The organism is Pseudomonas sp. RIT778 (assembly GCF_019718735.1).
Taxonomy (GTDB): Bacteria; Pseudomonadota; Gammaproteobacteria; order Pseudomonadales; family Pseudomonadaceae; genus Aquipseudomonas; species Aquipseudomonas aphyarum.
Map to the genome: position 1 here is coordinate 1 of NZ_JAIHBA010000002.1, position 222,435 is coordinate 222,435.

166 protein-coding genes, 1 tRNA gene and 1 other RNA gene are annotated in these 222,435 nt (G+C 61.0%); 75 read left to right on the plus strand and 93 right to left on the minus strand.

Annotation, left to right across the window (positions count from 1 at the left end; all coding sequences use genetic code 11):
* Window positions 1–157: 157 nt before the first annotated feature.
* The 8 genes from K5E37_RS01530 to puuE all read right to left on the minus strand — a co-directional run bounded on the left by K5E37_RS01530 (window position 158) and on the right by puuE (window position 8,222).
* Window positions 158–943, minus strand: coding sequence for an outer membrane protein OmpK (locus K5E37_RS01530; RefSeq protein WP_007960057.1), 786 nt, complete (start codon window positions 941–943; stop codon window positions 158–160).
* Between the two features lie 372 nt (window positions 944–1,315).
* Window positions 1,316–2,101, minus strand: coding sequence for an outer membrane protein OmpK (locus K5E37_RS01535; protein WP_007960055.1), 786 nt, complete (start codon window positions 2,099–2,101; stop codon window positions 1,316–1,318).
* An 86-nt stretch (window positions 2,102–2,187) separates the two neighbouring features.
* A complete protein-coding gene (locus K5E37_RS01540) occupies window positions 2,188–3,546 on the minus strand; it encodes a nucleobase:cation symporter-2 family protein (RefSeq protein ID WP_221532949.1) in 1,359 nt (452 codons plus the stop codon).
* A gap of 168 nt (window positions 3,547–3,714) precedes the next feature.
* Window positions 3,715–5,028, minus strand: coding sequence for a urate hydroxylase PuuD (locus K5E37_RS01545; RefSeq protein WP_064378710.1), 1,314 nt, complete (start codon window positions 5,026–5,028; stop codon window positions 3,715–3,717).
* Between the two features lie 51 nt (window positions 5,029–5,079).
* Entirely contained in the window at window positions 5,080–5,583 is a 504-nt protein-coding gene (locus K5E37_RS01550; RefSeq protein WP_027613342.1) for an ureidoglycolate lyase, read from the minus strand.
* A gap of 117 nt (window positions 5,584–5,700) precedes the next feature.
* The gene (gene alc, locus K5E37_RS01555; RefSeq protein WP_007960036.1) at window positions 5,701–6,696 is read right to left on the minus strand and encodes an allantoicase; all 996 of its coding nucleotides are present in this window, start codon (window positions 6,694–6,696) and stop codon (window positions 5,701–5,703) included.
* A gap of 87 nt (window positions 6,697–6,783) precedes the next feature.
* Entirely contained in the window at window positions 6,784–7,299 is a 516-nt protein-coding gene (uraD, locus tag K5E37_RS01560; protein ID WP_221532950.1) for a 2-oxo-4-hydroxy-4-carboxy-5-ureidoimidazoline decarboxylase, read from the minus strand.
* On the minus strand, window positions 7,296–8,222 hold the full coding sequence (puuE, locus tag K5E37_RS01565) for an allantoinase PuuE (protein WP_007960032.1): 927 nt from the start codon (window positions 8,220–8,222) through the stop codon (window positions 7,296–7,298). Before puuE ends, uraD begins: the two co-directional genes overlap by 4 nt.
* Window positions 8,223–8,652: 430 nt before the next feature.
* Between puuE and uraH the strand changes: the two genes are divergently transcribed.
* Window positions 8,653–9,006, plus strand: coding sequence for a hydroxyisourate hydrolase (gene uraH / locus K5E37_RS01570; protein WP_011333195.1), 354 nt, complete (start codon window positions 8,653–8,655; stop codon window positions 9,004–9,006).
* Window positions 9,007–9,114: 108 nt separating this feature from the next.
* On the opposite strand, the gene K5E37_RS01575 is transcribed toward uraH, so the two are convergent.
* The 6 genes from K5E37_RS01575 to K5E37_RS01600 all read right to left on the minus strand — a co-directional run bounded on the left by K5E37_RS01575 (window position 9,115) and on the right by K5E37_RS01600 (window position 19,041).
* Window positions 9,115–10,662: a hypothetical protein gene (locus K5E37_RS01575; RefSeq protein ID WP_221532951.1), complete on the minus strand. Its 1,548-nt coding sequence runs from the start codon at window positions 10,660–10,662 to the stop codon at window positions 9,115–9,117.
* Window positions 10,663–10,668: 6 nt separating this feature from the next.
* Window positions 10,669–12,279, minus strand: a complete 1,611-nt coding sequence (locus tag K5E37_RS01580) for a hypothetical protein (RefSeq protein WP_221532952.1) — start codon at window positions 12,277–12,279, stop codon at window positions 10,669–10,671.
* 171 nt (window positions 12,280–12,450) lie between these two features.
* Window positions 12,451–16,134, minus strand: coding sequence for a calcium-binding protein (locus K5E37_RS01585; protein WP_221532953.1), 3,684 nt, complete (start codon window positions 16,132–16,134; stop codon window positions 12,451–12,453).
* 200 nt (window positions 16,135–16,334) lie between these two features.
* Window positions 16,335–16,964 (minus strand): LysE family translocator, encoded by a 630-nt coding sequence (locus K5E37_RS01590; protein WP_007960020.1) that lies wholly within the window; start codon window positions 16,962–16,964, stop codon window positions 16,335–16,337.
* Between the two features lie 87 nt (window positions 16,965–17,051).
* Complete coding sequence (locus K5E37_RS01595; protein WP_007960018.1) at window positions 17,052–18,401, minus strand: NCS2 family permease; 1,350 nt, start codon at window positions 18,399–18,401, stop codon at window positions 17,052–17,054.
* 196 nt (window positions 18,402–18,597) lie between these two features.
* The gene (locus tag K5E37_RS01600; protein ID WP_221532954.1) at window positions 18,598–19,041 is read right to left on the minus strand and encodes a MarR family winged helix-turn-helix transcriptional regulator; all 444 of its coding nucleotides are present in this window, start codon (window positions 19,039–19,041) and stop codon (window positions 18,598–18,600) included.
* A gap of 82 nt (window positions 19,042–19,123) precedes the next feature.
* On the opposite strand from K5E37_RS01600, the gene K5E37_RS01605 reads away from it, so the two are divergent.
* Window positions 19,124–20,290 carry a PLP-dependent aminotransferase family protein gene (locus K5E37_RS01605; RefSeq protein WP_221532955.1) on the plus strand — a complete coding sequence of 389 codons (1,167 nt, stop codon included), beginning with the start codon at window positions 19,124–19,126 and terminating at the stop codon, window positions 20,288–20,290.
* A gap of 31 nt (window positions 20,291–20,321) precedes the next feature.
* On the opposite strand, the gene K5E37_RS01610 is transcribed toward K5E37_RS01605, so the two are convergent.
* From K5E37_RS01610 to K5E37_RS01630, 5 genes are all read right to left on the minus strand, one after another.
* Window positions 20,322–20,693 (minus strand): glutathione S-transferase N-terminal domain-containing protein, encoded by a 372-nt coding sequence (locus K5E37_RS01610; protein ID WP_007960011.1) that lies wholly within the window; start codon window positions 20,691–20,693, stop codon window positions 20,322–20,324.
* 102 nt (window positions 20,694–20,795) lie between these two features.
* Window positions 20,796–21,341 carry a GTP cyclohydrolase I FolE gene (folE, locus tag K5E37_RS01615; RefSeq protein WP_003204506.1) on the minus strand — a complete coding sequence of 182 codons (546 nt, stop codon included), beginning with the start codon at window positions 21,339–21,341 and terminating at the stop codon, window positions 20,796–20,798.
* Window positions 21,342–21,418: 77 nt separating this feature from the next.
* Window positions 21,419–21,976, minus strand: coding sequence for a Smr/MutS family protein (locus K5E37_RS01620; RefSeq protein WP_085690493.1), 558 nt, complete (start codon window positions 21,974–21,976; stop codon window positions 21,419–21,421).
* Between the two features lie 73 nt (window positions 21,977–22,049).
* Window positions 22,050–22,370 (minus strand): hypothetical protein, encoded by a 321-nt coding sequence (locus K5E37_RS01625; protein ID WP_007960009.1) that lies wholly within the window; start codon window positions 22,368–22,370, stop codon window positions 22,050–22,052.
* 131 nt (window positions 22,371–22,501) lie between these two features.
* Complete coding sequence (locus tag K5E37_RS01630) at window positions 22,502–23,092, minus strand: cysteine hydrolase family protein (protein ID WP_011333204.1); 591 nt, start codon at window positions 23,090–23,092, stop codon at window positions 22,502–22,504.
* A gap of 239 nt (window positions 23,093–23,331) precedes the next feature.
* Between K5E37_RS01630 and prmB the strand changes: the two genes are divergently transcribed.
* Window positions 23,332–24,240: a 50S ribosomal protein L3 N(5)-glutamine methyltransferase gene (prmB, locus tag K5E37_RS01635; RefSeq protein ID WP_007960007.1), complete on the plus strand. Its 909-nt coding sequence runs from the start codon at window positions 23,332–23,334 to the stop codon at window positions 24,238–24,240.
* A 93-nt stretch (window positions 24,241–24,333) separates the two neighbouring features.
* Here prmB and K5E37_RS01640 read toward each other — a convergent pair whose 3' ends face one another.
* Entirely contained in the window at window positions 24,334–25,125 is a 792-nt protein-coding gene (locus K5E37_RS01640; protein WP_007960006.1) for a hypothetical protein, read from the minus strand.
* 96 nt (window positions 25,126–25,221) lie between these two features.
* Window positions 25,222–26,175: an alpha/beta hydrolase gene (locus tag K5E37_RS01645; protein ID WP_221532956.1), complete on the minus strand. Its 954-nt coding sequence runs from the start codon at window positions 26,173–26,175 to the stop codon at window positions 25,222–25,224.
* Window positions 26,176–26,305: 130 nt separating this feature from the next.
* On the opposite strand from K5E37_RS01645, the gene aroC reads away from it, so the two are divergent.
* The 5 genes from aroC (at window position 26,306) to mtnC (ending at window position 30,522) form a co-directional block, all read left to right on the plus strand.
* Window positions 26,306–27,397 carry a chorismate synthase gene (gene aroC / locus K5E37_RS01650; RefSeq protein WP_011333207.1) on the plus strand — a complete coding sequence of 364 codons (1,092 nt, stop codon included), beginning with the start codon at window positions 26,306–26,308 and terminating at the stop codon, window positions 27,395–27,397.
* 31 nt (window positions 27,398–27,428) lie between these two features.
* Window positions 27,429–28,574 carry an MFS transporter gene (locus tag K5E37_RS01655; protein WP_221532957.1) on the plus strand — a complete coding sequence of 382 codons (1,146 nt, stop codon included), beginning with the start codon at window positions 27,429–27,431 and terminating at the stop codon, window positions 28,572–28,574.
* Window positions 28,571–29,197 carry a methylthioribulose 1-phosphate dehydratase gene (locus tag K5E37_RS01660; RefSeq protein ID WP_221532958.1) on the plus strand — a complete coding sequence of 209 codons (627 nt, stop codon included), beginning with the start codon at window positions 28,571–28,573 and terminating at the stop codon, window positions 29,195–29,197. The genes K5E37_RS01655 and K5E37_RS01660 overlap by 4 nt, the downstream gene beginning before the upstream one ends.
* Window positions 29,198–29,288: 91 nt before the next feature.
* Window positions 29,289–29,834 carry an acireductone dioxygenase gene (locus K5E37_RS01665; RefSeq protein WP_039770173.1) on the plus strand — a complete coding sequence of 182 codons (546 nt, stop codon included), beginning with the start codon at window positions 29,289–29,291 and terminating at the stop codon, window positions 29,832–29,834.
* Between the two features lie 4 nt (window positions 29,835–29,838).
* Window positions 29,839–30,522, plus strand: coding sequence for an acireductone synthase (gene mtnC / locus K5E37_RS01670; RefSeq protein WP_007959993.1), 684 nt, complete (start codon window positions 29,839–29,841; stop codon window positions 30,520–30,522).
* A 78-nt stretch (window positions 30,523–30,600) separates the two neighbouring features.
* Here the strand turns inward: mtnC and K5E37_RS01675 are convergent, their stop codons facing one another.
* Window positions 30,601–30,879, minus strand: coding sequence for a DUF3509 domain-containing protein (locus K5E37_RS01675; RefSeq protein WP_039769924.1), 279 nt, complete (start codon window positions 30,877–30,879; stop codon window positions 30,601–30,603).
* Between the two features lie 388 nt (window positions 30,880–31,267).
* Here K5E37_RS01675 and K5E37_RS01680 point away from each other — a divergent pair, with 388 nt between their 5' ends.
* The 10 genes from K5E37_RS01680 (at window position 31,268) to K5E37_RS01725 (ending at window position 40,221) form a co-directional block, all read left to right on the plus strand.
* On the plus strand, window positions 31,268–33,106 hold the full coding sequence (locus K5E37_RS01680) for a long-chain-acyl-CoA synthetase (protein ID WP_221532959.1): 1,839 nt from the start codon (window positions 31,268–31,270) through the stop codon (window positions 33,104–33,106).
* A gap of 98 nt (window positions 33,107–33,204) precedes the next feature.
* Complete coding sequence (locus K5E37_RS01685; RefSeq protein WP_085608799.1) at window positions 33,205–33,723, plus strand: ankyrin repeat domain-containing protein; 519 nt, start codon at window positions 33,205–33,207, stop codon at window positions 33,721–33,723.
* A 90-nt stretch (window positions 33,724–33,813) separates the two neighbouring features.
* Window positions 33,814–34,344: a hypothetical protein gene (locus K5E37_RS01690; RefSeq protein WP_129973348.1), complete on the plus strand. Its 531-nt coding sequence runs from the start codon at window positions 33,814–33,816 to the stop codon at window positions 34,342–34,344.
* Between the two features lie 71 nt (window positions 34,345–34,415).
* The gene (locus K5E37_RS01695; protein WP_007959984.1) at window positions 34,416–34,607 is read left to right on the plus strand and encodes a PLDc N-terminal domain-containing protein; all 192 of its coding nucleotides are present in this window, start codon (window positions 34,416–34,418) and stop codon (window positions 34,605–34,607) included.
* A 134-nt stretch (window positions 34,608–34,741) separates the two neighbouring features.
* Window positions 34,742–35,617, plus strand: a complete 876-nt coding sequence (gene speE / locus K5E37_RS01700) for a polyamine aminopropyltransferase (protein WP_007959983.1) — start codon at window positions 34,742–34,744, stop codon at window positions 35,615–35,617.
* Window positions 35,618–35,773: 156 nt separating this feature from the next.
* A complete protein-coding gene (locus K5E37_RS01705) occupies window positions 35,774–36,007 on the plus strand; it encodes a hypothetical protein (RefSeq protein WP_007959980.1) in 234 nt (77 codons plus the stop codon).
* Window positions 36,008–36,217: 210 nt separating this feature from the next.
* Window positions 36,218–36,565: a ribonuclease E inhibitor RraB gene (locus K5E37_RS01710; RefSeq protein WP_007959978.1), complete on the plus strand. Its 348-nt coding sequence runs from the start codon at window positions 36,218–36,220 to the stop codon at window positions 36,563–36,565.
* Window positions 36,566–37,042: 477 nt separating this feature from the next.
* Window positions 37,043–38,452 (plus strand): circularly permuted type 2 ATP-grasp protein, encoded by a 1,410-nt coding sequence (locus K5E37_RS01715; protein WP_085690507.1) that lies wholly within the window; start codon window positions 37,043–37,045, stop codon window positions 38,450–38,452.
* Window positions 38,453–38,464: 12 nt separating this feature from the next.
* Window positions 38,465–39,415 (plus strand): alpha-E domain-containing protein, encoded by a 951-nt coding sequence (locus K5E37_RS01720; protein WP_007959974.1) that lies wholly within the window; start codon window positions 38,465–38,467, stop codon window positions 39,413–39,415.
* On the plus strand, window positions 39,412–40,221 hold the full coding sequence (locus K5E37_RS01725) for a transglutaminase family protein (RefSeq protein WP_007959971.1): 810 nt from the start codon (window positions 39,412–39,414) through the stop codon (window positions 40,219–40,221). Before K5E37_RS01720 ends, K5E37_RS01725 begins: the two co-directional genes overlap by 4 nt.
* Before the next feature lie 14 nt (window positions 40,222–40,235).
* On the opposite strand, the gene K5E37_RS01730 is transcribed toward K5E37_RS01725, so the two are convergent.
* Window positions 40,236–41,021 carry a cytochrome c gene (locus K5E37_RS01730; RefSeq protein WP_221533022.1) on the minus strand — a complete coding sequence of 262 codons (786 nt, stop codon included), beginning with the start codon at window positions 41,019–41,021 and terminating at the stop codon, window positions 40,236–40,238.
* Window positions 41,022–41,645: 624 nt separating this feature from the next.
* On the opposite strand from K5E37_RS01730, the gene K5E37_RS01735 reads away from it, so the two are divergent.
* From K5E37_RS01735 to K5E37_RS01745, 3 genes are all read left to right on the plus strand, one after another.
* Window positions 41,646–42,851 (plus strand): acetyl-CoA C-acetyltransferase, encoded by a 1,206-nt coding sequence (locus K5E37_RS01735; protein ID WP_221532960.1) that lies wholly within the window; start codon window positions 41,646–41,648, stop codon window positions 42,849–42,851.
* A 17-nt stretch (window positions 42,852–42,868) separates the two neighbouring features.
* Entirely contained in the window at window positions 42,869–45,013 is a 2,145-nt protein-coding gene (locus K5E37_RS01740) for a 3-hydroxyacyl-CoA dehydrogenase NAD-binding domain-containing protein (protein ID WP_221532961.1), read from the plus strand.
* A gap of 95 nt (window positions 45,014–45,108) precedes the next feature.
* A complete protein-coding gene (locus tag K5E37_RS01745; RefSeq protein WP_085608794.1) occupies window positions 45,109–45,831 on the plus strand; it encodes an amidotransferase in 723 nt (240 codons plus the stop codon).
* Between the two features lie 39 nt (window positions 45,832–45,870).
* Here the strand turns inward: K5E37_RS01745 and K5E37_RS01750 are convergent, their stop codons facing one another.
* The 3 genes from K5E37_RS01750 to K5E37_RS01760 form a co-directional block, all read right to left on the minus strand.
* Window positions 45,871–46,842 carry a magnesium and cobalt transport protein CorA gene (locus K5E37_RS01750; protein WP_207985505.1) on the minus strand — a complete coding sequence of 324 codons (972 nt, stop codon included), beginning with the start codon at window positions 46,840–46,842 and terminating at the stop codon, window positions 45,871–45,873.
* A 134-nt stretch (window positions 46,843–46,976) separates the two neighbouring features.
* Window positions 46,977–47,699: a 1-acylglycerol-3-phosphate O-acyltransferase gene (locus K5E37_RS01755; RefSeq protein ID WP_179692160.1), complete on the minus strand. Its 723-nt coding sequence runs from the start codon at window positions 47,697–47,699 to the stop codon at window positions 46,977–46,979.
* A 216-nt stretch (window positions 47,700–47,915) separates the two neighbouring features.
* Complete coding sequence (locus tag K5E37_RS01760; RefSeq protein ID WP_011333225.1) at window positions 47,916–48,605, minus strand: crotonase/enoyl-CoA hydratase family protein; 690 nt, start codon at window positions 48,603–48,605, stop codon at window positions 47,916–47,918.
* 307 nt (window positions 48,606–48,912) lie between these two features.
* On the opposite strand from K5E37_RS01760, the gene K5E37_RS01765 reads away from it, so the two are divergent.
* A tRNA-Ser gene (locus tag K5E37_RS01765) sits at window positions 48,913–49,002 on the plus strand.
* A gap of 155 nt (window positions 49,003–49,157) precedes the next feature.
* On the plus strand, window positions 49,158–49,478 hold the full coding sequence (locus tag K5E37_RS01770; protein WP_207985506.1) for a YbjQ family protein: 321 nt from the start codon (window positions 49,158–49,160) through the stop codon (window positions 49,476–49,478).
* Window positions 49,479–49,520: 42 nt separating this feature from the next.
* On the opposite strand, the gene K5E37_RS01775 is transcribed toward K5E37_RS01770, so the two are convergent.
* A complete protein-coding gene (locus K5E37_RS01775) occupies window positions 49,521–49,799 on the minus strand; it encodes a hypothetical protein (RefSeq protein WP_064594653.1) in 279 nt (92 codons plus the stop codon).
* A gap of 242 nt (window positions 49,800–50,041) precedes the next feature.
* Here K5E37_RS01775 and K5E37_RS01780 point away from each other — a divergent pair, with 242 nt between their 5' ends.
* From K5E37_RS01780 to K5E37_RS01795, 4 genes are all read left to right on the plus strand, one after another.
* Window positions 50,042–50,230 carry a hypothetical protein gene (locus K5E37_RS01780; protein WP_007952174.1) on the plus strand — a complete coding sequence of 63 codons (189 nt, stop codon included), beginning with the start codon at window positions 50,042–50,044 and terminating at the stop codon, window positions 50,228–50,230.
* Between the two features lie 310 nt (window positions 50,231–50,540).
* Window positions 50,541–50,909, plus strand: a complete 369-nt coding sequence (locus K5E37_RS01785) for a glycine zipper domain-containing protein (protein WP_039769955.1) — start codon at window positions 50,541–50,543, stop codon at window positions 50,907–50,909.
* Between the two features lie 137 nt (window positions 50,910–51,046).
* A complete protein-coding gene (locus tag K5E37_RS01790) occupies window positions 51,047–51,469 on the plus strand; it encodes a glycine zipper domain-containing protein (protein WP_007952177.1) in 423 nt (140 codons plus the stop codon).
* Between the two features lie 122 nt (window positions 51,470–51,591).
* Window positions 51,592–51,756: a hypothetical protein gene (locus K5E37_RS01795; protein WP_007952178.1), complete on the plus strand. Its 165-nt coding sequence runs from the start codon at window positions 51,592–51,594 to the stop codon at window positions 51,754–51,756.
* A gap of 190 nt (window positions 51,757–51,946) precedes the next feature.
* On the opposite strand, the gene K5E37_RS01800 is transcribed toward K5E37_RS01795, so the two are convergent.
* Both K5E37_RS01800 and K5E37_RS29620 read right to left on the minus strand, forming a co-directional pair.
* Window positions 51,947–52,351 (minus strand): Imm50 family immunity protein, encoded by a 405-nt coding sequence (locus K5E37_RS01800; protein WP_221532962.1) that lies wholly within the window; start codon window positions 52,349–52,351, stop codon window positions 51,947–51,949.
* A 2-nt stretch (window positions 52,352–52,353) separates the two neighbouring features.
* Window positions 52,354–57,138, minus strand: coding sequence for an RHS repeat-associated core domain-containing protein (locus K5E37_RS29620; protein WP_221532963.1), 4,785 nt, complete (start codon window positions 57,136–57,138; stop codon window positions 52,354–52,356).
* 249 nt (window positions 57,139–57,387) lie between these two features.
* On the opposite strand from K5E37_RS29620, the gene K5E37_RS01810 reads away from it, so the two are divergent.
* On the plus strand, window positions 57,388–58,083 hold the full coding sequence (locus K5E37_RS01810) for an HAD-IA family hydrolase (RefSeq protein ID WP_085609055.1): 696 nt from the start codon (window positions 57,388–57,390) through the stop codon (window positions 58,081–58,083).
* Window positions 58,084–58,159: 76 nt separating this feature from the next.
* On the opposite strand, the gene K5E37_RS01815 is transcribed toward K5E37_RS01810, so the two are convergent.
* On the minus strand, window positions 58,160–58,906 hold the full coding sequence (locus tag K5E37_RS01815; protein WP_085609054.1) for a 3-oxoacyl-ACP reductase family protein: 747 nt from the start codon (window positions 58,904–58,906) through the stop codon (window positions 58,160–58,162).
* Window positions 58,907–59,031: 125 nt separating this feature from the next.
* Between K5E37_RS01815 and K5E37_RS01820 the strand changes: the two genes are divergently transcribed.
* Complete coding sequence (locus tag K5E37_RS01820; protein ID WP_085609053.1) at window positions 59,032–59,973, plus strand: LysR family transcriptional regulator; 942 nt, start codon at window positions 59,032–59,034, stop codon at window positions 59,971–59,973.
* On the opposite strand, the gene K5E37_RS01825 is transcribed toward K5E37_RS01820, so the two are convergent.
* The 3 genes from K5E37_RS01825 to K5E37_RS01835 all read right to left on the minus strand — a co-directional run bounded on the left by K5E37_RS01825 (window position 59,942) and on the right by K5E37_RS01835 (window position 63,504).
* Window positions 59,942–60,670 (minus strand): aspartate/glutamate racemase family protein, encoded by a 729-nt coding sequence (locus K5E37_RS01825; RefSeq protein WP_085609052.1) that lies wholly within the window; start codon window positions 60,668–60,670, stop codon window positions 59,942–59,944. The two genes, K5E37_RS01820 and K5E37_RS01825, sit on opposite strands and share 32 nt — an antisense overlap.
* A 54-nt stretch (window positions 60,671–60,724) precedes the next feature.
* Window positions 60,725–62,269 carry an NCS1 family nucleobase:cation symporter-1 gene (locus tag K5E37_RS01830; protein WP_085609051.1) on the minus strand — a complete coding sequence of 515 codons (1,545 nt, stop codon included), beginning with the start codon at window positions 62,267–62,269 and terminating at the stop codon, window positions 60,725–60,727.
* Window positions 62,270–62,769: 500 nt separating this feature from the next.
* Window positions 62,770–63,504 carry a phosphoadenylyl-sulfate reductase gene (locus tag K5E37_RS01835; protein WP_007960132.1) on the minus strand — a complete coding sequence of 245 codons (735 nt, stop codon included), beginning with the start codon at window positions 63,502–63,504 and terminating at the stop codon, window positions 62,770–62,772.
* A 163-nt stretch (window positions 63,505–63,667) separates the two neighbouring features.
* On the opposite strand from K5E37_RS01835, the gene thrH reads away from it, so the two are divergent.
* On the plus strand, window positions 63,668–64,285 hold the full coding sequence (gene thrH, locus K5E37_RS01840; protein ID WP_221532964.1) for a bifunctional phosphoserine phosphatase/homoserine phosphotransferase ThrH: 618 nt from the start codon (window positions 63,668–63,670) through the stop codon (window positions 64,283–64,285).
* Window positions 64,286–64,341: 56 nt separating this feature from the next.
* On the opposite strand, the gene pabB is transcribed toward thrH, so the two are convergent.
* From pabB to K5E37_RS01860, 4 genes are all read right to left on the minus strand, one after another.
* On the minus strand, window positions 64,342–65,685 hold the full coding sequence (pabB, locus tag K5E37_RS01845) for an aminodeoxychorismate synthase component I (RefSeq protein WP_221532965.1): 1,344 nt from the start codon (window positions 65,683–65,685) through the stop codon (window positions 64,342–64,344).
* Window positions 65,686–65,909: 224 nt separating this feature from the next.
* The gene (locus K5E37_RS01850; RefSeq protein ID WP_221532966.1) at window positions 65,910–66,896 is read right to left on the minus strand and encodes an alpha-L-glutamate ligase-like protein; all 987 of its coding nucleotides are present in this window, start codon (window positions 66,894–66,896) and stop codon (window positions 65,910–65,912) included.
* Entirely contained in the window at window positions 66,896–68,431 is a 1,536-nt protein-coding gene (locus K5E37_RS01855; RefSeq protein WP_007951967.1) for an inactive transglutaminase family protein, read from the minus strand. The genes K5E37_RS01850 and K5E37_RS01855 overlap by 1 nt, the downstream gene beginning before the upstream one ends.
* A gap of 5 nt (window positions 68,432–68,436) precedes the next feature.
* On the minus strand, window positions 68,437–68,973 hold the full coding sequence (locus K5E37_RS01860; protein WP_007951970.1) for an ATP-dependent zinc protease: 537 nt from the start codon (window positions 68,971–68,973) through the stop codon (window positions 68,437–68,439).
* 300 nt (window positions 68,974–69,273) lie between these two features.
* On the opposite strand from K5E37_RS01860, the gene K5E37_RS01865 reads away from it, so the two are divergent.
* The 6 genes from K5E37_RS01865 to prpD all read left to right on the plus strand — a co-directional run bounded on the left by K5E37_RS01865 (window position 69,274) and on the right by prpD (window position 77,798).
* Complete coding sequence (locus K5E37_RS01865; RefSeq protein ID WP_173892848.1) at window positions 69,274–69,996, plus strand: GntR family transcriptional regulator; 723 nt, start codon at window positions 69,274–69,276, stop codon at window positions 69,994–69,996.
* Window positions 69,993–70,883, plus strand: a complete 891-nt coding sequence (gene prpB / locus K5E37_RS01870) for a methylisocitrate lyase (RefSeq protein ID WP_221399098.1) — start codon at window positions 69,993–69,995, stop codon at window positions 70,881–70,883. Before K5E37_RS01865 ends, prpB begins: the two co-directional genes overlap by 4 nt.
* 43 nt (window positions 70,884–70,926) lie before the next feature.
* Window positions 70,927–72,054 carry a 2-methylcitrate synthase gene (gene prpC / locus K5E37_RS01875; RefSeq protein WP_221532967.1) on the plus strand — a complete coding sequence of 376 codons (1,128 nt, stop codon included), beginning with the start codon at window positions 70,927–70,929 and terminating at the stop codon, window positions 72,052–72,054.
* A gap of 204 nt (window positions 72,055–72,258) precedes the next feature.
* Window positions 72,259–74,853, plus strand: coding sequence for a Fe/S-dependent 2-methylisocitrate dehydratase AcnD (gene acnD / locus K5E37_RS01880; RefSeq protein WP_221532968.1), 2,595 nt, complete (start codon window positions 72,259–72,261; stop codon window positions 74,851–74,853).
* Window positions 74,854–74,907: 54 nt separating this feature from the next.
* Window positions 74,908–76,098 carry a 2-methylaconitate cis-trans isomerase PrpF gene (prpF, locus tag K5E37_RS01885; RefSeq protein ID WP_221532969.1) on the plus strand — a complete coding sequence of 397 codons (1,191 nt, stop codon included), beginning with the start codon at window positions 74,908–74,910 and terminating at the stop codon, window positions 76,096–76,098.
* 215 nt (window positions 76,099–76,313) lie between these two features.
* Complete coding sequence (prpD, locus tag K5E37_RS01890; protein WP_221532970.1) at window positions 76,314–77,798, plus strand: 2-methylcitrate dehydratase; 1,485 nt, start codon at window positions 76,314–76,316, stop codon at window positions 77,796–77,798.
* A gap of 115 nt (window positions 77,799–77,913) precedes the next feature.
* Here the strand turns inward: prpD and K5E37_RS01895 are convergent, their stop codons facing one another.
* Window positions 77,914–78,732 carry a pyruvate, water dikinase regulatory protein gene (locus K5E37_RS01895; protein ID WP_007951980.1) on the minus strand — a complete coding sequence of 273 codons (819 nt, stop codon included), beginning with the start codon at window positions 78,730–78,732 and terminating at the stop codon, window positions 77,914–77,916.
* Window positions 78,733–78,906: 174 nt separating this feature from the next.
* On the opposite strand from K5E37_RS01895, the gene ppsA reads away from it, so the two are divergent.
* The 8 genes from ppsA (at window position 78,907) to K5E37_RS01935 (ending at window position 87,070) form a co-directional block, all read left to right on the plus strand.
* Complete coding sequence (gene ppsA, locus K5E37_RS01900; RefSeq protein ID WP_221532971.1) at window positions 78,907–81,282, plus strand: phosphoenolpyruvate synthase; 2,376 nt, start codon at window positions 78,907–78,909, stop codon at window positions 81,280–81,282.
* 98 nt (window positions 81,283–81,380) lie between these two features.
* Window positions 81,381–82,370 (plus strand): alpha/beta fold hydrolase, encoded by a 990-nt coding sequence (locus tag K5E37_RS01905; RefSeq protein WP_085609042.1) that lies wholly within the window; start codon window positions 81,381–81,383, stop codon window positions 82,368–82,370.
* A 226-nt stretch (window positions 82,371–82,596) separates the two neighbouring features.
* Window positions 82,597–83,088 carry a ribonuclease E activity regulator RraA gene (gene rraA, locus K5E37_RS01910; protein ID WP_007951984.1) on the plus strand — a complete coding sequence of 164 codons (492 nt, stop codon included), beginning with the start codon at window positions 82,597–82,599 and terminating at the stop codon, window positions 83,086–83,088.
* 24 nt (window positions 83,089–83,112) lie between these two features.
* Window positions 83,113–84,108, plus strand: a complete 996-nt coding sequence (locus K5E37_RS01915; protein ID WP_007951985.1) for a zinc transporter ZntB — start codon at window positions 83,113–83,115, stop codon at window positions 84,106–84,108.
* 63 nt (window positions 84,109–84,171) lie between these two features.
* On the plus strand, window positions 84,172–84,420 hold the full coding sequence (locus tag K5E37_RS01920; RefSeq protein ID WP_007951986.1) for a hypothetical protein: 249 nt from the start codon (window positions 84,172–84,174) through the stop codon (window positions 84,418–84,420).
* A gap of 2 nt (window positions 84,421–84,422) precedes the next feature.
* Window positions 84,423–85,247: a mechanosensitive ion channel family protein gene (locus K5E37_RS01925; RefSeq protein WP_007951987.1), complete on the plus strand. Its 825-nt coding sequence runs from the start codon at window positions 84,423–84,425 to the stop codon at window positions 85,245–85,247.
* A 90-nt stretch (window positions 85,248–85,337) separates the two neighbouring features.
* On the plus strand, window positions 85,338–85,928 hold the full coding sequence (sigX, locus tag K5E37_RS01930; RefSeq protein ID WP_011333251.1) for an RNA polymerase sigma factor SigX: 591 nt from the start codon (window positions 85,338–85,340) through the stop codon (window positions 85,926–85,928).
* A gap of 107 nt (window positions 85,929–86,035) precedes the next feature.
* Window positions 86,036–87,070, plus strand: a complete 1,035-nt coding sequence (locus tag K5E37_RS01935) for an OmpA family protein (protein WP_221532972.1) — start codon at window positions 86,036–86,038, stop codon at window positions 87,068–87,070.
* Window positions 87,071–87,145: 75 nt separating this feature from the next.
* Here K5E37_RS01935 and cobA read toward each other — a convergent pair whose 3' ends face one another.
* The 8 genes from cobA to K5E37_RS01975 all read right to left on the minus strand — a co-directional run bounded on the left by cobA (window position 87,146) and on the right by K5E37_RS01975 (window position 98,750).
* A complete protein-coding gene (gene cobA / locus K5E37_RS01940) occupies window positions 87,146–87,898 on the minus strand; it encodes a uroporphyrinogen-III C-methyltransferase (protein WP_221532973.1) in 753 nt (250 codons plus the stop codon).
* A gap of 13 nt (window positions 87,899–87,911) precedes the next feature.
* A complete protein-coding gene (locus tag K5E37_RS01945; protein ID WP_221532974.1) occupies window positions 87,912–90,626 on the minus strand; it encodes a nitrate reductase in 2,715 nt (904 codons plus the stop codon).
* Window positions 90,626–90,943, minus strand: a complete 318-nt coding sequence (gene nirD / locus K5E37_RS01950) for a nitrite reductase small subunit NirD (protein ID WP_007951992.1) — start codon at window positions 90,941–90,943, stop codon at window positions 90,626–90,628. Before nirD ends, K5E37_RS01945 begins: the two co-directional genes overlap by 1 nt.
* Window positions 90,940–93,393, minus strand: coding sequence for a nitrite reductase large subunit NirB (nirB, locus tag K5E37_RS01955; protein ID WP_039770178.1), 2,454 nt, complete (start codon window positions 93,391–93,393; stop codon window positions 90,940–90,942). The genes nirD and nirB overlap by 4 nt, the downstream gene beginning before the upstream one ends.
* Window positions 93,394–93,702: 309 nt before the next feature.
* Window positions 93,703–95,373 carry a bifunctional protein-serine/threonine kinase/phosphatase gene (locus tag K5E37_RS01960; protein WP_221532975.1) on the minus strand — a complete coding sequence of 557 codons (1,671 nt, stop codon included), beginning with the start codon at window positions 95,371–95,373 and terminating at the stop codon, window positions 93,703–93,705.
* Window positions 95,374–95,380: 7 nt separating this feature from the next.
* Window positions 95,381–96,592 (minus strand): NarK/NasA family nitrate transporter, encoded by a 1,212-nt coding sequence (locus K5E37_RS01965; RefSeq protein WP_007952035.1) that lies wholly within the window; start codon window positions 96,590–96,592, stop codon window positions 95,381–95,383.
* 355 nt (window positions 96,593–96,947) lie between these two features.
* Complete coding sequence (locus K5E37_RS01970) at window positions 96,948–97,523, minus strand: ANTAR domain-containing response regulator (protein ID WP_007916390.1); 576 nt, start codon at window positions 97,521–97,523, stop codon at window positions 96,948–96,950.
* 15 nt (window positions 97,524–97,538) lie between these two features.
* Complete coding sequence (locus tag K5E37_RS01975) at window positions 97,539–98,750, minus strand: CmpA/NrtA family ABC transporter substrate-binding protein (RefSeq protein WP_221532976.1); 1,212 nt, start codon at window positions 98,748–98,750, stop codon at window positions 97,539–97,541.
* Between the two features lie 222 nt (window positions 98,751–98,972).
* Between K5E37_RS01975 and K5E37_RS01980 the strand changes: the two genes are divergently transcribed.
* Window positions 98,973–99,992: a quinone-dependent dihydroorotate dehydrogenase gene (locus K5E37_RS01980; protein WP_221532977.1), complete on the plus strand. Its 1,020-nt coding sequence runs from the start codon at window positions 98,973–98,975 to the stop codon at window positions 99,990–99,992.
* A 138-nt stretch (window positions 99,993–100,130) separates the two neighbouring features.
* On the opposite strand, the gene rmf is transcribed toward K5E37_RS01980, so the two are convergent.
* Window positions 100,131–100,346, minus strand: a complete 216-nt coding sequence (gene rmf / locus K5E37_RS01985; protein ID WP_003223300.1) for a ribosome modulation factor — start codon at window positions 100,344–100,346, stop codon at window positions 100,131–100,133.
* 530 nt (window positions 100,347–100,876) lie between these two features.
* Here rmf and rlmKL point away from each other — a divergent pair.
* Together rlmKL and K5E37_RS01995 are read left to right on the plus strand one after the other, a co-directional pair.
* Window positions 100,877–103,147 carry a bifunctional 23S rRNA (guanine(2069)-N(7))-methyltransferase RlmK/23S rRNA (guanine(2445)-N(2))-methyltransferase RlmL gene (gene rlmKL, locus K5E37_RS01990; RefSeq protein WP_207985524.1) on the plus strand — a complete coding sequence of 757 codons (2,271 nt, stop codon included), beginning with the start codon at window positions 100,877–100,879 and terminating at the stop codon, window positions 103,145–103,147.
* Between the two features lie 146 nt (window positions 103,148–103,293).
* The gene (locus K5E37_RS01995) at window positions 103,294–105,678 is read left to right on the plus strand and encodes a diguanylate cyclase (RefSeq protein ID WP_221532978.1); all 2,385 of its coding nucleotides are present in this window, start codon (window positions 103,294–103,296) and stop codon (window positions 105,676–105,678) included.
* 203 nt (window positions 105,679–105,881) lie between these two features.
* Here the strand turns inward: K5E37_RS01995 and dacB are convergent, their stop codons facing one another.
* Window positions 105,882–107,342: a D-alanyl-D-alanine carboxypeptidase/D-alanyl-D-alanine-endopeptidase gene (dacB, locus tag K5E37_RS02000; protein WP_039770010.1), complete on the minus strand. Its 1,461-nt coding sequence runs from the start codon at window positions 107,340–107,342 to the stop codon at window positions 105,882–105,884.
* A gap of 234 nt (window positions 107,343–107,576) precedes the next feature.
* On the opposite strand from dacB, the gene K5E37_RS02005 reads away from it, so the two are divergent.
* Window positions 107,577–107,921 (plus strand): YggL family protein, encoded by a 345-nt coding sequence (locus K5E37_RS02005; RefSeq protein ID WP_007952029.1) that lies wholly within the window; start codon window positions 107,577–107,579, stop codon window positions 107,919–107,921.
* 60 nt (window positions 107,922–107,981) lie between these two features.
* On the opposite strand, the gene K5E37_RS02010 is transcribed toward K5E37_RS02005, so the two are convergent.
* Entirely contained in the window at window positions 107,982–109,172 is a 1,191-nt protein-coding gene (locus K5E37_RS02010) for a benzoate/H(+) symporter BenE family transporter (RefSeq protein WP_221532979.1), read from the minus strand.
* A gap of 347 nt (window positions 109,173–109,519) precedes the next feature.
* Between K5E37_RS02010 and K5E37_RS02015 the strand changes: the two genes are divergently transcribed.
* On the plus strand, window positions 109,520–110,284 hold the full coding sequence (locus K5E37_RS02015; RefSeq protein ID WP_007952027.1) for a GntR family transcriptional regulator: 765 nt from the start codon (window positions 109,520–109,522) through the stop codon (window positions 110,282–110,284).
* Window positions 110,285–110,532: 248 nt separating this feature from the next.
* On the opposite strand, the gene guaD is transcribed toward K5E37_RS02015, so the two are convergent.
* The 4 genes from guaD to xdhA all read right to left on the minus strand — a co-directional run bounded on the left by guaD (window position 110,533) and on the right by xdhA (window position 116,676).
* On the minus strand, window positions 110,533–111,837 hold the full coding sequence (guaD, locus tag K5E37_RS02020; protein ID WP_221532980.1) for a guanine deaminase: 1,305 nt from the start codon (window positions 111,835–111,837) through the stop codon (window positions 110,533–110,535).
* A gap of 13 nt (window positions 111,838–111,850) precedes the next feature.
* Window positions 111,851–112,708 (minus strand): xanthine dehydrogenase accessory protein XdhC, encoded by an 858-nt coding sequence (xdhC, locus tag K5E37_RS02025; protein ID WP_221532981.1) that lies wholly within the window; start codon window positions 112,706–112,708, stop codon window positions 111,851–111,853.
* Between the two features lie 127 nt (window positions 112,709–112,835).
* Complete coding sequence (xdhB, locus tag K5E37_RS02030) at window positions 112,836–115,229, minus strand: xanthine dehydrogenase molybdopterin binding subunit (protein WP_221532982.1); 2,394 nt, start codon at window positions 115,227–115,229, stop codon at window positions 112,836–112,838.
* Window positions 115,222–116,676 (minus strand): xanthine dehydrogenase small subunit, encoded by a 1,455-nt coding sequence (gene xdhA, locus K5E37_RS02035; RefSeq protein ID WP_085609029.1) that lies wholly within the window; start codon window positions 116,674–116,676, stop codon window positions 115,222–115,224. Before xdhA ends, xdhB begins: the two co-directional genes overlap by 8 nt.
* 266 nt (window positions 116,677–116,942) lie before the next feature.
* Between xdhA and K5E37_RS02040 the strand changes: the two genes are divergently transcribed.
* The 7 genes from K5E37_RS02040 to K5E37_RS02070 all read left to right on the plus strand — a co-directional run bounded on the left by K5E37_RS02040 (window position 116,943) and on the right by K5E37_RS02070 (window position 128,387).
* Window positions 116,943–117,602 carry a GntR family transcriptional regulator gene (locus K5E37_RS02040; protein WP_007952019.1) on the plus strand — a complete coding sequence of 220 codons (660 nt, stop codon included), beginning with the start codon at window positions 116,943–116,945 and terminating at the stop codon, window positions 117,600–117,602.
* A gap of 2 nt (window positions 117,603–117,604) precedes the next feature.
* Entirely contained in the window at window positions 117,605–121,093 is a 3,489-nt protein-coding gene (gene smc, locus K5E37_RS02045; protein WP_221532983.1) for a chromosome segregation protein SMC, read from the plus strand.
* Window positions 121,094–121,351: 258 nt separating this feature from the next.
* Window positions 121,352–122,218, plus strand: coding sequence for a cell division protein ZipA (gene zipA / locus K5E37_RS02050; RefSeq protein ID WP_007951644.1), 867 nt, complete (start codon window positions 121,352–121,354; stop codon window positions 122,216–122,218).
* Window positions 122,219–122,305: 87 nt separating this feature from the next.
* Window positions 122,306–124,663 carry an NAD-dependent DNA ligase LigA gene (ligA, locus tag K5E37_RS02055; protein WP_221532984.1) on the plus strand — a complete coding sequence of 786 codons (2,358 nt, stop codon included), beginning with the start codon at window positions 122,306–122,308 and terminating at the stop codon, window positions 124,661–124,663.
* 165 nt (window positions 124,664–124,828) lie between these two features.
* Window positions 124,829–125,995 (plus strand): putative zinc-binding metallopeptidase, encoded by a 1,167-nt coding sequence (locus K5E37_RS02060; protein ID WP_221532985.1) that lies wholly within the window; start codon window positions 124,829–124,831, stop codon window positions 125,993–125,995.
* Between the two features lie 111 nt (window positions 125,996–126,106).
* An RNA gene (gene ffs / locus K5E37_RS02065) (signal recognition particle sRNA small type) lies at window positions 126,107–126,203 on the plus strand.
* Window positions 126,204–126,431: 228 nt separating this feature from the next.
* On the plus strand, window positions 126,432–128,387 hold the full coding sequence (locus K5E37_RS02070) for a hypothetical protein (protein ID WP_221532986.1): 1,956 nt from the start codon (window positions 126,432–126,434) through the stop codon (window positions 128,385–128,387).
* A gap of 9 nt (window positions 128,388–128,396) precedes the next feature.
* Here the strand turns inward: K5E37_RS02070 and K5E37_RS02075 are convergent, their stop codons facing one another.
* Window positions 128,397–129,146: an ABC transporter substrate-binding protein gene (locus tag K5E37_RS02075; RefSeq protein ID WP_221532987.1), complete on the minus strand. Its 750-nt coding sequence runs from the start codon at window positions 129,144–129,146 to the stop codon at window positions 128,397–128,399.
* 145 nt (window positions 129,147–129,291) lie between these two features.
* Between K5E37_RS02075 and dnaX the strand changes: the two genes are divergently transcribed.
* The 5 genes from dnaX to K5E37_RS02100 all read left to right on the plus strand — a co-directional run bounded on the left by dnaX (window position 129,292) and on the right by K5E37_RS02100 (window position 134,979).
* Complete coding sequence (gene dnaX, locus K5E37_RS02080) at window positions 129,292–131,376, plus strand: DNA polymerase III subunit gamma/tau (RefSeq protein WP_127797422.1); 2,085 nt, start codon at window positions 129,292–129,294, stop codon at window positions 131,374–131,376.
* A gap of 67 nt (window positions 131,377–131,443) precedes the next feature.
* Window positions 131,444–131,782, plus strand: a complete 339-nt coding sequence (locus K5E37_RS02085; protein WP_007951650.1) for a YbaB/EbfC family nucleoid-associated protein — start codon at window positions 131,444–131,446, stop codon at window positions 131,780–131,782.
* 273 nt (window positions 131,783–132,055) lie between these two features.
* Window positions 132,056–133,090: an NADP-dependent oxidoreductase gene (locus tag K5E37_RS02090; protein ID WP_221532988.1), complete on the plus strand. Its 1,035-nt coding sequence runs from the start codon at window positions 132,056–132,058 to the stop codon at window positions 133,088–133,090.
* Between the two features lie 66 nt (window positions 133,091–133,156).
* Window positions 133,157–133,759 (plus strand): recombination mediator RecR, encoded by a 603-nt coding sequence (recR, locus tag K5E37_RS02095; protein WP_007951652.1) that lies wholly within the window; start codon window positions 133,157–133,159, stop codon window positions 133,757–133,759.
* Window positions 133,760–133,830: 71 nt separating this feature from the next.
* A complete protein-coding gene (locus K5E37_RS02100; RefSeq protein WP_221532989.1) occupies window positions 133,831–134,979 on the plus strand; it encodes an acyl-CoA dehydrogenase family protein in 1,149 nt (382 codons plus the stop codon).
* A gap of 127 nt (window positions 134,980–135,106) precedes the next feature.
* Here the strand turns inward: K5E37_RS02100 and K5E37_RS02105 are convergent, their stop codons facing one another.
* Window positions 135,107–135,655, minus strand: a complete 549-nt coding sequence (locus K5E37_RS02105) for an adenine phosphoribosyltransferase (protein WP_003223345.1) — start codon at window positions 135,653–135,655, stop codon at window positions 135,107–135,109.
* Window positions 135,656–135,733: 78 nt separating this feature from the next.
* Window positions 135,734–136,468 (minus strand): fumarate/nitrate reduction transcriptional regulator Fnr, encoded by a 735-nt coding sequence (fnr, locus tag K5E37_RS02110; RefSeq protein ID WP_007951654.1) that lies wholly within the window; start codon window positions 136,466–136,468, stop codon window positions 135,734–135,736.
* Between the two features lie 155 nt (window positions 136,469–136,623).
* On the opposite strand from fnr, the gene K5E37_RS02115 reads away from it, so the two are divergent.
* A complete protein-coding gene (locus tag K5E37_RS02115) occupies window positions 136,624–137,106 on the plus strand; it encodes a hypothetical protein (RefSeq protein ID WP_085609019.1) in 483 nt (160 codons plus the stop codon).
* On the opposite strand, the gene hemN is transcribed toward K5E37_RS02115, so the two are convergent.
* The 7 genes from hemN to K5E37_RS02150 all read right to left on the minus strand — a co-directional run bounded on the left by hemN (window position 137,103) and on the right by K5E37_RS02150 (window position 144,595).
* Entirely contained in the window at window positions 137,103–138,485 is a 1,383-nt protein-coding gene (hemN, locus tag K5E37_RS02120; protein ID WP_011333280.1) for an oxygen-independent coproporphyrinogen III oxidase, read from the minus strand. The genes K5E37_RS02115 and hemN overlap by 4 nt on opposite strands.
* Window positions 138,486–138,680: 195 nt before the next feature.
* A complete protein-coding gene (locus K5E37_RS02125; RefSeq protein WP_039770036.1) occupies window positions 138,681–139,364 on the minus strand; it encodes a sulfite exporter TauE/SafE family protein in 684 nt (227 codons plus the stop codon).
* The gene (gene ccoS, locus K5E37_RS02130; RefSeq protein ID WP_007951659.1) at window positions 139,357–139,569 is read right to left on the minus strand and encodes a cbb3-type cytochrome oxidase assembly protein CcoS; all 213 of its coding nucleotides are present in this window, start codon (window positions 139,567–139,569) and stop codon (window positions 139,357–139,359) included. Before ccoS ends, K5E37_RS02125 begins: the two co-directional genes overlap by 8 nt.
* A 22-nt stretch (window positions 139,570–139,591) precedes the next feature.
* Window positions 139,592–142,042, minus strand: a complete 2,451-nt coding sequence (locus K5E37_RS02135) for a heavy metal translocating P-type ATPase (RefSeq protein ID WP_221532990.1) — start codon at window positions 142,040–142,042, stop codon at window positions 139,592–139,594.
* A 133-nt stretch (window positions 142,043–142,175) separates the two neighbouring features.
* The gene (locus K5E37_RS02140) at window positions 142,176–142,715 is read right to left on the minus strand and encodes a FixH family protein (protein WP_007951661.1); all 540 of its coding nucleotides are present in this window, start codon (window positions 142,713–142,715) and stop codon (window positions 142,176–142,178) included.
* A gap of 11 nt (window positions 142,716–142,726) precedes the next feature.
* Window positions 142,727–144,142 (minus strand): cytochrome c oxidase accessory protein CcoG, encoded by a 1,416-nt coding sequence (gene ccoG, locus K5E37_RS02145; RefSeq protein WP_085609016.1) that lies wholly within the window; start codon window positions 144,140–144,142, stop codon window positions 142,727–142,729.
* A gap of 264 nt (window positions 144,143–144,406) precedes the next feature.
* A complete protein-coding gene (locus K5E37_RS02150) occupies window positions 144,407–144,595 on the minus strand; it encodes a hypothetical protein (protein WP_221532991.1) in 189 nt (62 codons plus the stop codon).
* Between the two features lie 369 nt (window positions 144,596–144,964).
* On the opposite strand from K5E37_RS02150, the gene K5E37_RS02155 reads away from it, so the two are divergent.
* A complete protein-coding gene (locus tag K5E37_RS02155; RefSeq protein WP_221532992.1) occupies window positions 144,965–145,969 on the plus strand; it encodes a metallophosphoesterase in 1,005 nt (334 codons plus the stop codon).
* 76 nt (window positions 145,970–146,045) lie between these two features.
* Here K5E37_RS02155 and K5E37_RS02160 read toward each other — a convergent pair whose 3' ends face one another.
* The 10 genes from K5E37_RS02160 to ccoN (K5E37_RS02205) form a co-directional block, all read right to left on the minus strand.
* Window positions 146,046–146,453, minus strand: a complete 408-nt coding sequence (locus K5E37_RS02160; RefSeq protein WP_127797431.1) for a type II toxin-antitoxin system VapC family toxin — start codon at window positions 146,451–146,453, stop codon at window positions 146,046–146,048.
* Entirely contained in the window at window positions 146,454–146,708 is a 255-nt protein-coding gene (locus K5E37_RS02165; protein WP_039770179.1) for a type II toxin-antitoxin system Phd/YefM family antitoxin, read from the minus strand.
* 171 nt (window positions 146,709–146,879) lie between these two features.
* Window positions 146,880–147,863, minus strand: coding sequence for a cytochrome-c oxidase, cbb3-type subunit III (gene ccoP, locus K5E37_RS02170; RefSeq protein ID WP_102717707.1), 984 nt, complete (start codon window positions 147,861–147,863; stop codon window positions 146,880–146,882).
* Window positions 147,860–148,045: a CcoQ/FixQ family Cbb3-type cytochrome c oxidase assembly chaperone gene (locus tag K5E37_RS02175; protein ID WP_003175465.1), complete on the minus strand. Its 186-nt coding sequence runs from the start codon at window positions 148,043–148,045 to the stop codon at window positions 147,860–147,862. Before K5E37_RS02175 ends, ccoP (K5E37_RS02170) begins: the two co-directional genes overlap by 4 nt.
* Window positions 148,046–148,051: 6 nt before the next feature.
* Entirely contained in the window at window positions 148,052–148,660 is a 609-nt protein-coding gene (gene ccoO / locus K5E37_RS02180; protein ID WP_007905434.1) for a cytochrome-c oxidase, cbb3-type subunit II, read from the minus strand.
* Window positions 148,660–150,102, minus strand: a complete 1,443-nt coding sequence (ccoN, locus tag K5E37_RS02185; protein WP_007960352.1) for a cytochrome-c oxidase, cbb3-type subunit I — start codon at window positions 150,100–150,102, stop codon at window positions 148,660–148,662. Before ccoN (K5E37_RS02185) ends, ccoO (K5E37_RS02180) begins: the two co-directional genes overlap by 1 nt.
* 481 nt (window positions 150,103–150,583) lie before the next feature.
* Entirely contained in the window at window positions 150,584–151,537 is a 954-nt protein-coding gene (gene ccoP / locus K5E37_RS02190) for a cytochrome-c oxidase, cbb3-type subunit III (protein ID WP_007960353.1), read from the minus strand.
* Complete coding sequence (locus tag K5E37_RS02195; RefSeq protein WP_085613303.1) at window positions 151,534–151,731, minus strand: cbb3-type cytochrome c oxidase subunit 3; 198 nt, start codon at window positions 151,729–151,731, stop codon at window positions 151,534–151,536. Before K5E37_RS02195 ends, ccoP (K5E37_RS02190) begins: the two co-directional genes overlap by 4 nt.
* Window positions 151,732–151,734: 3 nt before the next feature.
* Entirely contained in the window at window positions 151,735–152,343 is a 609-nt protein-coding gene (ccoO, locus tag K5E37_RS02200) for a cytochrome-c oxidase, cbb3-type subunit II (RefSeq protein ID WP_007960355.1), read from the minus strand.
* Window positions 152,344–152,353: 10 nt separating this feature from the next.
* Entirely contained in the window at window positions 152,354–153,778 is a 1,425-nt protein-coding gene (ccoN, locus tag K5E37_RS02205; protein ID WP_085609009.1) for a cytochrome-c oxidase, cbb3-type subunit I, read from the minus strand.
* A 95-nt stretch (window positions 153,779–153,873) separates the two neighbouring features.
* On the opposite strand from ccoN (K5E37_RS02205), the gene K5E37_RS02210 reads away from it, so the two are divergent.
* The 3 genes from K5E37_RS02210 (at window position 153,874) to K5E37_RS02220 (ending at window position 156,357) form a co-directional block, all read left to right on the plus strand.
* Window positions 153,874–154,554, plus strand: a complete 681-nt coding sequence (locus tag K5E37_RS02210; RefSeq protein ID WP_221532993.1) for an alpha/beta family hydrolase — start codon at window positions 153,874–153,876, stop codon at window positions 154,552–154,554.
* Between the two features lie 990 nt (window positions 154,555–155,544).
* Window positions 155,545–155,910: a DUF6124 family protein gene (locus K5E37_RS02215; RefSeq protein WP_221532994.1), complete on the plus strand. Its 366-nt coding sequence runs from the start codon at window positions 155,545–155,547 to the stop codon at window positions 155,908–155,910.
* An 87-nt stretch (window positions 155,911–155,997) separates the two neighbouring features.
* Window positions 155,998–156,357: a DUF6124 family protein gene (locus tag K5E37_RS02220; RefSeq protein WP_221532995.1), complete on the plus strand. Its 360-nt coding sequence runs from the start codon at window positions 155,998–156,000 to the stop codon at window positions 156,355–156,357.
* A 524-nt stretch (window positions 156,358–156,881) separates the two neighbouring features.
* Here the strand turns inward: K5E37_RS02220 and K5E37_RS02225 are convergent.
* The 3 genes from K5E37_RS02225 to inhA form a co-directional block, all read right to left on the minus strand.
* Window positions 156,882–158,447, minus strand: coding sequence for a PAS domain-containing methyl-accepting chemotaxis protein (locus K5E37_RS02225; RefSeq protein WP_221532996.1), 1,566 nt, complete (start codon window positions 158,445–158,447; stop codon window positions 156,882–156,884).
* A 102-nt stretch (window positions 158,448–158,549) separates the two neighbouring features.
* Window positions 158,550–159,341 (minus strand): CPBP family intramembrane glutamic endopeptidase, encoded by a 792-nt coding sequence (locus tag K5E37_RS02230; RefSeq protein WP_221532997.1) that lies wholly within the window; start codon window positions 159,339–159,341, stop codon window positions 158,550–158,552.
* A gap of 253 nt (window positions 159,342–159,594) precedes the next feature.
* Window positions 159,595–160,281, minus strand: a complete 687-nt coding sequence (gene inhA, locus K5E37_RS02235) for an isonitrile hydratase (RefSeq protein WP_221532998.1) — start codon at window positions 160,279–160,281, stop codon at window positions 159,595–159,597.
* Window positions 160,282–160,369: 88 nt separating this feature from the next.
* Here inhA and K5E37_RS02240 point away from each other — a divergent pair, with 88 nt between their 5' ends.
* Window positions 160,370–161,353 (plus strand): GlxA family transcriptional regulator, encoded by a 984-nt coding sequence (locus K5E37_RS02240; protein ID WP_221532999.1) that lies wholly within the window; start codon window positions 160,370–160,372, stop codon window positions 161,351–161,353.
* Between the two features lie 12 nt (window positions 161,354–161,365).
* On the opposite strand, the gene K5E37_RS02245 is transcribed toward K5E37_RS02240, so the two are convergent.
* The 11 genes from K5E37_RS02245 to idi all read right to left on the minus strand — a co-directional run bounded on the left by K5E37_RS02245 (window position 161,366) and on the right by idi (window position 173,590).
* Complete coding sequence (locus K5E37_RS02245) at window positions 161,366–161,998, minus strand: BRCT domain-containing protein (protein ID WP_221533000.1); 633 nt, start codon at window positions 161,996–161,998, stop codon at window positions 161,366–161,368.
* 11 nt (window positions 161,999–162,009) lie between these two features.
* Window positions 162,010–162,399: a hypothetical protein gene (locus K5E37_RS02250; RefSeq protein ID WP_085612884.1), complete on the minus strand. Its 390-nt coding sequence runs from the start codon at window positions 162,397–162,399 to the stop codon at window positions 162,010–162,012.
* Between the two features lie 308 nt (window positions 162,400–162,707).
* Window positions 162,708–164,534, minus strand: a complete 1,827-nt coding sequence (locus K5E37_RS02255) for a glycoside hydrolase family 15 protein (protein WP_221533001.1) — start codon at window positions 164,532–164,534, stop codon at window positions 162,708–162,710.
* Complete coding sequence (locus tag K5E37_RS02260; RefSeq protein WP_039770079.1) at window positions 164,527–165,327, minus strand: glucose 1-dehydrogenase; 801 nt, start codon at window positions 165,325–165,327, stop codon at window positions 164,527–164,529. The genes K5E37_RS02255 and K5E37_RS02260 overlap by 8 nt, the downstream gene beginning before the upstream one ends.
* A gap of 244 nt (window positions 165,328–165,571) precedes the next feature.
* Window positions 165,572–166,840 (minus strand): flavodoxin-dependent (E)-4-hydroxy-3-methylbut-2-enyl-diphosphate synthase, encoded by a 1,269-nt coding sequence (gene ispG / locus K5E37_RS02265; protein ID WP_221533002.1) that lies wholly within the window; start codon window positions 166,838–166,840, stop codon window positions 165,572–165,574.
* Window positions 166,841–166,865: 25 nt separating this feature from the next.
* Window positions 166,866–167,795, minus strand: coding sequence for a 4-hydroxy-3-methylbut-2-enyl diphosphate reductase (ispH, locus tag K5E37_RS02270; RefSeq protein ID WP_221533003.1), 930 nt, complete (start codon window positions 167,793–167,795; stop codon window positions 166,866–166,868).
* A 167-nt stretch (window positions 167,796–167,962) separates the two neighbouring features.
* Window positions 167,963–168,997 (minus strand): Rieske (2Fe-2S) protein, encoded by a 1,035-nt coding sequence (locus tag K5E37_RS02275; RefSeq protein WP_260403911.1) that lies wholly within the window; start codon window positions 168,995–168,997, stop codon window positions 167,963–167,965.
* Between the two features lie 104 nt (window positions 168,998–169,101).
* Window positions 169,102–170,181 carry a terpene synthase family protein gene (locus K5E37_RS02280; protein ID WP_221533005.1) on the minus strand — a complete coding sequence of 360 codons (1,080 nt, stop codon included), beginning with the start codon at window positions 170,179–170,181 and terminating at the stop codon, window positions 169,102–169,104.
* Between the two features lie 30 nt (window positions 170,182–170,211).
* Window positions 170,212–171,171, minus strand: coding sequence for a cyclopropane-fatty-acyl-phospholipid synthase family protein (locus tag K5E37_RS02285; RefSeq protein WP_221533006.1), 960 nt, complete (start codon window positions 171,169–171,171; stop codon window positions 170,212–170,214).
* A gap of 27 nt (window positions 171,172–171,198) precedes the next feature.
* On the minus strand, window positions 171,199–173,031 hold the full coding sequence (gene dxs, locus K5E37_RS02290) for a 1-deoxy-D-xylulose-5-phosphate synthase (protein WP_221533007.1): 1,833 nt from the start codon (window positions 173,029–173,031) through the stop codon (window positions 171,199–171,201).
* Between the two features lie 13 nt (window positions 173,032–173,044).
* The gene (idi, locus tag K5E37_RS02295; RefSeq protein ID WP_221533008.1) at window positions 173,045–173,590 is read right to left on the minus strand and encodes an isopentenyl-diphosphate Delta-isomerase; all 546 of its coding nucleotides are present in this window, start codon (window positions 173,588–173,590) and stop codon (window positions 173,045–173,047) included.
* A gap of 399 nt (window positions 173,591–173,989) precedes the next feature.
* Here idi and ispC point away from each other — a divergent pair, with 399 nt between their 5' ends.
* Both ispC and K5E37_RS02305 read left to right on the plus strand, forming a co-directional pair.
* The gene (gene ispC / locus K5E37_RS02300; protein WP_311776177.1) at window positions 173,990–175,165 is read left to right on the plus strand and encodes a 1-deoxy-D-xylulose-5-phosphate reductoisomerase; all 1,176 of its coding nucleotides are present in this window, start codon (window positions 173,990–173,992) and stop codon (window positions 175,163–175,165) included.
* Between the two features lie 84 nt (window positions 175,166–175,249).
* Window positions 175,250–176,422: an MFS transporter gene (locus K5E37_RS02305; RefSeq protein WP_221533010.1), complete on the plus strand. Its 1,173-nt coding sequence runs from the start codon at window positions 175,250–175,252 to the stop codon at window positions 176,420–176,422.
* 6 nt (window positions 176,423–176,428) lie between these two features.
* Here K5E37_RS02305 and K5E37_RS02310 read toward each other — a convergent pair whose 3' ends face one another.
* Window positions 176,429–177,562, minus strand: coding sequence for a cupin-like domain-containing protein (locus K5E37_RS02310; RefSeq protein ID WP_221533011.1), 1,134 nt, complete (start codon window positions 177,560–177,562; stop codon window positions 176,429–176,431).
* A gap of 129 nt (window positions 177,563–177,691) precedes the next feature.
* Here K5E37_RS02310 and K5E37_RS02315 point away from each other — a divergent pair, with 129 nt between their 5' ends.
* From K5E37_RS02315 to K5E37_RS02335, 5 genes are all read left to right on the plus strand, one after another.
* Window positions 177,692–178,429: a thioesterase II family protein gene (locus K5E37_RS02315; protein WP_221533012.1), complete on the plus strand. Its 738-nt coding sequence runs from the start codon at window positions 177,692–177,694 to the stop codon at window positions 178,427–178,429.
* 174 nt (window positions 178,430–178,603) lie between these two features.
* On the plus strand, window positions 178,604–191,014 hold the full coding sequence (locus tag K5E37_RS02320) for a non-ribosomal peptide synthetase (RefSeq protein ID WP_221533013.1): 12,411 nt from the start codon (window positions 178,604–178,606) through the stop codon (window positions 191,012–191,014).
* Window positions 191,014–204,561 (plus strand): non-ribosomal peptide synthase/polyketide synthase, encoded by a 13,548-nt coding sequence (locus tag K5E37_RS02325; RefSeq protein ID WP_221533014.1) that lies wholly within the window; start codon window positions 191,014–191,016, stop codon window positions 204,559–204,561. Before K5E37_RS02320 ends, K5E37_RS02325 begins: the two co-directional genes overlap by 1 nt.
* Complete coding sequence (locus K5E37_RS02330; RefSeq protein WP_221533015.1) at window positions 204,558–207,788, plus strand: non-ribosomal peptide synthetase; 3,231 nt, start codon at window positions 204,558–204,560, stop codon at window positions 207,786–207,788. Before K5E37_RS02325 ends, K5E37_RS02330 begins: the two co-directional genes overlap by 4 nt.
* A 334-nt stretch (window positions 207,789–208,122) precedes the next feature.
* Window positions 208,123–210,612 (plus strand): TonB-dependent siderophore receptor, encoded by a 2,490-nt coding sequence (locus tag K5E37_RS02335; RefSeq protein ID WP_221533016.1) that lies wholly within the window; start codon window positions 208,123–208,125, stop codon window positions 210,610–210,612.
* Window positions 210,613–210,787: 175 nt separating this feature from the next.
* On the opposite strand, the gene K5E37_RS02340 is transcribed toward K5E37_RS02335, so the two are convergent.
* The 5 genes from K5E37_RS02340 to pvdM form a co-directional block, all read right to left on the minus strand.
* Complete coding sequence (locus K5E37_RS02340; RefSeq protein ID WP_221533017.1) at window positions 210,788–214,951, minus strand: non-ribosomal peptide synthetase; 4,164 nt, start codon at window positions 214,949–214,951, stop codon at window positions 210,788–210,790.
* Between the two features lie 126 nt (window positions 214,952–215,077).
* Window positions 215,078–216,739: a cyclic peptide export ABC transporter gene (locus K5E37_RS02345; RefSeq protein ID WP_221533018.1), complete on the minus strand. Its 1,662-nt coding sequence runs from the start codon at window positions 216,737–216,739 to the stop codon at window positions 215,078–215,080.
* Window positions 216,740–216,890: 151 nt separating this feature from the next.
* Entirely contained in the window at window positions 216,891–217,799 is a 909-nt protein-coding gene (locus K5E37_RS02350; RefSeq protein WP_127797451.1) for a formylglycine-generating enzyme family protein, read from the minus strand.
* Window positions 217,800–217,831: 32 nt separating this feature from the next.
* Window positions 217,832–219,112: an aminotransferase class V-fold PLP-dependent enzyme gene (locus K5E37_RS02355; RefSeq protein WP_221533019.1), complete on the minus strand. Its 1,281-nt coding sequence runs from the start codon at window positions 219,110–219,112 to the stop codon at window positions 217,832–217,834.
* Window positions 219,109–220,479 (minus strand): pyoverdine-tailoring dipeptidase-like protein PvdM, encoded by a 1,371-nt coding sequence (gene pvdM, locus K5E37_RS02360; protein WP_221533020.1) that lies wholly within the window; start codon window positions 220,477–220,479, stop codon window positions 219,109–219,111. The genes K5E37_RS02355 and pvdM overlap by 4 nt, the downstream gene beginning before the upstream one ends.
* A 174-nt stretch (window positions 220,480–220,653) precedes the next feature.
* Here pvdM and K5E37_RS02365 point away from each other — a divergent pair, with 174 nt between their 5' ends.
* Window positions 220,654–222,273: a PvdJ/PvdD/PvdP-like protein gene (locus K5E37_RS02365; RefSeq protein WP_221533021.1), complete on the plus strand. Its 1,620-nt coding sequence runs from the start codon at window positions 220,654–220,656 to the stop codon at window positions 222,271–222,273.
* Window positions 222,274–222,435: the final 162 nt, after the last annotated feature.

A 222,435-nucleotide genomic window follows, 5' to 3' on the forward strand; every position in this document is an offset into this window, starting at 1 on the left:
TCCTTATCGGCGCTTTAGGTAGAAAGGGCGGGACGAGAAGTCTCCCACGGTCCGTACTGGCTAGAGTCGGAATCGAGCTTTTAGTCCCGCCCACCCCTTCAAGTCTAAACATACAAGCGAGCTTGCTCGCGAAGGCGTCCGTAAGGACGCCGCCGGATCAGAAGTGGAACTTCACCAGGAAGCTGGTCACGTTCTGATTGGTGGTGAAGGCCTTGGTGTCGTCGATACCGTACTTGTCTTTCCAGTAGTCGTATTCAACACCGACGTACAACTGCTTCTCGCCGAAATTCAGCGCCTTGCCCAGGTCGTATTTGACCTGTGGGTTGAAGTGCAGATTGGCGTGGTATTCGCCTCTGCTGTTGACGTCGTTGTCGACCACCCAGTCCATGTAGCCGTCGATCAGGATGTTCGAGTCGCCCACCGGAATGGTGTAGGACCACACTGGTGTGATCTGCCAGACGTTGTCACCAGGACGCGAGCCTTCGGTGTGACGCTGGTAGAAGTTCAACTGGAAGTAGTCGAAGCCCGGAATGGCCAGGTCGAAGCCCGGGCCGATCAGGTAGGACTCGGTGTCACCCTCGCCGAACTCGTAGGTCATCGCCAGCAGGACGTCCTTGATCGGGCCGAACTCGATCTTCTGGTCGAGGACCTTGCCCAGCGAGATGCGTGGCTGGAACTCGCCGTAGTAGGTGTTCGGACCGTTGTTGAAGTCCTTGTCACCGTTGTAGAAGATCTTGTCGAGGAAGAAGAAGTTGTCCCCGTACTTCCACGCATCGGCGTGCTCGAAGGTCACGGTCTGCTGGATGGCCGGGTTGACCTTGAAGTCTTTGCCATAGAGGTAGGTCAGGCTGTTGTTCTGCCATTGCAGCAGGCCGTCGGCCATGGCCTGACCCCCTGCCAGCAGCGATCCCGCAAGCATCAGGCTGGTGCACATACGTTTCATTCGGTTGCTCCCAAAGTAGGTGTTCCACGTTTATTTTTTTGAGTCGGCGCTCTGGTGTGGCGCCTTTTTTCGTTGCTGCAAAATTCATCCATTCGGTCAGCTTTGATGCTGTTAGCAAGAGCTGAGCCAAGGCTTTTCGAAAAGCAAAAAAACGCCCGTCGGCTGCTGAAAAACAGTCGATTGAGCGTGTTTTCGGGATGCCTCGGTTCTGACCGCGGCCGGGATAAGTTGGCTTTTCGGTCAGGAATTAAATTCGGGCTTTTTTTTAGACCGAATTCAGGAGGCCGCGGAGAATACTGACTCAACGGCCAGGCCTCAAGTGCCCCGCAACAGAGCACCGACGACAGGTAGGGGGCACGGTTGCGGGTCATCTTAGAAGTGCACCTTCACCAGCAGGCTGGCGGTGTTCTGGTTGGTGTCGAAACTGTGGGTGCTTTCGACCCCGTATTTGTTTTTCCAGTAGCTGTATTCGGTGCCGACGTACACCTGCTTTTCACCCCAGCCGAGGGCTTTGCCCAGGTCGTATTTGATCTGCGGGTTGATGTGCAGGTTGGCGTGATAGGTGCCGCGTGAGTTCTGGTCGTTGTCGACCACCCAGTCCAGATAGCCGTCGATCAGCAGGTCGGAATTGCCCACGGGAATGCTGTAGGACCAGCCGGGGGTGATTTGCCAGACGCCGTCGCCGGGGCGCGGGCCTTCGGTCTGGCGGCGATAGAAGTTCAGGGTGAAATAGTTGAAGCCCGGCACCTTGAGGTCGAAGCCGGGGCCAATCAGATAGGCCTCGCTGTCGCCTTCGCCGTACTCGTAGGTCATGGCCAGCAGCACGTCCTTGATCGGGCCGAACTCCAGTTTCTTGTCGAAGATCTTGCCGAACGACAGGCGCGGGCTGAATTCGCCGTAGAACGCGTGGGGGCCTTTGTTGCGGTCTTCCTGGCCGTTGTAGAAGATCTTGTCGACGAACAGGAAGTTGTCGCCGTACTTCCACTTGTCGGCGTGCTCGAACGTCACCGTCTGCTGGATCGACGGGTTGATCGCGAAGTTCTTGCCGTACAGGTAGCTCAGGCTGTTGGTCTGCCACAGCAATAAATCGCCGGCCATGGCTTGCGATGCGGCCAGCAGGCCGCCGCTCAACAACACGTTGGTTTGAGTCCGGATCATCTGTTGCTCCCTCTTGTTTTTATTGTTTGAGGCAAAGCTGTCGCGAGGGGGCAGGCTTTGGCGAGCCCCCTTTTTTACTCTTCGGATCAGTGCGGGTGTGCGTGGCAGTCGTTGATCGCGGCGCGTTCGGCGCCGCCGAGAATGTTGAACAACAGGTTCAGCGTCAGCGCGCTGAGGGTGGCCATGGCGATCCCGCTGTGGGTGATCGGGCTCATCCACAACGGCAGGTGGGCGAAGAACTCCGGGCGCACCACCGGGATCAGGCCCATGCCGATGCTCACGGCTACCAGCAATTGATTGCGGCGGTCGCCGATGTCGGCTTCCTGCAGGATCTTGATGCCGGTCGCCGCCACCATGCCGAACATCGCAATCGCCGCGCCACCCAGCACTGCCGGTGGAATCGACGCCACCAGGAACGCTGCTTTCGGCAACAGGCTCAGGACGATCAGCAGACCGCCGGCGACGATGGTCACCGAGCGGCAGCGCACGCCGGTCATCTGCACCAGGCCGATGTTCTGCGCGAAGGAGGAGTGGGTGAAGGTGTTGAAGAAGCCGGCAACGAACGATGCGCCGGCATCACACAGCAGGCCGCGACGCAGCATGCGCGGGCAGACTTCCTGGCCGGTGATCTTGCCCAGCGCGAGGAACATCCCGGTGGACTCGACGAAGATGATCACCACCACCAGGCACATCGACAGGATCGGTGCCAGTTCGAACTTCGGCATGCCGAAATGCAGCGGGGTGACGAACTGAACCCACGGCGCGTTGGCCATGCCGCTCAGGTCGACCATGCCGATGGCGCCGCAGAGCACGTAGCCCAGGCACATGCCGATCAGCACGGAAATGTTGACCCAGAAACCGCGCATGAAGCGGTGGATCAACAGAATGGTGGTCAGCACCAGTGCGGCGATGGCCAGGTAAATCGGTGAACCGAATTGAGCAGCACCAGCGCCGCCACCGGCCCAGTTCACGGCCACGGGGAACAGCGACAAACCGATCGAGGTGATGACCGTGCCGGTCACCAGAGGCGGGAAGAAGCGTACGACCTTGGACATGAACGGCGCGATGATCATGCCGAAGAACCCGGCGGCGATAGTTGCGCCGAAGATTCCCTGCAGACCGATGCCGGGCATGCCGGCCATGGCGACCATGCTGCCGACGGCGGCGAAACTGGCGCCCATCATCACCGGCATGCGAATGCCCATCGGGCCGATGCCCAGAGATTGCACGATGGTGGCGATGCCAGCGACCAGCAGGTCGGCGTTGATCAGGAAGGCGATTTCTTCACGACTCAGGCCAGCGGCCTGTCCAATGATCAGCGGTACCGCGATGGCGCCGCCGTACATCAGCAGTACATGTTGCAAACCGACCAGGATCAGTTGCAAAAGGGGCAAACGCTGAATGGCGGGTGCGTCGGGGATGCGCGCTTTGGACAGCTCGGACATGCAACACCTCGGATCTTTTTTATTCTTGTGATTAACAGCTGCCGGGTTGCTCACAGCTGTTTCTTTGCATCAGGTAAACCGCGTTGCGGCTAATCGCTGGCAAGCCAGCTCCCACACAGGCAGTGCAAAACCCTGTGGAAGCTGGCTTGCCAGCGATGCTTTTACTGCTTAGTTGGTCTGGGCTCCCTGGGCGATCCATGCACCGATCAGGTCACGTTCCTGCTGGGTCATCTGTGTGATGTTGCCCAGTGGCATGATCTGCGTGGTGATGGCTTGCGCCTGGATCCGTGCCGCGTTCTGGCGGATCTGCTCGGGGGTGTCGAACATCACACCGGCCGGTGCAGCGCTGAACAGCGGGCTGGTCGGTTTGGCCGAATGGCAGACCGCGCAGCGTTCCTGGATCACGTTGTGCACCTTGTCGAACGCAGGACCGGCGTTGGACGCCTGAGCCGGAGCAGCGGCCGGTGCAGCAGGAGCTGCCGGTTGTGCAGCTTCAGCCGGTTTCGCGCCACCACCCAAAGCCGTTTCCGGCAACGGCTGGTACTCGATTTTCGCAGGCGCCTTGGCCACGTCCGGAGCGGTCGACATCGGCGCAGGGCCGGTGACGTACGCCAGACTGATCATGCCTACCGCTGCCACTGGCAGGGTCCAGGCAAACTTGTGGCTGTCGTGACGGGTGTTGAAGTAGTGACGCACCAACACCGCCAACACCGCGATCCCGGCCAGGATCAGCCAGTTGTACTGGCTGCCGTAAGTGCTCGGGAAGTGGTTGCTGATCATGATGAACAGCACCGGCAGGGTGAAGTAGTTGTTGTGACGCGAACGCAGCAGGCCTTTGGCCGGCAGCGCCGGATCCGGCGTGCGGTTCTCGGCGATCGCGGCAACCAGTGCGCGCTGCGCCGGCATGATGATGCGGAACACGTTGCCGACCATGATGGTGCCGATGATCGCGCCGACGTGCAGGTACGCACCACGACCGCTGAACACCTTGCTGAAGCCATACGCCGCGCCGATGATCAGCACGAACAGGATGAAGCCGAGCAGGGCAGGTTTTTTGCCGAGGGGCGAATCGCAGAGGAAGTCGTAGATGAACCAGCCGGCGATCAGCGAACCGATGCCGATGGCCACGCCTTCAGGGCCGGTCAGGCCGCTGCCGGGTGCCACGAGGTAGAGCACGGGGTTGGAGTAGAACACCACGCATAGCAGCGCGATACCCGACATCCAGGTGAAATAGGCTTCCCATTTGAACCAGTGCAGGTTCTCCGGCATCGACGGAGGGGCCAGTTTGTATTTTTCCAGGTGATAGATACCGCCGCCGTGGATCGCCCACAGATCACCGGCAAGACCGGTTTTCGGGTTGACGCGGTTGAGGTTGTTCTCCAGCCAGACGAAGTAGAACGACGCGCCGATCCAGGCCACGCCAGTGATCATGTGAACCCAGCGCACGCTCAGGTTCAGCCATTCCAACAGATGTGCTTCCACAGTCTTTACCTCTCGCCCGTCACTCTTGTTGTCGAGTGATCGGACCTTCTCTTATTGGTGGGGGGCGAGGATCAAACGCTCATCCTCTTTGAAAAAATGCTCATCGCAGTTATTGCCTGTGCCACTGCGATCAACCACCAGGAAGTCATCCCGCTTTTCGATCGTCAGCACCGGGTGGTGCCAGACGCCGCGATGGTAATTGATGCCCTGCCTGCCGTTGGTGACGAAGGCGCGGACCAAGCCTGATACAGGTACATCGCCAAGTGGCGCGACCACGATCAGAAAGGGGTTGCCGAGCAGCGGAATGAAAGCCTGGCTGCCCAGCGGATGGCGTTCCAGCATGCTGACGGTCAGCGGCATGTCTTGCGCGTCGGCGCGGAAGATGCTGATGATCGCGTTGTCCTCAGGCGTAGCGGTTTCGACCGTCGCCAGTTTGTGGAAGCGCATGGTCGAACCGTTGTTGATCATGAAGTGATCGCTGCCGTCGGTTTCGATCACGTCACCGAAAGGGGCGAAGGCTTCTTTGGTCAGCGGTTCAATCGTCAGTGTGCGCATGCTGTTCTTTTCCGAATTCTGTGTTGTTGGTTCTGTTGCTATCGCTGGCAGGCCAGCTCCCACATCTGGAATACATTCCCTTGTGGGAGCCAGCCTGCTGGCGATCGGGTTCAGCGCTTATTTAGCGACCTTGCCCAATACGCGCAGGCGGCTCACACCACCATCCGGGAACACGTTCAGACGGATGTGGGTGATCGGGCCCAGCGCCTTGATCTGCTCGACGAAGGTGTGTTCGGCGTGCATTTCCAGCTTCTGGCTTGGCAGCAGTTCGCGCCAGAACAGCGACTGGGTTTCGATCTGGCTGTCGGTGCCGCCCTTGACGAACGCGCCCTGGATCGAGCAGGTGTCCGGGTAGTTGCCCTTGAAGTGCAGGGTGTCGACGATGATTTTTTCGATCTCGCCCGGGTGGCCCAGCGCGACGATCACCCAGTCATTGCCTGGCGTGCGACGACGTGCGGTTTCCCAGCCGTCGCCCATGTTGATGCCACGGCCCGGGTTGAGGATGTTGCTCATGCGGCCGAAGTGTTCGTCGGAGCAGGCGAGGGCGCGGCCACCGTTGAGGGCTGCAGCCAGGTCGACTTGCTCGTTGTCGCCAACAGCCGACCAGTCGCGGAACGGAATGCCGTACACGCGCAGACGGGCCACGCCGCCATCCGGGTAGATGTTGAAGCGCAGGTGGCTGAATGCCTTGTCGTTGCTGATTTCGTGGTAGTGGTGGCTGTTGCCCTGCAGCTCGACGGCCGACAGCACTTCAGTCCACTGGGTGTTTTCGTCCGGCTCGCCCGACGCCAGGAAGCAGGCTTCCAGCGAGGCCGATGGCGGGAAGTTGCCGGTGAAGAATGAAGTGTCGATGTCCACGCCTTTGATCGAACCCGGTACGCCCAGGCGGATCACCGCGCTGTCGTAGCCTTCGAAGCGCTTGCGGCGGGACTCCCAGCCGTCCATCCACTTGCCGTTGTCATCGAACACGCCCTCCTTCCACACGGCCGGGGTCGGCTGAAACAGACGATTGGCGTCTGCGAACCAGTCATCGGTGACCGAGATGATTTTGGTGCCCAGGCGGGCATCGGCCAGGTTGACGAACTTCTCGAAAGGTACGGCGTAAGCTTTCATTCTTCTTGTCTGCCTTTAAATAAGTGGCTTGGGATGCTTGCAGGGCCCTGGGTGCTCTCCGCGTTTGATGCACTCGGGCCAGGCTTGCTAGAGAGTCAGTAATCGGAACAGGGCGATCTTGTTGATCTCCGCCAGCGCGCATTTGAACTCGGTGTCGACCGGGTTGTGAATGCGCGTTTCGAACGCTGCGAGGATCTGATGCCGGTTGCTGCCTTTTACCGCCATGATGAAGGGAAACTTGAACTTGGCTTTGTAGGCGTCGTTCAGCTCGGTGAAGCGCTGGAACTCTTCGGCCGTGCATTGGTGAATACCGGCGCCAGCCTGTTCATTGGTGCTGGCTTCGGTCAACTCGCCCTGGACGGCAGCTTTGCCGGCCAGGTCCGGGTGAGCGTTGATCAGTGCCAGCTGGCTGGCGTGATCGGCGCTCAACAGGATGTCGCTCATGCGCTGGTGCAGGGTTTCGATCTGGTCGATCGACGCGTCCTGGCCCAGTTCGAAGGCCTTCTCGGCCACCCATGGCGAATGCTCGTAGATGTCGGCGAAGGCTTTGACGAAGGCGTCGCGGCTCAGGGTCGACGGTTTCAGGGTTTGAAAGGTGCTCATTTGGCAGCCCCTTGGTACGGGTGGGTTTCGTGCCAGTGACGCGCGATGTCGACGCGACGGCTGAACCACACCTGTTCATGACTTTTAGCGTATTCGATAAAGCGCTTGAGCGAAGCCAGACGCGCCGGACGGCCCACCAGACGGCAGTGCAGACCGATCGACAGCATCTTCGGTGCTTCGGCGCCTTCGGCATAAAGCACGTCGAACGCATCTTTGAGGTATTCGAAGAAATCGTCGCCCTTGTTGAAACCCTGGACCTGGGTGAAGCGCATGTCGTTGGTGTCCAGGGTGTACGGGATCACCAGGTGCGGCTTGCCGGTCGGGTTGTTCGGTTCCCAGTAGGGCAGGTCGTCGTCGTAGGTGTCGCAGTCGTAGAGGAAACCGCCTTCTTCCATCACCAGGCGACGGGTATTCGGGCCGGTGCGACCGGTGTACCAGCCCAGCGGGCGCTCGCCGGTGAGTTCGGTGAGGATGCGGATCGCTTCGAGCATGTGCTCGCGTTCCTGCGCTTCGTCCATGTACTGGTAGTCGATCCAGCGGTAGCCGTGGCTGCAGATCTCGTGACCGGCCTCGACCATGGCGCGGATTACGTCCGGGTGGCGCTGGGCGGCCATGGCCACAGCGAAGATGGTCAGCGGAATGTCGAATTCCTTGAACAGTTTCAGGATCCGCCAGACGCCGGCACGGCTGCCATACTCGTAAAGCGATTCCATGCTCATGTTGCGCGCGCCTTGCAGAGGCTGGGCCGCGACCATTTCCGAGAGGAAGGCTTCGGATTCTTTGTCGCCGTGCAGAATGTTGCGCTCGCCGCCTTCTTCGTAATTGAGTACGAACGACAGGGCGATCCGGGCATTGCCCGGCCAGTGTGGGTGAGGAGGGTTACTGCCGTAACCGATCAGGTCGCGTGGGTAGTCAGCGCTCACTGCAGTCTTCCTTCTTATTCGTTGACAGATTGTGTGGCGCCCTGAAGTTTGGATGGCAGGCTGGCGTCACAGCGATGGGCTGATTGTATACAACTTTATTCTCAATTTGTAAGCCTGAATTTTCGCATTTTTCACCGGCTGTCATCTTTTGCTGTTAATGGCGTGAACCTGCAAGAAACCTGCCTGACCAGTCAGCTAATGGATTGGGGGTTCAATGAATGCGAGGTTACGAGGCAAATCACCGTGAAATCGAAGGATGGCGGGGGTAGCAGCAAAAATGTCGTTTTTATTGTGTACAATTTTTTTGAAAAGTGTCTTAATCAATCGCTCGCCGCAGCTTTTCGTGCTCCGAAACGGTGCGGTCTCCTTTTCAACTGACTTCGGGAGGCGCGAAGTCTGACTGCTCCACGCAGGCAGGCGCGCAGAATCAATGGGACGTTTGACAACACACGTTTTGGACGCTGCACACGGTTGCCCGGGCAGCTCGATCAAGGTCGAGCTGTACCGCGTTGAAGGTTCGCACCTGGAATTGGTCGCCAGTGCGCTTACCAACAGCGATGGCCGGGTCGATGCGCCGCTGCTGCAAGGCGATGACTACCGTACCGGTGTCTATCAGGTTCAATTCCACGCCGGCGATTACTACCGCGCCCGTGGCGTCCAGTTGCCGGAGCCGGCATTCCTGGACGTGGTCGTGCTGCGGTTCGGCATTTCTGCCGAACAGGATCACTACCACGTACCGTTGCTGATCTCGCCTTACAGCTATTCCACCTATCGGGGCAGCTGACCCCCAAGCAGCTGCCCCTGCCGGGAAGCGACTGCGCATATAGCTTCTTTGGTCTTTCGCCCGCTCACACTGCGGGCTTTTTTTCGCCCGTCGTTCAGCGGAGTGCAATCACAGCCGTGGGTTTGCGTCGCGCACGATAAACACGGTGTCGTCGGCGTTCGCCAGTGTCTGGGGACCGCCTCTGAGCCAGACGACCTTGTTTGCAGCGTTTGCTGCAACAACGGCCGCCGCCGCTGTCGCACCCACCTGAATGTGCAGACGTAGATTGGCACTGCTGTGATCGACATTCAGCGTCTGGTTGATCTTGCGGCCCCGGATGCGATGCAGGCTGATGAAGAACACGTAGTCATGCCCCGTGCGCTTGAACACCAGTGCCGGATACGAGTTGGACGGGCTTGGATCGAACACGGCATAACCGTTGCGGGTCAGCAGGGTGGCCATGAAACGTTTGAGATCCAGCGCCGATTGCGTGGTGTTGGAATACAGCCATTCCTGGCGAAACAGTGCCGGATCGAAATCCAGTCGCTGCAGCGGACCGTCCGATGTCGGCGTCGGCAATTCGATGATGCGAACCGCCCCATTGCCCGACGTCGGGAGAATCGGCAGCATCAGCAGCGGATCGGCCAGTTGCGGACGGGGATGGCGGTTTCCGGTCTGCCAGTCATTGAATGTCTGGCGCAGAAGGGTCAGCCCCGATCCGGTCGCCGTGTCGGAACCATTTGCCAGCACGAACTGGTGAAAGGCGACACTCTCCAGCGAGGTCGTCGATAGCTCCGGAAAGTATTGGCTGATGTATTTCGTCAGTGGACGTTCGAACGGCAGCGTCGGATCGATTTGCCAGTCATGAGCAGGCGGTACCTGGATGGCGCCCCGCGGCTGTTCCTGTGGTTCCATTCTGAGCGTGCGGTCCAGCAAGTCGAAGTCGTAGATCAGATGACTCGGGTTCTTGATGTAGACGATCGGATCGCTCGCATCGCCTCGCGGAATGACTTTGTACTGGATACCGTCGACGCGAATGTCACCGGTGGTGGCATGTTGCGGGTCGATGGCCCAATTGCTCCACGGATCCAGCGTTTCATCGGTGCGCTGACGTTTGGGCGGTACGACCGACGGTTCGTCATCCGGCAATCGGTGACGTGTCATGGACAGCTGCGAGATGTCGGCATCCGGCGCGTTTTGCGCAGGGAGCGGACGCCACACAAGCGTACCCTCAACCCTTTCCAGCAGTGGTCCGGATGCCAGGAGTTCACTGGATAACCGGGCCCTCAACCCATTCTGTGCATCGGGGCCGATCTGCACCGTCCCCCCTTCGACAAGGTCGACGTAGGTATAACGTCCCGCTGTGCGCGTGCCGTCCCGAGGATCGGCAGGCGGCAATCTGTTGACCAGTCCGGGGGCGAGAAAATAGCTGCCGATCGGTCGTTGCGCGGTGACGTTCCGGACATGTGTCTCGGCAGGGAGATCGTAGACTTCGATCATCTGTTGACGGGTAACGGGTGGCACAGGCAATTGCCAGGCCGGGTGGGTCAAGGTCGGATCGATCAGTGTGTCGGGCATCAGTCGAGGCGGCGTTGAAATGTCCGGCGTGGTGTCTCGCACGACAGGCGTGGAATCCGCTGTATCTGTTTTCGTTCGGATAGGACGTTTGGGGCTCATTGATGATCAGCCTTCGCGAAGAATGAAGAGGGTGGGTTGGTCCGGGCTCGGATGTTGAATGCCGCCCACCAGATAATTGACTTTGTCTTGTGCCAGCAGAGCGTTCAGCCTTTGTTGTCCGGTTTCATCGAGTGTCATCCGCGCTGCCGAACTGGTCAGTTCGGAACCCGGCCTGGTATAGCGAGGGATGAAGCCCGGGGAGACCAACGGGAGCTTCAATACGAAAAGCGAATCCAGTCCTTCCCGATGAAAAACCAGCGAGTGTTCCAGCAGCAAGGGATCTGGCGAACTGACGGTGTATCCACTCTTGACCAGGATGTTGTGGAAGAGCTTTTGCAAGCTCGCAGCCCCCGGTGCAGCTGTATATTCACTCCATTGCTGCGAGAATTTCTGCGGATCAAAATCGACTCGCTGCAGGCTCGGCCCGGTTGTCGGGGGCAGCACGATTCTTCCCCCGAAAGTGCCGTCAGAGATGATGGGCTGGACCGGCAGCAACAGCAGTGGATCTGCAAGGTGTCGGGGGGCGGGGATGGCCCTGTCTTGCCAGTGACGGAAGGTCTGGCTCAGCGCCTGCAACCCTTCGCCGTTGATCACTTCGGCGCCGCGGGACTCTCTGAACATGGCCTTGGCCACGGCCCTGGCAGACTGCCCGGACAAGCACTCGAAGGCATCGGCAACATATTGCGTCAGCGGCTTTTCGAATGGCAGTTGATGGTCTGTAAAGCGCCACTGATTGTCCGGGCCGCGAGCTGCCCAGCGCGGTTGCAGTGTGCGATCGTCCACGAGCATCTGTTCGAAGGCATCAAAGCGCTCGGGGTTGAAACGCGGGTGCTTGATGCAGACGATCGATGTGTTGGAGCGAACGATCTGCGGCACGATCGGGTAGTGCAGCCCGTCTATTTCAACCGATTGACCGCCGGTGGGCTTTGTCGGCTGGCCCCAATTTCGCCATGGCTTGTTGGACAGATCCAGAGGCTGGGCAATGGTCGAAGGCTTGTCGGCGAGTGGGTCTGGATCGGTCGACGCGTCATCTTCATCCAGTCGCGGACGCTTGCCCGGATCGGCCTGCGTGTCCGGCTCGTCGACATGTGGGCGGCGTGCCGTGATTGCTTGTCGTTTTTGCCACAGATTCGTGCCCCGGATCCGCTCGACCAGAAAACCGGAGGGCGTCAGTTCGCTGGCCGAGGTCAGTTGAAAGCGTCCGTCAGGGTGCTGATGAACCATGGCGGTGCCTTCGCGCATGTCCACATAGGTTCGCTCCCGGCCGTCACGGCGGATGCCTTGCGAGGACGCGGCTGCCGGGGTCAGCCTGAGGGCCAGATGTGCAGGAATGAATACGGGTGATGTCGGCCTTGGCGAGGCTTCAGGTGCAATGCCTGACGCGTGTGGCGGCTGGCGGGGCAGCATCTCGCTGACTTCGACCGAGGGCTGTCGGTTGCCTGCGTCATGTTCCGTCGTGCGCGGCGAAGAGTGTCCGGTCAGAGTCGGCTCGCCGGTGGGCAGATGCATGCCGGGGCGAATGTTCGAAACGTTATCGAGGTTGACGTGAGGCGTGTCTGTTGAAGGCCTGGGAGGCGACGAACCCGCTGGAGGAATCTGCTTGGGTGGCTTGGCCATTTGAAGTGCTCCGATGTACGACTGATTCAGCTGTGTAAAGCCATGGAGTGATGCTGGCTAAAGGGGGCTGAATGATCGTCAAAGCGCACTTCTGGCGTGCGGTACATAGATCAATCGGTGCAAGCGACTGATGCAAAGCGTTTCCAGCTGAGTCCGTTGCTCCCGAGGGAATCAGTTGTAGTGCGTTTGTCCGGATAAAAGCCAGGCGAAGTGTTTCGCCTTTTTCAGTTTCTCCGGGTAGTCCAGCGAGAGATCGCCCATCAACCTGACGCAATGTTCGCGCAGGAGTTTCAAGGCGTGGTCGCCCAGCGGGGGAGTGTAAGCGAGGCCGATCTGTGCCACTTCTTCGAACAGTTTCAGTTGGTGGGTGCAGTGGTTGGTCGTCTGTAGATCCAGGCGATCAATTTCGCGGGACTTGTCCGCGTCGAGTATCCATTGACGTTGCGCCAGGTGATATCGCAGGGCACCGAGGCTGCCATCTTTCATGGCCATGTTGCGCACAAGTATGTCGTCTTCCGGATATTGCTTCAGTTCGATAGGCAACGGGGTGGAGAGGTCGGTTGGCGGTACGAGAAACCGTGCATCGATCGCTTCGATATAAACCGCTTCGAAGATCAGGTCGACCGCCCAGACAATGCCTTGCGCGGTGATGACGCGAATCTGGTCGATCAGGTCGCCCGTGTTCTGGTATTGCGGCAGGTAAATGATCGTCTGTCCGATCTGTAACCGGTTGTCGACGAGCGTGATCTCGACCGTGCCCAGGCTGGAGGCGTCGAATTCCCACGTCGAGGAAAATGCCAGTTGCTGGCTCGCGGTCGCCAGTGCGCCGGGTGTGGAAATGCGCAATGACATGCCGGGGGTGAGGTGGACGAGGTACTTCGAGCCCTCACCGGTGAGGCTTTCCACGGCAGTCTGGTACGCAGCGGGTTTGAGCATGACGCACTTCTCCCGGCTACCCAGCGCATGTGCCTGGTTGTCGAGCGGTTGCAGGTATTGATGCGTTCCCGCTCTGGGGGAAAGTGGCAGAGGCACGTTGCTGGTCCAATGCATCGGACCGCTTATTTCAAACGTGTCGTTCCAAAAATGACTGTCGGTGACGGCGGGCTGAACAAGCCGATAAGACGCGCCGTCGTTCATGACCAGAATGAACGAGTGATGTGTTGCCAGTTCGGGGGCCTTCAACCGGGGCTTGAGATCGCGCATGCCGGACATGGTCGAAGAGGCAAGATTTTTGATCGCTAGCTGTTTGCTGCCGAAATGCAGGGTCATCCCGCATTCCTTGTACATGATGTAGTTGAAGTGAGTGCCGCGTATGAGGTCGGCGTTGTAATAAGCCTCGACGCGCGTCAGTTCTGTGCTGGCGCAATCAATGTGCAGCGTAGTGACCCTTGTATTACCGGTCGCTGTTACCTGGAAAACCGTCTGGATATTGTTGCGTGACAGCCAGTAGCTCGAACTCCTGTCGTTGGGGACGGTGCACTTCGTATCAAACACGATGACCGGAAGCTGTCGGATTCCCTGTCGCAGGATCACCACTTCCACATCGACCGCTTGCGGCGTTTCGATGCTGGCTGGAAGTTCTGGCACGAGATGAAATCCGTCTTTGGTGATGAAGGTCAGTTTTCCATTCTGTAGCGCTAGTTTGTCCCCGGTTCGCTGGTAGACATTCTTGATCCTGACCACTTTCTTGCTGACGTCGTCGAATTCGAATCCTGATGTGATGACCAACTCCCGGTTTTCGATCTTCCAGCTTTCGATCAGGTCCGATCGCCAGTCCAGTGCAATGATGCTTTCCTCTGCGCCGTCTTCAATAATCGATGCTGCGCCGGGGACATGAGCGATAGCGTAGGCATCCTTGCCTTTGCCGCCATTGGCCGATACGTAATGGCTGAGCAAATAAATCTGGTCCTCGCCGGGGCCTGCATCAATCTCGTCGCGACCACGGGACTTTATGATGTTCGGACCGTCACTACCGATGACTTCATTGGTTGCACCGGTCAGCGTCTCGACGTTTTCGATACTTTGCAGATGACTGTGCAGCCTGTAGGCCTGCTCTTTTGGAGTGGGCGGCTTGACCAGTAGCGACATCTCGCCCTTATGCAAGTCCACTCGGAATCCGTAACGATCTTCGTTGGTTTCCGGGAAGTGTCCCGCCAGTTTCAGCGTGTCGTTACCTGCATCACCTTGCAGTTCGGAAATCAGTGTTTCTTGGGTGCCGGTTTTCAGCAGGTCGGCAGCGCCCTCGAAGATGAACTCGTCGGCTTTCTCGCCACCGTTCAGGGATTTATGGCCGGCAGCGTAATAGAAGCCGTTTGGTTTTTTTTTCACCCCTTGAATAGTGTCGTTACCGCCGCCGATAAACCACAGGATGTCCTTGTCGTCGGCAGAAGTTCCAAGCACTGCTCCGGGAGTGTCTTTGGTAACGCCTGCGCGTGCATCGATGGTGTCGTTGTGATCGTTGATGCGGGGACGCTTGATGGTTTTGTACTTCGGGTTTTGTGCTGTCCACTCATAAGTCGCGACCTGGATGGGTTCGACATCCACCTGGAAACTGCCATTGACGATGGCTTCGGCCTGGTCTTTTAGTGTCTCGTCCAGCAACTTTCGGGCAGTGGCGCGCAGTTGTTGTGAGTGTCGGGCGGCCGACCTGGCGATAAGGTGGCGATCTTCAATGCTTTCATCCGGGCTGATACCCCAGAACGCAAACCAGCCGGTACGCAGACGCTCTTCGGTGGTCAACGTGATGTAGTCGTCAATGTCATCGACCACATTGATCGCCGCCCAGACTCGGGATCCTGCGACCAGCAGTAAGCCAGCGACCAGCCCGATCGGGCCCGCCGAGGAGAATCCGGCCAGTGCCGCTGCACCGAGCAGCACGGTCATGGCCGCGCTGGTGACACTCAACCCGGCATTCACATAGTGATTGATGGATTCTTTGCCGGTTGTCCGGGCTGCCGCCTTGAAACCATCCACCGCAGAAATGATATCGAAGGGCAGCGTCAGGGCGCCGCCAATCAAGCCGCCGCCGCGCCCCAGTTTCAGGGCGAAACTGGTTTTGGCAAAACCCTTGAAGGCACTCTCGCTGGCCTTGAGCATTTGCGTGGCTTTGCGGGCTACCGCGAGATCGATCGCTATCGAAGCAACGTCAGCGCTGAACGCCGAACTGTTGAACACGATGCCATATGAATCCTTGTCTCTGATTGCATCTTGCAGACCGCGCAGACCACTGTAGATCCCGAACGCCTGAAGTCCGATACCCGTGCTGGCCATGGTGCGGCTGGTTGAGCGTTTGACCCAGTTCGGGAGTGGCTCCTGAATATGGGCATGGCGGATGTCGAGTTTTTGCGCTGCGTTCAGAAGTTGTTTCAGCTTGCCCGGATAAGTACCTGGATCGCTCGGGGAATCGAATGAGTCATGCAACAACGGCGGCGCCGTCAGGGGGCGTTGGCTGGCAAGTTCGAAGAGCAGGCTGGGAAGCAGATAATCATCCGCCCCGGTCGTCGTTTTCATCCGCGCTTCAATGACGGCTGGATCAAACTGCAACGCATTGATGAAACGCTTTCCGGGCGTGCGGAAAAACGTGTTCTTGCCGTTCAGGGGTTGCCCGTCAATGGTCGCGCCCAATGTATCCAGGGCTCTACGGGTGATTGAATATCCGCCTATCTGCAGTGGGCCGAATACCTGGTCTACCGTTTTCAGTTGCGCTCTTTTGCGTTTGAGCGCGGGCGGGGTCTGGAGGGAATTGTTGTCGTCATAGTCGATCGTTGACGGTTGCCGTTCATTGCCGACAAGTTGCATGTCGGCAATGTCTACGTCGTTATGTTCGATCGATGACGGGAGGATAAGGGTAGCCATTTGAACATCCTTGTTCTGAAGATGAGGTTGCGCTGTGGCGTCATCTTAGGAAGAGGGTTCAAACGATGTACATCGGCGGGGTGTTGCGGTGTGTTGCGTTTTGGAAACGGAAGTTGCTGCCAGTTTCGATGCAGGACGTGAGTGTCGAAACTGGCAGTCAGATTCAAATCATCTGAAACTCAGAACATTGTCTGCAAGTATCAGTGCCCGCTGAGCAGCGATGCGGCACCGGCACCGCCGAACAATCCGGCGCTGATGCGGTTGAACCAGCTCTGGCCCTTGCCGCTGCGCAGGTAACGCGCTGCACCATGGGCACCGAGGCCGTAGGTCAATTTGCACAGCAGATCGAGCAGCGTCCAGGTGGCGATCATCACCAGCAGTTGCGGCAGGAACGGTTGCTCGGCGCTGAGGAACTGCGGCAGAAACGCGGCGAAAAACAAAATGTCTTTCGGGTTGCTCGCGCCCAGCACGAAGGCCCGGCTGAACAATGCGCGGAACTTAGGAACCGGTGCGGCCTGAGGCACTTCGGCACCCACCGACGGCTGGCGCGATTGCTGCCAGCTCTGCCAGGCGAGGTAGAACAGGTAAATCGCGCCGACGATCTTCAGGGCGCTGAACAGTTTTTCGGATGCCAGCAGCAGGGCGCCCAGCCCCAGCGCCGAGGCACTGAGCAGGCAGATCGAGGCGAACACGCCACCGAGAAACGCCGGGTACGAACGACGCAGACCGTAATTCAAACTGTTGCTGATCATCAGCAACGACAGCGGCCCCGGAATCAGGATCACCACCAGCGCAGCGCCGCTGAACAGCAGCCAGGTTTCCAGACTCATCACTTGCTCCTTTTTATCGTTATCAAGAATGTGCAAAAGCCCCACCCGGTGGGGTGAGGCTGTTTTGAAGCGTGAACCGCGTAGCGCTTACAGGAAGATGAACTTGGCGATGAAGATCGCGCAGAGCACCCACAGGCTGACGGAGATTTCTTTGTACTTACCGGTGCCGGCCTTCAGCGCGACATAGGTAATGAAGCCCAGCGCGATACCGTCGGCGACCGAGAAGGTCAGCGGCATCATGATCGCGGTGACGATCGCCGGAATGCTGTCGGTCGCTTCGTCCCATTCGATGTGCGCCATGCCGCCCATCATCAGCATCGCTACGTAAATCAGCGCGCCGGCGGTGGCATAGGCGGGAATCATGCCGGCCAGCGGTGCAAAGAACATCGCGGCTATAAATAGCACACCCACGGTGACTGCGGTAAGACCAGTCCGACCACCAGCCGCTACACCGGCGGCACTTTCCACGTAACTGGTGACCGGCGGAACACCGACGACTGCGCCGAAAACGCTGGAGGCGGAGTCAGCTTTCATCGCACGGGACAGGTTTTCGATGCGGCCGTCAGCGTTCACCAGGTTGGCGCGCTGCGCGACGCCCATCAGGGTGCCGGCGGTGTCGAACATGTGCACGAAGAGGAAGGCCAGCACCACGCTGATCATGCTGACGTTGAACACGCCGGCGACGTTCATGGCCATGAACGTCGGCGCCAGGCTTGGCGGGGCGGACATGATGCCCTCGTAGTGCACCAGACCAATCCCCCAGCCGGCCAGAGTCACGGTGATGATGCTGATGAGGATCGCGCCGAACACTTTGTGGTAGCTGAGGATCGCGATCATCAGGAAGCAGATGGCGGCAAGCAGCGGGCCGGGTTCACGCAGCGAGCCGAGCTTGATCAGGGTGGCCGGGCTATCGACGACGATGCCGGCGGTTTTCAGACCGATCAGCCCGAGGAACAGACCCACGCCGGCGCCCATCGCATAGCGCAGGCTGACCGGAATGCTGTTGAGCAGCCATTCGCGAATCCGCGAAAAGGTCAGGATCATGAACAGCACGCCCGAGACGAACACCGCACCGAGCGCGGTTTCCCAGTTGTAGCCCATGGTGCCGACCACGGTGTAGGTGAAAAACGCGTTGAGGCCCATGCCCGGCGCCAGGCCTACCGGCCAGTTGGCGTAGAGGCCCATCAGCAGGCAGCCCAGCGCGGCGGCGATACAGGTAGCGACGAAGGCTGCACCGTGATCGATTCCGGCATCGGCCATGATGTTCGGGTTGACGAAAATGATGTAGGCCATGGTGATGAAGGTTGTCAGACCGGCAATCAGCTCGGTCTTCACCGTGGTGCCATGCAAGCTGAGTTTAAAGATGCGCTCAAGCAGGCCATTGCGTAACGGCGGCGAGAGTTCCAGCGTCGATGCTTCGGATTTGCGGCTTTCCACAGCGAGTACTCCTCAAGAGTTTTATTGTTATTTCCAGGACCGGACCCATGAGGGGTGGCAGCGGCCCTTTGAGGCATACGCGAATTTGTTGACCATGAGGTCAGGAACTCGCACGCTGTGGATTATGCTTTTGTGTACAAATAAAGCAAATATTGTTTTTGGTTTTGTAGACGAAAATGCTGGCGATCAAGCTATATCACTCGTTCGGACGATGGGTTCCCAGCGCCAGATTCACCGCAAGCCAGCCGTTTACCGCCGTTTCGCCGGCTTCGGCAAAGACGCGCTCAAGCAATTTCACCTGTTCACGGCGCAACGCCTGTTCAAGTTTCGCGCCTTCAACGGTCAGTTCCAGCAAGCGTTTACGCTTATCGGTCTCGGACGCCACGCTGTCCACCAGATGCATTTCCTGCAACTGCCGCAACGGCATGTTCAGCGCTTGCTTGCTGACGCCGAGCAGCGCGAGCAATTCCTTGACGCTCAGGTTCGGGTAGCGGGCGATGAAAAACACGATGCGTTGATGCACCCGGGACAGGCCGCGACGCTCGAGCATTTCATCGGCCTTGGCGGTGAACGCCTGGTAACCGAAGAAAAACGCTTCCATGGCTTGTTGCTGGCTGGCGCAGTTTTTAAGGTCAAGCATATTGACGTTTCCAGAGAGGGTGTCGTAATTTCAGTCAACAAGTTTGACTCATTTTTCCCATGCCTCGCTAGCGGTGACTTCCATGGCTTTTTCCGAACGTGTCTCGCGCCTCAAAAGTTCTCTGATCCGTGAAATCCTTGCCGCGGCTCAGCGCCCGGAGGTCATGTCATTCGCCGGTGGTTTGCCGGCCGAAGCGATGTTGCCGAAGGTCGAGTGGGCCGACATGCCGCTGTCTCTCGGCCAGTACGGCATGAGTGAAGGCGAGCCGGCACTGCGCGAAGCGCTGGCAGCAGAGGCGAGGGCGCTGGGGTTGCCGTGTGAGGCGAGTCAGGTGCTGGTGGTCAGTGGCTCCCAGCAAACCCTCGATCTGGCGGCCAAGCTGTACATCGACAAGGGCACCGAAATCCTGCTCGAAGCGCCGACCTATCTGGCGGCCTTGCAGATCTTCCAGCTGTTCGGCGCCGATTGCCTGACCGTACCGCTGGAGGCTGACGGCCCGAACCTTGCGCAATTGCGTCAGCGTCTGGAACAGCACCACCCGGCGTTCATCTATTTAATCCCGACCTTCCAGAACCCCTCCGCCGTGCGCTATAGCGAAGCCAAGCGCGAAGCCGTTGCGGCATTGCTCGACGAATTCGGCGTGACCCTGATCGAAGACGAACCCTATCGCGAGCTGACCTTCGACGGCGGCAGCGCCCAGCCAATTGCCGGACGCCTGAAGAAATCCAGCTGGATCTACACCGGCACCGTGTCGAAAACCCTGCTGCCAGGCCTGCGTGTCGGCTACCTGATCGCCAGCCCGGATCTGTTTCCGCATCTGCTCAAACTCAAGCAGTCAGCGGATCTGCACACCAATCGCATCGGCCAGTGGCAAGCATTGCAATGGATCGGCAGTGAGAAATATCAGCAGCACTTGAGTGAATTGCGTGGCTTCTATCGTCAGCGCCGCGATGCCTTTCAAGCAGCGCTGGAAACTCACTTCGGCGATCTGGCGGACTGGAACACGCCGCAGGGCGGGCTGTTTTTCTGGCTGACCCTGAAGCAACCGCTGGACACCCGCACCTTGCTGAACACCGCGCTGGCCAACGATGTGGCGTTCATGCCGGGTGAACCGTTCTTCCCCGAGCCGGATCGCAATCCCGGGCATCTGCGTCTGAACTTCAGTCACATCGACCCGGCCCGACTGGACGAAGGGCTCAAACGTCTGGCGGCGGTGGTGCGCCAGGCTCAGGCCGCGCAGGCGGCATAAAAAACCGGCCATCAGGCCGGTTTTTTTTGGATCAGACTGCGGCGAACCGCTTGTTCAGATACTCGATGATCGTGTTGGACTCGTACATCCAGGTGGTCTGGCCGTTCTCTTCGATGCGCAGGCACGGCACCTTGATCTTGCCACCCTGTTCCAGCAGGGTCTGACGATCCTGCTCGTTGTTTTTCGCGTCCTTCAGGGCCACCGGAACATTCAGGCGACGCAGGCTGCGGCGGGTCTTCACGCAGAACGGGCAGGCGTGGAACTGATACAGGGTCAGGTCCTTCGCGGCGGCGTCAACCTGAGCCTGGGCAGCGGCGGGGCGCTGTTTCTTGCCCGGGCGGGTCAGGAAATCAACGAAGATGATCAGTTGGCCGAGGCCGACACGAAGCGCTTTGACGAACACGTTACAAGCCTCACTGGGACATTGAAGAAGGCGCGCAGCTTACCCGATTTTTCACGGACGAAAAAAAACCGGCGATCAACGCCGGTTTTTTTCTGTCACGCATTACTTGATCAGGCTGAGAAACTCGCTGCGGGTCGCCGCGTTTTCACGGAACTCACCGAGCATCACCGAAGTGATCATCGACGAATTCTGTTTCTCCACACCGCGCATCATCATGCACATGTGCTTGGCCTCGATCACCACGGCCACGCCCAGCGCGCCGGTGACCTGCTGGACCGCATCGGCGATCTGGCGGCTGAGGTTTTCCTGGATCTGCAGGCGGCGGGCGTACATGTCGACGATCCGCGCGACCTTCGACAGGCCCAGCACTTTGCCGCTCGGGATATACGCGACGTGGGCCTTGCCGATGAACGGCAGCAGGTGGTGTTCGCACAACGAGTACAGCTCGATGTCCTTGACCAGCACCATTTCGCTGTTGTCGGAGCTGAACAGGGCACCATTGGTGACCTCTTCGAGCGTCTGTTCATAACCGCGGCAGAGGTACTGCATGGCTTTGGCGGCACGCTTTGGCGTGTCGAGCAGGCCCTCGCGGGAGACGTCCTCGCCCAGTTGGCCGAGAATCGCGGTGTAATTCTGTTCCAGGGACATGAAACTACCTGTGGGGATTTTCGCAAAGGGCAAGGGTACGGTGGCGGACACGACCCTGCAAGTTCGGTGTGACGGGTTTATTCGTCGCGGCCTTCCATCATGGTGCGTTTGAGCATCACATACACGGCGCCGGCGCCGCCATGTTTCGCCTGGCACGAGCAGAAACCGAGCACTTGCGCATGCTGGCGCAGCCAGGTGTTGACGTGGCTTTTGATCATCGGCCGCTTGCCGTCCAGACGCACGGCCTTGCCGTGGGTGACGCGCACGCAGCGGATTTCGAATTTGGTGGCTTCGGCGAGAAACGCCCAAAGAGTTTCGCGGGCCTTTTCGACGCTCATGCCGTGCAGGTCGAGGCTGCCTTCGAACGGGATCTGCCCGACCTTGAGCTTGCGCATCTGGCTTTCCTGCACGCCGTCGCGGGCCCACATCAACTCGTCTTCGGGACCGACGTCGATCACGAACTGATCGGACAGGCCGTCAACGGTAGTGGTGTCGGTGCGCACGGTGGCGGACTGGCGCAGCTTGGCAATTTGTGCGCGGTCTGCCTTGGGTTTGCCGGTGTCGGCGCGGTCGTGCTTGATCGGCTTGACGCCTTGGATCGCACTTTTGAACAGGGAAAAATCGTCGTCTTGCATGTCAGCCTCCGCGAAGGGCGGCCAGTTTACCCAAACAGACACAAAACGGCCCGGCAAAAAGCCAGGCCGTTGATCAATCGTGTTTTTTCATCAGGTGCGGGGACATGTTCAATTCCCGCGATTGCCGTGCGCGACGCCGGCAACGACGCCACAGGGCCACGCCGAAATACAGGAACAGCAGGCCGACTGCGAGAATGATTGCCGAGCCAAGCGGTGTTGCATTCAGATCGCCGAGCGCCGGCGGGCGCCCCAGCAGGCTGGCGGCCCCGGCCATCGCCAGCAGCACGCCGAACGTCGCCAGTATGGCCGCGATCGCCGCGCCGAATCGAAATCGCCAGTTGCTTTGGCCTTTGGGCCGCAAGCGGCGTGCGTCAAATCCATCGGATAACTTCATTCCGACCTTCCTCAATGGGTATCGGCCCTTCGACCGGGAGTTGACCGGGTTGTTCCTGAGGCTAGGGTAATTGAAGCAAATGCGAGGTTTTTGCAGATGAGCGGCGGGCTGAGCCGCTCATTTACGTTCGATCAGATCAGATCCTGGGTCAGCGCGAGGGTGGCGAAGTTGTCGGCCATGATCGCCATTTCCGCTTCCTGCACCTGTTCGGCGCTGAGCACGCGGCCCTTGAACGGCAGATCGCGGGTGGCGCAGGCATCTTCGACGAGGGTGCAGCGGAAACCCAGGTTTTTCGCCGCGCGCACGGTGGTGCTGACGCTGGAGTGACTCATGAAACCGCAGACGATCAGGTCCAGCGAGCCGATGGTTTGCAGGCGATCGTAGAGTTCGGTGCCGTGAAAGGCGCTCGGCAGCAGTTTGCCGATAATGGTTTCATCGCCCTGGGGTTCCAGGCCGGGGATGAACTCGCCGCGTTCGCCCTGCGGGTCGAACAGGCCGCCGACGGTGCCGAGGTGACGCACGTGCACGATCGGCCGGCCGGCTGCGCGGGCGGCGGCAACCAGTTGTTTGATGTTCGCGACAGCCGCGTCCATGCCGCTCAGGGCCAGCGGGCCGCTGAGGTACTCTTTCTGGGCATCGATGATGACCACGGTGGCATGGCTCAACGTGGCCGCTGCGTAACCGCGACCGCTGAGTTGAAACATCGTTTTTGGAACGGACATTCTGGGGCTCCTTCGGGTGGGGCTTTTGCGACATTGTCCTCTGGCTGAGCGGTTCTGTGAATCGCTACCATCGTAGACACCGTCGTTGCTGGCCTGCAGCCTTGTCAAGTTACACGATCTGTTCAATAGCCGAGGGGAAAATCGGAAGAGTCCTACCGTCGCCCCGGAATCTTTCCTGCGTCGTCGCGGCGCGTTTTGGCTGCTAGAATCGCCAGTCGTTTTTTCTGGAGTTCTGCCCCGTGATCACTTCCCGACTTCGTACCCTGCGCGACCACATCCGTTGGGCCGTCAGCCGCTTCCATGGGGAGGATCTGTTTTTCGGCCATGGCACCGACAATGCCTGGGACGAAGCCCGGCAGCTAGTGCTCGGTGCCTTGCACCTGCCATGGGAAATCGCTGACAGCTATCTGGATTGCGCGCTGGAAGACGACGAACTGGTCAATCTTCAGCGCCTGCTCAAGCGTCGCATCGAAGAACGCATTCCGACCGCTTACCTGCTGGGCGAGGCATGGTTCTGCGGCATGTCGTTCATCGTCGATGAGCGCGTGCTGATCCCGCGTTCGCCGATTGGCGAGCTGATCGAAAACCGTTTTGCCCCATGGATCGGCGACGAACCTGCGCGCATTCTCGACCTGTGCACCGGCTCCGGCTGCATCGGCATCGCCTGCGCCTACGAGTTCCAGAACGCCGAAGTGGTGCTGGCGGATCTGTCGTTCGAAGCGCTGGAAGTGGCGAACCAGAACATCGAGCGTCATGGCGTCGATGAGCGTGTGTTCACCGTGCAGGGCGATGGTTTTGATGGTCTGCCGGGTCAACGTTTCGACCTGATCGTGTCGAACCCGCCCTACGTCGATGCGGAAGATTTCGCCGACATGCCGGACGAATACCAGCACGAGCCGGAACTGGGCCTGGCCTGCGGCGATGACGGTTTGAACCTGGTACGCCGGATGCTCGCCGAAGCGGCGGATCATCTGACCGAGAAGGGTTTGCTGATTGTCGAGGTGGGCAACAGCCAGGTGCACGTCGAGGCGCTGTACCCGGAAGTCGATTTTGCCTGGCTGGAGTTCGAGCGCGGCGGGCACGGCGTGTTCATGCTGACCGCCGAACAGTGCCGCGCCCATCAGGCACTGTTCGCTTCCCGCGTCTAAATTGCTCTGATCGTTCCCACGCTCTGCGTGGGAATGCAGCCCGGGACGCTCTGCGTCCCATCCGAGTCAAACGCGGAGTGTGGGAAAGATCAGTCAGCGGTGCGTTGCAATCCAGATCAGCAACCCGGCCTGAAACACCGCAAACGCCACCAGACAAGTAATGGTGAAACGCAACCCGGCGTCTTCGCGCTTGAACTTGCTGACCTTGTCTTCCTGCTTCTTCAGCTTCACTTCCTGCTCGGCCAGATTCTGCTCGGCCTGCTGCAACATCTGCGCAGCTTCAAGAATTTCGACGATCTGCAGCTTTTCGCTGTTCCAGTCGCCCAGCAAATCGCCGACCTGCACTTCCTTGACGCTGCCCTTCAAATGCTGGGCGTCGGCGTAAACCACATCAAAGCCATGCACCCGCAGAAAGTGATCGCGGCGCAGGCGAGTGTCTTCGTTCAGCGCGTCCTTGTTGTTCAAGTCCATGCCGTCGACGGTGTAGGTGGGCCAGCGTTTTTTCGCCCAGTTGATGCCCTGGGCAGCCATGAAACGGCCGATGCCACGATTCATCGGTTCGATCTGCAAACCGCTGTCCGGGCCGAAATGCACGCGTTTGGTCGTGTGGTCGACCCACACGTCCAGATGATTCTGTTCTTTACGCACGCGCTGAGCGGGCAACTTGATCGCCATGCGCATCAGGCTGTGTTCTTTGCCGTTGCGCTCGGCGTAACCGAATTCAACGAAGCGCAGCGGCCGCCCGCCGGTGTTGCGGTCGGTCTGCAACGGCGCCAGGCGGAGCATCTTGTGGTGCTCGACGTGGACATCCGCCCATGGCAGCTCGACCGCTGGCGGTGCGTCTTTTTCAGCGGTGGTGTCGGGTGAAGTCTGGGTATCAGTCATAACGGCGAGATCCTGTCCAAGCTGCTTGCCGCCAGCCAGTACGCTGGCGACAAAGGCTTATCGGCCGTTTTCCATAGGACTAGAGGGTAAAAGAGCTCAACGGGTGCGAAGTCCGTCAATAAATTCAAGGACGCGTGTCCCCAGTTCTGCCGCCAGCGGCAAATTCGGGTCCTTGTAGGAGGCCAGTTGCCGCTTCACGTCGTTGGGCACGATGCGCAACACGTGGTTCATGCCTTCGATCAGCGCCAGCTCCGCGTCCGGTTTGGCAGCCTTGAGCAATTTCGCATCATCGACCTGGACCTGGATGTCGTTGCTGCCTTGCACGATCAGCGCCGGCATTTTCAGTTGAGCGAAGGCCGCCGCCGGATCCTGACGGAACAGTGAAATCAGATACGGCTGCACGCTCGGACGGAAAATCACCTGCAACGGCGCCGGCACATTGTCGTCGGTGCGCCCGGCCTTGAGGCTGTCGAGCAGTTCATTGCTGCGCAGCATCAACGGGGGAGGGAGGCTGCGGGCCAGTTGCCGACGCAGCACCTGATCAATCGGTCGGGCCGTGCCGGAAAGCGAGATGACCGCCGCCGCGTCGACCTTTGGCGCCGCGAGGCTGGCAATCAGCGCGCCTTCGCTGTGGCCGAGCAGGATCAACGGGCCGAAGCGCGGATCGGCTTTAAGCTTCTGACCCCAGGCCACGGCGTCCGCCACATAGGCTTCCACCGACAGGTTTCGCTCGTCCGGGGTTGCCGCAAGGCTGGCCGCCACGCCGCGCTTGTCGAAACGCACGCTGGCGACATTGTGTTTGGCCAGCACCCAGGCCAGTCGTTTGAGGCTGTCATTGCGCCCGCCGTCGGGGTTGTTTCCGTCACGATCGGTAGGACCCGAGCCAGAAAGGATCAGGACAACCGGCACGGGGCTGTCGGATTTCGGCAGCAACAGCGAGCCGAAAAGTTCGCCATTGTCGGTAGTCAACGTGACCGGACGTTGCAGGACAGTTGCCTGGACAAAGCCGGTAAACAGGGAAAGGCTCAAGATCAAAACTCGCAGCATCATCACGCCATCATTTGCCAAGGTGCCGGTTGGACTCACCCACACCGCTAAGGTTCGAGGATGAACTACTCGGTTAGCCTGCGTATACTGGCGCGCATCACGAATTTGGGTTCGATTTCACGGAGCGTCCTGCATGTCCGGCAATACCTACGGCAAGCTGTTCACTGTCACCACCGCGGGCGAAAGCCATGGTCCGGCGTTGGTCGCCATTGTCGACGGCTGCCCGCCGGGCCTGGAGATTTCCCTTGAGGACCTGCAACGCGATCTCGACCGTCGCAAGCCGGGCACCAGCCGCCACACCACCCAGCGCCAGGAAGCCGACGAAGTCGAAATCCTCTCCGGCGTGTTCGAGGGCCGCACCACCGGCTGCTCCATCGGCCTGCTGATCCGCAACACCGACCAGAAGTCCAAGGACTACTCGGCGATCAAGGACCTGTTCCGCCCGGCCCACGCCGACTACACCTACCACCACAAATACGGCGAGCGCGATTATCGCGGCGGCGGTCGCAGCTCCGCGCGGGAAACCGCCATGCGCGTCGCGGCCGGCGCCATCGCCAAGAAATACCTGGCCAGCCAGGGCATCGTCATTCGCGGCTACATGAGCCAGCTCGGTCCGATCGAAATCCCGTTCAAGACCTGGGAATCGGTCGAGCAGAACGCCTTCTTCAGCCCGGATCCGGACAAAGTGCCGGAGCTGGAAGCCTACATGGACCAACTGCGTCGCGATCAGGACTCCGTCGGGGCGAAGATCACCGTGGTTGCCGAAGGTGTGATGCCGGGCCTGGGCGAGCCGATCTTCGATCGTCTCGACGCCGAACTGGCCCACGCGCTGATGAGCATCAACGCGGTCAAAGGCGTGGAAATCGGTGCCGGTTTCGCCTGCGTCGCCCAGCGCGGCACCGAACACCGTGACGAGCTGACCCCGGAAGGCTTCCTCAGCAACAACGCGGGTGGCATCCTCGGCGGGATCTCTTCGGGTCAGCCGATCGTCGCGCATCTGGCGTTGAAGCCGACTTCGAGCATCACCACCCCGGGCCGTTCGATCGACATCGACGGCAATCCGGTCGACGTGATCACCAAGGGTCGTCACGATCCGTGCGTCGGCATCCGCGCCACGCCGATTGCCGAGGCGATGATGGCCATCGTGCTGATGGATCACCTGCTGCGTCACCGTGGCCAGAACGCCGATGTGCGCGTGAGCACCCCGGTGCTGGGTCAGCTTTGATGGGTGATCTCAAGGCCGCCGCGGTCTGACCGTGGCGGCGCTTCCGTACTGGCGGCTGTCCAGTTTCTATCTGTTCTATTTCGCCTTGCTCGGTTCGACGGCGCCGTTTCTGGCGCTGTACTTCGATCACCTCGGATTCAGTGCGGCACGCATCGGCGAGCTGGTGGCGATCCCGATGCTGATGCGCTGCGTGGCGCCGAACATCTGGGGCTGGCTCGGCGATTACACCGGCAGACGCCTGGTCATCGTGCGCTTTGGCGCGGTGTGCACGCTGCTGACTTTCTCATTGATTTTCGTCAGCAAGACCTACGCCTGGCTGGCGATGGTCATGGCCTTGCACGCGTTCTTCTGGCACGCGGTGTTGCCGCAGTTTGAAGTCATCACATTGGCGCATTTGCAGGGCCAGACCTCCCGCTACAGTCAGATTCGCCTGTGGGGCTCGATCGGTTTCATCATCACCGTGGTTGCTCTCGGTCGGCTGTTCGAGTGGCTCAGCCTCGACATCTATCCGGCGGCGCTGGTGTTGATCATGGCCGGCATCGTCCTCAGCAGTCTGTGGGTGCCGAACGCGCAGCCACCTCAGGGCAACCGGCCGACAGGCGAGGGCTTTCTCAAGCAGTTGCGCAATCCCGGGGTGCTGGCGTTCTACGGTTGCGTGGCGCTGATGCAGATGAGCCACGGGCCGTATTACACGTTTTTGACGCTGCACCTCGAGCGACTGGGCTACAGCCGTGGCGTGATCGGCATGCTCTGGGCGGTCGGCGTGGTGGCGGAAGTGCTGATGTTCATGGCCATGAGCCGGATCCTCGCGCGTTTTTCCCTGCGGCGGGTGCTGATGGCGAGTTTTCTGCTGGCGGCGCTACGTTGGTTGCTGCTAGGTTCGTTCGCCGAGTTCCTGTGGGTCCTGTTGTTTGCCCAGGTGCTGCACGCGGCGACGTTCGGCAGCTTTCATGCGGCTGCCATCGCGTTCGTGCAACGTAGCTTCGGCGCGCGCCAGCAAGGGCAGGGCCAGGCGTTGTATGCAGCGCTGGCCGGCACCGGTGGTGCGCTCGGCGCGTTGTATTCCGGTTACAGCTGGAATGCCCTCGGCGCGACATTGACCTTTAGTATTGCCAGTCTCGCAGCGCTCGCCGCTGCCGTTATCATTGCCATTCGAATGCAAGAGGACAGGCCATGAGCCTTACCCGTGAACAGCTTGCCCAGCAAATTGTCGACGCCGGGCGTTTTCTTTATGGTCGCGGCTGGTCGCCGGCCACCAGCAGCAATTACTCGACGCGCCTGTCGCCGAGCGAAGCGCTGCTGACCGTGTCCGGCAAGCACAAAGGCCAATTGGGCCTGGACGACGTGCTCGCCACCGACCTGTCCGGCAACAGCCTGGAGCCGGGCAAAAAACCGTCTGCCGAAACTCTGTTGCACACCCAGCTCTACAGCTGGCGTCCGGAGATCGGCGCGGTGTTGCACACCCACTCGGTGAACGCCACGGTGCTGTCGCGCCTGACGCCGCAAGACTTCATCGAGTTCGAAGACTACGAACTGCAAAAAGCCTTCAGCGGCATTTCGACCCACGAATCCCGGGTGCGCGTGCCGATCTTCGACAACGATCAGGACATTGCGCGCCTCGCCGCCAAGGTGCAGCCTTGGCTTGAAGCCCATCCCGATTGCGTCGGTTATCTGATTCGCGGCCACGGCCTCTACACCTGGGGCGCGCAGATGAGCGATGCGCTGCGCCAGATCGAGGCCTTTGAATTCCTGTTTGAATGCGAGTTGAAGACCCGCAGCGTCATGAACCGCCAAGGCTGACTTCACCAGAACCAGCCCATTTGCCTGATGAATGCAGTGCCCGACCGGTCTCGAAGAACCGGACGGCAAGGCCGATACCGAGGAATGCCCCATGAGCAGCCTGTCCGTCTATCACGTTTCCAGCCCCGAGATTCCGAACAAGGTGCTGACCCATTTTGAAGACATCGCTTCGACCCTGGCCGAGCAGGGCGTGCGCTTCGACCGCTGGCAAGCCGCCGCGAAGATCCAGCCCGGCGCCAGCCAGGAAGAAGTGATCGGTGCCTATAAAGAACAGATCGATAAACTGATGACCGAGCGCGGTTACATCACGGTCGATGTGATCAGCCTCAACAGCGATCACCCGCAAAAAGCCGAATTGCGCGCCAAGTTCCTCGAAGAACATCGCCATGGTGAAGACGAAGTACGCTTCTTCGTCGCCGGTCGCGGCCTGTTTACCCTGCACATCGACGATTACGTCTACGCCGTGCTGTGCGAAAAGAACGACCTGATTTCGGTGCCGGCCGGCACCAAGCACTGGTTCGATATGGGCGAGAACCCGCACTTCGTGGCGATCCGTCTGTTTAACAACCCCGAAGGCTGGGTCGCCAACTTCACCGGCGAAGACATCGCCGGCCGCTTCCCGCGTCTGGAGGACTGAGTCGATGTCGATCAAGGTCATTCTCACCGACATCGAAGGCACCACCAGCGCAGTGAGTTTTGTGTTCGACGTGCTGTTTCCGTATGCCGCCAAACACCTGCCGGACTTCGTTCGCCAGAACGCCCAGCGTGCCGACGTTGCCGAGCAACTGGACGCCGTGCGCCGCGACAGCAACGAACCGCAGGCTGACGTCGAGCGGGTCGTGGAAATTCTGCTGGCCTGGATCGCCGAAGATCGCAAAGCCACGCCGCTGAAAGCGTTGCAAGGCATGGTCTGGGAACAGGGTTATCAGGCCGGGCAGTTGAAAGGCCATGTTTACCCGGACGCCGTTGAAGCGCTCCAGCGCTGGCATCAGGCCGGGTATCAACTATTTGTGTATTCGTCCGGTTCGATTCAGGCGCAGAAGCTGATTTTCGGCTGCTCGGAAGCCGGGGATCTGACGCCGCTGTTCAGCGGTTATTTCGATACCACTTCGGGACCGAAGCGCGAAGCGCAGTCGTACAGCAATATTCAGCAGTCCATCGGAGTGGATCCGCAGGAAATCCTGTTCCTGTCCGACATCGTGCAAGAGCTCGATGCCGCCCAGGCCGCCGGCCTGCAAACCTGCGGGCTGGCCCGTGAAGGCGGGGAGTTGGCAGGGCATGTAACCGTGGACAGTTTCACCGGGATCGAGCCGGAAGCGTTCTGAGTTCACACAATCGACGCGCAAAAAAAACAGGCCGTGAAGCGAGAGCTCCACGGCCTGTCTGTTTATACGGTGTTCGAATTACATCGAGTGATAGGTCGGCAGGGCAAAACGCTGCTGGCTTTGCAGCATGCCGATCTGTGGCAGCTCGCTGGCCTGTTCCGCCAGATCACGACGGATCGCGCTGATCGCCCACGACAGTTGATCACCGGTATGCAGTTGCTGATACGTGAGCGCACGCTTGAACACTTTGCCGTCGGCACTCTTCAGCGTCAGCAGGATCCCGCCATCGGGACGGGGCTGGGTGGTGACGGCGAAGTTGGAAAACAGGGAGGTAAATTTTTCTTGGATCAGGTTCATGTCTTTCAGCTCCGTATGCACTTGAATGGCAAGCATGCGTAGGGAGTTGCAGCGATTGTGCCAGTATTTCTGTTTTTAAAAATCGTTATAAATCAATAAGTTATAAAATGTTCACGTTTCGACTGTCGTGCAATCTGCATGAATGGCCATCGTGCATCCTGCATTTTGCGGGATCGCTGTCGATCCGATGGAACCATTCCGGCGGGCCGCAATCCCGCTTCGCCTTGTAGCGCTGGCGGATACAAAACATTGCAAAAACCGCGTGTACAGCCCGCGAAGCCCTGACGTATTTTCGGCCTCGACCCTCGCTCGAGAAGCGCTGGTTGCCTCACCCGATTGCCCGACAATAAAAATCCGGCCTGCACGTCAAGGTCGAACGGGAGCTGCCATGCGCCACGCGCCGAGCGACACGATTACCTGGGGCATGATGCTCCGCAAACTGCCGATGATTGCCAAAGCCATCCCCCGGGTGGTGAAAGGCATGAAGGTGGCCAACGTCAAGGATCCGACCCAAACCTGTGGCCTGGGCTGGACATTCGAGCAAGCGACCCTGCGCAATCCCGAAGGCCCCGCGCTGCTGTCGGGCGAGGTGGTGCTGAGTTATTCACAGGTCAACCAGTGGGCCAACCGCATCGCCCATTATTTGATCGGGCAGGGCATCGGCAAGGGCGATGTGGTGGCGGTGTTCATCGAGAACCGCCCGGAACTGCTGGTGACGATTCTGGCGCTGGCCAAAGTCGGCGCGGTCAGCGCGCTGCTCAATACCTCGCAGACCCGCGATACGCTGATTCACAGCATCAATCTGGTGACGCCGGCGGCGATTGTCGTCGGTGAAGAATTGCTGCCGGCATTTGCGGCGGTACGCGAGCAAGTGTCGATCCCGGCAGCGCGCGCCTGGTTCGTCGCCGATCAGGATACCTTCAGCCATCCGGGCATCGCGCCCGAGGGTTATATCAACCTGATCAGCGCCAGTGCCGATGCCTCTGGCGACAACCCGGCCAGTAGCCGGCAGATTTTCTTCGACGATCCCTGTTTTTATATCTACACCTCCGGCACCACCGGTTTGCCCAAGGCCGGGGTGTTCAAGCACGGCCGCTGGATGCGCAGTTCGGCGAGCTTCGGCATGATCGCCCTCGACATGCGCCCGGACGACATCGTTTATTGCACCTTGCCGCTGTACCACGCCACCGGGCTTTGCGTGTGCTGGGGTTCGGCGGTCAATGGTGCGTCGGGTTTCGCGATTCGCCGCAAGTTCAGCGCCCGGCAGTTCTGGAGCGACGTGCGCCGCTACCGCGCAACCACCATTGGTTACGTCGGCGAGCTGTGCCGGTATCTGTTGGATCAGCCGCTCAGCGCCGACGATAGCCGTCACGATGTGCGCAAGATGATCGGCAACGGCCTGCGGCCCGGCGCGTGGGCCGAGTTCAAGACCCGCTTCGGCGTGGATCACATCTGTGAGCTTTACGCCGCCAGCGACGGCAATATCGGCTTCACCAACATCCTCAATTTCGACAACACCATCGGCTTCTCGCTGATGGCCTGGGAACTGGTCGCCTACGACCAGGACAGCGGCGAACCGATTCGCGGCGCTGACGGGTTCATGCGCAAGGTCGGCCGGGGCGAGCGAGGCCTGTTGCTGGCGCGGATCGACGACAAGGCACCGCTGGATGGCTACACCGACCCACAGAAAACCGCCAAGGTTGTGCTGCAGGACGTGTTCACCAAGGGCGACCGCTTCTTCAATACCGGCGATCTGCTGCGCAACATCGGTTTCGGTCACGCGCAGTTTGTGGATCGCCTCGGCGACACCTATCGCTGGAAGGGCGAGAACGTCTCGACCACCGAGGTCGAAAATCTGCTGCTCCAGCATCCGCATATTTCCGAAGCGGTGGCCTATGGCGTGGAAATCCCCAACACCAATGGCCGCGCCGGGATGGCGGCGATCACCCCGGCCGAGTCTCTGGCGACCCTGGATTTCGCCGAACTGCTGGCCTTCGCCCGCCAGCGCATGCCGGCCTACGCGGTGCCGCTGTTCTTGCGGGTCAAGGTGAAAATGGAAACCACCGGCACCTTCAAATACCAGAAAACCCGCCTGAAAAACGAAGGTTTCGATCCCGGCCAGACGGGGGATGATCCGATTTACGCCTGGCTGCCGGGTACCGAAACCTACGTGCAGGTCACGGATGAAATTCTTGCGGACATCCGGGTAGGCAAGTTCCGTTATTGATATTGGCTATCGGCGGTCTTGGAAAAAAGGGGATGACAGCTATCGCCGCGCTCGGGAAACTATCGGCTTTCCGATTGACCGAAAGTGGAGTTGCCCCCATGTCCGACCAAAGCCGCCAGATGACCCCCGAAGAAGCTGCCGAATTCACCGAGCAGGTATTCAACAAGGCGCGCGAGGGCGATGCGGTGATGCTGGATCGCCTGATCACTGCCGGTCTGCCGGTGAACCTGACCAACAGCAAGGGCGACACCCTGCTGATGCTCGCCAGTTACTACGGGCATGTGGACGCGGTGCAAGTGCTGCTCAAGCACAAGGCCGATCCGGAACAACGCAACGGCAACGGCCAGAGCCCGATTGCCGGCGCGGCGTTCAAGGGTGATCTGGCCGTGGTCAAGGCATTGGTTGCTGGCGGGGCGCAGATCGAAGGCGCCTCGTTTGATGGCCGCACGGCGTTGATGATGGCGGCGATGTTCAACCGCGTTGAAATCGTCGACTTCCTGATCGACCAGGGCGCCGATCCGAAAGCCAAGGACGCCAACGGCATCACCGCGCTGGACGCGGCCCGCACCATGGGCGCTGTCGACACTACTGCGCAGCTGGAAAAACTGCTGGGCTGAAGCCGCTGGCCGGAACCCGCTCTGTGGTGAAGGCGAGAATGCGCTATCCTTCGCGCCCTCAAAATTCCCTTCGCCACAGGATCCGCCCCCATGAAAGCCGCACTCGCCGAACTCATCAGCAAAATCAGCTCCGGCTGCATGGGCGACGACGAGATTCAGAAGGTCGCTGACGAAGCGGCACAGGCCTACGCCGATGCCGACGCTTTTCTGACCGCCAACCCGGACATCAACTACGACGACACTTTCCCGATTCCGCTGGGCGAGTGGGTCGTGGTCGGCAGCCTGCCGGAGACCGTGCTGTTCCAGGCTGACACCTACGCCGACCTGTTCGCGCAGATCGTTGCCTCGTTCGGCCCGGGCGTCGAGTTCAACCTCAAGCCCAAGCAACTGGCCAAGACCGAGGCGCTGACCGCGCTCAACCGCATCCAGGTGCAGATGAGCAGCCTGAACAAGGAAAACGGCGGTTACACCCTGATGAACTTCAGCCAGTTGCTCGACGACGAGCTGCAAGTGGTGCTGGTTTACGGCAACGACGTACCGCGCGTGCTGGAACTGTGCGCCGAAGTCGGCATTGCCGCCGCGCCGTCGCTGGAAGCCCTGAAGGTCGCCGTTCACGTCTGAACGCAATAAAAGGGAACCCTGTGCGCGACCGTCTATCCTAAAAGTGCATGCCACTATTCTGGAGCGACACCATGGGTTCCACGTTCAACGGCCTGGTCGGCCTGATCATTCTTGCGCTCGACATCTGGGCGATCATCAATGTGCTGAAAAGCGGCGCCGAGACCGGGATGAAAATCCTCTGGGTGCTGCTCATCATCCTCCTGCCGGTGCTGGGCCTGATCATCTGGGCGATTGCCGGGCCGCGGGGCAATGTGCGGATCTGACCGTTCGCAGCCTGATTGGGTCGGGCCGATGAACTGAGGTTCGACCTGTCATCTTCTGCAACGTAGAATGCGCGCCTTTCCCGGGCAATCGAACCTGACGATTGGCGCCCGCGCATTCATCGGAGCACTTCACCATGACCGTCACCAAGACCAGCGAATACCTGGAAACCCTCTACGAAGGCTACGGCCAGCGTTTTCGCATGGAAAAACTGCTGCACGAAGTGCGCACCGAACACCAGCACCTGGTGATTTTCCAGAACCCGCGCATGGGCCGGGTGATGGCGCTGGACGGCGTGATCCAGACCACCGAAGCCGATGAGTTCATCTACCACGAAATGCTCACCCACGTGCCGATCCTCGCCCACGGCACCGCCAAGCGCGTGCTGATCATCGGCGGCGGCGACGGCGGCATGCTGCGCGAAGTGACCAAGCACGCCAGCGTCGAGCACATCACCATGGTCGAGATCGACGGCACCGTGGTCGACATGTGTAAGGAGTTCCTGCCGAACCACTCCAAGGGCGCCTACGACGATCCACGCCTGAATCTGGTGATCGATGACGGCATGCGTTTCGTCGCGACCACCACTGAAAAGTTCGACGTGATCATTTCCGACTCCACCGACCCGATCGGCCCGGGCGAAGTGCTGTTCTCGGAAAACTTCTACCAGGCCTGCCACCGCTGCCTGAACGAGGGCGGCATCCTCGTGACCCAGAACGGCACGCCGTTCATGCAGATCGAAGAAGTGAAAACCACCGCCGGCCGCCTGCGCAGCCTGTTCCCGGACTGGCACTTCTATCAGGCGGCCGTACCGACCTACATCGGCGGTTCGATGACCTTCGCCTGGGGCTCGACCAACCCGGCCTACCGCAAGCTGAGCCGCGAAGTGCTGCAACAGCGCTTCATCGGCAGCGGCATCGTCACCCGCTACTACAACCCGGAAATCCACATCGGCGCCTTCGCCTTGCCGCAATACGTGCTGCAAGCGGTGAACAAGCCAAGTAACGACTGATCGTTCGCGGGTCAGAAAAAGCCGAGGCCGGTGTGTGAATACACACCGGCCTCGGCTTTTTTCATGTTGCATCGGTGTAAACCTTTTGAACGATCAATCCTGACAAAAGTCGAGATAGGTGTAAGCCCATTTGCGGGTTTGATCGAGGAGGCTCCGATGTCAAAGTGGAAAGTCACTTTCGTGGACGATCATGGTGAAACGATCGACGAAGTCTTCGAGTGCGAGGAATGCCCCAGCCATGAACGGGCAGCCCGCCTCATCAAGGAACGACTCCTGCCAGTCGCCGCCGAGCTTGACCTGAACGATCTGGAAGGGCGCACCGCCGATGCCGGCGTGAAAAGCCTGAAAACCCAGAACAGCATCGAAATCCGCAGCATCACCCCAATCTGAATCTTCATTTTCTTCATGTACCAGGCCTTGGCAGCGGCTCTATCTTGGGGCTACTCTGCAAGCGAGATCAGCGAACGGATCGCTAAGGTCTGGTCTTGTCAGCTACATGCTTGTTTCCCGCCGGCAACGCGGTTGCCGTAAGCACCCGGGCCCGTTGGGCCAGTGCAGGGAATACGGAAAGTCTATCCATCTATGCGAGGGGGACGATTCATGAGCACAGCCTATCAAGAAGACATCAGCAGCAGCGTGCTGCGCCGCATGAAAGAAGGCGGTTTCGATTTTTCCCGATTCCATCCCATCGAGTTCTACGCCATTTTCCCGGACGAGGAGCGGGCGCGCAGGGCGGCAGGCAAATTTCGCGGTGAATCCATCAATGCCCAGGTCAGTGCGCGCGACGACGGCGCCTGGTCTCTGGAATTGAGCAAGGTGATGTACGCAACCTACGACGACATTGGCGATTTCGAGCAGGGCTTTTCGGCGGTGGTCGAGCCCTTGGGCGGCATCATCGAAGGCTGGGGCGTGAAACAGGAGATCCGCAACCGGCACCGTTTGAACTGATCACTCTCGCAACACGTCTAGCTACGGCTGACCTTCGGGTCGGCCGTTGTCGTTTCTGCCGCCCCAAAAGCGCATGGCAAAACCCTGAAACAAGAAACCGGCGCAAAAAAAAGCCACCTGAAAAGGTGGCTGAAAGGGAAGACCGGAAGGAGAGGAAACCGGTCAGGGTTACGGCCGGGAGGGCTGCCGAGGCAAGCCGGATCAGTGGAGCTGCGTACTTCGTCAGCGACGTTTTTGCAGCGGATGCGTGGATTATCCGCAGCGGCCGGCGAGCAGTGAAATCAACTCTGACTATGCTGGTGATAGGCGACGGGACTGCGTCGCAATGAAGCGGGGGCGATCAGGTTGGGGCATTTGCCGCACAGGAATGGTGCGGTGTGTGTGGCGTGAATATCCAACCGATTGAAATCAAAGCGTTTATGCCGATGGCACGGGCCTTGCGAAGGCCTGTATGTCCGGGGTGACAAGGAGTACGGCATGATCCGCACCTATTTTGATGAAATGTACGATGCCGGCGGCCAGGTTCGCCCGCATTATCGGGAGTTTGCCCGCTGGCTGGCCGAAACGCCTGACGAACTGCTGGCCCAGCGGCGACGCGAGGCCGATCTGCTGTTCCATCGTGCCGGGATCACTTTCACGCTCTACGGGGACGAGCAGGGGACAGAACGCCTGATTCCCTTCGACACCATTCCGCGCAGCATTCCCGCCAGCGAGTGGCGGATCGTCGAACGCGGCTGCATCCAGCGGGTCAAGGCGTTGAACATGTTCCTCGCCGACCTTTATCACGAGCAACGCATCATCAAGGCCGGGATCATTCCTGCCGAGCAGGTGCTGGCCAACGAGCAATACCAGTTGGCGATGCAGGGGCTGGATCTGCACCGCGATATCTATTCGCACATCTCCGGCGTCGATCTGGTGCGCGACGGCGACGGCACGTATTACGTGCTCGAGGACAACCTGCGCACACCGAGCGGCGTGAGCTACATGCTCGAAGACCGCAAGATGATGATGCGCCTGTTCCCCGAATTGTTCGCGGCCCAGCGCATCGCCCCGATCGACCATTACCCGAACCTGCTGCTCGACACCCTGAAAAGCTCAAGCCCCATCGACGACCCAAGTGTGGTGGTGCTGACACCGGGACGGTTCAACAGCGCGTTTTTCGAGCATGCGTTTCTCGCCCGGGAAATGGGTGTGGAGCTGGTGGAGGGCGCTGACCTGTTCGTGCGCGACGACAAAGTCTTCATGCGCACCACCGACGGCCCGAAAGCGGTGGACGTGATCTACCGCCGCCTCGACGATGCGTTCCTCGATCCGCTGGCCTTCCGCCCGGATTCGATGCTCGGTGTGCCGGGGCTGTTGTCGTCGTATCGCTCCGGCAACGTGGTGCTGGCCAATGCCATCGGCACCGGCGTCGCGGACGATAAATCGGTGTATCCGTTCGTTACCGAGATGATCCGTTTCTACCTCGACGAAGAGCCGATCCTGAAGAACGTGCCGACCTGGCAATGCCGCAATCCGTCTGAACTTTCCCACGTACTGGCCAATCTTCCGGATCTGGTGGTCAAGGAAACCCAGGGCTCCGGCGGTTACGGAATGCTCGTGGGGCCGGCGGCGACGACCGCGGAAATCGATGCGTTCCGCGAGCGGATCAAGGCCAAGCCCCACGCGTACATCGCGCAACCGACGCTGTCGCTGTCGACCTGTCCGACCTTTGTCGAAAACGGCATTGCGCCGCGCCATATCGACCTGCGCCCGTTCGTATTGTCCGGTCGCGAAACCCGGGTCGTGCCCGGCGGTTTGACCCGTGTCGCCCTGCGTGAAGGCTCTCTGGTGGTGAATTCATCCCAGGGCGGCGGAACCAAGGACACCTGGGTGGTCGAGGATTGAAGGAAGCCTGCCATGTTAAGTAGAACTGCCTCGGATCTGTACTGGATGTCGCGTTACCTGGAGCGGGCGGAAAACCTCGCACGGATGCTCGATGTCAGCTATTCGCTGTCGCTGATGCCGCAGGACGGCCGTGGCGACGGTCTGCACGAACTGGCGATGCCGCTGTTGATCACCGGCACGCTGGACGATTACCTGGAACGCCACGGCGAGTTGCATGCCGAGCGACTGCTGCACTTCTTCGCCCTCGATGCGGCGAATCCGGCGAGCATCTATAGCTGCCTCGGCGCGGCGCGAGCGAGCGCCCACGCGGTGCGCGGGCGAATCACTGCCGACATGTGGGAGAACATCAACGCCACCTGGCTGGAAATTCGCGGGATCGCCAATCAGGGCCTCAGCCGCTACGGCATGAGTCGCTTCTGCGAGTGGATCAAGGAGCGTTCGCACCTGTTCCGGGGTGCGTCCTACGGCACCATCATGCGCAACGACGCGTTTCGTTTCATTCGCCTGGGTACGTTCATCGAGCGGGCGGACAACACCTTGCGCCTGCTCGATGCTCGTTACGAGATGGCCGGCGATCAGGCCGAAGCGGTCAGCGACGGCACCGCTCACGCCTATTACCAGTGGAGTGCGCTGTTGCGGGCGCTGTCATCGTTCGAGGCCTACACCGAGATCTATCGCGATGCGCCGGGCGCCCGGCATGTCGCTGAATTGCTGCTGTTGCGTGCTGACGTGCCGCGTTCGCTGCGGGCCTGTACCGAAGAAATCGACCAGATTCTCGCGCAATTGCCGGGGGCCAACGGTCGTCCTGCGCAACGACTGGCGGCGGAAATGGACGCGCGTCTGCGCTACACCGGCATTCAAGAAATTCTCGAGGAAGGGCTGCACGCCTGGCTCACCGAATTCATCCCGCTGGTGCGCCAGCTGGGCAACGCCATTCACAGTTCCTACCTGGAGGCCGCATGAGACTTTCCATCAGCCACGAGACCACCTATCACTACGAAGATCAGGTGCGCGCGAGCATCCAGTACCTGCGCCTGACACCCCACGACAGCGAGCGTCAGCATGTGCTGAGCTGGCAGCTCGACCTGCCGCGCCCGGTGCGCGCCCAGCTCGATCCGTTCGGCAACATCCTGCATGTGCTGACCATGGACGAGCCCCACGAAGCGATCATCATCGGCGCCCGGGGGCAGGTCGATATCGACGAGTTGCGCGAAGCCGAGCACGAGAGTCAGTCGGCGCTGCCGTTCCTGCGTTTCACCCGGCTGACCGAGGCTGACGAGGCGCTGCGGGCGTTTGCCGAGAAGTCCTGCAAACAGCGCCGGGACCGCAATGCACTGATCGACCTGATGCATGGTTTGAACCAGCACATGACCTACAAACCGGGCGCCACCGAAGTCGATACCAGTGCCGCCGAGGCGTTTGCCGGGCGGGCGGGTGTTTGCCAGGATCATGCCCACGCGTTTCTGGCCTGCGCGCGCAGCCTCGGGGTGCCGTCGCGATATGTGTCGGGCTATCTGTACAGCGAGGATTGCGAGCATCTGGCCAGTCACGCCTGGGCCGAGGCCTGGATCGATGACGCGTGGTACAGCTTTGACGTGACCAATGAACTGGCGCGGCCGGAGCGGCACCTGAAACTGGCAGTGGGTCTGGATTACCTCGATGCCTGCCCAGTGAGGGGCATGCGCCGGGGCGGTGGTTCAGAGCAGATGCACGCGAAAGTGCTGGTGTCGCCGACACCAGCGCCAATCATCTCGGTTCAGCAGCAGTAAGCGGCGTAGTTGGTTTACTTGGCCGGCGTAACCTTGCGCCCGGCCATGTGCTGCAAATACCCGATCAGTTTCTGTAGATCCGCATCCGGCAACACTTCGGCGGAAAACCCCGGCATCTTCGCTTGCGGCCACTGACGCAGACTCTGCGGATCGCGGATATAGCGCTTGAGGAAGTCCGCGCCGAAGTACTCGGTCGGGTTGTAGGGAATATTCAGGTCCGGACCGAACTGCGCATCGCCCGCGCCATTCAGGCGATGGCACGCCAGACAGTTCTTCTGGAACAGCGCAAACCCCTGATTCACCCGGTCATCGGCCTTCAACGCAGGATCCGGCAACAGGGCAGGGAAGCGCTCGGCCACCGGCGCCATGCGCTTGATGCTCGCCACTTCGAACGGCCATTGTTCCGGGCTGATATTGCCGGCCTGCGGATCGGTCCACACCAGATAGAACGGCCCGGCGCTGTGCTTGCCTTCCGACAGCGGCGGCCAGGGCTGCGCCGGATCCTCGATGGCGAGCCAGGCGCGTGAACCCTTGTTGTTCAGTAGCGGTGCGGCGGACAGCTCGGCGGCAAAGCCGTCCAGCGCCACGGCTTGCAGGTGATCGTCCGGTTTGATGCCGGTCAGCAGCGCGGCCATCGGCACGGCGCGATAAGTCATGTCCTTCTTGTAGGACACGTCATTCTTGATCGTGAGGGTTTGTACCTGAGGATGCTTGAGCAACTCGTCGGTCTGCCAGGTGCGGCTGTTCGCGCCCAGCTCCAGGTTCAGCTGCGCGGCAGACAGGGGCATGCTCAGCAGCATGGCCCCGAACAGAATGAGCGTTTTCAAGTGATCGCCGTCCGTGTCGTGGAAGTGCGCAAAGGTTGGCACAGCCACGCTTGCCCGGGTAGCGGGCCAGTCACATTTTCAGTGGCGATAAACAATACCTGCCGCTTGAATCAGCCGATGACCTTGGTCAGGTTCGGCAGAATCAACAACAGCGTCGTGGCGAAAAGAATGAGCCCTGCTTGCCGTACTTTCGGTTGTTTGAACATGGCTTGACCGCCTTTTTTGTTATTTCCTGATGCCTGCCTGCATATCCATGACGGCAAGCGCTGCACTTCCTGTAGCGAACGCCTGTCTCGGCAAAACCCGACGACAACGACGTACATCTTCACCTTAGGGCCCGCGTCACGCTTCGCTTAGATCCATTTCGTATGTATTTACCACCTGTCGCGATTAAAAAAGCATGAGGCCCATTGCCAGCTTCTTTGCCGCCCGTTTGCTAGACAGCTCGCGCACCTGAACCGGTTAACCAAGACACGGATGACCGTCCGTCTGAGCGTGCGCGTCAACGTCATTGAGCGCTGTGGTCATTGAATCCATGGCCTGCGAAGACAACAGTGACAGCACGAATTTCACTCACCGCACAGGTTCGAGGACGTCATGACCCAAGCTTTGATTTTCGACGCGTTACGCACGCCCCGTGGCAAGGGCAAGGCCGACGGATCGCTGCACAGCGTCAAACCGGTGAACCTGGTGGCCGGGCTGCTGACCGCTTTGCAGGCGCGCACCGCGCTGGACACCAGTCAGGTCGATGACGTGGTGCTCGGTTGCGTCACGCCGATTGGCGATCAGGGCTCCGACATCGCCAAGACCGCCGTGCAGGTGGCCGATTGGGACGTCAGCGTCGCGGGCGTGCAGATCAACCGCTTCTGCGCCTCGGGGCTGGAAGCGGTGAACCTGGGGGCGATGAAAGTGCGCTCCGGGTTCGAGGATCTGGTGGTGGTGGGTGGCGTCGAATCCATGTCCCGTGTGCCGATGGGCAGCGACGGCGGCGCCTGGGCGCTGGATCCGCAAACCAATCTGCACAGCCACTTCACACCACAAGGCGTCGGCGCCGACCTGATCGCCACCCTTGAAGGCTTCAGCCGGCAGGACGTCGATGCCTACGCGCTGCACTCGCAGCAGAAAGCCGCTCGCGCCAGGGCCGACGGTTCGTTCAGCAAGTCGCTGGTGCCGGTGCAGGATCAGAACGGCATCATCCTGCTCGATCACGATGAATTCATTCGCGCCGAGTCGACCCTTGAAGGCCTGGGCAAGCTCAAGCCGAGTTTCGAAATGATCGGCCAGATGGGCTTCGACGCCACGGCATTGCGGGTCTACAGCCATGTCGAGCGCATCAACCATGTGCACACGCCGGGCAACAGCTCGGGGATCGTCGACGGCGCGGCGCTGATGCTGATTGGCTCCGAAGCGAAGGGGCGCGCGTTGGGTCTGCAACCTCGGGCGCGGATTGTCGCCACGGCGGTCACCAGCACCGACCCGACCATCATGCTCACCGGCCCGGCGCCGGCCACTCGCAAGGCGCTGGCCAAGGCCGGGCTGCGGGTGGAAGACATTGACCTGTTCGAGGTCAACGAGGCGTTCGCCTCGGTGGTGCTGAAATTCATCAAGGACATGGCCGTCGACCCGGACAAGGTCAACGTCAATGGCGGCTCGATCGCCATGGGCCACCCGCTGGGCGCCACCGGTTGCGCGATCCTCGGCACCTTGCTCGATGAACTGGAAGCCCGGCGTCTGCGTTACGGCCTCGCGACGCTGTGCGTCGGCGGCGGCATGGGCATCGCCACCATCATCGAACGCCTCTGACCCCAAGGAATCCTGTCATGACCCAAGCCATTCGTTACGAAAAAGGCCAGGACGGCATCGTTCTCCTGACCATCGACATGCCGGGCCAGAGCGCCAACACCATGAACGCGGTGTACCGCGAGGCCATGGCCGAAAGCGTCGCCCGATTGCAGGCGGAAAAAGATGACATCGCCGGGGTGATCATCACTTCGGCCAAGAAAACCTTCTTCGCCGGCGGCGACCTGAATGAACTGATCAAGGTCGGCAAGCCCGAAGCCAAGGCGTTCTACGACATGGTGCTGACCCTCAAGGGTCAGTTGCGCACCCTGGAAACCCTCGGCAAACCGGTGGTCGCGGCGATCAACGGCGCGGCGCTCGGCGGCGGCTGGGAAATCTGCCTTGCCTGCCACCACCGCGTTGCGTTAGACGATGCATCGGTGCAACTCGGTTTGCCGGAAGTGACCCTCGGCCTGTTGCCGGGCGGCGGTGGCGTGGTGCGGATGGTGCGGATGCTGGGCATCGAAAAGGCTTTGCCGTATTTGCTTGAAGGCAAGAAAGTCCGTCCGCAGCAGGCGTTGCAGGCCGGATTGATCGATGAGCTGGCGGCGGATCGCGATGAGCTACTGGCCAAGGCCCGGGCCTGGATTCTGGCCAATCCTGCGGCCGTGCAGCGTTGGGATGTGAAGGGTTATCAGATTCCCGGCGGCACTCCGTCGAACCCGAAAGTTGCTCAGATGCTGGCGATTGCGCCGTCGATCCTGCGCACCAAAACCCAGGGCACGTTGCCGGCGCCGGAGAAGATTCTGTGCGCGGCTGTGGAAGGCGCGCAGGTGGATTTCGACACGGCGCACCTGATCGAAACCCGCTACTTCACCGAACTGACCACCGGCCAGATCTCGAAAAACCTGATCGGTACGTTCTGGTTCCAGCTCAATGAAATCAATGCCGGCGGTTCGCGGCCGCAGGGTTTTGCGCCTTATGTGACGAAACGCGTGGGCGTACTCGGCGCGGGCATGATGGGCGCCGGGATCGCCTATGTCAGCGCATCGGCCGGGATCGACGTGGTGCTCAAGGACATCAACCTCGCGGCTGCGGAAAAGGGCAAGGCGCATTCGGCGGCGTTGCTGGACAAGAAAGTCGCTCGCGGGCAGATGTCTGCGCAGCAGCGTGAAGCGGTGCTGGCGCGTATTCACCCGACCGAAAGCGATGCCGATCTGGCAGGTTGCGATCTGATCATCGAGGCGGTGTTCGAGGATCGTCAACTAAAGGCCAAGGTCTCGGCAGCAGCGCAACAGATGGTTGGCGCCGACGCTGTGATTGCCTCCAACACGTCGACCTTGCCCATCACTGGCTTGGCAACCGCGGTACCGGATCAGAGCAAGTTCATCGGCCTGCACTTCTTCAGCCCGGTGGAAAAGATGCCACTGGTGGAAATCATCAAAGGCGCGCAAACCAGCGACGAAACCCTCGCACGCGGGTTCGATTTCGTACTGCAAATCAAGAAAACTCCGATCGTGGTCAACGACAGTCGCGGCTTCTTCACGTCGCGGGTGTTCGGCACCTTCACCAATGAAGGCATTGCGATGCTGGGTGAGGGCGTCAGTGCGCCGATGATCGAGACCGAAGCGCGCAAGGCCGGCATGCCTGTCGGACCGCTGGCGATCTCTGACGAAGTTTCCCTCAGCCTGATGAGCCATATCCGTCAGCAAACGGCCAAAGACCTTCAAGCAGAAGGGAAACCGCTGATTGAGCACCCGGCGTTCGCCGTGATTGACTTGCTGCTCAACGAATACAAGCGGCCGGGCAAGGCCGCGGGAGGCGGTTTTTATGAGTACCCGGCGGGTGGGCAGAAACATCTGTGGCCCGAACTGAAAACCCGTTTCGAGAAAGCCGACGGGCAGATTTCGCCGAAGGATGTACGTGATCGACTGTTGTTCGTGCAGGCCATCGAAACCGTGCGTTGTGTGGAGGAGGGCGTGCTGACGTCGACGGCGGACGCCAACGTCGGCTCGATCTTCGGCATCGGTTTTGCGGCATGGACGGGCGGTGCGCTGCAGTTCATCAACCAATATGGCGTGAAGGATTTTGTCGCCCGGGCGCAGTACTTGGCGGAGCAGTACGGTGAGCGTTTCGCACCGCCTGCGCTGCTGCTGGAAAAAGCTGCCAAGGGCGAGTCGTTCTAACGGGGTGGGGACGCATTTCGGGGCTTGCCTTGCCGGGTGGTTTCAAGGCAGGCTCTGGGGTGTGCATTATTCCCATCACGTGTCAGGTATTTTTTATGTCGCTACGCATCTGCATTCTGGAAACCGACATCCTGCGTCCGGAACTGGTCGATGAATATCAGGGTTACGGGCAGATGTTCCAGCGCCTGTTCTCGCAACAGCCGATCGCCGCCGAGTTCACGGTGTACAACGTGATGCAGGGCGACTATCCGAGTGATGACCTGACCTTTGATGCGTACCTGGTCACCGGCAGCAAGGCCGATTCGTTCGGTACCGACCCGTGGATCCAGACCCTCAAGCAATACCTGCTGAACCGCTATGAGCGCGGCGACAAACTGCTCGGCGTGTGCTTCGGCCATCAGTTGCTGGCGCTGCTGCTGGGCGGCAAGAGCGAGCGCGCCACGCAAGGCTGGGGTGTCGGCATCCACAACTACAAACTGGCGGCCAAGGCACCGTGGATGAGCCCGGTGCGTGAAGAGCTGACGTTGTTGATCAGCCACCAGGATCAGGTGACGGCGTTGCCGGAGAACGCCACGGTGATTGCTTCCAGCGATTTTTGCCCGTTCGCCGCGTACCACATCAACGATCAGGTGCTGTGCTTCCAGGGGCATCCGGAATTCATCCACGACTACTCGCGGGCGCTGCTGGATCTGCGTCAGGAAGCGCTGGGCGAGCAGGTGTACAGCAAGGGTGTGGCCAGCCTGGAGCATCAGCACCACGGCACCACCGTTGCGGAATGGATGATGCGTTTCGTGGCGCACAAGCCGACCGCTGCTTGAATCCAGGCGCCCCCGTGTTTTACACGGGGGCGTTTTTTCTTATAGCCAGCCGGATTTCTTGAAGCTCGCCCACAGGCTCACGCAGCCGACCGTGATAAAGCCCAGTACGCCGAAATAGCCGTAGTGCCAGCTCAGCTCCGGCATGTTCTGGAAGTTCATCCCGTAGATCCCCGCCACTGCCGTGGGGAATGCCAGAATCGCCGCCCACGCCGCGAATTTGCGTTGCACCACGCTCTGGCGTGACGCTTCCAGCAGCACGCCGATTTCGATGGTCTGACTCGCAATGTCGGCCAGGGTGGTCAGGTCTTCCATCTGCCGCGTGACATGGATCTGCACATCACGGAAGTACGGGCGCATGTTCTTGTCGATGAAGGGAAAGCTCAGCTTCTGCAGCTCCTCGCCGATTTCCACCATCGGCGCGGCGTAACGGCGCAGGCGCAGGACGTCGCGACGCAGGCCGTGCAGCTTCTGGATGTCGTATTCATTCAATGCGCTGCACAACACGTTGCGTTCCAGTTCATCGATCTCGGCGTGGATCGCTTCGCCCACCGGCTGATAGTTTTCGATCACGAAATCCAGCAGCGCATACAGTACGAAATCTTCCCCGTGCTCCAGCAACAGCGGCCGCGCCTCACAGCGTTGACGGACATGGGCGTAGGACGCCGAGTGGCCGTTGCGGGCAGTGATGATGTAGCCCTTGCCGGCGAAAATATGGGTTTCGATGAACTGCAGAATCCCGTGTTCGCGTACTGGCGAGTAGGTGACGATGAACAGCGCGTCGCCGAAGGTTTCCAGCTTCGGGCGGCTGTGTTTTTCCAGGGCGTCCTCGATGGCCAGTTCGTGCAGGTTGAACTGGCGTTGCAGGTTGGAGAGTTCCTGGGCGTTCGGCTCTTCGAGGCCGATCCAGACGAAGTGGCCGGTCTTGGCGGCCCAGGCCGCGCCTTCGTCGAGGGAAATATTGGTGACTTTCTTACCGGCGCTGTAAACCGCAGCAGCAACAACTCGACCCATGGTGGTGATTCACTTCTTCTTGGCAGATGGCAGGGGAGACACGGCTTCAGCTTAGCCGTGTCGCTGCTTGAGAGTCAGTGAAATCTGCACAGTTCACCGGGCAAAAGAAAACCCGCACAGGGCGGGCTTCTTTTTCACGCGGCTTGCAGCTGCCGATCCATCGCATCGATGCATTCGCGCATCTGCTCGCGGCACTGGGTGATGAGCATGGGCATGTCGTCCATGGTCAGGCCGGCGGTAGGAATTGCCGGCAGCGAGCGTATGAGGATTTTCCCGCTGTGCCAGCGGTTCAGGCGCATGTGCTTGATGTAGCTGCTGACACACACCGGAACGATCGGCACCCCGGCGGCAATGGCCATCTGGAACGCGCCTTTCTTGAACGGCAGCAATTCCTCACCCAGGTTGCGGGTGCCTTCCGGGAACACCCAGATCGAGGTGTCTTTGTGCTGCAAGGTGTCGGTGGTGGTCAGCATCGACTGACGCGCCTTGTGCGCGTTTCCACGATCGATCAACACGTTGCCCGCCAGCCAGAACAACTGCCCGAACAGCGGCACCCACTTCAGGCTCTTTTTGCCGATGCACACGGTACGACGCGGCACCACGTTGCCGAACACGAACAGGTCGTAGTTGGACTGATGGTTGGCGATGATCACGCAGCTGTCAGGCTTGTTCATCAGCGGGCCGACCTCGGCCTTCACTCGCAGACGCAAAATACACATGGCTGGCAGTGCATAGAGACGGGCGCACAGGCGACTGTTGTCCGGATTGAACGGGCGGCACAGGCCGAGGATCACTCCGAGGATCCCCGCCAGAATAAAGTGCAGGCCCATCAATAACATACGAAACACAAACAGCATTTTCAGGCCCATCGGGACAAAAGGTGGCGCAGTGTACGGATGTGCACTGTTTTCGGCAATTGCCGCTATAGAGTCCGGAGATGGGCGATGTTTAAGCGCATGTTTCCGACTTGTTGGTCAGAGGCGTCCTAGAGCTGCTGCGGAGTTTTCAACGGGGCGTGCAAGAAAAAGCCCGACACGACGGTCGGGCTTTTCTGAAGCGGTGCGAGCCGGGTATCAGCCCAGATGCTCCTGATCCTGGATGATGGCGTTGTCCAGGGTTTCCAGCAGCGCCTTGCGCACTTTCAGCTTGGTGTTTTTGTGTGCGGTCATGTTGATCTTCTTCAACTGACGCGCGGCGGCAAGGGCGGCGCCTTGCAGTTCTTCGGCCGCAACCACTTTATCGAGGAAGCCGGCATCCACCGCGCTTTGCGGATCAAACATCTCGCCGTTGATCACCGAGCGATGGAAGGCCGAACGACGCAGACGATCACGAGCCAGCTCGATGCCGGCGTGGTGCATGGTCATGCCGATCTGCACTTCGTTCAGACCAATGCTGAACGGGCCGTCGACACCGATCCGGTAATCGGCGGACAACAGAATGAACGCGCCCTTGGCCACGGCATGCCCCGGGCAAGCAACGATCACCGGGAACGGGTGCGACAGCAGGCGACGAGCCAGGGTCGAACCGGCGGTCACCAGGGAAACGGCTTCTTTAGGGCCAGCGGTCATCACTTTCAGGTCATAGCCGCCAGAGAGAATGCCCGGCTGACCGGTGATGATCACAATGGCGCGATCCGCCACCGCCTGATCCAGCGCCGCGTTGAAGGCCGCGATCACGTCCGGGGAAATGGCGTTGACCTTGCCGTTGCTCAGGGTCAGGGTCGCGATACCGTCTTCGAGGTGGTAGGCAATCAGGTCGCTCATGGCGCAATTCCTTATAAGAAAGATGGGCAGACGTTACCCACCGTCGCCGGTCAGGTAAAGCACTGTGACTGACCCGCCAGTCACCGTTTACCGGCCGATGCGCTGCAACACGCCCCGCGCCTGACGCCTGCGCACCTATATAGAAGGGCCGCGCCCACCCAAGATTGGCCGGATTGCCATGGCCCCTAGCAGGTGGAAGCGACTTTTTCTCTTAACCGCATGAAAATTCTGAAAAAAAGTTTGCCATCAGAAAAGCTTTCGACTACATTAGCGCGCCTCGACAGACAGAACATGTTTGAAGAGATACGGTGAAGTGTCCGAGTGGCTTAAGGAGCACGCCTGGAAAGTGTGTATACAGGAAACTGTATCGAGAGTTCGAATCTCTCCTTCACCGCCAAATTCGATGTAAACAAAACCCCCTGGTTTCGAAAGAAGCCAGGGGTTTTGTGCATTCTGGCGTCCGGATTTTTTTGGTCACAGAGATCGGTTCGGCTTCTTTTTGTCAGGGCATTACAATCGCGGTTTTATCCGGCATGTAAAAGGACGACCTCCATGATCATTTCCACCACCCAATCCATCGAAGGCCGGCAGATTACGGCGTATCTGGACATCGTCAGTGCCGAATCGGTGCAGGGCGTGAATGTGATTCGCGATATGTTCGCGGGCATGCGGGACTTTTTTGGCGGGCGTTCGCAGACGCTGGAGCGGGCGTTGAAGGAGGCGCGTGTTCAGGCGACTGACGAGATCAGGGAGCGGGCGCGGGCCTTGCAGGCGGATGCGGTGGTCGGGGTGGATTTCGAGATCAGCATGCCGGCAGGGAAGGGTGGCATGGTTGTGGTGTTTGCGACCGGTACGGCGGTCAAGTTGCGCTGAGGCTAGTGAGCCCATTCAACGGAATGGGCTCTGTACTGATAATCAGCCCTGCGGCTTGAGCAGGATTGTGCCTTTCGAATCGTAGGTCAGCGGCGTATCGATCGCGACGAGAGGCGGCGTATCGCCGGGTTGAACTGGCTGAACCGGGTCTGGGTGGTAGATCACGCCAGGCTGCAACGGACTCGGTCCGGTCGGCTGCTTGATGACGATTTCACCCGAAGCGATCTTTTCCTTGAGTTTCTCCGCCCCGGCCTTGCCGGCGGCGATCTGTTCATCCGTGAGCTTTACAACAGGCAGTGTCGGGAATCCTTTGATTTCCATGTTCTCTCCTTGAGATTCATTGCGTAGGAAAAAGGGCAGCGGCCGGTCGCCGCAAATCTTTAGCTGCGTGGGACCAACGGTTCCTCAATGTGTTTAATTTCCGTAGGCCATTCGTCGGGCTTCGGGCGGTCTGAATCACAAGTCCAGGAATGACCGGCTAGTCTCAAAAGCCTTGGAGGTCGATATTTTTTCAGGCGAAAGGGTTTGCCGGTGTCGGCCCGCATTTGAAAAGGGGTGAAGAGATGACTGATCCGTACATCGAAGACGACGGGGCTGAATTTCCATTCAACAATTGCGTACGCTGTGGCCAGACGGAGTATCAGGCCGGATTTGGCGAGGACCCGGTGCAGACCGGCAAGATCAAGTCGGCAGCACCCAAGGGGCCTAAAGCAAAATTTCTGCCCAAGGTGACGACACGTTCCAGGAAGTAATCCGGATGCCACACAGCCCCGCCATTGAGCGGGGTTTTTTGTTTCTATTTTTTGAGAAGCGTCCTACAGAAATTGCAGATTCGTCCGGTTTCTTTCACAAACTTTTCACACCCGGCTGAGTAGGGTGAAGCCATCCGTTAGAAAGCAAGTCTCCAGCCCGTCTCCCCAGCGGGCTTTTTTTTGCCCGTCATAAAACCTTTTCCGTATTCGCTGTCCAATCGGCGCCAAGTGCGCTGCAACGCTGGACATTGCCGCGACAACAGCATTCAATCTGCGCCCTTTTTTATTCCTTCTGTTGAGGTTTTTCGTCATGCGTTTAACTCTGCCTGCTCTGGTTCTGGGGCTTCTGGTTGCTCAAGGTGCAATGGCTGGCGACGGTACCGCCGCACTGGGCGGCGGCCTGGGCGGTGCGCTGGGTAACGTGGTTGGCCAGAAAATGGGCGGCAGCACCGGTGCCGCGATTGGTGCTGGTGTAGCGGGTGCTGCCGGCAGCGCATTGGCTGCCAAGAAAGGTGCTCGCACCAAAGCGGCCATCGGCGGCGGCGTCGGCGCGGCAGGTGGTTCGGTGATCGGTAACAGCCTGGGAGGCAAGACTGGCGCCACCATCGGTGCTGGTCTGGGCGGCGCAGCCGGAGGCGCAGTGGGCAGCAATCTGTCCAAGGGTCACAAGCGTCACTGATTGCCAACGCGTGACTGAAAAGGCCCGGCTTTATGCCGGGCTTTTTCGTTGCTGAACGTTTTTCCCGGATACGCCTCCAATACCACATAGCCCCCTCCGCGGGCGTACCGTCCCGACTCGGGACCTGTGAGGTCTGTATGCGATTGACATTATCCGCATTGGTTTTGGGATTGTTCGTGGCCCAAGGCGCCATGGCCGCCGGTGATGGCACGGCCGCCGTGGGTGGTGGATTGGGTGGCGCGCTGGGCAATGTGGTCGGCGGCCAGCTCGGCGGCAGCACCGGTGCTGCGGTGGGTGCTGGTGTTGGTGGTGCGGCCGGCAGCGCGGTCGGCGCGAACAAACGCAATCGCACGGAAGCCGCCATTGGCGGTGGCCTCGGCGCCGCAGGCGGTTCAGTGGTCGGCAACAGCCTCGGCGGCTCTACCGGTTCGACTATCGGCGCAGGGTTGGGCGGCGCAGCGGGTGGTGCGGTCGGCAATAACCTGGGTGACGATGGCGGCAAGTCGCACTCCGGGGGCGGCCACAAGCACAAGAACAAACACAAGAACCGTCATCGTTGAGTGATCGGTTCTACGGAAACCCGGCTTATGCCGGGTTTTTTGTGCCTGCGCGTCATGCGCAGGAACGAATGGCGACCATACTTTTCGAACGTCCTATACGAATGCCATTGACGAGGTGCGCCATGACTCCCGAAACCGAAGGCAAGGAAGAAAAAGGCCCGAGCGGATTGCCGTTTATCAATGATCCGGGGAATGAAGATCCGGGATCGCTGATGGATGATGCGACGGTTCCGCTTTTGGAGGGTGAGGAGGAGCTTGAGTATGAGGATTTTGATGATGATGAGTGATGGGGTGCATGCATCAATTCTCCTGCATTAATTTTCGTCTGTTGTTCGTTTAGATTTTGGTAATCGACTTGGGCACTCTGATCTGAAACTAAATAAAGTAATTGCACATATCTCTTGATAACAAATAGTAAGTCTTGCAAGTAAAAGCTATCGCGATGGAGGTTCGAATGTCAGGTCTTAAGATTATTCATCATGTTTCATGGAATGGAATGCTGGACAGATAAACCGTAGGTTCGCGAAGGCTTATAAAAGCTGTCGTGAAGTATATCGATGAGTCGTCAGAAATGGCCGAAACTCTAAATCGTGAACCAGTATTTTTGATGGTTAATCTCAGGTTTTTGTTTGTAGGTAGATTGTGTAATGCCAAATCCTCTATTTCGCTGCATGTTATTCCTATACGGCAAGCGTTAAATCCCATTTTTTCCCATTTTTTCGGAGGGGTGTCCGGGATTTCAGGTATGTCGAAACCTAAGGTGACGGTCGAGTAATTGTTGTCGATATTTAAGATAAAAAGTTTTATCTCTCCGATGGCTATTGGGGAGCTGAAAATCATGTTGAAAAAAGTGCTTTCTGCTATATCGGTCCAGTGCTTCATGGTTATTTCCTGAAAGGATAGTGCTCGTCTGTATTTTTGACTTTTCCAGTTCTTGGGTTGGCTGCGGGACGTATGTTGAAGTGTGGTCCTTGATCTCCAATTTTCCTAGCGTCGCCGAATTTATGTCCAGCAGAGTGATCTTGCAATATTAGCTTGAAACCATCCTGTCGAGTGTACATGTACTGTCTAGTTCTAATGGGTATGCCGGAGTCGTTCAAGATGCTTTTGCCGTTTATATCGGTCATGTTGATGTAAATAAACTGACCTGGTTTGCCACTGACCTCGTCAAACTGTACGTCTGGCTGTTGACCTTTCGGAATCCCTGCATCAGCTTTTGCCTGTCTGAAAGCGCCGCGTCTGGAAACATCCGGAAGCTCAACCTCACCGAAATCTGAACAAGCAACTGATTTTCCATTTTTGGGCGGACAGTTGGACGTCAACCCCAACGGATCCACCCACCCCGTCGGATTCGGCACGTACCGGTACTGATTCAACCCACCCGCCAGCTTCACCGGATCCGGCGTCAGGTACCGTCCCACGTCCGGGTCGTAATACCGGTGCCGGTTGTAATGCAGCCCGCTTTCGTCATCGAAGTACTGCCCCTGAAAGCGCAGCGGCTGGTTCAGGTAGTCTTCGGTCGCGAGCTCCAGTGAGGTGACTTTGCCGTAGGCGCTGTATTTGGCTGACCAGACGATGTCGCCGCTGTAGTCGGTCAGTTCCTGCGGGGTACCGAGGTGGTCGAGTTGGTAGTAGAACGGGCAGGCGCGTTTCGGGCCTTTGCCGTCGAGCATGGCCAATGGGCGGAAGGTGCCGGGTTCGTAGATGAAGCTGCGGTGCTGTTCTTTGCTGCTTTCGGTGATCAGATGGTCGCCTTGCCAGAAGAACTCGGTGGCCTGGCCGTCGACGGTTTTGCGGATGCGCCGGCCGAAGGCGTCGTACTGATAGGTGGCGCTGGTGCCGTCGGGACGGCTCAGGCCGATCAGGCGGTGCTGGCTGTCGTAGCGGTATTCGGTGACGAGGGTTTGCGCGCGGCCGCGGCGTTCGCGGATCAGGTTGCCGAAGGCGTCGTAGTCGTAATGACGATCGCCCTGCATCAGCAGGCGATTGCCTTTGATCTGTGTCGGGCCTGGACGGTCCTGCATCAGCAGGTTGCCGGCCGGGTCGTGGGCGAAGTTTTCCGGCACATCGTCGCGGGTGTGGCGTACGCGGATCAGCCGGTCGAGGGCGTCGTACGTGTAGTTGCGCTGGCCGTGGCGGGTGTCGGCGATGTGTTCGAGGTTGCCGTTGGCGCTGTAGGCAAAGTCGCGGCGGTACAGTGCACTGCGTTGATGGCCTACGGCGTGGGCGCTTAACCGGCCCTGTTCGTCGTAGGCGTATTCGCTGAGCAGCAGCCCTTGCTGGCGTTGCTGTTCGCGGCCGTTCTGGTAGACGTGGCGAGTGAGCAAGGCGCCGTTGAGGTCCATCGCGGTCAGCACGCCGCCCTTGGCGTAGTGGTAGTCGAGCTTGCTGTTGTCCGGCAGACGCATGCGAGTGAGCTGGCCGCAGGCGTCGTAGGCGTAACGCAAGGTGCCCCAGCCCTGATGCTCGCGCACCAGCCGGTCCTGCAGGTCGTATTCGAAGGCCAGCGGGTGATCCTGGCCGTCATCCACGCCGACCAGTCGACCGAGACGGTCATAGCGGTAGCTGACCTCGACCCCGTCCGGCAGGGTCTTGAGCAGCAATCGCCCGGCGCTGTCGCGCTCATAAGCGGTAACCAGCGTCGAGCCGTCATCGCCGTACTCGATCTTTTCCAGCAGGTGGCCGTTGCGGTCGTAGGCGTAGGCGGTGCGCCGGCCATCGAAGCCGGTTTCCTGTCGGATCAGTCCGGTGGGCGTGTAGTCCAGCCGGTACTTGTCGCCGGACTCGTTCTCGATTTCCGTCAGCAGCAGCTGCGCATGATCGTAGCGGTATTGCAGCCGGGTGCCGTCGGGATTGATCCGCCGGCTGACCAGGTGCAGGTCGTCGTCATACTCGTAACGGGTGATCCGTCCCAGTTCGTCGCGTTCGGCGGTGATCTGGCCGTAGGCGCTGTAGGACCAGGCGCGGGTGGCGCCGGTAGGCGAGGTGGTCTGAATCAGCCGGCCAACGGCGTCCCACGCCTGATGGGTGACCGCACCGTGTTCATCCTGCGCAGTAATCCGCCGCCCCAAAGCATCGTAGGAAAACTTCCGAACCCCACCGTCCGGCAGACTTTCCTCGACCAGTTGTCCGAGGTCGTTCCAGACGAACACATGGCGACCGGAATCCGGATAACGGATCGACAGCAACCGTCCCTGTGCATCGTGGTGGTAATGGGTGACATGACCATCCGGATCGACCGCCTCGGTGATATCCCCCTGCGCATTGCGCCGGTACGTCCACACGGCATCGCCACGCGAACGGCTGTGCAGGAAACCATTGCGGTACTCGTAGGACGTCGGTGCATCGTCCGGCGGAATCAGCGCGATCAGCCGTCCGACGTCGTCATAGTGGTACTCGGTAACCGCCCCCAGCGCATCCTGCTCGGCGACCAGCCGGCCCGCCGAATCGTAGGCCTTGAGCTGTTCACCCCCGTCGGCGGCGACCTGACGCACCAGCCGCGCCGTGTCGTCGTGGACATAAACCTCTTCGCGACCGTCGACGTACTGCACCGTGACACGGCCGGCGTCATCCCAGACGTAACGCGTATCCATCTGCGAAAACGACGCCCAGTGCCGCACGCAGCGCGCCGCTTTGCCGGCACGCTCCCATTCCCAGAAGAAGCTCGCGCCGCCGCTCAACTGCCGTTGCAGGATGACGTGCTGATCGTCGTAGTCGTAACGCTCAGTCTCGCCAACCGCGTTGGACGCCTCGATCAATCGATGGCGAGCATCAAAGCGATAACTGGCCAGCGTCTGCTCGGTACGCCAGGCAGACTCCCGAAAAACCTGATAATCGACCGCGACCAGATGCGCCCGCTCATAGCGCAACAGCAGCGAACGGCCAGTCCCGTTATCCAGCCGCTGAATCCGGTCGGAAAGATCCCGATGCACCGTCAGACGATTGCCATACGCATCGCTGACAGCCGTCAGACGCCCAGCCCGAAAGTGATAAAACCGCGCCGCGTCCCCCGCCAGCGCAACGATCAACTCCTCCGGCTCATCCCCGAGAAAGATCGCCGCCCGCGAAAGGCTGTTGTGAATCGCCGGCCGCTCAACGCTCGGCAACGGAAACCGCGTCCGCCGGTTCTCATGGTCAACCCAGACCACCGCAGCGCCATCAACCTCCAGCCGATGCGCCAGCGAATGGCTCCAGCCAAACCCCAACCCAACATCGATCTCAGCCGCACTGCTGCGGTACAACCGACTGAATTCGAACGGCAGCAGTCCATCAAGCACGCCGTCAGTCAGCGTCAACAATTCCTCACCGGTGACCATCGACACTGGACACCCGTTGGTACAGGTCAGCGGCGCACAATCGGCACTGTCGCCGTTGGGATTTTTCGCCTGATCCGAAGCCTCATCCCGAGGCTCATGCCGTTCCATTCGCGTCATGCCGTGGGACTTGTCACGCGCAACGGCCGCCGGATTGGGCACTGTCAGCACCAGCGCATCCCCCGTGCGAACCTCCAGCGGAATAGCCGGTGTCGGCCGCAACGGTGCCGGACCTGCATTGATCATCAGCGGTTTCAACGCGCTCGCATGCCGGGTCAGATCAGGCGCGGAGGTCAGCTCCGCCAGCCGCAACGCCGAAGCCGCCAGCCATTCCCGTGCACGCGGCGACTTGATCTTGCCCAATACCTTGGTGCTCAACCGCAGCGGCACACCCATGCCACCCGACACGCACATCAGCAGAAAACTGACCAGCAGCTCGGCCCGAACCTCAGCCACCACCTCGGCCAGATACTGCGGCGGCAGCATCTTCAGCCAACTGGTGAAGGCCGCCAGATAAATGAACAGCAACGGCTCATCGCCGAGCATCAGCAGGCCGTTGGCAATGGCCTCGCTGGACGCCTCGAGCAAGGCATCCAGTTCAGCGCTGGACAGATACTGCAGAAGCTTTTCGCTGTTGGCCTGCAAATCGGCGAGCAGGGCAAACAGTTGCTTCACGTCATCCCAGACGCCATTCAGGGCGGATTCGAAACCGTGCCAGTCAGCCCGTTGCAGCTGCCCGTAACGCTCGGTGAAACCGGCGCTGGAAAACTCTGTCCACTGCGGTTGAAACCCTTTCCACTCCTCACGCAGCCAGCCTTCCAGGCCATCAACAAGGCCCTGATACGAGGCGTACAACGTCTGGATATGCGCGGTGGAAACATCGGGAAAGAAGGTGATGCGATAACGCTGGCCCCGGTCGCAGTCGTCGACCTTGAGAATGCCGCTGGGGCCGATGGTGTAGCGCAGCGGATCGCCGAAACCCAGAACACCGTCGACATCGGAAATGACCGGTTCAAGGATCACCGGCGTATCACCGATCGGCACAAACCGCGCGGCTTCGAACATGTGCACCAGCGTCAGGGAGCCGGTAGCGGAACACATGGCGACAGAGGAACTGATGGGTTTGCGGCTGGCGACCGGCGCACTGAGCCGGACATCGTTGCCGACCTGGAACACTTGCTCGACACCCAGCGCGGTGCCCGTCCAGAACTGCTCGGCCCAGGCGTCATAGTTGTTGAGACAGAGGCGAAACTCCTTAAACAGCTTTTCGACGTCGGGCTGATCAGGGTTCAGCGCAGCGACCACCAGCAAACCAATGCTGTTGTTCAGTTTCAGGAGTTGGTCAGATGGAAGCATTCGCAGTCACTCGCGCGCATCAGGGGAATGGCGCGAAACTTTGCGGGGGATCAAACAGGAAAGAAGTCAGCCGAGTAGGCGATGTCTGTAGGGCGATTCTCTAAATCTGCGGGAGGGCGTTCGGCGGACAACCAACATTGCCCGTTGCCCAAACTCGGGCGCGCTCGTTATGCTGCTGAACCCTTTAATCAGATCCGAGCAGCGGCGCTATCCACGCCGCCCGGGATGTCTTTGATAACGGATCCGATGATGAATGCACCGCTGAAGGCGTTCGGCCCGATCAAGGCCGTGATTTTCGATATGGACGGTTTGCTGCTGGACACCGAGGGCATCTACACCGAGGTCACTTCGCTGATTGCCGAGCGTTACGGGCGTACCTTCGACTGGAGCATCAAGCAGAACATCATCGGCCGTGGCGCTGGCGATCTGGCGCGTTATGTGGTTGAAGCGCTGGACCTGCCGATCACTGCCGAAGAATTTCTGGTGATCCGCGAGCCGCTGATGCGCGAGCGTTTTCCCACTGCGCAAGCGATGCCGGGCGCCGAGGAACTGATCCGCCACCTCAAGGCGCACAACATTCCGATTGCGGTCGGTACCAGTTCGTCGCGTCAGTCGTTCGGGCAGAAAACCACCTTGCACCGCGACTGGTTTGCATTGTTCGACTTCATCGTCACCGCTGACGACCCGGAAGTCGGCGCGGCCAAACCGGCGCCGGACATCTTCCTCACCGCCGCGCGCCGCCTGGGTGTATCGCCGGAAGATTGCCTGGTGTTCGAAGACTCGCCATTTGGCGTGACGGCGGCGAAAGCGGCCGGCATGACTGCCATCGCCATTCCCGATGCCGCCATGGCCGATGAAAAGTACGCACACGCCGACGGGATTCTTCGTACGTTGAAAGCGTTCACGCCGAGTGCATGCGGATTGCCAGCGCTCGACTGGGCCTGATCAAATCACGAACAAAAAAACGCCGCCCCTCTGTCAAAGGAGGGGCGGCGTTTTTCGTTATCGACTATCTGATCAATCAGGCGCCGAAACCACCGTCGATGGTCAGGCTGGCACCGGTGATGTAACCGGCCTCCGGGCTCGCGAGGTAGGCGACGAAGCTGGCGATTTCCTCGGCTTTACCGTAGCGACCCACCGCCATCAGCGGGATCAGGCTGTCGGCGAACTCGCCGTGAGCCGGGTTCATGTCGGTATCGACCGGGCCGGGCTGCACGTTGTTGATGGTGATGCCGCGTGGGCCGAGGTCGCGGGCCAGGCCTTTGGTCAGGCCGACCAGTGCGGACTTGCTCATCGCATACACGCCGCCACCGGCGAAGGGCATGCGGTCGGCGTTGGTGCTGCCGATGTTGATGATGCGCGAGCCTTCGCCCATGTGTTTGGCGGCTTCCTGGCTGGCGATGAACACGCTGCGCACGTTGATTGCCAGAGTCTGGTCGAAGTCTTCCAGTTTGAAGTCTTCCAGCGGCGCGACGGCCAGCACGCCGGCGTTGTTGACCAGGATGTCGAGGCGGCCAAAGGTTTCGACAGTGGCGTTCACCGCGTTGCGGATGGCGCTGGCGTCGGCGCTGTCAGCCTTGATCGCCAGGGCTTTGCCGCCGGTGGCGGTGATGCTGTTTTGCAGTTCCTCAGCCTTGGCGGCGGAGCTGACGTAGGTAAAGGCAACCGCGGCGCCTTCAGCGGCCAGGCGTTTGACGATGGCGGCACCGATGCCGCGAGAGCCGCCTTGAATCAGAGCGACTTTACCGCTGAGGTGTTGAGTGGTCATGTTCGATCTCCAGAAGTTTCAAGGCAGGCTGCCTTGGTGTGGTGTCGAGTATCTGCCCCTCGCCAATAGGCGGGTAGACCGTGGTTGCTATAGTCTGTGTAAACCAAAAGTTTAGAGTGGTGGCCATGGAAACCTTCAGCAGTATCGAATGCTTCGTGCGTAGCGCCGAAGTCGGCAGCTTTGCCGAGGCCGCGCGACGCCTGAGCCTGACACCGGCCGCTGTGGGAAAAAGCGTGGCGAAACTGGAAGCGCGCCTCGGCGTGAGGCTGTTCCAGCGTAGCACCCGTCGGTTGACCCTGACGGAAGCGGGGCAATTGTTTCTGAGTGAGGTCAGCGGCAGCCTGACCACCATCCAGAACGCTGTGAACAATCTGGCCAGTGCCAGCGGCCAACCGGCCGGTACGCTGAAAGTCAGCATGGGCACGGTGTTCGGCCGTTTGTACATCGTGCCGTTGCTGGGGGAATTCCTGACAAGGTTTCCGGCGATCAACCCGGACTGGCACTTCGATAACCGCCAGGTCGATCTGATCGGCCAAGGTTTCGATGCGGCGATTGGCGGCGGCTTCGAACTGCCCCAGGGCGTAGTGGCGCGCAGGCTGACGCCAGCGCATCGGGTGTTGGTGGCTTCTGCGGATTATCTGGATCGGCACGCGCCGATCAGCGAGCCAGACGACCTCAAGCTGCACGACGGCATCCTGATCCGCTCACCACAGACCGGTCGCGTGCGCTCCTGGCAGTTGACGCATCGCACCCGGCAACACAGCCCGCTGACCCTCAAGGCCCGAATGACCATGAGCGATTCCGAAGCCGCCTGCGCCACGGCGGCGCAGGGGTTGGGGATTGCGTTGGTGAGCATGCCGTTCGCGGTCGGCTACCTGGAGGCGGGGACTTTGCAGCGAGTCTTGCCCGACTGGTACGTCGACGACGGCAACATCTCCATCTATTACGCCGAACACAAATTGCTGCCGGGCAAGACCCGGGCGTTCGTAGATTTTGTCATCGAGCAGTTTTCAACCCTGGGCCTCGCTGAACGGTTCAACGCGCAAAACGTGCTGGCCAGCCGATGATGGTTTTCGGGCGTGGCGTCGCGTAAGTCCGCACCTTGGACGTCGACAGGCCCAGTCGCACCAGCGATTCGGCGATGGTCACGGCCGCTGTGACGCCGTCCACCACCGGCACTCCGGTGCGCTGACGGATCTTCTCGTCGAGTCCGGCCATGCCGCCGCAACCAAGGCAGATCACTTCGGCTTTATCCTGAGTCACCGCCAGTTCCGCCTGATGCACGATGGCTTCCAGAGCGCGCTGCGGTTCATGTTCCAGTTCCAGAACCGCCAGACCACTGGCGCGCACCGAGGCGCAGCGATCCCACAGACCGGAGAGCTTCAGCCGATCCTCGATCAACGGCACGGTGCGATCCAGCGTGGTGACCACCGAATAGGCGTGGCCGAGGAACATCGCGGTGCTGGCCGCCGCATCGGTGATGTCCACCACTGGCACGTTGAGCAATTCCTGCAAACCTTCGCGACCGTGTTCGCCGTAGCCGGCCTGGATCACCGCGTCGAACGGCTGGTCGTAGGACATCACCCGGTCCATCACGGCGATGGCGGCCAGGTAGCTTTCGAAATTGCCCTCGACTGAATCGGCGCCGAAGTGCGGCGTCAGGCCGACAATCTCGGTGCCGGGGGAGGCGACAGCCTGCGCCGAGCGGGCGATGGCCTGGGTGATGGATTCGGTGGTGTTGACGTTGACCACGAGAATTCGCATGGGAAGTCCTTATTACGGTTGGTTCTGCGGCCCCGCGAGGGGCCGCCAAAAGATTCAGTGGCTGACGTTGTCGACGGCGATGGCTTCACCGTCGACATCGGCGTAGTGCGGCTGGCGTTTGGCGATGATCAGATAGAGCATCCCGGCAATGCCGGCGCCGATCAGCCAGGAGAAGGGCGAAACGCTGTGGAAGCCCGGCACCAGCGCCAGAACGATCGCGATCAGCGCGGCGGGAATGAACGCCGCCACCGCCCGCAGATTGACCCCGCGGCTGTAGTAATACGCGCCGTTCGGGTTTTCGCTGTACAGCTGCGGCACGTGGATCCGGCCTTTGCGGATCAGCCAGTAGTCGACCATGATCACGCCGTACAACGGGCCGAGCAGGGCGCCGAGGCCGGACAGGAAATACACGATCACCAGCGGGCTGTTGTAGAGGTTCCACGGCAGGATCAGCACGGCGATGGTGGCGCTGATCAGCCCGGCTCGGCGGAAGGTCAGGTATTTCGGCGCCAGGTTGCTGAGCACGAAGGCCGGGGCGACGAAGTTGGCCATGATGTTCACCGCCACGGTGACGATCAGGAACGCCAGGCAACCGAGCACCAGAAAGAACGTGTTGGGAATCGACGCAATGATCTCGGTCGGGCTTTCGATGATCCGGCCGTTGATCTGAAATTGCGCGCCGCACAGCAGGACGGTGATCCCGGCGAACACCAGAATATTGACCGGCAGGCCCCAGAAGTTTCCGATCTTGATCGTCTTGCGGCACGGTGAAGAGCGGGCGAAATCGCAGAAATTGAGGATTAGCGTGCCGTAGATCGCCAGCCACAAGGCGCCGCCGGCAAAGATGTTGCGCCACATCTCGCCGCCGGTCAGCGGTTCGCGGATCGACCAGGCGATGGTCGCGTTGGCCTGGGTGTACATCCACGCGGCGAGGCAGGCAACGGTCAGCAGAATCACCGGCCCGGCGAAGGCTTCGTAGCGGCGGACCATTTCCATGCCGTAGGCGAGGATCGCCAGCTGCACAAACCAGATCGCCACGAAACACACCCAGCCCAGGCTCGACAGGCCGAGGATCGAGTTGTGGTCGTAGTCGGCGAAACCGGGATGGATCGCCGTGAGCAACACGCGAAACACCACCGACGCCAGGTACGTCTGAATGCCGAACCAGGCGATGGCGATCACCGCCCGGATCAATGCAGGAATCTGTGCCCCGTGAATGCCGAAACTGATCCGGCTGATCACCGGAAACGGCACGCCGGTTTTCTGCCCCATGTAACCGGACAGGTTCATGAAGAAATACACCAGCGCCGCGCCGATCCCCAACGACAGCAGAATCTGCCAGCCACCCAGGCCCAGGGCGTACAGACCGATGGCAAACGAGTAGTTGGCGATGTTGTGCACATCGTTGGTCCACAGGGCAAAGATGCTGTACTTGCCCCAGCGCCGTCCTTCGACCTTGGTCGGCGCGAGGTCACTGTTGTGCAGACGCGGGCTCAGTTGCAGCGGTTCGGCGATGCCATCACCGGGCACGCTGTGGTCGAGGGGTGAAGAGGCGGGCAGATTCAGCGCGATGTTGTTATTGGAGAGACTCGTACGCATTCCGGCAGGCTCCTGATGTTCGGGCCACGATGACTGTGCATGAGCGTTCGGGCTCGGCAGATCTTCGTCGCGGCGGTGAAAACATCACTGGTTACGGGGCATCTGCAGCCTGTACGGGATAGGGCGCTTCAGGCTTGCGGATCGAAAGTGTGGGTTCATGTTTTGCGGTTTTGTATACAAAACATGTATGCACTAAAGCCAGATCTGTGCCAGCCAGCGATCTATGAAAACCACCGCTGATTTCGAAAAGTTATTGAGGCGCGCCAAGTCGTTGAATTACGGGCGATATAAATTGACCGTTCGAACAGGTATTTATTTTTCAGGAGGTTTTTTGGCGGGCGCAGGGAGGGAGTGTTTTTGGAGCTTGATGTAACTTTTCAGGGCGCAGAAACGAAAAGTGCACACATAAATGGCACCGATGGTGACATTCGTGTGTACACATTTTCAGGGCGGGTCGAGAACACTATGGGAGCTGATTTGCTCCCACGGGGCATCAGGGGTTATGCCTTGCTGATGATATTCCCGGCATGCAACCCGCATTCTTTCTGGGTCGCTTCTTCCCACCACCAGCGGCCTTCGCGTTCGTGCTGGTTCGGCAGGACAGGGCGGGTGCACGGTTCGCAGCCGATGCTGATGAAACCGCGCTCATGCAGGCTGTTGTACGGCAGCTCCAGCATGCGGATGTAGCCCCAGATTTCCTCGCTGGTCATCTGCGCCAGCGGGTTGAATTTGTACAGGGTGCGCTCCGGGGTGGAGAACGCTGTATCGATTTCCATCACCGCCACGGCACTGCGGGTGCCAGGGCTTTGATCGCGGCGCTGGCCGGTGGCCCAGGCCTTGACGCCGGACAGCTTGCGGCGCAACGGCTCGATCTTGCGGATCCCGCAGCATTCGCCATGGCCGTCCTTGTAGAAGCTGAACAGGCCTTTTTCCTTCACGAACGGTTCAAGTTTCGTGTAGTCCGGCGAGACCAGTTCTATGTCGATCTTGTAGTGCTCGCGCACCTGATCGATGAAGCGGTAGGTTTCCGGATGCAGGCGGCCGGTGTCGAGACTGAACACCTTGACGTTCTTGTTCAGCTTCCAGGCCATGTCCACCAGCACTACATCCTCGGCGCCGCTGAAAGATATCCACAGGTCATCGCCGAACTCGGCGAACGCGAGTTTGAGGATGTCCTGCGCGGATTTGTTGGCATAGGTCGTGGCGAGTTCCACGACGTCGAACGTTGGGCTCATCAGGGCGGCTTCCTACAGGTCGGTGGCGCTGGGCGCTCTATATGGCGGCGATGGTAACAAAAAGCAACGCGCGCCGGGGCGGCCTCTGCGTTGCGCGGTCCAGGTCGAGCCGCTAGAGTTCGGGCTCGCTCGACTCAATAAACATTACAAACGGGAGTGTCTTGTGGAAATCGCCTGTCTTGATCTTGAAGGGGTGCTGGTGCCGGAAATCTGGATCGCCTTCGCCGAAAAAACCGGAATCGAATCGCTCAAGGCCACCACCCGGGACATTCCCGACTACGACGTGCTGATGAAGCAGCGCCTGCGCATCCTCGACGAGCATGGCCTGAAGCTTTCGGACATCCAGGAAGTGATCGCCACCCTCAAGCCGCTGGAGGGCGCGGTGGAGTTCGTCAACTGGCTGCGCGAGCGGTTTCAGGTGGTGATTCTGTCGGACACGTTCTACGAGTTTTCCCAGCCACTGATGCGTCAGCTGGGCTTTCCGACTTTGCTTTGCCATCGACTGATTACCGATGACAGCGGGCGGGTGACCAGCTACCAATTGCGTCAGAAAGATCCGAAACGTCAGTCGGTCCTGGCTTTCAAGGGCTTGTATTACCGGGTGATTGCGGCGGGGGATTCCTACAACGACACCAGCATGCTGGGCGAAGCGGATGCGGGGATTCTGTTCCATGCGCCGGATAACGTGATTCGCGAGTTTCCGCAGTTTCCGGCGGTGCATACATTTGCGGAGTTGAAGCAGGAGTTTCTCAAGGCTTCGAACCGCGATCTGACTTTGTAGCCACCACATGATCGTTCCCACGCGGAGCGTGGGAACGATCATCAAGCGATCAATGGTTAAAGGTTCTGCAAGGTTTCGAGCAGAACCCTGACCTTGGTAATTGACTCCTGATACTCCGCCTGCCAGTCCGAGTCAGCGACGATCCCGCCACCGCCCCAGCAGCACACCTGTCCATCCTTCACCAGCAGACTGCGAATGGCGATGGAACTGTCCATCTCGCCACGCACATCCAGATACAGCAACGAACCGCAATACAACCCACGTCGGGTCGGTTCGAGTTCGTCGATGATCTGCATCGCGCGAATCTTCGGCGCGCCGGTGATCGAGCCGCCGGGGAAGCTGCCGGCAATCAGATTCAGAGCGTCGCGATCTTCCGCCAGCTCGCCGGTCACGCTGCTGACCAGGTGATGCACGTTCGGATAACTTTCCAGGCTGAACAACTCCGGCACCCGCACCGAGCCGATGCGGCAAGTGCGGCCCAGGTCGTTGCGCAGCAGGTCGACGATCATCAGGTTTTCCGCGCGGTCCTTGGGGCTGGCCAGCAGTTCGGCGGCGTTCGCCGCGTCTTCGGCCGGGGTCGCGCCACGGGGGCGGGTGCCCTTGATCGGGCGGGTTTCCACCTGACGCTGGCTGACTTTGACGAAACGCTCGGGTGACAGGCTCAGTACCGCGTTGCCGTCGGGCAGGCTTTGGAAACCGGAAAACGGCGTCGGGCATGCTTCGCGCAATTTGCAGTAGGCCAGCCATGGATCACCCTGGCACGGCGCGCGGAAGCGCTGGGCGAAGTTGACCTGATAGCAGTCACCGGCCTGGATGTAATGCTGGATGCGTTCGAAGGCCTGACGGTAATCGTCGGCTGAAAGATCTGCCGCCATCGGGCTGTTCAGCTTGAACGGGGTCAGTTCCGTGCCCACCGGTTGGCTGAATACATCGATCAGCCGCTGTTTCTCGCTGGCGCTGACCGAGGGGTGGAACACCAGTTGGCTGGTTGCCGATTGGTGATCGCTGATCAAGGCCCAGTCGTACAGGCCAAATCGCGCATCGGGCAATTGCAGATCATCCCGGGCCTGACTTGGCAGGTTTTCCAGATGCCGACCGAAGTCGTAGCTCAGGTAACCGATCAGGCCGCCGGCGAAGGGCAATTCGTACCCGTCGGGCAATTGCGCATCGCCCAAACGGGTCAGATTGTCCCGCAGACGTTGCAGGAAATCTTCCCCGCGCTCGTCCGGCAATACCGCCAGTTGTTCCAGCGGCCAGGCACTGAGCAGGTCATAACGGCCACGGTCGGCACTCGGCCGGCCACTGTCGAGCAGCACGGCGCCGGGCGCATGGCGGACGGCCGCGAAATAGTCGGCGGGGTTGGCGCGATAGGGCAGCGGGTGTACGGAACAGGTCAACATGGGCGGGGCAGATCGGCCATCGAGGCGGGGTGGGGATTGTAGTCCCCTCCGGGAATTGCTCCTAGAGGGGATGTCGGGGATTGGCAGATTGGCGGCAGGTATTGCGCTTGATCGTTCCCACGCTCTGCGTGGGAATGCATCCCGTGACGCTCCGCGTCACAGTGGACGCGGAGCGTCCATGGCGGCGTTACCACGCGGAGCGTGGGAACGATCGTCGTGGGCTGTCAGCCCTCGATCGCCGGAATATGCCCAAACAATTCCTGAGCAAACGCCACCCGCTCTTCAACCGACTCCGTCACGCCGCGCGCCTTCAGCTCTTCCAGATGCGCTTCCACCGCATGGGTACGCAACGTCAGCCCGCAATCATTGGCAATCTGGATATTCAGCCCCGGCCGCGCATTCAGCTCCAGAATCAGCGGGCCTTTCTCCTGGTCCAGCACCATGTCCACGCCGATGTACCCCAGGCCACACAGCTCATAGCAACCGGCGGCGAGCTTCATGAAACCGTCCCAGTAGGGCAGTTGCACGCCGTCCACCGCGTTGGTGGTGTCCGGGTGTTTGGTGATGATGTTGTTCAGCCAGGTGCCGCGCAGTGTCAGGCCGGTGGCCAGGTCGACGCCGACGCCGATGGCGCCCTGGTGCAGGTTGGCCTTGCCGCCGGATTGACGGGTCGGCAGCCGCAGCATCGCCATCACCGGGTAACCCATCAGCACGATGATGCGGATGTCCGGCACGCCTTCGTAGCTGATGCTCTTGAAGATCTGGTCCGGGGTCACCCGGTATTCGATCAGCGCCCGGTCGCGGTGGCCGCCCAGCGAATACAGGCCGGTGAGGATGCTGGAGATGTGATGCTCCAGCTCTTCGTGGGCAATGATCTTGCCCGACACCGTGCGATAGCGGCCCTCGAAACGGTCGGCGACCACGATGATGCCGTCACCGCCGGCGCCCTGGGCCGGCTTGATCACGAAGTCGTTGCGCCCGCCGATGATCTCGCCGAGCTTGTCGATTTCCTTCTCCGTGGAAATCACGCCATACAGTTCCGGCACGTGAATGCCGGCCTTGATCGCGCGTTCCTTGGTGATGATCTTGTCATCGACGATCGGGTACAGGCTGCGCTTGTTGTACTTGAGCACGTAGTCGGCGTTACGCCGATTGATGCCCATGATGCCCCGGGCTTCCAGGGCCTTCCAGGTCTTCCAGAAACCGAACATCAGGCGTCAGCCTTCTTCAGGAAAGCCTTGAAACGTACGAGTTCAGTCAGGCGATAACCGCGATAACGACCCATGGCCAGCATGAAGCCCACCAGAATCAGCAGGATCGCCGGGAAGGTGAACACGAAGTACACCAGCTCCGGAACGGTCATGATCAGGTGCGCCAGGGACGCTGCGAACAGCGTGCCGATCGCCACTTTCATGGCATGGCTGGCGCCGCGTTCTTCCCAGGTGATCGACAGGCGTTCGATGGTCATGGTCAGAATCACCATCGGGAACAGCGCCACCGACAGGCCACGCTCCAGACCGAGCTTGTGACTGAACAGACTAATCGCCGCAATCAGCACCACCACGAAGGTCAGCACCACCGACAGGCGCGGCAGCATTTGCAGCTTCAGGTGTTCCAGATACGAGCGCAGCGATAACCCGAGCGCGGTGATCACGGTAAACAGCAGGATGCCGAAGCCCAGTTGTGTCTCGCGGAAGGCCAGGGCGATCAGCACCGGCGTAAAGGTGCCGAGGGTCTGCAGGCCGATCAGGTTGCGCAGGATCAGGATCACCAGCACGCCGATCGGGATCATCACCATGATCATGAAGGTCTGCTGGGTTTGCAGCGGCAGGCCGTACAGCGAGTATTCGAGGAAGTTGGCGTCGGTATTCTCGTCGGTCAGCTTGGCCAGACGAATTGCGTTCATCTCGCTGTTGTTGAGGCTGAAGGTCACGTTGGCTTTCTTGCCGCCGTCGACGGTGATCAGGTTTTCATCACCGCTCCACCACAGCAGGCGGTCGGTCGGCAGGCCTTGCTCGCCGGTTTCCGGGTTGAAATACAGCCAGTCGGTGCCGTTGAAGCTGCGCAGCCACAGTTCCGGAGTTTGCGGTTGATCGGCGACGAGGCGGATGGTGTGGACTTTCTCCACCGGCACGTGGGCGATGGACAGCAGCAGCTCGACGATTTTGGCTTTGTGCGGCGTCGACGGATCGCCGGCCAGCAGCAGTTTTACGTTGTCGTCGTTGACGTTGTTGACGCGTTTGATCGCCTCGCCAATGAAGGTCTCGACGTCGGCCGAGTGCTGGCGGATCGGGGCGAGCAGGGCTTCGGCGGCGATCTTTTCCGGGCCTTCGATGGCCATGCTGTCGCGGAAGGTCGGGCCTTTGATCTTGGTTTTTTCGGCGGTGTAACGCTTGGTCAGCACCAGACGGTAATAAAGGGTCTGGTTGCCCTTGGCCCGGCGCGCCGACCAGGTGACCTTGCGGTTGCCGTCGACGCGGTTGACCGCCACGCCGTAGTTGTTGGAGATAAAGCTTTCATTGAGGCTGACGTAATCGCGGCTCAGGGGCGGCACGAACATCTGGATCTTGACCGGATCCTTGGTGCTGGCGACGAACTCGACCTTGGCGTCGATGTTCCACAGGTCGTCGGTGGCGTCTTCGGTCACTGGAATGCCGAGCACGAAAATCTGATAGGCCGTAACCGAAACGCCCAGCAGCACCAGGATGGTGATCAGGACTTTCAGGTGGAAGGTTAGAGAACGCATGGAAATTACTCGGCGGTATGAGCGGCGATGGCGCAGGCGGGTTTGCCGGCAGCGTATTTAAGACTGGGATCGACCAGCGCATCGAAGCGTTTCAGCGCCTCGGAGCCGATCAAAAGCGGGTATTGGAACGCACTACGGTCGGTCAGGTTCACTTCGATGCTGCGCATTGCCGAACCCATGCAGATGTCCAGCTCGATCACCGGGCGGGCGGTGTACTTCTTGCCTTCCTCCGGATCGTAGTCGCCGGCGCGGCGCTTGATCTTGCTGACCCGGGCCAGCGGCCGTTCGATCGGGTGCGAATGCGCGGCGTCGATGGCCAGGTAGAAACGTACCCAGGACTCGCCGTTGCGTTTGAAGCGTTTGATGTCGCGGGCGCTCAGCGAGGCGGTTTTCGCCCCGGTGTCGAGTTTCGCCGCCACTTCCAGGTTGATCCCGTCGAGGGCAGCGTATTCGTTGAGGCCGTACACGGTCTTTTCCCCCGCCACGGCGAGGCCGGGCAGGCAAAACAGTGCAAAGAATGTGGGGAAGGGCTTGAGTCTCATAAATCCTGGCGAGCAGCGTTCCGTTCTCGGTTCAGGGCCATGGCATCAGGAAATCCTGTCTGCCCATGCGCCTTCGTGTGCCTATCAGCTTTTTATGACAAGCCGTGCAAATGACTCGCAAATGCGGGCGGCATTCTAGCACGGTGGTTTTATGGCGCCAGCGCCGGGACCGGTCTATAACCCTTGGGGCTGAGATGAAGGCTTATTAGACGATTGTCGACAATCTGTATTTATCCTTTGACTGGTGCGGGCTGATTCGCTAGTTTTTGCCGCATTGGATTTGAAGGTGTCGACAATATGCTGGATCAACTCGATCCCCCGGTGATCAACGGCGACGATTCCGAGACGCTCTCGGAAAACGTCTTCCGGCGCATCCAGGCGGCCATCGTCAAAGGCGAGATCGCCCCGGGCAGCAAGATCTCCGAGCCGGAACTGGCGCGCACCTACGGCATCAGCCGCGGTCCGCTGCGCGAGGCGATCCATCGGCTGGAAGGCCAGCGTCTGCTGGTGCGCGTGCCGCACGTCGGTGCGCGGGTGGTGTCGCTGAGCCACGCCGAATTGCTCGAACTCTACGAAATCCGCGAATCCCTCGAAGGCATGGCCTGCCGTCTGGCGGCCGAACGCATGAGCGTTGAAGAAATCGACGAACTGCGCCGGGTGCTGGAAACCCACGAACGCGATGCGGCGTTTCAGGCCGGTGTCGGCTACTACCAGCAGGAAGGCGACTTCGACTTTCACTACCGGATTATCCAGGGCAGCGGCAACCGCACCCTGACCCAGATGCTTTGCGGCGAGCTTTATCAACTGGTGCGCATGTACCGCATCCAGTTTTCCACCACGCCCAACCGCCCGCGCCAGGCCTTTGCCGAACACCACCGGATTCTCGATGCCATCGCCGACCGTGACGGCGAGCTCGCGGAATTGTTGATGCGCCGTCACATCGGCGCCTCGAAACGCAACATCGCCCGTCACTACCAGGACGGCGCCGACAATAAGACAGCCACTGAACGAGGTGAGTCATGAGTTCCAACAAGAGCACTCCAGGCCAGCGTTTCCGCGATGCGGTCGCCAGCGAACATCCGCTGCAAGTGGTCGGGGCGATCAACGCCAACCATGCGCTGCTGGCCAAGCGCGCCGGTTTCAAGGCGATCTACCTGTCGGGTGGCGGGGTGGCTGCCGGCTCCCTCGGCGTGCCGGATCTGGGCATCACCGGCCTGGATGACGTGCTGACCGACGTGCGCCGCATCACCGACGTCTGCGACCTGCCGCTGCTGGTGGACGTGGACACCGGTTTCGGCGCCTCGGCGTTCAACGTGGCCCGCACCGTCAAGTCGATGATCAAGTTCGGCGCAGCAGCGATTCACATCGAAGACCAGGTCGGCGCCAAACGCTGCGGCCACCGTCCGAACAAAGAGATCGTGACCCAGCAGGAAATGGTCGACCGCATCAAGGCCGCCGTCGATGCCCGCACCGACGACAGCTTCGTGATCATGGCCCGCACCGACGCCCTGGCCGTTGAAGGTCTGGAATCGGCACTGGATCGCGCCGCCGCGTGCATCGAGGCCGGCGCCGACATGATCTTCCCGGAAGCCATCACTGAACTCGATATGTACAAGCTGTTCGCCAGCCGCGTGAAAGCGCCGATCCTGGCCAACATCACCGAATTCGGCTCGACGCCGCTGTACACCACCGAGCAACTGGCCGGCGCCGATGTATCGCTGGTGCTGTACCCGCTGTCGGCGTTCCGCGCGATGAACAAGGCGGCGGAAAACGTCTACACCGCGATCCGCCGCGACGGCACTCAGCAGAATGTCATCGACACCATGCAGACTCGCATGGAGCTCTACGATCGCATCGATTACCACACCTTCGAGCAGAAGCTCGACGCGTTGTTTGCGGCGAAGAAGTAAGCCGCAACCGTACTCCCTAATAAATTCAAGATTGGAGACAACAATGGCCGAAGCAAAAGTACTCAGTGGCGCCGGGCTCCGGGGCCAGGTTGCCGGGCAAACCGCACTGTCCACCGTGGGCCAGGCCGGTGCCGGGCTGACCTATCGCGGCTACGACGTACGCGAACTGGCAGCAGACGCACAATTTGAAGAAGTGGCATACCTGCTGCTCTACGGAGAGCTGCCGACCAAGGCACAGCTCGCCGACTACCAGAACAAACTCAGCAAGCTGCGCGACCTGCCGCAAGCGCTGAAAGAAGTGCTGGAACGCATCCCCGCCGACGCTCACCCGATGGACGTGATGCGCACCGGTTGCTCGTTCCTGGGCAACATCGAGCCGGAGAAAGACTTCTCCGAGCAACGCGACAAGACCGACCGCCTGCTGGCCGCGTTCCCGGCGATCATGTGCTACTGGTATCGCTTCAGCCACGACGGCAAACGCATCAATTGCGTGACGGACGAGCAGTCCATCGGCGGCCACTTCCTGCACCTGCTGCACGACAAGAAGCCGAGCGAACTGCACGTCAAGGTGATGAACGTGTCGCTGATCCTCTACGCCGAGCACGAATTCAACGCCTCGACCTTCACCGCTCGGGTGTGCGCTTCGACCCTGTCCGACCTGTATTCCTGCGTCACGGCAGCCATCGGTTCGCTGCGCGGCCCGCTGCACGGCGGCGCCAACGAAGCGGCGATGGAAATGATCGAGCGCTTCTCGTCGCCGGAAGAGGCGATCAAGGGCACCCTCGGCATGCTCGAACGCAAGGACAAGATCATGGGCTTCGGCCACGCGATCTATAAGGACAGCGATCCGCGCAACGAGGTGATCAAGGGTTGGTCGAAAAAGCTCGCCGACGAAGTGGGCGACAAGGTGTTGTTCGCCGTCTCGGAGGCCATCGACAAGACCATGTGGGAGCAAAAGAAACTGTTCCCCAACGCCGACTTCTACCATGCCTCGGCGTACCACTTCATGGGCATCCCGACCAAGCTGTTCACCCCGATCTTCGTCTGCTCGCGCCTGACCGGCTGGGCAGCGCACGTGTTCGAACAGCGCGCCAACAACCGCATCATCCGTCCAAGCGCCGAGTACACCGGCGTCGAACAGCGCAAGTTCGTGCCAATCGAACGTCGCTGAATGGTGGGGGCGACCCCGCAAGTTGCTGAATGAACCGGAAACCTATGTGGGAGCGGGCTTGCTCGCGAAGACGGACTGACATCCAACATTGATGTCGACTGATACATCGCTTTCGCGAGCAAGCCCGCTCCCACATTTGACTGAGTTCATTCAGTACTGGTGCCGCGCCTACCCCTTGTTATCACCGTGACCGAGTCCTGACCGATGAACACAGAATTTCGCAAGAACCTGCCCGGCACGCCGCTGGACTTTTTCGACGTCCGTGCGGCTGTCGATGCGATCCAGCCCGGCAGCTACGACACCCTGCCGTACACCTCTCGCGTGCTGGCGGAAAACCTCGTGCGTCGCTGCGACCCGGCCACGCTCACCGATTCCCTGAAACAACTGATCGAGCGCAAACGCGATCTCGACTTCCCGTGGTTCCCGGCCCGCGTGGTGTGCCACGACATTCTCGGCCAGACCGCGCTGGTGGATCTGGCCGGCCTGCGTGACGCGATTGCCCAGCAGGGCGGCGACCCGGCGCAGGTCAACCCGGTGGTGCCGACGCAACTGATCGTCGACCACTCGCTGGCGGTGGAAGCGGGCGGTTTTGACAAGCAGGCGTTCGAGAAGAACCGCGCCATCGAAGACCGTCGCAACGAAGACCGCTTCCACTTCATCAACTGGACCAAAAAGGCGTTCAAGAACGTCGACGTGATCCCGCCGGGCAACGGCATCATGCACCAGATCAACCTGGAGAAAATGTCGCCGGTGATTCAGGTGCGCGACGGCGTGGCGTTCCCGGACACCTGCGTCGGCACCGACAGCCACACCCCGCATGTCGATGCGCTGGGCGTGATTGCCATTGGTGTCGGTGGTCTCGAAGCCGAGAGCGTGATGCTCGGCCGCGCGTCGTGGATGCGCCTGCCGGAAAGCGTCGGCGTCGAACTGACCGGCAAGCTGCAACCGGGCATCACCGCCACCGACATGGTGCTGGCGCTGACCGAATACCTGCGCAAACAGAAAGTGGTCGGTGCGTGGCTGGAGTTCTTCGGCGAAGGTGCTTCGGCACTGACCCTCGGCGACCGCGCGACCATCTCCAACATGGCCCCGGAGTACGGCGCCACGGCGGCGATGTTCTACATCGACCAGCAGACCATCGATTACCTGAAACTCACCGGTCGCGAAGACCAGCAAGTGCAACTGGTCGAGCAATACGCCAGGCAGATCGGCCTGTGGGCTGACAGCCTGAAAGGCGCGCAGTACGAGCGCGGCCTGACCTTCGATCTGTCTTCGGTGGTGCGCAACATGGCCGGCCCGAGCAACCCGCACGCCCGCGTGGCGGTGTCGGATCTGGCGGCCAAAGGCATCGCCGGCCAATGGGAAGACGTGCCGGGGCAAATGCCTGACGGCGCGGTGATCATCGCGGCCATCACCAGTTGCACCAACACCAGCAACCCACGCAACGTGATCGCCGCCGGCCTGCTGGCGCGCAACGCCAACAAACTCGGGCTGACCCGCAAACCGTGGGTCAAGTCGTCGCTGGCGCCGGGCTCGAAAACCGTGGCGCTGTACCTCGATGAAGCGGGGCTGACCACGGAGCTGGAGCAACTCGGTTTCGGCGTTGTCGCCTTTGCCTGCACCACCTGCAACGGCATGTCCGGCGCGCTGGATCCGGTGATCCAGCAAGAGATCATCGACCGCGATCTGTACGCCACCGCTGTGCTGTCCGGCAACCGCAACTTCGACGGCCGGATTCACCCGTACGCCAAGCAGGCGTTCCTCGCTTCGCCGCCGCTGGTGGTGGCTTACGCGATTGCTGGCACCATCCGTTTCGATATCGAAAAAGATGTGCTGGGCGTGGTCGACGGCAAGGAAATCCGCCTGAAAGACATCTGGCCGAGCGACGAAGAAATCGACGCGGTGGTGAAATCTTCGGTCAAGCCTGAGCAGTTCCGTCAGGTCTACATCCCGATGTTCGCCATCCATGAAGACACCGGCCCGAAAGTCACGCCGCTGTACGACTGGCGAGAAATGAGCACCTACATCCGCCGTCCGCCGTACTGGGAAGGCGCGCTCGCCGGGGCTCGTCCGCTCAAAGGCATGCGCCCGCTGGCGGTGCTGCCGGACAACATCACCACCGATCACCTGTCGCCGTCGAACGCGATCATGCTCGACAGCGCCGCCGGCGAATACCTGGCGAAAATGGGCCTGCCGGAAGAGGACTTCAACTCTTACGCGACCCACCGTGGCGACCACCTGACCGCGCAGCGCGCAACGTTTGCCAACCCGAAACTGTTCAACGAAATGGTCGTGGAAAACGGCAAGGTCAAGCAGGGTTCGCTGGCCCGTGTCGAGCCGGAAGGCCAAGTGATGCGCATGTGGGAAGCCATCGAAACCTACATGGAACGCAAGCAGCCGCTGATCATCATCGCCGGCGCCGACTACGGTCAGGGTTCTTCCCGCGACTGGGCGGCCAAAGGCGTGCGTCTGGCGGGTGTGGAAGCGATCGCCGCGGAAGGTTTCGAGCGCATTCACCGTACCAACCTGGTGGGCATGGGCGTGTTGCCGCTGGAATTCAAACCGGGCACCGACCGCAAGACGCTGGGTATCGACGGCAGCGAAACCTACGACGTGATCGGCGAGCGCACGCCGCGCGCCGACCTGACGCTGGTAATTCATCGCAAGAACGGCGAGCGCGTCGACGTGCCGGTGACCTGCCGCCTCGACACTGCCGAAGAAGTGTCGATCTACGAGGCCGGCGGCGTGTTGCAGCGCTTCGCTCAGGACTTCCTCGAAGAGTCGGCGGTTGCCGTTTAAATCAACTGATGTGGGCATGGGACTTCAAGTCCAATGCCTTCGTTAAGGAGCACCATGGCTCACGCACCGCAAATAAAGATCCCCGCCACCTACATGCGTGGCGGCACCAGCAAAGGCGTGTTTTTCAGCCTCAAGGATTTGCCCGAAGCCGCGCAGATTCCCGGCCCGACCCGCGATGCGCTGTTGCTGCGGGTAATCGGCAGCCCCGACCCGTACGACAAGCAGATCGACGGCATGGGCGGCGCCACGTCCAGTACCAGCAAAACCGTGATCCTGTCGAAAAGCATCAAGGCCGATCACGACGTCGATTACCTGTTCGGTCAGGTGTCCATCGACAAGCCGTTCGTGGACTGGAGCGGCAATTGCGGCAACCTGTCGGCGGCGGTCGGTTCGTTCGCCATCAGCAACGGTCTGGTGGACGCCAGCCGCATCCCGCACAACGGCGTGGCGGTGGTTCGCGTGTGGCAGGCCAACATCGGCAAGACCATCATTGCCCACGTGCCGATCACCAACGGCGAAGTCCAGGAAACCGGTGATTTCGAACTCGACGGCGTGACCTTTCCGGCTGCTGAAGTCCAGGTCGAGTTCATGGACCCGGCGGCGGAAGAAGAGGGCGGCGGGGGCTCGATGTTCCCCACCGGCAACCTGATCGATGAGCTGGAAGTCCCGGGCGTCGGCACGTTCAAGGCGACCATGATCAACGCGGGTATCCCGACGATCTTCGTCAACGCCGAAGACATCGGTTACACCGGCACCGAACTGCAGAGCGCGATCAACAGCGATCCGAAAGCGTTGCAGATGTTCGAGACGATTCGTGCTTATGGCGCGCTGCGCATGGGGCTGATTTCGAATCTGGATGAGGCGGCCAAGCGACAACACACGCCGAAGGTTGCGTTTGTCGCCAAGCCTGCGGATTACGTCGCGTCCAGTGGCAAAGCCATTGGCGCCGGGGATGTGGATTTGCTGGTGCGGGCGTTGTCGATGGGCAAGCTGCACCACGCGATGATGGGGACGGCGGCGGTGGCGATTGGCACCGCGGCAGCGATTTCCGGCACTTTGGTGAATCTGGCGGCTGGCGGTGTTGAACGCAATGCTGTGCGGTTCGGGCATCCGTCCGGGACGTTGCGTGTCGGGGCTGAGGCGAGTCTGGAAAACGGTGAGTGGGTCGTGAAGAAAGCGATTATGAGCCGTAGTGCGCGCGTCCTGATGGAGGGCTACGTACGCATCCCCGGAGATTCTTTCTGACGTAACACAGATCCAAATGTGGGAGCGGGCTTGCTCGCGAAAACGGTGTATCAGGCAACATCAACGCTGGATATGCCGGCCCATTCGCGAGCAAGTCGAATCGTCGCACCGCCGCTCCCACAGGTTCTGTGTTTCAACAATAAGAATGGTTTAAAACCAAGACTCAGCCTGAACCGAGGTCCCATCAACGAACCACTTTGAAGAGTGAATCGAACATGAGCGCCAACGTCGACCTGAACAACCGCCCCGACTACGACCGTGTCCTGCAGGACATCGCCGATTACGTCCTCACCTGCAAGATCGAATCCGCCGAAGCCCTCGACACCGCCCGCAATTGCCTGATGGACACCCTGGGCTGCGGCCTGCTGGCCCTGCGTTTCCCCGAGTGCACCAAACACCTCGGCCCAATCGTCGAAGGCACCGTCGTCCCATTCGGCGCACGAGTACCTGGCACCTCCTATCGCCTCGACCCCGTAAAAGCCGCGTGGGACATCGGCTGCATCGTGCGCTGGCTCGATTACAACGACACCTGGCTCGCCGCCGAATGGGGGCATCCGTCGGACAACCTCGGCGGTATTCTCGCGGTGGCCGATCACCTGTCGCAAAAGCGCCTGGCGAACGGCGAAGCGCCGCTGACCGTGCGCGACGTACTCGAAGCCATGATCATGGCCCACGAAATCCAGGGCGTGATCGCGCTGGAAAACTCGTTCAATCGCGTAGGCCTCGACCACGTCATCCTGGTGAAAGTCGCCTCTACCGCGGTGACCGCCAAACTGATGGGCGCCAACCGTGAGCAGCTGCTATCAGCGTTGTCCCACGCGTTCGCCGACGGCCAGGCATTGCGCACGTACCGCCATGCGCCAAACGCCGGCTCGCGAAAATCCTGGGCGGCAGGGGATGCATCGAGCCGGGGCGTGCGGCTGGCGGATATCGCGATGCGCGGCGAAATGGGGATTCCCGGCGTCTTGAGTGCCAAACAGTGGGGCTTTTACGACGTATTGTTCAGCCACACCAACAACGATCTGGCGCTCAAGCCCGAAGACAAACGCACCTTCAGTTTCTCGCGGCCGTTCGGCAGTTACGTGATGGAAAACGTGCTGTTCAAGATCAGCTTCCCCGCCGAATTCCACGCGCAAACCGCCTGCGAAGCCGCCGTGACCCTGCACCCGCAGGTGCGCAATCGTCTGCATGAGATCGACCGGATCGTCATCACCACCCACGAATCGGCGATTCGCATCATTTCCAAGGTCGGGCCGCTGGCCAATGCCGCCGACCGCGATCACTGCCTCCAGTACATGACCGCCGTGCCGCTGGCGTTCGGCAATCTGGTGGCCGAGCAGTACGAGGATGATTTCCACAAGGCCCATCCGGTCATCGATGTGCTGCGCGAGAAAATGGTCATCGTCGAGGATCCGCGCTTCACCCGTGAATACCTGGAGGCCGACAAGCGTTCGATTGCCAACGCGGTGCAGGTGTTTTTCAAGGACGGTTCGAGCACGGAAAACGTGGTGGTGGAGTACCCGATCGGACACCGTCGGCGCCGCGCAGAGGGCATTCCATTGCTGGAGGACAAGTTCAGGGCGAACCTGGCCACCCGTTTTACCGGGCAGCGCAGCGGGGAAATTCTTGCGTTGTGCAAGGATCAGGCGCGGCTTGAGGCCACGCCGGTGAACCGGTTTGTCGATTTGTTTGTTATCTGAGGGTGAGGGACCGCGTTATCGTTCAATCGCGAGCAGGCTCGCTCCCACATTTTGAATGCAAACCTCCTGTGGGAGCGAGCCTGCTCGCGATAGCGATAGATCAGGCGCCGAGAATCTATTTGAAGCGCCGCTCGACGCCTTTTTCCACGAGGATCTTCGCGGAGATTTCTTCTACCGAGAAATGCGTGGAGTTGATGTTCGGGATGTTCTCGCGGCGGAACAGGTTTTCCACCTCGCGCACTTCGAACTCGCACTGGGCGTAGCTCGAATAGCGGCTGTTGGGCTTGCGTTCGTTGCGGATCGCGGTAAGGCGGTCCGGATCGATGGTCAGGCCGAACAGCTTGTGCTGGTGGGCGCGCAGGGCGGCCGGCAGTTGCAGGCGTTCCATGTCGTCTTCGGTCAGCGGGTAGTTGGCCGCACGGATGCCGAACTGCATCGCCATGTACAGGCACGTCGGCGTCTTACCACAACGCGACACGCCCACTAGTATCAGGTCGGCCTTGTCGTAATAGTGCGTGCGGGCGCCGTCGTCGTTGTCGAGGGCGAAGTTCACCGCCTCGATCCGCTCCATGTAATTGGAGTTGTGACCGATGGAGTGGGATTTGCCGACGGTGTAGGAAGAATGCTCGGTCAGTTCCTGTTCGAGAGGGGCAAGGAACGTCGAGAAAATGTCGATCATGAAACCATTGGAGGTTGCGAGAATCTCACGAATGTCCTGATTGACGATGGTGTCGAAGATGATCGGCCGGAAACCGTCGGTTTCAGCGGCTTTGTTGATTTGTTGTACCATGGCCCGCGCTTTTTCAACGCTGTCGATGTACGGCCGCGTGAATTTGCTGAAGGTAATGTTTTCGAACTGCGCCAGAAGGCTTTGACCCAGGGTTTCGGCGGTGATGCCGGTGCCATCGGAGATAAAGAAAGCAGATCGTTTCATTTGCACCTTGGGCCTTAAGCTAATGAGTATTTCTGGATATGATAGGCGCGATTTGCCGGCCGCCATTGGCCCGCATTCTCACTTATTTTCCAGGTCCAGGCCATACAGCCGGCCAACGCTCCCCCGAGCCGCCGGTTTCTGAGCTTTTCCAACACAGTTAGTGGAGAGATCACCTTGGTAGAGTACGTAGTTTCCCTCGATAAGCTCGGCAAACACGATGTTGAGCATGTGGGGGGCAAGAACGCATCCCTGGGCGAGATGATCAGTAACCTGGCCGGTGCCGGTGTTTCGGTCCCCGGCGGCTTCGCCACCACGGCGCAAGCCTATCGCGACTTCCTGGAACTGAGCGGTCTGAACGATCAGATCCACAAGGCCCTCGATGCGCTGGACGTCGATGACGTCAATGCCCTGGCCAAGACCGGTGCCCAGATCCGCCAATGGATCATGGAAGCCGAATTCCCTGAAAAACTGAACACCGAGATCCGCACCGCGTTCGCCGCGCTGTCGGCCGGTAATCCTGACGTGGCCGTGGCCGTGCGTTCCTCCGCCACCGCCGAAGACTTGCCGGACGCTTCGTTCGCCGGTCAGCAGGAAACCTTCCTGAACATCCGTGGCGTGGAAAACGTCATCCGCGCGGCCAAGGAAGTGTTCGCTTCCCTGTTCAACGACCGTGCCATTTCCTACCGCGTGCACCAGGGCTTCGACCACAAACTGGTCGCCCTGTCGGCCGGCGTGCAGCGCATGGTGCGTTCGGAAACCGGCACCGCCGGTGTGATGTTCACCCTCGATACCGAATCCGGCTTCCGTGACGTTGTGTTCATCACCGGCGCCTACGGCCTGGGCGAAACCGTCGTACAAGGCGCGGTGAACCCGGACGAATTCTATGTCCACAAGGGCACGCTGGCAGCCGGTCGTCCGGCAATCCTGCGCCGCAACCTGGGCAGCAAGGCCATCAAGATGATCTACGGCGACGAGGCCAAGGCCGGTCGTTCCGTGAAAACCGTTGATGTCGACAAGGCCGAACGCACGCGTTTCTGCCTGACCGACGCTGAAGTCAGCGAGCTGGCCAAGCAGGCGATGATCATCGAGAAGCACTACGGCTGCCCGATGGACATCGAGTGGGCCAAGGACGGTGACGACGGCAAGCTGTACATCGTGCAGGCCCGTCCGGAAACCGTGAAGAGCCGCACCCAGGCCAACGTCATGGAACGTTACCTGCTGAAAGAAACCGGCACCGTGCTGGTGGAAGGCCGTGCCATTGGCCAGCGCATCGGCGCCGGCAAGGTGCGGATCATCAAGGACGTGTCCGAGATGGACAAGGTCCAGCCGGGCGACGTGCTGGTCTCCGACATGACCGACCCGGACTGGGAACCGGTAATGAAGCGCGCCAGCGCCATCGTCACCAATCGTGGCGGCCGTACCTGCCACGCGGCGATCATCGCCCGTGAGCTGGGTATTCCTGCGGTCGTCGGTTGCGGCAACGCCACCCAACTGCTGAAGGATGGCCAGGGTGTGACCGTGTCCTGCGCCGAAGGCGACACCGGCTACATCTTCGAAGGCGAGCTGGGCTTCGACATCAAGAAGAACTCCGTCGACGCCATGCCGGAGCTGCCGTTCAAGATCATGATGAACGTCGGCAACCCGGACCGCGCCTTCGACTTCGCGCAGCTGCCGAACGCCGGTGTGGGCCTGGCCCGTCTGGAATTCATCATCAACCGCATGATCGGCGTGCACCCGAAAGCGCTGTTGAACTACGACGGCCTGCCGCAGGACATCAAGGAAAGCGTCGACAAGCGCATCGCCGGTTACGACGATCCGGTCGGCTTCTATGTCGAGAAACTGGTTGAAGGCATCAGCACCCTGGCCGCTGCGTTCGCACCGAAGAAGGTCATCGTGCGTCTGTCGGACTTCAAGTCCAACGAATACGCCAACCTGATCGGGGGCAAACTCTATGAGCCGGAAGAAGAAAACCCGATGCTGGGCTTCCGTGGCGCTTCGCGTTACATCAGCGAATCGTTCCGTGACTGCTTCGAACTCGAGTGCCGTGCGCTGAAGCGCGTGCGCAACGAGATGGGCCTGACCAACGTCGAAATCATGGTGCCGTTCGTCCGTACCCTCGGCGAAGCCAGCCAGGTGGTGGATCTGCTCGCCGAAAACGGCCTGGCACGTGGCGACAACGGTCTGCGCGTGATCATGATGTGCGAACTGCCATCCAACGCGATCCTGGCTGAAGAATTCCTCGAATTCTTCGACGGTTTCTCGATCGGTTCCAACGACCTGACTCAGCTGACACTGGGTCTGGACCGTGACTCCGGGATCATCGCGCACCTGTTCGACGAGCGTAATCCGGCGGTCAAGAAGCTGTTGGCCAACGCGATTGCCGCGTGCAACAAGGCCGGCAAATACATCGGCATCTGCGGTCAGGGCCCTTCGGACCACCCGGACCTGGCCAAGTGGCTGATGGAGCAGGGCATCGAAAGCGTGTCGCTGAACCCGGACACCGTGCTGGAAACCTGGTTCTTCCTTGCCGAAGGCCAGGCGGCGGAATAAGCCGTGAATGAAGCCTCGGCCCGTTGAACCGGGTCGGGGCTTTAAGATTGAAGTAGGGCGAGCTCTCCGGATGCCGCCCTTTTTTGTGCAAGAGCATTATGCAAAGCAGCAGCAACCTATTTCCTGTCGCCCTGATCAGCGCCGAACGACGCGGTGATCTGAGCGAAGACGTTTACCGTTTGAAACCGGGCAACAGCCCTGACTGGTCCGTGGAAATCGCGGTAACCCGTCTCGGCATGGCGGATGAGCCGGCGTCGCGCGGCGTGCCGGTGATCTTGCTGCACGGCAGTTTTTCCAACCGGCGCTTCTGGTTTTCGCCGAAGGGCCTTGGCCTGGGCGCGTATCTGACGCGTCTGGGCTTCGATGTGTGGATCCCGGAAATGCGCGGCCACGGCTTGTCCCAGCGCAACGAGGACTACCGCCGCAACCGCGTCGCCGACTATGCCCGTTACGATCTGCCGGCCATTGCCGCGTTCGTGCGTGAGCAGAGCGGGCAGATTCCGCACTGGATCGGCCACTCGCTGGGTGGCATCACGTTGGCGGCTGCGCTGGGCGGCGAATACCTTGGTGAGCCAGCGGTGGCCTCGGCCGCGTTTTTCGGCACCCAGGTCAGTCGCACGTACTGGCCGCTGAAGATTCCGCCGGTGGAGTGGAGCGGGCGCTTCATTCTCAAGCGTTTTGCCCAGTTGTCCGGCTCGCGGCTCAAGCGCGGCCCCGAGGACGAGCCGATCGGCCTGGCGCTGGAAAGCATGCGCTGGTACGGATTGTTCGGCCGTTTCGGCGACAAGGACAAGGATTGGTGGGCAGGCCTTGCCGATGTGCAGATACCGGTGCTGGCAGTGAGCGCGGCGGGGGATCATCAGGATCCGGCTTGGGCGTGCCAGAAGCTGTTCGAACAGATTGGTTCCGAGCACAAGCAGTTCATCAACCTGGGCCGTGAGCAGGGTTTCAACGATCAGTTCGGGCATGTCGAGATGCTGGTCAGCAAGGCGGCGCAGGCTGAGGTCTGGCCGCTGGTGGCGCGTTGGCTGGCGGATCAGCACACGCCGTTGCTCGGCGAGAAGCCGGATCTGGCGGCAGCGGTCTGAACGCGGCGCCCTGAAAAGGGCATTTCGTTCGAGTCGGCTTGCGGCTAAGATATGACGCATTGGACGGTTCTGGTCATATTTAGTGACTGTTTCGCTATTACGTTTCAGCTTGTGTTCAGGTTCGTTCAGCGACCATGACATGGGCTAAGGTAAACAGCGACCGCCGGAACTCGTTTCAAAAGAGTGCGACATCCTTGATCGTCTTCCTTGTTACAGGAGTTATTCGATGAACCATTACCTTACGCCTGACCTGTGCGACGCCTATCCGGAGCTGGTTCAGGTGCTGGACCCGATGTTCAGCAATTTCGGCGGCCGTGATTCGTTCGGCGGCGAGATCGTGACCATCAAGTGCTTCGAAGACAACTCGCTGGTCAAGGAGCAGGTCGAGCTCAAGGGTAATGGCAAGGTGCTGGTGGTTGATGGTGGCGGTTCCCTGCGTCGCGCGCTGCTGGGTGACATGCTCGCCGAGAAGGCCTCGAAAAACGGTTGGGAAGGGCTGGTCATCTACGGCTGCATCCGTGATGTCGACGTCATCGCCCAGACTGATCTTGGCGTACAGGCCCTGGCCAGCCACCCGATGAAGACCGACAAGCGCGGTATCGGCGACCTCAACGTGCCGGTGACCTTCGCGGGTGTCACTTTCCATCCCGGCCAGTACATCTATGCGGACAACAATGGCGTGATCATCTCGCCAAGCCCGCTGAAAATGCCTGAATAAATCGCGGTAACCACAGGGGTGAGGATGTTCGAGGAAGAAAACGCGCAATGGGGGCTGGTGCATGCCCTGGTGCTGGACGGTAAAGGCGGTGCGCGTTCGATAGCCCGGACTGATCTCGACGATCTGCAACTGCAGGCTCATGAAAGCCTGTGGTTGCACTGGGATCGCAGTCACCCGCAGACCCAGACCTGGCTGCGCAAATCCAGTGGGCTCAACGAGTTCACCTGCGATCTGCTGCTGGAAGAAAACACCCGCCCACGCCTGTTGCCGCTGCCGGATTCCGAACTGCTGCTGTTTTTGCGCGGGGTCAATCTCAACCCCGGTGCCGAGCCGGAAGACATGGTGTCGGTGCGGATTTTCGCTTCGGCCCAGCGGGTGATTTCCCTGCGCTTGCGTCCATTGCGCGCCACCGACGAGTTGCTGGTGATGCTGGGCGAGGGCAAAGGGCCGAAAACCTCGTCCGAACTGATGCTTTATCTGGCGCAATTCCTCACCAACAAGGTGCAGGATCTGGTGACTTGCCTCTCCGAAGTGGTCGATGAAGAGGAAGAAAAACTGGATGCCGACGAACGGTATACCCCCGAGCATGGCGCCATTTTGCACATCCGTCGCCGGGCTGCCGGACTGAAGCGTTTTCTGGCACCGCAGCGGGATATTTTCGGACAGCTGACGCGGATAAAACTGCCATGGTTCGTCGATGACGATGCCGACTACTGGAACGAATTGAACAACAGCCTGACCCGTTATCTCGAAGAGCTCGAATTGACCCGAGAGCGCGTGGGGCTTGTGCTGGAGGCCGAAGACCGGCGATTGAGCGTGCGCATGAATCGCACGATGTATCGCTTCGGGATCATCACCTGCATCTTTTTGCCGATGAGTTTTCTGACCGGTCTGCTGGGCATCAATGTCGGCGGCATTCCGTTCGCGAGCAGCCCTTATGGTTTCCTGATCGCCTGCCTGACGGTGCTCGCCCTGGCGTTCGGACAATGGTGGTTGTTCCGCCGTTTGCGCTGGGTATGAAGATGCGCCATGTGACCCGACCAAATTTGCCCGCGTCTTTCACAGACATCACGAGAGGTGCGTATGCACGATCCGTTTGAACAGTCTTTGCGCGACATGCTCAACGCCTCGCCGTCCAGCCGCGACGACGATGCCTGTCTGGGCCGCGTACTCAAAACCGCCAACCGCCAGGTTGGCGCCGGCGATCTGTTCAGCCTGCTGGGCCGCTGGCTGCCCGCGCTGATGATCGCTCTGAATAACGGCTCGGCCCATGTCGCGCCGGTCTCCCGTCTTCGTAAACCTACCGCTCGCACTGCTGATAAGGCTGATTGAATATGGAACTTGATCTCTGGACTCAGAGCCTCGTCACTGCAATGACTGCGTTGTGGACCAAAGTCGCTAACTTCATTCCGAACCTGTTCGGCGCACTGGTTGTGCTGCTGTTGGGTTTTGTCGTGGCCAAGCTGCTGGACACCTTGCTGTCCAAACTGCTGGCCAAACTGGGCCTCGATCGCCTGATGGGCGGCACCGGCCTGACCAAATTGATGTCCCGCGCGGGACTGCAAGTGCCGATCTCGACCCTGATCGGCAAGATCGTCTATTGGTTCGTTCTGCTGATTTTCCTGGTTTCGGCAGCAGAATCCCTTGGACTTGAGCGAGTTTCAGCTACGCTTGACATGCTCGCGCTGTATTTGCCGAAAGTGTTCGGTGCCGCGCTGGTGTTGTTGGTGGGTGTGCTGCTCGCACAACTGGCCAATGGCCTGGTTCGCGGGGCGGCAGAAGGCGTAGGCCTGGACTACGCTTCAGGACTTGGGCGAATTGCCCAGGGCCTGGTGATCATCATCAGCATTTCGGTCGCGATCAGTCAGTTGGAGGTCAAGACCGACCTGCTGAACCATGTGATCGTCATCGTATTGATTACCGTTGGTCTGGCGGTTGCGCTGGCCATGGGTTTGGGAAGCCGGGAAATTGCCGGTCAGATTCTTGCGGGAATCTATGTGCGTGAGTTGTATCAGGTTGGGCAACAAGTGCGTATTGGCGAGGTCGAAGGCCAGATCGAAGAGATCGGCACGGTTAAGACCACATTGCTGACCGATGAGGGTGAGCTAGTCTCTCTCTCCAATCGGATCCTGCTGGAGCAGCATGTGAGTAGCCGCTAACCCGGCAAACCCTGCTAATGTATGCCGCCGCAAAATGCCAGCTGTCGCTGGCTGCGGTGGACATTGACCTGACTGTCGGCACGACTTGTTTTGAATAAAGCCCAAACGCTATCCACGCGCTACGACCCCCGCGAGCTCTCTGATGAGGAGTTGGTCGCGCGCTCGCATACCGAGCTTTTTCACGTGACGCGCGCGTATGAAGAATTGATGCGGCGTTACCAGCGCACATTATTTAACGTTTGTGCGCGATATCTTGGGAACGATCGCGACGCAGACGATGTCTGTCAGGAAGTGATGTTGAAGGTGCTGTACGGCCTGAAGAACTTCGAGGGGAAATCGAAGTTCAAGACGTGGCTATATAGCATCACTTACAACGAATGCATCACGCAGTATCGGAAGGAACGGCGAAAGCGTCGCTTGATGGACGCACTGAGTCTTGACCCCCTCGAGGAAGCGTCCGAAGAAAAGGCGCCGAAACCCGAGGAGAAGGGCGGACTGGATCGCTGGCTGGTGTATGTGAACCCGATTGACCGGGAAATTCTGGTGCTACGATTTGTCGCAGAGCTGGAATTTCAGGAGATCGCAGACATCATGCACATGGGTTTGAGTGCGACAAAAATGCGTTACAAACGCGCTCTTGATAAATTGCGTGAGAAATTTGCAGGCATTGCTGAAACTTAGTTCGGCGCAAATATCTCTTACGTGTAGGCAAGTTCTGATAGACTTGCCGCCGAGTTGTCCCCCGGTTTGCGGGACTGCTTCACAATCACCAGATGGGGATTTAACGGATGAAACTGAAAAACACCTTGGGCTTGGCCATTGGTTCTTTGATTGCCGCCACTTCTTTCGGCGCTCTGGCACAAGGCCAAGGCGCAGTTGAAATCGAAGGCTTCGCAAAGAAAGAACAATTCGACAGCGCTCGTAACTTCAAGAACAACGGCAACCTGTTCGGCGGTTCGATCGGTTACTTCCTGACCGACGACGTTGAACTGCGTCTGGGCTACGACGAAGTGCACAACGTGCGTGCCGACGATGGCAAGAACGTCAAAGGCGCTAACACCGCTCTGGACGCTCTGTACCACTTCAACAACCCAGGCGACATGCTGCGTCCATACGTCTCGGCCGGTTTCTCCGACCAGAGCATCGACCAGAACGGCTCGAACGGTCGTAACCGTTCCACCTTCGCCAACCTGGGCGCTGGTGCCAAGCTGTACTTCACCGACAACTTCTACGCCCGTGCTGGCGTTGAAGCTCAGTACAACATCGACCAGGGCGACACCGAGTGGGCTCCTAGCGTCGGTATCGGTGTGAACTTCGGTGGCGGCTCCAAGCCTGCTGCTGCTCCACTTCCAGCACCAGCTGAAGTCTGCTCCGACAGCGACAACGACGGCGTTTGCGACAACGTTGACAAGTGCCCGGACACCCCAGCCAACGTAACTGTTGACGCTGATGGCTGCCCTGCAGTTGCTGAAGTTGTTCGTGTTGAGCTGGACGTCAAGTTCGACTTCGACAAGTCGGTTGTGAAGCCAAACAGCTACGGCGACATCAAGAACCTGGCTGACTTCATGAAGCAGTACCCATCCACCACCACTACTGTTGAAGGTCACACTGACAACGTCGGTCCTGACGCTTACAACCAGAAACTGTCCGAGCGTCGTGCAAACGCCGTTAAGCAAGTTCTGACCAACCAGTACGGTGTTGAATCGTCCCGCGTTCAGTCTGTTGGCTACGGCGAAACCCGCCCAGTTGCTGACAACAAAACTGACGCTGGCCGTGCTGTTAACCGTCGCGTAGAAGCGCAGGTTGAAGCTCAAGCTAAGTAATTAGCTGCCGCTCCGAGAAAAGCCCGGCTTAGGCCGGGCTTTTCTTTGCCTGCGATTTGGTGAAATCGGGGATTTTCAGGCCAATCGGTCGGCTGGCCAGTGAATCGAATCGACCTGGGACGCAGCCGCTGCGACGGCACCTATGACCAGAATCGCAGGGCTTTTGAGCTGGAAACCAAGGGCATCGTCTTCCATCGCTGTCAGATTGCTGCGACATTCGCGTTGTTCTGGCAATGAAGCATTCTCGATCATCGCCACCGGCGTATTCGCCGCCATGCCGCCCGCCAGCAGTTGCTCGCGAATCTCGCCGAGCTTCGCCACCCCCATGTAAATCACCAGCGTCGTCCCGCCTTGCGCCAGCGCCCGCCAGTTCAACTGGCTATCGTCCTGGGTATGAGCCGTGACTAGCGTCACGCCTCGGGCCACGCCGCGCAACGTCAGTGGAATATCACACTGGGTCGCGCCGGCCAGTCCGGCGGTGATGCCATTGACCAATTCCACCTCGACCCCGCGCTCGCGCAACCACTGCGCTTCCTCACCCCCACGCCCGAAAATGCACGGATCGCCACCCTTGAGCCGCACCACGCATTTACCCTGACGGGCATAACGCAGCATCAGCCGATGGATGAACGCCTGGGGCGTCGAGCGGCAGCCGCCGCGTTTGCCGACCGCGATAATCCGCGCAGCAGGGCAGTGCTCAAGTACCGCCTCATTGACCAGATCGTCGATCAGCACCACCTCGGCCTCGCGCAAGGCACGCGCCGCTTTGAGCGTCAGCAATTCAGGATCACCGGGGCCCGCGCCCACCAGCCAGACTTTCGCGTTCATGGTGTTTTCCTCTTCAGATGACGGCAACCGGACGCACTTCGGCGGCCAGCAAACGCTTGATTTCCGGGACGCAGGAACCGCATTGCGTGCCGCACCCCAACTTGTTTTTCAAACCCTGTAGATCAAGACCTTCACGAATACCGGCGCAAACCGCGCTGTGGCCGACGTTCTTGCAGTTGCACAGGGTTTTGTCCGCCACAACCTGCGCACCTGCATTGCCCGGCGGCGCACTCATCGGTGCCAGCAGCCAGCGCCGCAGTTGTTCGTCGGCACGACCCTCCAGCCACAGGCCTTGCAACCAGTGTTGGGCAAGGGTTTCACCGGCCAGACGGATCGCGGTGATTCGTCCGTTTTCAATCCGTACCCGTTTGCCGATGGCGCGGCGAGGATCGTCATAAGCCAGCACCGGCCCGTCGATCAGGGCCAGGCACTGGTCGATTTCACGCAGCAATTGCGGCTCCGGCGCCACGGCGCTGGCTGCGCGTATCAGCAGCGCAGGCCGTTCACGTCCGACAAGGCTGAAACTTGCGTAGGAAAACGCCTCACAGAGCGGTCGAAGCGCCTCGAAATGCCGTTGAACATCGCCCTCGATCAGTGCGAACAGTTGCCATGGCAAATCCACCGGTTCTAGCCGCACACCGCTGTGCTTGAGTTCCGGCTGTTTCGACAAAGGATCGAAGGCGGGCAGGGTCAGGCTGTTCACGCCGCCCTTGAGGAAACGATCGCCCCAGTGCATCGGCAGGAACGCCTGGCCCGGACGCACGCTGTCATCGCTGGCGACCGCCACGATCACTGCGCCTCGACGACTTTTCAGATTCACCAGATCCCCCGGCTGCAAGCGGTGACGCCGCAACTCGTCAGGATGCAGACTCAACACTGCTTCGCTGACATGACCGAATAACTGCGCCGCCGTGCCGGTGCGGCTCATACCGTGCCATTGATCACGCAGGCGACCGGTGATCAGGGTCAGGGGAAAACGCGCGTCGCGTTGTTCTTTGGCGGCGCGATAGGGATCGGCAACGAACTGCGCGCGCCCGTTCGGTGTAGGAAAGATTCCGTCGCCATACAGCCGGGCTGTACCTTGGCGGGCACCAGCGGGAAAGGGCCATTGTTGTGGCCCCAGTTCATCAATCAACCCATGGCTGATCCCGGACAAATCCAGATCGCGGCCACGGGTCAGTTGTTTGTATTCGTCAAACAGCTGCGCCGGTTGTTCGAACGCAAACAGCCCCGGCTGCTGCGGGCGCAGACGCTTCTCCAGGCGTTGTGCGAAATCTACGGTGATCGCCCAGTCCGGTCGTGCTTCACCCGGTGCGGCAATGGCCTGGCGGACGTGGGAAATCCGCCGTTCGGAGTTGGTTACCGAGCCTTCCTTCTCGCCCCAACTGGCCGCCGGCAGCAGCAGATCGGCAAACGCTGCGGTTTCGGTGGTGCGAAACGCTTCCTGCAACACCACGAACGGACAGGCTTCCAGCGCGGCGCGGACGGCGTTCTGGTCCGGCATCGATTGTGCGGGGTTGGTGCAGGCAATCCACAACGCCTTGATCTTGCCGTTGCGCACCTGTTCAAACAGTTCGATGGCGCTGAGACCGGTATTTTCCGGCAGTTTATCCACACCCCAATACGCCGCCACTTCAGCGCGGTGCTCTGGATTGGCGACTTCACGGTGACCGGGCAACAGATTGGAAAGGCTGCCGGTTTCGCGCCCGCCCATGGCATTCGGCTGACCGGTCAGGGAGAAAGGTCCTGCACCCGGCCGGCCGATTTGCCCGGTGGCCAGGTGCAGATTGATCAGCGCGCTGTTCTTCGCGCTGCCGGCGGTTGACTGGTTCAGGCCCATGCACCACAGCGACAGAAAACTCGGCGCGGTGCCGATCCATTCGGCGCATTGCTGCAACTGCTCGACGCTGATCCCGCACAGCTGCGAAACCATCGCCGGGGTGTAATCGCGCACCAGGCTTTTCAGCTCGGCGAGGCCTTCGGTGTGGGCCTTGATGAAGTCGCGGTCGATCCAGTCTTCCCACAACAGCAGATGCAAAATCCCATGGAACAAAGCGACATCGGTGCCCGGCAGTATCGCCAGGTGCAGGTCCGCCAGATCGCAGGTGTCGGTGCGCCGTGGATCGATAACGACGACTTTCATCTGCGGGCGGTGAGATTTGGCTTCTTCGAGACGGCGAAAAAGTACCGGATGTGCGTAGGCCATGTTACTGCCGACGATCACCACGCAATCGCTCAACTCCAGGTCTTCGTAGTTGCACGGTGGTGCGTCGGCGCCGAGGCTGCGTTTGTAACCCACCACCGCCGAAGACATGCACAGCCGCGAATTGCTGTCGATGTTATTGGTGCCGACCAGCGCCCGCGCCAGTTTGTTGAAGGCGTAGTAATCCTCGGTCAGCAACTGCCCGGAGATATAGAACGCCACGCTATCCGGGCCGTGTTCGGCGATGGTATCGGCGAACACGTTGGTGGCGTGATCCAGCGCGGTGCTCCAGTCGCAGCGACTGCGCGCCAGGCCTTTGCCCAGGCGCAATTCCGGGTACAACGCCCGGGCCGCCAGGTCGCCGGTCAGGTGCAGGGTCGAGCCTTTGCTGCACAGTTTGCCGAAGTTGGCCGGATGCGCCGGATCGCCACTGACGCCGAGAATGCGCTCGCCGTCATGCTCGATCAGCACGCCGCAGCCGACCCCGCAATAACAGCAGGTCGAGGCGGTCGTCTGGCGGTTCATCAGACGGCGTCCCGCAGGGCCAGTTGCACGCGGCCGTTCTCGACCCGGGCCGGGTGATGGTGCGCGCAACCGACGTCCGGTGCCTGCGCTTCGCCGGATTGCAGGTCGATCTGCCAGTTGTGCAACGGGCAGGCGACACGTTTGCCGTAGATCAGGCCTTGGGACAATGGGCCACCCTTGTGCGGGCAGCGGTCATCGAGTGCGAAAACCTCGTCGTCGCTTGTGCGAAAGATCGCGATGTCACCTTTGGGCCCGGCGATGATCCGCGAACCGAGGGCGTTGATCTCTTCCAGGGCACAGATATCGAGCCAGTTCATGCCGGCACCTCCAGGTTTTTCACGGGGATCACGTCGAATTCTTTTTTCAGTTGCGGCTGGGCGAGGCGCTCTTTCCAAGGGTCCTGTTCGAACGACAGGGAGAATTGCAGGCGCTCGTTCAGGGCCTTGCGGCGTTCGGGATCTTCCAGCACGGCTTTCTTGATGTGCTCCATGCCGACCCGTTGCAGGTAGTGCACGGTGCGTTCGAGGTAGAAGGCTTCTTCGCGGTACAGCTGCAGGAACGCGCCGTTGTATTCGCGCACTTCCTCGGCGGTCTTGAGCTTGACGAAGAACTCGGCGACTTCGGTCTTGATCCCGCCGTTGCCACCGATGTACATCTCCCAGCCGGAATCGACGCCGATGATTCCTACGTCCTTGATCCCCGCTTCCGAGCAGTTGCGTGGGCATCCGGAGACCGCCAGCTTCACTTTGTGCGGCGACCACATGTTGAACAGGTCATGTTCGAGGTCGATGCCCAACTGGGTCGAATTCTGCGTGCCGAAGCGGCAGAACTCGCTGCCGACGCAGGTTTTCACGGTGCGGATCGATTTGCCGTAGGCGTGGCCGGATGGCATGTCGAGGTCTTTCCACACACCGGGCAGGTCCTGTTTCTTGATCCCCAGCAAGTCGATGCGCTGGCCGCCGGTGACCTTGACCATCGGCACCTGATATTTGTCCGCCACGTCGGCGATCCGCCGCAGTTCCGACGGGTTGGTCACGCCGCCCCACATCCGTGGCACCACCGAATAGGTGCCGTCCTTCTGAATGTTGGCGTGGGCCCGTTCGTTGATCAGGCGCGACTGCGGATCGTCCTTGGCCTCGCCGGGCCAAGTGGAAATCAGGTAGTAGTTTAGGGCCGGGCGGCAGGTAGCGCAGCCGTTCGGGGTGCGCCAGTTGAGGTAGCTCATGGTGCCGGCGATGGTCAGCAGATGCTGTTCGCGAATCGCCTGGCGGATCTGGCCATGGTTGAGGTCGCTGCAACCGCAGATGGCTTTTTCGCTTTTCGGTTTGACGTCGGCTGCACCGCCAACGGTGTTGATCAGGATCTGCTCGACCAGTCCGGCGCAGGAGCCGCAGGAGCTGGCGGCCTTGGTGTGTTTCTTCACTTCGTCGACGCTGAACAGGCCGTGTTCCTGAATCGCCTTGACGATGGTGCCCTTGCACACGCCGTTGCAGCCGCAGACTTCGGCGTTGTCGGCCATGCTCATGGCTTTGTCCTGGCCTTGATGTCCTACATCGCCCAAGGCGTTTTCGCCAAACATCAAGTGATCGCGGATCTCGCCGATGGCGTGATTCTCACGAATCTGCCGGAAATACCAACCGCCATCTGCCGTATCGCCGTACAGACAAGCGCCGACCAGCACGTCATCCTTGATCACCAGTTTTTTGTACACCCCGCCGATCGGGTCGGAGAGGGTGATGGTCTCGGTGCCTTCGCCGCCCATGAAGTCGCCGGCGGAAAACAGGTCGATGCCGGTGACTTTCAATTTGGTCGACGTCACCGAGCCCTGATAGCGGGCGAAACCCAGTTGAGCCAGGTGATTGGCACAGACCTTGGCCTGTTCGAACAGCGGCGCGACAAGGCCGTAGGCGATGCCACGGTGGCTCGCGCACTCGCCGATGGCATAGATGCGCGGGTCGTAGGTTTGCAGGGTGTCGTTGACCAGAATCCCGCGATTGCACGGGATACCGGCCTTTTCCGCGAGTTCGGTATTGGGGCGGATGCCGGCGGCCATGACCACCAGATCGGCAGGGATGATGTCGCCGTTCTTGAATTGCACCGAGCCGACGCGACCGTTGCCGGCGTCGTGCAGGGCGTGGGTCTGTTCGCACAGGCGAAAGTGCAGGCCACGGGACTCGAGGGCGGTTTGCAGGAGCTGGCCGCTGGTCTTGTCCAGTTGCCGCTCCAGCAGCCACTCACCGAGGTGCACCACGGTGACGTGCATGCCGCGCAGCATCAGGCCGTTGGCGGCTTCGAGGCCGAGCAGGCCGCCGCCGATCACCACGGCGTGCTTGTGGGTTTTTGCGGTGTCGATCATGGCCTGGGTGTCGGCGATGTCGCGGTAACCGATCACGCCCTGCAAGGTGTTGCCGGGGATCGGCAGGATGAACGGGGTCGAGCCGGTGGCGATCAGCAGGCGATCGTATTCGGCCTCGGTGCCGTCTTCGGCGATCACCCGGCGTTTGACCCGGTCGATCTCCACCACTTTGCGGTTGAGCAGCAGTTTGATGTTGTTTTCCAGGTACCAGTCGAGGTCGTTGAGCACGATCTCTTCAAAGGTCTGTTCGCCAGCCAGTACCGGCGACAACAGGATGCGGTTGTAGTTGGTGTGCGGTTCGGCGCCGAAGACCGTGATGTCGTACAGCTCGTTGCTCAGCTTGAGCAGTTCTTCCAGGGTGCGAACCCCGGCCATGCCGTTGCCGATCATCACCAGTTTGAGTTTTTTCATCAGGTTCTCCGGGAGCATCGGGCTTGCCTCTTGTGGGCAGTCAGGCCTTGCTCGACAAAAATGGCGCAAACAAAAAAGGCGTCCCGCCAGTTACCTAGCGAGGACGCCTTTGTCCTTGTCCCGTTCTCTCGGGAAGCCTGGCCTTCGTCGTTGAAGGTCGGGCTTTATGTCAGTTGAAAACGTTAATGCAGTGGTTGTGCCAAGTCGCGGCGGGCCGCGAATTCACTGGGGTAAAGCTGGAATTGGCCAGATGTTCGTTGTGGTTTTTGCACTGAATGGAAGCGGCACGCCCGTTAATGGAGCGCCGCATCAGCCATGAAACAGCAGAAACAGCAGGACCAGATTGCCCAGCAGTGCCAGTAACGCCAGTGTCCGCCAGACCTTCAGCGGCTCACGTTCCAGCAAGGGGCGAGGGCGCACACTCAGGCTGCGGCGCTCACCTTGCTCCAGAATCAGCAACCATTCCTCGGCGGTTTCATAGCGTTGCAAAGGATCGGTCGCCACACCGCGCTCCAGACACTGCGCCAGCCACTCCGGCAGATCCGGGCGATAGCGACCGGCACTCACCGGCACCCCGAAACGCGGGCGCTGGAAGGCTTCGATCTCGCCGTAGGGAAAATGCCCGGTGAGCAAAAAATACAAAGTCACGCCCACCGCATACAGATCCTGTTGTGCGCTGGGTGCTTCACCCTGAAAGGCTTCCGGCGCGATGTAGCTCGGGGTCCCTGGCAAGGTTGACGGTGCGTCCTGCGACAGACCGGGGCAATACGCCAGACCGAAATCCAGCAGACGCAACTCGCCGTCGTCCCCCAGGTGCAAATTTTCCGGTTTGATGTCGCGGTGCAGGATCTGCCGTCGATGCAACAGGCCGACAGCCCGCAGCAGGCGTTCGGCCAGATCCTGCCACTGAGCCAGTGGCAGCGGGCCGCTTTGCTCGAACAACTGAGCCAGGGTCGTCCCCGAGTATTCACGCATCACGTAGTACAAATGCTGACGCTGGCCGGCGCTATGGACTTCAGGGAAGTGCCGCCCGGCGACGCGTTTGAGAAACCATTCCTCCGCCAGCAAGGCCTGACCGGCCTGGGCATCGTCTGCCAGTTGTGCAGGCAACGTCTTCAACAGCCAGGCCTGGCCCTGACCATCGAGCACGCGATACAGCAATGATTGCTGGCTGCGACCTATAACCTCTTGAACCCGCCAGCCTTCAAAGACCTGACCCGGTTTCAGCGGCGGGGGCAGCGGCCACTGCTGCAAATGAATCAGCGCATCGCCGAGGCTGGCCTCGCCAACAGCATCCACCCGCACCAACATCGCACTGGCATTGTCCTGACTGCCGGCCAGGTGCGCAGCGTTGACCAGAGTTTGTGCGGCACCTTGCAGGTCCGGTTGATCTCGCAGGATTCCGGCGATGGCGGTATCACCAAGCGCCGCCCACACGCCATCGCTGAGCAGCACGAAACATTCGCCGTCACGCAGTTCGCCATCGAGAAAATCCAGCACCAGATGCTGATCCAGCCCCAATGCCCGCTTGAGCACATGCTGCATGCCCGGTTGATCCCAGACGTGATCCTCACTGATCCGTTGCAAGGTCTCGGCGTGCCAGCGATAGACCCGGCAATCTCCGACATGCGCCAGCGTGAAGCGTCTGCCACGCATGACCAGCGCACTGACCGTGGTGAGCAGCGGCTGGCCGCCACCGTTGGCCTGCAACCAGCGATTTTGTGCGAGCAGCAGACGATCGAGGGCCTGGGCCACGCTCCAGGTTTCCGGGGTGGCGTAATAGTCCAGTGCCAGCGCCTGCAAGGTCGAACGCGCGGCCAGCCCGCCATCGGCACACTGGCTGACGCCGTCGGCGATGGCGAACAGAAACCCCTTGCTGGCAGCCAGCGCCGGGGCCGGGGTCACCAGGCGCAAAGCGTCCTGGTTTTCCGCGCGGGGGCCGGTGGCGCTGGCTTCGGCGAAGCTCAGTTGCAGAGCCATTCGGGCCTCAGACCCGGGCAGCGGTCACGGCCGCCGAACCCCAGGTGGTTCTCCAGCGACGTTTGACCCCGTGCAGACCGAACCACGCCAACACGCCAAGGCTGGCGAACAGCCAAAGCGCCAGTTGATAGCTGCCGGTGCTCTGTTTGATCGCGCCCATGCCGGCCGCCAGGGCAAAACCGCCGATGCCGCCGGCCATCCCAATCAGGCCAGTCATCACACCGATCTCGCGACGGAAACGTTGCGGCACCAGTTGGAACACCGCGCCATTACCCGCGCCGAGACCGAGCATGGTGCAGACGAAAAGTGCCAGTGCCGCGTAGGAACTTGGCAGGTTGAAGCCGACCGCTGCGATACAAACTGCGGCCACCGTGTACATCGCCAAAAGCGTGCGAATCCCACCGAAACGATCAGCCAGCGCGCCGCCCAGTGGACGCATCAGGCTGCCGCCGAACACGCAGGCCGCGGTGTAATAACCGGCGGTCACCGGGCTCAGGCCGTATTGATCGTTGAAGTAACCGGGCAGGGCGCTGGCCAGGCCGATGAAGCCGCCGAAGGTCACGCTGTAGAAAAACATGAACCACCAGCTGTCACGGTCGCCCAGGGCCTTGAAGTAGTCGGCCATGGATTTGGCTTTCGGCCGCTCCGGCGCATTTTTCGCCAGCCAGGCGAACAGCACCAGCGTCAGGATCAGCGGAATCAGGGCGAAACCGAATACATTGCTCCAGCCAAACGCCGCCGCGAGTACCGGGGCGATCAGTGCCGCGAACACGGTCCCGGAGTTGCCGGCCCCGGCGATGCCCATCGCCTTGCCCTGATGCTCCGGTGGATACCACTGCGAGGCCAAGGGCAGGGCCACGGCGAACGAGGCGCCGGCCATGCCGAGGAACAGACCGAGCAGCAGGGCCTGTTCGTAACTGTGGATGCCGAGTTTCCAGGCACCGAACAGTGCGCAGATCACGATCACCTGGCCGATCAGCCCTGCGGTCTTCGGCGACAGGCGATCGGCGAGCATGCCCATCGCAAAACGCAGTACCGCGCCGGCCAGAATCGGCGTGGCCACCACGAGACCGCGCTGCTGGGTGGTCAGGTGCAGGTCGGCGGCAATCTGCACCGCCAGCGGGCCGAGCAGGTACCAGACCATGAAGCTCAGGTCGAAATACAGGAAGGCCGCGAACAGGGTCGGGGTGTGGCCGGATTTCCAGAAGCTTTTATTCATCGCGCACCTCAGCTGTAGAGAATCTCGAGAAGGAGTCAGAACCAGCACAGTGGGGCGCCGCCACGGCCGCACCACCGGCCCCGGGCTGTGGGGCCAAAACGCAAAAACGCCGCTACCCGGATCGCCGAAAGGGGCGAAGAAGGTGAGCGACGTCTTTGTCGTAGGTGGGGCAACCGCCGTTGGTTACCTGTAGGGATTGCTTAGCGAGATTTGTGCCACATCGATGTGGCTCGTTCCCATGCTCTGCGTGGGAACGCATTCGGTGACGCTCTGCGTCATGCTCTGAAGCGGACGCGGAGCGTCCATGGCTGCATTCCCACGCGGAGCGTGGGAACGATCAAGGCAGGGCAGGGCTTCAGCCAAGCAACTCGCTCATGGCAATGATCTGTTCCGCCACCTGAATCAGTTTCTGCTGGCGGCTCATGGCCTGGCGGCGCATCAGGGTGTAGGCCTCTTCTTCGTTGCAGTCCTTCATTTTCATCAACAAACCCTTGGCCAGTTCGATGCGCTTGCGCTCGGCCAGTTGCTGGTCGCGGGCCTGTAGCTGGGCGCGCAGGGCCTGGTCGCTTTCGAAGCGGGCCATGGCCACGTCGAGAATCGGCTGCAAGCGTTGTGCGTGAATGCCCTCGACGATGTAGGCACTGACCCCGGACTTGATCGCCTGACGCATTACGCCGGGATCGTGCTCGTCGGTGAACATCACGATCGGCCGCGGCTGGTCGCGGCTGACCAGCACCACTTGCTCCATCACATCGCGGCTCGGTGACTCGGTATCGATCAGGATCACGTCCGGACGCACCGTTTCGACGCGCGCCGGCAGGTCGATGGTCAGGCCCGACTCGTCGATCACCTCGAAACCGGCCTCGGTCAGCGCAGCTTTCAGGCGTCCGACTTTTTTTGCGGTGTCGTTGATCAGCAGAATGCGCAGCATGTTCGCGGTCTCCTGTCAGCGGTGGGCGAGAAGGGGCGCGCTGTCGCTCAGCGCGTGGAGCTTGAAGCTCCGGGCATAGGCGGCCGGGTCGCTGCCGTCCCAGATTTTGCCGTCGATCAACTGGCTGCTGCGCATGTCCTTGCCCCAGGCCGCGACGCCCACAGCAGTCGCCGCGTCGCGATAGATCTCCAGTTGCTGCACCTGACGGGCGACGGCGAGGTAATCCGGGTCATCGCGCAGCAAACCCCAACGGCGAAACTGAGTCATGAACCACATGCCATCCGAGAGATACGGCAGGTTCACCGCGCCATCGCCGTGAAAGCGCAGGGCGTGCGGGTCCTGCCAACTGTTGCCGAGGCCATCGTCGTAGTCGCCGAGAAAGCGTGGTTCGATGCAGGAAACCGGGGCGTCGAGGTATTCCGGGGCGCTCAGCAACTGCGCGGTGCTGCGGCGGTTTTCCGGGCTTTCTTCGATGAAACGGCTGGCTTCGAGGATCGCCATCACCAGCGCGCGGGCGGTGTTGGGGTACTGCTCGACGAAGGCGCGAGTGCAGCCGAGGACTTTTTCCGGGTGATCGGGCCAGATGGTCTGGCTGGTGGCCAGCGTGAAACCGAGATCCTGCTGCACGGCGCTGGCCGCCCACGGCTCGCCAACGCAGAGGCCATCGATGCGTCCGGCCTGCAAGTGCGCGACCATTTGCGGCGGCGGCACCACCACGCTGTCGACATCCTGCAACGGATGGATGCCCTGGCTCGCCAGCCAGTAATACAGCCACATGGCATGGGTGCCGGTCGGGAAGGTCTGGGCGAAGGTCAGTTTTGCGCGGGTTTGGTGCACATGGTGGTGCAGCGCTTCAGGACCGGTCACGCCCAGGCCCTGCAAACCGTGGGACAGGTTGAGGCTCTGGCCGTTTTGATTCAGGCCCATCAGCACCGCCATGTCGGTCGACGCGACACCGCCGATGCCCAGATGCACCGCGTAGATCAGGCCGTAAAGGCTGTGGGCGGCATCGAGTTCGCCGCTGACCAGGTTGTCCCGCAGGTTGGCCCAGGAACTCTGGCGCTTGAGATTCAGGGTCAGGCCGTAAGGCTGAGCAAAGCCCTGAGTGGCCGCGACCACCAGCGAGGCGCAGTCGCTCAGGGCCATGAAACCGAGGTTGATCGCGCTTTTTTCCGGGGCATCGCTGCCGTTGACCCAGGCCAGCGGCCCGGCGGAGGTTTGAGTCATGAAAGCCACCCTCAAAAAAAACGTCGTCCCGGGCTTTGCCCGCGCAAAACCGAGAGACGACGCCATTGTCCTTGCCTGCACGCCACCATTGGCCTGCGGGCTGATGTCGAGGAAGGTGCAAGGCATATGCCATGCGCACGGATTTACCCGTGCGCCTCGCGCGGCGGGGCGATGCCCGGCTATAATCGCCGCCTCTTTTCGCCGCCCGAGTCATAGCCGCCCATGTACACCCTGGCCCGTCAGCTGTTGTTCAAACTTTCCCCGGAAACCTCCCACGATCTGTCGCTGGATCTGATCGGCGCGGGCGGGCGTTTGGGCCTCAACGGCTTGCTGTGCAAGGCGCCGGCGTCGCTGCCGGTGAATGTCATGGGCCTGGAGTTCCCGAACCCTGTGGGTCTGGCGGCCGGTCTGGACAAGAACGGCGCGGCCATCGACGGCTTTGCGCAGCTGGGTTTCGGTTTTGTCGAAATCGGCACTGTGACCCCGCGTCCGCAGCCGGGCAACCCGAAACCACGGATTTTCCGCCTGCCGGAAGCCGAGGCGATCATCAACCGCATGGGTTTCAACAACCTCGGTGTGGATAACCTGCTGGCGCGGGTGGCGGCGGCCAAATACAAAGGCGTGCTGGGGATCAACATCGGCAAGAACTTCGACACCCCGGTCGAGCGCGCGGTGGATGATTACCTGATCTGTCTGGACAAGGTCTACGCCCACGCCAGCTACATCACGGTCAACGTCAGCTCGCCGAACACTCCGGGCCTGCGCAGCCTGCAATTCGGTGATTCGCTCAAGCAGTTGCTGGCGGACCTGGCCACGCGCCGCGCCGAGCTGGCTCTGCGCCACGGCAAGCATGTACCGCTGGCAATCAAGATCGCGCCGGACATGACCGACGAAGAAACCGCGCAGGTTGCGCAAGCGCTGATCGAAACCGGGATGGACGCGGTGATCGCCACCAACACCACCCTCAGCCGCGTGGGCGTCGAAGGCATGGAACACGGTGACGAGGCGGGCGGTCTGTCCGGCGCGCCGGTGCGTGAGAAGAGCACCCACACCGTGAAAGTGCTGGCGTCCGAGCTGGGCGGCAAACTGCCGATCATCGCGGCGGGCGGTATCACCGAAGGCAAGCATGCGGCCGAGAAGATCGCTGCCGGCGCGAGCCTGGTGCAGATCTACTCCGGCTTCATCTATAAGGGCCCGGCGCTGATCCGCGAGTCCGTGGACGCGATCGCCGCCAAGCGCTGATCGACGGAAATAAAAGGCAGGCATAAAAAAGGGCTCCTCGAAGGAGCCCCTGGGCCGTAGCCCGCCGTCCGGGAAGGACGTGCATGGTGATCAGTGTGTTGCGAAATCAGATTGTCGTGTCGGAATAAGTGCCCTGTGTCAGCCGACGGCGTGAAGTTCGTTGAGTCTGTGGATTCCCGCAGTGCCGGTCATACCGTCCCAGTTGTCGCCGCGTCCTTCTCGCCAGCCGTTGATCCAGGCTTGACGTACCGACGGTAGAGTAAATGGGCAAAGCTCACGGGATTTGCCACCAACGCCATATTGATATCCGCGCAAAAATGCTCTTTCCAACGGATCACGCTTAAGTCTTCTCATAGGGTGTTTCCCTCACTTGTTGACTGTTTTTGTCGCGTCGACCTCAATTGAGGTCTGGCAGAAAAACTCTGCCGTTGGCGGCTCGCTGCCGGCGTGGCGAGCCAAGGTGTTGACGCCGTTGCGACGTCAACCTGTGTCCAGTTCTAACCAATGAGTCACATCGATGGAATGACCGTTTTGTCATAAGGACGTAACGAAAAAGATGCTATGGCCATAAGTAACCGCGTATTTATCCAGTGTTTGTTGGCCAAACCCCGGTATGATCGGCCCCGCGCTGGATGATGAGGTTAATCCTTTAGTGAGAATGACCCACGTTTGCGCTGGGGTACTATTCGACGAAGGGTTGCTTTGAGTCATTTTGTTGCTTCAACTTTTTTATCTGTCCCGGCATCTAAGCTCTTTTAACCCGAGCAGCGGGGATGGAACGGCACACCTTCGTGCCACGCGGGCGCTCTTGTAGAAAAGCGCCTGATTGAAAACCGGATCGGCAATGCGTTGCCGGTTCATTAGCCAAAGGCTCTGGAAAAACCATGTCCGACCGTTTCGAACTCTTCCTCACTTGCCCCAAAGGCCTTGAAGGCCTGCTCATCGAGGAAGCCGTCGGGCTTGGCCTTGAAGAGGCCCGCGAACACACCTCCGCCGTGCGTGGCATGGCGACCATGGAAACCGCTTATCGCCTGTGCCTCTGGTCGCGTCTGGCCAACCGGGTGCTGCTGGTGCTCAAGCGTTTCCCGATGAAAAACGCCGAAGACCTGTACCACGGCGTACTCGACGTCGACTGGCAGGATCACATGCTGGCCGACGGCACCTTGGCCGTGGAATTCAGCGGCCACGGTTCGGGCATCGACAACACCCACTTCGGCGCCCTGAAGGTCAAGGACGCCATCGTCGACAAACTGCGTACCCCGCAGGGCGACCGCCCAAGCATCGACAAGCTCAACCCGGACCTGCGCATTCACCTGCGCCTGGATCGCGGCGAAGCGATTCTGTCCCTCGACCTCTCCGGCCACAGCCTGCACCAGCGCGGCTACCGCTTGCAGCAGGGCGCTGCGCCGCTGAAGGAAAACCTGGCGGCCGCGATCCTGATCCGTTCCGGCTGGCCGCGCATTGCCGCCGAAGGTGGCGCGCTGGCCGACCCGATGTGCGGTGTCGGCACGTTCCTGGTCGAAGCCGGCATGATCGCCGCCGACATGGCGCCGAACCTGCGTCGTGAGCAGTGGGGCTTCACCGCCTGGCTCGGTCACGTACCGGCGCTGTGGAAAAAACTGCATGAAGAAGCGGTCGAGCGTGCTGCTGCCGGTCTGGCCAAGCCGCCGCTGTGGATTCGTGGTTATGAAGCCGACCCACGCCTTATTCAACCGGGCCGCAACAACGTCGAACGCGCCGGCCTGAGCGAGTGGATCAAGATCTATCAGGGCGAAGTGGCGACCTTCGAGCCGCGTCCGGACCAGAACCAGAAAGGCCTGGTCATCTGCAACCCGCCGTACGGCGAGCGTCTAGGTGATGAAGCCAGCCTGTTGTACCTCTACCAGAACCTTGGCGAGCGTCTGCGTCAGGCCTGCCTGAACTGGGAAGCGGCGGTGTTTACCGGTGCGCCGGATCTGGGCAAGCGCATGGGCATCCGCAGCCACAAACAGTATTCGTTCTGGAACGGCGCGCTGCCGTGCAAGCTGCTGTTGATCAAAGTCCTGCCGGATCAGTTCGTCACCGGCGAGCGCCGCACCCCGGAACAACGTCAGGCCGAGCGCGAGCAAGCCGCCTACGATCAGACGCCGAACGAGCCGCAAGAGCGCAAGTTCAACAAGAACGGCAACCCGATCAAACCGACGCCGGCCCCGGCGCCAGTGATCGAGCAACCGCGCCTGAGCGAAGGCGGGCAGATGTTTGCCAACCGCCTGCAGAAGAACCTCAAGGCGATGGGCAAGTGGGTCAAGCGCGAAGGCATCGACTGCTACCGCGTCTACGATGCGGACATGCCGGAATACGCCATGGCCATCGACCTGTACCACGACTGGGTGCACGTTCAGGAATACGCCGCGCCGAAGTCGATCGACCCGGAAAAAGCCTCGATCCGCATGTTCGACGCGCTGGCGGCCATTCCGCAGGCGCTGAACATCGACAAGAGCCGCGTGGTGGTCAAGCGCCGCGAGCGTCAGAGCGGCACCAAGCAGTACGAGCGTCAGGCGGCCCAGGGCAAGTTCAATGAAGTGACCGAGGGCGGCGTGAAGTTGCTGGTCAACCTCACCGACTACCTCGACACCGGGTTGTTCCTCGATCACCGGCCGATGCGCATGCGGATCCAGAAAGAAGCCGCCGGCAAGCGCTTCCTCAACCTGTTCTGCTACACCGCGACCGCCAGCGTCCACGCGGCCAAGGGCGGCGCGCGCAGCACCACCAGCGTCGACCTGTCGAAAACCTACCTCGACTGGGCGCGCCGCAACCTGTCGCTCAACGGCTTCTCCGACAAGAACCGTCTGGAGCAGGGCGATGTGATGGCGTGGCTGGAGAATTCCCGCGACGAATACGACCTGATCTTCATCGATCCGCCGACATTCTCCAACTCCAAGCGCATGGAAGGCATCTTCGACGTGCAGCGTGACCAGGTGCAGTTGATCGACCTGGCCATGGCCCGTCTGGCAGCGGGCGGGGTGTTGTATTTCTCCAACAACTTCCGCAAGTTCCAGCTCGAAGACAACCTGGCCGAGCGTTACGCGGTCGAGGAAATCACCGCCAGCACCATCGACCCGGATTTCGCCCGCAACGGCAAGATCCACCGCGCCTGGAAAATCACGGCTCGTTGACACTCTGCAAAATTGGATCCACAGAGCCTTGATTTTTAAAGGCTCTTGGATCCGTTCAGAGCTAGCCAAATTAGTGGCTAATAGCTATAACTCACACACGGCCGATGGGGTTTTTCCCGCAGATGCTGACGTAGTGAGTGGCTTTTATGTCGTTGCACCCCGTGCGCCCGAAGATATTGGGTTTTATCAGCGAAGAAGTCTCGGCCTGGCTGGTCGCGCTGCTGGTATTGCTCGCCGGCGGGATTCTCACGGGGCTGCTCGCCTGGGGCACCCTCAATCAGTTTCACAGCCAGTTGCGCCAACGCTTTCAGCTGCTGGCCAACGAGCGCTACAGCCGCATCGAAGAACGTTTTCAGGATCAGGAGCAACGCCTCGACGGCTTGCGCCGGTTCTTCGCCAACTCTGAATCGGTGTCTCGCGCCGAATTCGACGGCTACACCCAACCTTTATTACTGCGCACCCAGGCCTATTCGTTCGCCCTGCGGGTGAGCGGCGCCGAGCGTGCAGCCTTTGAACAGCGGGCGCGGGATGAAGGCCTGAGCACCTTCAGCGTGCGCGAACTCAATGCCCGCGGCGAACTGCAACTGGCTTCGGCCCGCGATGAATACGTAGTGGTGTTGTACAGCCAGACCCAGAGCCGGCTCGGCTCGCCGCTGGGTTACGACTTGCTGGCCCAGCCGCTGCGCCGCACGACCTTGGAGCGCGCCGACCAGATTGGCGGCCTGGCGGTCTCGCAGCCGATGCATCTGGTGGCGATCGAGCCGGCCTACGCGCGCGGCGTGCTGTTGGTCGGGCCGGTGGTGCGTCCCGGCGAGACAAAGTCATTCGGCTACGTGATGGCCGTCATCAGCATGCGTCAGCTGCTGGCGGACGGTTTGCCGGATGCGTTCCATGATTATCTGTCGGTGCGCATTCTTGATCTGTCTACCAACGATCAGCATGAAGTGCTGTTCGAATCGACCAATGAGCCGGCGCCGAGCGATCTGTCCGCTACCCGGCTGGTGCGCATGGCCGATCACGACTATCAGGTGGATATCCTGCCCAGCGAGGCGTTCATGCAAGCCAACCATTCGTCGGTTGGCAGCGTAGTGGTGCTGGGCGGATTGCTCAGTCTGCTGCTGAGCGCGCTGCTTTATGTGCTGGTCAGTCAGCGCCAGCGTGCGTTGCGCATGGTCGAGTTGCGCACTCAGGAACTGCATGAGCGTGAACAGGAACTGCGCGGCACCCACGGCCAGTTGCGCGGGGTGCTCAACGCGGCGACCCAAGTGGCAATCATCGCCACCGACCTGCGCGGGGTGATCAACACCTTCAACCCCGGCGCCGAACAGATGCTCGGTTATATCAGCAGCGAAGTGGTCGGCCACATGACCCTGGAAAACCTGCACTTTCCCCGGGAACTGGTGGCCCGCGCGGCGGAGCTCAGCGCTCGTTATGGCAAAACCATTCCGACCTGTCAGGCGATGCTGGTGGAGGGTGGCGAAGTCGGCGGGCACGAGGCGCGGGAATGGACGCTGGTGCGCAAAGACGGCAGCCACATCCCAGTGAACATGCTGGCCACGCCGGTGCTGGACGAGCAGGGGCTGTGGGTCGGGCATCTGGCGATCTGCATCGACATCACCGAGCGCAAGCGCGTGCATGAAGCGCTGGCCGCGCGGGACGTGTTGTTGAAGAAACTCAGCGCCCACGTTCCCGGCGGGATCTATCAATTCAAGATGGAGTTCGACGGTCGCTTCAGCGTGATCTACGCCAGCGACGGCATCCGCGAGATCTACGAGCTGGAGCCGGACGTGCTGCTGCTCAACGCCGAAGCCATCTTCACCCGCATCCACCCGCAGGACGTCAGCCGCGTGCGCAAGTCGATCCGTGCCTCGGCAGACAACCTCAGCCCGTGGCGCGAGGAATACCGCGTGCAACTGCCCGAGCGCGGCCTGCGCTGGGTTCGCGGCGAGGCGACCCCGGAGGAACTGCCGGGCGGCGGCGTGCTGTGGCACGGTTATATCTCCGACATCTCCGACCTGAAGCGCGTCGAAGAAGAGTTGCGCGCGCTGTCGGTGACCGACGCACTGACCGGCATTCACAACCGGCGCTATTTCCAGGAGCGCCTGACCACCGAAATGGCCCGGGTCGAACGCGGCGGTGGCGAGCTGTCGGTGATCATGCTCGACATCGACCACTTCAAACGGATCAACGATCAGTACGGTCACGCAGCGGGCGACCGCGTGTTGCAGGCGGTCTGCGAGCGCATCGGCCATCGTCTGCGGCGTACCGACGTGTTCTGCCGGTTGGGCGGCGAAGAGTTCATGGTGCTGTGCCCGGACATCGACGGCGATCACGCGCACATGCTGGCCGAAGAGTTATGGCAAAGCCTGCGCAGTGCGCCAATCGATGTGGTGGGGGTGGTGACGGCCAGTTTCGGGATTGCCAGCTGGCGACCCGGGGAGGGCGCGGACGCTTTGTTGCTGCGGGCGGATTCCGGGGTTTATGCGGCGAAACAGGGCGGACGGGATCGGGTCGAGCGGCAGATGAACTGAGTCCCTCTGCCACCTGATCGTTCCCACGCTCTGCGTGGGAATGCCTCCGGGGACGCTCCGCGTCCAGTGACGCAGAGCGTCACGGGCTGTATTCCCACGCGGAGCGTGGGAACAATCAGGTTTTTTTTTTGGGGGGGGGGGGCGGCAGTTTCGGCTGTGATGATTGTTCCCACGCAGAGCGTGGGAACAATCATTTACGGGGATTACAGGACCGAAGCAGTCTGCGGCGTCCGTGGCTGTTTATAAAGATCCAGCAGCACCTGATCCAGCACCGACGACGCGCCGAACGGGGCCTTGTCGTTGAGGATCGCCACCACCGCCCAGGTGTTGCCGTTGACGTCGCGGCTGAAGCCGGCGATTGCCCGCACGGTGTTCAGGGTGCCGGTCTTGACGTGGGCTTCGCCGCGCATCGCGGTGGTCTTCAGGCGTTTGCGCATGGTGCCGTCGGTGCCGGCAATCGGCAGCGAGCTGATGTACTCGGCGGCGTAAGGGCTGTGCCAGGCCGCTTGCAGCATGTTGGCCATTTCACGGGCGCTGACCCGCTCCGAACGCGACAGACCGGAGCCGTTCTCCATCACCAGGTGCGGCGCTGTGATGCCTTTCTTCGCCAGCCACTGCCGCACCACACGTTGCGCGGCTTTGGCGTCATCGCCGTCGGCGTCGTTGCGGAATTTCTGGCCCAGGCTCAGGAACAGTTGCTGAGCCATGGTGTTGTTACTGTACTTGTTGATGTCGCGGATGATTTCCGCCAGATCCGGCGAGAACGCACGGGCCAGCACTTTGGCGCTGCTCGGCGTCGGGGCCAGACGATCCTTGCCCTGGATGCTGCCGCCCAGTTCCTTCCAGATCGCCCGCACGGCGCCGGCGGTGTAGGTCGCGTGATCGAGCAGCGACAGATAAGTCTGCGAGCTGCAGCCTTCGCCCAGCTGGCCGGCCACGGTCACGGTCACGCTGCCATCGGCCTGCGGCACCGGGTTGTAGCGCACGCCGCCGGTGCATTGTTTGGAGTTGAGCGCTTTGACGGTGTTCTCGATGTTGATGCTGGCAATCGGCGGTTCGACCGAGATCAAAACCCGGCCATTGTCATTGCGGGCCACGAAACGCAAGGCCTTGAGGTTGACCAGCAGCGAATCCGGCTTGACCAGGAACGGCTTGTTCTCGTCGTTGCCGTCATCGTTGAATTCCGGCAGCTGTGGCTGCACGAAGAAGCTGCGATCCAGTACCAGATCACCGGTGACCTGGGTCACGCCATTGGCGCGCAGGTCGCGCATCAGCAGCCAGAGTTTTTCCATGTTCAGCTTCGGATCGCCGCCACCCTTGAGGTAGAGGTTGCCGTTGAGGATCCCGCCGTTCAGGTCGCCGTCGGTGTAGAACTCGGTTTTCCACTGATGGTTGGGGCCGAGCATTTCCAGCGCCGCGTAAGTGGTGACCAACTTCATGGTCGAGGCCGGGTTGACCGAGACGTCGGCGTTGTACACGGTCGGCGTGCCCGGGCCGTCCAGCGGCACCATCACCAGCGACAGGGCAGTGGGCTGCAGCTTGCTGGCCTTGAGGGCTTTTTCGACGTTGGGGGTCAGGGCGGTGTTGATGGTGGCAGCGGAGACGGGCAAGGCCAGCGGCAGAAGAAGACCGGCCAGGAGCAGAGGACGCAACGATTTGATCATATGAAATAAAACCCTACAGCCGAGGGGAAAAAAGACGAGGACATGGATGAAAAGGCCCTCAGTGGTCATGAAAGTGTCGGCATTATGCCCCAAGGTGTAACAGCTTGTGCCTTTCGCAAGGGCGCCAATTCGTTATTTTTTTACAGGCGGTCGCACGCACGTCCCAGAGAGTCGGGCAATCGCCGGCTTAAACTGGTAAAGTGCCGGCCGTTATTACTTAAGAGGATTGTTCCAATGGCGACTAACCGTTCCCAGCGTCTGCGCAAAAAACTGTGCGTCGATGAATTTCAAGAGCTGGGTTTCGAACTGAACCTGGGCTTCAAAGAAGACCTGTCCGAAGAAGCCATTGACGCTTTCCTCGAAGCATTCATCAAAGAAGCCATGGAAGCCAACGGTCTGGGCTATGTCGGCGGCGACGACTTCGGTCTGGTTTGCCTGCAGAAGCGTGGTTCGGTCTCCGAAGAGCAGCGCGCTGCTGTTGAAGCCTGGCTGAAAACCCGCTCCGAGCTGACTTCTACTGAAATCAGCCCGCTGCTGGACGTTTGGTATCCGGAAAAGCCGATCAACGCGGCCAAGTGATACTGAAAAAAACGGCGACCCGAGGGTCGCCGTTTTTTTATGCCTGCTTTTTAACGAGGCTCAGGCCTTGCGCCAGTTCAGGATCAGCAAGGTCAACACCCCCGCGACAATCCCCCAGAACGCCGAACCGATGGAAAACAGCGTCAGCCCCGACGCCGTGACCATGAAGGTGATCAGCGCCGCTTCCCGTTCCTTCACCTCGGTCATGGCGATGCTCAAGCCGTTGATGATCGAGCCGAACAGCGCCAAAGCAGCAATCGACAGCACCAGCTCCTTCGGCAGCGCGGCAAACAGTGCCGCCAGCGTGGCGCCGAACACCCCGGCAATCCCGTAGAAAATCCCGCACCACACCGCAGCGGTGTAGCGTTTGTTGCGATCTTCATGGGCATGTGGCCCGGTGCAGATCGCCGCGCTGATGGCCGCCAGGTTGATGCCGTGGGAACCGAACGGCGCAAGCAGCAAGGAAGCGATGCCGGTGGCGGTGATCAGCGGCGAGGCCGGGACGTTGTAGCCGTCGGCGCGTAGCACGGCGATGCCGGGCATGTTTTGCGAGGTCATCGCTACCACAAACAGCGGAATGCCGATGCTGATGGTCGCGGCCAGGGAAAAGTGCGGCGTGGTCCAGACCGGTGTCGCCACTTCCAGATGAAAACCGCTGAAGTCCAGCAGCCCCATGAACCCCGACAGCGCGGTGCCGATCAGCAGCGCGGCGAGCACGGCATAGCGTGGCGACCGGCGTTTGACGATGAGATAAGTGAAGAACATCCCCAGCACCAGACCGGTGCGGTGTTGCGCGGCGACGAAAATTTCGCTGCCGATCTTGAACAGAATCCCCGCCAGCAGCGCGGCGGCGAGGGAGGCCGGGATCTTTTTCACCAGCCGTTCGAAGCTGCCGGTCAAGCCGCAGATCGTCACCAGCACCGCGCAGGTGATGTAGGCGCCAATCGCTTCACCGTAGGTAACGCCGCCGAGGCTGGTGATCAGCAACGCCGCGCCGGGCGTCGACCAGGCAATCGTGATCGGCGTGCGATAACGCAGGGACAGACCGATCGAACACACCGCCATGCCGATGGAAATCGCCCAGATCCACGACGAAATCTGCCCGCTGGTCAGGCCCGCCGCTTGCCCGGCCTGGAACATCAGCACCAGCGAACTGGTGTAGCCGGTCATCATCGCGATGAACCCGGCGACGATGGCGGAGGGCGATGTGTCCGCCAGCGGGCGCAGTCGGGTGTGGGTAATTTCGTTCATGACAACGGCGTTCCTTGTACTAATGAAGATATTTGCTGCTACGCGAAACCCTTGTGGGAGCGAGCTTGCTCGCGATGGCGGCGGAACAGTCGACATTGGAGTTGAATGTCCAACCGCTATCGCGAGCAAGCTCGCTCCCACAGGGATCGCGGATTCTGCGATCAAGCCTAAACTCAAACGTAACGGAGCGTTGCAATACAGCCAAAGCCACAAACAGCCGTACAGTCGTGTTGCCACCTTCCATTGTGTACAATCGCGCTGTTTTTTACGCGATACTTGCCAGCGACCCACTGTGCCGTATTACAGTCACGGTCAATTCGCCGCAGTTCTTCCCGACTCGAGTGCCCATGAACGAACAGTTGCAACCCCTCAAGAAACAACCGCGAGCAGGCAAAGCCGGCCGCAGCGGAACCCAGGACGATATTGTCTATGCGCATATCTTCGAGGCTATCCTCGAACAGCGCCTGGCGCCCGGCACAAAGTTGAGCGAAGAAGCGCTGGGGGAAATTTTCGGGGTCAGCCGCACCATCATTCGCCGCGCGCTCTCGCGTCTGGCCCATGAAGGCGTGGTGCTGTTGCGGCCGAACCGTGGCGCGGTCGTCGCCAGCCCGAGCGTTGAAGAGGCGCGTCAGGTGTTCCTCGCCCGACGGCTGGTGGAACGCGCAATCACCGAGCTGGCGGTGCAACACGCCACCGCCGAGCAGATCGCCGAACTGCGCCAGATGGTCAACGACGAACGCGACAGCTTCTCCCGTGGCGATCGCGGCGCCGGCATCCGTCTCTCCGGCGAATTCCACCTGAAACTGGCCGAAGCGGCGAAGAACGCGCCGTTGATCAGTTTCCAGCGCAGCCTGGTTTCGCAGACGTCGCTGATCATCGCCCAATATGAAAGCGGCAACCGCTCGCACTGTTCCTACGACGAACACACCCAGTTGATCGACGCCATCGAAGCGCGCAACGGCGAGCTGGCAGTGGATTTGATGATGCATCACATGGATCACATCGACAGCAAGCTCAACCTCGACGAGGAAAGTGCTTCGGACGATCTGCATGCAGTGTTCTCGCACCTGTTGCAGACCAAGAAGCCGGGGCGGCCGGCGGTCAAGCTCTGAGTCAGACCGCGTCGACCCCAATCGCTGGCTTGCCAGCGATAGCAATCTGACAAGCAATAAAAATCCCCCGGACTGCAAAGTACCGGGGGATTTTTTTGTCCGTCTGATCCTGATCGTCTGATCGTTCCCACGCTCTGCGTGGTAACGCCTCTGGGGACGCTCCGCGTCCAGTGACGCGGAGCGTCACGGGCTGCATTCCCACGCAGAGCGTGGGAACGATCAGCGCGGGGGCGATCAGTGTTGATCAGTTAGCGCTGGTGTACCAGCGCGCCTGCCGCATAGGTCTGGGCCACAGTGCGGTCATCGCCCAGGGTCATCAGCACGAACAACGTCTCGGCAATGTTGTTGGCCTGCTTCAAGCGGTAGCTCAGCAGCGGCGTGGCGTTGTAGTCCAGCACCAGGAAGTCGGCGTCGGAGCCCGGTTGCAGGTTGCCGATCCTGTCTTCCAGACGCAGTGCCCGCGCGCCGCCGAGGGTAGCGAGGTATAGCGATTTGAACGGGCTCAGGCGTGCGCCTTGCAGTTGCATCACCTTGTAGGCTTCGTTCAGGGTTTGCAGCAGCGAGAAACTGGTGCCACCGCCGACGTCAGTGCCGAGGCCGACGTTCAGTTTGTGCTTCTCCGCCATTGGCAGATTGAACAGGCCGCTGCCGAGGAAGAAGTTCGAGGTCGGGCAGAACGCGATCGCCGAACCAGTCTCCGCCAGACGCGCACATTCGTCGTCGCACAGGTGCACGCCGTGGGCGAACACCGAGCGCTCGCCGAGCAGCTGATAGTGGTCGTAGACGTCCAGATAGCCCTTGCGCTCCGGAAACAGCTCCTTGACCCACTCGACTTCCTTGAGGTTTTCGCTGATGTGGGTCTGCATGTACAGATCCGGGTATTCACCGAGCAACTGGCCGGCGAGGGTCAACTGTTCCGGGGTGCTGGTCGGGGCGAAACGCGGGGTGACTGCATAGTGCAGACGACCCTTGCCGTGCCAGCGTTCGATCAGCGCCTTGCTGTCGACGTAGCTCGATTCCGGGGTGTCGGTCAGGTAGTCCGGCGCGTTGCGGTCCATCATCACCTTGCCGGCGATCATCCGCAGATCCAGCTTCTCGGCCGCTTCGAAGAACGAGTTCACCGATTGCGGGTGCACGCTGCCGAACACCAGCGCGGTGGTGGTGCCGTTGCGCAGCAGTTCCTTGATGAAAATGTCCGCCACTTCATCGGCGTGGGCCTTGTCGGCGAACTGGCTTTCGCACGGGAAGGTGTAGGTGTTCAGCCAGTCCAGCAGTTGCTCGCCGTAGGCGCCGACCATGCCGGTCTGCGGCAGGTGGATGTGGGTGTCGATGAAGCCCGGGGTGATCAGCGCATCCTTGTGATGCGTGATCTCGATGTCCGCCGGCAGGGTCGGCAGCAGTTCGCTGGCGTGGCCGAGGGCGCTGATCTTGCCGTCATCGACCACCAGCAGGCCGTCCTCGAAATACTCGTAGGAGGCTTCGATGCCGACCTCGGCAGGGTCGGCGATGCTGTGCAGGATGGCGGCGCGGTAGGCTTTGCGAGTCAGAGGCATGAGGGTTCTCTAATCAGTTTGAGGCTTTGAGTGAGGCGGCCTGACTGCGGCGCGAAACCGGCAGCAGCTTGGCAATCGGTTCGGCACTGGCGGTGTGCTGGCCGAAATTGGCGTTATAGGTGGCGATGATTTCGCCGGCGATGGAGATGGCGATTTCCACAGGCAACTTGCCTTTGACTTCGCCGATGCCCATCGGGCAGCGCATGCGTTGCACGACACTGGCGTCGAAACCACGATCACGCAAACGGTGTTCGAACTTGGCCCGTTTGGTCTTCGAGCCGATCAGGCCGAACCAGGTGAAGTCGTTACGCTTGAGGATCGCGGCGGTGAGTTCCAGATCCAGTTGATGGTTGTGGGTCATGACGATGCAGTAGCTGCCGGCGGGCAGGTCGTCGATTTCATCCACAGGTTCCTCGGCGACGATTTTGCGCACGCCGTGGGGAATCTGCTCGGGGAATTCCTTTTCCCGGGAGTCGATCCAGCGCACCCGGCAGGGCAGGCTGGCGAGCAAGGGTACCAGCGCGCGACCGACATGGCCGGCGCCGAACACGGCGATCTGCGCCTGCACCTGGCCCATCGGTTCGAACAACAGCACTGTGGCGCCGCCGCAGCACTGGCCGAGGCTGGCGCCGAGGCTGAAGCGCTCCAGATGGGTTTCCTGCTTGCCGCTGGCGAGCATCTCGCGAGCGATCTGCATGGCTTTGTATTCCAGGTGCCCGCCACCGATGGTGTCGAACGTCTGGCGGGCGCTGACGACCATCTTCGAGCCGGCATTGCGCGGCGTCGAGCCGAGCTCTTCGATGATCGTCACCAGAACGCAGGGCTCGCCCTGGTTCTGCAGGTCGGCGAGGGCGTCGATCCAGTTGTACATATCTCACCTCTCAGATCGTTCCCACGCTCTGCGTGGGAATGCATCACTGGACGCTCCGCGTCCGCTGTTCAGGATGCGACGCAGAGCGTCGCCGGCTGCATTCCCACGCAGAGCGTGGGAACGATCATCAAACGACCTCGGTTTCAGCTTCGACGGCCTTCACCGCCTTGAGCTGGCGCATCTGCTCGCAACCCCACAACACCCGCTCCGGGGTCGCCGGCGCGTCGATCTTCGGTTGATGCTTGTAGTCACCAAGGCTGGCCACCGCATCCTTGATCGCGCACCACGCAGCGATGCCGAGCATGAACGGTGGCTCACCCACAGCCTTGGAGTGGAACACCGTGTCTTCCGGGTTCTTGCGGTTTTCCACCAGCTTCACCCGCAGGTCCAGCGGCATGTCCGCCACGGCCGGGATCTTGTAGCTGGCCGGGCCGTTGGTCATCAGCTTGCCCTTGTTGTTCCACACCAGTTCTTCCATGGTCAGCCAGCCCATGCCCTGAACAAAACCACCCTCGACCTGGCCGATGTCGATGGCCGGGTTCAGCGAGGCGCCGACGTCATGGAGGATGTCGGTACGCAGCATCTTGTACTCGCCGGTCAAGGTGTCGACGATCACCTCGCAGCACGCCGCGCCGAAGGCGAAGTAGTAGAACGGCCGACCACGGGCCTGGCTGCGGTCGTAGTAGATTTTCGGGGTCTTGTAGAACCCGGTACTCGACAGCGACACCTGATTGAAATACGCCAGCTGGATCAGCGCTTCGAAGGTCAGGATATGGTCACGAACGCGCACGTGGCCGTTGTGGAATTCCACGTCTTCTTCGCTGACCTTGTAGTGCCGCGCGGCAAATTCGACCAGTCGCTGCTTGATGATCTCGGCAGCGTTCTGAGCGGCCTTACCGTTGAGGTCAGCGCCGCTGGATGCCGCCGTCGGCGAGGTATTCGGCACCTTGTCGGTGTTGGTCGCGGTGATCTGCACACGGTCCATTTCCACCTGGAACACTTCGGCCACGACCTGCGCGACCTTGGTATTCAGGCCCTGGCCCATTTCCGTGCCGCCGTGGTTCAGGTGGATGCTGCCGTCGGTGTAGACGTGCACCAAGGCACCTGCCTGGTTGAGGAAGCTGGCAGTGAAGGAAATGCCGAACTTCACCGGGGTCAGCGCGAGGCCTTTTTTCAGGATCGGGCTGTTGGCGTTGTAGCGACGAATCGCTTCGCGACGCTCGGCGTACTGGCTGCTTTCTTCCAGTTCAGCGGTCATCTCCTCGAGCATGTTGTGCTCGACGGTCTGGTAGTAATGGGTGACGTTGCGCTCAGTCTTGCCGTAGTAGTTGGCCTTGCGCACGGCGAGCGGATCGAGGTTGAGGTGACGGGCGATGGCGTCCATCACTTCTTCGATCGCGACCATCCCTTGCGGGCCGCCGAAACCGCGGTAGGCAGTGTTCGACGCGGTGTTGGTCTTGCAGCGGTGACCGTTGATGGTCGCATCGCCGAGGTAGTACGAGTTGTCCGAGTGGAACATCGCCCGGTCAACGATCGAGGCCGACAGGTCAGGCGAGCAGCCGCAGTTACCGGCCAGATCCATCGCGATGCCGTGCAGGCGTCCGGTGCTGTCGAAGCCGACGTCGTACTCGACGTAGAACGGGTGACGCTTGCCGGTCATCAGCATGTCTTCGACACGCGGCAGACGCATCTTGGTCGGCTGGCCGGTGAGGTGCGCGATCACCGCACACAGGCATGCCGGGCTCGCGGCCTGGGTTTCCTTGCCGCCAAAACCACCGCCCATGCGGCGCATGTCGACTACGATCTTGTTCATCGACACGTCGAGGACTTCGGCCACCAGTTTCTGCACTTCGGTGGGGTTCTGGGTCGAGCAGTAGACGATCATGCCGCCGTCTTCGGTCGGCATCACCGAGGAGATCTGGGTCTCCAGATAGAAGTGTTCCTGGCCGCCGATGTGCAGCGTGCCTTGAATCCGGTGTTCAGCCGTGGCCAGTGCGGTGGTCGAATCACCGCGCTGATGAGTGTGACTGTCGAGCACGAAGTGGCGTTTGCGCAGGGCTTCGACCACGTCCAGCACCGGTTCCAGATCTTCGTATTCGATGATCGCGGCCATGGCGGCCTTGCGAGCGGTTTCCAGATCTTTCGCGGCCACGGCCAGCACCGGTTGACCGACGAACTGCACGTCATCGATGGCCAGCAGCGGATCGCCCGGCAGCAGCGGGCCGATGTCTTTCAGGCCCGGCACGTCTTCGTGGGTGATGGCGATGCGCACGCCTTCGAAGGCATAGCAGGGCTTGGTGTCGATGCTGATGATTTTCGCGTGGGCGCGATCCGACAGCCGCGCGTAAACGTGCAACTGGTTGGGGAATTCCAGGCGGTCATCGATGTACTGCGCTTCACCGGACACATGCTTGGCGGCGCTGTCGTGTTTGACGCTGCGGCCGACGCCAGAGGTCAGGTCTTTGGCGAACAATTCAGCCAGTTCAGCTTGAGTTTTCTCTACGCCGTGATGGTTAGACATAAGCGGTCACCCGAGTCTCGATGTGCGGTGTTTGCAGTTCGATAAAGTATTTGCGCAGCAGGTTCTGCGCGCTGAGCAGGCGGTATTCCTTGCTGGCGCGGAAGTCCGAGAGCGGGGTGAAATCCTCGCCCAGCGCGGTGCAGGCACGTTCGACCACAGCGTTGTTGAACGGCTGACCGAGCAGCACCGCTTCGCAATGAGCGGCGCGTTTCGGGATCGCGGCCATGCCGCCGAAGGCGACGCGGGCGTCGGTGATCACGCCGTTTTCGACACGCAGGTTGAAGGCGGCGCAGACAGCAGAGATGTCATCGTCCAGACGCTTGGAGACTTTGTAGGCGCGGAAACGCTGCTCGGCCGTGGCGCGTGGGACGATGATTTTTTCGATGAACTCGCTTTCCTGACGCGCGGTGACCCGGTAATCGATGAAGTAATCCTCGAGGGCCAGCGTGCGGCGGGTCTCGCCCTTGCACAGCACGATCTGCGCGCCGAGGGCGATCAGCAGCGGTGGCGAGTCACCGATCGGCGAGGCGTTGCCGATGTTGCCGCCGAGGGTGCCCTGGTTGCGAATTTGCAGGGAGGCGAAGCGGTGCAGCAGTTCGCCGAAGTCCGGGTACTCGGCGTTCAGCGCTTCGTAGCAGTCGGAGAGGGCGGTGGCGGCGCCGATTTCAATGCGATCTTCGAAGTGCTCGATGCGCTTCATTTCGGCGACGTTGCCGACGTAGATCATCACCGGCAGCGTGCGGTGGAACTGAGTGACTTCCAGCGCCAGATCAGTGCCGCCGGCCAGCAGGCGAGCCTGTGGATAAGCGTCGTAGAGATCGGCCAGATCGGCGACGGTCAGCGGCACCAGGCAGCGTTTGTCGCCGCTGTTGAGTTCGCCGATCGATGTCGGGGCAATGGCTTTGAGGCGGGAGATGGTTTCCGCTTCGCGGGCGTCGAACTGGTCCGGTTGCTTGCCGCAGCAGGATTGTTCGGCAGCGGCCAGAATCGGCCGGTAACCGGTGCAGCGGCAGAGGTTGCCGGCCAGCGCTTCGTGGGCCTTGGCCTGATCCGGTGCATCGCTGTTCTTTTGCAGGGCGAACAGCGACATCACGAAACCGGGGGTGCAGAAACCGCACTGCGAACCGTGGCACTCGACCATGGCTTTCTGCACGCTGTGCAGTTCGCCCTTGTGCTTGAGGTCTTCGACGCTGATCAATTGCTTACCGTGCAGGGACGATACGAACGTCAGGCACGAGTTGAGGCTGCGATAGCGAATGTGCTCGCGGCCATCGTCATCCGTCTGTAACTCGCCGACCACCACGGTACAGGCGCCGCAGTCACCGCTGGCGCAGCCTTCTTTGGTGCCGGATTTGCCCACGTGTTCGCGCAGGTAGTTGAGCACAGTCAGGTTCGGGTCCAGGGCGTGCTCGCTACGGAGTTCCTGGTTAAGTAAAAACTGGATCACGGAAGGCCTCGCAGACTCATTATTGTTGTTGAGCGACTTGAGCCGAATTTAGCAGGTCTGACTTTTCGGTCAATGGTTTTCTGACTTAAAGGTCAGGAAAAACCGTTTTGTCGCTCAACCACGTGTCTCTTCAGTATTGACCCTCATTGGATCAAGCGCTTTTTTGCGGGATTCGTGCCAAAAACCGCTGTGCGGGCACTCCGCCATGACCGCGCATTGCGCTACACTGCGCCGCTTGTGCAGATCGAAGAGTTTGAAGGACAACCATGACGTTCAAGGCGCCGGACAGCCTCGCCGAGCAAATCGCTCACCACCTCGCCGAACGGATCATTCGCGGCGAAATGAAGCCGGGAGAGCGTATCCAGGAACAGAAGGTCACGCTGGCGCTGAACGTCAGCCGCGGCTCGGTCCGCGAAGCCTTGCTGATCCTCGAGCGCCGTCACCTGATCGCGATCCTGCCGCGCCGTGGCGCCCACGTCACCGAGCTGACGGCACACAAGGTGCAGAGTCTGTGCACGCTGATGAGCGAGCTGTACATCCTGCTCGGCAACGCGGTGGCCAATGGCTGGCAAGTCCAGTCCGACATGGCGCCGTTCGTGCAGATCCAGCAGCGCCTGACCGCCAGCTACGAGCGTCAGGACATCCGCACCTTCGTTGACGACAGCTTCAACGTGATGCGCGCCGCGTACCCGTTCGCCAACAACCCGTACCTGCAAGAAACGGTGGAAAACCTGCAACCGGCCATGAGCCGCGCGTACTTCCTCGCGCTGGAGCAGCGCAAGGCCGAGATGAGCGAGTTCCTCGAACTGTTCGAACGCCTGCTCGCCGCCGTCCTCGCCCGTGACCTGCCGCAGATCCGCATCGTGCTGACGGCTTACGCCCAGCGCAGTTGCGATCTGGTGGTGTCCGCCCTGACGGTTGCCTGACCTTGCGGCTCAAGTGCATCAAGCTGGCGGGGTTCAAATCCTTCGTCGATCCGACCACGGTGAACTTCCCCAGCAACATGGCGGCAGTCGTCGGGCCGAACGGTTGCGGCAAGTCGAACATCATCGACGCCGTGCGCTGGGTGATGGGCGAAAGCTCGGCGAAAAACCTGCGCGGCGAGTCGATGACCGACGTCATCTTCAACGGCTCGACCAGCCGCAAACCGGTGAGCCAGGCGAGCATCGAACTGGTGTTCGACAACTCCGACGGCACGCTGCTGGGCGAGTGGGCCGCTTATGCGGAAATTTCGATCCGCCGCAAAGTGACCCGCGACAGCCAGACGACTTATTACCTCAACGGCGCCAAATGCCGTCGTCGCGACATCACCGACATCTTCCTAGGCACCGGCCTCGGCCCGCGCAGCTACTCGATCATCGAGCAGGGGATGATCTCCAAGCTGATCGAGTCCAAGCCCGAAGACCTGCGTAACTTCATCGAAGAAGCTGCCGGCATCTCCAAGTACAAGGAGCGTCGGCGCGAGACCGAAAACCGCATTCGCCGCACCCACGAAAACCTTGCCCGTCTGACTGACCTGCGCGAAGAGCTCGAGCGTCAGCTCGAACGCCTGCACCGTCAGGCCGAGGCCGCCAAGAAGTATCAGGAATACAAAGCCGAAGAACGCCAGCTCAAGGCGCAGCTGTCGGCCCTGCGCTGGCAGGATCTGAACGATCAGGTCGGTCAGCGCGAGTCGATCATCGGCAACCAGGAAATCAGCTTCGAAGCGCTGGTCGCCGAGCAACGCAACGCCGACGCGGCCATTGAACGCCTGCGCGACGGTCACCATGACCTGTCCGAGCGCTTCAATCTGGTGCAAGGGCGCTTCTATTCGGTCGGCGGCGACATCGCCCGGGTCGAGCAGAGTATCCAGCACGGCCAGCAGCGTCTGCGCCAATTGCAGGACGATCTGAAAGAAGCCGAACGCGCACGCCTCGAAACCGAATCGCACCTGGGCCACGACCGCACCTTACTGCTGACTCTCGGCGAAGAGCTCGATCAACTGACGCCCGAGCAGGAAATCACCAACGCCGCGGCCGAAGAAGCCGCCGCTGCGCTGGAAGACTCCGAAACCGTCATGCACGGCTGGCAGGAACAGTGGGACGCCTTCAACCTGACTGCCGCCGAACCCCGTCGTCAGGCCGAAGTGCAGCAGTCGCGCATCCAGCAGCTGGAAACCAGCATGGAGCGTCTGGCCGATCGGCAAAAGCGTCTGGGCGAAGAGCGGGCACTACTCTCGGCCGATCCGGAAGACGCGGCGATCATGGAACTCAGCGAGCAGCTCGCCGAGTCCGAAGCGACCCTTGAAGATTTGCAGACCAGCGAAGAAGCCCAGGTCGAAAAGCTCGAGCAACTGCGCCAGGAATTGCAGCAAGCATTGACTGCGCAACAACAGGCGCAGGGCGATTTGCAGCGCCTCAATGGTCGACTCGCATCCCTCGAAGCCTTGCAGCAGGCCGCGCTCGATCCGGGCACCGGCACCGCCGAATGGCTGAAGGAACACAACCTCACCGAGCGTCCGCGTCTGGCCGAAGGCCTGAAGGTCGAGGCCGGTTGGGAGCTGGCGGTGGAAACCGTGCTCGGCGCCGACCTGCAAGCGGTGCTGGTGGATGATTTCGACGGCTTCGATCTGTCCGGTTTCGCCCAGGGCGATCTGCGTTTGCTCAGCCCCGGCAATGACGGCGTGCGCGTGGCTGGCAGCCTGCTGGACAAGGTCGAGGCGCAGGTCGATTTGTCGCCCTGGCTCGCTCAGGTCAAACCGGTCGACAGCCTTGAACAGGCACTGGCCCTGCGCGGCCAACTGGCTGCCGGGCAGAGCCTGATCAGCCGCGACGGTTACTGGGTCGGCCGGCATTTCCTGCGGGTGCGCCGCGCCAGCGAAGCCGAAAGCGGCATGCTTGCGCGCGGCCAGGAAATCGAATCACTGCATCTGGAACGCGAAGAGCGCGAAGCCACGGTCGAGGCCATGGAAGCCCGTTTGCAAACCCTGCGCGCGCAACAGCGTCAGCAGGAAAACGGCCGCGAACATTTGCGTCGCTTGCTGCAAGACGAAGCTCGTCAGCAAGGCGAGTTGAAAGCTCAGCTGTCCGCCGGCAAAGCCAAGGCTGAGCAGTTGAATCTGCGTCGCACCCGCCTCGACGAAGAGCTGGTCGAACTCGCTGAACAGCGCGAACTGGAACATGAAAACATCGGCGAAGCGCGGATCCAGTTGCAGGACGCCCTCGACGCCATGGCCCTCGATACCGAACAGCGCGAATTGCTGTTGGCCCAGCGCGACAGCCTGCGCGAGCGGTTGGATCGGGTGCGTCAGGAGGCTCGTCAGCACAAGGACCACGCCCATCAATTGGCCGTGCGTCTGGGCTCGCTGCGTGCTCAGCATGATTCGACCCGTCAGGCCCTTGAGCGTCTGGAAATGCAGGCCGAGCGTCTCACTGAAAAACGTGAGCAGCTCAGCCTGAATCTGGAGGAGGGCGAGGCGCCGCTGGAAGAGCTGCGCCTCAAACTCGAAGAGTTGCTCGACAAGCGCATGAGCGTCGACGACGAACTCAAGACCGCCCAGATCGCTCTGGAAGATGCCGACCGCGAATTGCGTGACGCGGAAAAACGCCGGACCCAGGCCGAGCAGCAATCGCAATTGATCCGTGGCCAGCTCGAACAGCAACGCATGGAATGGCAGGCCCTGACCGTGCGCCGCAAGGCCCTGCAGGATCAACTGCTGGAAGACGGCTACGATCTGCACGGCGTGCTCAACACCCTGACCGCCGAGGCCAGCGAGAAGGCCGCCGAAGAAGAACTTGAACGCATCGCCGCGCGGATTCAGCGCCTGGGCGCGATCAACCTCGCGGCGATCGATGAATACACGCAACAATCCGAGCGTAAACGTTATCTGGATGCCCAGGACGCCGATCTGGTCGAAGCCCTCGAAACTCTGGAAAACGTCATCCGCAAGATCGACAAGGAAACCCGTAACCGTTTCAAAGATACCTTTGATCAGATCAATGGCGGTTTACAGGCGCTTTTCCCGAAAGTTTTCGGTGGTGGACGCGCCTATTTGGAACTGACGGGCGAAGATCTACTCGATACAGGGGTGACGATCATGGCGCAGCCGCCCGGGAAGAAGAACAGCACCATCCATTTGCTCTCTGGCGGTGAGAAAGCCCTGACGGCACTGGCATTGGTTTTTGCGATCTTCAAATTGAATCCGGCGCCGTTCTGCATGCTCGATGAGGTTGACGCACCACTGGATGACGCTAACGTTGGACGCTACGCACGATTGGTCAAAGAGATGTCGCAGACCGTGCAGTTCATCTATATCACCCACAACAAGATCGCCATGGAAATGGCTGACCAGTTGATGGGTGTGACGATGCACGAGCCGGGTTGTTCGCGACTGGTAGCCGTGGATGTCGAGGAGGCGATGGCGATGGTGGATGCCTGAGCCGGCGCTGTCGGAAAAGGTATTTGTAGTCTGTAGGACATATTTACCGGCTTCGACTTGCTGGCCAATCGACATAATCGCGCAAGCCAATGAGACAGACGGTGTAAAGTTGTCTTTGGTCGTGCTAGTTTAATGTCAATTTTTCGTATACGTGGGCAAAACGCCTGTCAGAACATAGAGTTGGCGCCACGTTTTAAAGCGGTTTGCACAGTGTAAACCCCTTATTTTTCAGCATTTTTTATAGAGGCACGGGATTACATGGAAATCGGTCTGCGCGAGTGGCTGATCGTCATCGGCATCATTGTGATAGCCGGTATTCTTTTCGATGGCTGGCGCCGTATGCGCGGCGGCAAGGGAAAACTGAAATTCCGTCTTGACCGAAGTCTGTCCAACCTGCCGGACGAGGACACCAGCGCCGAGCTGTTGGGCCCGGCCCGCGTGCTGGATACCCATAAAGAGCCGCAACTGGACGAACACGATCTGCCATCGGTGAGCATGCCGGCCCGCGAAGCACGCGAGCCTCGCGAATCCGGTTCCAAGCGCGGCAAGCGTGGCAGCAACGGTCCGGCCCAGGGCGACCTGAACCTCGATCTGGATCTGGACGGCGGCCCGAGCTTCAGCAGCCGCGACGATGATTTCGTCGAGCCTGCCACCAAATCGTCGGCGGCAGTGGCTGATAAAGATCAGCCGCAAGCCGAAGAAGTGCTGGTCATCAGCGTGATCTGCCGCGATCCGGCCGGCTTCAAGGGCCCGGCACTGCTGCAGAACATTCTGGAAAGCGGTCTGCGTTTCGGCGAGATGGATATTTTCCACCGTCACGAAAGCATGGCCGGCAACGGTGAAGTGCTGTTCTCCATGGCCAACGCGGTCAAACCGGGCATTTTCGATCTGGACGACATCGACCATTTCAGCACCCCGGCGGTGAGCTTCTTCCTCGGCCTGCCTGGCCCGCGTCATCCGAAGCAGGCCTTCGACGTGATGGTGGCGGCAGCCCGCAAGCTGTCCCAGGAACTGAACGGCGAGTTGAAAGATGACCAGCGCAGCGTCCTGACCGCGCAGACCATCGAGCACTACCGTCAGCGCATCGTTGAATTCGAACGTCGCGCCCTGACCCAGAAGCGTTGATTGAAAAGGTTGCCTCGCAATAAAGGGGCAATCGGCAAAATAGATTGAGCAGCCTCGGCTGCTCTTTTGCTTTATGAGAGAACACCCATGACTGCCGCCGAAACCCGCATTCTAGAGCTGCGTGCTGAACTCGATCAGCACAACTACCGTTACCACGTTCTCGATGAGCCGAGCATTCCGGATGCCGAGTACGACCGGTTGTTCCACGAGCTCAAGGCGCTGGAAGCGGCCAACCCGGAACTGATCACCAGCGACTCGCCGACCCAGCGCGTCGGCAGCGTGGCGCTGACCGCGTTCACTCAGGTGCGTCACGAAGTGCCGATGCTCAGCCTCGGCAACGCCTTCGAAGAAACCGACATGCGCGAGTTCGACCGCCGCGTGACCGAAGGTCTGGATCTGCCGGCCGGTGATCTGTTCGGCGGTGGCGCGGCGGTGGAATACAGCTGTGAGCCGAAACTCGATGGCCTGGCGGTCAGCCTGCTGTATCAGGACGGTGTGCTGGTGCGCGGCGCGACGCGCGGCGATGGCACCACCGGCGAAGACATCAGCGTCAACGTGCGCACCGTGCGCAACATTCCGCTGAAGCTGCACGGCGAAGGCTGGCCGGCGACCCTGGAAGTGCGCGGCGAAGTGTTCATGTCCAAGGCCGGTTTCGAACGCCTCAACGCCTCGCAACTGGAAGTCGGCGGCAAGACCTTCGCCAACCCGCGCAACGCCGCCGCCGGCAGCCTGCGTCAGCTGGATTCGAAGATCACCGCCAACCGTCCGCTGGAATTCTGCTGCTACGGCATCGGCCAGGTCTCTCACGATATTTCCGACACCCATATCGGCAACCTCAAGCAACTGCAAGCGTGGGGCATGCCGATCAGCCACGAATTGAAACTGGCCAAGGGCATCGGCGAATGCCTGGATTACTACCGCGATATCGGTGAGCGCCGTAATTCGCTGGCCTATGAAATCGACGGTGTGGTGTTCAAGGTCAACAGCATTGCCGACCAGCGCGAACTGGGCTTCCGCGCCCGGGAACCGCGCTGGGCCATCGCCCACAAATTCCCGGCCATGGAAGAACTCACCGAACTGCTCGACGTGGAATTCCAGGTCGGTCGCACCGGCGCCGTCACCCCTGTGGCGCGGCTGAAACCGGTCAAGGTCGCCGGCGTCACCGTGGCCAATGCGACGCTGCACAACATGGACGAAGTCGCCCGACTGGGTCTGATGATCGGCGACACAGTGATCATTCGCCGCGCCGGTGACGTGATCCCGCAAGTGGTGCAAGTGGTCATGGAGCGTCGCCCTGAAGACGCGCGGCCGGTGCAGATTCCCGAGAGCTGCCCGGTTTGCGGATCCCACGTCGAGCGCACGCAACTTGTCAAGCGCAGCAAGGGCAAGGAAACCATCAGCGAAGGCGCGGTGTATCGCTGCGTTGGCCGACTGGCCTGCGGTGCGCAGCTCAAGCAGGCGATCATTCACTTCGTCTCCCGTCGGGCGATGGACATCGAAGGCCTTGGCGACAAGAGCGTCGAGCAACTGGTGGACGAAGGTCTGGTCAGTTCGCCGGCTGATCTTTATGCGCTGAAGTTCGAGGACATTGTTGATCTCGAAGGCTTCGCCGAGGTGTCGAGCAACAAATTGCTGGCTGCGATTGAAGACAGCAAGAAACCGGGCCTGGCGCGCTTCATCTATGCGCTGGGCATTCCGGATGTCGGCGAGGAGACCGCCAAGGTGCTGGCGCGTTCGCTGGGGTCGCTGGAGCGTGTTCAGCAAGCCTTGCCGCAGGTGCTGACGTACTTGCCGGACATCGGCCTGGAAGTGGCGCACGAGATTCACAGCTTCTTCGAAGATGCGCACAACCAGCAGGTGATCACCGAGCTGCTGGGCCACGGTTTGCAGATTCAGGATCAGGGCGAGCTGGGCGCCGAGTTTGCCGCGAGCACCACGCTGGGTGGCTTCCTCGACAAGCTGCACATTCCTTCGGTCGGGCCGGGTGGCGCGCAGAAGCTGGCGGACAAGTTCGAATCGCTGGAAGGGGTGATGAACGCGGACTGGCTGGACATGCGCCAGGCATTGCCGGAGAAGCAGGCCAACTCGGTTCGCGAGTTTTTCGCCTTGCCCGAGCATCGTCAACTGGCTGAAGACGCCGAGAAGCAACTGCGCGATTTCGGCATGCACTGGCAGAGCGAAAAGAAAGTCGTCGAAGGCCTGCCGTTGGCTGGCGAAACCTGGGTGCTGACCGGCAAGGTCGAGCTGATGAGCCGCGATGTCGCCAAAGAACACCTGGAAAGCCTCGGCGCCAAGGTCGCCGGCTCCGTGTCGGCCAAGACCCATTGCGTGGTCGCCGGGCCGGGCGCGGGGTCGAAACTGACAAAGGCCAACGAACTGGGCGTGAAAGTGATGGATGAAGAGGCGTTTATCGCGTTCCTGAAAGGGCACGGTATCAGCGCCTGACTGATCGACAGGTGATCGTTCCCACGCTCCGCGTGGGAATGCCACCCCGGACGCTCCGCGTCCGCTGTGACGCAGAGCGTCACGGTATGCATTCCCACGCAGAGCGTGGGAACGATCTTTGGGCGGGAATGATCTAGTCTTGGCAAGCCCAAGGGAGAGATCGCCATGTACCGCTTTTTCGAGCAGCTCAGTTCCCGCATCGTCGCGCCGTTCATGGGCGAATCCTCGCGCAACAGCAAAATCTGGCCGTGCCGCTGCGGCCAGTCGCTGTTCTTTCGCAACAGCCAGTGCCTGGCCTGCAACGCGGCGCTGGGTTATCAACCTGAACACAGTCGCTTGACCTCGCTGCAACCGGGGCCGCAAGAGGGCACCTGGACGCTGGACGCCGACCCCGAAGCCGGGCTGTTCCGACGTTGTGCCAACCTCGACACCCCGGCGGCCTGCAACTGGCTGCTGCCCGCCAACGATCACGACACCCTGTGCGCGGCCTGCGATCTGAATCGCACCATTCCCGATCTGTCTGTCCCGGAAAACCCCGAACGCTGGCGCAAGGTGGAAATCGCCAAGCGGCGGCTGGTGGCGCAACTGATCAGCCTCGGCCTGCCGGTCGTCCCGAAAACCGTCGACGAAGCCACCGGCCTGGCCTTCGATTTCATCGGCGTCGATCTGCAAGGCAACGCACCGATGACCGGCCACGCCAACGGCCTGATCACCCTCGACATCGAAGAAGCCGACGACGCCCACCGCGAGCAGGTCCGAGCGCAGATGCACGAACCCTATCGCACATTGCTCGGGCACTTTCGCCATGAGGTCGGGCATTACTACTGGGATCGGCTGATCGACAACGGGCCGTGGCTCGGTTCATTCCGCAATCTGTTCGGCGATGAACGCGCCAGTTATGCCGAAGCGCTGGAGCGGCATTATCAACAGGGCGCACCGGCGGACTGGTCGCAGCACTACGTCAGTGCCTACGCCACCATGCATCCGTGGGAAGACTGGGCGGAAACCTGGGCGCATTACCTGCACATGATGGACGCGGTGGACACGGCGCTGGGTTTCGGCATGAGCGCCCGGGAGATGGACCTCGACTACCAGCCGTTTCCGTCGAGCACGCTGTACGATCCCGAGCATCCCGGCGGCGCGGCGTTCCTGTCGTTCGTCAACGCATGGATCGAACTGGCCGGCATGCTCAACGAGCTGTCCCGCAGCATGGGCCAGCCGGATTTCTATCCGTTCGTGCTACCGCCGGCGGCGATCGCCAAGCTGCACTTCATTCATCTGGTGATCCAGCAAGAGGGCGGCCGCGCGGACGAGGTGCTTCAGGCGCAATAGCAAGTGCTTGAAGCCCTTCATATTTTTAATCTGCAACCAGCGGTTGTAACTTCGTCTCAGATAGGTACAATGGCGCGGCTCGCCGACAGGCGAGTGTCGTTATGGTGACCCTATCGGTCCCCCCGCAACGATTACCCGTGAACCTGGTCAGAGCCGGAAGGCAGCAGCCACAGCGGGAACATTGTGTGCCGGGGTGTGGCTGGTAGGGTTACCACCTTAACGAATATCGAACGCGTCGACTGAACTGCATGGGTTTCGCCCACTGCGGTTTTTTTATGCCTGCGATTTGTCGGTTCGTACCCAAACCTCCTGCTCTCGAGTGCGCCGACACGGGGTAATCATTTGCTCTTCAATCGCGCATACTCGCAGCCACCGAAATAAATGAAGAGTCTGGCCGGGATCGACCTTAGGGTCTGCGCCCTGGCCGCGAGGTTTTATGCTCCCGGAACATTCCGATCTATCCAGCCCTGTGTTCTTGCCCGTCACGGATGAAACCTGCGCGAACCTGTTGCAGGCGGGTGGGGCCAAAGTGCTCGAAAGCCTGACCGATCCGGAGTTGGCGGCGGTGCTGGTCATCCAGAATCTGGTGCAGACGAAAGAGCAGGATCTCGGCGCCGTGGCGGCCGAGAAGATTCTGGCCAAGCTGTTGGCGTGGGCTGTCGATACTCGTCAGGCAACGACCGCGGGCCTGCTGTCCGAAGCCCAGCGACTGTTCGACCCGCGCAAACTGTATTTCGGCCTGAAGGTCCTGAACCCTCTGAACCTGCGTTTTCTGTTGGCTGAAGAAATATCGGCACGCGACTACTTGTTGCCCGACGGCCAGTGGGATTTCGAATACAAAGTCCGGCGCCATCGCAGTCATGACCCGTTCAGCCAGCCGATAGTGACGCCCCGTTACCGCGAGCGCTGGTTGAGCCCGGCACAGGACAAACTGGTCAGAACCTTCCGCGCCAACCTGGACGAAGACCTGCATGTTCAAGGCTATGCGGGGATCGGCAAGAGCCATCTGCTGGTCGCTTTGCTGGAACATCTGCGCCCGGAAAAGACCCTGTTGCTGGCGCGCACCCCGGCCAAACTGGAAGTTCTTCGTCAGCGCATGGTGGGGTCGAGCGAGAAGAAGGCCGGCAAGACCTTCCTGGCGTTTGCGCAGTCGCTGATGCTCGGGCGCAGGCCTCAGGCGGAGGCAGGGCGAATCCCGACCCGGCAGGCACTGGCGCAGGAACTGAATATTTTCGGTTTCCGCCACCACGACGGGCAGGCGACCCTTGAACTCTGCCTCAAAGTGATCGAGCGCTACTGCCGCTTCCGCGATCACACCTTTTCGGCGAAGCATCTGCCGCATTTCAACCAGCCGCTCTCTAGCGTCGACGCTCAGGTGTTGCTGGAGTATTCGAGCCGGGTGTGGGGCTACCTCGAACTCAACCCGGCGTGGGGCAGCCAGACCGGGTTCGAAGCGCTGCTGATGATCAAGCGTGCCTGCATCGCCGGCTGCGTGGTGCCGGCGCGCTACACGCATGTGCTGATCGACGAGAGCCAGGACATTCCCGGATCGCTGTTGCAGATCATCGAACGCGGTCGTCAGGTGCTGATCACCCTTGGCGACGAGTACCAGCAGGCGAGTGGCGTACCGGTCAAACGGCACCGCGAGGTTCGCCAAAGCGATATCAGCTATTCCGTGCGCTCGGGCCGCAACGTCGAACGGCTGGTCAACCCGCTGATCGCCCGGCATTCGCAGAAGGGCAAGATTCCGTTCGAAGGCGCCAGCGATGCTGATGTCGTCATCAAGGAATACCCGGAAGGTTTCGTACCGTCCGAGGGTTGCGTAGTGCTGACGGCATCGCCGTGGGACAGCATGATCTGGGCCATCCACCTGCACGATTCCAACTGCAAGTTCAGATTCCCGGACAAGCGAACCCAGGATGAGCTCAAGCATTTCATGGCCACCGCCATCGAACTGTTCAAACCTGATTTCTATCGTTCCGAATTCAGCGAAAACGGCGTGCATCCGTACTTCAGCGACCTGCCTGACTGGCAAGCCGTGTGCGATGCCAATCAGTTCGACGAGTCGTTTCTGCGGGTCAAGGCCAAGCTGGAAAGCGGCTTCATGATTGCCGACCTGACACGCCTGAACCGAATGATCGACAACGCCGGCAATGGCTGCCTGCTGATGCTCGCGGAAGAGGCGGGGGGCATGGAGTTCGACAAGGTCCTGCTGACACCGGGGTTGCTGACCAACGAGAAATTCAAGGATGCCTACGCGTTCGATCAGCGGATCTGCGCCGTGTACATCGCCATCTCCCGCGCCAGGCTGAAGCTTTACGTACCGTACGATGTGGTGGCGTGGGTCGAGTATCACGAGTACCAGCAGTTTCGCGATACGGCGGGGCATTGAGGGTCTGGCTTACGGCTCGCCGCCCGACCCACCGGTATACAACCGGATAATGTCATCAATTTCCCCCGACATTTTCATCCGCAGCAACGTCCTCAATATCCGCTGCACCGGCACGTTCGGATCATTGCGCACATAGCAGCCGACCTTCTGCTCCTGCAACACCGCCACCGCTTGCAGTTGCTGCCCCGGCAGCAGGCGCTGGTTGAACCAGTCCAGCGTCCATTGATTGCTCACGGCGTAGCGGTAGCGGCCGGCCAGCAGCTTGTCCAGCACTTGTTCCTGATTGCGTGCGTCTTCGCGCCATAGTCGATCGGCGTCGAATATCGGTTGCAGCGTGGGATAGCTGTAGCCGAGCACGGTGCCGATCGACTGGCGGGGCAGGTGGGCCGGATCGGCGTTGGGCGGTTGGTCCTGACGGCTGATCAGCAGGTCGCGCTGGAAGAACAGCGGGAGGCTCCAGATGTAATCGCCGGACAGGTTCGGCAACCACGATTGTGCGGCATAGCAGCGCACGTCGACTTCGCCGTGTTCCATGGCGTTCTGCACGCGGGCGCGGGGCAGGACGTGAAATTGCGCCGGCACGCCAACCTGGGTCGCGAGGCTGAGCATCATGTCGTAGAGGATGCCCTGGGTCGGGCGGCCGCGTTCGATCTGCACCATCGGCATTGCCCAGCTGTCGGCAACCACGAAGCGCAGCGGCGGTGGCGACGCCATCGCGCTCAGGCTCAATCCCAGTAATGCCCCCACGGCCCACCGCATAAACGCTCCGGTAATTCCCGATCCCGAGCCGACAAAAGCCCTCGCTCATGCAGCTTAGCCAGAATAGACGAGCACACCGGATGCAATTTTGGCCTTGCTCCGCTAGCATTAGCCGCTTCTGCTTCCTTTGCCGCGACGGTTTTCGATGAGTTATCAGGTTCTTGCACGTAAATGGCGTCCGCGCTCGTTCCGCGAAATGGTCGGCCAGACCCATGTGCTCAAGGCTCTGATCAATGCCTTGGACAGCCAGCGCCTGCACCACGCCTACCTCTTCACCGGTACGCGGGGCGTCGGCAAGACCACGATTGCGCGGATCATCGCCAAATGCCTGAACTGTGAAACAGGTATCACTTCAAGCCCCTGCGGCGAGTGTTCGGTGTGCCGCGAGATCGATGAAGGCCGTTTCGTCGACCTGATCGAGATCGACGCCGCGAGCCGGACCAAGGTCGAGGACACCCGCGAGCTGCTCGACAACGTGCAGTACGCCCCGAGCCGCGGGCGCTTCAAGGTCTACCTGATCGACGAAGTGCACATGCTCTCCAGCCATTCCTTCAATGCGCTGCTGAAAACCCTCGAAGAGCCGCCGCCCTACGTCAAGTTCATCCTGGCGACCACCGACCCGCAGAAACTTCCGGCAACGATTTTGTCGCGATGCCTGCAGTTCTCCCTGAAGAACATGACCCCTGAGCGTGTGGTCGAGCATTTGACCCACGTTCTGGGCGCCGAAAACGTCCCGTTCGAAGACGACGCACTGTGGCTGCTCGGCCGTGCGGCCGACGGTTCGATGCGTGACGCCATGAGCCTGACCGACCAGGCCATCGCCTTCGGTGAAGGCAAGGTGCTGGCCGCCGATGTGCGGGCGATGCTCGGTACGCTGGATCACGGCCAGGTTTACGACGTGCTGCACGCGCTGATCGAAGGCGACGCCAAGGCGTTGCTCGAAGCCGTGCGTCATCTGGCTGAACAGGGCCCGGACTGGAACGGCGTGCTCTCGGAAATTCTCAACGTGCTGCACCGCGTCGCCATCGCCCAGGCCTTGCCGGAAGGGGTCGACAACGGCCACGGCGACCGTGACCGGGTGCTGGCCCTGGCCCAGGCATTGCCGGCCGAAGACGTGCAGTTCTATTACCAGATGGGCCTGATCGGTCGCCGCGACTTGCCGCTGGCGCCGGACCCGCGAGGCGGTTTCGAAATGGTGCTGCTGCGGATGCTGGCCTTCCGGCCGGCAGACACGGCGGACGCCCCGAGGCAACCGCTAAAGCCAGTGGGGATCAGCCAGGCCACAGTTGATTCCGCAAACTCAGTGGCTGCCGCGCCAAAACCTGCGCCGGTAGTTGCTGCGGCTGTTGCGCCGGCTCCGGCTCCGGTGGTTGCACCTGCGCCGGCTCCCGAGCCTGCGCCGGTTGCCCCGGTGATTGCGCCTGAACCCGTTCCTGAGCCAGAGCCCGAACCGGTTGCTGTCGAAGAAGTCGTCGACCTGCCGTGGAATGACCCGGTAGAACCGGCGCCTGTGCAGCAGCCAGCGGTCGAGCCCGTGCTGGAAACCACCGCCGAACAACCGGATCTGCCGCCAATGCCGCTGCCGACCCCGGACAGCGTCGTGCCGGACGCCCCGGAGTGGGCCGCCGCGCCGATTCCCGAGCCGTCAGTAGCCGACGTCGATGCCGCCACGCCAGGCATGGACATGGACGACGAGCCGCCGCTCGACGAGGACTACATCGAGCCGGACATGGATTCGGCCTACAGTTACCTTGACGATCTGGCCAGCGAGCACGCCGCAGAACCGGCCCCGGAACCCGAGCCGGAGCCTGCCGCCGCGCCGGCCACCGGTCTGGCCCTGCAATGGCTGGAGCTGTTCCCGCAACTGCCGATCTCCGGCATGACCGGCAGCATCGCCGCCAACTGCACGCTGATCGCGGTCGATGGCGACAACTGGCTGATGCACCTGGACCCGGCCCACAGCGCCTTGTTCAACGCCACCCAGCAGCGTCGTCTGAATGATGCGCTGAACCAGTTCCACGGGCGCACGCTGACCCTGACCATCGAGCTGATCAAGCCCGAGCAGGAAACCCCGGCCCAGGCCGCGTCCCGGCGCCGTGCCAACCGTCAGCGCGAGGCGGAGGAATCGATCCACGGCGATCCGTTCATCCAGCAGATGGTGCAGCAGTTCGGTGCGGTCGTGCGACACGATACTATTGAACCTGTCGACGCCCTGGTCAGTCAGGGCTAATAACTGAGGGCGTCCGGCCTGTCTGGCCGGGCGCTGTTTTGATCCAAGTACTTTTGAGGTGATTCCCATGATGAAAGGTGGCATGGCCGGCCTGATGAAGCAGGCGCAGCAGATGCAGGAAAAAATGGCCAAGATGCAGGAAGAGCTGGCCAACGCCGAAGTCACCGGCAAAGCCGGTGGCGATCTGGTCACCGTGGTGATGACTGGTCGTCATGACGTGAAGAAAGTCAGCATCGACCCGAGCGTACTGCCGGGCCTGGACGAAGACGACCGTGAAGTGGTCGAGGATCTGGTGGCTGCAGCCGTCAACGCCGCTGTGCGTCAGATCGAAGCCAACAGCCAGGCGAAAATGGGCAGCATGACCGCTGGCATGAACCTGCCGGCCGGTATGAAACTGCCGTTCTGATTCGCCTTTGCGGGTTGGATGAGCTACAAAAAATGCCAGGCATCGCGCCTGGCATTTTTTTTGGCCCTTTGATCGTTCCCACGCTCTGCGTGGGAATGCAGCCGGGACGCTCCGCGTCCCAAATCCAACGCCGTACACGGAACGTCCGTTAAGCTATTCCCGCGTGGACAGATCGAGACCTCGACCGAACAACGATCATCAAGCGGAACGCACCATGCCCACCAAGGTCTGCTCCCTATACCGCCGAATTCATCATTCAAAGGAGACGCTGACATGTCCGACTCTCTGACCCTCAATCAACGCTTCGTGCTGGCCTCGCGGCCGGTAGGTGCGCCAACGCCCGAGAACTTCCGTCTGGAGCGCGAGGCGCTGCCGGACCTTGAAGACGGCCAGGTGTTGCTCAAGACCCTGTACCTGTCGCTCGATCCCTACATGCGCGGGCGCATGAGTGACGCGCCGTCCTACGCGGCACCGGTACAAATCGGCGAGGTGATGACCGGCGGCGCTGTCAGCCGGGTCGAACAGTCGCGTCATCCGAAATTCCACCCTGGCGATCTGGTGGTCGGTGCCACCGGTTGGCAAAGCCACAGCATCAGCGATGGCCGTAACATCATCCCGATCCCGTCCGGCCTGCCGAGCCCGTCGATGGCGCTCGGCGTACTGGGCATGCCCGGCATGACCGCGTACATGGGCCTGATGGACATCGGCCAGCCAAAAGAAGGGGAGACCCTGGTGGTTGCCGCCGCTTCCGGTGCAGTGGGTTCGGTGGTCGGCCAGGTGGCGAAGATCAAAGGCCTGCGCGCCGTCGGCGTGGCTGGCGGTGCCGAGAAGTGCAAATACGTGGTCGAGGAACTGGGTTTCGACGCCTGTATCGATCACAAGGCGCCGGACTTCGCCGAGCAACTGGCCAAGGCCTGTCCCAATGGCATCGACATCTATTACGAAAACGTCGGTGGCCATGTCTTCGATGCGGTCGTGCCGCTGCTCAATCCCAAGGCGCGGATCCCGCTGTGCGGCCTGATCGCCGGCTACAACGCTTCGGAAGCACCGAAAGGCCCGGATCGTCTGCCAGCACTACAGCGCACCTTGCTGACCAAGCGCGTACGGATTCAGGGCTTCATCGTGTTCGACGACTACGGTGACCGTCAGCCGGAATTCATCAGCGCGATGGTGCCTTGGGTGCGCGACGGCAAGGTGAAATTCCGCGAGGACGTGGTCGAGGGCCTGGAGCAGGCGCCGCAAGCGTTTATCGGGCTGCTGGAGGGGCGCAACTTCGGCAAACTGGTGGTGAAGGTCGCCCAGGACTGAGGATTTGACGCTGGCCGGAGGCGCGGGTATAAACCGCGTCTCGTTGTTTTGTCGGACTTTTCCCCCATGAGCTTCAGCCCTTTGATTCGCCAACTGATCGACGCCCTGCGAACTTTGCCGGGCGTGGGTCAGAAAACTGCCCAGCGTATGGCGTTGCAGTTGCTCGAACGTGACCGCAGCGGCGGTACGCGCCTGGCCCAGGCCTTGAGTCAGGCCATGGAAGGGGTCGGACACTGCCGCCAGTGCCGCACGCTGACCGAAGACGATCTGTGCCCGCAATGCGCCGACACCCGTCGCGACGACACGCTGCTGTGCGTGGTGGAAGGGCCGATGGACGTCTACGCGGTCGAGCAGACCGGCTTCCGTGGTCGCTACTTCGTGCTCAAGGGGCATCTCTCGCCGCTGGACGGTCTGGGCCCGGAAGCCATCGGCATTCCGCAACTGATGGCGCGGATCGAAGAGGCGGGCACCTTCACCGAAGTCATCCTCGCCACCAACCCGACCGTGGAAGGCGAAGCGACGGCGCACTACATCGCTCAGTTGCTGCAGAACAAAGGCCTGATCGCCTCGCGCATCGCCCACGGCGTACCGTTGGGCGGCGAACTGGAGCTGGTGGACGGCGGCACGCTGGCTCACTCGTTTGCCGGGCGCAAGCCGATTTCCCTCTGAGCCACACAATCCTGTTGAAAACCAAGCAAGCGCTCGGTTAAGTTCGGCGAACCCTTCCATGGAGTTCGCCGATGCCCGCCTTCCAGGAATACTTCGACCCCAGCCACCAATTGGTCCGCGACAGCGTCAGACGTTTCGTCGAGCGCGAGATCCTTCCGGACATCGATGCGTGGGAAGAAGCCGAAAGCTTTCCCCGTGAGCTGTACCTCAAGGCCGGTGCGGCCGGCATTCTCGGCATCGGTTACCCCGAAGCGCTGGGCGGCAGTCACGAAGGTGATCTGTTCGCCAAGATCGCCGCCAGCGAAGAACTGATGCGTTGCGGCTCCGGCGGGCTGGTAGCCGGGCTCGGCTCGCTCGATATCGGTTTGCCGCCGATCGTCAAATGGGCCCGACCCGAAGTCCGTGACCGTGTCGTCCCTCAAGTGCTCAGCGGCGAGAAAATCAGCGCCTTGGCCGTCACCGAACCGGGCGGCGGTTCCGACGTCGCCAACCTGCAGACCCGCGCCATACGCGACGGCGATCATTACCGGGTCAGCGGCAGCAAAACCTTTATCACCAGTGGCGTACGCGCCGACTACTACACCGTCGCGGTGCGTACCGGCGCGCCCGGTTTTGGCGGCATCAGCCTGCTGCTGATCGAGAAGGGCACGCCGGGCTTCACCGTCGGCCGGCAACTGAAGAAAATGGGCTGGTGGGCGTCGGACACGGCTGAATTGTTCTTCGACGATTGCCGGGTGCCTGTAGGAAACCTGATCGGCGCTGAAAACATGGGATTCGCCTGCATCATGGGCAACTTCCAGAGCGAACGTCTGGCATTGGCGCTGATGGCCAACATGACCGCGCAACTGGCGCTGGAAGAAAGCCTGAAGTGGGCGAAGGAGCGTGAAGCGTTCGGCAAACCCATCGGCAAGTTCCAGGTGATCAAGCATCGCCTCGCGGAAATGGCCACGGCGCTGGAAGTCTCGCGGGAGTTCACCTACCGGCAGGCGGCGAAAATGGCGGCGGGGCAGAGCGTGATCAAGGAGATTTCCATGGCCAAGAACTTCGCCACGGACACCTCGGACCGCATCACCAACGAGGCGGTGCAGATTCTTGGCGGGCTGGGTTATATGCGCGAAAGCCTGGTGGAGCGGCTGTATCGGGATAACCGCATCTTGTCGATTGGCGGCGGGACGCGGGAAGTGATGAACGAGATCATCAGCAAACAGATGGGGCTTTAGATTTTTTGGTGACGCTGGTGGCCCTTTCGCGAGCAAGCCCGCTCCCACATTCGATCGTGCTCCATCAGGGGAATGCGGTCGAATGTGGGAGCGGGCTTGCTCGCGAAGGCGTAACGGCAGGCGCCGCTTACTTGTCAGTCAACGCAAACTGCGTCAGGCAGAACGTCGGAATCCCCATGTCCTCAAGACGCTGCGAACCACCCAGCTCCGGCAGATCGATGATCGCTGCCGCTTCATGAACGCGGGCGCCCATGCGGCGGATCAGGTTGGCCGCTGCGATCAGCGTGCCGCCGGTGGCGATCAGGTCATCGAACATCACCACCGAATCGCCTTCACACAGGCTGTCGGCGTGCACTTCGAGGAACGCTTCGCCGTACTCGGTCGCGTAACCTTCAGCCAGCACGTCCGCCGGCAGTTTGCCTTGCTTGCGGAACAGCACCAGCGGCTTGTTCAGCTGATAGGCCAGCACCGAACCGATCAGGAAACCGCGAGCGTCCATCGCACCGATATGGGTGAAGTCGGCTTCCACATAGCGGTGGGCGAAGCTGTCCATCACCAGGCGCAGGGCCTTGGGCGACTGGAACAGCGGGGTGATGTCGCGAAAGATCACGCCCGGTTTCGGGAAGTCGATCACGGGGCGGATCAGGGATTTGATGTCGAAGGAGTCGAAGACCATCGTCGAGGTGTCCTGGCAGGGCTGCAAACGGCGCAGTATACCCGCGGCTGAAACGATACGCTCGGCCGCGGGTCGAGATCAGACTTCGAGCGAGCCGCCGGCCAGGGCGCAGAGCTGGATCGGGTCGAGGATATGGATTTCCTTGCCCTCGGCTGCGATCAGTTCGTTCTGCTGAAAGCGGGTGAAGACCCGGGACACGGTTTCCACCGCCAGCCCCAGGTAGTTGCCGATTTCATTGCGCGACATGCTCAGGCGGAACTGGTTGGCCGAGAACCCGCGAGCGCGGAAACGCGCCGACAGGTTGACCAGGAAGGTGGCGATGCGCTCGTCGGCGGTCTTCTTCGACAGCAGCAACATCATCTGCTGGTCGTCGCGGATTTCCCGGCTCATCACGCGCATCAACTGGCGGCGCAGCTGCGGCAATTGCAGGGCCAGTTCGTCGAGGCGTTCGAATGGAATCTCGCAGACCGAAGTGGTTTCCAGCGCCTGGGCGGAAACCGGGTGTTTCTCGGTGTCCATGCCGGACAGCCCGACCAGTTCGCTCGGCAGGTGGAAGCCGGTCAGTTGTTCTTCGCCGGTGTCGCTCAGGCTGAAGGTCTTGAGGGCGCCGGAGCGTACTGCATAAACGGAATCGAAGGTGTCGCCCTGGCGGAACAGGAACTCACCCTTTTTCAACGGGCGGCCACGTTTAACGATTTCGTCCAGCGCATCCATGTCTTCCAGATTCAGCGAAAGTGGCAGGCAGAGAGGGGCCAGGCTGCAATCCTTGCAATTAGCCTGGTTGTGAGCGCGCAGTTTAACTGGCTCGGACATTTCTTAAATCCTTGTGGGAAAACACACATAAGGCGTAAGGGTAACCCAGCGGAGGACATTCAGGCCAGTCTGTGGCGAGATTGCCCCCACGGCATAAAGCCGCAGGGATGACGGCCGATAAACAGGTATCTGACGGCATGCAAGGAACCGCTTCGATGACTGCTATTGGTACGCTGACCCCCGGTAACAGTGGCGTTGCGTCGTTGCTGGAAAGTGCTGAAACCTCCGTTGACGATGAGTCGGGCACAGACGCGGCATCGTTGGGAAGCCCGACCTTGGTCGAGGGCGTCAAAGTGTCGCTGTCCGGTGCCGCCATTGCAAAATCCGCCGGTGCCGGCGGGAAAAACCGCGATATCGAAGAAAGCGGTTTGCCTGAAAACGTCCAGCAATTGCTGAAGATGATCCGCAAGTTTCGCCAGCAGATCGCCGAAAAGAACGCCCAGATCAACGCGCTGATGGCCAACAAGACCCTCTCCAACGAAGAGCGATTCGCCAAGATCGCTGCCCTCAAAGGCGCCATCTCCGCCCTCAACAACGGTCTGATCACCGCCAACCTGTCTCTGGCCAAAGTCATCGACCAATCGGGCCTGACCGCAGACCAGAACCTGAAAACCAACTCGCTGCTGATGAAGAGCTAAATCACCCGCGAAAAACGCTGGCGGTTCTGCTGTTCCAGATACGCGTCGAACACCATGCACACCGAACGCACCAACAGGCGCCCGGCCGGTAGCACGGTGATGCGCTCGCGATCCAGTTCGATCAGCCCGTCCTGCGCCATGCCCTGCAATTGTGGCCAGAGCGCGCCGAAGTAACCCTGAAAATCGATGTTGAAGCTGCGCTCGATCTCGGCGAAGTCCAGGCTGAAATTGCAGATCAGTTGCTGGATCACCGCGCGGCGCAAGCGATCGTCAGCGTTGCACACCAAACCCCGGCTGGTGGCCAGTTGCGCGCCGGCGAGGGTGTTCTGGTAGTGATTGAGGTCGCTGCTGTTCTGGCAGTACAGATCACCAATCTGGCTGATGGCCGACACGCCCAGCCCGATCAGGTCGCAATGACCGTGGGTGGTGTAACCCTGGAAATTGCGTTGCAAGGTCGATTCTTCCTGAGCAATCGCCAGTTCATCGTCGGGCAGGGCGAAATGGTCCATGCCGATGTAGCGGTAGCCGGCGGCGGTCAGTTGTTCGATGGTGCGTTGCAGCATTTCCAGCTTCTGCGCCGGGCTCGGCAGTTCGTTGCCGTTGATCCGCCGCTGCGGCATGAAGCGTTCCGGCAGGTGCGCGTAGTTGAACACCGACAGCCGGTCCGGTTGCAGGCTGATAACTTCCTCGACGGTGCGGGCGAAGTTGTCCGGAGTCTGCTTGGGCAGGCCGTAGATCAGGTCGATGTTGATCGAGCGAAATTGCAGGGTGCGTGCCGCGTCGATCACCGCACGGGTTTCTTCCAGGCTTTGCAGGCGATTGACCGCCCGTTGTACCGCCGGATCGAGATCCTGCAGGCCGATGCTGACTCGGTTGAAGCCCAATTCGCGCAGCAGGCCCATGGTCGACCAGTCGGCTTCGCGCGGGTCGATCTCGATGCCGTAGTCGCCGGAGTCATCGTCCAGCAAATTGAAATGCTTGCGCAGGTGCGCCATCAACTGGCGCAACTCATCGTGGCTAAGAAAGGTCGGCGTGCCGCCGCCGAAGTGCAGTTGCTCGACTTTCTGCGCCGGGTCGAGGTGGCAGGCGATCAGCTGGATTTCCTGCTCGAGCCGTTGCAGATACGGCAACGCGCGGCCGCGATCCTTGGTGATGACCTTGTTGCAGGCGCAGTAGTAGCAGATGTTCGCGCAGAACGGCACGTGCACGTACAGCGACAACGGGCGCAGGGCCTTGCGGCTGTCGCGCAGGGCGTGGAACAGGTCGAAGGTGCCGACCTGACTGTGAAATTGCACGGCCGTCGGGTACGAGGTGTAGCGCGGCCCCGCCAGGTCGTAGCGGCGGATCAAATCGGTGTCCCAACGAATGGCGTCGAGCATGCGGGCATTCCCCCGGATAGGCTGGCAGTGTGCCGAGTCTAGGGGAGGGCACAAAAAGGCGTCTTGATTTGCATCAACGGGGATATGTGTGTTGTCAGTGCGGGCCTCTTCGCGAGCAAGCTCGCTCCCACAGGAGATTTGTGGGCTACACAAAACCTGTGGGAGCGAGCTTGCTCGCGAAGGCCGCGCCGCCGATCAGTGGCCCATCAGCCAGTGCTGGTGCGGACCCGGCAGGGTCCAGATACCGAACAGGATCACCAGCAGACCGCCGGCCATGCGCACGCTGCGTTTGCGCAACAGTGCCGTGACCCGCTCGGCCGCGAGGCCGGTTGCCAGCAACACCGGCCAGGTACCGAGCCCGAAGGCGAGCATCAGCAACGCGCTGTCCAGTGCATTGCCCTGACTGGCCGACCACAACAACGTGCTGTAAACCAGCCCGCACGGCAGCCATCCCCACAGCGCGCCGAGCAGCAAAGCCCGGGGCAGGCTCGAAACCGGCAGCAGGCGATTGGCGACTGGCTGGATGTAACGCCAGAGTCCGCGACCGAGGCTTTCGATGCGGGTCAGGCCGCTCCACCAGCCCGCCAGATACAGGCCCATGGCGATCAGCAGCAAACCGGCGAGCACGCGCATGAACAGCGCAGCAGGACTGTTGGCCACCGCCCATCCCGCCAGCCCGATCAGCAATCCGGCCGTGGCATAGCTGAGAATCCGCCCAAGGTTATAGGCCAGCAGCAATCGAAAGCGTCGGCTGCGTTGCTCCTTGGGAATCGCCAGGGTCAGCGCGCCCATCAAGCCGCCGCACATGCCCAGGCAATGCCCGCCGCCGAGCAGGCCGAGAATCAACGCAGACACCAACAGCGGCGCCAGTTCAAGCATGGGGTGGCGCCTTGTCGTCCGGTTTGGCGGGGTTGGCTTCGTCTACCGCAGCGGTGTGGTTCGGGTCCTGGTCGTCGAACAGGATGCTGTGGGCCGGGCCGTCGAGGTCGTCGTACTGGCCGCTGTCCACCGCCCAGAAGAAGATGTAGACGGCGATGGCCACGATCAGCAGCGCGGCCGGAATCATCACGTAGAGAGCTGGCATCTGTACTCCATGCCCGCGCGGCTCAGGCCGGCAGCGGGCGGGTTTCTGACGTGGCGCTGACGGCCGGCGCGCTCGGCAGGCGAGTCAGGCGCAGGGCGTTGAGTACCACGGTCAGCGAACTGATCGACATGCCGACGGCGGCCCACACCGGAGTGATCCAGCCGAGGGCGGCGAACGGCAACATGAGGCCATTGTACAGCGCGGCCCACAACAGGTTCTCGATGATCACCCGACGGGTGCGACGGGCCAGCGTGAAGGCTTGTACCAAGGCGTCGAGTCGGTTGGACAGCAGCACCGCATCGGCGCTGGTTTTCGCCAGATCGGTGGCCGAGCCCATGGCCACGCTGATGTCCGCAGCGGCCAGCACCGGCACGTCGTTGACGCCGTCGCCGAGCATCAACACCTTGCGACCGTCCTTGTGCAGTTGTTGCAACACTTGCAGCTTGTCGTCCGGACGCAGACCGCCACGAGCCTCGTCGATGCCCAGTTCGGCGGCGACGCTGGCGACCATCGGCGAACTGTCGCCCGACAGCAGCAGCGTGCGCCAGCCGCGCGCCTTGCACGCTGCGAGCAGGGCCGGGGCGTCGTCGCGCAGACGGTCGTCGAGGGCGAACCAGGCCAGCGGCCCCTGACGGTCACCGAGCAGCAGCCATTGCCCCGGCTCCTTCGGCATCGATGGCACCGGTGCGCCGCTGAGATCACAGACAAAATCCGCCTGACCGATGCGCAAGCGCTGTTCGCCAACCAACCCTTCAAGCCCCAGCCCCGGCGCACTGTGGACATCTTCGGCAGCCAGCGGCGCGCGACCGAAGGCGCGGGCGATCGGGTGTTCGGAACGGTTTTCCAGGGCGGCGGCGAGGCTCAGGCACTGATCGCTGTCGAGGGCGCCAAGTGGTCGAATCGAACGCAGCACCAATCGGCCTTCAGTGAGGGTGCCGGTCTTGTCGAAGATCACCGTGTCGATCTGGTTCAGGCCTTCCAGCACATGGCCGCGCGTCAGCAGCAGGCCGAGTTTGTGCAGGGTGCCGGTGGCGGCGGTCAGCGCAGTTGGTGTTGCCAGAGACAGCGCGCACGGGCAGGTCGCCACCAGCATGGCGAGGACGATCCAGAATGCTCGCGACGAGTCCAGCTCCCACCACAGCAGGCCGATGGCGGCCGCCGCGATCAACGACAACAACAGGAACCATTGCGCGGCGCGGTCGGCGATTTCCGCCAGTCGTGGTTTTTCCGCCTGGGCGCGATCCAGCAGGCGAACAATGGCCGACAGTCGCGTGTCCTGGCCGAGCGCCTGCACCTCGACGGTCAGCGCACCTTCCACGTTCAGCGTGCCGGCGGTGACGGCGTCGCCCTTGGCGCGCGGTTGCGGGAGGTATTCGCCGGTCAGTACCGACTCATCGATGCTCGACTGGCCATCGAGGATCTTGCCGTCCGCCGGCAGCACCGAACCCGGTTGCACCAGCACGCGATCACCGAGGCGCAGTTCGCTGAGCAGGATGCGTTCACTCTGGCCGGCGTCGTCGAGGCGCAGGCACGAGGCGGGCAGCAGATTGACCAGTTGCGCGGTGGCAGCGGCGGTGCGCTCGCGGGCGCGACGTTCGAGGTAGCGCCCGGCGAGCAGGAACAGCGCGAACATGCCCACCGCGTCGAAGTACAGCTCGCCGACCCCTGTGATCGAGGTCCAGATCCCGGCGACATAGGCCGCACCGATCGCCAGCGATACCGAGACGTCCATGGTCAGGTGGCGGGTGCGCAGGTCGCGCATGGCGCCCTTGAAAAACGGTGTGCAGCTGTAGAACACGATCGGCGTGGTGAGGAACAGCGCGACCCAGCGCAGGATCGTGTGCAGCTCCGGGCTGAGGTCGATGTTGAATTCCGGCCAGGTCGCCATGGTCGCCATCATCGCCTGGAACCACAGCAGCCCGGCGACCCCGAGCTGGCGCAGGGCGAGGCGGTTTTCGCTGGCCAGTTGTTCGCTGGCGCGGTCGGCCTGATACGGGTGCGCGGCGTAGCCGATGTGGCGCAGTTCGCCGAGGATCTGGCTCAGCGGCAACTGAGTGTCTGCCCAGCGCACATGCAGGCGATGGTTGGACAGGTTCAGTCGCACCTCGGCCACGGCGGGCAGGGTGCGCAGGTGTTTCTCGATCAACCAGCCGCACGCGGCGCAACTGATGCCTTCCATCAGCAGCGTGGTTTCGGCCAGTTCACCTTCGTGGCGCACGAAAGGTTGCTGCACGTCGGCGCGGTCGTACAGCTCAAGTTCATCGACCAGTTGCACCGGCAGCGCTTCGGGGTTGGCCGAGGCTTCGCTGCGATGCTGGTAATAGCTTTCCAGCCCGCCGGCGACGATGGCTTCGGCCACCGCCTGACAGCCGGGGCAGCAGAACTCGCGGGATTCCCCGAGCACGACGGCGGTGAAGCGGCTGCCCGACGGAACGGGCAGGGCGCAGTGGTAGCAGGGGATTGGAATGGTCATGAGGCGTTCCGATGATCGTTCCCACGCTCCGCGTGGGAATGCCTCCCTGGACGCTCCGCGTCCGCTTCGGCTGGGACGCCGAGCGTCCCTGGCTGCGTGCCCACGCAGAGCGTGGGAACGATCAGTGTAAGGCTTATTTTTTCAGGTCTTCGGCGCCTTGCAGCGGCTCATCACCCAGCAACAAATCCTTGTCATGGCTGACCAGCTCTTCCTCGAACATCCGCCAAACGTGATCATCCTGAGTGCCCAGCAATTCAACAAAACGCCGCCCTTCGATCTTGTCGCTCAACTGGCCAATGTAGCGGCCGGTTTCAGTCTCGCTGCGAGCCAGGACGATCTTGCGATCCTTCTCTGGCTGGGTCGGCGAGATCAGGTTCAGCTCCAGGGTTTTCGGCTGGCTGTCGCCGCTCAGGCGCAGGTCGACTTCGCCGGTGACGTCATCCAGATGCACGGCAGCGCGCATCTTCAGGGTCTGCGCCAGCAGCTCACGATCCAGCGAACGGTTGATGCCTTTGCCGGCCTCGTAGTAGTTGTCGTTGACCAGGTTGTCCGGGTTGTTCACCGCGATGGTCACCATGGACAACGTCAGGGTCACCGAACAGGCCAGAATCCCGATGATGATCCATGGCCAAAGGTGCTTGTACCAGGGACTTGCGGCGTTTGCTGCGGGCATGTTCAGTTCTCTCAACGATTTTGTGGGCCGATGAACCGGCTCTTGGCTTCTACGTGGACGCTGTCGTCATCGGCATCCCTGAGGATGAATTTCACCTCGTTGGTGCTCGATGGCAATTGTTCAGGCGCGCTCGACAGTTCGACCGGCATGCTGAAGATTTCCCCGGCCGGCACCTTGATCTCGCGCTTGCCTTGCAGGCGCAGATCCGGCAAACCGGCGGCTTCCAGCACGTAGGTGTGGTCGCGCTGATCCTTGTTCATGATCTTCAGGCTGTAGACGTTTTCGATCCGGCCTTCAGCGTTTTCACGGTACAGCACGCGGTCCTTGCTGACGTCGAAACCCACCAGCGAACGCATGAAAAACGCGGTGACCAACAGGCTGATCATCGCCAGCAGCACCACGGCGTAGCCGATCAGACGTGGCCGCAGTTTATGGGTTTTCTGCCCGGACAAGTTGTGTTCGGTGGTGTAGCTGATCAGCCCGCGCGGGTAATCCATCTTGTCCATGATGCTGTCACAGGCATCGATGCACGCGGCGCAGCCGATGCACTCGATCTGCAGGCCGTCGCGGATGTCGATGCCGGTCGGGCAGACCTGAACGCACATGGTGCAATCGATGCAGTCGCCCAGGCCCTGAGCCTTGTAGTCGACGCCTTTCTTGCGCGGGCCACGGCTTTCGCCGCGACGCGGGTCGTAGGAAACGATCAGCGTGTCCTTGTCGAACATCACGCTCTGGAAGCGCGCATACGGACACATGTAGATGCACACCTGCTCACGCAGCCAGCCGGCGTTGCCGTAGGTGGCGAGGGTGAAGAAACCGACCCAGAAATACGACCAGCCATCGGCTTGCCCGGTGAAGAATTCGAACACCAGTTCGCGGATTGGCGAGAAGTAGCCGACGAAGGTCATGCCGGTGACGAAACCGATCAGCAGCCACAGCGCGTGCTTGGCGAATTTGCGCAGGAACTTGTTGGCGCTCATCGGCGCCTTGTCGAGCTTTATGCGCTGATTGCGGTCGCCTTCGGTGACCTTCTCGCACCACATGAAAATCCACGTCCACACGCTTTGCGGGCAGGTGTACCCGCACCAGACCCGGCCGGCATACACGGTGATGAAGAACAGGCCGAACGCGGCAATGATCAGCAGCCCGGAAAGCAGAATGAAGTCCTGCGGCCAGAACGTGGCGCCGAAAATGAAGAACTTGCGTTCCGGCAGGTTCCACCACACGGCCTGATGGCCGCCCCAGTTCAGCCAGACCGTACCGAAATACAGCAGGAACAAGGCAGCGCCGCCCATCATCCGCAGATTGCGGAACAGGCCGGTGAAAGCACGGGTGTAGATTTTTTCTCGAGAGGCGTAAAGGTCGACGCTGTTGTTCGCGTTCTTGCTGGGTGGCGTGACGTCGTGTACCGGAATCTGGTTGCTCATCATTGCATCCCACGGCAGTGGAAAAATGCCTCGGTCGATACGTGCCGGCCGGGGTCAAAAAGGGGTGTTGCGGTGGCGCAATGATACGCCTGTCATGCCGACGAACGGGTGCGACCTTTGGTCGCGTTGGGGAAAAATCATGAATGGTGTAGCGAATGTAACAAAGCATGATGCAGATCAATTGACTATAGACGATAGGTGCTGCTGACAGCGCGACGGCGATGCTGTGGAAGTGCAGGCATCGCCGCCGCTTTCATCAGTCGGTCAGGGCAACCGGCCCCCGCCAAGGCTGTCGATCCCGCCGGTGCCGCGTTTTTTGTCGGCAGCGGCCTCGCTTACGATGGATCGTGTTTGTCGTCTCGGGCTGTTGCTGTTGGCCGCATCATTTTGTGGCGTCTGTTCACCCGTTTGAGTCGGCTGATCAGTATCCTGATTTCGATGTTGCTCGTTCATCGTTTAGCTTCCTTGCAAGATGAGTCGTGGGGTAGTCAGCACATCGGCTGCAGCAGGACGTTATCGCTTGCCAGCCAATGTGCCCATCGAATTTCAGTTGCGAGATGTGAAGCTGCGATGTGGTTTTTTTAGCCCCACAGATTGATCTGCGTGGCCGAAAACCGGTTCTTTCTTGTTCGGTTTCCAGTCGTCAAGATTAGACAGGTCTCGTTGAAGTAAAGAAATTCTGGTTTCTGTTGTTGTGTTTGAAATAAGTTTATTTAATTGCCTGTGTAGTCTGCTTTGAAAAGCTCTATTTGATCGAATATGTTTGCGTCTGGCGATATTCGGTCGCTAGTTATTATTCAAGTTAAATGGAGTTTCGAGGCTATGGCTTTTAATGGAGTTGTAAAATTTCTGCTGGGTGTCTGTTTATTCTCTTCTGTTACTTTGGCTCATGCCGTTGAGGGCGCTCCACGGCATATGGTGTTCGCGTCCGACACGCAATATCCCTGGACTGACAAGACCGACAGTAGAGAGCCGGAATCCGATGCGGACTTCGAAAAACGTGCCAAGTGGCTGGTGGACAGCCAGTTGGGCAGTATCGCTGCGTTTCGAAACGCCCATGGAGGGCAGGCGGCAATCCCGTTGATGATCAACGGTGACATTACTGCTTTTGGCCATGGCTGGCAGCGGTCCTATATGAAATCGGCCCTGGAAAAATACTTCAAGGGTGATTATCTGTACGGCTTGGGTAATCATGATTACGAAAATAACGTGGATGACTGTTTCAGTAATAGTTGTGCGGCGGGTAGCATTGTCGAGTTCAACGAACATCATAAGGGGAAGGTGGATAACTTTGACCTCGAGGTCACTGGGGCTTTTCTGGATATTCGTTATTCGGGCAGTCTCGCGTACTCGAAAAATGTCGGAGACGTTCATTTGGTACAACTCAATAATGAGCCCACCTACACTACGAAGATTGCTCATGCGTTGAATCCGACAACTTTCAATATCACCAGCGCTCTGGACTGGCTTGAAACGGATTTAAGGCTTGCGCGGGTATCGGGTTACGCCATCATCATCAACATGCACAAGTGGGATGACTGGCAGGGGGACTGGCAACAGCAACAGCGCTTTCAGGACATGATCGAGAAGTATGAGGTCACCGCCATCTTTGCCGGTCATTACCATACGCAAGGTGGTGGCAGGCGCTGGATGGGCAAGGTGCCGATGTTTCTCAGCGGCGCAACGTCCCAGCAGACGTACCTGACAGCTAGCTTTTCGGATGATCGCAAGCTACTGCATGTCAACCTGGTCGAGAACAATGATTGGCAAAAGCCGCATTTCGTGCACACGGTTCTGGTGAAATCCCTCTGGGCCAGTCGCCCATAAGCAACGGCCCCGCCAATTCTCATTGGCGGGGCCGTTTCATTTTCGGGCATGGCTTTTATTCGGTAAGGCGAATGCCTCAGTCCCATGGATTGATGACGTCAACGCCGCTGGATGCAAAGTCACCGGTGTTGCGAGTGACCACTGTCAACCCATGAACCAGCGCCGTTGCCGCGATCAGGGCATCGCTTTCATTCGCCTGATCCGGCACATGAATGCGCGCGCAGCGCAGGGCGACAGCGGCATCGACCGGCAGGATTCGCGCATCGAAGGCCGGCATCACGTGGCGCTTGAGCCAGGTGCGCAGAATCTTTCCCTGAGCCGGATCACGGCGCTCCATGCGTAGGACGCCGGTCTCCAGTTCCTTCAAGGTAATGGCCGAGATAAACATGCGAGGGGCAATGATCGTTTTGGCCCAGGCGACAACGTTCTTGTCGGCCTGGGGTTTGCGCAGTTCGGAAATCACATTGGTGTCGAGCAAATACATTCAGGACAGATCCACAGGGCGGTGAGTGATCACGGCACGCTCGGTTTCGAACTCGATGTCTGCCGCTTCAGGCATGACCAGCAGATCGACGATGCTCGCGTTGAGGCCGGTGAGTTTTTCGTACTCCTCAATGCTTAGCAGTACATGGGCGGGCTTGCCACGATCCGTGATGATCACCGGCCCATTGCGCGCGGCTTTTTTGGCACTGCTTGTGTCCTGATTGAATTCGCGGCTGGAAATGGTGGTGATGGCCATCATTGCGACCTCTCCTGAAGAAGATATGTAGCAACGTTACTACTGCGACCGGCGTCTCACAACCGGGAAGGCCTGACGAGCCTGACCGCTGGTCGGCCATTCAAAGGGCAGAAACAAAACGGCCCCGCCAATTCTCATTGGCGGGGCCGTTTTTTGCTTCAAGCGTTGGCCTTACTGGGCCTCGGCTTCCGCTGGTTTTTCACCGTGGGACAGGCTGTAGACGTACGCCGCCAGCAGGTGAACCTTGTCGTTGCCTTGCAGTTGTTCCTGGGCAGGCATCTGGCCCTGACGGCCGTAACGGATGGTCTGCTGCAGTTGGGCGAAGCTCGAACCGTAGATGAACGCGGCCGGGTGGGTCAGGTCAGGTGCGCCCATGGCTGGCGTACCTTTGCCCGCCGGGCCGTGGCACGCCACGCAGTTGGCGGCGAACAGTTTCTGGCCGTTGGCCGGATCTGCCTTGGTGCCTTCCGGCAGCTTGCGGCCATCCAGGTTGGTCAGCACGAATGCGGCTACATCGGCCACGCCTTGCTCGCCGATCACTTCTGCCCAGGCCGGCATCACCGCGTGACGACCGCCCATGATGGTGGTCTTGATGGTTTCCGGCTCGCCGCCCCAGCGCCAGTCGGCGTCGGTCAGGTTAGGGAAACCATAAGCGCCCTTGGCGTCGGAACCGTGGCAGACCGAGCAGTTGGAGGCGAACAGACGGCCACCCATCTTCAGGGCTTGCGGATCCTTGGCGACTTCTTCGATCGGCATGGCGGCGAACTTGGCGAAGATCGGACCGAACTTGGCGTCCGAACGGGCCATTTCCTTTTCCCACTCGTGAACGCCGGTCCAGCCGGTCTGGCCGTTGGCGAACGCGGTCTGCTTCTCGGTATCGAGGTAGTTGTAACCCGGCAGCAGGCCTTTCCAGTTGCCCAGGCCCGGGTACAGCACCAGATAACCCAGAGCGAACACGATGGTGCCCACGAACAGCATGAACCACCATTTCGGCAGCGGGTTGTCGTACTCCTCGATCCCGTCGAAGGAGTGGCCGACCGTCTCGTCGGTCTGCTCGGTGCGCTGGCCCTTGCGGGTCGACAACAACAGCCAGGTCAGGGAAAAGATCGTACCGAGACTGAGGACTGTGACGTACAGACTCCAGAATGTAGTCATTCTTTGTTACTCCTAGAAGCTTGCTCGACGTGCTTGATGGCTTCGGGATCATCCGCGAAGGGCAGCAAGGTCGCGTCTTCAAACTCCGACTTGCGCTTGGGGCTGAACACCCACAACGCCAGGCCGATGAAGGCAACCATCACGACAACGGTGCCCAGGCCTCGAATCATCCCGATATCCATTAAGAATCACCGTTTGCTTTTGATGATGGTGCCCAGGCCTTGCAGATAGGCCACCAGCGCGTCCATTTCGGTTTTGCCCTTCACGGCATCTTTTGCACCGGCGATGTCTTCGTCGGTGTAAGGGACGCCGAGCGTGCGCAACACTTCCATTTTCTTGGCCGTGTCTTTGCCATCGAGCTTGTTTTCTACGAGGAACGGGTAGGCCGGCATTTTCGACTCGGGGACGACGTTGCGCGGGTTGTACAAGTGCGCACGCTGCCAGTCATCGGAGTAACGACCGCCGACGCGGGCCAGGTCCGGACCGGTACGCTTGGAACCCCACAGGAACGGGTGATCCCAGACGCTTTCACCGGCGACCGAGTAGTGGCCGTAGCGTTCGGTTTCGGCACGGAACGGACGGATCATCTGCGAGTGGCAGCCGACACATCCGTTGGCGATGTAAACGTCGCGGCCTTCCAGTTCAAGGGCGGTGCGCGGCTTCATGCCTTCGACCGGCTTGTTGGTGACGTCCTGGAAAAACAGCGGAACGATTTGGGTCAGACCACCGACGCTGACGGCGATGACCATGAAGAAAGCCAGCAGGCCAATGTTCTTCTCGACGGCTTCATGCTTCATCAGTGAGCTCCAACTACGGCAATCTTGGCGGCGGCTTCGGCTTCAGCCGGGTTCGAGGCGCGAACGGTGCGCCATACGTTGTAAGCCATCAGCAGCATGCCGCTGGCGAAGAACGCACCGCCCAGGGCGCGGACGATGAAACCAGGGTGGCTGGCCTGCAGCGCTTCGACGAACGAGTAGGTGAGGGTGCCGTCATCGTTGATTGCACGCCACATCAGGCCCTGGGTGATGCCGTTGACCCACATCGAAGCGATGTACAGAACGGTACCGATGGTTGCGAGCCAGAAGTGCGCGTTGATCAGGCCGGTGCTGTGCATCTGTGCACGGCCGAACAGTTTCGGGATCATGTGGTAGATCGCGCCGATCGAGATCATCGCTACCCAGCCGAGCGCGCCGGCGTGTACGTGGCCGATGGTCCAGTCGGTGTAGTGCGAGAGCGAGTTGACGGTCTTGATCGCCATCATCGGACCTTCGAAGGTCGACATGCCGTAGAACGCCAGCGATACCACGAGGAAGCGCAGGATCGGGTCGGTGCGCAGCTTATGCCAGGCGCCCGACAGGGTCATCATGCCGTTGATCATGCCGCCCCAGCTCGGTGCCAGCAGGATGATCGACATCGCCATGCCCAGCGATTGTGCCCAATCCGGCAGCGCGGTGTAGTGCAGGTGGTGCGGGCCGGCCCAGATGTACAGGGTGATCAGTGCCCAGAAGTGCACGATCGACAGACGATACGAGTAAATCGGACGTTCGGCCTGTTTCGGCACGAAGTAGTACATCATCCCCAGGAAACCGGTGGTCAGGAAGAAGCCCACGGCGTTGTGGCCGTACCACCACTGGATCATCGCGTCGGTGGCGCCCGAGTAAGCCGAGTAGGACTTGAACAGGCTGACCGGCAGCGACATGTGGTTGACGATGTGCAGCATCGCGGTCACCACGATGAACGCACCGTAGAACCAGTTACCGACATAGATGTGCTTGGTCTTGCGCTTGGTGATGGTGCCGAAGAACACCAAACCGTAGGTGACCCAGACAATGGCCAGCAGAATGGCGAGGGGCCATTCCAGTTCCGCGTATTCCTTGGTGGTGGTGTAACCCAGCGGCAAGGTAATGATCGCGCCGACGATCACCGCCTGCCATCCCCAGAAGGTGAAGGCCGCGAGGCTGTCGGAAATCAGTCGCGTCTGGCAGGTTCGCTGCACGACATAGTAGGAAGTGGCAAACAGTGCACAACCACCGAAGGCGAAAATCACCAGGTTTGTGTGCAACGGGCGCAGGCGTCCAAAGCTCGTCCACGGCAGACCGAAATTCAACTCCGGCCAGACCAGTTGCGAGGCGATGAAGACACCGAGCCCCATGCCAAGGATCCCCCAGACCACCGTCATGATGGCGAACTGGCGGACTACCTTATAGTTATAAGCAGTCGGACTGATTGCTGTGCTCATTCTAAGGTTCCACGGTTTGGGTGTTTTATTAGGATTAAAATCGGCCGCAAGTATGTAGAAAGCAGGGGGTCAATGCAACGCGCCATGACCTGCGTCAATGCTTTCCAACGCTGATTCTGCGGCCTTTCCATGCGCCGCGTAAGGACAAAATTGCCCTCGGGCAAAATGTCGCAGCGGACGAAAAAAGCGAGGGGTCCCGGTCGGATGTAACGGGGTGTGTTCGAACGCTCGGTTCGGGTGACGGACGGTAATTGGCACGACAGCCGGTATCTACCGGCCTTTGCGGCCATGTCAGTCAGCCGATTCGTTCAACGCCTCGCTCGGGGTCGACCTGGAACCGGCACGGGCCAGTCCGCATCGAGCAAGCGTAGACCCGAATCCGGGTAACCGAAAGGAGAGGGGGTGAAGGGGTGCGACAATGCGTCGCAAAGGGACTGGAAACTGCCGCACTGGAAACGTGCGGCAGTCTTGTGCGCAATGATTACTTTTTATTGTCCTCAGTAATCAGTTTTTCTGTATTCAATCCATTGCTCAGGCTGTACACATAAGCGGCCAGCAATTGCACTTTATCGTTGCCCAACAGCTCGTTCTGAGCGGGCATGTGGCCTTGACGGCCATGGCGAATGGTCTGCTCGAGCTGGGTCAGGCTGGTGCCGTAGATGAAACCGGCCGGGTGCGTCAGGTTCGGCGCGCCCATGGCTTCGGTGCCCTGGCCGTTTGCCCCGTGACAGGCGACGCACATCGTGCTGAACGCTTGCTGCCCGGCTTGCAGGTCGGCCTTGTTGTCCGCCGCCAGTGGCAGGCCGGCCAGTTCGTGACGCACGTAAGCCGCGACGTTTTTCACCCCGGCCTCACCCAGCGCTTCGCCCCACGCCGGCATCGCCGCCATCCGGCCACCCATGATGGTGGTCTTGATCGTTTCGGCGCTGCCGCCCCAACGCCAGTCCTTGTCGGCGAGGTTAGGGAAACCGAACGCGCCTTTGGCGTCCGAGCCGTGGCACACCGAGCAGTTGGAGGCGAACAGACGGCCGCCCATTTTCAGCGCCTGCGGATCCTTCGCCACTTCTTCCACCGGCATCGCGGCGAATTTGGCGAAGATCGGCCCGAACTTGGCGTCAGCCTTGCTCATTTCCTTTTCCCACTCGTGGACGCCGGTCCAGCCGTCTTCGTAGCCGGGCAGGATGCCTTTCCAGTTGCCCAGGCCCGGGTAAAGGATCAGATAGCCCACGGAAAACACCAGCGTGCCGGCGAACAGCATGAACCACCACTGCGGCAGCGGGTTGTCGTACTCCTCGATGCCGTCGAAGCTGTGGCCCATGGTCTGGTCGACGCTGCCCTTGGTTTCGCCCCGACGGGTGCCGACCAGCAGCCAGGTCAGGCCGATCAGGCTGCCGATGGTCAGTACGCAGATCCACGTACTCCAGAAGGTGGTCATGGCCGGGTACTCCTTGTTTCATTAACTTGGGTAGTGTCGGGTTGTGGCTCGTCGGCAAACGGCAGCAGGCGCGCTTCGGCGAATTCCGGCGTGCGCTTGCGGTTGAACACCCAGAGGGTCAGGCCGACGAAGGCCACGAACACCACGACCGTGCCGAGGCCTCGTATGAGGCCCGCGCTCATTTCAATGACCATGGCTCACCTCTTGCTCTTGATCGCAGTGCCGAGCACTTGCAGGTAGGAGACGAGGGCGTCCATTTCGGTCTTGCCCTTGAGGCTGGCCACCGCGCCGCTGATGTCGTCATCGGTATACGGCACGCCGAGGGTGCGCATGACCTTGAGCTTGGTCTCGGTGTGGCTGCTGTCGACCGGTTGGGTGACCAGCCATGGGTAGGCCGGCATTTTCGATTCCGGTACGACGTTGCGCGGGTTGTACAAGTGCGCACGGTGCCAGTCATCCGAGTAACGCGCGCCGACCCGGGCCAGGTCCGGACCGGTACGTTTCGAGCCCCACAGGAACGGGTGATCCCACACGCTCTCGCCCGCCACCGAGTAGTGGCCGTAGCGTTCGGTTTCAGCGCGGAACGGGCGGATCATCTGCGAGTGGCAACCGACGCAGCCTTCGCGGATGTAGATGTCGCGGCCTTCCAGTTGCAGTGCGGTGTAGGGCTTCATGCCTTCCACCGGTTTGTTGGTCACGTCCTGGAAGAACAGCGGGACGATCTGGGTCAGGCCGCCGATGCTCACGGCAAACACCATCAGCAGCATTAGCAGGCCGACGTTCTTTTCAATCGTTTCGTGTTTCATGGCGGACTCCTCAGGCCATCTGCGCGGCAGCAACGACGTCAGCAGGCTGCGAGGCCCGCACGGTGCGCCAGGTGTTGTAAGCCATCAGGAACATGCCGCTGAGGAAGATCGCCCCGCCAATCAGCCGCACGACGAAGCCTGGGTGGCTGGCCACCAGGGTTTCGACGAAGGAGTAGGTCAGCGTGCCGTCCTCGTTCACCGCACGCCACATCAGGCCTTGTGCAATGCCGTTGACCCACATCGATGCGATGTAGAGCACGGTGCCGATGGTCGCGAGCCAGAAGTGCGCGTTGATCAGGCCGATGCTGTGCATCTGCTCTTTGCCGAAGATTTTCGGGATCATGTGATACAGCGCGCCGATGGAAATCATCGCCACCCAGCCGAGCGCGCCGGCGTGTACGTGGCCGATGGTCCAGTCGGTGTAGTGGGAGAGGGCGTTTACAGTCTTGATCGCCATCATCGGACCTTCGAAGGTCGACATGCCGTAGAACGCCAGCGACACCACGAGGAAGCGCAGGATCGGGTCGCTGCGCAACTTATGCCAGGCACCCGATAGGGTCATCATGCCGTTGATCATGCCGCCCCAGCTCGGCGCCAGCAGAACCAGCGACATCACCATGCCCAGCGACTGCGCCCAATCCGGCAGGGCGGTGTAGTGCAAGTGGTGCGGGCCGGCCCAGATGTACAGAGTGATCAGCGCCCAGAAGTGCACGATCGACAGGCGATACGAATACACCGGGCGTTCGGCCTGCTTCGGCACGAAGTAGTACATCATCCCGAGGAAACCGGCGGTGAGGAAAAAGCCTACGGCGTTGTGGCCGTACCACCATTGCACCATCGCGTCGGTTGCACCGGCGTACACCGAGTAGGACTTGGTGAAGCTCACCGGCAATTCAAGGTTGTTGACGATGTGCAGAATCGCCACGGTGATGATGAACCCGCCGAAGAACCAGTTGCCCACATAAATGTGCTTGGTCTTGCGCTGCATGATCGTGCCGAAGAACACGATCGCGTAGGCGACCCAGACGATGGTGATCAGGATGTCGATCGGCCATTCCAGCTCGGCGTATTCCTTGGAGCTGGTGTAACCCAGTGGCAGGCTGATGGCTGCCAGCAGGATCACCAGTTGCCAGCCCCAGAAGCAGAAGGCGGCGATTTTTGGCGCAAACAATTGCGTCTGGCAGGTGCGCTGCACCGAGTAGAACGAACTGGCGAACAAGGCACAGCCGCCGAACGCGAAGATCACCGCGTTGGTGTGCAGCGGGCGCAGGCGTCCGAAGCTGGTCCACGGCAGGTTGAAGTTGAGTTCGGGCCAGACCAATTGAGCCGCGAGAAAAACCCCGAGCCCCATGCCGACGATGCCCCACACCACCGTCATAATGGCGAATTGGCGGACCACCTTGTAGTTGTAGGCGGTACTGATAGAAGTGTTCATGGTTCCCCATCCACGGTTCAGCCGAAGTGAGCGCGCGCAGAAAACGCCGCGAATCCTTCGCCTGGAGTTATAGGCAGACTAAAAGCGAGGCAAGCATGGACAAACAGCACAAGGCCAGTATTGACGGGGATCAATGGGCGCAGTGCCTGCGGGATCGTGGGTGGCTTTGGGATGCGGCCAGTGGTGAGGCTTCGGCGACGCTCATTCTCGCGCATGGGGCGGGGGCGCCGATGGACAGTGAGTGGATGACGGATGTGGCTGGGCGCCTTGCTGGGCTTGGGGTGAATGTGTTGCGGTTTGAGTTTCCTTATATGGCGCAGCGGCGGGTTGATGGGGTTAAGCGACCGCCGAATCCTGCGCCGAAGTTGCTCGAATGTTGGCGTGAGGTTTATGGCTTGGTGCGACTTCATGTCGCTGGGGTTTTGGCGGTTGGCGGGAAGTCGATGGGGGGGCGGATGGCCAGTCTTTTGGCGGACGAGTTGGGTGCGGATGCGCTGGTTTGTCTGGGTTATCCGTTTTATGCAGTGGGTAAGCCTGAGAAGCCACGGGTTGAGCATCTGGCTGGGCTAAAGACTCGGACGTTGATTGTGCAAGGCGAGCGCGATGCTCTTGGCAATCGGGACGCTGTCGAAGCTTACGATCTATCGCCGAGTATCGAGGTGTTTTGGCTGGCTGCGGGGGATCATGATTTGAAGCCGCTCAAGGTTTCCGGGTTTACGCATGAGCAGCATTTGGCTGCCGCCGCGCAGAAAGTGGCTGCGTTTCTCAAGCACTGATCGAGATTTTTGAACCGCATGAAGATCGGCTCCCTTTCCCCCTCGCCCCCCTGGGGGATAGGGCTGGGGTGAGGGGGTAGATCTTGAACGCGACACACTTTTCGATCTGTGTGCATATCCGTTGCTGCGGTCAAGCCCACCTAGGGTTTCGCCCTTACGGCGACTCACTTTTTTGACAAACGCCTCAAAAAAGTAAACAAAAAAAGGCTTGCTCCTACGTCCGGCCCGCTCGCTAAAGCTCGGGGTTCCTTCGTTCCGGGATTCATCCGGGGGGCATCGCCTACGGTTTGCTTCGCTGCACCTCCTCTCGATGTGTTTGGCTTCGCCAAACGGTCGCTGCGCTCCCACCCCCGGACGAATCCCTCCACTCAGCCTTCCGACGTCGCCCGTGGATCAAGATCAAAAGCGGTACTCGAGCTAACGCTCATCGTGTTGAGTGGTGAGAAGCGGATGCGAGCTGCTTTCGTTTTCTGTGGGAGCCAGCCTGCTGGCGATGGCGGCCTGACAGCCGACCAGTTTTTACAGACTGCATGCAATCCCTGTGGGAGCGGGCTTGCTCGCGAAAGCGGTCTGCCAGAGCACAGCAAAGGAACAGTCAAACATCCGGCTTTTTGGCGCATAAACGTAATTCTGCAAGCACGTTTAAAGTACACGAACCGTTACGCCATAAGGGCTACAACACCTTGCGTCGTTGCCTACGCGTACGCCAGAATCCGCCGGCTTACGCGGCTATGGGGCGGGCTATATCGTTTCCCTGTCACTGAAAAACAGTGATCGGGTTTGGTAGCCCGTTTCTTGACAGCCGTGTGGTGTCCCTTATGCAGTCTCATTTTTGGGGCTGAGTTTTATATGGTGGCCATGCGTGGGGCTCCTTCGGGGGCGCCGGGGGTTTCTCTGTCTTGACCGGTCTACCAACCCACGTATGGCCGCCACCCTTCGTTTGGTAGCGAAAGTGACGGCTCTTCAATTCTTTCAAGATAGAGAGTCCGTATGTTCAAAATTACGCCAAACCCGCCAGAAACCGATTCAATCCCCTACGACGCCGCACTCGAAGCCGAAAACATAAAATCGGCAACCGAGCGGGCGATCAATCATTACCTCGATCCTGGGGCGCAGAAGACATCCAAGCCATCGCGCAAGCCCGGCAAGATCTATCTGGTCAATCCAACGATGGATGACGAAACGCTGCTGGTCGAAGCATGCGAAACGCTGTCATCGGCCAGTGACATGGCCCGGGATCTCGGCAACACCGTCGATCCGTCGCAGCGCAAGGCGATGCAGATTCTGCAGCAGGTCATCATGCTGAGTGAGCTGCTGGTCAATCGTGTGCTGGATAACCATCACGTCTCGCGGTAGTTGTCGCCCCGGTGAGGGGCTTGTTCCCTCACTGCCTGGCAGCCGTCTATAAAAATCCTCAAGCGACTCTTTCCGGAGTTCCAGCTGATGTCCAAGACCGTCATTCCACCGTTAGAAGATCCGGTGTCCCCGTACGAATTTCCCGATTCAAGAAAACTCCACGACGCGGCCGAACGCGCCCTCGACTATTACCTGACACCCGCAGCCCAAATCATGGCCACGCCCTACAGCCCAAACGACATGTTCATGGTCAACCCGCAAACCGACACGGAGTCCTTGCTGGCCAACGCCTGCGAGTCCCTCGCGTCAGCCACGGTCATGCTCGGTGACTTTGCCGGCCTGCTGGAAGGGCCGAACCGCAAGACCCTGTTGGGTATTGCGCAAGTGGTGATGTTGGGCGAGTTGGCGGTGAATCAGGCGCTGGATAACCTCGTGCCGAAGGAGTAAACGGCACAAAAAACCCGAAGTGTTTGGCTTCCGGTTTTTTTATCGATATCAAAAGGTCACAGCCTGCCAGTGATCACAAATTTATCGAATGCTTTTTGCCCATCACGTGCCGCTCGCCGCACATCAAGGAATGTCAGTTCAGCCCGGACTTCCTTTCTTACAGGTTTGTCGGTCGTGACCATCGGATTCTGCGTAGGGGATGTATTCATGCTGGTTAGCTCGTGTGAATAGGTTCGGACGACAAAGTAGAGCCGGGCTTCATTGCGTGCCAGTCAGTTGGGTCTGATTCAGTTGTAGGCACTGTCCGCGTTTTTTGAATGAGATTTTCGTCAGCAGGCCGGGCCTTTTCGCGGGCAAGCCCGCTCCCACAAGGATGGTGGTGTTGCGAGATTTCGTGGCCAATGCGAAACCCTGTGGGAGTGGGCTTGCCCACGAAGAGGGCGGTGCTGGCTACGTCCATTTCAAACAGGCAATAAAAAACCCGGAAGCTTTCGCTGTCCGGGGTTTTTTTATTGCCAGAACAATCAGCGGTTAAACCGCTCCACCAACGAATACTGCGTGTTGGCAGTCTTGGTCAGCTCTTCACTCAGCAGCGCCGAGTTATGCGCCTGTTCCGAGGTCTGGTCCGCCAGTTCCGAGATGTTGCTGATGTTGCGGCTGATTTCTTCAGCCACGGCACTTTGCTCTTCGGTCGCGGCGGCGATCTGGGTGGTCATGTCGGTGATGTTGGCCACCGCTTCGCTGATGCCGACCAGGGCCTGATCCGCTTCCAGTACCCGCGCTACACCTTCTTCCGCCTGACGATGCCCGGCTTCCATGGTTTGTACGGCGCTGGACGCAGTTTGTTGCAGCTTGGCGATCAGGGCGTGGATCTGGCCGGTGGATTCGCTGGTGCGTTGTGCCAGTTGACGGACTTCGTCGGCGACCACGGCAAAACCACGGCCCATCTCGCCGGCGCGCGCTGCTTCAATCGCAGCGTTGAGTGCCAGCAGGTTGGTCTGGTCGGCGATGCCTTTGATGACGTCGACCACGCCGCCGATTTCGTCGCTGTCCTTGGCCAGTTGGGTCACGGTCAGGCCGGTTTCGCCGACGACGACCGACAGGCGCTGGATGGCTTCGCGGGTTTCGCCGGCGATGTCGCGGCCGCGGCCGGTCAGGCGGTTGGCTTCCTGGGTGGCGTCGGCGGTGCGTTGGACGTGGCTGGCCACTTCTTGCGTGGTGGCGGCCATCTGGTTGACGGCGGTGGCGACCTGTTCGGTTTCCACGCGCTGACGTTCCAGACCGCTGGAGCTGTTGTGCGCCAGGGCGTCGGACTGTTTGGCCTGATCGGTCAGGTGCTCGGCGGTGTCCTGCAGACGGGTCAGGCAGGTTTTCAGGCGCGCTTCCTGGCTGAGAATCGACATCTCCAGACGTGCCTGGGCGCCACGGCTGTCGGTGTACATCTGCGCGATCAACGGGTCGGAGGTGGTCTGCTCGGCCAGACGCAGCAGGCGCTTGAGCCCGCGTTGTTGCCATTGCAGGCCCAGCAGGCCCAGCGGCACCGACAGACCGGCGGCGAGGGCGAAGCCCCACTGCGAGTTCAGGGTGGCGCCGATCATGAAGCTCAGCTGGCTGACCAGAATGAACGGCAGCCAGTCTTGCAGCACCGGCAGCCATTTGTCTGTTTGAGGGATCGCCGACTTGCCCTGGTTGATGCGTTGGTAGAGCGCTTCGGCACGGCGGATCTGTTCGGCGGTGGGTTTGACCCGCACCGACTCGTAACCGACCACCTGATTGCCGTCGAACACCGGCGTTACATAGGCATTCACCCAGTAATGATCACCGGTCTTGCAGCGATTCTTGACAATGCCCATCCATGGCAAGCCTTGTTTCAGTGTGCCCCACATGTGCGAAAACACCGCAGCCGGGACGTCGGGGTGACGAACCAGGTTGTGCGGCGCACGGATCAGTTCCTCACGCGAAAACCCGCTGATTTCGACGAAAGCGTCGTTGCAGTAGGTGATCACGCCCTTGGCGTCGGTTGTGGAAATCAACCGTTGCTGAGCCGGGAAAGTCCGTTCGCGTTGTGTAATGGGCTGGTTATTACGCATGGTTTTTCAATCCGCAAGGCTTTGAAAGGTTGTCGGCGGGGTCAGCCATTTATTGAAATTTTTTTTCATTTATAAGTACGGCGTCGCAAAACGGCCCTTGCTTCAACCCGCGAGCATCGGATAGGTGAACAGACCGAAGTGCAGCAGGTTCAGGCCAAAATGCGTGGCGATCGCCGCACCGAGCCCGCCAAAACGGTAGGCCAGACCATAGCCGACACCCGCCAGACTCGCCAGCAACACCCAGTGCCAACCGGCGCCCACATGCACCAGACCGAACAGCAGGGACGCCAGCAGCAGCGCGAGGTTTTCGCCGTAGGGCAGGTGTTGGAAACACCGGCTCAGGCCGCCCTGTATATAGCCGCGAAACAGCGCTTCTTCGACCAGCGTCACCAGCAGCAGATTGTTCAGCACCCACAGCCACGCCTGATCCGGCCATTTCGGCGCCCAGGTGATCATGCCCAGCAACACTGCGCCGCCAAGCGCCAGAATCACGCTCAACGTCAAAGCCAGTGCGGTGGCGTACACCGTCAGGCGCAACGAACGACGCGCGACGATCCACGGGCAGACCAGCAGCAACCAGAAGCCAATCAGCGGTTTGTCGAGGTTCAGGTACATCGAGAACGGCACGGCGTTGTCTGTGAAGCGCTGCGGCTCGATGGCCCGGCCGTTGTAGAAACCCGGCAGCCAGTGCAGGGCCAGCGCCAGAGCCAGCACGATAAACAGGCCATGGCCGAGATAACGCCCGACCGGCACGGTTTGCTGGCGCACGGCGTAAGCGGCGAAAACCAGCAGTGCAATGGAGATCAGCGCCAGCCAGCCGAGCTGGCCGAAACTCAGCGCCAATCCGTAACCAAGGCTGAGAAGCCCGAGATAGAGCCATGGCAGAGCTGTCATGGAAAGTCCTTGTGCACGATTTGTGGACAGGCTTTCTACACTCGTAAGGCCGAGGGGACAAGTGAAGGTGTGGCGAGAAACCGGGACAACAACAAAGCCATTGGCCAAACACAAATCCCAATGTGGGAGCGGGCTTGCTCGCGAATGCGGTGTGTCAGCTAACAGATTTGCTGAATGTTACAACGCCTTCGCGAGCAAGCCCGCTCCCACAGGGGTTTTATATTCCACCAGGAATTTTGTGTTTGGCGGGAGATCAGCGCAGGTTGAGTTTCGCCGCCGCGCGCTCGGTGATTTCCGTGCGCAACTTCAGCGAAGGTGCTGCACGCTTGCGGGCCTCATCGACAACCGCACTCGGTGCCGTCTCCGGGCTGCCCGAATCAAACGGCGGCGCCGGCGCATATTCCAACTGCAACTGCACCAGTTGCGCCGTATCGACGCCGACCAGTTCCTGCGCCAGCGTCAAGGCAAAATCGATCCCCGCCGTGATGCCGCCCCCGGTAAACAGATTGCCGTCACGCACCACCCGATCCTTCACCGCAATCGCGCCCAGTGTCGGCAGCAGATCGTGATAAGCCCAGTGCGTGGTCGCCCGTTTGCCCTGCAACAGACCCGCCGCCCCAAGCACCAGCGAACCGGTGCACACCGACGTCACGTAACGCGCCTGCGCGGCTTGCGCCTTGATGAACGCCAGAGTCTGCTCGTCTTCCATCAACGGCCCGACCCCAGCGCCGCCGGGAATGCAGATCACATCCAGATCCGGGCAGTCCTCGAAGGTGGTGGTCGGTTTCAGCACCAGCCCGGTGCTGGCGGTGACCGGCACCAGATCATTCCAGATCAGGTGCACCTGCACGTCCGGCAACGAGGCCAGCACGTCATACGGGCCGGTCAGGTCGAGTTGTTGCACCTGGGGAAACAACAGAAAACCGATCTGCAACGCCATGATTCTTCTCCGTGAAAAGGGGTGGACGGCTTCACTGTAGGCGCGTAGGTTTTGGCGCATACGCCAATCAGCCCACGAATTACGCCAAATGCCGAAAACCATCCACGTCCTCGCGTTCGCCAATGTGCAATTGCTCGATGTCACCGGGCCGTTGCAGGTCTTCGCCTCGGCCAACGACATCGCCCGCCAGCAGGGTTTGCCTGCGCCTTACGCGCCAACGGTGATTGCCAGCGGTGGCGGGGCGGTGAACTCGTCTGCCGGGTTGGCAATGCTGGTCGAACCGCTGCCGAAGCAGCCCAGCGATACCCTGATCATCGCCGGCGGCTGGGGCGTTTACGCCGCTGCCGAAGACACTGAGTTAGTGAGTTGGGTGCGTGAACACGCCAATGGATGCCGGCGCGTGGCTTCGGTTTGTACGGGAGCATTTCTGCTGGCGGCCAGCGGCTGGCTCGACGGTCGCCGGGTCGTCACCCACTGGACCCGCTGCGAACAACTGGCGCAGCAACACCCGCAATTGCAGGTCGAGCCCAATCCGATCTTCATCAACGACGGCCCGGTCTGGACCTCGGCAGGCGTCACCGCCGGCATCGACCTGGCGCTGGCCATGGTCGAAGACGATCTCGGTCGCGACATGGCCCTGGACGTCGCCCGGCAACTGGTGGTGTTCCTCAAACGCCCGGGCGGGCAGTCGCAGTTCAGCGTGACGCTGTCGCTGCAAAAGCAGGGCAACCGCTTCGACGATTTGCACGCGTGGATTGCCGAACACCTGACTTGCGATCTGGGTATTCCAACCCTCGCCGAACAGGCCGGCATGAGCGAACGCAGTTTTGTGCGCCACTACCGCGCCGACACCGGCCAGACCCCGGCTAGGGCCATCGAACTGATCCGCGTCGAAACCGCCCGCCGGTTGCTGAGCGATACCGGTTTGCCGATCAAACGGGTCGCGGCCAATTGTGGGTTTGGCAGTGAAGAAACCTTGAGACGCAGCTTCCTGCGGGCCATGGGGGTGACGCCGCAGGCTTATCGGGAGCGGTTTTCGGTCAACGCTGGAGCAGATCCAGTAATGCCTTGAGCGTTTCGCCCGTTATCCGAATAGCACCTTCTGCCAATGGTCTTCGCTGATGATGGCAATCGGCACGCCACTGTCGCGAAGCTCAACGGCTTTCTTGATCTTGGTGCCGTAGCTGCTGTGAAGCCATTGATCATTACCGATGCTGCCCACCACCAGATAATGAATCTTTTTGCTGACCGAGCCGCCGATCAGTCCACCTCGCTCGACAATCAGCGCTTCACAGTCCTTGCGGGGGCCGTAGGCCATGACACCGGTGAAGAGAAAGACACGATCAGCACAGCTCAATGCCGGAGCAGGGTTGTCCAGAGGCAGAGAGGTTGAGGCAACGAAGGGTTGCTGTGCGCCGACTGGAAGACCTGCGAACTGGTGAAGCATTTCCAGCAGTTCGGCCGACTCTTCTGCATCAAGAACGCCGTCACTCAGCATGTCGGCGAGACGCTTATAAAGGATGTTGACGACTGGATCGCTCAAATGGATCAAGTGAGTTTCGATCCAGTTCTTGAGGAATTCGGCTTCCTGCTGATTGATCTTGCCGTCTGCTGCAAGCCCGGCAGCGATTCCAGCCAGCGCGTCGACGGAGCGACGGTCGATTCGGGCCTGATGAAAGAAACTGCTGTTCTGAAACGCCTGATGTAGATCGACCATTGCGCCTCTCCTTAAGCCTCGGCTTCCGCCACCTGATTGAGATACTTGCTGCGATCCGGCGTAAACGTCACCACCATTTTCGTCCGCGAGCAGGTCATGACCCGTTCGGCACTCAGATCAATATCCAGATCTTCCCCACGCAACCCTTGCCACTGGGCGAGGTATTTCAGCGACCCGTATTTTTCATTCTTCTTCAGGCTGCGACTGACCCCGCCTTTCCAGCCCAGCACCGGTAGTTCATCGGCGCTGCAGCGTTGAGCGAGGTCGGGGAAGCGGGTGGCGCGCTGGCGGCCGATTTCCCAGCATTTGATCAGGCCCTTGTCGGCGGCTTCCCACAGTTCATCGCGCTTGAGGCCGGTGCGCAGTGGGGTGTCGATCTGGCGGTGGATGCGTTGGCTCATTCTGGTTCCTTGAATCGGGTTTTTATTGGACAGCTCCGCTGTGCCCGTTGCGGTGGATGGTAGGGGGGGATGTAACAGCTGGCAACAAGGTATTTCGGGGTGTAAGTGCGAGTTGCGGGCCAAGCGTTACACGGGGTTGGCAGGTTTCTGTAGGCCGTGCCATCAACCAGTTGTATCGAAAGGAATCGATTGTGTGGGCCAACCCTTCAACTGCAAGGCTCGGGGGTGTTTACCGCTCGTAGGTAGCCTTCCTACAAGCGGCGATTGAAGTTGAGATCTTTCCTACAGGCTCTGGCGAAGATGGATGACTACGGCTGCCAGTAATTCTTCTCCCCACTCAACTTGCGATCCAGAAAACTCGCTGCACTGATCAGTGCCAGATGCGTCAGCGCCTGTGGTGTGTTGCCCAGATGCCGGCCACGGTTGTCGAATTCCTCCGCGTACAGCCCCAACGGATTGGCGTAACGCAGCAGTTGTTCGAATTCCAGGTGAGCCTTTTCAACTTGCCCGGCGCGGGCCAGACATTCCACATACCAGAACGAGCACGCAGCGAAGGCGCCTTCAGTGCCGGACAATCCGTCGATACCCGCATCATCGTTGCGATAGCGGTAAACCATGCCGTCACGCACCAGATTTTTTTCGATGGCCTCCAGCGTCGCCAGCCACTTCGGATCCTTGGCACTGACAAAGCGCACCAGCGGCATCAGCAACATCGAGCCATCCAGCGCCGTGCCGCCCTGGTATTGCACAAAATGCCCGCGCTCTTCGTTCCAGAAGTTGTCCCAGATGTCGGCATGAATCGCCTGACGGGTCTGGTCCCAGCGGGCAAAGGGCGCCGGCAGCGAGCGTTTCGAGGCCAGGCGGATGGCGCGGTCCAGCGCCACCCAGCACATCAGCCGTGAGTGCAGGAAGTGATGTTGCTCACCGCGCATTTCCCAGATGCCTACATCCTTGGTCTGCCAGGTCTCACAGACCTGATCGACCACTTCCATCACATGTTTCCAGCCTTCGTGGGAAATCGCGTCGCCGTATTTGTTGACCAGATAAACGGCGTCCATCAGTTCGCCGAAGATATCCAGTTGAATCTGGTCGTAGGCGCCATTGCCGATCCGCACCGGTTTCGCGCCGCCGTGGCCGGATAAATGCGCCAGTTCGGTTTCCGGCAGTTCCTGGCGGCCGTCGATGGCGTAAAGGATGTTCAGTTTCATCGATTTGCCGCTGCAATCGCTGACCCGCCCGCGCAGCCAGCGCATGTAGCCGTTGGCTTCGTCGACAAAACCCAGGCGCATGAAGGCGTAAACGGTAAAGGAAGCGTCGCGGATCCAGGTGTAGCGATAGTCCCAGTTGCGTTCGCCGCCGGGGGTTTCCGGCAGGCCGAAGGTGGCGGCGGCGAGGATTGCCCCGTGCTGGCGCGAGGTCAGCAGCTTCAGGGCCAGGGCCGAGCGGTTGACCATTTCGCGCCAGCGACCGCGATAGTTGGACTGGCCGATCCAGTCGCGCCAGAACTTCAGGGTGCGCTCGATGCACAGTTGCGCGGCGCCTTCGGCGAAGCGCGGATCGTCGCTGGCGCCGAGCATGAAGGCGGCGGTTTGATCCTGCTTGAGGGTGAACTGTGCGACTGCCGCATCGTCATCAACGCTCAAGGTTTGATCCGAGGCCAGCCGCAATGTCGGCTGCCCGCTGGCGCTGAACAGCACATCCTTTTTGTCGATGACAGCGCGGGTTTCAGCGCGGGCATAGTCATGCCGAACGGCGCAGCGCAGATGAAACGTCGCCTGCCCGCTGACCACCCGCACCCGGCGCATCAACAGCGGCAGGGCATCGTCGTTGTCGCCAATCGGCAGCAGGTCGGTGATTTCCACCACGGCGTGGTCGCTGAGCCAGCGGGTTTGCAGGACGTTGGTGTCCGGCAGGTAAATCTGTTCGCGCCGGGCATCGGGCAGGTCCGGCGCGAGCTGAAAAATCCCGGCATCGGGGGTATCGAGCAGCGAACAGAAAATCGACGGGCTGTCGAACTCCGGCCAGCAGAAAAAATCCACGCTGCCCTTGTCATTGACCAGCGCGGCGCTGCGCATGTCGCCAATGATGCCGTGGGCGTCGATGGGACTTTGTCGTTCGGATTGATGCTCAGCCATTGCCACGGAACTCCGGATAGAGGCTCATGCCGCCGTCGATGAACAGGGTGGTGCCGACGATGTAGTCGGAGGCATCGGAGGCGAGGAACACCACCGCGTTGGCCACGTCCTCGACATCGCCGATGCGCCCGTAAGGGATGAGTTTGAGCAGGTCCTGCGCGGCGTCGCCTTCGGTGGCGTCCTTATTGATGGCCGTGCGGATTGCCCCCGGCGCGATGCCGTTGATGCGGATGCGTTGGTGGCTGACTTCCTGGGCCAGGGTCTGCATCAATTGATCGACGCCGCCCTTGGACGCTGCGTAATTGACGTGCCCGGCCCAGGGAATGCGCTGGTGTACCGAACTCATGTGGATGATCTTACCGGCAGCCCGGGACACGCCTTCGCGCACGCCCTGGCGATTGAAGATCCGCAGCGCGGCGCGGGCGCAGAGGAACTGGCCGGTGAGGTTGACGCCGATCACCGCGTTCCAGTCGGCCAGCGACATATCCACAGCCGCCGCGTCTTTTTGCAGGCCGGAATTGGCCACCAGAATGTCCAGCGTTCCAAAGGCGTCGAGGGTCTGCTGGAACAGCCGCTCGACGTCTTCCTCCTTCGAGACATCGGCGCCGATGGCGATGGCCTGGCCACCGTCGGCGACGATCTGCCGGGCCAGCGCTTCGGCGGGCTCGGCCTGGCGGTTGTAGTTGATGACCACGGCAGCACCGGCAGCGGCCAGGGCTTTGGCGGCACCGTGGCCGATGCCGGAACTGGCGCCGGTGACCAGTGCCACCTGACGGGCGAGGGAAATCTGCATGCAGGGTCGCGCCTTGGGTTGAGGGCTTATTTAGCTGACTGATGGGCGGCGGCGAGAGTTCATCCGCGTACATGAAATCATCGACAGGTTTATGCGGCAGCGATTGGCCCTGCACGGCACAGGGACTTGACACTCCACCAACAATTCCTCGCTTCCCCGGCCGTCAGGCTTTGTGGCAACTTGGCCACGAGTTCACATTGACACTTGAAGAGATCTCCAACGACGTTGCTAAATCTATTCAAATTCACCGGGGTGGATTTAACAGTGCTTCCAGTCTGGCTTTGGCCTCGGATTGCAGGCCATACCGGGCAGCCACGTAGGCATCGAGCAACTCAGTGAAGTCCGTTGCGATGTTGCTGCCCTTGAGTGTCATTACCCGCTCGCCGTCCATGTACACCGGTGCCGATGGATGCTCTCCTGCTCCAGGCAGGGAAATGCCGATGTCCGCCAGACGGCTTTCGCCCGGGCCATTGACGACGCAGCCCATGACCGCGACATGCATATTTTCGACGCCGGGAAATTGCATTTTCCACTCGGGCATTCGGGCCTGAAGAAAACCATCAATCTGCTGCGCCAGTTCCTGAAAAAAGCTGCTGGTGGTGCGCCCGCACCCGGGACAGGACACCACGGTGGGGGTAAATGCACGCAAGCCCATGACCTGCAGAATCTGCTGTGCCACGAGCACTTCACGGGTGCGGTCACCGTTGGGTTCCGGAGTCAGGGAAATGCGCAGCGTGTCACCGATGCCTTCCTGCAAAAGCACCGCCAGCGCGGTAGAGGAGGCGACGATACCTTTGGAGCCCATGCCGGCCTCGGTCAATCCCAGATGCAGCGGAAAATCGCAACGTGCGGCGAGACTCCGGTACACCGCGATCAAATCCTGCACATGGCTGACTTTTGCCGACAGCACAATCCGGTCTGCCGACAAGCCGACGTCGATGGCCCGTTGCGCATTCTCCAGCGCCGATACCACTAGTGCCTCACGCATCACCGCATCGGACTCCAGCGGCAGGGCTGATGCTGCGTTTGCGTCCATCATCCGAGCCAGCAAATCCGGGTCCAGGCTCCCCCAGTTAACACCGATTCTCACCGGCTTGCCGTAGCGGCAGGCGGCTTCGATCATGCTGCAGAACTGCTCGTCACGCTTGGCGCCCTTGCCGACATTGCCGGGGTTGATGCGGTACTTGCCCAGTGCCTCGGCGCATTCGGGATATGCCGCTAATAAACGATGGCCGTTGAAATGAAAGTCACCCACCAGCGGCACCTTGATGTTGCGCCGATCCAGAAGCTCGCGAATGTGTGCTACCTGCGCTGCGGCGTCGTGACTGTTGACTGTGATCCGCACCAGTTCGGCGCCTGCCAGCGCGAGGCTTTCGACCTGGCGGGCTGTAGTTTGGGCGTCGGCGGTATCGGTATTGGTCATGGCCTGCACAACAACGGGCCCGTCGCTGCCTACGTTGACAGGACCGATGATGACTTGCCGGGTGTTGCGTCGAGCGATAGGGCTGTCCATGGATACGACTCCTGTAGGGCGCGGCTTACTGACGGGCAATCAAACCGTCGGGCAAACGGAAGTGAGCATGCTCTTCGCGTCCTGGTAGGGTCTCGATCTCGAGCGGGGCGATCCTGTTCAGCGCATTGAGCACATCATTGACCATCGCCTCGGGTGTTGAAGCGCCGGCGGTAATACCGATGGTCGATTGATCGTTAAGCCATTCGCTGTGAACTGCGCTGCCATCGGCGATCAGGTAACTGGGGATTCCTGTTTCAGCGGCGATATCACGCAACGTCACGGAGTTGGCGCTTTGTGGGCTGCCGATCACCAGCACCACATCGACGCATTGGCTCAGTTCACGTACAGCCGTTTGACGGTTCTGTACGGCATAGCAAATGTCGCGGGTGTCGGGTCCGATGATCTGCGGATAACGTCGCTTGAGTGCGTCGACTACTGCATGGGTGTCGTCGACGCTGAGGGTGGTTTGGGTGATGTAGGCCAGCGGTGTGTCCTGTGAAAACTCGAGTGTGGCGACTTGCGCTTCGGTTTGTACGACCACCACCGGAGAGGGAATTTGTCCGAGCGTGCCGATCACCTCGGGATGGTCCGGTTCGCCAATCAGGATCACCTGATAACCTCGGGCGGCGTATTGACGGCCGTGGTTGTGCACTTTGGTTACCAGCGGGCAGGTGGCGTCCAGGACCTTTAATCCCCGCTGGTGAGCATCGTTTTCTACCTCTTTTCCAACACCATGAGCGCTGAAAATCGTGACGGCATTGGCTGGGACTTCATTCAGATCTTCGACGAATCGTGCTCCTTTGGCCCGCAAGTCCTCGACCACGTGCTGGTTATGGACGATTTCGTGCCGCACATAGACTGGTGCACCGAATTGCTCAAGGGCCTGTTCGACGGTATCGACAGCGCGAACTACACCGGCGCAGAAACCTCGGGGTTGGGCGAGGATGACTTTCATGGTGGATTCTCACGTTCCTTCGGTATTTACCTGTCAATGAGCACAATCTATCTGAACAGGCTTCGCCCACATCTCTGTCGCTAAAGGTTCGCGAGGGGCTTTTACGGCTGTTCGATGCTACTCAAAGGGCGATCAGTGTCCATTGCTGGCTCTGGCTCCGTGACACTTCAAGTGTGTATGTCGCGGGTAGAAGCAATGAGCGTTCCCGTTAGCGGTAGCTTTTCGGGCGGGACTTCATGAGGTGGATAGAACTGCGCTGTCCAATTGCGGAAAATCATAATAGGGCCTTCGTTGACGGTGAGTTTCGGTTTTGCGCCGTAATTTCTGTAGGCCCAGATATGAAGGTCTTTTTTCGCCTCAGGAATGAACCAGAAATGGTAAGCCGCCGCTGTCAGGGCCAGATTCAATGTGTTTCTGATCCAGCGTGGGAACATCGAGAGCCTCTCGACCCGAAGCACCATGAAGTCTTTCAATGACCATTGGAGTGGGGCTATCTGGGTAGGAGTCACCATCAATATGATATGCAGACCTAGTCGTTTCTGGGTCACATCCACAACCGTTAATCCGAGCCCGTAAAGCGTCATTTTCATCTCTATGGCGAGCCCGAGTACTTCCATAGTGTACTGGACTGTCAGTTGATGACCTTCGGCGATAGGTGGCTGCATGACTGCATTCATCCAGCTGTGAACAGGTGCGAAATGGTTCAGGTCAAAGACATTTTCGCCTATGTTCTGGAGGTTGCCCCGTTCGTTGTGATGACTTCTGAGCGGAGTGGGAAATCCTGCCAATTGAAGGTCGGGCAGTTTCCATATTGCGTGGGGTACATCAGATCCCTGCCACACGAATATCAGTCCGTTCCATTCTTGTACTCGGCGGTGAGCGAGCCTTGCCTGTGGCGGTTTGATCCCGCTGGGAGTGTGTAGGCAATGGCCATCCGCAGTGAACGCGAAATGATGAAACGGGCACACAATGGTTTCGCCGACGATCTTTCCTCCTCTTCCGAGATGGGCACCCAGGTGCGGACAAAAGGGCTCGACGGCTCGGACAGCGCCTGATTCCGTGCGGTAAAGCACTAATTCCTCGCCCATGAATGGCACCGTTTTCACAGCTTTGGGTTTGAGTTCACTGGCGAAGCACAGTACGAACCAGCCGTCAGGATATAAAGTTGATGGAGTTATCCTCTCATTAGGAGTGCTCGACATTGTCACGAAGTGATCCCACCTATAGTTGAGTATTAATGGACGGTGAGTTTCCCCACTATCTCGTAATCGACGGATTCCTGTCGCACACTTTTTCTCTATGTGGCCTAGTCTATAGGGGCTGAATGCAAAGGATCGTAATGCCACCACCAAGATATTGAAGGAATATCGACTATTCCCCTGCAACTATCCGGGAAGTTCTCGGTCAGAGTTCCCCCGTAATAAGCCAGTGGTCCGTCGACTCCATTCAAGTAACGGTATCGAGGGTTTTCAATTATCCACTCCAACCCCCCGCGCCAGTAACAATCCAGGCTCTGGATATAGGCTTCAACTTCCGGTGACGCTTTTGCTAGCACAGAATCTCTCAGTCGCATATACAAGCCAGCAATGTTGTCGCGCATGCTGAAAGCTTCTGCCAATGCTTGATTATGAGTAATTCCAGTGCGCTGTTGAATCAGAGAGACAATATTATGTTGTCTGCCCTCGGGATCTCTTGCCAGTTCCTTGCCATACGAAAAGAAGTCACTTTCCCAGACAATCATCATTGCAGCCATTTCGGTCAGAGCACATAGGCGTCGATCCTCCATATCTGACTGGCTTATATTGACCAGGGTGCTAATATGGCCAAAAGTTGGAAAAACCATTCCGCCACCTGAACTAAGACGCAGCAGTGCGCAATCGTTCAAGGTTGGTTGTGGATTGACCAGTTTTCCTACTTCGACCATGAAGTAACCACGTTGAGTATTTACAAATCTAGAGGTGTGTAATGGAGTTGTATATTTGTCCAGCCTTAAACGTATGTCGCGTAAAGCCATTGCAAAATTGTTTTCAGGGTAAGCGGGGACTTCGGGTGATTCGATCGAGCGTTGCATCTGTAACATGGCGGTAATTGATCGCGCGGGGTTTTCACTCATTGCACCTTCGTCGCAGTACTCGTCGTCAAATGAAAAAGCCCAAAGAGTATAGTCCGCGAAGATTTGTGCGATATCAGCACTCGCCGCATCGGGGTACATCAGTGCCGCCAGGCGGCCGCATCCAACGCTGGCCAGACGTTGCCGATGTTTTTCATCACTGTATAAATGCCATTTATCCATCCACGAGATAACTCCTTCCTCAAGCTTTTCACTTTCTGGATAAATTTTATATGGCAATGGGCAATTGATATTGGTTAGTGTAAGAGTGGTCATGTAGACTCCTTGTGATATTTTTAAAAGCGATCAGAACTTTTCGCCTGGCTTTTTCACAATCACACTATAAGTAGAAACCTTGTTCTTAAGCAGCGCCACCGACCAGTTCTCCGCCAATACCCGCAACTCTTCCAATGCCCCCGTCACCCCATTCGGAAACAGTTCCTCGTTTTCAATATTGGCTTTCGAATCCATCAACCAGCGTGCAACATCTATGTTGGATGGCAATACGCGCATGTCATGAGTGGTGAAACCACTCTCTTCCAGCACTTGACGAAAGTACTCAGGTGTCTTGCGGTGTTTGCAGGCCAAGCGATCCACGTCGTCCGGAGTGTCGGGTTTGTATTCCTTGGGATCGGTGTTGTATAGGTTGTCGGAAATCACTACGACGCCGCTTTCGCGCACTCGAGAAAAGAGGGCGCGCATGGTGTTTTCGTAGAGTTCATCGGGAAAGTGCGAGATCACGCCGCGAATGATCACCAGGTCATAGGGCTCATCGGCATCGGGGAGCAATTCGATGTCTTTGGCGTTGCACAGGTACAGATTGATGCGATCGGTCAAACCCTGTTCGGCGTGAAATTTTGCGCAGAATTCCAGTTGGCGCCGGCTGACGTTCACGCCGTCGAGGTGCTGGCATTCCGGGAAGCGTTCGGCCAGGTACTTAAGGATGTAACCCCAGCCACAGCCGATATCGAGAATACGTTTGATCGGTGGGCGATCGGGTTCTTCCAGACCTGCCAGTTTCAGTTGGCGCTCAAAGTAGCGAATACCTGACTCGTCGAGGCTGATTGGCGGTGTCGAACGTGGATCGTCATAGACACCGAACTGGAAGAGGATGTAATTACCGATCGCCTTGCGCCAGTCTTCGGGACTGTCGCCATAGGTGTATACAACCTTTTCCTGGTAGTTATCGACGCTCGATCCTTGAATGATCTGATAGGGCAAGTGAGTTTCGTCGGCGATGACAGCCGGTTTGGCTTGTTTGCTCATTGTTTTCTCTCCTTGTGAATATTCACGTCATACTCGTGTCCGCAACGACACGCCGATCGTTGCGTTGCTGTTGTCGGGAAACTTCACATCGAGGCGGCTTATAAATACCTCTATCGAACGCGTGATCCCGGGCGCATCGAGCCCGCACATACTCAGTAATTTTTCAGATGCACCGTGCTCGATGAATTGATCGACGAAGCCCAATTGCAGCACTGGCGGTGAGTGGCTGATCGCGGCTAACTGCTCCAGGCACGCTGAGCCAACACCCGCCATCACGCAACCTTCCTCAATGGTTACCAACAGATCATGGTTCCGGGCCAGTTGCTCAACTAGGGCCCCATCGAGGGGTTTGATAAAGCGCATGTTGGCGACAGTGGCGTCGAATGCTTCGGCGGCTTCAAGGGCGGGGCGCAGCATCGAGCCAAATGCCAGGATAGCGATGCGATAGCCCGTGGGCTGCGTGGAGTTTCGGCGGATTTCACCTTTGCCCACCGGCAGGGTATGCAATGCCCGCGACGTGACGACGCCGTTACCCGATCCGCGTGGATATCGCACTGCACTCGGGCCTTTTTGGAGGAGGGCGGTGTGGAACATCAGTCGGCATTCGTCTTCATCTGCCGGGGCCATGACAGTAAGGTTCGGTATACAGCGCAGATAAGCGATGTCGAAAGCGCCCGTGTGAGTGGCACCGTCGGCACCGACGATACCAGCCCGGTCTATGGCGAAAACCACAGGCAGATTCTGGATAGCGATATCGTGAATCAACTGGTCGAAAGCTCGTTGCAAAAAGGTCGAGTAGATCGCCACCACCGGTTTCAAACCCTCGGCTGCCAATCCTGCAGCGAAGGTCAGCGCGTGTTGTTCGGAAATTCCGACATCGAAAAAACGGTCGGGGAAGCGTCGTTCGAACTCCACCAGACCTGATCCTTCGCACATCGCTGGGGTGATTGCCACGACGTTTGGATCACGTTCAGCTTCATCACATATCCACCTGCCAAATACTTGGGTGTAAGTGGCCTTGCTGGTCACAGGGGGATCGATACCGTGTGCGGGGTCAAATTGTCCCGGTCCGTGGTAAAGCACCGGGTTGGATGCTGCCGGTGAATAACCGTGCCCCTTTTCTGTGACAATGTGCAGCAGTTGCGGGCCGCGCAGTTTTTTCAGGGCGTGCAGCGCAGGGAGCAACTCGTCGAGATGATGACCGTTGATGGGGCCTGTGTAGCCAAAGCCCAAGGCTTCGAAAAAAGTCGCCTCGGTTCCTGACTCTTTTAACTGTTTCAAATTCCCGAAGTATTCGCGTAAGGCCCCGACCGGTGGCGAGATCGACATATCGTTGTCGTTGAGAATCACAAGAAACGGCAATTCCTTATATAAGCCGGCATTGTTCATCGCTTCGTATGCCATGCCGCCGGTTACCGCGCCGTCTCCGATTACTGCTACGCAATGGCGGGGTTGCGATTGATTACGAGCTGCCAACGCCATGCCCAGTGCCGCCGAGATGGAAGTGCTCGAGTGCGCCGTGCCAAAGGTGTCGAATTCAGATTCGCAACGGCGGGGAAAGCCGGAAATTCCACCGAATTGGCGAATGCTCTCCATCGCCTCACGTCGTCCGGTAAGGATTTTGTGGGCGTAGGCCTGATGGCCGACATCCCACACGATTCTGTCGTTGGGGGTGTTGAACACGTAATGCAGCGCAACAATCAATTCCACGGTGCCAAGGTTGGCCGAGAGGTGACCGCCGGTTCTAGCGACACTATGCAAAATGAACGCCCGCAGTTCATCCACGAGTGGGCCCAGGGCGGCGACATGCAGCGCACGCAAATCAACCGGGCTATCGATGGTCTTGAGTAATTCGAACATGCTGGATTCCTTTCTAGTGGCTCATTTTTGCGAGTTCTTTCCAGGCGCTTATCCTGGAAACTCCGGTGGTCTCGACGATCCGACGGAACCAAACGGTGAAGGTCTCGGGGGCAGCTGCTATTCGTGCGGGGAGTTGTGAAAGCTTGAGCCATTGCCATGCATGGGCTTCTTCGGGATTGGCGATGGGGTCACAGTCACTGACACCGACGAACACGTGGTCGAACTCGTGCTCTATCAGTTGGTTCGAGACTTCTTCGCGGTAGAGCAGCGTGGAGACCTTGCGCAAGGAGCAGGCTATGCCCATCTCTTCCTGCAAACGGCGTTTTGCGGCTGAAAGCGTCCGCTCGCCAAGCCGGGGATGCCCGCAGCAAGTGTTGGTCCACAGGCCTTGAGAATGGTATTTGCCGAAGGCGCGTTGTTGTAACAGGACACGGCCAGTGTTATCGAAAATGAAGATCGAGAACGCACGGTGCAAAAGCCCGAATTGATGGGCCTGCAACTTGGGCGCACAGCCTTTTTTACGATCTCGCCGATCGACCAGAATAAGTAACTCTTCCATAGCTAGACTCCAATACGTCTTCGCTACTGGGCGTTACTACGCTGACCAGACTTCTTAGGGAAAAACAGACGGGTGTTGTGGTTCGAAGTTAGTTGTTTGTTGTTGAAGGGGCAAATTTTTGATTAGATCTTTTTCTTATTCTTGGTGCTTTTTTCTGGTTGTATAGTTCTATGGTGTATGCGGTATTTTGCGAGTGAATATTCAGAATTGTATTGATGCTTATAGCAAACGCTCATAGAGATAGCACTTGTGGTACGTAGCTTTGTAGCTATTGTCAGACAGAACTTCTCTGAATTTTGTGATGGTGGATGTCGCAGGTCGTGGGAGTTTTTTTGATGTTGGGTGATTTCGATTTTTTATATATCGAAGTTTTAACGTCTGGTTTTGATGGGTTAGGGTATTCAAATGTTACAGCGCCTATGTGTTCTCGGTTCTACCGGGTCTATTGGCGACAGTGTTTTAGATGTGGTCGCACGTAACTCTGACAAGTATGTTGTGTATGCATTAAGTGCGCATTGCAATATAAAAAAGCTTTTTCAACAGTGTCTTGAGTTTAACCCGATCGTGGCTATCGTAAGTGAACCGCACCACGCGATAGAGCTTCAGGCACATCTACAGGCAGTACAGTCACGTACCGAAGTATGTTGCGGTATTGAGGCTTTGTGCGAGGTCGTTTGTGTCGCAGAGTGCGATACCGTCGTTGCTGCCATTGTCGGTGCGGCAGGGCTTCTGCCAACTTTGAGCGCTGCCCGGGCCGGAAAAAAAATACTCTTGGCCAACAAGGAAGCCTTAGTCATGTCTGGTGCGTTGTTCATGCGCACGGCCAGAGAGTCCGGTGCAGTTATTTTGCCGCTGGATAGCGAACACAATGCGATCTTTCAATGCTTGCAAGGTTGTGATCCCGAATTATCCGGCGTTGAGCGGTTGATTCTGACCGCCTCGGGCGGGCCGTTCAGGACGCGTTCGCTGGCATCGCTCAGAGACGTTACGCCCAAAGAAGCCTGTGCTCATCCCAACTGGGTGATGGGCCGAAAAATATCCGTCGACTCAGCAACGATGATTAACAAAGGCCTGGAGATCATTGAGGCCAGCTGGTTGTTCAATACGGCGCCGTCGCGTATCGAGGCGCTGATACACCCTCAGAGCATTGTTCATTCGATGGTGGTTTTTCGGGATCAGTCCGTACTGGCACAGATGGGCAATCCCGATATGCGCATGTCCATTGCCCATGCGTTGGCCTATCCGCAACGTATAACTTCAGGCGTCGCGCCTTTGGATCTCAGCCAGTTGTCGGCATTGACCTTCGAGAAACCTGATCTTGTTCGTTTCCCGTGCCTTGAGTTGGCCATGGAGGTGATCAATCAGCCGCCGGCGGCAAGTATTGTCCTGAACGCGTCAAATGAAGTGGCGGTCGACGCCTTCTTGTCCTTGCGAATTTCTTTTACTGACATCGTGCGAGTCATTGATCGAACCCTGCAACGCATCGACTCAGCGCCGGTTAATACGATTGACGACATTCTGGCAATAGATGACCAGGCACGTAGAGTCAGTCGTGAGTCAATCGCACGCTTGTAGTCTTCACACTCCACCAACAATTCCTCGCTTCCCCGGCCGTCAGGCTTTGTGGCAACTTGGCCGCCCCTGATGAGGCTGCATCCGATGGCAAACCCTTACCGCGAACTGTTCAACGCCCCCGGCGCCCGGGCTTTTGTGATTGCCGCGATGATCGCGCGCATGCCGATTTCCATGACTGGCATCGGCGTGATCACCATGCTCTCGCAATTGACCGGCGGCTATGCGTTGGCGGGCGGGGTGGCGGCGACGTTTGCGCTGGCCACGGCGTTTTGCGCGCCGCAGGTGTCGCGGCTGGTGGACCGTTTCGGTCAGGGGCGAGTGCTGCCGGTGGCGGCGCTGATCGGCGGGGGCGCGCTGCTGATGTTGCTGTTGTGCACCCGCTTGCAGGCGCCGACCTGGACCCTGTTTGTCTGCGCCGCGCTGGCCGGTTGCATGCCGAGCATGTCGGCGATGGCGCGGGCGCGCTGGACCGAAATCTATCGCGGCCAGTCGCAGTTGCAGACCGCTTATGCGCTGGAGTCGGTGCTCGACGAAGTCTGCTTTATTGTCGGCCCGCCGCTGTCGGTAGGCTTGTGCGTCGGTGTGTTTCCCGAGGCCGGGCCGCTGGCGGCGTTGTTGATGCTGGCGATCGGCGTAACGGCGTTCGTCGCCCAGCGCAGCACCGAGCCGCCGGTGCATCCGCACGAATCGCAGCATCAAGGCTCGATCATTCGCTCGACCGACGTGCAATGGCTGCTGGCGTTGATGCTCGCCATGGGCGTGATTGTCGGCGTGGTGGATGTGGTCAGCGTCGCGTTCGCCCAGCAGCAGGGGCAGCCGGCGGCGGCGAGCATCGTGTTGTCGGTGTATGCCATCGGTTCCTGTCTGGCTGGCATTGCCTTCGGCGCGATGCGCTCGAAGTTGCCGTTGCCGCGCCTGTTTCTCTACGGCGGTCTGGCGACCGCGGTGACCACTTTGCCCTTGTTACTGGCGACCAACATCTTCGGGTTGGCCGTGGCGGTGTTCATCGCCGGGCTGTTCTTCTCGCCGACCCTGATCGTGGCGATGGCGTTGATTGAGCGCATCGTGCCGCCGGCCAAACTCACCGAAGGCCTGACTTGGCTGGTGACGGGTCTGAGCATCGGCGTGGCCATCGGCGCCGCCGGTTCCGGTGCACTGGTGGATGCGTTCGGCGCGCGCAGCGGTTTCTGGCTGGCGATTGCCGCCGGGGCAGTGGTGCTGGGCTCGGCGGTGCAGAGCTTTCGTCACCTCAAATAATGCCGGTTACCAGCCCCGGCCCGAGTTCACCCAGAAGTTGACCGACAGCGACGTCGAGACCGACTCCACCTGATGGAACCAGCCTTCCGGCAGGAACAGCAGGTCGCCGGCCTCCAGGGTCACGCGCAGGAACGTCACGTCGCGTGCGGCGGGGCAGCGCTCATAGTCCGGCGCATCCGGGTTGAAATCGCAGCCGTCCAGCCCACCTTCCGGCGCGGTGGACCAGGTGCCCAGCGCTTCGCGGTGGTGGGGCGCAGCGAGGGTGAATTTCTTCTGGCCCCAGACCTGGGCAAACAGGTTGTCGGAGTCGTCGCGGTGCAGCGGCGTCAGCGTGCCCTTGGGGCCGATCCAGATCCGTGGCGGGATGAACAGCGAGCCATCGAAGTAGGGCGGGTATTTGATCTGCTGCATCAGCGCGGCCGGCAGGATGTTGTTGCCCATATACGCCGGCGGCTCGCCGTCCGCACTCTTGGCTGCCGGACTGTCCAGCGAAGCGATGAAATCGGCCATTGAGGTGGAGCGGAAATCCCGTTCGGTGGAGAAGGTTTTCTTCACGTAATCGCCGTGGCGGGTGATGCCTTGCAGTTCGGCGAAATGCACCAGCGACTCTTCGCGGCTGAGCTTGAACAGCGGCCAGTCGTGCAAGGCGTTGCTGATGACCACCGGCGTGCCGAAGGGCAGGTAGCGCTCCTCGAATTCCTGGACTGACAACTCGCTGCGCGGCCGGCGCTCGACGACGGTCTGCACCGGTCGTGCGGCGGTGATGGTTTCACTGCGGCGCGGCGGCGTCGGGTAGCGCTTGTTCATGTCGACCTTTTGCGCCGGCGCGCCACCGTGGCGGGCCTGGTCGATGATCTGCGGCAGCATCGTCGCCAGGCCCATATTGCCGCCGATCTTCAGCCGCCCGCTGGCGAACAGTTCTTCGACGTTGGCGGTGCCGCCCATGATCCCGGCGAAATCGTTCGGCGCCACTTCAATGGTCACGTCCGGGTTCGGGTGTCGACCGGCCTCGGTACGGGTGCTGGCCTTGACCTCGGACCAGCACGCCAGCTGTGGACCCAGCACGAATTGGAAAACGCCTTCGATGCCGACGGCACCGGCATTGGCGAACAGCTTGCCCAGGATGGTCTGCAGGTCCACGGTGAATCCTCGTTGTTGTTTTGGCCTGAACGGTTAACGAGTGTTTGTCGGGGAAATTTAGCCACCGCCGACTAATTCTCCGGGTCGTTGATCCGTACCCTTTTGAAGAGACATTTTTTCGAGGGAAGCGTGGTGACCAAGTTGACCCTGCTGTGCCTGCCGTACTCCGGCGCCAGTGCCATGGTCTACAGCCGCTGGCGGCCGAAGCTGCCGCAATGGCTGCAACTGCAACCGGTGGAGCTGCCGGGGCGCGGCGCACGGTTCGACGAACCGCTGCACACCGACATGCGCGCACTGGCGATGCAACTGGCCAGGGAGTTGCGCCCGACGCTCAAGACCCCTTATGCGTTGTTCGGCCATAGCCTGGGCGCGCTGATGGCCTGCGAAATCGCCCATGCACTGCGGGCGCTGGGCTGCCCGGAACCGGTGGCGCTGTTCGCTTCGGGCACCGCTGCGCCGACCATGCGCGCCGATTACGACCGCGGTTTTGCCGACCCCAAAACCGACGCCGAGCTGATCGATCAGTTGCGCACGCTCAACGGCACCAGCGAGGAAGTGCTGGCCAACGAAGAGTTGATGAGCCTGACCCTGCCGATCCTGCGCGCGGATTTCCTGCTCTGTGGCAAGTTCCAGCCGTTGCAGCGTCCGCTGCTCAAATGCCCGGTGCATGTGCTCGGCGGCAAGGCCGACAAGGCCACCACCGAACAATTGATCGGCTGGAGCAAGGAAACCTCGGGCAGTTTCTCGGTGGACATGCTGGCCGGCGGGCACTTCTTCATTCATGAACACGAAGCCCGAGTGCTCAAGGTAATCAAGGATCAACTTGAGGTGCATCACCGGCGCCACGCGCTGGCCGTCTCGGCCTGAGGCTTTACCTGTGGGAGCGAGCTCGCTCCCACAGGGGTATTTGGAAAACCAGAAAATCCGCGCTCTACCTCCCCTCTGACACTTCTTCTCAATCGCTAATTTTTCCGGTCTGCATTCGTTTTATAGGGACGACGTGCCTTTGTGCTGCCTGCCTACTGATCCGGATGCCAAGAAATGAATGCAGAAGACTCCTTGAAACTCGCTCGCCGGTTTATCGGGTTGCCCCTGGAAAAGCGCCAGATGTTCCTGGCTGCCCTGGCGAAAGAAGGGGTGGATTTCTCCCGGTTCCCGATTCCCGCAGGCGTCGAGGCCGAGGATCGGCAGGCGTTGTCTTATGCCCAGCAACGCATGTGGTTTCTCTGGCATCTGGACCCGCAGAGCGGCGCCTACAACCTGCCGGCGGCGGTGCGCCTGACCGGTCGCCTGAACCAGGGAGCGCTGGAGCAAGCCTTCGCCAGCCTGATCGAGCGTCACGAAACCCTGCGCACGGTGTTCCAGCAGCAGCCTGACGACAGCCTGCTGCAAGTGCCGTTGCATCAACCGCTGGACATCCAGCGCATCGACCTCAGCGATTTGCCCGCCGCCGAACGTGAAACCCGTGTGGCCGCCGCCGCGCAGGAGCAATCGCTGCTGCCGTTCGACCTGGCCAACGGCCCGCTGCTGCGGGTGCGCCTGTTGCAACTGGCCGAGCAGGAACATGTGCTGCTGCTGACCCTGCACCACATCGTCTCCGACGGCTGGTCGATGAATGTGTTGATCGACGAATTCTGCCGCTTCTATGACGCCCACGATCAGGGCCGCGCTGCCGAACTGCCGCCGCTGGCGGTGCAATACAGCGACTACGCCCTGTGGCAGCGCCGCTGGCTGGAGGCCGGTGAACAGCAGCGTCAGCTCGACTACTGGCTGGCGCAGATGGGCGACGAACATCCGGTGCTGGAATTGCCGGTGGATCACCCGCGCCCGGTGCTGCCGAGCAATCAGGGCCAGCGTCTGGAAAGCGTGGTGGACGCCGCGCTGGTCGAGCAATTGCGCGGCGTCGCCCGTCAGCACGGGGTGACGCTGTTCATGCTGTTGCTCGGCACCTTCAATATTCTGCTGCACCGTTACACCGGTCAGACCGACCTGCGCGTCGGCGTGCCGATCGCCAACCGCAACCGCCGGGAAATCGAAGGGCTGATCGGCTTCTTCGTTAACACTCAGGTGCTGCGCGTCGAGCTGGACGGCCAGACCTCGATCGCCGATCTGCTGCGTGACCTCAAGGAAACCGCCCTCGGCGCCCAGGCCCATCAGGACTTGCCGTTCGAGCGTCTGGTCGAGGCGCTGAAACTGGAACGCAGCCTGAGTTACAACCCGCTGTTCCAGGTGATGTACAACCACCAGCCGGAAGTCGCCGACGTCACCACACTCAAGGTCGGCAGCGGTCTGGAACTGGGCGTCATCGAGTGGGAAAGCCGTAGCACCCAGTTCGACCTGAGTCTGGATACCTACGAGAAGGGCGGGCAACTGCACGCGGCGTTCACCTACGCCACGGATCTGTTCGAGCCTGAAACCATCGAGCGCATGGCGCGTCACTGGACGAACTTGCTGCGCAGCCTCGTCAGCGATCCGCAGCAGCGCGTCGGTGAGATCGCGTTGTTGGAAACGGCCGAGCTGGAACAACTGACTCAGAAGTGGGGCCGCCACGACACCCAGTGGCCGAGCGAGCGCCCGGTGCATCAACTGTTCGAAGCTCAGGCTGAACTGACACCCGATGCCGTCGCGCTGATTTTCGACGGCCAGCGCCTGACCTATGCCCAGCTCAACGCCCGGGCCAATCGCCTGGCGCGTACGCTGCTGGCGCAAGGTGTCGGCCCGGACGTGCTGGTGGGCGTGGCGGTGGATCGCGGACTGGAACTGATCGTCGCCATCCTTGCCGTGCTCAAGGCCGGCGGCGCTTATGTGCCGCTGGACCCGCAATACCCGCGTGATCGCCTGCTGTGCATGATCGAAGACAGCGGCAGCCGTTTGCTGCTGACCCAAAGCCATTTGCTCGGCCGTTTGCCGGTGCCGCAGAACGTCCAGAGCCTGTGCCTGGACCAGGCCGAAGTCTGGGCCCACACCGATGAAAGCAATCCGCAACGCACCGTGTGGGCTGACAACCTGGCCTACGTGATGTTCACCTCGGGCTCCACCGGTCGCCCGAAAGGCGTCGGCATCAGCCACGGTGCCCTGAGCAAACACGCATTCGCCTCGCAGCATTACTACGACCTGAGCGCCGCCGATTGCGCGCTGCAATTTGCGACCTTCAACTTCGATGCCTTCGGTGAGCAGCTTTTCGGCCCGCTGACCTGTGGCGCCTCGGTGGTGCTGCGCGGCAACGAAGTGTGGGACAGCGAAACCCTGTACCGGAACATTGTTGAACACGGCATCACGGTCATGGACCTGACCACCGCTTACTGGAACATGATCGCCAAGGAGTTCGCCGCTGCCGGCCCGCGTGACTACGCGGCGCTGCGTCAGGTGCACAGCGGTGGTGAAGCGATGCCGCCGGAAGGCGTGCAGGCCTGGCGTCAGGCCGGGCTGGAACACGTCAGACTGCTCAACACCTACGGTCCGACCGAAGCCACCGTCACTGCGACCACCCTCGATTGCAGCGATTACGTGTTCGGTCGCCAGCCGTTGCCGTTGACGATGCCAATCGGTCAACCGCTGCCGGGCCGTCACACCTATCTGCTGGACGCCGACGGCCAGCCGACCCCGGTCGGGGTGGTCGGTGAACTGCTGATCGGTGGTGAATTGCTCGCACGCGGTTACTTCCAGCGCGCCGATCTGACTGCCGAACGCTTCATTCCCGATCCGTTTTCCACCAGCGGCGCGCGCCTGTATCGCACCGGTGACCTGGCGCGTTACAACGCCCTCGGCCAGATCGAATACGTCGGCCGCGTTGACCATCAAGTGAAGATCCGTGGTTTCCGTATCGAGCTGGGCGAAGTTGAAGCGCGCCTGCTGGAACTGAACGACGTCAGCGAAGCCGTGGTGCTGGCGGTGCAGGGCGGCAGCAGCCTGCAACTGGTGGCCTACGTGGTGCCGAAGGATGCGTCCGTGGTCGCGGCGTCCGCCGACGAACAAGGCGCGGCGCGGGAAGCGATCAAGGCGCAGCTCAAGGACAGTCTGCCGGACTACATGGTGCCGACGCAGCTGTTGTTCCTCGCCGAACTGCCTCTGAGCCCGAACGGCAAACTGGACCGCAAGGCCTTGCCGGCGCCGGACGCCAGCCAGATGCAGCAGGCGTTCGTCGCGCCGCGCAGCGAGCTGGAGCAGAAAATCGCCGGCATCTGGCAGGACGTGCTCAAACTCGAACAGGTCGGCCTCACCGACAACTTCTTCGAACTGGGCGGCGACTCGATCATCTCGATTCAGGTGGTCAGCCGCTCGCGTCAGGCCGGGATTCATTTCAGCCCCCGCGACCTGTTCCAGCACCAGACCGTGCAAGGTCTGGCCAGCGTGGCGCAGCAGGGCAGCGGTGGCGTGAGCATCGATCAGGGCCCGGTCACCGGCGAGCTGCCGTTGCTGCCGATCCAGCAAGTGTTCTTCGAAGACCCGATTCCCCAGCGCCACCACTGGAACCAGGCGGTGCTGCTGCGCAGCCATCAAACCCTGAACGCCGAGGCACTGTTGCAAGCGCTGAACGCGTTGATCGCGCATCACGACGGCCTGCGTTCGCGCTTCGTCGAAAGCGCCGAAGGCTGGCGTGGCGAAGTCGCGCCAATTGCGCACGATCCGGAACTGTTGTGGACCGCCGACAAGCTGGCCGACAGCGAACTGCAAGCGCTGTACGCCAAGGCCCAGCAAAGCCTGAACCTGCAAAACGGCCCGCTGCTGCGCGCGGTGCTGGCGACCGTCGCCGATGGCAGTCAGCGTCTGCTGCTGGCGGTGCATCACCTGGTGGTGGACGGTGTTTCGTGGCGGATTCTGCTGGAAGACCTGCAACTGGCTTATCAACAGGCTGCGCAAAAAACCGCCATCAAGCTGCCGGCGAAAACCAGCGCCTACAAGGCCTGGGGCGAGCAGCTGCAAGCCTATGCCGCGACCGAAGCGCTGCAGGCCGAACTCGGATTCTGGAAGCAACAACTCGACGGCGCGGCACTGGATCTGCCCTGCGATAACCCGCAAGGCAGCCTGCAAAGCCGTCACGCGTTGGTGCTGCACAGCCGCCTCGACAAAACCTTCACTCAGCAATTGCTGCAGCAGGCGCCAGCGGCGTATCGCACGCAGGTCAATGATCTGCTGCTGACCGCGCTGGCGCGAGTGATCAGCCGCTGGACCGGCCACGCTGACACCCTGATCCAGCTGGAAGGCCACGGCCGCGAAGACCTGTTCGACGACGTCGACCTGACCCGCACCGTCGGCTGGTTCACCAGCCTGTTCCCGGTGCGCCTGACCCCGGCGGATTCCGTCGCGGCAGCGATCAAGCAGATCAAGGAACAACTGCGCGCCATTCCGAACAAAGGCATCGGTTTCGGTGTGCTGTGCCATCTCGGCGACGCGTCCACCCAGGCCAGCCTCAAGGCGCTGGCGATGCCGCGTATCACCTTCAACTACCTCGGCCAGTTCGACGGCAGCTTCGATGCCGAGGACGGTGCGCTGTTCAGCCCGGCCGGTGAAAGCGCCGGGCTCGAGCAAAGCCTCGACGCGCCGCTGGACAACTGGCTGGGCGTCGAAGGCCAGGTCTACGACGGCGAACTGGATCTGCGCTGGACCTTCAGCTGCGAGCAGTTCAACGAGGCGACCATTGCCCGTCTGGCTGAAGACTACGAGCGTGAACTGCAAGCGTTGATCAGCCATTGCTGCGACGCGGATTCGATGGGCGTGACGCCGTCGGACTTCCCTCTGGCGCATATCGATCAGGCGCAACTGGACGCGATCCCGGTGCCGGCCGCCGGCATCGAAGACATCTATCCGCTGTCGCCGATGCAGCAGGGCATGCTGTTCCACACCTTGTACGAACAGGGCACCGGCACTTACATCAACCAGTTGTGCGTCGATGTCGAGGGCCTCGATCCCGAGCGTTTCCGCGCGGCGTGGCAAGCGACCATGGACGCTCACGACATTCTGCGCAGCGGCTTTATCTGGCAGGGCGAATTGCAGGAACAACTGCAAATCATCCATCGCCAACTGGCGCTGCCGTACACGCTGCTCGACTGGCGCGAGCGCAGCGACATCGCCCAAGCCCTCAAGGATTTCACCTCCGCCGATCTGGCCGAAGGTTTCGACCTGACCCAGGCCGGGCTGCTGCGCGTGACCCTGATTCGCATCAGCGACCAGCGTCATCACCTGATCTTCACCAACCATCACATCCTGATGGACGGCTGGAGCAGCGCGCAGATGCTCGGCGAAGTCCTGCAACGTTACGCCGGCCAGCAACCACCGCGTCCGGTCAGCCGCTACTCGGATTACATCCAGTGGCTGCAACGTCAGGACGCGGCGGTCAGCGAAGCGTTCTGGCTGCAACAACTGGCGGATTTCCACGAGCCGACCGTGCTGGCGCAGGCCGCTGCTGGCGGTGGCGAGGTGCGCAGTGAAGTCGGTCATCTGCTCAAGCACTACGACCTCGATGCGTCGCGCACCCGTCGTTTGAATGCGTTTGCCCGTGAGCAAAAAGTCACCGTCAACACCCTGGTGCAAGCCGCGTGGCTGTTGCTGTTGCAGCGCTACACCGGCAGTGCCTGCGTGGCGTTCGGCACCACGGTGGCCGGGCGTCCGGCGGAACTGGTGGGGATCGAGCAGCAGGTCGGTCTGTTCATCAACACCTTGCCGGTGATCGCCGGCAGTCGTCCGGACCAGACTGTGGCCGCTTGGCTGGCGGCGGTGCAGGCGCAGAACCTGTCGCTGCGCGAGTTCGAACACACGCCGCTGGCGAGCATTCAGCGCTGGGCCGGGCAGGGTGGCGAGTCGCTGTTCGACACGCTGCTGGTGTTCGAGAACTTCCCGATTTCCGAAGCGCTGCAACACGGCACCGCCCAGGGCGTGGTGTTCGGCGAAGTTGCCAACCAGGATCAGACCCACTATCCGCTGACCCTCGGCGTGACGCTGGGCGAAACCCTGGCGCTGCACATGAGCTTCGACCAGGCGCATTTCAGTGTCGCCACCGTCGAACGCCTGAGCGCGCAACTGCTGCATCTGCTGGAACAGTTCGCCGAATCCGCCGAACGTCGTCTCGGTGAAATCGCTTTGGCCACGGCTGACGAACATGCGCGGCAACAGGCGCAGAACCATCCGCAGGCGTACCCGACCGATATTGCCGTGCACCAGCGCTATGCCCGCTTGGCCGCGCAGCAGCCGGATCGCACGGCGGTCATCTTCGATGGCAAGCATTACAGCTACGGCGAACTGGATGCCCGGGCCAACCGTCTGGCCCATGAGCTGGTGGCCCGTGGCGTGCGCGCCGAAGTTCGGGTCGGCGTGGCGATGCCGCGCGGTGAAGGGCTGATCGTTGCCTTGCTGGCGGTGCTCAAGGCCGGCGGCGCCTATGTGCCGCTGGACACCAGCTACCCGCGCGAGCGTCTGGCGTACCTGATGCAGGACTCCGGTCTGGCGCTGCTGCTGACCGATTCCCGTGTGTCGGCGCAACTGCCGATCGACGACGCCATGAGCGTGCTGGAACTGGATCGCCTCGACCTCAGCCGCCATTCGGCGCAGGCGCCGGTGGTGACGATCGATCCGGACAATCTGGCCTACGTGATCTACACCTCCGGTTCCACCGGTAATCCGAAAGGCGTCAGCGTCACCCACGGGCCGCTGGCGATGCACTGCCTGGCCATCGGTGAGCGCTATGAAATGCGCGACAGCGATTGCGAATTCCATTTCATGTCGTTCGCCTTCGACGGCGCCCATGAACGCTGGCTGACCAGCCTGACTCACGGCGGCTCGCTGCTGATCCGCGACGACAGCCTGTGGACGCCGGAGCAGACCTACAACGCGATGATCGAGCACGGTGTGACCGTGGTCGCGTTCCCGCCGGTGTACCTGCAACAACTGGCCGAACATGCCGAACGCGTGGGCAATCCGCCGCAGGTGCGCATCTACTGCTTCGGCGGCGATGCGGTGCCGAATGCGAGTTTCGAACGGGTCAAGCGTGCGCTGAATCCGGAATACATCATCAACGGCTACGGCCCGACCGAAACCGTGGTCACGCCGCTGATCTGGAAGGCCGGTCGCGATGTGCCGTGCGGCGCCGCCTATGCGCCGATCGGCAGCCGCATCGGCGACCGCAGCGCCTACGTGCTCGACGCCGATCTGAACCTGCTGCCGCAAGGCATGGCCGGCGAGCTGTATCTGGGTGGCAGCGGCGTGGCCCGTGGTTACCTGAATCGTCCGGCGATGACCGCCGAGCGCTTTGTCGCGGACCCGTTCAGCACAACCGGTGGCGTGCTGTACCGCACCGGCGACCTGGTGCGCCAGCGCGCCGACGGCACTTTCGACTACCTGGAGCGCATCGACAACCAGGTGAAGATCCGTGGTTTCCGTATCGAACTGGGCGAGATCGAAGCCAGCCTGCAAGCCCTCGACGGCGTGCGCGAAGCGGTGGTCGTGGCCCAGGAAAGCGCTGGCAGCAAACGGCTGGTGGCGTACGTGGTCGGCGACTCGCAACAGGCGGATTTCGCCGAGCAACTGCGGGCGCAACTCAAGGCCAGCTTGCCGGCGCATATGGTCCCGGCCTACGTGCTGACCCTTGAGCGCATGCCGCTGACGCCGAACGGCAAGCTTGATCGCAAGAACCTGCCGAAGCCTGACGTCAGTCAGTTGCAGCAAACCTACGTGGCGCCGCAAAGCGCAATGGAGCAGCAACTGGCAACGATCTGGCAGGACGTGCTGAAGCTGGAGCGCGTCGGCCTGACCGACAATTTCTTCGAGCTGGGTGGCGATTCGATCATCTCGATCCAGGTGGTCAGCCGCGCCCGTCAGGCCGGGTTGCGCTTCACCCCGAAAGACCTGTTCCAGCACCAGACCATTCAGGCGCTGGCCAATGTGGTGCAGACCGGCGAGCCTGTGCAACAGATCGATCAGCAACCCGTAACTGGCGAAACGGCGCTGCTGCCGATTCATCAGTGGTTCTTCGCCCAGCCGATTCCCGACCGTCATCACTGGAACCAGTCGGTGATGCTCAAGACCGCTCAGCCGTTGGATGCGGTTGTGCTTGAGCAGGCACTGGACGCGCTGGTCGTGCATCACGACAGCCTGCGCCTGGACTTTGCCGAGCAAACGCAAGGCTGGACGGCGCAGTACCGCGACGTCGAAACCCAGGCCGGCGAAACCGTGCTGTGGCAAGTCGAGGTCGCCGATCTGGCGGCACTCGAAGTGCTCGGCAATCAGGCCCAGCGCAGCCTGCAACTGAGCGGCGGTTCGCTGATCCGCGCGGTGCTGGCGAACCTGGCTGATGGCAGCCAGCGCCTGTTGCTGGCGGTTCATCACCTGGTGGTGGATGGCGTGTCGTGGCGGATTCTGTTCGAAGACCTGCAAAGCGCTTATCGGCAGATCCAGTCGGGGGCGGCGGTGCAACTGCCAGCCAAGACCAGCGCCGTGAAAGCCTGGACCGAAGCGTTGCAGGACTACGCCGGCAGCGCGCCGCTGCAAGCCGAACTGGGCTTCTGGCAGCAACAGCTGCAGGCCGCATCCAACGCGTTGCCATGCGACAACCCGCAGGGCGGTCAGCAACATTGCCAGGCACTGGCGATCCGCACGCCGCTGGACAAGACCCTGACCCGTCAACTGCTGCAAGAGGCCCCGGCGGCCTATCGCACCCAGGTCAATGATTTGCTGCTGACCGCCCTGGCGCGGGTGATGGTGCGCTGGACCGGTGACGACAATGTGCTGGTGCAACTGGAAGGGCACGGTCGTGAAGACCTGTTCGATCACGTCGACCTGACCCGCACCGTGGGCTGGTTCACCAGCCTGTTCCCGGCAAAACTGACCCCGACCGCCGACCTCGGCGCCTCGCTGAAACAGATCAAGGAACAGCTGCGGGCGATCCCGAACAAAGGCATCGGTTTCGGTGCGCTGGCGCACCTGGGCGATGATCACGCCCGGGCCACCCTGCAAGCGCTGCCGACGCCGCGCCTGACCTTCAACTATCTGGGCCAGTTCGACGGCAGTTTCGATGCCGGCGATGAAGCGCTGTTCGTGCCGACCAGCGAATCCGGCGGCGAAGAAGTGAATATGCAAGGCCCGCTGGGCAGTCCGCTGGCCCTCGACGGCAAGGTGTTCAACGGTGAGTTGGACCTGAGTTGGACCTTCAGCCGCGAGATGTTCGAACCGGCGACCATCCAGCGTCTGGCCGACGATTACCTGCAAGAGCTGACTGCGCTGATCGCCCATTGCTGCGACAGCGCCAACCGTGGCGTGACCCCGTCGGACTTCCCGCTGGCGACCCTGACCCAGGCCCAGCTCGACGTACTGGCGCCACAGCCGCAGACCATCGACGACATCTACCCGCTGTCGCCGATGCAGCAGGGCATGCTGTTCCACACCTTGCTCGAACACGGCAACGGCGACTACATCAACCAGATGCGTCTGGACGTCGATGGCGTCGACCCGCAGCGTTTCCGCGCCGCGTGGCAAGCGGTGGTGGATGCCCATGACATCCTGCGCACCGGTTTTGTCTGGCAGGGCGATCTGGAGCAGCCGGTGCAAGTGGTGCAGCGTCAGCTCGAAGTGCCGTTCCGCGTACTCGACTGGAATGGCCAGACTGACCTGGAAGCCGCGCTGAAAAAACTTGCCGATGAAGAACGTGCCCAAGGCCTGGATCTGACCCGCGCACCGTTGTTGCGTCTGGTGTTGGTGCGCACGGCTGCGGATCGTCATCACCTGATCTACACCAACCATCACATCCTGATGGATGGCTGGAGCAGCGCGCAGTTGCTCGGCGAAGTGTTGCAGCATTACAGCGGCGAAGCGGTGCCGCGTCCGACCGGGCGTTACCGCGATTACATCGCCTGGCTGCAGCGTCAGGACGCTGCGACCGCCGAAGCCTACTGGCTGGCGGCGCTGGGCAATCTGCAAGAGCCGACGCGTCTGGCCGATGCCATCGCACGGCCGAATGCCGGTCTGCCGAGCGTCGGTTATGGCGATCATTTCCAGGTGCTGGACGCCGGCCTGACTCAGCGTCTGGGCGAGTTTGCCCGGGCCTCGAAAGTTACCGTCAACACCCTGGTGCAAGCCGCATGGCTGCTGCTGTTGCAGCGCTACACCGGCAAGGATTGCGTGGCGTTCGGCGCCACCGTCGCCGGGCGTCCGGCGGATCTGCCGGGGGCTGAGCAGCAGGTCGGTCTGTTCATCAACACCTTGCCGGTGATCGCCGCGCCACAAGCGCAGCAGAGCCTGGCCAGCTGGCTGCAAGGCGTGCAGGCGCAGAACCTGGCGCTGCGCGAGTTCGAGCACACGCCGCTGGCGCAGATCCAGCGCTGGGCCGGGCAGGGCGGTGACGCGCTGTTCGACAGCTTGATGGTGTTCGAGAACTACCCGATCGCCGAGGCATTGGAGCAAGGCGCGCCACAAGGCCTGCGATTCGGTCCGGTGGAGAACCACGAACAGACCAACTATCCGCTGACCCTGCTGGTGCATCTGGGCGCCGAGCTGTCGGTGCACTTCAGCTACCAGCGCGACCGTTTTGCCGACGTCGGTGTGGCGCAACTGGGCGCGCACTTGCAGCGTTTGCTTGAGCAGGTGACCGAGGCGGGCGAGCGTTTGCTCAGCGAATTGCAACTGATCGAGACGGCGCCGGTTCACACCGATTTCGTCACCGAACTGTGCATCCACCAGAGCATCGCCCATCAGGTCGCCGCGACCCCGGATGCACTGGCCGTGACCTTCGCCGACACGCAACTGACCTACGCCGAACTGGACGCGCGCGCCAACCGTCTGGCGCACAAGTTGATCGAACTCGGCGTCGGCCCGGAAGTGCGGGTGGGCGTGGCGTTGCCGCGTTCCGAGCAACTGCTGATTGCACTGCTGGCGGTGCTCAAGGCCGGTGGCGCCTACGTGCCGCTGGACCCGGATTACCCGGCCGACCGCGTGGCCTACATGCTCGAAGACAGCCGCGCACGAGTGCTGCTGACCGAACAGGAACTGGCTGCCACGTTGACCGTGCCGTCCGAGACTCAAGTGTTGTTGCTGGATCAGATCGCGCTGGACGGCTATCCGGCTCAGGCACCGCAAACCGCCGTGACCCCGGACAACCTCGCCTACGTGATCTACACCTCCGGTTCCACCGGCAAGCCGAAAGGCGTGGCGATTGCCCATCGCAACGTCATGGCGCTGATCGACTGGTCGGCCAAGGTCTACCGCCGCGAAGACATTCAAGGCGTGCTGGCCTCGACCTCGGTGTGTTTCGACCTGTCGGTGTGGGAGCTGTTTGTGACCCTGGCCAACGGCGGCTCGCTGATCATCGCCCGCAACGCGCTGGAACTGCCGCAGCTGCCGGCCCGCGATCAGGTGCGCCTGATCAATACCGTGCCGTCGGCGATCAACGCGTTGCAGCGCGCCGGGCAGATTCCGCCGGGTGTGCGGATCATTAACCTGGCGGGCGAACCGCTCAAGCAAGGGCTGGTGGACGTGCTTTATCAGCAGTCGACGGTCGAGCATGTCTACGACCTGTACGGCCCGTCGGAAGACACCACTTATTCGACCTGGACCCGCCGCACCACTGGTGGTCAGGCGCGCATCGGCCGGGCGCTGGATCACTCCGCCAGCCACTTGCTCGATGCCGATCTGCAAGCGGTGCCGCACGGCGTGTCGGCCGAGCTGTACCTGTCCGGTGCCGGTGTCACGCGCGGTTACCTGGGCAAAGCGGCGATGACCGCCGAGAAGTTTGTGCCCAACCCGTTCGCCCGCAACGGCGAGCGTCTCTACCGCACCGGCGACCTGATTCGTCAGCGCGAGGACGGTGAGCTGGAGTACATGGGCCGGATCGACCATCAGGTGAAAATTCGTGGTTTCCGGATCGAACTGGGCGAAATCGAAGCGCGGCTGCTGGCGCAACCGGGCATCAGCGAGGCGGCCGTGCTGGCCGTAGAGGCCGAGGGTGGCGCGCAACTGGTGGCCTACGTGGTCGCTCCACAACTGGACGTGTACGACGGTGAAGCGCAGCGCCAACTGCGCGACGGACTAAAGACTGGCCTCAAGTCTTCGTTACCTGACTACATGATTCCCGCGCACCTGCTGTTCCTTGAGCAGTTGCCCCTGACCCCCAACGGCAAGCTCGACCGCAAGGCGCTGCCGGCGGTGGATGCCAGCCAGATGCAGGCCGCGTATGTCGCGCCGCAATCGGAGCTTGAGCAACAGGTCGCGGCAATCTGGCAGCAAGTGCTCACCGTGGAACGCATCGGTCTGAACGATCACTTCTTCGAACTCGGCGGGCACTCGCTGCTGGCGGTCAATGTCGTGTCGCGCATCGCCCTGGAACTGGGCCTGACGCTGACGCCGCAACTGCTATTCCAGCACCCCGTCCTGAGCGACTTTGTCGCTCACCTCAATACAGGAGGCGGGGCAATCAACGAACAGAAACTGAACAAGCTGGAAGCCCTGCTTGACGATATGGAGGAGTTCTGATGGACACGAGTGTTGCTTTGAGGATTGCCAAGCGCTTTATCACTCTGCCGCTGGACAAACGTAAGCTCTACCTGGAAAAGATGCTCGAAGAGGGCGTCTCGCCGGCCAACCTGCCGATTCCGGAAACTCGCTCAAGCTTCGAGGCGATCCCGCTGTCCTACGCCCAGGAACGCCAGTTGTTCCTGTGGCAGATGGACCCGCACAGCACCGCCTATCACATTCCCAGCGCCCTGCGGTTGAAGGGCCGGCTGGATGTCGCGGCGCTGGAGCGCAGTTTCAACGCCGTGGTCGCCCGCCACGAAAGCCTGCGCACCACGTTCGTCGAGCAAGGTGAAACCTTCTGCCAGAAGGTTCACGCGCAGATGCCGTTGAGCATCTCGGTCGAAACGCTGGCGCCGGGACTGGACGCCGACGCTGCGATCAAGGCTTTCGTCGAGAACGAAACCGCGCGTCCGTTCAATCTGCAACAGGGCCCGTTGCTGCGGGTGTCGTTGCTCAAGGTCGGCGAAGACGATCACGTGCTGGCGCTGATCCAGCACCACATCATCTCCGATGGCTGGTCGATGCAAGTGCTGGTCGGCGAGCTGATCAAGCATTACGCCGCCGACACCAGCGGTCAGTCCCTGAGCCTGCCGCCGCTGGATGTGCAATACGCCGACTACGCGATCTGGCAGCGCCACTGGCTGGAGGCCGGCGAGCGTGAACGGCAGCTGAAATACTGGATCGACACCCTCGGCGGCGAGCAACCGGTGCTGGAGTTGCCGATCGATCATCCGCGCCCGGCGGTGCAAAGCTTCCGTGGCGCGCGCCTCGATCTGAACCTGCCGACCGCACTGGGCGATGCCCTCAAACAACTGGCCCAGCGCGAAGGCGCGAGTCTGTTCATGGTGCTGCTGGCGTCGTTCCAGGCCTTGCTGCACCGCTACAGTGGGCAGTCGCAGATCCGCGTCGGCGTGCCGACCGCCAACCGCAACCGGGTGGAAACCGAAGGTTTGATCGGCTTCTTCGTCAACACCCAGGTGCTGAGCGCGGACGTCCACGGGCAACTGCCGTTCAATCAATTGCTGGCCCAGGTCAAGCAATCGGCGATGGCGGCCCAGGCCCATCAGGATCTGCCGTTCGAGCAACTGATCGAAGCCCTGCAACCGGAACGCAGCCTGAGCCACAGCCCGGTGTTCCAGGTGATGTACAACCACCAGGCGGTCAACGACCAGACCCAGCGTCAGAGCCAGGTGCAACTGCCGCAACTGAGTGTCGAGGACATCGTCTGGGAAGGCCGCACCGCGCAGTTCGACCTGACCCTCGGCACCTACGAATCCAGCGAAGGCGTGGCGGCGGAACTGACTTACGCCACCGACCTGTTCAAGCCCGAAACCATCGAGCGTCTGGCGCGCCACTGGCTGAACCTGCTGCACGGCATCGTCGCCGCGGCGAATCAGCGTGTCGGCGAACTGCCGCTGCTGGAAACCACCGAACATCAAGTGCTGTTGCAAGACTGGAAACGCGTGGTCGATCACGCCGCGCCGGCGCCGTGCGTGCAGCAACGCATCGCCCTGCAGGCCGAGAAAACGCCTGACGCCACCGCGCTGATCATCGGCGAAGACCAGCTGACTTACGGGCAGTTGAATGCGCGCGCCAACCAGCTTGCGCACAAGCTGATCGAGCTGGGCGTCGGCCCGGATCGACTGGTCGGCATCGCGGTCGAGCGCAGTGTGGAAATGATCGTCGGCCTGCTGGCGATCCTCAAGGCCGGCGGCGCCTACGTGCCGCTGGACCCGGCGTATCCGGAAGACCGTCTGGCCTACATGATCGAGGACAGCGGCATTGAATTGCTGCTGACCCAGTCGCACTTGCAGACGCTGCTGCCGATCCCGGCCAGCCTTGCCACGGTGTTGCTGGATCAACCGCAGGACTGGCTGGCGGCGTACCCGACCACCGCGCCTGACGTGGCCGTGAACGGCGAGCATCTGGCCTACACGATTTACACCTCCGGCTCGACCGGCAAGCCTAAAGGCGTGATGGTCCGCCACGCAGCCCTGAGCAACTTCGTCGCGAGCATGGTCGAGCAACCGGGCATCGCTGCGGCGGATCGCATGCTGTCGCTGACCACCTTCTCGTTCGATATTTTCGGCCTGGAAATCTACGGCCCGCTGCTGGCCGGCGCCGCCGTGGTGCTGACCGGCAAGGACGTGCATCAGGATCCGCAAGCGGTGCTCGAACTGATCGACCGCCACGGCGTGACCATGCTGCAAGCCACGCCTTCGAGCTGGCGCATGCTGCTGGACAACGAACACGCTGCGATTCTCGACGGCCGCACGTTCCTGTGTGGCGGTGAAGCGCTGCCCCAGGAACTGGCGCAACGCATGCTGGCGCGCTCGCTGAAGGTCTGGAATCTCTATGGCCCGACCGAAACCACGATCTGGTCGGCGCTGCATCCGCTGAGCGTGGACAACAGCCGTCCATTCCTTGGCAAACCGATCGACAACACCGCGCTATACATTCTCGGCAGCGATCTGGAGCTCAATCCGCTCGGCGCGCCGGGCGAGCTGCTGATCGGTGGCGATGGCCTGGCGCGGGGTTATTTCCAGCGTCCTGCGCTGACCGCCGAACGCTTTGTGCCGGATCCGTTCTCGTCCACCGGCGAGCGTCTGTATCGCACCGGCGACCTGACCCGTTACCGCGCCGAAGGCGTGATCGAATACATCGGGCGGATCGACCATCAGGTGAAAATCCGTGGTTTCCGCATCGAGCTGGGCGAAATCGAAGCGCGCCTGCTGGCGCTCGAAAGCGTGCGTGAAACCGTGGTCGTCGCTCAGGACGGCCCGACCGGCCCGCAACTGGTGGGCTACGTGGTGCCAGCGTCCGGCGAGGTGCTGGATGCCGATGGCGAAGCCGCGTTGCGCGCTGCGCTCAAGACCAGCCTCAAGGCTGAGTTGCCGGAATACATGGTGCCGGCGCACTTGCTGTTCCTCGCGCAACTGCCGCTGACCCCCAACGGCAAAGTCGACCGCAAGGCCTTGCCGGCGCCCGACGCCAGCCAGTTGCAGTCGACCTACATCGCGCCGCAGACCGCCACCCAGCACACCGTCGCCGAAATCTGGCAAGCGGTGCTGAAACTGGAGCAGGTGGGGCTTGGCGACAACTTCTTTGAACTCGGCGGCCATTCGCTGCTGGTAACCCAGGTCGTTTCGCGAGTGCGTCAGGCACTCAACGTGCAGGTGCCGCTGCGTACCCTGTTCGAACACAGCACGCTGGTGGATTTCGTCGCCGCCCTCGGCGTCGAGCAGGCACATCAAGAGCCGCCGATTGTGGCGTTGCCGCGTCTGCAACCGTTGACGCTGTCCTACGCTCAGGAGCGTCAGTGGTTCCTCTGGCAACTGGAGCCGATCAGCACCGCTTACCACGTGCCAGCCGCACTGCGCCTGCGCGGTGAACTGGACCTGCCGGCGTTGCAGCGCAGCTTCGATGCGCTGATTGCCCGCCACGAATCCCTGCGCACCTGCTTTGTCGAAGATCAGGGCCAGACCCTGCAAGTAATCCAGGCTCACGCAGCGCTGAACATCGCCGTCGAAACCATCGACCGCCAGTTGGACGACTCCGCGCTGCAAGCCTTGGTCGCGGCCGAAACCCTGCACCTGTTCGACTTGCAGAAAGGTCCGCTGCTGCGGGTCAAGCTGCTGCGTCTGGCCGCCGATGACCACGCACTGATCATCACCTTGCACCACATCGTCTCCGATGGCTGGTCGATGGGCATCATGGTCAACGAGCTGGTGGCGTTGTATGCCGCGCACAGCGAAGGCAAGACTGCGCAATTGCCGGCATTGCCGGTGCAGTACGCCGACTACGCCGTGTGGCAGCGCCAGTGGATGGACGCCGGTGAGCGCGAGCGTCAACTGAGTTACTGGACCGCGCAACTGGGCGACGGCGACCAGCCGTTGCTGGAGCTGCCGACCGACCGTCCGCGTCCGCCGGAGCAAAGCTACCGGGGCGCGCGTCAGGATATCCCGCTGAGCGCCGAACTGGCCGCCGGCCTGAAACAGGTAGCACAACGGGAAAACGTCACTCTGTTCGCGCTGCTGCTGGCGTCGTTCCAGACCCTGCTGCACCGCTACAGCGGCCAGGCCGACATTCGTGTCGGCGTGCCGGTGGCCAACCGTAACCGGGTCGAGACCGAAGGCCTGATCGGCTTCTTCGTCAACACTCAAGTGCTGAAGGCCGAGTTCGACAGCCAGCAGACGTTCCGCAGCCTGTTGCAGCAAGTGAAAAACACCGTGCTCGGTGCTCAGGCCCATCAAGACCTGCCGTTCGAGCAACTGGTCGATGCGCTGCAACCGGAACGCAGCCTGAGCCACAGCCCGCTGTTCCAGGTGCTGCACAACCACCAGAGCCAGGCCCGTCAGGCCAAAGGCGCGACGCGTTTGCCGAAGATCGAGATCGAAGGCCTGAGCTGGGTCTCGCACACCGCGCAGTTCGACCTGGCCCTCGACACGTTCGAATCGGCGGACAACGTCTGGGCCGAACTGACTTACGCCACCGACCTGTTCGACGCGGTCACCATGGAACGTCTGGCGCAGCACTGGACCCATCTGCTGCACGGCATCGTCGCCGATTGCGCCCAGCGCATCGCCGAGCTGCCGTTGCATGACGCGGCTGAACGTCAGGCAACGCTGTTGCAATGGAACCCGGCCGTGGCCGATTTCCCGAGCGAGGCGTGCCTGCATCAACTGATCGAGGCGCAGGCTGCGCGTGCGCCGCAAGCGGTGGCCGTGACTTACGGCGAGAAGGCCCTGAGCTACGGCGAGCTCAACAGCCGCGCCAACCAGTTGGCCCACAAGTTGATTGCCAGCGGTGTCGGGCCGGACGTACGCGTCGGTCTGGCGGTGGAGCGCAGCCTGGAAATGCTCGTCGGCCTTCTAGCGATCCTCAAGGCCGGCGGCGCCTATGTGCCGCTTGATCCGACCTATCCGGAAGATCGTCTGGCCTACATGATCGGCGACAGCGGCATCGCTTTGCTGCTGACCCAGAGTCATCTGCTCGGCCGTCTGCCGGTGCCGGATTCGGTGCGCAGCGTGATCCTCGATCAGGAACGCGACGGCCTCGAAGGCTACAGCGACAGCAACCCGCAGGTGTCCATGAGCCCGGACAACCTGGCTTACGTGATCTACACCTCCGGTTCCACCGGTCAGCCGAAAGGCACCTTGCTCGCCCATCACAACGTGCTGCGCCTGTTCAAGGCCACCGATGCCTGGTTCGATTTCGGCCCGCAGGATGTCTGGAGCCTGTTCCATTCCTACGCGTTCGACTTCTCGGTCTGGGAGATCTTCGGTGCGCTGCTGTACGGCGGCAAACTGGTGGTGGTGCCGTACGAGACCAGCCGTTCGCCGGACGATTTCTACGCTTTGCTTTGCCGTGAAGGGATCACCGTCCTCAACCAGACGCCGTCGGCGTTCAAGCAACTGATGCAAGTGGCGTGCGCCCCGGAACATGCGGCGGCGCAACCGGCCCTGCGTTACGTGGTGTTCGGCGGCGAGGCGCTGGAGGTCAAGAGCCTGCGCCCATGGTTCGAGCGCTTCGGCGATCAGGCCCCGCAACTGATCAACATGTACGGCATCACCGAAACCACGGTCCACGTGACCTACCGGCCGATCTCGCTGGCCGACCTGCAACGCGATGCCAGCAGCCCGATCGGCGAGCCGATTCCGGACTTGTCCTGGTACTTGCTCGACGGCGACCTGAACCCGGTGGCCAAGGGTTGCATCGGTGAGCTATACGTTGGTCGTGCCGGTCTGGCCCGGGGTTATCTGAACCGTCCGGACCTGACCACGCTGCGCTTCATTCCCGATCCGTTTGCTGCCGATGGCGGTCGTCTGTACCGCACCGGTGACCTGGCGCGTTATCGCGCCGACGGCGTGATCGAATACATCGGCCGGATCGACCATCAGGTGAAGATTCGCGGCTTCCGTATCGAGCTCGGCGAGATCGAAGCGCAGCTGCTCGAACAGTCCGCCGTGCGTCAGACCGTGGTGCTGGCGCAACCGGGCCTCAGTGGTCAGCAACTGGTGGCGTACCTGGTGCCGAGCGACGCTGCATTGCTCGATGCTGACGCTGCCGAACAGGGCCAGTGGCGTGACAGCGTGCGGGCCGCGCTCAAGGAAAACCTGCCGGATCACATGATCCCGGCGCACTTGCTGTTGCTCGAACAATTGCCGCTGACCGCCAACGGAAAACTCAATCGCAGTGCCTTGCCGTCGCCGGATGCGAGTCAGGCGCAGCAGGCGTATCAGGCACCGCAAAGCGAACTGGAACAGCGTCTGGCCGAGATCTGGCAGGACGTGCTGAAGCTGCCGCAAGTCGGTCTGAACGACAATTTCTTCGAGCTGGGCGGCGATTCGATCATCTCGATTCAAGTGGTCAGCCGCGCCCGTCAGGCCGGTATCCGTCTGAATCCCAAAGACCTGTTTCAGCACCAGACCGTGCAGCGTCTGGCGCTGGTCGCGCAGATCGGCGACAGCGAGTCGACCATCGATCAGCAACCGGTCACCGGCCCGGCGTTGCTGCTGCCGATCCAGCAACATTTCTTTGAGGACGAAATCCCCGAGCGTCACCACTGGAACCAGTCGGTGCTGCTCAAACCGCGTCAGCCGCTGGTGGCCGAAAAGGTCGAGCAAGCGTTGCGCGCGCTGGTCATCCATCACGATGCCTTGCGCCTGAGTTTCAGCCAGCAGGGCAACGTCTGGCAGGCCGAACATCTGGCGGTCGACGCCTTGTCGCAAGACCTGCTTTGGCAGGAAACCATTGCCGACATCGCGGATCTTGAAGCTTTGGGCAACCGCGCCCAGCGCAGCCTCGACCTGCAAAACGGCCCGTTGCTGCGTGCGGTGCTGGCGAATCTGGCCGATGGCAGCCAACGCCTGTTGCTGGTGATTCATCACCTGGCGGTGGACGGCGTGTCGTGGCGGATTCTGCTGGAAGACCTGCAAACCGCGTATCAGCAAGCCAGCAACGGGCAGGCCCTGAGCCTGCCGGCCAAGACCAGTGCCTTCAAGGACTGGAGCGAACACTTGCAGCGCTATGCCAACAGCCCGGCATTGCAGGAAGAACGGGCGTACTGGCAGGCGTGCCTGAGCGACGTCAGCACCGATCTGCCGTGCAAGCGTCTCGACGCCGGCCAGCAGAATCGTCTGGCGCAAACCGTGCAGACTCGCCTCAGCGCGGAGCTGACCCGGCAGCTGTTGCAAGAAGCCCCGGCGGCCTACCGCACCCAGGTCAACGACCTGTTGCTGACCGCGTTGGCCCGAGTGATCGGGCGCTGGAGCGGGCAGCCGTCGACGCTAATTCAACTGGAAGGGCATGGTCGCGAAGAGCTGTTCGACGGCGTCGACCTGACCCGCACCGTGGGCTGGTTCACCAGCCTGTTCCCGGTGCGTGTGACCCCGGCCGAAGGCGCGGGCGACTCGATCAAGCGGATCAAGGAACAACTGCGCTCGATCCCGAACAAGGGCATCGGTTTCGGCGCGCTGCGTCACCTCGGTGATGCCGACGCGCAAAGCAGCCTGAAGGTGTTGCCGACTCCGCGCATCACCTTCAACTACCTCGGTCAATTCGACGGCAGCTTCGAAGCCGATGACGGCGCGCTGTTCGCGCCGGCCCCGGACAATGCCGGCCTGGAACAAAGCCCGGACGCGCCGCTGGGCAACTGGCTGACCCTCAACGGTCAGGTGTATGGCGGTGAGTTGAGCGTCGGCTGGACGTTCAGCGAAGAACGCTTCGACAGCGCCACCATTGAAGCGCTGGCCCGCGACTACGCCGATGAGCTCGCCGCGCTGATTGGCCACTGCCTGACGCCGGGCGTGGAAGGCCTGACCCCGTCGGACTTCCCGCTGGCGGGTCTGACTCAGGCTCAGCTCGACGGTTTGCCGACTGCGCCGCGTCTGGTCGAAGACATTTATCCACTGTCGCCGATGCAGCAGGGCATGTTGTTCCACACCCTCTACGCGCAGCAGTCGGGCGATTACATCAACCAGATGTGCGTGGCCGTGGACGGTTTGCAGGTCGAGCGTTTCCGCGAGGCCTGGCAAGCGGCGATGGACAGCCATGACGTGCTGCGCAGCGGTTTCGTCTGGGAAGGTGATCTGCCCCATGCGCTGCAAGTGGTGCACAAGGGGTTGCAGGTGCCGTTCAGCGTGCTCGACTGGCGTGAGCGCAGCGACCTGGAACAGGCCCTGAGCGAGCTGGAACGTGCGCAGCGTCAGCAGGGTTTTGACCTGCACGCCGCGCCGTTGCTGCGGTTGGTGGTGGTGCGGGTGGCAGCCGAGCGCTTCCATCTGATTTACACCTCGCACCACATTCTGATGGACGGCTGGAGCAACTCGCAGTTGCTCGGCGAAGTCCTGCAGCGCTACCACGGCCAGGCGCCGGTGAGCGGTGCCGGGCGCTATCGCGATTACATCCAGTGGCTGGCGCAGCAGGACGCGCAGGTCACGGAGCACTTCTGGAAGGGCCAACTGGCCGACTTCGACATGCCGACCTATCTGGCCGATGCGGTGCCGCACAGCGTGGACAGCTCGGTGGCAGGTCAGGGCGAGCACCTGCTCACGCTCGACAGTCGCGCGACCGCTGAACTCAACCGTTTTGCCCGCGTGCAAAAGGTCACGGTCAATACCTTGGTGCAGGCTGCGTGGCTGTTGCTGTTGCAGCGCTACACCGGGCAGGACACGGTGGCTTTCGGTGCCACAGTGTCGGGTCGTCCGGCGCAGTTGAGCGGCGTCGAAGGCCAGATCGGCCTGTTCATCAACACCTTGCCGATCATCGCCAGCCCCCGTGCCGAGCAGCCGTTGTCGCAATGGCTGCAACAGGTGCAGGCGCAGAATCTGTTGCTGCGCGAGCAGGAACATACGCCGCTGTTCGACATTCAGCGCTGGGCCGGGCAGAGCGGGGAGGCGTTGTTCGACAACATTCTGGTGTTCGAGAACTACCCGATTGCCGAAGCCTTGCAACAGGCCGCATCGGATGACTTGCGCTTCGGCGAGGTCGACCGCTACGAGCAGACCAACTATCCGCTGACGTTGATGGTCAACCTCGACCAGCAACTGACCGTGCATTTCAGCTATCAGCGCACAAGCTTTGCCGCCGAGACCGTGGTCAAGTTGGCCGCACAGCTGCAACAGCTTCTGACGCGCCTCGACCTCGGCGCCGAAGGCTGCCTGGGCGAATGGAACCTGCTGGAAGCGGCGGACGAGCAACGGATCGTGCATGACTGGAATCCGGTCGAGGCCAACCCCCTCGAAGCGCTGTGCATTCACCAGGCCATCGAACGTCAGGTGGCTGCCCAGCCGCACGCGCTGGCCGTGACCTTCGGTCATCAGTCGTTCACTTATGCCGACATCGACACCCGGGCCAATCGCCTGGCTCACCGTTTGATCGATTGCGGGGTCGGCCCGGAAGTGCGGGTCGGCGTGGCCATGCAGCGTTCCGATCAACTGTTGGTGGCGCTGCTGGCGGTGCTCAAGGCCGGCGGCACCTACGTGCCACTGGACCCTGATTACCCGGCGGATCGCGTCGCTTACATGCTCGAAGACAGCCGCGCCCGGGTGCTGCTGACTGAAACCGAGGTGGCTGCGATTCTGACGGTCGGTGGCGATACGCAAGTGTTGCTTCTGGATCAACTCGACCTGTCGGCCAACAGTGCAATTGCGCCGGTCACGGACGTGTGCGCGGACAATCTCGCTTACGTGATCTACACCTCCGGTTCCACCGGCAAGCCGAAGGGCGTTTCGATCACCCACAGCAACGTGATGGCGCTGAGCGACTGGTCGAAAAACACTTACAGCCGCGATGACATTCAAGGCGTGCTGGCTTCGACCTCGGTGTGTTTCGACCTGTCGGTGTGGGAGCTTTTTGTCACTCTGGCCAATGGCGGCTCGCTGATCATCGCCCGCAATGCCCTTGAACTGCCGCAACTGCCGGCCCGCGATCAGGTGCGCCTGATCAATACCGTGCCGTCGGCGATCAATGCCTTGCAGGACGCCGGCGACATTCCGGCGGGTGTGCGGCTTATCAACCTGTGCGGCGAAGCGCTGAAGCAGAATCTGGTGGACCTGCTTTACAAACAGGCGAGTATCGAAGACGTCATCGACCTGTACGGCCCGTCGGAAGACACCGTTTATTCCACCTGGACCCGTCGTGAGGCGGGTGGCACGGCCAACATCGGCCGGGCGATGGCGCGCACCGCCAGTTACGTGCTGGGCGGCGATCTGCAACCGGCGCCACTGGGCGTGTCGGCCGAGCTTTACCTGGCCGGTGCCGGCCTCAGCCGAGGCTATCTGGGCCGGGCGGCGATGACCGCCGAGAAGTTTGTGCCCAACCCGTTCGCCGGCCATGGCGAGCGCATGTACCGCACCGGCGACCTGACCCGTTATCAGGCCGACGGCACCTTGCAGTACGTGGGGCGTATCGACCATCAGGTGAAGGTGCGCGGTTTCCGTATCGAGCTGGGTGAAATCGAAGCCCGTCTGTTGCAGATCGAGCGTGTCAGCCAGGCACTCGTGGTCGCGCAACCGATCGCTTCCAGCCATCAACTGGTGGCGTACGTGGTGATGGACGACGCGGCCGTGGCGAACGCCGATGCCGCCGCGCAAACCTTGCTGCGCGAAGACTTGAAGACGCAGCTCAAGGCGAACCTGCCGGACTATATGATCCCGGCGCACCTGTTGTTCCTCGCCAGCCTGCCGCTGACGCCGAACGGCAAGATCGATCGCAAGGCCTTGCCGAGTGTCGAGAGTGTGGTTTCGGCCGGAGACTTTGTGGCACCGATCGGTGAGCTGGAACAGCAGATCGCAGCGATCTGGCAGAACGTGCTGGAACTCGATCAGGTAAGCCGCGAAGACCACTTCTTCGAGCTGGGCGGGCATTCGTTGCTGGCCACGCAGGCGGTGTCGCGTTTGCGCCAGTTGACCACCGGCACGCTGGGTCTGCGGGATCTGTTCAACCATCCGCGCCTCAAGGATCTGGCGGCGTGGATGAGTCAGGCTCAGGCGCCGACGGCTACCGACGCTGGCAGCCAGGCCTTGCCGCTCAAGGCCTTTGGCGCCAAGTCGACGGCACCGTTGTCGCTGGTGCAGCGCCGCTTGTGGGTCGCCGAGCAGTTGTCCGGCGGCAGTTCGGCGTACGGCATGCCGCTGGCTTTGCGCTTGCGCGGCGAGCTGTCGACCGAGCGGTTCATCAGCAGCTTCGCCGAAGTGGTGCGCCGTCATGAGGTGCTGCGTACCGCGTATTCCCAGGACGATGAAGGTGATCCGATCGCCTTGATCGCCGAGCAGGTCGACGTCGATTTTCCGGTGCTCGATCTGTCCGGTCTGTCGCGCAGTGCCCAGGAAGAGCAGGTGGCGCAGGCGGTGCTGGACAATGCGCACACGCCGATCGACCTGGAGCAGGCGCCGCTGTGGCGCGGGCGCATCCTGCACCTCTCGCCGACCGAGCATGTGCTGCTGTTCTCGATGCACCACATCATCTCCGACGGCTGGTCGATGGGCGTGCTGGTCAACGAGCTGGTGCAAATCTACGAGCTGAGCAAGGCGGGCGACCACACGCCGTTGCCGGCGCTGGACGTGCAGTACTCGGACTTCGCCCTGTGGCAACAGAAACTGGAGCGCGCAGGCGTTCTCGGTCAGCAGGCGGCTTACTGGAAAGACCGGCTCGACGGTTACAGCGGGCAGCTGAACCTGCCACTGGACAAGCCGCGCGGGGCGGTGGCGTCGTACGACGGCGATGCCGTGCAGTTCCGTCTGCCGGCGGATCTGAGCCAGGGCTTGCGCAAGGTCTCCACCGACGCCGGGGTGACGCTGTACAGCACGCTGCTGGCGTCGTTCCAGGTGCTGTTGCATCAGTTCAGCGGCGGTGACGATGTGCTGGTCGGCGCGGACGTTGCCGGGCGTGAGCAGCCGGCGCTGGAACGTCTGATCGGCTTCTTCGTCAACGTGTTGCCTCTGCGTTCGCGCTTCGAGGCGCACAGCGCGTTCTCGGACTTCCTGGCCCGCACGCAGGACAACCTGCTCGGTGCGCTGGAGCATCAGGACCTGCCGCTGGACATGATCGTCGAAAGCTGTGGCGTGCCGCGTCACAAGGGCATGAACCCGCTGGTGCAGGTCTTGTTCGTGATGAACAACCTGCCGGGGCGCACGCAATCGATGGGTGGCTTGAGCGTTGAACCGCTGGCGGCGTTGCAGACCCATTCTAAATTCGACATGGCATTGTTCGTTGACGAAGAAGAAGGGCAATTGCTGGGTAATTGGCAATTCGCCACAACCTTGTTCGGACACGAGCGCATTCAGTACCTGGTGAAGGCCTGGATAGCCCTGTTGGAACAGATCGTCGCTGATCAGGACATTCAATTGGGAGCTATCAGCATGCCAGTCGACAATTTCGCAGTGGCCGCCAAACCCGCTGCGCCCGGACCCAAGGCCGACAAACTGGGCAAGTTCCTCAAGCGCGGCGCCGCCCCGGTGGCCAAGGTTCGCCCGGCCCCGGTACGTGAATCGCTGATCGCGGCACCCCAGCCATTCCCGCTGCTGGTGGAGCCGAACGAGCCGCAACTGGACTTGATCGAATGGATCAAGAACAACCGGCCGCTGATCGAAGAAAAACTCGCCACCCACGCCGGCATCCTGTTCCGCGGTTTTGAACTCGATGGCATTCAGGGTTTCGAGGCGTTCGCCGAAGCGATTCAGCCGGGCCTGTACGGCCAGTACGGCGACCTGCCGAAGAAGGAGGGCGGCAAGAACACCTACCGCTCAACGCCGTACCCGGAACGCAAGATGATCCTGTTCCACAACGAGAGCTCCCACCAGGACCGCTGGCCGCGCAAGCAGATGTTCTATTGCGAGGTGGCCGCACCGGTGGGCGGTGCGACGCCGGTGGTGGATTGCCGGTTGATGTACGAAAAACTGCCGGCCGACCTGCGTGACAAGTTCGAGTCCAAGGGCCTGCTGTACGTGCGCACGTTCACCGACAACCTCGATGTGTCGTGGCAGCACTTCTTCAAGACCGAAGTCCGCGCCGAAGTCGAAGCCCGTTGCCGGGCCGGCGGCATCGAGTGGCGCTGGCTGGAGAACAACGAACTGCAAACCCGCACACCGGGGCCGGCGATCATTCGTCACCCGATCACGGGCGCCAAGTCGTTCTTCAATCAGGTGCAGTTGCACCACATCTACTGGCTGGAGCCGGATGTGCGTGAGGACCTGTTGTCGATGTTCGGGCCCGAGCGCATGCCGCGTCACGTGTACTACGGCGACGGCACCCCGATCGAAGACGAAGTGATGCAGCGCATCGGCGATCTGTACGAAGAGTGCGCCGTGCGTTTCGACTGGCAGAAAGGCGACGCGATCCTGCTCGACAACATGCTCGTGGCCCATGCCCGTGACCCGTTCGAGGGGCCGCGCAAGATTGTCGTGGCGATGGGCGACATGTACGACCACAGCAGTCTTGAACGTGCGCCGGCCGCCGGGCAAACCGCCCCGGGCGCAGTGAACACCGAGGAAACCGGAGCATGAACGAAGTCATGATGGACACGCAGGAAAGCGGATTCGCCCTGACGCCCGAGCAACAGGCGCTGCTGGAGCAACTGTCGAACACGGCGACCTGCGGTGAGGCCTTGCGCTGGTTGAGTGTGACCCTGGAGGGCGACCTCGATCCGCAACGCCTGCAGGCCGCTTTCGATACGCTGCTGGCGCAACAGCCGATGTTGCTGGCGCAATTGAGCAAGGTCGCCGGTTTCCACGGCCTGCGTCAGAGCGCGATCCCGGTCGCCCGTTTTCCGCTGACGATTCAGGCGGCCGAGCAGGGTGCCGAGGACATTCAGGCGCAGATCGACGAATCGATGGGCCGCGCTTTTGTGGTCGGCGAATCGGCGGGTGTTCAGGCGATGCTGTATCGACTGGCGCCGCAGCAATGGCAGTGCCTGATCGGTATCGCTCGCCACAGTGCCGATGCGCAATCGCTGCATCTGCTGCTGGAGCAGGTGCAGCAAGCCTACGCCGGTGCCGAGTCTGCCGAAGATGAGGCGCCGGGCGAGTTCAGCCAATACCTGGAATGGCGCAGCGAAGTGGTGCTCGACGAAGACGCGAGCACGGCGCGGGCTTATTGGCAGCAACTGCTGCAAGGTGCCCAGGTCGACATCGCCACGCCCTGGCTGGCCGCCCGCAGCGTCAGCCAGACGACGGCCGGCGCCGACTCGCGCCTGTCACTGGTGCTGCAACCGGCGCAACGCGCAGGTTTGCAGGCCCTGGCCGAGCAGCTCGGCCAGCCTGTCGCCACGTTGTTGCAAGGTGCGTGGTGGGTGTTGCTGGGCCGCTTGAGCGGGCTTGAGCAGGTGCTGGTCGGTGTACGCCACGACAGCCGCAGCGACTATGAATACTTCGCCAGCGCCGTGGGGGTTTTCGAGAAAACCTTGCCGCTGTCGGTGTCGTTGCCGGCCGGTGCGGCCTTCAGCGACTGGCTGGTGGAACTGGCCGCGCGCCTCGAAGAACATCGCACCTGGCAGGAATACTGGACCCCGGATCTGGCACCGGATGCGGCGCGGCCGGTCTACGGCTTTACCCTCGGCCAGGCCGGTCGCAGCGGTAACAGCGGCGGTTTGCGCTGGACGATGTCGGATGCCTTGCCGGTGCAGCCCGATGCCTTTGAATGCTTGTTGCAGGTGCAACTGGACGACGCACAGCAACCGGCGGCGGTGGAACTGCGGTACGCGAGCTCGCGTTATTCGCCGGCAGCCGCGAGCGTGGTGCTGGAGCAGTTCGGCGTTCTGCTGGATTCGATCCGGGCCGCCCCGCACACCCCGCTGGCGCAGCTCAACTTGCTCGGTCATGCCGAAGAGCAGCGTTTGCTGGCCATCAATCCATCAGCGCAGCCATTGGCCGACAGCCGTTTTCTGCCGCAGCGCATCGCCGATCTGATGCTGCGCACCCCGGATGCGATTGCCCTGACCGACGCCGGGCAGTCATTGAGCTACGGCCAGTTGCAAGTCCGCGTGGACAGCGTCGCGCAAGGTCTCAAGGCGCAGGGGCTGGGTGAAGGTTCGATTGTCGCGCTGGCGCTGCCGCGCTCGGCGGATCTGGTGATCGTCATGCTGGCGAGCTGGCGCATCGGTGCGGCCTATCTGCCGCTGGATGTGCAATGGCCGCAGGCACGTCAGGCCTTGATGCTGGAACAGGCTGGCGCCGCACTGTTGCTGACCGACGCCGCGCATCTGCCGGCCTGGCAGGGGCAGCCGCACAAGGCGTTGACCCTGGCAGATGTCAGCCAGTCGAGTGCAGCATTGCCGGCGCTCGCCACCCAAGGCCACGACATCGCGTATGTACTGTTTACCTCCGGCTCCACCGGTGTGCCGAAAGGCGTGGTGATCGAGCATCGGCAACTGCTGAACTACACGGCTCAGGCCAGCCAGGCGCTGGGGCTGGAACAGTGCCGCAACGTCGGTTTCAGTTCGACGGTGGCGGCGGACCTGGGCAACACCGCGTTGTTCGGTGCGTTGTTCAACGGGGCCACGCTGCACGTTGCCAGCGATGAGCAGATGCAGGACGGCGCGCTGTTCGCCGAGTACCTGCAACAGCAGCAGATCGACTGCCTGAAGATCGTGCCGTCGCACCTCGCCGCGCTGCTCGACAGCGAGCGGGCAACCTTGCCGCGCACCCTGGTGCTCGGCGGCGAGCCGATTGCCCCGACCCTGATCGAGCGCATTGCGCGGTTGCGCAGCGACTGCCGGGTGTTCAACCACTACGGTCCTACCGAAGCGACGGTCGGGGTCATGGTTCATCCGCTGGATCTGCACGGCGCTGCCGGCGATTGTTCGGCGCTGACTCAGGTGTTGGGCAACAACCAGGTTTACGTGCTGGACGCGCAGTTGCGTCTGGCGCCGGCCGGTGTGCTGGGCGAGTTGTACCTGGGTGGTGCGCAGTTGTGCCGTGGCTACCTGAATGCCGAAGCTGATGAGCAGACGTTCATCCAGAGCCCGTTTGATCCGGCGCAGCGTCTGTATCGCTGCGGCGACCTGGCGCGCTATCGCGTGGACGGCGGCATTCAGTTGCACGGTCGGCGCGATCAGCAGGTCAAGGTGCGTGGCTTCCGCATTGAACTGGCGGAGATCGAAGCCGAGCTGCTGCGCCTTGCGCCGGTGGCCGAAGCGCTGGTGCTGCCGGCCGCGTCGGCCGAGCAGGGATTGCTGGCCTTTGTCGTCGCGCATCAGGGCCTGTCGGCGGGCTTGCTGGACGCTACACGCGCCGAACTGAGCGCTCGTCTGCCCGGCGTGATGGTGCCGCAGCATCTGCAATTGATCGACCGTTTCCCACGGTTGGCCAACGGCAAGATCGACCGCAAGGCATTGCAGCAACTGGCGGGCAGGGCGGCGGATGACGAAGGTGTCGCGCCGCGCGATGCACTCGAGCAATTGCTGGCTTCGCGCATGGCGCAGTTGCTCGGGCTCGAGCGGCTGGGGGTTGATCGTGACTTCTTTGCCGCCGGTGGCCATTCGTTGCTGGTGATCAAGCTGGTGGCCGGGATTCGCAAGTTGCTGCAGTGCGAAGTTCATCCGGGGCTGGTCTTCGATCATCCGACCGTGGCATCGCTTGCAATGGCGTTGCGGGCGGTGGAAAGCACCCCGGGCCAGTTGGAGAAAATGGCCCAGGTACGCCTGCGCATGGACGCGATGAGCCCCGAGGAAAAGGCCCGCCTGGCCGAGCAGGCGCGGCAGCTGCAAGCCGCCAAGGCTGCGCAAGGCAGCTGACATGGCATGAAACAAAAGGCCGTCGCCCAACAGCGTCGGCCTTTTTTTTAACTTTTCGCGCTAATGATAAATAAACTCATTCCGGTTTTTTGGAGGTGCTGCGTCTTACTAAGGTATGTGGGCAAATTGGGTCGGGCAGGGCAGCCAGGTCACCGGATTTGTTCAGCGAAAAATTTCGCCGTTGTCCAGCCAGATGACCGTGCCCGGGGAGGGGCCGGTCGACCGCGCACTGACAGATCGCCCGAGGGCCATCGAGTGCGCGGCTCACTTGTGCAGACAGCGGCGGGCCCTTCGGCCCAATGGATTTCCACTTCTACCAATAATAGAGAGCACGATGTCAGCAATTCATGAGTTGAAACCTCTGTTCAAGGCACTCGTCATGTCCCGCGGCCTGCGTTCGCGCCGAGTGTTGACCGGTCTGGGGCTGGTCTGCGTATTGCCGCTCAGCGCTCAAGTGATGGCTGAAGACGTCAGCATCAACATCCCGGCCCAATCGCTGCCGCAGGCATTGCAGGCGTTCGGTCAGCAGACCAACCAGCAAGTGATCTACAACGCTGACGACATGGCCGGACTCAAGAGCCACGCGGTCAGCGGCAAGATGAGCCCGCAGGCGGCCATCGCCGAATTGCTCCGCGGCACCGGCGTGCGTTACAGCATCGAGGGCAACACCCTGATGCTGGTGCGCGGCACGGCCACACAGGGTCTGGAACTGGGCGCGACCAACATCAGTGCGCAACAGGTCGGGGCAACCACCGAAGGCAGCAACTCGTACACCTCCAACGCCGTCACGATCGGCAAGGGCACTCACACCCTCAAGGAAATTCCGCAGTCGGTCACCGTGATGACCCGCAAGCAGATGGACGATCAGGACCTGGTCGACCTCAAGGACGCGCTGAACCAGACCACCGGCATCGTCGGCCTGCAGGGCGTCGGCAAGGGCATCATCATCTCTTCGCGCGGTTTCCAGATCGACGACTGGCAGTACGACGGCGTGCCGATTCCACGTAACAACTACTCGCTGGGCAACTGGGCGACCCAGGACCTGATCTTCTTCGACCGTCTGGAAATCCTGCGCGGTGCATCCGGCCTGTTGCAAGGGACCGGCAGTCCTGGCGGTGCCATCAACCTGGTGCGCAAACGCGGTCAGGCGGCACCGACCGTGAGCATCACCGGCAAGGCCGGCTCGTGGGATCACTACGGCCTGCAACTGGACGCGGGCGGCCCGCTGAACCAGGCCGGCACTATCCGTGGCCGTCTCGTTGCCGATGAAGACCAGAGCGATTCCTTCGTCGACTACGAATGGAGCAAGACCCACTCGCTGTACGGCTCGCTGGACTTCGACCTGAGTGACGACACCACCCTGGGCCTGGCGGTCAGCCGCACCGAGGCCGAGTCGCGTCCGATGATCCGTGGCCTGCCGCGTTACGCCGACGGCAGAATGCCGGACGTTTCGCGTTCGACCTACGGCGGTGCCAAATGGAACCACTCGCAGATCAACGTCACCACCCTTTACGCTGACCTCGAACACCGTTTCAACGACGACTGGGCGTTCAAGGTCGGTGCCGTGCAGATGACCGAAACCAACGAGTCGAAAAGCCAGCGTCTGCAAAGCTCCGGTGCCGGTCTCAAGCCTGACGGCAGCGGTATTCAGTACGCCGATTTCATCACCGACTTCGACTCCACCAAGGTCGGTCTCGACATGAACCTCACCGGCAAGTTCGAAGCCTTGTCGATGCAGCAGGAAGTCATGATCGGCGGCAACTACTCCCAGCTGGAGACGGATGACCAGCTCGCCCGTACCTTCAACAACAACGCCACCGACACGATCTTCAACGTCAATAACGATCGTCCGGACATCAGCTACGACAGTCTGCTCAACACCGCCGGCGGCCGTGCCACCGACAGCAAGTACGATATTCGTCAGAAAGGTCTGTATGGCACCTGGCGCGTCAAACCGGTCGACGACCTGACGCTGGTGCTGGGTTCGCGCGTCAGCTGGTATGACTACAGCTACAAGTCCAAGAACCGCGCTGCCTTCAGCGATGAATACGTCGCTGCCGACCCGAGCAAAACCAACGAAACCGGTGAAGTCACCCCTTACGCCGGTATCGTCTACGACCTGAGTCGCGAGTGGGCGGTGTATGCCAGCTACACCGACGTGTTCCAGCCGCAGACCGTGCGCGATGCCAACGGCACGATGCTCAAGCCGATCATCGGCAGCAACTACGAAATCGGCCTCAAGGGCGAGCTGATGGACGGCCGGGTTAACACCTCCCTGGCGCTGTTCCGCTACGACCAGAAAAACCGTGCGGTCGATGATGTTTCCGGCGGCATGGAATGTGACGGCTGGTACTGCTCCACGGCGGCGGGCAAAGTGCGCAGCCAGGGTCTGGACGCCGAGATCAGTGGTGCTGTGACCGACAACCTGCAACTGTTTGCCGGTTACACCTACAACACCACCAAGTACCTCGACGATCCTGACATGGAAGGTCGCACGTTCAGCACCTGGACACCGAAACACATGCTGCGTGTGTGGGGCAACTACCAGTTCACCGGTGATTTGAACCGTCTGAGCACCGGGCTTGGTTTCACCACTCAAAACCACACCCTGGGCTACGAAGGCTCTTACGAGGTGGCGGGTTACACCGTGTGGAACGGCCGTGTCGCTTACCAGCTGACACCGGAGATCAGCCTGGCGGTCAACGCGAATAACCTGTTCGACAAGAAGTACGTCAACGCGGCGTACAACCAGCTCAGTGGTAACAACAACTTCGGTGACCCACGCAACGTGATGTTCTCCGTGAAGTACACCCCGCAGTTCTGATGCACTGACCGGGTGCCGAACCGGCCCACGCTCCTGAACAAGGAGGGTGGGCCGGTTTTTTTATGCCCGGAGTTTCTCGCCGGCACCTTGCTGAAACAAAGCACACCCGAACAAAACAGCAGGCATGAAAAAACGCAGAGGCCGAGGCGTCTGCGTTTTTTGTGTTGCCGAAGGGTCAGTCCCGCGTCACGCCCTCGCAGGCGAGGAGCACGGATTCAAACGAGTCCAGCAGGCTTTCGCCATAGATCATGCTGCGGTGCGGCAATGGCGAATGGACGGAACCTTGCAACTGCCCACTGAGGTTGTACTGGCGCAGGACCTGCTCCGAGTGCAGCACTTGCTCCAGGGTCTTGTGCTGCAACGACCACCAGCAGCTGGCCTTGACCTTGAGGGTTGGCAGCGAGAACGCATCGAAACTCTTGACCAGCCGCTCGTGGATGTCGAACGCCTGGGCGTTCATGATTTCCTGTTTGATGGCCTCCAGCGTGGCGATCATTTCCTGTTCGTCGGTGGCGGCCTGCTGGCTGGCCCACTGATAAAAGGCCTTGAGGCTGGTTGTCGGGTTCTCGGCGATGTAACGCGCCGCAGGCTCTTCCAGATGGGCAAACATCAGGCTGAACATTTCCACGGCAACGGACAGTTCGTTGTCTGCGCTGAGGTACTCGGGGTTGTCTTCCTCCAGCGGTTTGCGTGGCAGATCCGCAGGGAAGATGCTTTCCGGCAGGGTGGTGTCGACCAGACCCAGAAACGTCACCTGTTTGCCCTGGCGCTCCAGTGCAGCGGCCACGTCCATGGCGATCGCGCCACCCAGCGACCAGCCCATCAGGCGATAGGGGCCGTCGGGGTGCTTTTCGACAATCTGTTCGGTGTATTCGGCAATCATCTCGGGCCAGGTCTGGGTGCTGGCGTCCTTGTCGGCGAAGCCTTTGTGCATGATGCCGAAGGTGCGAGCGTGCTTGCTCAGACGCTTGGCCAGCGGCTGATAACAGAAGACGATGCCGCCGCTCGGGTGCAGACAGAACAGCGGTGTAGCGGTTGACGTGGCGCCGGTCAGCTCGACCACGCATTGCACCTGCTGTTGATGTTCCATGCCGATGAACCGGGCCAGCACTTCGACCGTGGGGTGCGCGAGCATTTGTTGCAGGGCCAGTTTGATCCCCAGGCGCGCGTTCAAGGCGGAAATGAACTGAATGGCCAGAATCGAATGGCCGCCCAGCTCGAAGAAATTGTCGTCCAGGCTCACACGCTCGACATGCAGCGCCTCTTGCCAGAGTTCGGCCAGTGCTGTTTCGAGGGGCGTTTGCGGCGCACGGAACGGCCGGTGTGCCTGATGCAGATCGGGCAGTGGCAGGGCTTTGCGATCCAGTTTGCCGTTGGGGCTCAGTGGCAATGCACTCAGCACCACCAGGTGAGCAGGGATCATGTAGTTGGGCAGGCGCACCTTCAATTCTGCCTTGAGGGCTTCGCGCAGTTCGTCCTCGGGTGGCTCGCTCGCATGCGGCACGACATAGCCGATCAACTGCGTGCCGGTCGCGCCTTCGTGGGCGACGACCACGGCCTCACGTACGGCTGGCCACTGCAGCAGGCAGGACTCGATTTCGCCGAGCTCGATGCGGAAGCCGCGAATTTTCACCTGGTGGTCGAGGCGCCCGACATATTCGATCACGCCGTCGGCGCCATAGCGGGCCAGATCGCCGGTGCGATAGAGGCGTCCGCCCCGGTTGCTGAACGGGTCCGGGATGAAGCGTTCGGCGGTCAGCTCCGGTCGATTGAAATAGCCCCGCGCGAGCAGCTCGCCGGCAATCATCAGTTCGCCCACGGTGCCGACGGGCACCGGCTGACCGCCGCTGTCGAGCAGGTACACGGCACGACCGGCCAGCGGTCGACCAATCGGCATGGCTTTGGGCAGGGGAATGCGCCCGGTGACGTAGTCGCTGCAATCGAGCAGCGTGGAGTCGACGGTCGCTTCCGTCGGGCCGTAGACATTGAGCAATCGCACGTGGCCGAGACCGGCCTGGCCCCAGGCCGCGACCGCTTCCGGTGGCATGGCTTCGCCGCCGACCACCACCTGACGCAGCGATCCGTAGTCCCGTGGGCCGGCGGCCGCGAAGTCCTTGGCCAGCAAGTTCCAGTACGTCGTGGTCAGTTCGCTGACGGTGAATTTTTTCTCCAGCAGCTGCTGATACCAGGTTTCGCTGTCCCAGATGTCCTGCCCGCGCAGCACCACCGAAGCGCCGCAGATCAGCGCCGGGTAGAGCTGATCGACAAACGCATCGAAATTGAACGTGCCGTATTGCAGCAAACGGTCGGCAGGCGTCAGACCGTGGAACTCCCGACCGATTTGTGCGTGACGGGTCAGGGCGCCGTGAGTGATGCCCACGCCTTTCGGGCGACCGGTGGAGCCCGAGGTGAACATCACGTACGCCAGATTGCTGGCGAAAGTGCGGCAGGGCGGGTTGTCGACAGGTTGGTCATCGAGCGGATCAACCTCATCGACGCACACCACCTTGACCGATGACGGCGACGGCAGGCGCTCAAGCAGCGAATCCTGCGCCAGCAATACATCCAGGCCGCTGTCCTCGATCATCCAGGCCAGGCGTTCCTGCGGGTAGTCGGGGTCGAGCGGGACATAGACCCCGCCGGCCTTGAGCACCGCCAGCAGGCTGATGATCATGTGCGCCGAGCGCTCGACGGCGATGCCCACGCGGACTTCGGGGCCGACGGCGCACGCGACCAGGGTGTTCGCCAGTCGATTGGCCGCCGAATTGAGCCGGGCATAACTCACGTGCAGGTCATTGACGATCAGTGCCACCGCGTCCGGTGTGGCCAGCGCCTGACGCTCGAACAACTGGTGCACGCCTTCGTCGGGCAAGGCCGAGGCGGGCGGGTTCCATTGTTCGAGCTGCACGTGGCGTTCATCGCGGCTCAGCAGCGGCAGTTCGCTCAACGCGCAGCGCGGATCTTCGGTGATCGCGTGCAGCAGGTTCTGCCACTGACCGGCCAGGCGTTCGAGGGTCGCGGGCGTGTAGAGGTCGCGGCTGTATTCGAGGCTGGCGTCGATGCGCTCCAGCGAATAGGCGATGTCCAGCGACAGGTCGAATTTGGCCTGGGTCGTGTCCGCCGGGAGGAAGTCCAGCGCCAGGTCGCCCAACATCAGCGGACCCTCGCCGGAGGCCTCGGTGCGCCAGTTGAACAGCGTTTGAAACAACGGATTGATCTGTCCGTTCGCCCGCAGTTGCAGGTCGTCGAAGCTCAGCTCCAGCGGGTAGTCGGCATGATCCAGCGCGGCGAGGGTTTCGCGGCGCAGGCGCTGGAGAAAATCCTGGCACGGCAGCTGTGGATCGATGCGCACGCGGTAGACCTGGGCGCTGACAAAAAAGCCCACCAGCTCCTGGGTTTCGCTGCGATTGCGGCTCGCATTCGGCACGCCGACCGTGAAGTCCTGCTGGTTGCTGTAGCGGCTCAGCAGCAGTTGCCAGGCACCGAGCGCCACCACAAACGGCGTCAGTCCCCACTGTTGGCAGAAGCGGTTCAAATTCTGTGTCAGTGCCGTCGGCAGGCTGAAGTCGTGTTTGCCGGCCGGGTGGGTCTGCTGCTCGTGACGAGGAAAGTCGGTCGGCAGTTCCAGCGGCGGCAGGGTCTGCCCGAGGTAGTTGCGCCAATAGTCGGCACTGGCGGCACACGCGGCGCTGTCGAGGTATTCGCCGCGTTGCCAGTTGGCGTAGTCGGCGTACTGGATGGCCGGTCGGCGCAGCGGCGACGAATCGCCCGCCACGACCTGTTCATAGGCCTGCATCAGGTCCTGCATGAGAATGGCGTTGGACCAGGCATCGGAGGCGATGTGGTGCATGTTCATCAGCAGCAGGTGTTCAGTGTCGGCGGTCTGCAGCAGCGTCGCGCGCATCAGCGGCGCGGTTTTCAGATCGAAGGGCAGACCGGCCTCGACGGCGATGCGTCGGGCAAGTTCGGGGTCGCGTGTTTCGGCGCTCAGGTGGCGCAGGTCTTCGAAGGCCAGTTCGAGTGTCGCTTGTTCATCGACGACCTGCATCGCCACGCCGTCGATCTCGACGATCGCGCTGCGCAGCACGTCGTGGCGTGCGATGACTTTGTTCAGCGCCGCTTGCAGATGCCGGGCTTGCACAACGCCGTTCAGGCGCACGGCACGGGGCAGGTTGTAGGCGGCACTGTCGGGCGTCAGCTGTTGCACGAACCACAAGCGTTGCTGGGCGAAGGAGAGCGGCGCCGGGACCGGGTGGGGGCGGGCCGGGATGCCTTGAAGTTGCACGCCGGCATCAGCCATCAGCAGCGCCAGCACTTCATCATCGAGTAAGTCGTTCATCGGTCTCTCGTGGTTGGCAGCGCCGTGGTCGCTGACGGCGTTGCCGACAGTCGGGTCCACGGCGATAAACATTCAGGTAGAAGGCCGACAGCGCACAGGCGCTGTCGGCTGAAAGAGCGCTTTCGCTCAGGCGGTTTCGAGGGGCTTTTTGTGGGTGACGACCCGGCCACCCTCCATGCGCACCAGTTGATCGGCGACGTCGAAATAGCGGTCGTCGTGGGAGATCACGATGATGGTCTTGCCCATCTGTTTCAGTTCCGGCAGCAACTCGGTGTAGAAGATCCGCCGGAACGCCGGGTCCTGGTCGGCGGCCCATTCGTCGAACACCAGCACCGGACGTTCCTCCAGCCAGGCGTTGATCAGGGCCAGACGCTTGCGCTGGCCGGTGGACAGATCGGTGGTGCTGAACACGCCGTCCTGAATGCTCACCTTGTGCGCGATTTCCAGGCGCTCCAGATACCGGCCGGCATCGGCAGGGACCTGTTGATCGCCCTGAACCAGCTCATCGAACAGGTAGTAGTCGGCAAAAATCGTGGTGAACAGCTGGCGGTAGTCATCGCGGGCCCGGGCATCGACCACCTGACCGTTGAGCAGGACTTCACCGCGCTGTGGCGCATACAGCCCCAGCAGCAGTTTGATCAGGGTGGTCTTGCCGCCGCCGTTCTCGCCGACGATGAACACGATGTCGCCCTGAGCGATGTTCAGATTGACCGGGCCCAGTTCGAAGGCGGCGCTGCCTTTGACCGGGGGAAAGGCGTAATGCACGTTGTGCATTTGCAGCTGCTGGACCGGGGTTTTGCTCACCGGCGCGGATTCGCTCAACAGCAGGTGCGGCTCCGGCGAGGAAAATTGCTCGGCCAGATCGTTGATGCGCTTGAACGCGATGTTCGCGCGGCTGATCACCGGCAGGGTGGTGATCAGGTATTCCAGCGGGCCTTTCATGTACAGCAGCACCAGCACGAAACCGCTGAGCACCGCTTTGTCAGTGCCCAGCCACAATGACTGCAGGGCCAGCACCAGGCCGATGACCACGAAAAACAGCATCGAGCCGAACGTCTTGGCTATCACGAAAATGTTGACCGAACGAATGTGGGTCCGGCAGATGAAATCGGCGGTGCCTTCGATGCGCTGGCTGAACATGCGCTGGCGACGCGGCCGATGAATGCGCAACTCCTTGGCGCCGGCGGCAATCGCGCTGTAGTGCTTTTGCAGCTCATCTTCGGCTTCGCGAGCGGTTTCGAAGCCTTTGATGCCTTTGTTGCGGGCGACGTATTGCACCGCGATACCGACCACCAGGGCCACCAGCAGCAGGATGAACATCGGCAGCGACAGGAACGCCAGATAGCCCAGGCAACCGAGCGTCACGGTAAAGGCGATGGCCAGCGGCGCGAAGGAAAAGGCGAAATCGCTGACCGTGTCGACGTCGTGGGTCAGCACCGGAATCAGGCGGTGGCTGCGGAACCGTTCAATTTGTTCGATGGGCGCCAGCAGGACCTTTTCACCCAGGGATTTACGCAGCCCGGCAATGATGTGCTGGCCGACGTGGTTGGTGCCGATGTCCGACAGAATCGAGGTCAACAGGGCAAAGGCGCAGAGGCCGGCAAACGTCGCCAATACCGTGGCCGAAGGGCTGCCGGCGCCGTTCAGGGCTTTGTTGATGGTCGCCAGCAGGGCGGTGACGCTGACGCCACCGAGCATGCCGAGCAGGATCGACAGCGCCACGACGACCCGGTAAGGCTTGAGCAGGCCGAGGACTTCACTGATGGCTCCGCGCGATTTTGTGGTCATGGAGGTTTCCGCTTTTGGTGCCGGTCAAGGCATTGGTTCAAGGGTAGGGCTGGTTAAAAGACGAAACCCGCGGGCAGCGATTTAGCCGCCCGCGGGTTTATCGAGGACTCAAGCGACGAGCGAGCGGCGGGTGCCGCTGCGGTGCTCGCGGTTAGAGGTCGCGCGCCACGCGAAAACCGATCCAGTCGCCACGCTCGGTCGGCACCAGCGCATTGCGGTTGCCGGAGCGGGAGAACACCGGCGCTTCGCCCCAGTCGTTGCCGCGAATGCGCTTGAACTGGCACTTGCCGGTCTCCCACGCACTGCCGTCACTCGGCGCGCCTTCGTAGTTTTCGTTGTAGCAATCGGCGGTCCATTCGTAGACGTTGCCGTGCATGTCGTACACACCGAAGGCGTTGGGCGGGAAGCTGCCGGCCGGCGCGGTGAAGTTGTAGCCGTCGGCCGCACCGTAGGTATTGGCGTGCTTGGCGATGCTGTATTCCTTGCCCTCATCGAACGGGAACGGGAACGGCCCGGTGGTGCCGCCACGGGCGGCGTATTCGCGCAGGGACTCACTCACCAGCCGATATTGCTTGCCGGTCTTTTTCGACAGCCAGGCCACGTACGCGTTGGCCTCGGCGAAGTCCATGCACACTGCCGGGTGCTTGTCGGTGTACTGCTTGCGCGGGTCGCTGCCGGCGTAATCCGGGATCCCGGCCTTGCACGCGCGGCCCGGGCGGGTATCGCCATCGGGCATGACGTAACCGGTGTCCTTGAGGTAGGCAAACCATTCGCCCTTGAGCACCTGGAAACGGCTGATCGCCAGCGGCTTGGCGAACGTCACCGGGTGCATCGGGCCTTCGTCGGGCTCACGGCCGACTTCATCTTCTGGCGTGCCCATGGTGAAGGTGCCGGTGGGCAGCACGACCATTTCCGGACAGTCCTTGCAGTCCTTGAACACCTTGCCCGGTGCCGGCGGGGTGGCGGCCTGGGCGGTGGTCGGCAGCAGGCAAGCGGCGAGGGCGGCGAGCGTCAGCGCCGACAGGCTTTTCAAAGCAAAACGAGGCAGTTCACTGTTCATTTCGAGTCTCGTCAAAAGGAAAAAGGTTCGGCTCACAGCGCCTGATCCAGCACGGCCAGCAGGCGGTCGATCTGGGCTTCGTCGTTGAGCAGGCCCGGCGCGGTGCGGATCACTGGCCCGACATCGCGCTCGACGGCGTCGGCCACGACTTTGTTGGCCATCAGGTGCGCGGCGATCTTGTCGCTGTTCTTGCCAGTGACCCGGAAGAAGGTGAAGCCGGCGGAAAACTCAGGGCTCAAAGGCGTGACCAGCTCGATCTGCGGGCGTTGCAGCAGGCGTTTTTTCAGGTAGCTGTTGAGCTCATGAATGCGTGCCTGCACGTCGGCCTTGCCCAGTTGCAGGTGCAACTTGAACGCCTCGGTCAGCGCCCAGCGGTGTTCGAAAGCGTGATAGCCGCCCGGGGTCATGGTGGTGGAGAAATGCTCGGCCTCGGAAAAGGTTGGAATGATCGGCGTGACGTATTTCACTTCCGGCGTGCGGCTGACCACGATCCCGGTGCCGCGCGGGCCGAACATCCATTTGTGGGTGCCGGCGATGAAGAAGTCGCAGTTCATGGCCGGGAAGCTCACGTCTTCCACGCCGAAACCGTGCACGCCGTCCACCACATAGATGATGCGGTCGGCTTCGCTGCGCCCGCGGTTGTGTTTGTCGACCAGCGCACCGATGTCGGCGAGCGGCAGTTTCACGCCGCTGCCCGAATGCACCCAGCACATGCCCAGCACGCGGGTTTCCGGGCGGATGCTGCGGTCGATATTGGCCAGCAGTTCATCCTTGCTGATCCGGTAAGGATCCTTGAACAGACGGATCTTGCGCACCTTGGTGCCGTCACGCTGGGTGCGCAGTTCGAGGATGGTGTGCGTTGCGTAATGCTCGTGGGCCGTGGTGAGGATTTCCTGATCGGCGCGCACCTGCACGCCGCCGTAAATCATCGCCAGGCCTTCGGTGGTGCTGCCGGTGAGCGCAATCTGCCGGGCATCGGCCTGCACGTATTGGCCGGCCAGCACGCGCACGGCTTCCTCGCGTTTTTCGGTGACGCCGTGGTCCCAGTCCATCGCCAGCCCGGGGTTCTTGTCGAGGGCGGCGCGGTGCATTTCGATCGCCTCGCGCACCGGGCGCGGGTGGGTGGTGATCAGGAAGTTGGAGAAGTGCAGCCACGCCGGATCCTGATCGAACAATTGCTGCAACTGCGCCCACTTGTTGCGTGGCAGCGAGGCGGCGGTCGAAGCGTTGGCGATGTTCGGCAGGCTCGCACCCAATGGCAATGCGGCGGCGAGGATCCCGGCCTGCTTGAGAAAGTCACGACGGTTGCTCATGGCTTGGCGGCTTCCCGGGCAGTGGCCAGTGCCGGTTTGGCGGATTTTTCCACCTGGTCCCAGACCCGCAGGAAATTGCCGCCCCAGAGCTTGGCGATATCGGCTTCGGTGTAACCGCGCGACAGCAGTTCAGCGGTCACGTTGCGGATCTCGCCGACGTTCTCCCAGCCTTTGACGCCGCCACCTTCGTTGAAGTCCGAGCTGATGCCGACGTGGTCGATACCGATCTTTCTGACCGTGTAATCGATGGCGTCGCCCAGATCCTTGAGGCTGGCCTTGGGTTCGCCTTCGAGGATCGCGTAGAGCTGGCCGGCGTATTCGCCGAACTTCTGCTCCGACCACGCCGAGATGATCGGATCGCCCGGCATCAAGGCCATGGCCAGGTTCGGCAGCGGCGGCAGGTCGTAGCGTTTGCGCAGTTCATTCAGCTTGTCCTGAGTGCCCTGGGTCAGTGGGCGCAGGTATTGCGAGAAGCCGACGATCTGCACCACGCCACCGCTGTTCTTGATCAGCTGCATTTCCTTGTCGCTGAGGTTGCGCGGGATATCGACCATGGCGCGCGGCGCCGAGTGCGACGCCACCAGCGGGGTGCGGCTCAGTTGCGCGACTTGCTCCAGGGCCTTGGTCGACATCTGCGACACGTCGATGATCACGCCCAGGTCGTTCAGGCGTTTCACCGCTTGCTTGCCCAGGTCCGAAAGACCGTCGAGGGCGTCCGGCGAATCATTGAAGAACGGCAGCGGGCGCGACGAGTCGGCCCAGTCGTTGTTGCCGATGTAACTGAAGCCGAACATGCGCATGCCGCGCGCCGTCCACAGGTCCAGCAGGTTCAGGTCGTGGCCCAGCGGGTAGGCGTTGAGCATGCTGATGAAGATCGCGAACTTGCCTTCGCCGTGCAGGCGCCGGAAGTCGTCGGCGGTGTAGGCGATGCCGACCTGGTTGGGGAAGTCGCGGACCATGCCGGAAATGATCTTGTAGCGGATTTCCTGCTGGTTGCGCGCCTCGTCGACGAAGCCGGCGGTGGGCTTGTGCGGGGCATTGGCGCCGTTCCAGATTTCCGGCCAGCCGAAGATCGTCAGTGCCGCGCCGGACAGGCGTCCGCGATTGGCCTTGACCAGGTCGAACTGGTCGCTGCCGTCCTTGTCGACTTCGTGGCCGGTGGTGCCGAAGTTCTGGGTGATGGTGATGTGGCTGTCGAACGAGAGCATGTGTTCGTGCAGCTCTTCGGCCTGCTGCATGACTTTGCGAGGGTAGCCGGGATTGTCCTTGAACCAGATATCCCAGACCGCGAAACCGGCGCCGGCGCTGATCGCCAGGGCCAGCGGCAGGCCGATGTAAAGAGCCTTTTTCGAACGTGGTTTTGTCATTGCCATCTCAGTCAGGTTCGCCGTCGAGGTGCAGGCACAGAGGCCTTTGCTATCTGGGAAGAACGAGCGGGCGCGGGAGAAAATTAGTCCGCCCCGAGGGCGCTTAAATTTGTTCGCTCAGCAAACGTTCTAGCTTGGATAAAGCCTGCTTCAGGGCTGAACACAGGTAGGGCAATGAGGATTTCTCGACGATGGTTCATGGCAGGCCTGGCGCTGACCGGCGCTGCCGTACCTGCAGCTTATTTCGGGCATCGCGAATGGACGAAGCCCGACCCGACGATCACCCCCGGTGAGGCGTCTTTCGATGTCGCCGACGTGGCCGGGCAACGCCTGGCGAATGCGTTGCGCGGGGTCTGGAAGATCCGCTTCGTCGGGCGTGATGCGGGCCTGGACGGCTTGCCGGCCCAGGGCCTGGAAGTGTTCATCGACATCGGTCAGAAAGGCCGGGGCGTGTGCGGTTTTCTCGATACGCCGGAGCGTCTGCGCTCTGCCGACACCCCTCGTTACCGAATACTCTGCGATCTTGCCGGGGCCGAGGCTTCGAAGCTCAGCTGGCGCCTGCTGGGCACCGGCGGCAGCGTCGACTACGAACTGAACATGACCCTCGACGAGGTCTGGGCGGATTTCGGCAACGCCGGCAGCGGCACCCTCAGTGGCAGTGTCCAGCGCCTCGATCGCGCGCTGGCCTTGCCGGCGCAGGATCACCGCTTCATCGCGGTCAAATGCCTGTTCCCCGAAGCCCGCCAGCGCACGCCGCTCAATGCGCCTTTGCTGGCCTGGCTGGTGTCACCCGAGCATCGACTGTTCCACCAGGTGTGGCACGCGACGCGGGACAAATGGCACACGCTGTCCGAGGACAAGCGCAACGCCTTGCGCGGCCTCGGCTGGCAGCCCGGCCCTCGGGATCAGGAGCGTGATGCCCGTGGTCCGCGCAAGGATCGCAACGGTTCGGGCATCGATTTCTTTTTCATGCACCGGCACATGCTCGGGACGGCGCGCTCGCTGCAGGATCTGCCGTCGTGGGAGTTCTTTCCGCTGCCGCAGCCGGAACTGGTGCGCGACCGTCAGGGTTTTGCCCGCTATTTCGATAACCACGACGGCACCGCGCTGCCGCCGACGTGGCTGGCCGATGGCGACGATGAATTCAGCCAGTGGGTCAGCGACATCAAGACCGCCGAGACCTATCAGAGCAACTTCGAGGTCTGGGAGTCGCAGTACCGCGATCCACAGTATCTGTCGAAGATGACCCTCGGTCAGTTCGGCTCCGAAGTCGAACTGGGGCTGCACGACTGGCTGCACATGCGCTGGGCTTCGGTGCCGCGCGATCCGTCCAACGGTCAGCCGGTGCCGCTGGCCCGGGATCTGGACGATTTTGCCGCACGCTGGTTCGCCCCGGAAAACGACTTCCTCGGCGATCCGTTTTCATCTCATGTGAACCCGGTGTTCTGGCATTTCCACGGCTGGATCGATGACCGCGTGGAAGACTGGTTCCGCGCCCACGAGCGTTTCCATCCGGGTCAGGTCACGCGGCTTGAAGTCAATGGTGTGAAATGGTTTGCGCCTGGGCGTTGGGTCGAAGTCGCTGACCCGTGGCTTGGCCCGACGACTCACGGTTGCAGCACTACGCCGGGGTTGCAGGTCGGCAAGTCGGTCGAGATGGATCCGGAAGTCATGAAGCTGGCGCTGCGAATCGTGTTCGGTTCGGATGAGAAGAAGCTGGAAGGATTGTTCCGGCGAGTGCCGAAGCGGCCGTGGTATGCGCGCAATCTGAAGGCCAAAACCGACGCGGTCTGAGGACCGCGTTATCGTTCGCTGGATCGCCCCCATGTAGCAAGCTCGCTTGTATGTTTAGACTTGAAGGGGTGGGCGGGACTAAAAGCTCGATTCCGACTCTAGCCAGTACGGACCGTGGGAGACTTCTCGTCCCGCCCTTTCTACCTAAAGCGCCGATAAGGA

Coding starts and splice junctions, on each gene's coding strand:
- K5E37_RS01530 (WP_007960057.1), bottom strand. CDS start 943: ATGAAACGTATGTGCACCAGCCTGATGCTTGCGGGATCGCTGCTGGCA.
- K5E37_RS01535 (WP_007960055.1), bottom strand. CDS start 2,101: ATGATCCGGACTCAAACCAACGTGTTGTTGAGCGGCGGCCTGCTGGCC.
- K5E37_RS01540 (WP_221532949.1), bottom strand. CDS start 3,546: ATGTCCGAGCTGTCCAAAGCGCGCATCCCCGACGCACCCGCCATTCAG.
- K5E37_RS01550 (WP_027613342.1), bottom strand. CDS start 5,583: ATGCGCACACTGACGATTGAACCGCTGACCAAAGAAGCCTTCGCCCCT.
- alc (WP_007960036.1), bottom strand. CDS start 6,696: ATGAAAGCTTACGCCGTACCTTTCGAGAAGTTCGTCAACCTGGCCGAT.
- uraD (WP_221532950.1), bottom strand. CDS start 7,299: ATGAGCACCTTTCAAACCCTGAAACCGTCGACCCTGAGCCGCGACGCC.
- uraH (WP_011333195.1), top strand. CDS start 8,653: ATGGGACGTTTGACAACACACGTTTTGGACGCTGCACACGGTTGCCCG.
- K5E37_RS01575 (WP_221532951.1), bottom strand. CDS start 10,662: ATGAGCCCCAAACGTCCTATCCGAACGAAAACAGATACAGCGGATTCC.
- K5E37_RS01580 (WP_221532952.1), bottom strand. CDS start 12,279: ATGGCCAAGCCACCCAAGCAGATTCCTCCAGCGGGTTCGTCGCCTCCC.
- K5E37_RS01585 (WP_221532953.1), bottom strand. CDS start 16,134: ATGGCTACCCTTATCCTCCCGTCATCGATCGAACATAACGACGTAGAC.
- K5E37_RS01590 (WP_007960020.1), bottom strand. CDS start 16,964: ATGAGTCTGGAAACCTGGCTGCTGTTCAGCGGCGCTGCGCTGGTGGTG.
- K5E37_RS01600 (WP_221532954.1), bottom strand. CDS start 19,041: ATGCTTGACCTTAAAAACTGCGCCAGCCAGCAACAAGCCATGGAAGCG.
- K5E37_RS01605 (WP_221532955.1), top strand. CDS start 19,124: ATGGCTTTTTCCGAACGTGTCTCGCGCCTCAAAAGTTCTCTGATCCGT.
- folE (WP_003204506.1), bottom strand. CDS start 21,341: ATGTCCCTGGAACAGAATTACACCGCGATTCTCGGCCAACTGGGCGAG.
- K5E37_RS01620 (WP_085690493.1), bottom strand. CDS start 21,976: ATGCAAGACGACGATTTTTCCCTGTTCAAAAGTGCGATCCAAGGCGTC.
- K5E37_RS01625 (WP_007960009.1), bottom strand. CDS start 22,370: ATGAAGTTATCCGATGGATTTGACGCACGCCGCTTGCGGCCCAAAGGC.
- K5E37_RS01630 (WP_011333204.1), bottom strand. CDS start 23,092: ATGTCCGTTCCAAAAACGATGTTTCAACTCAGCGGTCGCGGTTACGCA.
- K5E37_RS01640 (WP_007960006.1), bottom strand. CDS start 25,125: ATGACTGATACCCAGACTTCACCCGACACCACCGCTGAAAAAGACGCA.
- K5E37_RS01645 (WP_221532956.1), bottom strand. CDS start 26,175: ATGATGCTGCGAGTTTTGATCTTGAGCCTTTCCCTGTTTACCGGCTTT.
- aroC (WP_011333207.1), top strand. CDS start 26,306: ATGTCCGGCAATACCTACGGCAAGCTGTTCACTGTCACCACCGCGGGC.
- K5E37_RS01660 (WP_221532958.1), top strand. CDS start 28,571: ATGAGCCTTACCCGTGAACAGCTTGCCCAGCAAATTGTCGACGCCGGG.
- K5E37_RS01665 (WP_039770173.1), top strand. CDS start 29,289: ATGAGCAGCCTGTCCGTCTATCACGTTTCCAGCCCCGAGATTCCGAAC.
- mtnC (WP_007959993.1), top strand. CDS start 29,839: ATGTCGATCAAGGTCATTCTCACCGACATCGAAGGCACCACCAGCGCA.
- K5E37_RS01675 (WP_039769924.1), bottom strand. CDS start 30,879: ATGAACCTGATCCAAGAAAAATTTACCTCCCTGTTTTCCAACTTCGCC.
- K5E37_RS01680 (WP_221532959.1), top strand. CDS start 31,268: ATGCGCCACGCGCCGAGCGACACGATTACCTGGGGCATGATGCTCCGC.
- K5E37_RS01685 (WP_085608799.1), top strand. CDS start 33,205: ATGTCCGACCAAAGCCGCCAGATGACCCCCGAAGAAGCTGCCGAATTC.
- K5E37_RS01690 (WP_129973348.1), top strand. CDS start 33,814: ATGAAAGCCGCACTCGCCGAACTCATCAGCAAAATCAGCTCCGGCTGC.
- K5E37_RS01695 (WP_007959984.1), top strand. CDS start 34,416: ATGGGTTCCACGTTCAACGGCCTGGTCGGCCTGATCATTCTTGCGCTC.
- speE (WP_007959983.1), top strand. CDS start 34,742: ATGACCGTCACCAAGACCAGCGAATACCTGGAAACCCTCTACGAAGGC.
- K5E37_RS01705 (WP_007959980.1), top strand. CDS start 35,774: ATGTCAAAGTGGAAAGTCACTTTCGTGGACGATCATGGTGAAACGATC.
- K5E37_RS01710 (WP_007959978.1), top strand. CDS start 36,218: ATGAGCACAGCCTATCAAGAAGACATCAGCAGCAGCGTGCTGCGCCGC.
- K5E37_RS01715 (WP_085690507.1), top strand. CDS start 37,043: ATGATCCGCACCTATTTTGATGAAATGTACGATGCCGGCGGCCAGGTT.
- K5E37_RS01720 (WP_007959974.1), top strand. CDS start 38,465: ATGTTAAGTAGAACTGCCTCGGATCTGTACTGGATGTCGCGTTACCTG.
- K5E37_RS01725 (WP_007959971.1), top strand. CDS start 39,412: ATGAGACTTTCCATCAGCCACGAGACCACCTATCACTACGAAGATCAG.
- K5E37_RS01730 (WP_221533022.1), bottom strand. CDS start 41,021: ATGCTGCTGAGCATGCCCCTGTCTGCCGCGCAGCTGAACCTGGAGCTG.
- K5E37_RS01735 (WP_221532960.1), top strand. CDS start 41,646: ATGACCCAAGCTTTGATTTTCGACGCGTTACGCACGCCCCGTGGCAAG.
- K5E37_RS01740 (WP_221532961.1), top strand. CDS start 42,869: ATGACCCAAGCCATTCGTTACGAAAAAGGCCAGGACGGCATCGTTCTC.
- K5E37_RS01745 (WP_085608794.1), top strand. CDS start 45,109: ATGTCGCTACGCATCTGCATTCTGGAAACCGACATCCTGCGTCCGGAA.
- K5E37_RS01750 (WP_207985505.1), bottom strand. CDS start 46,842: ATGGGTCGAGTTGTTGCTGCTGCGGTTTACAGCGCCGGTAAGAAAGTC.
- K5E37_RS01755 (WP_179692160.1), bottom strand. CDS start 47,699: ATGCTGTTTGTGTTTCGTATGTTATTGATGGGCCTGCACTTTATTCTG.
- K5E37_RS01760 (WP_011333225.1), bottom strand. CDS start 48,605: ATGAGCGACCTGATTGCCTACCACCTCGAAGACGGTATCGCGACCCTG.
- K5E37_RS01770 (WP_207985506.1), top strand. CDS start 49,158: ATGATCATTTCCACCACCCAATCCATCGAAGGCCGGCAGATTACGGCG.
- K5E37_RS01775 (WP_064594653.1), bottom strand. CDS start 49,799: ATGGAAATCAAAGGATTCCCGACACTGCCTGTTGTAAAGCTCACGGAT.
- K5E37_RS01780 (WP_007952174.1), top strand. CDS start 50,042: ATGACTGATCCGTACATCGAAGACGACGGGGCTGAATTTCCATTCAAC.
- K5E37_RS01785 (WP_039769955.1), top strand. CDS start 50,541: ATGCGTTTAACTCTGCCTGCTCTGGTTCTGGGGCTTCTGGTTGCTCAA.
- K5E37_RS01790 (WP_007952177.1), top strand. CDS start 51,047: ATGCGATTGACATTATCCGCATTGGTTTTGGGATTGTTCGTGGCCCAA.
- K5E37_RS01795 (WP_007952178.1), top strand. CDS start 51,592: ATGACTCCCGAAACCGAAGGCAAGGAAGAAAAAGGCCCGAGCGGATTG.
- K5E37_RS01800 (WP_221532962.1), bottom strand. CDS start 52,351: ATGAAGCACTGGACCGATATAGCAGAAAGCACTTTTTTCAACATGATT.
- K5E37_RS29620 (WP_221532963.1), bottom strand. CDS start 57,138: ATGCTTCCATCTGACCAACTCCTGAAACTGAACAACAGCATTGGTTTG.
- K5E37_RS01810 (WP_085609055.1), top strand. CDS start 57,388: ATGAATGCACCGCTGAAGGCGTTCGGCCCGATCAAGGCCGTGATTTTC.
- K5E37_RS01815 (WP_085609054.1), bottom strand. CDS start 58,906: ATGACCACTCAACACCTCAGCGGTAAAGTCGCTCTGATTCAAGGCGGC.
- K5E37_RS01820 (WP_085609053.1), top strand. CDS start 59,032: ATGGAAACCTTCAGCAGTATCGAATGCTTCGTGCGTAGCGCCGAAGTC.
- K5E37_RS01825 (WP_085609052.1), bottom strand. CDS start 60,670: ATGCGAATTCTCGTGGTCAACGTCAACACCACCGAATCCATCACCCAG.
- K5E37_RS01830 (WP_085609051.1), bottom strand. CDS start 62,269: ATGCGTACGAGTCTCTCCAATAACAACATCGCGCTGAATCTGCCCGCC.
- K5E37_RS01835 (WP_007960132.1), bottom strand. CDS start 63,504: ATGAGCCCAACGTTCGACGTCGTGGAACTCGCCACGACCTATGCCAAC.
- pabB (WP_221532965.1), bottom strand. CDS start 65,685: ATGTTGACCTGTTCCGTACACCCGCTGCCCTATCGCGCCAACCCCGCC.
- K5E37_RS01850 (WP_221532966.1), bottom strand. CDS start 66,896: ATGTTCGGTTTCTGGAAGACCTGGAAGGCCCTGGAAGCCCGGGGCATC.
- K5E37_RS01855 (WP_007951967.1), bottom strand. CDS start 68,431: ATGCGTTCTCTAACCTTCCACCTGAAAGTCCTGATCACCATCCTGGTG.
- K5E37_RS01860 (WP_007951970.1), bottom strand. CDS start 68,973: ATGAGACTCAAGCCCTTCCCCACATTCTTTGCACTGTTTTGCCTGCCC.
- prpB (WP_221399098.1), top strand. CDS start 69,993: ATGAGTTCCAACAAGAGCACTCCAGGCCAGCGTTTCCGCGATGCGGTC.
- prpC (WP_221532967.1), top strand. CDS start 70,927: ATGGCCGAAGCAAAAGTACTCAGTGGCGCCGGGCTCCGGGGCCAGGTT.
- acnD (WP_221532968.1), top strand. CDS start 72,259: ATGAACACAGAATTTCGCAAGAACCTGCCCGGCACGCCGCTGGACTTT.
- prpF (WP_221532969.1), top strand. CDS start 74,908: ATGGCTCACGCACCGCAAATAAAGATCCCCGCCACCTACATGCGTGGC.
- prpD (WP_221532970.1), top strand. CDS start 76,314: ATGAGCGCCAACGTCGACCTGAACAACCGCCCCGACTACGACCGTGTC.
- K5E37_RS01895 (WP_007951980.1), bottom strand. CDS start 78,732: ATGAAACGATCTGCTTTCTTTATCTCCGATGGCACCGGCATCACCGCC.
- K5E37_RS01905 (WP_085609042.1), top strand. CDS start 81,381: ATGCAAAGCAGCAGCAACCTATTTCCTGTCGCCCTGATCAGCGCCGAA.
- rraA (WP_007951984.1), top strand. CDS start 82,597: ATGAACCATTACCTTACGCCTGACCTGTGCGACGCCTATCCGGAGCTG.
- K5E37_RS01915 (WP_007951985.1), top strand. CDS start 83,113: ATGTTCGAGGAAGAAAACGCGCAATGGGGGCTGGTGCATGCCCTGGTG.
- K5E37_RS01920 (WP_007951986.1), top strand. CDS start 84,172: ATGCACGATCCGTTTGAACAGTCTTTGCGCGACATGCTCAACGCCTCG.
- K5E37_RS01925 (WP_007951987.1), top strand. CDS start 84,423: ATGGAACTTGATCTCTGGACTCAGAGCCTCGTCACTGCAATGACTGCG.
- K5E37_RS01935 (WP_221532972.1), top strand. CDS start 86,036: ATGAAACTGAAAAACACCTTGGGCTTGGCCATTGGTTCTTTGATTGCC.
- cobA (WP_221532973.1), bottom strand. CDS start 87,898: ATGAACGCGAAAGTCTGGCTGGTGGGCGCGGGCCCCGGTGATCCTGAA.
- K5E37_RS01945 (WP_221532974.1), bottom strand. CDS start 90,626: ATGAACCGCCAGACGACCGCCTCGACCTGCTGTTATTGCGGGGTCGGC.
- nirD (WP_007951992.1), bottom strand. CDS start 90,943: ATGAACTGGCTCGATATCTGTGCCCTGGAAGAGATCAACGCCCTCGGT.
- nirB (WP_039770178.1), bottom strand. CDS start 93,393: ATGAAAAAACTCAAACTGGTGATGATCGGCAACGGCATGGCCGGGGTT.
- K5E37_RS01960 (WP_221532975.1), bottom strand. CDS start 95,373: ATGGCTCTGCAACTGAGCTTCGCCGAAGCCAGCGCCACCGGCCCCCGC.
- K5E37_RS01965 (WP_007952035.1), bottom strand. CDS start 96,592: ATGAATAAAAGCTTCTGGAAATCCGGCCACACCCCGACCCTGTTCGCG.
- K5E37_RS01970 (WP_007916390.1), bottom strand. CDS start 97,523: ATGCTGCGCATTCTGCTGATCAACGACACCGCAAAAAAAGTCGGACGC.
- K5E37_RS01975 (WP_221532976.1), bottom strand. CDS start 98,750: ATGACTCAAACCTCCGCCGGGCCGCTGGCCTGGGTCAACGGCAGCGAT.
- K5E37_RS01980 (WP_221532977.1), top strand. CDS start 98,973: ATGTACACCCTGGCCCGTCAGCTGTTGTTCAAACTTTCCCCGGAAACC.
- rmf (WP_003223300.1), bottom strand. CDS start 100,346: ATGAGAAGACTTAAGCGTGATCCGTTGGAAAGAGCATTTTTGCGCGGA.
- rlmKL (WP_207985524.1), top strand. CDS start 100,877: ATGTCCGACCGTTTCGAACTCTTCCTCACTTGCCCCAAAGGCCTTGAA.
- K5E37_RS01995 (WP_221532978.1), top strand. CDS start 103,294: ATGTCGTTGCACCCCGTGCGCCCGAAGATATTGGGTTTTATCAGCGAA.
- dacB (WP_039770010.1), bottom strand. CDS start 107,342: ATGATCAAATCGTTGCGTCCTCTGCTCCTGGCCGGTCTTCTTCTGCCG.
- K5E37_RS02005 (WP_007952029.1), top strand. CDS start 107,577: ATGGCGACTAACCGTTCCCAGCGTCTGCGCAAAAAACTGTGCGTCGAT.
- K5E37_RS02010 (WP_221532979.1), bottom strand. CDS start 109,172: ATGAACGAAATTACCCACACCCGACTGCGCCCGCTGGCGGACACATCG.
- K5E37_RS02015 (WP_007952027.1), top strand. CDS start 109,520: ATGAACGAACAGTTGCAACCCCTCAAGAAACAACCGCGAGCAGGCAAA.
- guaD (WP_221532980.1), bottom strand. CDS start 111,837: ATGCCTCTGACTCGCAAAGCCTACCGCGCCGCCATCCTGCACAGCATC.
- xdhC (WP_221532981.1), bottom strand. CDS start 112,708: ATGTACAACTGGATCGACGCCCTCGCCGACCTGCAGAACCAGGGCGAG.
- xdhB (WP_221532982.1), bottom strand. CDS start 115,229: ATGTCTAACCATCACGGCGTAGAGAAAACTCAAGCTGAACTGGCTGAA.
- K5E37_RS02040 (WP_007952019.1), top strand. CDS start 116,943: ATGACGTTCAAGGCGCCGGACAGCCTCGCCGAGCAAATCGCTCACCAC.
- zipA (WP_007951644.1), top strand. CDS start 121,352: ATGGAAATCGGTCTGCGCGAGTGGCTGATCGTCATCGGCATCATTGTG.
- ligA (WP_221532984.1), top strand. CDS start 122,306: ATGACTGCCGCCGAAACCCGCATTCTAGAGCTGCGTGCTGAACTCGAT.
- K5E37_RS02060 (WP_221532985.1), top strand. CDS start 124,829: ATGTACCGCTTTTTCGAGCAGCTCAGTTCCCGCATCGTCGCGCCGTTC.
- K5E37_RS02070 (WP_221532986.1), top strand. CDS start 126,432: ATGCTCCCGGAACATTCCGATCTATCCAGCCCTGTGTTCTTGCCCGTC.
- K5E37_RS02075 (WP_221532987.1), bottom strand. CDS start 129,146: ATGCGGTGGGCCGTGGGGGCATTACTGGGATTGAGCCTGAGCGCGATG.
- dnaX (WP_127797422.1), top strand. CDS start 129,292: ATGAGTTATCAGGTTCTTGCACGTAAATGGCGTCCGCGCTCGTTCCGC.
- K5E37_RS02085 (WP_007951650.1), top strand. CDS start 131,444: ATGATGAAAGGTGGCATGGCCGGCCTGATGAAGCAGGCGCAGCAGATG.
- K5E37_RS02090 (WP_221532988.1), top strand. CDS start 132,056: ATGTCCGACTCTCTGACCCTCAATCAACGCTTCGTGCTGGCCTCGCGG.
- recR (WP_007951652.1), top strand. CDS start 133,157: ATGAGCTTCAGCCCTTTGATTCGCCAACTGATCGACGCCCTGCGAACT.
- K5E37_RS02100 (WP_221532989.1), top strand. CDS start 133,831: ATGCCCGCCTTCCAGGAATACTTCGACCCCAGCCACCAATTGGTCCGC.
- K5E37_RS02105 (WP_003223345.1), bottom strand. CDS start 135,655: ATGGTCTTCGACTCCTTCGACATCAAATCCCTGATCCGCCCCGTGATC.
- fnr (WP_007951654.1), bottom strand. CDS start 136,468: ATGTCCGAGCCAGTTAAACTGCGCGCTCACAACCAGGCTAATTGCAAG.
- K5E37_RS02115 (WP_085609019.1), top strand. CDS start 136,624: ATGACTGCTATTGGTACGCTGACCCCCGGTAACAGTGGCGTTGCGTCG.
- hemN (WP_011333280.1), bottom strand. CDS start 138,485: ATGCTCGACGCCATTCGTTGGGACACCGATTTGATCCGCCGCTACGAC.
- K5E37_RS02125 (WP_039770036.1), bottom strand. CDS start 139,364: ATGCTTGAACTGGCGCCGCTGTTGGTGTCTGCGTTGATTCTCGGCCTG.
- ccoS (WP_007951659.1), bottom strand. CDS start 139,569: ATGCCAGCTCTCTACGTGATGATTCCGGCCGCGCTGCTGATCGTGGCC.
- K5E37_RS02135 (WP_221532990.1), bottom strand. CDS start 142,042: ATGACCATTCCAATCCCCTGCTACCACTGCGCCCTGCCCGTTCCGTCG.
- K5E37_RS02140 (WP_007951661.1), bottom strand. CDS start 142,715: ATGCCCGCAGCAAACGCCGCAAGTCCCTGGTACAAGCACCTTTGGCCA.
- ccoG (WP_085609016.1), bottom strand. CDS start 144,142: ATGAGCAACCAGATTCCGGTACACGACGTCACGCCACCCAGCAAGAAC.
- K5E37_RS02150 (WP_221532991.1), bottom strand. CDS start 144,595: ATGAACGAGCAACATCGAAATCAGGATACTGATCAGCCGACTCAAACG.
- K5E37_RS02155 (WP_221532992.1), top strand. CDS start 144,965: ATGGCTTTTAATGGAGTTGTAAAATTTCTGCTGGGTGTCTGTTTATTC.
- K5E37_RS02160 (WP_127797431.1), bottom strand. CDS start 146,453: ATGTATTTGCTCGACACCAATGTGATTTCCGAACTGCGCAAACCCCAG.
- K5E37_RS02165 (WP_039770179.1), bottom strand. CDS start 146,708: ATGGCCATCACCACCATTTCCAGCCGCGAATTCAATCAGGACACAAGC.
- ccoP (WP_102717707.1), bottom strand. CDS start 147,863: ATGACTACATTCTGGAGTCTGTACGTCACAGTCCTCAGTCTCGGTACG.
- K5E37_RS02175 (WP_003175465.1), bottom strand. CDS start 148,045: ATGGATATCGGGATGATTCGAGGCCTGGGCACCGTTGTCGTGATGGTT.
- ccoO (WP_007905434.1), bottom strand. CDS start 148,660: ATGAAGCATGAAGCCGTCGAGAAGAACATTGGCCTGCTGGCTTTCTTC.
- ccoN (WP_007960352.1), bottom strand. CDS start 150,102: ATGAGCACAGCAATCAGTCCGACTGCTTATAACTATAAGGTAGTCCGC.
- ccoP (WP_007960353.1), bottom strand. CDS start 151,537: ATGACCACCTTCTGGAGTACGTGGATCTGCGTACTGACCATCGGCAGC.
- K5E37_RS02195 (WP_085613303.1), bottom strand. CDS start 151,731: ATGGTCATTGAAATGAGCGCGGGCCTCATACGAGGCCTCGGCACGGTC.
- ccoO (WP_007960355.1), bottom strand. CDS start 152,343: ATGAAACACGAAACGATTGAAAAGAACGTCGGCCTGCTAATGCTGCTG.
- ccoN (WP_085609009.1), bottom strand. CDS start 153,778: ATGAACACTTCTATCAGTACCGCCTACAACTACAAGGTGGTCCGCCAA.
- K5E37_RS02210 (WP_221532993.1), top strand. CDS start 153,874: ATGGACAAACAGCACAAGGCCAGTATTGACGGGGATCAATGGGCGCAG.
- K5E37_RS02215 (WP_221532994.1), top strand. CDS start 155,545: ATGTTCAAAATTACGCCAAACCCGCCAGAAACCGATTCAATCCCCTAC.
- K5E37_RS02220 (WP_221532995.1), top strand. CDS start 155,998: ATGTCCAAGACCGTCATTCCACCGTTAGAAGATCCGGTGTCCCCGTAC.
- K5E37_RS02225 (WP_221532996.1), bottom strand. CDS start 158,447: ATGCGTAATAACCAGCCCATTACACAACGCGAACGGACTTTCCCGGCT.
- K5E37_RS02230 (WP_221532997.1), bottom strand. CDS start 159,341: ATGACAGCTCTGCCATGGCTCTATCTCGGGCTTCTCAGCCTTGGTTAC.
- inhA (WP_221532998.1), bottom strand. CDS start 160,281: ATGGCGTTGCAGATCGGTTTTCTGTTGTTTCCCCAGGTGCAACAACTC.
- K5E37_RS02240 (WP_221532999.1), top strand. CDS start 160,370: ATGCCGAAAACCATCCACGTCCTCGCGTTCGCCAATGTGCAATTGCTC.
- K5E37_RS02245 (WP_221533000.1), bottom strand. CDS start 161,998: ATGGTCGATCTACATCAGGCGTTTCAGAACAGCAGTTTCTTTCATCAG.
- K5E37_RS02250 (WP_085612884.1), bottom strand. CDS start 162,399: ATGAGCCAACGCATCCACCGCCAGATCGACACCCCACTGCGCACCGGC.
- K5E37_RS02255 (WP_221533001.1), bottom strand. CDS start 164,534: ATGGCTGAGCATCAATCCGAACGACAAAGTCCCATCGACGCCCACGGC.
- K5E37_RS02260 (WP_039770079.1), bottom strand. CDS start 165,327: ATGCAGATTTCCCTCGCCCGTCAGGTGGCACTGGTCACCGGCGCCAGT.
- ispG (WP_221533002.1), bottom strand. CDS start 166,840: ATGGACAGCCCTATCGCTCGACGCAACACCCGGCAAGTCATCATCGGT.
- ispH (WP_221533003.1), bottom strand. CDS start 167,795: ATGAAAGTCATCCTCGCCCAACCCCGAGGTTTCTGCGCCGGTGTAGTT.
- K5E37_RS02275 (WP_260403911.1), bottom strand. CDS start 168,997: ATGTCGAGCACTCCTAATGAGAGGATAACTCCATCAACTTTATATCCT.
- K5E37_RS02280 (WP_221533005.1), bottom strand. CDS start 170,181: ATGACCACTCTTACACTAACCAATATCAATTGCCCATTGCCATATAAA.
- K5E37_RS02285 (WP_221533006.1), bottom strand. CDS start 171,171: ATGAGCAAACAAGCCAAACCGGCTGTCATCGCCGACGAAACTCACTTG.
- dxs (WP_221533007.1), bottom strand. CDS start 173,031: ATGTTCGAATTACTCAAGACCATCGATAGCCCGGTTGATTTGCGTGCG.
- idi (WP_221533008.1), bottom strand. CDS start 173,590: ATGGAAGAGTTACTTATTCTGGTCGATCGGCGAGATCGTAAAAAAGGC.
- K5E37_RS02305 (WP_221533010.1), top strand. CDS start 175,250: ATGGCAAACCCTTACCGCGAACTGTTCAACGCCCCCGGCGCCCGGGCT.
- K5E37_RS02320 (WP_221533013.1), top strand. CDS start 178,604: ATGAATGCAGAAGACTCCTTGAAACTCGCTCGCCGGTTTATCGGGTTG.
- K5E37_RS02325 (WP_221533014.1), top strand. CDS start 191,014: ATGGACACGAGTGTTGCTTTGAGGATTGCCAAGCGCTTTATCACTCTG.
- K5E37_RS02330 (WP_221533015.1), top strand. CDS start 204,558: ATGAACGAAGTCATGATGGACACGCAGGAAAGCGGATTCGCCCTGACG.
- K5E37_RS02335 (WP_221533016.1), top strand. CDS start 208,123: ATGTCAGCAATTCATGAGTTGAAACCTCTGTTCAAGGCACTCGTCATG.
- K5E37_RS02340 (WP_221533017.1), bottom strand. CDS start 214,951: ATGAACGACTTACTCGATGATGAAGTGCTGGCGCTGCTGATGGCTGAT.
- K5E37_RS02345 (WP_221533018.1), bottom strand. CDS start 216,739: ATGACCACAAAATCGCGCGGAGCCATCAGTGAAGTCCTCGGCCTGCTC.
- K5E37_RS02350 (WP_127797451.1), bottom strand. CDS start 217,799: ATGAACAGTGAACTGCCTCGTTTTGCTTTGAAAAGCCTGTCGGCGCTG.
- K5E37_RS02355 (WP_221533019.1), bottom strand. CDS start 219,112: ATGAGCAACCGTCGTGACTTTCTCAAGCAGGCCGGGATCCTCGCCGCC.
- pvdM (WP_221533020.1), bottom strand. CDS start 220,479: ATGACAAAACCACGTTCGAAAAAGGCTCTTTACATCGGCCTGCCGCTG.
- K5E37_RS02365 (WP_221533021.1), top strand. CDS start 220,654: ATGAGGATTTCTCGACGATGGTTCATGGCAGGCCTGGCGCTGACCGGC.